Origin of the sequence: Hymenobacter convexus, assembly GCF_030580955.1 — a bacterium.
In the GTDB taxonomy this organism is placed as follows: Bacteria; Bacteroidota; Bacteroidia; order Cytophagales; family Hymenobacteraceae; genus Hymenobacter.
Map to the genome: position 1 here is coordinate 346,029 of NZ_JAUQON010000002.1, position 230,686 is coordinate 576,714.

Annotated in this window: 173 protein-coding genes, 4 tRNA genes and 1 pseudogene (2 of these 178 only partly in view); 98 read left to right on the plus strand and 80 right to left on the minus strand. The window is 62.7% G+C overall.

Going from position 1 to position 230,686, the window contains the following annotated elements:
- Positions 1–1,531, plus strand: partial view of a GH3 auxin-responsive promoter family protein gene (locus Q4S41_RS04910; RefSeq protein WP_305029996.1) — the 3' portion only. 23 nt of this gene lie to the left of the window's left edge; 1,531 of the gene's 1,554 nt are visible here — the last part of the coding sequence; the start codon falls outside the window, past its left edge; it ends in the stop codon at positions 1,529–1,531.
- A gap of 144 nt (positions 1,532–1,675) precedes the next feature.
- Positions 1,676–1,885, plus strand: coding sequence for a hypothetical protein (locus Q4S41_RS04915; RefSeq protein ID WP_305029997.1), 210 nt, complete (start codon positions 1,676–1,678; stop codon positions 1,883–1,885).
- Positions 1,886–1,947: 62 nt separating this feature from the next.
- On the opposite strand, the gene Q4S41_RS04920 is transcribed toward Q4S41_RS04915, so the two are convergent.
- Complete coding sequence (locus tag Q4S41_RS04920) at positions 1,948–2,730, minus strand: TIGR00266 family protein (RefSeq protein ID WP_305029998.1); 783 nt, start codon at positions 2,728–2,730, stop codon at positions 1,948–1,950.
- A gap of 153 nt (positions 2,731–2,883) precedes the next feature.
- Here Q4S41_RS04920 and Q4S41_RS04925 point away from each other — a divergent pair, with 153 nt between their 5' ends.
- Positions 2,884–3,492, plus strand: coding sequence for a toxin-antitoxin system YwqK family antitoxin (locus Q4S41_RS04925; protein ID WP_305029999.1), 609 nt, complete (start codon positions 2,884–2,886; stop codon positions 3,490–3,492).
- 11 nt (positions 3,493–3,503) lie between these two features.
- Here the strand turns inward: Q4S41_RS04925 and Q4S41_RS04930 are convergent, their stop codons facing one another.
- The 7 genes from Q4S41_RS04930 to Q4S41_RS04960 form a co-directional block, all read right to left on the minus strand.
- Entirely contained in the window at positions 3,504–3,899 is a 396-nt protein-coding gene (locus Q4S41_RS04930; RefSeq protein ID WP_305030000.1) for a hypothetical protein, read from the minus strand.
- A gap of 164 nt (positions 3,900–4,063) precedes the next feature.
- Positions 4,064–5,614 carry a glutamate--tRNA ligase gene (gene gltX / locus Q4S41_RS04935; RefSeq protein WP_305030001.1) on the minus strand — a complete coding sequence of 517 codons (1,551 nt, stop codon included), beginning with the start codon at positions 5,612–5,614 and terminating at the stop codon, positions 4,064–4,066.
- Positions 5,615–5,769: 155 nt separating this feature from the next.
- Positions 5,770–5,961, minus strand: coding sequence for a hypothetical protein (locus Q4S41_RS04940; protein ID WP_305030002.1), 192 nt, complete (start codon positions 5,959–5,961; stop codon positions 5,770–5,772).
- A 59-nt stretch (positions 5,962–6,020) separates the two neighbouring features.
- Positions 6,021–6,404 carry a RidA family protein gene (locus tag Q4S41_RS04945; protein ID WP_305030003.1) on the minus strand — a complete coding sequence of 128 codons (384 nt, stop codon included), beginning with the start codon at positions 6,402–6,404 and terminating at the stop codon, positions 6,021–6,023.
- 129 nt (positions 6,405–6,533) lie between these two features.
- The gene (gene glmS, locus Q4S41_RS04950) at positions 6,534–8,369 is read right to left on the minus strand and encodes a glutamine--fructose-6-phosphate transaminase (isomerizing) (protein WP_305030004.1); all 1,836 of its coding nucleotides are present in this window, start codon (positions 8,367–8,369) and stop codon (positions 6,534–6,536) included.
- Positions 8,370–8,458: 89 nt separating this feature from the next.
- Positions 8,459–10,009, minus strand: a complete 1,551-nt coding sequence (locus tag Q4S41_RS04955; protein ID WP_305030005.1) for a DUF4270 family protein — start codon at positions 10,007–10,009, stop codon at positions 8,459–8,461.
- Entirely contained in the window at positions 9,993–10,805 is an 813-nt protein-coding gene (locus tag Q4S41_RS04960) for a glycogen/starch synthase (RefSeq protein WP_305013620.1), read from the minus strand. The genes Q4S41_RS04955 and Q4S41_RS04960 overlap by 17 nt, the downstream gene beginning before the upstream one ends.
- A 118-nt stretch (positions 10,806–10,923) precedes the next feature.
- Between Q4S41_RS04960 and panC the strand changes: the two genes are divergently transcribed.
- The 6 genes from panC to Q4S41_RS04990 all read left to right on the plus strand — a co-directional run bounded on the left by panC (position 10,924) and on the right by Q4S41_RS04990 (position 18,023).
- Positions 10,924–11,769 (plus strand): pantoate--beta-alanine ligase, encoded by an 846-nt coding sequence (gene panC / locus Q4S41_RS04965; RefSeq protein ID WP_305030006.1) that lies wholly within the window; start codon positions 10,924–10,926, stop codon positions 11,767–11,769.
- Between the two features lie 94 nt (positions 11,770–11,863).
- Entirely contained in the window at positions 11,864–12,916 is a 1,053-nt protein-coding gene (locus Q4S41_RS04970) for a lysylphosphatidylglycerol synthase transmembrane domain-containing protein (RefSeq protein ID WP_305030007.1), read from the plus strand.
- Between the two features lie 71 nt (positions 12,917–12,987).
- Positions 12,988–13,467, plus strand: coding sequence for a D-glycero-beta-D-manno-heptose 1-phosphate adenylyltransferase (gene rfaE2 / locus Q4S41_RS04975; protein ID WP_305030008.1), 480 nt, complete (start codon positions 12,988–12,990; stop codon positions 13,465–13,467).
- 27 nt (positions 13,468–13,494) lie between these two features.
- Positions 13,495–14,172, plus strand: a complete 678-nt coding sequence (locus Q4S41_RS04980; protein ID WP_305030009.1) for a zinc metallopeptidase — start codon at positions 13,495–13,497, stop codon at positions 14,170–14,172.
- Positions 14,173–14,429: 257 nt separating this feature from the next.
- Positions 14,430–15,041, plus strand: a complete 612-nt coding sequence (locus Q4S41_RS04985; RefSeq protein WP_305030010.1) for a helix-turn-helix transcriptional regulator — start codon at positions 14,430–14,432, stop codon at positions 15,039–15,041.
- 102 nt (positions 15,042–15,143) lie between these two features.
- Positions 15,144–18,023, plus strand: a complete 2,880-nt coding sequence (locus Q4S41_RS04990) for a hypothetical protein (protein ID WP_305030011.1) — start codon at positions 15,144–15,146, stop codon at positions 18,021–18,023.
- A 206-nt stretch (positions 18,024–18,229) separates the two neighbouring features.
- On the opposite strand, the gene ettA is transcribed toward Q4S41_RS04990, so the two are convergent.
- Positions 18,230–19,894 (minus strand): energy-dependent translational throttle protein EttA, encoded by a 1,665-nt coding sequence (gene ettA / locus Q4S41_RS04995; RefSeq protein ID WP_305030012.1) that lies wholly within the window; start codon positions 19,892–19,894, stop codon positions 18,230–18,232.
- A gap of 273 nt (positions 19,895–20,167) precedes the next feature.
- Here ettA and Q4S41_RS05000 point away from each other — a divergent pair, with 273 nt between their 5' ends.
- From Q4S41_RS05000 to Q4S41_RS05010, 3 genes are all read left to right on the plus strand, one after another.
- Positions 20,168–21,484, plus strand: a complete 1,317-nt coding sequence (locus Q4S41_RS05000) for a DUF349 domain-containing protein (protein ID WP_305030013.1) — start codon at positions 20,168–20,170, stop codon at positions 21,482–21,484.
- A 102-nt stretch (positions 21,485–21,586) separates the two neighbouring features.
- Positions 21,587–21,808 carry a DUF2795 domain-containing protein gene (locus Q4S41_RS05005; protein WP_035561220.1) on the plus strand — a complete coding sequence of 74 codons (222 nt, stop codon included), beginning with the start codon at positions 21,587–21,589 and terminating at the stop codon, positions 21,806–21,808.
- Between the two features lie 37 nt (positions 21,809–21,845).
- The gene (locus Q4S41_RS05010; RefSeq protein ID WP_305030014.1) at positions 21,846–22,604 is read left to right on the plus strand and encodes an ABC transporter ATP-binding protein; all 759 of its coding nucleotides are present in this window, start codon (positions 21,846–21,848) and stop codon (positions 22,602–22,604) included.
- A gap of 8 nt (positions 22,605–22,612) precedes the next feature.
- Here the strand turns inward: Q4S41_RS05010 and Q4S41_RS05015 are convergent, their stop codons facing one another.
- The 3 genes from Q4S41_RS05015 to Q4S41_RS05025 form a co-directional block, all read right to left on the minus strand.
- Entirely contained in the window at positions 22,613–23,809 is a 1,197-nt protein-coding gene (locus Q4S41_RS05015) for a lycopene cyclase family protein (protein ID WP_305030015.1), read from the minus strand.
- A gap of 125 nt (positions 23,810–23,934) precedes the next feature.
- Positions 23,935–24,678: an LOG family protein gene (locus tag Q4S41_RS05020; RefSeq protein WP_305030317.1), complete on the minus strand. Its 744-nt coding sequence runs from the start codon at positions 24,676–24,678 to the stop codon at positions 23,935–23,937.
- A 289-nt stretch (positions 24,679–24,967) separates the two neighbouring features.
- Entirely contained in the window at positions 24,968–26,197 is a 1,230-nt protein-coding gene (locus tag Q4S41_RS05025; RefSeq protein ID WP_305030016.1) for a Glu/Leu/Phe/Val dehydrogenase dimerization domain-containing protein, read from the minus strand.
- Positions 26,198–26,494: 297 nt separating this feature from the next.
- Here Q4S41_RS05025 and Q4S41_RS05030 point away from each other — a divergent pair, with 297 nt between their 5' ends.
- Positions 26,495–26,761, plus strand: a complete 267-nt coding sequence (locus Q4S41_RS05030) for an ArsR/SmtB family transcription factor (protein WP_223827754.1) — start codon at positions 26,495–26,497, stop codon at positions 26,759–26,761.
- Positions 26,762–26,811: 50 nt separating this feature from the next.
- Here Q4S41_RS05030 and coaE read toward each other — a convergent pair whose 3' ends face one another.
- The 8 genes from coaE to Q4S41_RS05070 form a co-directional block, all read right to left on the minus strand.
- The gene (gene coaE / locus Q4S41_RS05035; RefSeq protein ID WP_305030017.1) at positions 26,812–27,417 is read right to left on the minus strand and encodes a dephospho-CoA kinase; all 606 of its coding nucleotides are present in this window, start codon (positions 27,415–27,417) and stop codon (positions 26,812–26,814) included.
- 1 nt (position 27,418) lies between these two features.
- Positions 27,419–28,150, minus strand: coding sequence for a hypothetical protein (locus Q4S41_RS05040; RefSeq protein ID WP_305030018.1), 732 nt, complete (start codon positions 28,148–28,150; stop codon positions 27,419–27,421).
- Between the two features lie 2 nt (positions 28,151–28,152).
- On the minus strand, positions 28,153–28,482 hold the full coding sequence (yajC, locus tag Q4S41_RS05045; protein ID WP_369811244.1) for a preprotein translocase subunit YajC: 330 nt from the start codon (positions 28,480–28,482) through the stop codon (positions 28,153–28,155).
- 23 nt (positions 28,483–28,505) lie between these two features.
- Positions 28,506–29,012 (minus strand): DUF1573 domain-containing protein, encoded by a 507-nt coding sequence (locus Q4S41_RS05050; protein ID WP_305030019.1) that lies wholly within the window; start codon positions 29,010–29,012, stop codon positions 28,506–28,508.
- Positions 29,013–29,114: 102 nt separating this feature from the next.
- Positions 29,115–30,113 (minus strand): isocitrate/isopropylmalate dehydrogenase family protein, encoded by a 999-nt coding sequence (locus Q4S41_RS05055; RefSeq protein WP_305030020.1) that lies wholly within the window; start codon positions 30,111–30,113, stop codon positions 29,115–29,117.
- Between the two features lie 127 nt (positions 30,114–30,240).
- Positions 30,241–30,552, minus strand: a complete 312-nt coding sequence (locus Q4S41_RS05060; protein ID WP_196287239.1) for a YtxH domain-containing protein — start codon at positions 30,550–30,552, stop codon at positions 30,241–30,243.
- 139 nt (positions 30,553–30,691) lie between these two features.
- Positions 30,692–31,888, minus strand: a complete 1,197-nt coding sequence (nusB, locus tag Q4S41_RS05065; protein ID WP_305030021.1) for a transcription antitermination factor NusB — start codon at positions 31,886–31,888, stop codon at positions 30,692–30,694.
- Between the two features lie 146 nt (positions 31,889–32,034).
- Positions 32,035–33,126 carry a Glu/Leu/Phe/Val family dehydrogenase gene (locus Q4S41_RS05070; RefSeq protein WP_305030022.1) on the minus strand — a complete coding sequence of 364 codons (1,092 nt, stop codon included), beginning with the start codon at positions 33,124–33,126 and terminating at the stop codon, positions 32,035–32,037.
- A gap of 271 nt (positions 33,127–33,397) precedes the next feature.
- Between Q4S41_RS05070 and Q4S41_RS05075 the strand changes: the two genes are divergently transcribed.
- Together Q4S41_RS05075 and Q4S41_RS05080 are read left to right on the plus strand one after the other, a co-directional pair.
- Positions 33,398–35,182 (plus strand): ABC transporter ATP-binding protein, encoded by a 1,785-nt coding sequence (locus tag Q4S41_RS05075; protein WP_305030023.1) that lies wholly within the window; start codon positions 33,398–33,400, stop codon positions 35,180–35,182.
- A gap of 75 nt (positions 35,183–35,257) precedes the next feature.
- Positions 35,258–35,650: a VOC family protein gene (locus Q4S41_RS05080; protein WP_305030024.1), complete on the plus strand. Its 393-nt coding sequence runs from the start codon at positions 35,258–35,260 to the stop codon at positions 35,648–35,650.
- Between the two features lie 82 nt (positions 35,651–35,732).
- On the opposite strand, the gene Q4S41_RS05085 is transcribed toward Q4S41_RS05080, so the two are convergent.
- The gene (locus tag Q4S41_RS05085) at positions 35,733–36,200 is read right to left on the minus strand and encodes a T9SS type A sorting domain-containing protein (protein ID WP_305030025.1); all 468 of its coding nucleotides are present in this window, start codon (positions 36,198–36,200) and stop codon (positions 35,733–35,735) included.
- 189 nt (positions 36,201–36,389) lie between these two features.
- Between Q4S41_RS05085 and Q4S41_RS05090 the strand changes: the two genes are divergently transcribed.
- The 4 genes from Q4S41_RS05090 to Q4S41_RS05105 all read left to right on the plus strand — a co-directional run bounded on the left by Q4S41_RS05090 (position 36,390) and on the right by Q4S41_RS05105 (position 38,335).
- A tRNA-Pro gene (locus tag Q4S41_RS05090) sits at positions 36,390–36,463 on the plus strand.
- Between the two features lie 105 nt (positions 36,464–36,568).
- Positions 36,569–36,642 (plus strand) — tRNA-Pro (locus Q4S41_RS05095).
- A 140-nt stretch (positions 36,643–36,782) separates the two neighbouring features.
- On the plus strand, positions 36,783–37,469 hold the full coding sequence (locus tag Q4S41_RS05100) for a hypothetical protein (RefSeq protein WP_305030026.1): 687 nt from the start codon (positions 36,783–36,785) through the stop codon (positions 37,467–37,469).
- Positions 37,470–37,612: 143 nt separating this feature from the next.
- Positions 37,613–38,335 carry a hypothetical protein gene (locus Q4S41_RS05105; protein WP_305030027.1) on the plus strand — a complete coding sequence of 241 codons (723 nt, stop codon included), beginning with the start codon at positions 37,613–37,615 and terminating at the stop codon, positions 38,333–38,335.
- 84 nt (positions 38,336–38,419) lie between these two features.
- Here Q4S41_RS05105 and Q4S41_RS05110 read toward each other — a convergent pair whose 3' ends face one another.
- Entirely contained in the window at positions 38,420–38,938 is a 519-nt protein-coding gene (locus Q4S41_RS05110) for a hypothetical protein (RefSeq protein ID WP_305030028.1), read from the minus strand.
- An 88-nt stretch (positions 38,939–39,026) separates the two neighbouring features.
- Between Q4S41_RS05110 and Q4S41_RS05115 the strand changes: the two genes are divergently transcribed.
- Positions 39,027–39,737: a hypothetical protein gene (locus Q4S41_RS05115; RefSeq protein ID WP_305030029.1), complete on the plus strand. Its 711-nt coding sequence runs from the start codon at positions 39,027–39,029 to the stop codon at positions 39,735–39,737.
- 9 nt (positions 39,738–39,746) lie between these two features.
- Here Q4S41_RS05115 and Q4S41_RS05120 read toward each other — a convergent pair whose 3' ends face one another.
- The 8 genes from Q4S41_RS05120 to Q4S41_RS05155 form a co-directional block, all read right to left on the minus strand.
- A complete protein-coding gene (locus tag Q4S41_RS05120; protein ID WP_305030030.1) occupies positions 39,747–41,537 on the minus strand; it encodes an ABC transporter ATP-binding protein in 1,791 nt (596 codons plus the stop codon).
- A 74-nt stretch (positions 41,538–41,611) separates the two neighbouring features.
- Positions 41,612–46,063 carry a DUF7948 domain-containing protein gene (locus Q4S41_RS05125; protein WP_305030031.1) on the minus strand — a complete coding sequence of 1,484 codons (4,452 nt, stop codon included), beginning with the start codon at positions 46,061–46,063 and terminating at the stop codon, positions 41,612–41,614.
- A gap of 147 nt (positions 46,064–46,210) precedes the next feature.
- Complete coding sequence (gene truA / locus Q4S41_RS05130; RefSeq protein WP_305030032.1) at positions 46,211–46,969, minus strand: tRNA pseudouridine(38-40) synthase TruA; 759 nt, start codon at positions 46,967–46,969, stop codon at positions 46,211–46,213.
- Positions 46,970–47,084: 115 nt separating this feature from the next.
- On the minus strand, positions 47,085–49,631 hold the full coding sequence (locus Q4S41_RS05135) for a LamG-like jellyroll fold domain-containing protein (RefSeq protein ID WP_305030033.1): 2,547 nt from the start codon (positions 49,629–49,631) through the stop codon (positions 47,085–47,087).
- 209 nt (positions 49,632–49,840) lie between these two features.
- Positions 49,841–50,047, minus strand: a complete 207-nt coding sequence (locus Q4S41_RS05140; RefSeq protein WP_305030034.1) for a PID-CTERM protein-sorting domain-containing protein — start codon at positions 50,045–50,047, stop codon at positions 49,841–49,843.
- Positions 50,048–50,113: 66 nt separating this feature from the next.
- Complete coding sequence (locus Q4S41_RS05145) at positions 50,114–53,485, minus strand: T9SS type A sorting domain-containing protein (RefSeq protein ID WP_305030035.1); 3,372 nt, start codon at positions 53,483–53,485, stop codon at positions 50,114–50,116.
- A 377-nt stretch (positions 53,486–53,862) separates the two neighbouring features.
- Positions 53,863–55,278 (minus strand): T9SS type A sorting domain-containing protein, encoded by a 1,416-nt coding sequence (locus tag Q4S41_RS05150; protein WP_305030036.1) that lies wholly within the window; start codon positions 55,276–55,278, stop codon positions 53,863–53,865.
- 125 nt (positions 55,279–55,403) lie between these two features.
- Positions 55,404–56,609 carry a thiolase family protein gene (locus tag Q4S41_RS05155; protein ID WP_305030037.1) on the minus strand — a complete coding sequence of 402 codons (1,206 nt, stop codon included), beginning with the start codon at positions 56,607–56,609 and terminating at the stop codon, positions 55,404–55,406.
- 89 nt (positions 56,610–56,698) lie between these two features.
- Here Q4S41_RS05155 and Q4S41_RS05160 point away from each other — a divergent pair, with 89 nt between their 5' ends.
- Complete coding sequence (locus Q4S41_RS05160) at positions 56,699–57,172, plus strand: DUF4293 family protein (protein ID WP_305030038.1); 474 nt, start codon at positions 56,699–56,701, stop codon at positions 57,170–57,172.
- Between the two features lie 138 nt (positions 57,173–57,310).
- Here the strand turns inward: Q4S41_RS05160 and Q4S41_RS05165 are convergent, their stop codons facing one another.
- The 5 genes from Q4S41_RS05165 to Q4S41_RS05185 form a co-directional block, all read right to left on the minus strand.
- Positions 57,311–58,354 carry a DUF4476 domain-containing protein gene (locus Q4S41_RS05165; RefSeq protein ID WP_305030039.1) on the minus strand — a complete coding sequence of 348 codons (1,044 nt, stop codon included), beginning with the start codon at positions 58,352–58,354 and terminating at the stop codon, positions 57,311–57,313.
- A 286-nt stretch (positions 58,355–58,640) separates the two neighbouring features.
- On the minus strand, positions 58,641–60,521 hold the full coding sequence (locus Q4S41_RS05170) for an OmpA family protein (RefSeq protein ID WP_305030040.1): 1,881 nt from the start codon (positions 60,519–60,521) through the stop codon (positions 58,641–58,643).
- Positions 60,522–60,690: 169 nt separating this feature from the next.
- Positions 60,691–61,176 carry a hypothetical protein gene (locus Q4S41_RS05175; protein WP_305030041.1) on the minus strand — a complete coding sequence of 162 codons (486 nt, stop codon included), beginning with the start codon at positions 61,174–61,176 and terminating at the stop codon, positions 60,691–60,693.
- A gap of 135 nt (positions 61,177–61,311) precedes the next feature.
- Entirely contained in the window at positions 61,312–62,163 is an 852-nt protein-coding gene (locus Q4S41_RS05180) for a (Fe-S)-binding protein (protein ID WP_305030319.1), read from the minus strand.
- Positions 62,164–62,343: 180 nt separating this feature from the next.
- Positions 62,344–63,747, minus strand: a complete 1,404-nt coding sequence (locus Q4S41_RS05185; RefSeq protein WP_305030042.1) for a (Fe-S)-binding protein — start codon at positions 63,745–63,747, stop codon at positions 62,344–62,346.
- Positions 63,748–63,918: 171 nt separating this feature from the next.
- On the opposite strand from Q4S41_RS05185, the gene Q4S41_RS05190 reads away from it, so the two are divergent.
- Positions 63,919–63,991, plus strand: a tRNA-Phe gene (locus Q4S41_RS05190).
- Positions 63,992–64,050: 59 nt separating this feature from the next.
- Here the strand turns inward: Q4S41_RS05190 and Q4S41_RS05195 are convergent.
- Together Q4S41_RS05195 and Q4S41_RS05200 are read right to left on the minus strand one after the other, a co-directional pair.
- Positions 64,051–66,495: a TonB-dependent receptor gene (locus tag Q4S41_RS05195; RefSeq protein ID WP_305030043.1), complete on the minus strand. Its 2,445-nt coding sequence runs from the start codon at positions 66,493–66,495 to the stop codon at positions 64,051–64,053.
- Between the two features lie 122 nt (positions 66,496–66,617).
- Positions 66,618–67,439 carry a universal stress protein gene (locus Q4S41_RS05200; RefSeq protein ID WP_305030044.1) on the minus strand — a complete coding sequence of 274 codons (822 nt, stop codon included), beginning with the start codon at positions 67,437–67,439 and terminating at the stop codon, positions 66,618–66,620.
- A gap of 387 nt (positions 67,440–67,826) precedes the next feature.
- On the opposite strand from Q4S41_RS05200, the gene Q4S41_RS05205 reads away from it, so the two are divergent.
- From Q4S41_RS05205 to Q4S41_RS05215, 3 genes are all read left to right on the plus strand, one after another.
- A complete protein-coding gene (locus tag Q4S41_RS05205; protein WP_305030045.1) occupies positions 67,827–68,660 on the plus strand; it encodes a DUF6544 family protein in 834 nt (277 codons plus the stop codon).
- A gap of 385 nt (positions 68,661–69,045) precedes the next feature.
- Positions 69,046–69,906, plus strand: coding sequence for a universal stress protein (locus Q4S41_RS05210; protein WP_305030046.1), 861 nt, complete (start codon positions 69,046–69,048; stop codon positions 69,904–69,906).
- Positions 69,907–69,952: 46 nt separating this feature from the next.
- Positions 69,953–70,843: a universal stress protein gene (locus Q4S41_RS05215; RefSeq protein WP_305030047.1), complete on the plus strand. Its 891-nt coding sequence runs from the start codon at positions 69,953–69,955 to the stop codon at positions 70,841–70,843.
- 109 nt (positions 70,844–70,952) lie between these two features.
- Here Q4S41_RS05215 and Q4S41_RS05220 read toward each other — a convergent pair whose 3' ends face one another.
- The 5 genes from Q4S41_RS05220 to Q4S41_RS05240 form a co-directional block, all read right to left on the minus strand.
- On the minus strand, positions 70,953–71,264 hold the full coding sequence (locus tag Q4S41_RS05220) for a hypothetical protein (protein ID WP_305030048.1): 312 nt from the start codon (positions 71,262–71,264) through the stop codon (positions 70,953–70,955).
- Positions 71,265–71,311: 47 nt separating this feature from the next.
- Positions 71,312–72,160, minus strand: a complete 849-nt coding sequence (locus Q4S41_RS05225; RefSeq protein ID WP_305030049.1) for a universal stress protein — start codon at positions 72,158–72,160, stop codon at positions 71,312–71,314.
- 245 nt (positions 72,161–72,405) lie between these two features.
- The gene (locus Q4S41_RS05230) at positions 72,406–74,424 is read right to left on the minus strand and encodes a cation:proton antiporter domain-containing protein (protein WP_305030050.1); all 2,019 of its coding nucleotides are present in this window, start codon (positions 74,422–74,424) and stop codon (positions 72,406–72,408) included.
- 59 nt (positions 74,425–74,483) lie between these two features.
- Positions 74,484–74,777: a hypothetical protein gene (locus Q4S41_RS05235; RefSeq protein WP_305030051.1), complete on the minus strand. Its 294-nt coding sequence runs from the start codon at positions 74,775–74,777 to the stop codon at positions 74,484–74,486.
- A 222-nt stretch (positions 74,778–74,999) separates the two neighbouring features.
- A complete protein-coding gene (locus tag Q4S41_RS05240) occupies positions 75,000–75,818 on the minus strand; it encodes a DUF5602 domain-containing protein (protein ID WP_305030052.1) in 819 nt (272 codons plus the stop codon).
- Positions 75,819–76,135: 317 nt separating this feature from the next.
- On the opposite strand from Q4S41_RS05240, the gene Q4S41_RS05245 reads away from it, so the two are divergent.
- Positions 76,136–76,699 carry a fasciclin domain-containing protein gene (locus tag Q4S41_RS05245; RefSeq protein WP_305030053.1) on the plus strand — a complete coding sequence of 188 codons (564 nt, stop codon included), beginning with the start codon at positions 76,136–76,138 and terminating at the stop codon, positions 76,697–76,699.
- Positions 76,700–76,899: 200 nt separating this feature from the next.
- Here the strand turns inward: Q4S41_RS05245 and Q4S41_RS05250 are convergent, their stop codons facing one another.
- The gene (locus tag Q4S41_RS05250) at positions 76,900–78,039 is read right to left on the minus strand and encodes a J domain-containing protein (RefSeq protein ID WP_305030054.1); all 1,140 of its coding nucleotides are present in this window, start codon (positions 78,037–78,039) and stop codon (positions 76,900–76,902) included.
- A gap of 145 nt (positions 78,040–78,184) precedes the next feature.
- Here Q4S41_RS05250 and Q4S41_RS05255 point away from each other — a divergent pair, with 145 nt between their 5' ends.
- The 5 genes from Q4S41_RS05255 (at position 78,185) to Q4S41_RS05275 (ending at position 82,744) form a co-directional block, all read left to right on the plus strand.
- Complete coding sequence (locus Q4S41_RS05255) at positions 78,185–78,562, plus strand: phage holin family protein (protein ID WP_305030055.1); 378 nt, start codon at positions 78,185–78,187, stop codon at positions 78,560–78,562.
- A gap of 12 nt (positions 78,563–78,574) precedes the next feature.
- A complete protein-coding gene (locus Q4S41_RS05260) occupies positions 78,575–79,525 on the plus strand; it encodes a hypothetical protein (RefSeq protein ID WP_305030056.1) in 951 nt (316 codons plus the stop codon).
- Positions 79,497–80,291 (plus strand): geranylgeranylglyceryl/heptaprenylglyceryl phosphate synthase, encoded by a 795-nt coding sequence (locus Q4S41_RS05265; RefSeq protein WP_305030057.1) that lies wholly within the window; start codon positions 79,497–79,499, stop codon positions 80,289–80,291. The genes Q4S41_RS05260 and Q4S41_RS05265 overlap by 29 nt, the downstream gene beginning before the upstream one ends.
- Positions 80,292–80,445: 154 nt before the next feature.
- Complete coding sequence (locus Q4S41_RS05270) at positions 80,446–81,873, plus strand: phytoene desaturase family protein (protein WP_305030058.1); 1,428 nt, start codon at positions 80,446–80,448, stop codon at positions 81,871–81,873.
- The gene (locus Q4S41_RS05275; protein WP_305030059.1) at positions 81,866–82,744 is read left to right on the plus strand and encodes an alpha/beta fold hydrolase; all 879 of its coding nucleotides are present in this window, start codon (positions 81,866–81,868) and stop codon (positions 82,742–82,744) included. Before Q4S41_RS05270 ends, Q4S41_RS05275 begins: the two co-directional genes overlap by 8 nt.
- Here the strand turns inward: Q4S41_RS05275 and Q4S41_RS05280 are convergent.
- The 5 genes from Q4S41_RS05280 to Q4S41_RS05300 form a co-directional block, all read right to left on the minus strand.
- Positions 82,677–83,816 (minus strand): FAD-dependent monooxygenase, encoded by a 1,140-nt coding sequence (locus Q4S41_RS05280; protein WP_305030060.1) that lies wholly within the window; start codon positions 83,814–83,816, stop codon positions 82,677–82,679. The two genes, Q4S41_RS05275 and Q4S41_RS05280, sit on opposite strands and share 68 nt — an antisense overlap.
- 51 nt (positions 83,817–83,867) lie before the next feature.
- Positions 83,868–86,957 carry a sensor histidine kinase gene (locus Q4S41_RS05285; protein ID WP_305030061.1) on the minus strand — a complete coding sequence of 1,030 codons (3,090 nt, stop codon included), beginning with the start codon at positions 86,955–86,957 and terminating at the stop codon, positions 83,868–83,870.
- A gap of 440 nt (positions 86,958–87,397) precedes the next feature.
- The gene (locus Q4S41_RS05290; protein WP_305030062.1) at positions 87,398–89,854 is read right to left on the minus strand and encodes a T9SS type A sorting domain-containing protein; all 2,457 of its coding nucleotides are present in this window, start codon (positions 89,852–89,854) and stop codon (positions 87,398–87,400) included.
- Between the two features lie 125 nt (positions 89,855–89,979).
- Positions 89,980–90,633: a response regulator gene (locus tag Q4S41_RS05295; protein WP_305030063.1), complete on the minus strand. Its 654-nt coding sequence runs from the start codon at positions 90,631–90,633 to the stop codon at positions 89,980–89,982.
- Positions 90,634–90,789: 156 nt separating this feature from the next.
- Positions 90,790–90,862: transfer RNA gene (locus tag Q4S41_RS05300), tRNA-Thr, on the minus strand.
- A gap of 137 nt (positions 90,863–90,999) precedes the next feature.
- Here Q4S41_RS05300 and Q4S41_RS05305 point away from each other — a divergent pair.
- Entirely contained in the window at positions 91,000–91,452 is a 453-nt protein-coding gene (locus Q4S41_RS05305; RefSeq protein WP_305030064.1) for a hypothetical protein, read from the plus strand.
- A gap of 21 nt (positions 91,453–91,473) precedes the next feature.
- Here the strand turns inward: Q4S41_RS05305 and Q4S41_RS05310 are convergent, their stop codons facing one another.
- Positions 91,474–92,187: a hypothetical protein gene (locus tag Q4S41_RS05310; protein ID WP_305030065.1), complete on the minus strand. Its 714-nt coding sequence runs from the start codon at positions 92,185–92,187 to the stop codon at positions 91,474–91,476.
- 193 nt (positions 92,188–92,380) lie between these two features.
- Here Q4S41_RS05310 and Q4S41_RS05315 point away from each other — a divergent pair, with 193 nt between their 5' ends.
- The 3 genes from Q4S41_RS05315 to Q4S41_RS05325 all read left to right on the plus strand — a co-directional run bounded on the left by Q4S41_RS05315 (position 92,381) and on the right by Q4S41_RS05325 (position 96,459).
- The gene (locus Q4S41_RS05315) at positions 92,381–92,644 is read left to right on the plus strand and encodes a hypothetical protein (RefSeq protein ID WP_305030066.1); all 264 of its coding nucleotides are present in this window, start codon (positions 92,381–92,383) and stop codon (positions 92,642–92,644) included.
- Between the two features lie 219 nt (positions 92,645–92,863).
- Positions 92,864–95,449, plus strand: coding sequence for a YfhO family protein (locus Q4S41_RS05320; protein WP_305030067.1), 2,586 nt, complete (start codon positions 92,864–92,866; stop codon positions 95,447–95,449).
- Between the two features lie 83 nt (positions 95,450–95,532).
- A complete protein-coding gene (locus tag Q4S41_RS05325) occupies positions 95,533–96,459 on the plus strand; it encodes a 1-aminocyclopropane-1-carboxylate deaminase/D-cysteine desulfhydrase (RefSeq protein ID WP_305030068.1) in 927 nt (308 codons plus the stop codon).
- 86 nt (positions 96,460–96,545) lie between these two features.
- Here the strand turns inward: Q4S41_RS05325 and Q4S41_RS05330 are convergent, their stop codons facing one another.
- Positions 96,546–97,706, minus strand: a complete 1,161-nt coding sequence (locus Q4S41_RS05330; RefSeq protein ID WP_305030069.1) for a hypothetical protein — start codon at positions 97,704–97,706, stop codon at positions 96,546–96,548.
- A gap of 70 nt (positions 97,707–97,776) precedes the next feature.
- Here Q4S41_RS05330 and Q4S41_RS05335 point away from each other — a divergent pair, with 70 nt between their 5' ends.
- Complete coding sequence (locus tag Q4S41_RS05335; RefSeq protein WP_305030070.1) at positions 97,777–98,412, plus strand: DUF4230 domain-containing protein; 636 nt, start codon at positions 97,777–97,779, stop codon at positions 98,410–98,412.
- Between the two features lie 74 nt (positions 98,413–98,486).
- On the opposite strand, the gene Q4S41_RS05340 is transcribed toward Q4S41_RS05335, so the two are convergent.
- Positions 98,487–98,993 (minus strand): regulatory protein RecX, encoded by a 507-nt coding sequence (locus tag Q4S41_RS05340; protein WP_305030071.1) that lies wholly within the window; start codon positions 98,991–98,993, stop codon positions 98,487–98,489.
- Positions 98,994–99,162: 169 nt separating this feature from the next.
- Between Q4S41_RS05340 and Q4S41_RS05345 the strand changes: the two genes are divergently transcribed.
- From Q4S41_RS05345 to Q4S41_RS05355, 3 genes are all read left to right on the plus strand, one after another.
- Positions 99,163–99,909 (plus strand): ferritin-like domain-containing protein, encoded by a 747-nt coding sequence (locus tag Q4S41_RS05345; RefSeq protein ID WP_305030072.1) that lies wholly within the window; start codon positions 99,163–99,165, stop codon positions 99,907–99,909.
- A gap of 36 nt (positions 99,910–99,945) precedes the next feature.
- A complete protein-coding gene (locus Q4S41_RS05350) occupies positions 99,946–100,920 on the plus strand; it encodes a ferritin-like domain-containing protein (RefSeq protein ID WP_305030073.1) in 975 nt (324 codons plus the stop codon).
- Between the two features lie 115 nt (positions 100,921–101,035).
- Complete coding sequence (locus tag Q4S41_RS05355; protein WP_305030074.1) at positions 101,036–103,684, plus strand: DUF5686 and carboxypeptidase regulatory-like domain-containing protein; 2,649 nt, start codon at positions 101,036–101,038, stop codon at positions 103,682–103,684.
- Positions 103,685–103,775: 91 nt separating this feature from the next.
- Here the strand turns inward: Q4S41_RS05355 and Q4S41_RS05360 are convergent, their stop codons facing one another.
- From Q4S41_RS05360 to Q4S41_RS05385, 6 genes are all read right to left on the minus strand, one after another.
- Positions 103,776–104,015, minus strand: coding sequence for a PID-CTERM protein-sorting domain-containing protein (locus Q4S41_RS05360; protein ID WP_305030075.1), 240 nt, complete (start codon positions 104,013–104,015; stop codon positions 103,776–103,778).
- A gap of 89 nt (positions 104,016–104,104) precedes the next feature.
- Positions 104,105–108,664, minus strand: coding sequence for a DUF4394 domain-containing protein (locus Q4S41_RS05365; protein ID WP_305030076.1), 4,560 nt, complete (start codon positions 108,662–108,664; stop codon positions 104,105–104,107).
- A 162-nt stretch (positions 108,665–108,826) separates the two neighbouring features.
- Positions 108,827–110,266, minus strand: a complete 1,440-nt coding sequence (locus Q4S41_RS05370) for an amidohydrolase family protein (protein WP_305030077.1) — start codon at positions 110,264–110,266, stop codon at positions 108,827–108,829.
- A gap of 30 nt (positions 110,267–110,296) precedes the next feature.
- Entirely contained in the window at positions 110,297–112,255 is a 1,959-nt protein-coding gene (locus tag Q4S41_RS05375; protein ID WP_305030078.1) for an ATP-binding protein, read from the minus strand.
- Positions 112,256–112,504: 249 nt separating this feature from the next.
- On the minus strand, positions 112,505–113,992 hold the full coding sequence (locus Q4S41_RS05380; RefSeq protein ID WP_305030079.1) for a M16 family metallopeptidase: 1,488 nt from the start codon (positions 113,990–113,992) through the stop codon (positions 112,505–112,507).
- Between the two features lie 20 nt (positions 113,993–114,012).
- A complete protein-coding gene (locus Q4S41_RS05385; RefSeq protein WP_305030080.1) occupies positions 114,013–115,476 on the minus strand; it encodes a M16 family metallopeptidase in 1,464 nt (487 codons plus the stop codon).
- 169 nt (positions 115,477–115,645) lie between these two features.
- Here Q4S41_RS05385 and Q4S41_RS05390 point away from each other — a divergent pair, with 169 nt between their 5' ends.
- From Q4S41_RS05390 to Q4S41_RS05405, 4 genes are all read left to right on the plus strand, one after another.
- A complete protein-coding gene (locus Q4S41_RS05390; protein WP_305030081.1) occupies positions 115,646–118,228 on the plus strand; it encodes a bifunctional UDP-N-acetylmuramoyl-tripeptide:D-alanyl-D-alanine ligase/alanine racemase in 2,583 nt (860 codons plus the stop codon).
- A 229-nt stretch (positions 118,229–118,457) separates the two neighbouring features.
- Positions 118,458–121,256 (plus strand): TonB-dependent receptor, encoded by a 2,799-nt coding sequence (locus tag Q4S41_RS05395; RefSeq protein WP_305030082.1) that lies wholly within the window; start codon positions 118,458–118,460, stop codon positions 121,254–121,256.
- Positions 121,257–121,310: 54 nt separating this feature from the next.
- Positions 121,311–122,996, plus strand: coding sequence for a flavin monoamine oxidase family protein (locus tag Q4S41_RS05400; protein WP_305030083.1), 1,686 nt, complete (start codon positions 121,311–121,313; stop codon positions 122,994–122,996).
- A 183-nt stretch (positions 122,997–123,179) separates the two neighbouring features.
- Complete coding sequence (locus tag Q4S41_RS05405; RefSeq protein WP_305030084.1) at positions 123,180–124,595, plus strand: alpha/beta hydrolase family protein; 1,416 nt, start codon at positions 123,180–123,182, stop codon at positions 124,593–124,595.
- Positions 124,596–124,790: 195 nt separating this feature from the next.
- Here the strand turns inward: Q4S41_RS05405 and Q4S41_RS05410 are convergent, their stop codons facing one another.
- Positions 124,791–125,651, minus strand: coding sequence for a carboxypeptidase-like regulatory domain-containing protein (locus Q4S41_RS05410; RefSeq protein WP_305013401.1), 861 nt, complete (start codon positions 125,649–125,651; stop codon positions 124,791–124,793).
- A 325-nt stretch (positions 125,652–125,976) separates the two neighbouring features.
- Between Q4S41_RS05410 and Q4S41_RS05415 the strand changes: the two genes are divergently transcribed.
- Positions 125,977–126,597 (plus strand): OmpA family protein, encoded by a 621-nt coding sequence (locus tag Q4S41_RS05415; protein ID WP_305030085.1) that lies wholly within the window; start codon positions 125,977–125,979, stop codon positions 126,595–126,597.
- Positions 126,598–126,858: 261 nt separating this feature from the next.
- On the plus strand, positions 126,859–128,256 hold the full coding sequence (locus Q4S41_RS05420) for an alpha/beta hydrolase family protein (protein ID WP_305030086.1): 1,398 nt from the start codon (positions 126,859–126,861) through the stop codon (positions 128,254–128,256).
- Between the two features lie 81 nt (positions 128,257–128,337).
- On the opposite strand, the gene Q4S41_RS05425 is transcribed toward Q4S41_RS05420, so the two are convergent.
- Positions 128,338–129,237, minus strand: a complete 900-nt coding sequence (locus tag Q4S41_RS05425; protein WP_305030087.1) for a carboxypeptidase-like regulatory domain-containing protein — start codon at positions 129,235–129,237, stop codon at positions 128,338–128,340.
- Between the two features lie 225 nt (positions 129,238–129,462).
- On the opposite strand from Q4S41_RS05425, the gene Q4S41_RS05430 reads away from it, so the two are divergent.
- The 13 genes from Q4S41_RS05430 to Q4S41_RS05490 all read left to right on the plus strand — a co-directional run bounded on the left by Q4S41_RS05430 (position 129,463) and on the right by Q4S41_RS05490 (position 147,720).
- Positions 129,463–129,741, plus strand: a complete 279-nt coding sequence (locus tag Q4S41_RS05430) for a FeoA family protein (protein ID WP_305030088.1) — start codon at positions 129,463–129,465, stop codon at positions 129,739–129,741.
- 9 nt (positions 129,742–129,750) lie between these two features.
- Positions 129,751–131,907, plus strand: coding sequence for a ferrous iron transport protein B (feoB, locus tag Q4S41_RS05435; RefSeq protein ID WP_305030089.1), 2,157 nt, complete (start codon positions 129,751–129,753; stop codon positions 131,905–131,907).
- A 352-nt stretch (positions 131,908–132,259) separates the two neighbouring features.
- Positions 132,260–134,635: a TonB-dependent receptor gene (locus Q4S41_RS05440; RefSeq protein WP_305030090.1), complete on the plus strand. Its 2,376-nt coding sequence runs from the start codon at positions 132,260–132,262 to the stop codon at positions 134,633–134,635.
- Positions 134,636–134,856: 221 nt separating this feature from the next.
- Positions 134,857–135,999, plus strand: coding sequence for a PepSY-associated TM helix domain-containing protein (locus tag Q4S41_RS05445; protein ID WP_305030091.1), 1,143 nt, complete (start codon positions 134,857–134,859; stop codon positions 135,997–135,999).
- Positions 136,000–136,162: 163 nt separating this feature from the next.
- Positions 136,163–137,410 carry an efflux RND transporter periplasmic adaptor subunit gene (locus Q4S41_RS05450; protein ID WP_305030092.1) on the plus strand — a complete coding sequence of 416 codons (1,248 nt, stop codon included), beginning with the start codon at positions 136,163–136,165 and terminating at the stop codon, positions 137,408–137,410.
- Positions 137,411–137,468: 58 nt separating this feature from the next.
- Positions 137,469–138,884 carry a TolC family protein gene (locus Q4S41_RS05455; RefSeq protein ID WP_305030093.1) on the plus strand — a complete coding sequence of 472 codons (1,416 nt, stop codon included), beginning with the start codon at positions 137,469–137,471 and terminating at the stop codon, positions 138,882–138,884.
- 110 nt (positions 138,885–138,994) lie between these two features.
- Complete coding sequence (locus Q4S41_RS05460; RefSeq protein ID WP_305030320.1) at positions 138,995–139,663, plus strand: ABC transporter ATP-binding protein; 669 nt, start codon at positions 138,995–138,997, stop codon at positions 139,661–139,663.
- A 156-nt stretch (positions 139,664–139,819) separates the two neighbouring features.
- Positions 139,820–141,079 (plus strand): ABC transporter permease, encoded by a 1,260-nt coding sequence (locus tag Q4S41_RS05465; RefSeq protein WP_305030094.1) that lies wholly within the window; start codon positions 139,820–139,822, stop codon positions 141,077–141,079.
- Positions 141,080–141,178: 99 nt separating this feature from the next.
- Positions 141,179–142,378 (plus strand): ABC transporter permease, encoded by a 1,200-nt coding sequence (locus Q4S41_RS05470; RefSeq protein ID WP_305030095.1) that lies wholly within the window; start codon positions 141,179–141,181, stop codon positions 142,376–142,378.
- A gap of 112 nt (positions 142,379–142,490) precedes the next feature.
- Positions 142,491–143,198 (plus strand): head GIN domain-containing protein, encoded by a 708-nt coding sequence (locus Q4S41_RS05475; RefSeq protein WP_305030096.1) that lies wholly within the window; start codon positions 142,491–142,493, stop codon positions 143,196–143,198.
- A 177-nt stretch (positions 143,199–143,375) separates the two neighbouring features.
- Positions 143,376–144,761 carry a sigma-54-dependent transcriptional regulator gene (locus tag Q4S41_RS05480; protein WP_305030097.1) on the plus strand — a complete coding sequence of 462 codons (1,386 nt, stop codon included), beginning with the start codon at positions 143,376–143,378 and terminating at the stop codon, positions 144,759–144,761.
- A gap of 166 nt (positions 144,762–144,927) precedes the next feature.
- A complete protein-coding gene (locus Q4S41_RS05485) occupies positions 144,928–146,235 on the plus strand; it encodes a sensor histidine kinase (RefSeq protein ID WP_305030098.1) in 1,308 nt (435 codons plus the stop codon).
- Positions 146,236–146,352: 117 nt separating this feature from the next.
- A complete protein-coding gene (locus Q4S41_RS05490) occupies positions 146,353–147,720 on the plus strand; it encodes an ammonium transporter (protein ID WP_305030099.1) in 1,368 nt (455 codons plus the stop codon).
- 101 nt (positions 147,721–147,821) lie between these two features.
- Here Q4S41_RS05490 and Q4S41_RS05495 read toward each other — a convergent pair whose 3' ends face one another.
- The 4 genes from Q4S41_RS05495 to Q4S41_RS05510 form a co-directional block, all read right to left on the minus strand.
- Positions 147,822–148,529 (minus strand): SAM-dependent methyltransferase, encoded by a 708-nt coding sequence (locus Q4S41_RS05495; RefSeq protein ID WP_305030100.1) that lies wholly within the window; start codon positions 148,527–148,529, stop codon positions 147,822–147,824.
- 188 nt (positions 148,530–148,717) lie between these two features.
- Positions 148,718–150,232 (minus strand): T9SS type A sorting domain-containing protein, encoded by a 1,515-nt coding sequence (locus tag Q4S41_RS05500; RefSeq protein ID WP_305030101.1) that lies wholly within the window; start codon positions 150,230–150,232, stop codon positions 148,718–148,720.
- A 14-nt stretch (positions 150,233–150,246) separates the two neighbouring features.
- The gene (locus tag Q4S41_RS05505; protein WP_305030102.1) at positions 150,247–153,360 is read right to left on the minus strand and encodes a hypothetical protein; all 3,114 of its coding nucleotides are present in this window, start codon (positions 153,358–153,360) and stop codon (positions 150,247–150,249) included.
- 572 nt (positions 153,361–153,932) lie between these two features.
- Positions 153,933–154,715 (minus strand): alpha/beta fold hydrolase, encoded by a 783-nt coding sequence (locus Q4S41_RS05510; RefSeq protein WP_305030103.1) that lies wholly within the window; start codon positions 154,713–154,715, stop codon positions 153,933–153,935.
- 256 nt (positions 154,716–154,971) lie between these two features.
- Between Q4S41_RS05510 and Q4S41_RS05515 the strand changes: the two genes are divergently transcribed.
- The 4 genes from Q4S41_RS05515 (at position 154,972) to arfB (ending at position 158,895) form a co-directional block, all read left to right on the plus strand.
- Positions 154,972–156,360, plus strand: a complete 1,389-nt coding sequence (locus Q4S41_RS05515) for a carbohydrate porin (RefSeq protein ID WP_305030104.1) — start codon at positions 154,972–154,974, stop codon at positions 156,358–156,360.
- Between the two features lie 121 nt (positions 156,361–156,481).
- Positions 156,482–157,207: a head GIN domain-containing protein gene (locus Q4S41_RS05520; protein WP_305030105.1), complete on the plus strand. Its 726-nt coding sequence runs from the start codon at positions 156,482–156,484 to the stop codon at positions 157,205–157,207.
- A gap of 189 nt (positions 157,208–157,396) precedes the next feature.
- Positions 157,397–158,344 carry a 3-oxoacyl-ACP synthase III family protein gene (locus tag Q4S41_RS05525; RefSeq protein ID WP_305030106.1) on the plus strand — a complete coding sequence of 316 codons (948 nt, stop codon included), beginning with the start codon at positions 157,397–157,399 and terminating at the stop codon, positions 158,342–158,344.
- A gap of 146 nt (positions 158,345–158,490) precedes the next feature.
- Complete coding sequence (gene arfB, locus Q4S41_RS05530; RefSeq protein WP_305030107.1) at positions 158,491–158,895, plus strand: alternative ribosome rescue aminoacyl-tRNA hydrolase ArfB; 405 nt, start codon at positions 158,491–158,493, stop codon at positions 158,893–158,895.
- A 40-nt stretch (positions 158,896–158,935) separates the two neighbouring features.
- Here arfB and mgtE read toward each other — a convergent pair whose 3' ends face one another.
- Positions 158,936–160,312, minus strand: a complete 1,377-nt coding sequence (mgtE, locus tag Q4S41_RS05535; protein WP_305030108.1) for a magnesium transporter — start codon at positions 160,310–160,312, stop codon at positions 158,936–158,938.
- A gap of 317 nt (positions 160,313–160,629) precedes the next feature.
- Between mgtE and Q4S41_RS05540 the strand changes: the two genes are divergently transcribed.
- Together Q4S41_RS05540 and Q4S41_RS05545 are read left to right on the plus strand one after the other, a co-directional pair.
- Positions 160,630–161,451, plus strand: coding sequence for a cyanophycinase (locus Q4S41_RS05540; protein ID WP_305030109.1), 822 nt, complete (start codon positions 160,630–160,632; stop codon positions 161,449–161,451).
- A gap of 144 nt (positions 161,452–161,595) precedes the next feature.
- Complete coding sequence (locus Q4S41_RS05545; RefSeq protein WP_305030110.1) at positions 161,596–162,642, plus strand: toxin-antitoxin system YwqK family antitoxin; 1,047 nt, start codon at positions 161,596–161,598, stop codon at positions 162,640–162,642.
- A 27-nt stretch (positions 162,643–162,669) separates the two neighbouring features.
- Here Q4S41_RS05545 and Q4S41_RS05550 read toward each other — a convergent pair whose 3' ends face one another.
- Entirely contained in the window at positions 162,670–163,029 is a 360-nt protein-coding gene (locus tag Q4S41_RS05550) for a YraN family protein (protein ID WP_305030111.1), read from the minus strand.
- A gap of 161 nt (positions 163,030–163,190) precedes the next feature.
- On the opposite strand from Q4S41_RS05550, the gene lipB reads away from it, so the two are divergent.
- The 10 genes from lipB to porN all read left to right on the plus strand — a co-directional run bounded on the left by lipB (position 163,191) and on the right by porN (position 173,706).
- The gene (lipB, locus tag Q4S41_RS05555; protein WP_305030112.1) at positions 163,191–164,027 is read left to right on the plus strand and encodes a lipoyl(octanoyl) transferase LipB; all 837 of its coding nucleotides are present in this window, start codon (positions 163,191–163,193) and stop codon (positions 164,025–164,027) included.
- Positions 164,024–164,440 carry a hypothetical protein gene (locus tag Q4S41_RS05560; protein ID WP_305030113.1) on the plus strand — a complete coding sequence of 139 codons (417 nt, stop codon included), beginning with the start codon at positions 164,024–164,026 and terminating at the stop codon, positions 164,438–164,440. The genes lipB and Q4S41_RS05560 overlap by 4 nt, the downstream gene beginning before the upstream one ends.
- A 69-nt stretch (positions 164,441–164,509) precedes the next feature.
- A complete protein-coding gene (locus Q4S41_RS05565) occupies positions 164,510–165,592 on the plus strand; it encodes an MraY family glycosyltransferase (protein WP_305030114.1) in 1,083 nt (360 codons plus the stop codon).
- Positions 165,593–165,647: 55 nt separating this feature from the next.
- The gene (locus tag Q4S41_RS05570) at positions 165,648–166,790 is read left to right on the plus strand and encodes a DUF4271 domain-containing protein (protein WP_305030115.1); all 1,143 of its coding nucleotides are present in this window, start codon (positions 165,648–165,650) and stop codon (positions 166,788–166,790) included.
- A gap of 75 nt (positions 166,791–166,865) precedes the next feature.
- Entirely contained in the window at positions 166,866–167,696 is an 831-nt protein-coding gene (locus Q4S41_RS05575; protein WP_305030116.1) for a uroporphyrinogen-III synthase, read from the plus strand.
- 164 nt (positions 167,697–167,860) lie between these two features.
- Positions 167,861–168,856: a PorP/SprF family type IX secretion system membrane protein gene (locus Q4S41_RS05580; protein WP_305030117.1), complete on the plus strand. Its 996-nt coding sequence runs from the start codon at positions 167,861–167,863 to the stop codon at positions 168,854–168,856.
- Positions 168,857–169,106: 250 nt separating this feature from the next.
- Entirely contained in the window at positions 169,107–170,123 is a 1,017-nt protein-coding gene (gene porK / locus Q4S41_RS05585) for a T9SS ring complex lipoprotein PorK/GldK (RefSeq protein WP_305013436.1), read from the plus strand.
- Positions 170,124–170,248: 125 nt separating this feature from the next.
- On the plus strand, positions 170,249–171,025 hold the full coding sequence (porL, locus tag Q4S41_RS05590; RefSeq protein WP_305030118.1) for a type IX secretion system motor protein PorL/GldL: 777 nt from the start codon (positions 170,249–170,251) through the stop codon (positions 171,023–171,025).
- Positions 171,026–171,071: 46 nt separating this feature from the next.
- Positions 171,072–172,658 (plus strand): type IX secretion system motor protein PorM/GldM, encoded by a 1,587-nt coding sequence (gene porM, locus Q4S41_RS05595; protein WP_305030119.1) that lies wholly within the window; start codon positions 171,072–171,074, stop codon positions 172,656–172,658.
- Between the two features lie 58 nt (positions 172,659–172,716).
- Positions 172,717–173,706 (plus strand): type IX secretion system ring subunit PorN/GldN, encoded by a 990-nt coding sequence (gene porN / locus Q4S41_RS05600; RefSeq protein ID WP_305030120.1) that lies wholly within the window; start codon positions 172,717–172,719, stop codon positions 173,704–173,706.
- Between the two features lie 59 nt (positions 173,707–173,765).
- Here the strand turns inward: porN and uvrC are convergent, their stop codons facing one another.
- From uvrC to porW, 3 genes are all read right to left on the minus strand, one after another.
- Entirely contained in the window at positions 173,766–175,607 is a 1,842-nt protein-coding gene (uvrC, locus tag Q4S41_RS05605; protein WP_305030121.1) for an excinuclease ABC subunit UvrC, read from the minus strand.
- A gap of 122 nt (positions 175,608–175,729) precedes the next feature.
- On the minus strand, positions 175,730–178,069 hold the full coding sequence (locus Q4S41_RS05610; protein ID WP_369811245.1) for a penicillin-binding protein 1A: 2,340 nt from the start codon (positions 178,067–178,069) through the stop codon (positions 175,730–175,732).
- A gap of 114 nt (positions 178,070–178,183) precedes the next feature.
- On the minus strand, positions 178,184–181,297 hold the full coding sequence (gene porW / locus Q4S41_RS05615) for a type IX secretion system periplasmic lipoprotein PorW/SprE (RefSeq protein ID WP_305030122.1): 3,114 nt from the start codon (positions 181,295–181,297) through the stop codon (positions 178,184–178,186).
- Between the two features lie 171 nt (positions 181,298–181,468).
- On the opposite strand from porW, the gene Q4S41_RS05620 reads away from it, so the two are divergent.
- The 11 genes from Q4S41_RS05620 to Q4S41_RS05670 all read left to right on the plus strand — a co-directional run bounded on the left by Q4S41_RS05620 (position 181,469) and on the right by Q4S41_RS05670 (position 190,124).
- Positions 181,469–181,702 carry an AtpZ/AtpI family protein gene (locus Q4S41_RS05620; RefSeq protein ID WP_305030123.1) on the plus strand — a complete coding sequence of 78 codons (234 nt, stop codon included), beginning with the start codon at positions 181,469–181,471 and terminating at the stop codon, positions 181,700–181,702.
- A gap of 27 nt (positions 181,703–181,729) precedes the next feature.
- Positions 181,730–182,134 carry a hypothetical protein gene (locus tag Q4S41_RS05625; protein ID WP_305030124.1) on the plus strand — a complete coding sequence of 135 codons (405 nt, stop codon included), beginning with the start codon at positions 181,730–181,732 and terminating at the stop codon, positions 182,132–182,134.
- Between the two features lie 39 nt (positions 182,135–182,173).
- A complete protein-coding gene (gene atpB / locus Q4S41_RS05630) occupies positions 182,174–183,238 on the plus strand; it encodes a F0F1 ATP synthase subunit A (RefSeq protein ID WP_305030125.1) in 1,065 nt (354 codons plus the stop codon).
- A 121-nt stretch (positions 183,239–183,359) separates the two neighbouring features.
- Positions 183,360–183,635 (plus strand): ATP synthase F0 subunit C, encoded by a 276-nt coding sequence (atpE, locus tag Q4S41_RS05635; RefSeq protein WP_168671467.1) that lies wholly within the window; start codon positions 183,360–183,362, stop codon positions 183,633–183,635.
- A gap of 134 nt (positions 183,636–183,769) precedes the next feature.
- Entirely contained in the window at positions 183,770–184,270 is a 501-nt protein-coding gene (locus Q4S41_RS05640; protein ID WP_305030126.1) for a F0F1 ATP synthase subunit B, read from the plus strand.
- A 91-nt stretch (positions 184,271–184,361) separates the two neighbouring features.
- Complete coding sequence (gene atpH, locus Q4S41_RS05645) at positions 184,362–184,922, plus strand: ATP synthase F1 subunit delta (RefSeq protein ID WP_305030127.1); 561 nt, start codon at positions 184,362–184,364, stop codon at positions 184,920–184,922.
- 86 nt (positions 184,923–185,008) lie between these two features.
- Complete coding sequence (atpA, locus tag Q4S41_RS05650) at positions 185,009–186,592, plus strand: F0F1 ATP synthase subunit alpha (protein ID WP_305030128.1); 1,584 nt, start codon at positions 185,009–185,011, stop codon at positions 186,590–186,592.
- 102 nt (positions 186,593–186,694) lie between these two features.
- Complete coding sequence (gene atpG, locus Q4S41_RS05655; RefSeq protein WP_305030129.1) at positions 186,695–187,579, plus strand: ATP synthase F1 subunit gamma; 885 nt, start codon at positions 186,695–186,697, stop codon at positions 187,577–187,579.
- Between the two features lie 184 nt (positions 187,580–187,763).
- Entirely contained in the window at positions 187,764–188,900 is a 1,137-nt protein-coding gene (locus Q4S41_RS05660; protein ID WP_305030130.1) for a T9SS type A sorting domain-containing protein, read from the plus strand.
- A gap of 168 nt (positions 188,901–189,068) precedes the next feature.
- A complete protein-coding gene (locus Q4S41_RS05665) occupies positions 189,069–189,425 on the plus strand; it encodes a T9SS type A sorting domain-containing protein (protein WP_305030131.1) in 357 nt (118 codons plus the stop codon).
- 246 nt (positions 189,426–189,671) lie between these two features.
- A complete protein-coding gene (locus Q4S41_RS05670; protein WP_305030132.1) occupies positions 189,672–190,124 on the plus strand; it encodes a hypothetical protein in 453 nt (150 codons plus the stop codon).
- A 40-nt stretch (positions 190,125–190,164) separates the two neighbouring features.
- Here Q4S41_RS05670 and Q4S41_RS05675 read toward each other — a convergent pair whose 3' ends face one another.
- Positions 190,165–190,857 (minus strand): HAD family hydrolase, encoded by a 693-nt coding sequence (locus tag Q4S41_RS05675; RefSeq protein WP_305030133.1) that lies wholly within the window; start codon positions 190,855–190,857, stop codon positions 190,165–190,167.
- A 69-nt stretch (positions 190,858–190,926) separates the two neighbouring features.
- Between Q4S41_RS05675 and pafA the strand changes: the two genes are divergently transcribed.
- The 5 genes from pafA to Q4S41_RS05700 all read left to right on the plus strand — a co-directional run bounded on the left by pafA (position 190,927) and on the right by Q4S41_RS05700 (position 195,666).
- Positions 190,927–192,633 (plus strand): alkaline phosphatase PafA, encoded by a 1,707-nt coding sequence (gene pafA, locus Q4S41_RS05680; RefSeq protein WP_305030134.1) that lies wholly within the window; start codon positions 190,927–190,929, stop codon positions 192,631–192,633.
- A gap of 112 nt (positions 192,634–192,745) precedes the next feature.
- Positions 192,746–193,297 carry an inorganic diphosphatase gene (locus tag Q4S41_RS05685; protein WP_305030135.1) on the plus strand — a complete coding sequence of 184 codons (552 nt, stop codon included), beginning with the start codon at positions 192,746–192,748 and terminating at the stop codon, positions 193,295–193,297.
- Between the two features lie 48 nt (positions 193,298–193,345).
- Complete coding sequence (locus tag Q4S41_RS05690) at positions 193,346–194,029, plus strand: DUF6766 family protein (protein WP_305030136.1); 684 nt, start codon at positions 193,346–193,348, stop codon at positions 194,027–194,029.
- 80 nt (positions 194,030–194,109) lie between these two features.
- Positions 194,110–194,994, plus strand: a complete 885-nt coding sequence (locus Q4S41_RS05695) for a hypothetical protein (RefSeq protein WP_305030137.1) — start codon at positions 194,110–194,112, stop codon at positions 194,992–194,994.
- A gap of 39 nt (positions 194,995–195,033) precedes the next feature.
- Complete coding sequence (locus Q4S41_RS05700) at positions 195,034–195,666, plus strand: CatB-related O-acetyltransferase (protein WP_305030138.1); 633 nt, start codon at positions 195,034–195,036, stop codon at positions 195,664–195,666.
- A gap of 8 nt (positions 195,667–195,674) precedes the next feature.
- Here Q4S41_RS05700 and Q4S41_RS05705 read toward each other — a convergent pair whose 3' ends face one another.
- Positions 195,675–197,210 carry an NAD(P)H-hydrate dehydratase gene (locus Q4S41_RS05705; protein ID WP_305030139.1) on the minus strand — a complete coding sequence of 512 codons (1,536 nt, stop codon included), beginning with the start codon at positions 197,208–197,210 and terminating at the stop codon, positions 195,675–195,677.
- Positions 197,211–197,267: 57 nt separating this feature from the next.
- On the opposite strand from Q4S41_RS05705, the gene Q4S41_RS05710 reads away from it, so the two are divergent.
- From Q4S41_RS05710 to sdaAA, 3 genes are all read left to right on the plus strand, one after another.
- Positions 197,268–197,807 carry an RBBP9/YdeN family alpha/beta hydrolase gene (locus Q4S41_RS05710; protein ID WP_305030140.1) on the plus strand — a complete coding sequence of 180 codons (540 nt, stop codon included), beginning with the start codon at positions 197,268–197,270 and terminating at the stop codon, positions 197,805–197,807.
- Between the two features lie 91 nt (positions 197,808–197,898).
- A complete protein-coding gene (msrB, locus tag Q4S41_RS05715; protein ID WP_305030141.1) occupies positions 197,899–198,363 on the plus strand; it encodes a peptide-methionine (R)-S-oxide reductase MsrB in 465 nt (154 codons plus the stop codon).
- A 187-nt stretch (positions 198,364–198,550) separates the two neighbouring features.
- Positions 198,551–199,459: an L-serine ammonia-lyase, iron-sulfur-dependent, subunit alpha gene (gene sdaAA, locus Q4S41_RS05720; RefSeq protein ID WP_305030142.1), complete on the plus strand. Its 909-nt coding sequence runs from the start codon at positions 198,551–198,553 to the stop codon at positions 199,457–199,459.
- 8 nt (positions 199,460–199,467) lie between these two features.
- Here sdaAA and Q4S41_RS05725 read toward each other — a convergent pair whose 3' ends face one another.
- The 8 genes from Q4S41_RS05725 to ispF all read right to left on the minus strand — a co-directional run bounded on the left by Q4S41_RS05725 (position 199,468) and on the right by ispF (position 220,780).
- Complete coding sequence (locus Q4S41_RS05725; RefSeq protein ID WP_305030143.1) at positions 199,468–200,595, minus strand: TlpA disulfide reductase family protein; 1,128 nt, start codon at positions 200,593–200,595, stop codon at positions 199,468–199,470.
- Positions 200,596–200,785: 190 nt separating this feature from the next.
- Complete coding sequence (locus tag Q4S41_RS05730) at positions 200,786–205,291, minus strand: T9SS type A sorting domain-containing protein (RefSeq protein WP_305030144.1); 4,506 nt, start codon at positions 205,289–205,291, stop codon at positions 200,786–200,788.
- A gap of 577 nt (positions 205,292–205,868) precedes the next feature.
- The gene (locus Q4S41_RS05735; protein WP_305030145.1) at positions 205,869–213,983 is read right to left on the minus strand and encodes a beta strand repeat-containing protein; all 8,115 of its coding nucleotides are present in this window, start codon (positions 213,981–213,983) and stop codon (positions 205,869–205,871) included.
- Between the two features lie 217 nt (positions 213,984–214,200).
- Positions 214,201–215,337: a hypothetical protein gene (locus tag Q4S41_RS05740; protein WP_305030146.1), complete on the minus strand. Its 1,137-nt coding sequence runs from the start codon at positions 215,335–215,337 to the stop codon at positions 214,201–214,203.
- Positions 215,338–215,669: 332 nt separating this feature from the next.
- Complete coding sequence (locus Q4S41_RS05745; RefSeq protein WP_305030147.1) at positions 215,670–216,704, minus strand: hypothetical protein; 1,035 nt, start codon at positions 216,702–216,704, stop codon at positions 215,670–215,672.
- A 90-nt stretch (positions 216,705–216,794) separates the two neighbouring features.
- Positions 216,795–218,174, minus strand: coding sequence for a LutB/LldF family L-lactate oxidation iron-sulfur protein (locus Q4S41_RS05750; protein WP_305030148.1), 1,380 nt, complete (start codon positions 218,172–218,174; stop codon positions 216,795–216,797).
- Between the two features lie 265 nt (positions 218,175–218,439).
- Entirely contained in the window at positions 218,440–220,137 is a 1,698-nt protein-coding gene (locus Q4S41_RS05755; RefSeq protein ID WP_305030149.1) for a M28 family peptidase, read from the minus strand.
- Positions 220,138–220,300: 163 nt separating this feature from the next.
- The gene (ispF, locus tag Q4S41_RS05760) at positions 220,301–220,780 is read right to left on the minus strand and encodes a 2-C-methyl-D-erythritol 2,4-cyclodiphosphate synthase (RefSeq protein ID WP_305030150.1); all 480 of its coding nucleotides are present in this window, start codon (positions 220,778–220,780) and stop codon (positions 220,301–220,303) included.
- A gap of 329 nt (positions 220,781–221,109) precedes the next feature.
- Between ispF and Q4S41_RS05765 the strand changes: the two genes are divergently transcribed.
- The 5 genes from Q4S41_RS05765 (at position 221,110) to Q4S41_RS05785 (ending at position 228,557) form a co-directional block, all read left to right on the plus strand.
- Positions 221,110–221,724: a TetR/AcrR family transcriptional regulator gene (locus Q4S41_RS05765; protein ID WP_305030151.1), complete on the plus strand. Its 615-nt coding sequence runs from the start codon at positions 221,110–221,112 to the stop codon at positions 221,722–221,724.
- 47 nt (positions 221,725–221,771) lie between these two features.
- The gene (locus Q4S41_RS05770) at positions 221,772–223,436 is read left to right on the plus strand and encodes a TolC family protein (RefSeq protein WP_305030152.1); all 1,665 of its coding nucleotides are present in this window, start codon (positions 221,772–221,774) and stop codon (positions 223,434–223,436) included.
- Between the two features lie 112 nt (positions 223,437–223,548).
- Positions 223,549–224,688: an efflux RND transporter periplasmic adaptor subunit gene (locus Q4S41_RS05775; protein ID WP_305030153.1), complete on the plus strand. Its 1,140-nt coding sequence runs from the start codon at positions 223,549–223,551 to the stop codon at positions 224,686–224,688.
- Positions 224,689–224,725: 37 nt separating this feature from the next.
- Positions 224,726–228,163, plus strand: coding sequence for an efflux RND transporter permease subunit (locus Q4S41_RS05780; RefSeq protein ID WP_305030154.1), 3,438 nt, complete (start codon positions 224,726–224,728; stop codon positions 228,161–228,163).
- Positions 228,164–228,290: 127 nt separating this feature from the next.
- Entirely contained in the window at positions 228,291–228,557 is a 267-nt protein-coding gene (locus tag Q4S41_RS05785; RefSeq protein WP_305013481.1) for an acyl carrier protein, read from the plus strand.
- A 497-nt stretch (positions 228,558–229,054) separates the two neighbouring features.
- On the opposite strand, the pseudogene Q4S41_RS24550 reads toward Q4S41_RS05785, so the two are convergent.
- Positions 229,055–229,309, minus strand: a pseudogene (locus Q4S41_RS24550) (YkvA family protein); the annotation flags it as partial.
- 356 nt (positions 229,310–229,665) lie between these two features.
- Positions 229,666–230,686: the 3' portion of a S1C family serine protease gene (locus Q4S41_RS05795; RefSeq protein WP_305030155.1), read on the minus strand. Its footprint extends 152 nt past the window's final position; only the last 1,021 of its 1,173 coding nucleotides appear in the window; its start codon lies beyond the right edge, outside the window; the stop codon is at positions 229,666–229,668.

A 230,686-nucleotide genomic window follows, 5' to 3' on the forward strand; every position in this document is an offset into this window, starting at 1 on the left:
CGCCGTTCAATGGAGCAGCCTGCCCCGGCTGGCCCGCGTGCGCGAGCAGCCCGAGAAGCTGCAAAGCCAGTTGCTGGCCCACCTGCTGCGCCAGGCCAAAGACACCGAATGGGGCCGCCGCTATGGCTACCGGGAGCGCCCGACGGCCCCCGAGTTCGGCCGCCGCGTGCCCGTGAGCACCTACGAGGAACTCTACCCCGAGCTGGAAAAGGTGCTGCGCGGCCGTCCCGACGTGCTGTGGCCCGGCCGGCCGCAGTGGTTTGCCAAGAGCAGCGGCACCACTAACGCCCGCAGCAAGTTCATCCCCGTCACCGCCGAGGCCCTGCGCGACTGCCACTACCGCGCCGGCCGCGATATGCTGGCCCTGAGCACGCACCTCTACCCCGGGGAGCGGCTGCTGGCTGGCAAAACGCTCTCGCTAGGCGGGGCGCACGCGGCCAACCCCTTTCGGCCCGAGGAGCCGGCCTCGCGCACCGGCGATGTGTCGGCCGTCATCATGGCGCAGCTGCCCAGTTGGGCCGAGGGGCTGCGCACGCCCCCGCTGCACCTGGCGCTGCTGGACGAGTGGGAAGAAAAAATCGAGCGCATTGCCCACCACGTGCTGCGCCAGGATGTGCGCGTGCTGGCCGGCGTGCCCACCTGGATGGTGGTACTGCTGCGCCGCGTGGTGGCCCTGGCCGGGGCCGACAACATCACCCAAGTATGGCCGCAGCTGCGGCTGTTTCTGCACGGGGCCGTGGCCTTCGGGCCCTACCGCGAGCTGTTCCGCCAGCTCATTCCCGATGCGCGCATGCGCTACCTCGAAATCTACAATGCCTCGGAAGGCTACTTCGCCCTGCAGGACCAGCCCGACAGCGAAGACCTGCTGCTGTTGCTCGACCACGGCATCTACTACGAATTCCTACCTGCCGACCAGTGGAACAGCGCCCACCCCCAGCCCGTGCCGCTAGCCGAAGTGGAGCTCCACCGGCCCTATGCCCTGGTCATCAGCACCAACGCCGGGCTGTGGCGCTACCTAGTGGGCGATACCGTGCGATTCACCTCGCGGGCGCCTTATCGGGTGCGCATCACCGGGCGCACCAAGCACTTCCTCAATGCCTTTGGCGAAGAAGTCGTGATTGAAAACGCCGAAGCCGCCGTGGCCGCCGCCAGCCGGGCCACAGGCGCAGCCGTGCGCGATTTCACCGCCGCGCCCGTCTGGTTCGCGGCTGGCGACGCCGCCTCGCGCGGGGGACACGAGTGGGCGGTGGAGTTTGCTTCGGCCCCGGCCCGGCCCGATTTGGACCGTTTCGGGGCCGTGCTCGACGCCACGCTTTGCGAACTCAATTCGGACTACGCGGCCAAGCGCCACCGCAGCCTGGCTCTGGCGCCGCCGCAGCTGCGCGCCGTGCCCGTGGGCACGTTTGAGGCGTGGCTGGCCGGACAGGGCAAGCTGGGCGGCCAGCACAAAGTGCCGCGCCTGCTCAACACCCGCGACGTGCTGGAAGCTGTGCTGCGAACGGCCTCCCAGGTCATCAGGCAGGGTCGCTAAGCGCTTGCTGCTGAATAAACCAACTGCGCTGGCAGAGTGAAAACGAGCATTGGTCGAGGCAGATGGCATATTCCGCCGAATGCTTTTCCACGCAAGCAATGGAATTAACGAATATGTAGTAATATTACCGTAATATTCCTGCCTATGTCCAATGTTACTCAAATTCCGTCGGCACGTAAAACGGCGTATAAACGCCCGTATAAAAGCCGCAGCCAGCGCCGGGAAAGAGACCGCCGCAAGCACGACGAGTCGAAAGACGTCAAATTCTTGATGCGCGTCGGCGTTGCCGTGGGACTGCTCATTGCCGTGGCCGTGGCTTTTGCCGTGCAGGGCATGGGCGAAGCCGGCTTGTAGGTTTCGTCAACTTCGTCGTTCGGGATGAGCAAAGTGGGGCCGACGCTAAGCCAGCCCTTATTTTACTCGTCCAGCATGCCGCCGAGCAGCCCGCCCAGCACGGAACCGCTTTCCTTCTGGGCATTGCCGCCGGACGGCGCCAGGGCCCGAATCAGCTTCTTAACGGGCATCGACTGTATCCAGACGCGGCCGGTGCCGCGCAGGGTGGCCAGCAATAGACCCTCGCCGCCAAATATCATCGATTTGAGGCCGCCGGCCCGGGCCACGCTGAAATCAATGCCGGGCTCGAAGGCCACCACGCAGCCGGTGTCCACGCGCAGCAGCTCGTTGTTGAGCCGCTTCTCAATGATGGTGCCGCCGGCGTGCACGAAGGCTTTGCCGTCGCCGGTAAGCTTTTGGAGGATGAAGCCCTCGCCGCCAAACAGGCCAGCCCCGAATTTCTGGTTGAAGTGCAGGCTGATTTTGGTGCCGCGGGCCGCGGCCAGGAAGCCGTCTTTCTGCACGATGAGCCCACCGGGCATCTCGCCTAAGTTGATGGGAATGATGGTGCCGGGGTAGGGCGCCGAAAACGCCACCCGGCTTTTGCCGTAGCCGCCGCGGTGCGTGAAGTGCGTGAGAAACAACGACTCGCCGGTGATGAGGCGGGTGCCGGCCGAAAACAGCTTGCCCATGAAGCCTTGGTCGGGCTCGGAGCCGTCGCCCATCTTGGTTTCGAAGGCGATGCCTTCTTCCATGTACACCATGGCGCCGGCCTCGGCAATAACGGTTTCGTTGGGGTCGAGCTCAATTTCCAGCACCTGGATATCGGAGCCGAGAATGCGGTAGTCAACGTCGTGGGAGTGCATGGCGCAGAAAGAAAGGGTTGGTGCCGCCAAAGATAGGAGCAGGCCCGAAGTAGCACCGAAAAAACTTCTACCGCGGCCTCACAATATTTCGGCGGGCTTGCGTTAGAAAAGAGTTTCAACTAAATTTATAGTTAAACTCAATTCCTTCAGCTTATGCGTCTTTCCCGCTTGTTGCTCCTGTGCGGCCTCGTTGCCCTGCTGGGCGCCTGTGCCAGCTCAAAGTCCTCCAGCCAATATGGCCGGCGCGGCTTTTGGCGCCCCAACCACTTCGACGGCAAGGGCCGCGAAAATGGCCGCTGGCGCACCTATTACGACGACGGCAAAAAGCAGCCTTTCACCACGGGCCGCTACCGCCACGGCCGGCCCATCCGCACCTTCAACTATTACAGCCCCACCGGCCAGCTCGACCACACTGAGCAATACCAAAAAGACGGTCTGTGCGAGGTGACTTACTGGCACCCCGACGGTCAGATGGCCCGAAAAGGCTCCGCCCAATGGGTGACCGGCAAGGGCAAGACCCCGCGCTTCTACTGGTACGGCCAGTGGACGAGTTACACGCCTGCCGGCCAAATCACCGACGTGCAAACCTATACCGATGGCACCATCACGCGCGCCGAGAAGTACGAAAATGGCCAGCTTTCCCGCGTCGAAACCTACGAAGGCAACCGAAATACGCGCACCGAGATTTACCAGAACGGCCAGCTGTTCAAAGTCGAAATCTACGAAAAAGGCTTACGCACCGGTACTATCAACACACTGTAGGTCGGTGCGAACTACTCGTCAGCGGGTAGCTCGCTGCGCGTTTCGGCCACTTCCTTATCGGGGTCGTCCACCGATTTTTTGCGTTTGGCCTCGCGGCTGGTGCGCTTCATAAAGTCCTCGTCCGACTCTTCGGGCTCGGGGTTGTGCTCGGCGTCGGCGATGGGGAAGGCTTCGTCCTCCGATTCGTCGGGGGCCGGCTTTTCGCCGAACTGGCCGGCGCGGTCCACCAGCTTTTTATCGCGCACGTGGCGGCCCAGAAACTGGTTGATTTGCTCGATGCTGTAGTTGGAAGTGATTTCGCCTAGCGGATTCACGCCAATCTCAAAGCCTTCCAGTTCTTTATGAACGCGCGCTTTTTTGTCGGGGTCGGAAGCAGATTTTTTGGGCTTGACGGGTTTCTTGGCCATAACAAAGGAAGGTTGGGCAATTTTTATTGACTGCTTTACGCGAATTAGCGCAAGCAGGTAAAGCTTCGAGGCACAAAAAAAGGCCGACCCATTGGTCAGCCTTTTTTTGTGCCCAGCGGGGCAAAATTTAACAACTCGAGCTTTCGTTAAAAAGCCGGGTGGGCTTAGGCTGCGGCGGGCAGCGTGGCCACGGCCGTGCGCAGGCGCTCGGTCACTTCCGGCACGCCCAGAATCACGAGCGTCTCGAACAAGTCGGGGCCGGCGGCGGCGCCCGTCACGGCCACGCGCAGGGCTTGCAGCACCTGGCCGGGCTTGAGGCCCTGGGCCGCCATGGTGTCGTTGAATAAGGTTTTCAGGCCTTCGGCCGAAACTTCGGGGGCGGTGGGCAGCGCTTCGGCGTAGGCCGTGAGGGCGGCGGCTACCGGAGCGTTCCACTTCTTGCTCACCACAGTTTCGTCGTACTCCGTCGGGGCTTGGAAGAAGTATTTGGCCTCTTGCCAGAAATCATTCGGGAAGCTCACCCGCTCCTTCATCACGCCCACAATCTGCTCGGCTTTCTCCTGGCTGCACACAATGGCGTGCTCGTGCAGGGCCGTGAGCAGGTAGGGTGCCAGCTCGGCGTTGGACTTGGCGCGCAGGTAGTGCTCGTTGAACCACTTCACCTTGTTCTGGTCGAACTTGGCCGGCGACTTGCTCACGCGCTCAATCGAGAAGGCCTGAATCAGTTCGTCCATCGAGAAAATCTCCTGCTGCGTACCCGGGTTCCAGCCCAGGAAGGCGAGAAAGTTCACCAGCGCTTCGGGCAGGTAGCCGTCTTCGCGGTAGCCACGGCTCACGGTCGCTTCGCCGGTTTCGGCGTCGGTGCCGTGCCATTCGAGCGGGAATACGGGAAAGCCGAGGCGGTCGCCATCGCGCTTGCTGAGCTTGCCGGTGCCGTCGGGCTTGAGCAGCAGGGGCAGGTGGGCAAACTGCGGCATTGTGCTTTCCCAGCCCAGGTAGCGGTAGAGCAGCACGTGCAGCGGCGCGCTCGGCAGCCACTCCTCGCCCCGGATGACGTGCGAGATTTCCATCAGGTGGTCGTCCACGATGTTGGCCAGGTGATAGGTCGGCATGCCGTCCGACTTCATCAGCACCTTGTCGTCGATGGCCGAGGAATGCACCACCACCCAGCCGCGAATCAAGTCCTGAAAGCGAACTTCCTCTTTACGAGGTACTTTCAGGCGAATCACGTACTGCGCGCCGCCGTCGAGCAGGGCCTTCACCTCGTCCTCGGGCAGGGTGAGGGAGTTGCGCATCTGGGCCCGGGTGATGCTGTTGTACTGCGGGTTGGGCACCTTGGCGGCCTGCAGGCGGGCGCGCATGGCGTCCAACTCCTCGGCTGTGTCGAAGGCGTAGTAAGCGTGTCCGGCTTCGATGAGCTGGTCGGCGTACTGCTTGTACATGGGCTTGCGCTCGCTCTGCTTGTAGGGGCCGTGGGGACCGCCCACGCCCTGGCCTTCGTCAATCACGATGCCCACCCAGGCCAGGGCTTCGAGGATATATTCCTCAGCGCCGGGCACGAAGCGGTTTTGGTCGGTGTCTTCGATGCGGAGGAGCATTTTGCCGCCCAGCTTGCGGGCCAGCAAGTAGTTATACAGGGCCGTGCGCACACCGCCGATGTGCAGCGGGCCGGTAGGGGAGGGCGCAAAGCGCACCCGAACTTCTCTCTCAGTCATAATAGAAAAAAAGCGCGCCCCGGAGTTCGGAACGCGCTGCAAAGGTAAGGCTTGCCGTCTGTCATCCTGAACGCAGTGAAGGACCTTATCACGTTCAATAGCTTGGGCAAATGTGATAAGGCCCTTTCCTGCGTTCAGGATGACAGACACGACAGTTAGTCCCGGTTTTTGAAGCCCAGCCAGAGCACCAGCCCCAGCAGCGTGATGCCGCCCCGAATGGCCCAGGCCACGGCGGGGCCCCACTGCTCAATCCACGTCAGGAAAACGTAGTGAATATTCGGGTTGATGAAGGGCAGCACCAACGAAATGAGCCCAATGATGAGCAGTCCGAGTCCAAGTTCTTTCATGCGAGCGAAGGTTATGGGTTGAAAATGAATGCTTCCCAACGCCCGCGCCGTCCCGGATATTATGCTTCTACGGCAATGCACGAAATTTCCACTTGCACATCGCGCGGTAGGCGCGCTACTTCCACCGTCTCGCGGGCCGGCGCGGTGGCCTCGTCAAAGTAGGAGCCATACACCTGGTTGATGGTCGCAAAGTCGCCAAGGTCCTTCACGAAGATGCTGCACTTCACCACATCGGCCAGCGTGAGGCCGGCGGCGGCGAGGATGGCGGTCAGGTTTTTCAGCACTTGGTGGGTTTGGGCGGTGATGTCTCCCGCCACCAGCTGCCCACCGGCATCGAGCGGAATCTGGCCCGAAACATAGACGGTGTTGCCCGCCTTCACGGCTTGGGAGTAGGGGCCAATGGGGGCGGGGGCCTGGTCGGTAAGAATAATCTGGTGAGCCATGTGGTGAAATGGTGAGGGGTGAAATAATGAGTTTGTGGCCGCAAATAACGCGAAAAGCCGCCCCTGTTTCCAGAAGCGGCTTTAGTGAGGCAAGCTGAAAAAGCTCGCCGTTTCACTCATAATTTACGTCTACTCCACCGTCACCGACTTGGCCAGGTTGCGGGGCTGGTCCACGTTGCAGCCGCGCAGCACGGCAATGTGGTAGCTCAGCAGCTGCAGCGGAATCACCGACACCAGCGGCATCAGCACTTCGCTGGTGTGAGGCACTTCAATCACGTACTCGGCCATGGCCGGAATCACCTTGTCGCCCTCGCTCACGATGGCGATGATGCGGCCTTTGCGGGCCTTCACTTCCTGAATGTTGCTCACCACTTTCTCGTACGAGCTGTCGCGGGTGGCAATCACCACCATCGGCATGTTCTCGTCAATCAGGGCAATAGGGCCGTGCTTCATCTCGGCGGCAGGGTAGCCCTCGGCGTGGATGTAGCTGATTTCCTTGAGCTTGAGCGCGCCTTCCAACGCTACGGGGAAGTTGTAGCCCCGGCCCAGGTACAGGAAGTTGGTAGCATCCTTGAACTCCTCGGCAATTTCCTGAATCTGGGCATCCAGCTCCAGGGCCTTGGTCACTTTGGCCGGAATGGTGTCCAGCTCCACCATCAGTTCGCGTAGCTTGGTGTCGGTGATGGTGCCGCGCTTCTGGCCCATAATCATGGCCAGCAGCGTGAGCACCGTCACCTGCGCCGTGAAGGCTTTGGTGGACGCCACCCCGATTTCGGGGCCGGCGTGGGTGTAAGCGCCGGCGTCGGTGGCGCGGGCAATGCTGCTGCCCACCACGTTGCAGATGCCAAAGATGGTAGCGCCCTTGCTCTTGGCCAGTTCGATGGCGGCCAGCGTGTCGGCCGTTTCACCGCTTTGCGAAATGGCAATCACGATGTCGCGCTCCGTGATAATCGGGTTGCGGTAACGAAATTCCGACGCGTATTCTACCTCCACCGGAATGCGGGCCAGGTCCTCAATGAGGTACTCGGCCACCAAGCCAGCGTGCCAGCTCGTGCCGCACGCCACAATGATGATGCGCTGGGCGTTGATAAACTTCTGCTCGTAGGCGCGGATGCCGCCCATGTTTAGGTGCCCGGCGCCCAACTCCAGGCGGCCGCGCATGGAGTCGAGAATCGAGCGCGGCTGCTCAAAAATCTCTTTCAGCATGAAGTGCGGGTAACCGCCTTTCTCGATGCTGTCCAGCTCCAGCTCCAGCTTCTGGATGTAGGGAATCTGGCTCACATCCTCTTTCGAGCGGATTTCCAGCTGCCCGTCGCGAATCACCACGATTTCGTAGTCATTCACATACACCACTTCGTTGGTGTATTCGATGATGGGCGTGGCGTCGGAGGCGATAAAAAACTCGCCGTCGCCAATGCCAATCACCATCGGCGAGCCTTTACGGGCGGCGATGAGTTGGTTGGGGGCATCCTTGCTGAGCACCACAATGGCGTAGGCGCCCACCACCTCATGCAGCGCCAGGCGCACGGCTTCCTCCAGCGAGCAGCTGTTCTGCTTCTGAATCTCCTCAATCAGGTTCACGAATACTTCCGTGTCCGTGTCAGAGTGGAACGTGTGGCCCTGCTGCTGCAGGTGGGTTTTCAGGGCCGCGTAATTCTCAATGATGCCGTTGTGAATGATGGCAATGCGCTCCGAAGTGGAGTAGTGCGGGTGCGCATTCTCATCGTTGGGCTCGCCGTGGGTGGCCCAGCGGGTGTGGCCCATGCCCACGGTGGCGTGGGTGTCTTTTTCAGAAATGTAGGCCTCCAGGTCGCTAACCTTGCCCTTCTTTTTATAAACGTTGAGGTCGCCGTTGAGCAGCGCAACGCCGGCGGAGTCGTAGCCGCGGTATTCGAGACGGTGTAGACCTTTGAGAATGATGGGGCAGGCCTCACGATGGCCCAGGTAAGCAACAATGCCGCACATGGCAGGAATGGTTAAATGCGAAAAAAACGGATAGTCAGGAAGGTCAAATAAACTAAATAAGACCTAAACGGCGCCTGCGGTGAGTCGCACTAGCGCTTGCGCGAATAGTACACGCGCAGGCGAATGTTGTTGGCATCGAGGGCGGCCCGGTTGAGCGACAGCGCACTGGAAGAACGGATGCTGGGCGTCAGTACCAGGTACTTCGGATTCGTGGCCGGGTCGTTGTAGAGGTAGGTTTGCAGGTACGAAGTTACCGGAATGGTGTAGTACGACTGCGCGGCCGCATCCGTAATAACGCCTGTGGCCGGGTTGCCCGTGCCAACGGGGTTCTGGCCATCGGCCTGCACTATCCGCTCGACCGGCACATAGTTGATGGTGCGCTGCAGTACGACGTTATTGGCGTCTACTTCCAGCGCAAACAATTGGCTGGGGTTCGTATACAGCACGTTCGTATACGGCTTGATGGGCACAATCAGCTCAGCGCGGTTGATAACCACACCGCTGGTATCGCTGGATTGGTTGGTGAGCGACTTCAACGTTACGCGGCCCTGCAGGGTCACGCGCGTGGCCAGGCCCGTGCCTTCCTGCGCGTAGCTGGTGCCGCTCAGCGCCGCCGCCGATACGGCCCCCGAACGAGTGGCCAGCGCCGCCAAAGCGGGCGGCAATGCCGTGCTGATGGTGCTGTAGTAGCGCGGGTCGCGCGAGGGAGCCAGCCCGAGGCCACTGAAGGTGGGGCCGAAATAGATGGAATAAACGCGCTTCGGGTACCGGGTGCCGGCAATATGGTAATACACCACAATGCGCGACTTATAGGTCTTGCTGAAGCTTACAATGCTGCCGGCATGGCTGGCATTGGGCAGAATGGCGATGCCTTTGAGCTTCGTGTCAAGCCGGGGCTGCGAAAACCCGGAAGTTTTGAAGTCATTAAACAAGTCGTCGAAAAACGGCGAGGGCACAGCGGTTACTGCCGGCCGGGTGCCGGCTGGCACGGCCGTGCGCTGCAACACCAGCCGCACCGTGGGGTCGGGCACGATGGCGGTCACGGCCGGAGTGCCGGCCCGGGTTGAGTTCGCTGTATCGGCCGGCGTCACCACCTGCACTTGGGTGCGGTCGAGGCGGCTGGTCAGGTTTTGGCCCAGGGGCGTCGGGTCGAGGGTTACCAGGGTGTTGCTGTCGTAGCCAGCCTGCCGCTCATCAAGCGGAGCCGCCAGCTTGAATACATCAAACTGCGCGGGCGCCGCTGTGCTGCCATACACGCGGTCGAAGCCCGCCACCAGCACCACAGAGTCGAGCTGGGGCGTGTTGAGCCCGGCGGGCAGCGAGTCCGTCGGAATACCGCCGGTGGCCGTAATGACGGTGTTGATGCTGCCCGCATCGATGACGTTGGAGTACGTGCCCGCGGTGGTGGTGCCGGCCACGTTATCGGCTAGGCGTCCCACCATAAAATGGTCGCCTTTAAGTGTTTGCACCGACGGGAGCCGCACGGTGGCCACTTCCAGCGGAATGTCTTTGTAGGAAGTGTTGACGGCCGTTGTTTCGGGCAGGTCCACGTTCAGGTCGGTGCCCTTGTCGCAGCCGACAAGCACCGCCAGGGCGGCTACGGCAACGAGGGGAGCACAGCGGCTAGTTAGCCAATTCATTGTACAGGGCTAGGTAAGAAGAGTGCAGGTTTTCATCGGTGGCTACCTGGCTGAGCTTGTTGTGCAGGGCGTATTCGTGAAACATGCCGTTCATGTTTTCGCTGAAGTCCTCGTCGGACCGCACCACGGTGTCAGCATACTCCATGCCCATTTTGATGAAACCGCTGAAATCGGCGGTTTTCAGCGAGGCCAGCATCTGGTCGTCGATGTCGAGCATCTTCGCTTTTTCCAGAATGTTGCCCTCAAATTTGTCGTCGAACTCGTTGTTATAAATCGAGAACACCGACTTGGCGTCCTTGAACACCGGGTCTTTCTTGTAGGTCGTCTTCAGGTAGAGCGGAATCAGGCCCGTCATCCAGTCGGAGCAGTGCACGATGTTGGGCGACCAGCCCAGCTTCTTTACCGTCTCGAGCACACCTTTGCAAAAGAAGATGGCGCGCTCGTCGTTGTCGGCGTAAAACTTATCATTTTTGTCGACCAAAGCCGACTTGCGGTGGAAATAATCTTCGTTGTCGATGAAGTACACCTGCAGCTTGGCCGTCGGGATAGAAGCCACTTTAATCACCAAGGGCTTTTCGTCGTCGCCCACGGCGATGTTGATGCCCGAGAGGCGCACTACCTCGTGCAACCTATTTTTGCGTTCGTTGATAATGCCGAAACGAGGCACGAAAATGCGAATTTCGCAGCCCATCTCCTGCATGCTGGCGGGTAGGCGCCGGAGCATTTCAGCCACTTTCGTGGTCTGCAGAAACGGGTCAATTTCGGTGGCCGCGTAGAGGATTCGTAGCTTCGACATAAGGGATTATTGAAGAGAATGGGACAAGGCCATACTATGGGTGCACAAAATTAAACAATTTTGAGCGGAAAATCAATAAAACCTACTCCGGGGGCCGTTCAATTGGCCGCCTTTCTTTATGCAGATACTCAATACCGCCGCCGCGTTGCACGCCTTCACCGAACATGCCCGCCAGACCGGCCAGCGCGTGGGCCTGGTGCCCACCATGGGTGCCCTCCACGATGGGCACCTGCAACTGGTGCAGGCTGCCCGCGCCGAGTGCAACGAAGTAGTGGCCAGCATTTTTGTTAATCCCACGCAGTTCAACAACGCCGAGGATTTCCGGCTCTACCCGCGGGTGCCGGAGGCCGATGCGGCCCTGCTGGCGCCGGCCGGCTGCACGGCTTTGTTCGTGCCGTCGGTGGAGGAAATGTACCCCCAGCCCACGGTGCTGCGCTTCGATTTTGGCGACCTGGAACGGGTGATGGAAGGGGCACACCGGCCCGGTCATTTCAACGGCGTGGCCACGGTGGTGAGCAAATTGTTCCACATGGCCCGGCCGCACCGCGCTTATTTTGGGCAGAAGGACTGGCAACAGGTGGCTATCATCCGGCAGCTGGTGGCCGACTTGTCGTTCGACCTGGAAATCGTGACCTGTCCTACCATCCGGGAGGCCGACGGGCTGGCCATGTCGTCGCGCAACCGGCGGCTCGATGCGACGGCCCGGGCCGTGGCGCCGCTGCTGCACCAGGTGCTGGAGGCGGCTGCGGCCCAGGTGCGCCAAGGCGTGCCCCCCGCCCAGGTGAAAGCCGCCGCCGAAGCTACCCTCGCCCGCGAGCCCCTGCTGACGCCCGAGTACGTGGAAGTGGCCGATGCCCAAACCCTGCAGCCGCTGCAAGCCTACGCCGCCGGCCGGGCCGTGGTGCTGTGCCTGGCCGCCCACTTGGGCGGGGTGCGGCTGATTGATAACGTGGTGGTGGACTAAGCACTGGCGGAAGCCGACAAAGCGGGGCGCAAGTCGTTTTATCTTTGCCGGGATTTTTTTCTTCGGCGCTAGCTGCTATTCAGTCGACTTTCTATTGAAAACGTTTTTCACGGTTCTTAAATACGCCCTGCTGCTCAGCATCTCGGGGGCGCTGATGTGGTATGCGGTGCGGGGGCAGGACCTCTCGCGCATTGGCCACTACATTGCCACGGCCAACTATTTCTGGCTGGCCATCACGCTCTCGCTCTCCGTGCTGGGCTACTTCAGCCGGGCCTACCGCTGGCAGATGCAGCTGAAGGCCTCGCAGCATCCGGCGCCTTACTGGGCCGTGTACCACGCTTCTATGGTGGGCAACCTGGCCAACCTGGTGCTGCCGCGCATGGGCGAGGTCATCCGGTGCTCGGTGCTGCGGCGCACGAGCGGCGTGCCGGTGCAGGTGGCCATTGGCACGGTGGTAACGGAGCGGGTGATTGACGTGCTGGTGCTGCTGGGGCTGCTGAGCACGTTGTTGCTGCTCGATTTCAACACCTTCTGGCGCTTCGTGACCACTCAGATACTGGGCGGGAACTACGATGCCCTGGCCCGCAACCGTACGCCCTTGCTCATTGCGGCCGTGGTGGGGGCGGTGCTGCTGCTCACGGTGGGGTACGCGCTGTTTCGCAACCTAGAACGGCTGCGGCAGAACGCCATTTTCAACAAAGCCATTTTGTTTGTGAAAGGCCTGCTGGCGGGCGTGTTCAGCGTGCTGAAGCTGGAAAACAAGTGGCTGTTTCTGTTCCACACCATTTTCACGTGGGTGGTGTACTACCTGATGGATTACCTGGCCTTCTTCTGCTTCCCCGAAACCTACAACCTGGACATGCGCGCCGGCCTGGCCGTGCTCACGTTTGGGGCGTTTGGCATGGCGGCGCCGGTGGCGGGCGGCATCGGGCCGTTTCACGTGCTGGTGCAGGGCGTACTCATCGTGTACGGCATCAGCAAAGAAGCCGGCATTGCCTACGCGCTGGTGGTGCACGGCGCCCAAACGCTGCTGGTGGTACTCATGGGTGGCATCAGCTTCGTGGCCGTGGCCGCCGCCGACAAGGGCAGCGTGCTGACCGAAGCCGAAGCCCTGGCCGACGAGCCGCTTACTACGGAGGAGGTTTAAGGGTTGAATGGGCGAATGGACACGGGAACCATGCACCTATTCGCCCATTCACCCATTCACTTATTGATTTTATGTGGACAAAAGATAAAATTCTGAGCCGGGCGCAACTGCCGGCCACCGTGGCTGCCTGGCGGGCGCAGGGCCGCAAAGTGGTGTTTACCAACGGCTGCTTCGATTTGCTGCACCTCGGCCACGTCGACTATCTGGAGCAGGCCCGGCACCTGGGCGATGCCTTGGTGGTGGGCCTGAATACCGATGCTTCGGTGGGCGCACTCAAGCCCGGCCGGCCCATTCAGGACGAGGATGCGCGGGCCCGGATACTGGCCGCGCTGGCCTTTGTCGATGCCGTGGTGCTGTTTGGCGAGCCCACGCCGCTGGCCCTCATCGAGCTGGTGCAACCCGATGTGCTGGTGAAGGGCGACGACTATGCCATCGACGGAATTGTGGGGCACGAGTTGGTGTTGAACAGGGGCGGGCAGGTACTCACCGTGCCGTTGGTGCCCGGGTATAGTACCTCGCGCATCGTGGAGCGCATTTTGCACACCACGTAGCCGTTCTCACTTTTTCTTTTTTCAGCCATGTATTTCCTGTTGATTTTGCTGATGCTCGTTAGCATGGGCATTCAGTGGCGTCTGCGCAGCAAGTTCAAGCAATACGCCCAAGTGGGGCTGCATGCCAACTTGTCCGGCGCGCAGATTGCCGAGCTCATGCTGGCCGACCACGGCATCACCGACGTGCGCATCATCAGCACTGAGGGCCGCCTCACCGACCATTACAACCCCGCCGACAAAACCGTGAACCTGAGCGAAGGCGTGTACGCCGAGCGCAGCGCCGCCGCGGCCGCCATCGCCGCCCACGAGTGCGGCCACGCCGTGCAGCACGCCACCGCCTACTCGATGCTGCAGTTCCGCTCGGCCATGGTGCCGGCTCTGAGCGCCGTATCTACCTATATGCCGTGGATTTTGCTGGCCGGCGTGTTCATGATTAACCGCTCACTGATTCCGCTGGGCGTGGGCATTGCGCTGTTTTCGCTCACCACGCTCTTCTCGTTCGTCACGCTGCCCGTCGAGTTCGATGCCTCGCGCCGGGCCTTGGCTTGGATGGACAAGCGCGGCGTGGTGACCGTGCAGGAGCACGCCATGGCCAAGGATGCCCTGTGGTGGGCAGCCATGACGTACGTGGTAGCCGCCATCAGCTCGCTGGCCACCCTGCTGTATTACGTGAGCATTTTCATGAGCGGTAACCGGCGTAATTAACGTCTGGTCACCGTATTAGAGGTTCGAAAGGCCGTCGCTCCGCATCTGGAGCGGCGGCCTTTTTTGTTGGCCAAAATCAAGGCTACTACTCCTGCCTGCTAACTGCTAAATAAATACAAGTAATAATATAATATTGTAATTATTGATAATCCAATTGTAATTTATATTTTGCAGTCGCCTTTCTAGTTCTCGGACCCATGCTGCCGCCCTTTCCCGGCGCATTACAGGCTTGGAGTCTGCTTTTTTCTGCCATTGTCATGACTGTTTCTACCCCAACGGCCCTGGTGGCGGCCGCGCCTACGCTCTTTCGGCAAGGCTTGCTGACGGTTTTGCGCGGCCAGTGCCCCGAGTTAGTCATTACCCTCGCGGCCGATGCTGCGCAGGTGGAGGAACTGCTGGCGCACCACACCTTTGGGCTGTTCGTGCTCGAAGGCGCCCTGCCGGGGCTCAACCTACACCAACTGCTCGACCACCTGCACCGCACCCGTCCCTTGCAACGCCTGCTGGTGCTGGCTGACCCGTCTATTATGGCACCGAACAGCCATTGGCGGTCCCACCCTGATGTGCAGATGCTCGTGCCCAGCCAGGTTCCTCCGCACGCGCTGGCCGCTGCCCTTGCGCCTTGGCTGACGGCCCGGCCTGCCGTTCGGGTGGTGCCGTCCTATGCCCTCGGGGCTCGTTTCAGCCGCCGCGAGTTGGAAGTATTGCGCCTGGTGGTCGAGGATTGTTGCAACGAGGAAATTGCCAACCGCTTGTTCATCAACGTCCGGACTGTGGAATCGCACCGGCGCAATCTGTTGCAGAAGGCCGGCACCCGCACGTTGGTGGGCCTGGCGGCGCGGGCAGTACGGGAGGGCTGGGTGGCGTGACGCGTTTTCAGTGTTGGCACTGATGCACACGGGATGAACAAAGGGGAGTTTTGCTGACGACGCTTTGCTGCGCGCCACAGTGAATTTTCTCCTGTCATTTTCATGCTTATTTCCGGTGTCATGGTGCTACAAATACCTGAAAACAAATGCAAACCCAAGAATTGCAACCGGCTCTGCACCCATTTGCCGAAGCGGTTTGCGCAGCGTGTTCGCTGCTTGCTATGGATTTGCCTGCTTAGCGGCAACGCAATGGCGGCTTACGCCCAGCAGGGCGCCAGAAACCAGTCCACAAAAGCAACCAATACCACTAACCCAACGAAAAGGACGCAGCCAAGACCTGCCGCTTCAACTCCTGCAGCCACCCCAACTGCGCCGCCCACTGTGCCAGCAGCACTGCCCCCCTCAACAGAATCCAAACCAACGGGGGCAACGGCACCCACAGCAGCGCCAACAGCCGTTGCCGCGAAAGGAACCAACCAAGGCGGCGCCGCCACGCAGCCCGTTCCGCCACCGGCCATTGAAATAAAATTGACCCTAAATGACCCGTCCAAACCCACTTCTGCCCAAGGAAGCATTGTGCTGACGGCGCCTGCGTCTTTAGGTATCGGTCCCATCTTTATAGATAGTGGAACTACTTTAACGCCAGAGCCGGTACCGTTCGACTCTTATGAATGCACCCCGTATGAACTCGCCGTGCAGGTCTTGAAATCAATCAGGCAAGCAGCGCGTTCCACCGAGCAGACCCGGCAAGCGGTGAAGAAATCGAAGCTGTGGAAGCCCCTGCTTTTACCCCAGCGCAATTTGCTAAGCCGAAAGTTTACCAGCCAGCGGCGGCGCAAACGGGCACAGTTTCTGCGGTCTGCCGAGCTGCAGATTGATAAAATTGTGGGCCGTATGGACTCGGCAAGCAAACAAAATAGCTTACGGCAGGCCGGCGCCATTGCTACCCCTGGGGCAGCCGCCTCTGCCAACCCGGCTCAGCCCCCGGCGGTTGACGCTGCGCAGCCGTCGGTATTATATAGCCGGGAGTTTGTGGTGGCGGCGCGGCCGACCAAGCGCATTCTACAACTCACGATTCAGGACCGCGGCGCGGGAACCGCTGCCCGCAACGAAATGCGCTACATGGTTTGTGCTCGCTACACAACGGACAATGCCAGCCAGTTCGTAAGCATTACTTCCGTAGCCGGCAGTTGCCCACCACAAATGGGGTTTGTCACGGCCAATGTAGCTCTTTCGCAAATGGATAGCCGCGAGCTATTTGTGGAAAAAGTGCGCGCTGGCTTCAACGTGTCGGCCATTGTCCGCATGGATGGGGAGGCGAAAGCCGCCTATAATACCTGGAAGGCGGCTAATGAAAGCCTGTTGCAAAGCTTCGACAAAGAACAGGTGATTCTAGACACCCTCAAAAACCGCCGACTAACCAAGTCGAAACTGGATTTTGCATTGCAAAACCTGGCTGATACAGCCAAAGCAAAGCAGAGCTACACGACCCGGCGCACAACGGTTATCCAAGCCATAGCGCTGAGCAAAACGGACTCGATTGCGGCCCGCACCGCCACAATTGACGCAACCAAGAAAAACCAGACTGCGCTGGATGCCGTCCAGAAGCTGTCGGCCGGAGCAAACCTGCTGCTGGAAAAGACCGATGATTTTGGCGAATTGAACAATGCGCTGCTCGATGCCTACCTCGACTATGCCCGGCAGCAAGAGCGGTATTTACTGGCTCCCAAGGCTGGGGTGGTAGAATTAGAAAAAACCATTGAGGCCTTTCCCCCGCGCGGAACGCGCCCGCGGTATACGTTTCTACTCGATTCGGTGCAGATGGAAGTGGAAGACGGGCACATGATGAACCTCAAAGCTACGGGTACGCTCGATGATGGGCAGCCGGTAGTTTTTGAAACCTATGCTCCCATTGGGCTCTCGTCCGACCGCGACCTGAACCGGGAGTGGCGTCGGCAGCGCCTGCAGTCTCAGTACCCGATTAAAAACCGGGGCGCCCACCACGAAGATGCTTACATCCGCCTCACCGACCTCATCCGCTACTACCCGGCCCTGGCGCCCGAAGCCGGCGACCGCAGCCCGGCCAACAACGTGTACATTTTTCGCCCAGCCGACCCACTTCCCAAGCGGACCTTGCCTAAAATTGAAACTACTAAAATTCTGCAGGCCCGGCTATATACCGATTTAGCTGGCGTCAAAAGTGACAACCCTAATGGGCTCATACAAGTGGAGGTTTCCAAAAAATTTGTATTCGGCAGTCCTTGGTCAAAGATTTCACCCAACTACCAGTTCCAGGCCCTTAGTTACCTGACGCCTTCATTTTCGCTCAACAAAATTGAGCAGCAAAACCGCTATTTGACGCTGTCCCGCATCAGCCGGGCTCCATTGCTTTATGGAGTGCACACCATTGATTTGCTGCGCTACACTAATCTTCGGATAGGCGTTGATTTAAACCTGTTGGGCGTGCGTTTGCCGCGGTACAAGCTGGATGCTTCACTGGATTTTTCGGCGCATCTCAACCGAGTGGACCTGCGCGATTCGCTGAATCGGCCTGGTGCCCCGGTGCGAGCCCCCTCCGATACCACCCTTAATGTGGCGTCGTACGGGCTGGGCGTGAAGCTACGCATTCGGCCGGATTCGCGCTATGGCCTGCAGCTACGCGTGGGCCTGTACCGATATTCGTTGATTAATGACCGCGAGAACCCCTTGCTCATCCGCCAGAGCCCCGACCCGGTGAGCACACATTCAGCTTACACTTTGCTGGAAAAATACATTTATCAGGGCGTTATCCAGTACGAGATAACGGGTCGGGTAAGCCTATCGCCAAACTCCGAATTATTTATTCGTCCCCAACTCTCGCAGCTTTTGTTTCAGGCCCAACGAACCTATTTCCAATGCCAGTTTGGGTATCAGTTCGATGTTTTTAGCCGGCGGCGAGAAGCTCCTGCTGGTATAGCGTCCCTTTTGCCTAGTGCTCGGTGACGCAACTTTGTGCTATTCACAGGACTTTAGAGGCAAGCAGTTGTCTTTCTGTAAAGACAAGAAAACTCACTGCTTGCTGCAAAAAGAGTTGGCCTTATGTCACCGACTGTCATGCGCAGCATAGGGATGGACAAGCTATGTTCAGGGCAAATGAACGGGCCGCCAGAAGTGCTTCTGGCGGCCCGTTCATTTATAAAAAAGGGGGCTTACCCCAGCTTCTTGTACCGCACGCGCTTCGGCTCCACGTCGCCCAGGCGCTTGCGCTTGGCTTCCTCGTAGTCCGAGAAGTTGCCTTCAAACCACACCACTTCGGAGTCGCCCTCGAAGGCGAGGATGTGCGTGGCCAGCCGGTCCAGGAACCACCGGTCGTGGCTGATGATGACGGCGCAGCCGGCAAAGTTCTCCAGCGCGTCTTCCAGGGCACGGATGGCGTTCACGTCCAGGTCGTTGGTGGGCTCATCGAGCAGCAGTAGGTTGGCGCCTTGCTTGAGCGTCATGGCCAGGTGCACGCGGTTTTTCTCGCCGCCCGAGAGCGAGCCCACTTTCTTCTCCTGGTCGCCGCCGCCGAAGTTGAACTTGCTTACGTAGGCGCGCGAGTTCACCGGCCGGCCGGCCAGCAGCATGGTTTCGGTGCCGCCCGTGATGGTGTCGAACACCGACTTGCTGCCGTCCAGCGTGTCGTGCTGCTGGTCGATGTAGGCCGTCTGCACCGTGGGGCCCACCTCAAAGGTGCCCGCGTCGGGCTGCAGTTGGTCGGTGATGAGGCGGAAGAGGGTGGTTTTGCCCGCGCCGTTCGGCCCGATGATACCCACGATGCCGCCCTGCGGCAGCGAGAAGCTCAGGTTCTCGAACAGCAGCTTGTCGCCGAAGGCTTTGGTGATGCCCTCGGCCTCAATCACCTGGGCGCCCAGGCGCGGGCCGTCCGGAATGAACAGCTCCAGCTTCTGCTCCTTGTCTTTGGCCTCCTCACTAGCCAGCTTGTCGTAGTTGGCAAGGCGGGCTTTGCCCTTGCTCTGGCGGGCTTTGGGCGACATGCGCACCCATTCCAACTCGCGCTGCAGGGTTTTGGCGCGCTTGCTTTCCTGGTTTTCCTCCTGGGCCAGGCGGGCGGTTTTCTGCTCCAGCCAGCTTGAGTAGTTGCCCTTCCACGGAATGCCCGAGCCGCGGTCCAGTTCCAGAATCCAGCCGGCCACGTTGTCGAGGAAGTACCGGTCGTGGGTCACGGCTATTACGGTGCCTTTGTATTGCTGCAGGTGCTGCTCCAGCCAGAGCACGCTTTCGGCGTCGAGGTGGTTGGTGGGTTCGTCCAGCAGCAGCACGTCGGGCTCCTGCAGTAGCAGGCGGCACAGGGCCACGCGGCGCTTCTCGCCGCCCGAGAGGTTGCCGATGACGGCCTCCTGCGGCGGGGTGCGCAGGGCATCCATGGCGCGCTCCAGCTTGCTGTCGAGGTTCCAGGCGTCGAGTTGGTCGAGCCGCTCCTGCACCTTGCCCTGGCGGTCGAGCAGCTTATCAAAATCTGCGTCTTCGGCCCCGAAGGCTTCGTTGATTTCGTCGTATTCCTTCAGCAGGGCCACCGTTTCAGCCGCGCCTTCCTCCACCACCTCGCGCACGGTTTTGGTGGGGTCGAGCTGGGGCTCCTGCTCCAAATAGCCCACCGAGTAGCCCGGCGAAAACACCACTTCGCCCTGAAACTGCTTGTCGACGCCGGCAATGATTTTCAAGAGGCTCGATTTGCCCGAGCCGTTGAGGCCGAGCACCCCAATTTTAGCGCCGTAGAAAAACGAGAGATAGATGTTTTTGAGAACTTGCTTCTGGGGTGGGTAAATCTTACTCACGCCGGCCATGCTGAAGATGATGGTCTGGTCGCTCATGGGGTGGGGAAGGGGCTAATGGACGAATTGCGGACGCAAAGAACGACAAACCCGGCCTTGGGGCCATGCGTGGCCGTCGGCATTTGCGTGCTGCTGGTCGGCCGGGCCCAGCCGTTGGGCCGGGGTTTCTGCCACGTTTCCTTGCTGCTACATCTTTTCATCACGTTTTTCCCGTAAACTTGTAGTCCCTTCCCCATCCACTTTTCAGCCACACCCTCTTCTTTCCACCTCCTCTGTATCTCGCACTCCTACCCACGAGCCCACCTATTTAGTATGGAACCAACTGACCACTTGCTGGCCGAAGCCCAGCGCTACGGTTACGTGGAGGCCGGCGGCGTGTGGCTGCGCCCCGTGCTTGCCCAGCCCGCCCGCCAGATTGGCCTGGTCAAAGACACCGAAGCCGCCGCCCTCCTGTATTTTGCCCAACGCTTCGAAACGTTGCGGGCCAAAGTCGATGAGTTGCTGGCCAAAATGGACGCCAGCGACAACAAAGGCTCCTTCCTGATGAAGGCCCTGCACCTCAAAGAACAGCTGCTGACCTACGACGGCCTCGGCGACTTTGTGGCGCTACACCGCCGCCTTACGGATGCCGAAGAAGCCATTGCGGTAACCGTAGCCCAGAACCGCGAAAAAAACCTGGCCACCAAGCTCGGCTTCATTCAGGACGCCGAAGCCCTGGCCGACACCGTGGAATGGGTATCGGCCAGCGAAAAGGTGAAGGACCTGCGCCAGGGCTGGCTCAAAACCGGCCCCGTCGACAAGGCCCTGGCCGACGAGCTGGAAAGCCGGTTCCAAACGGCAATTCAGGAGTTTTTCGACCGGCGCAAGGCCTTCCAGTCCGATAAGAAGGCCATGACGCTGCGGGTGCAAAACCGCTACCGCGACCTCATTCAGCAAGCCGAAAACCTCAAGAACTCCGACCAGTTCGAAACCACCTCCCGCCAGCTCAAGCAGTTGCAGCAGGCCTGGCGCGAAGTAAACGGCACCTTGCCCAAAAAGCAGGCTTCGGAGCTCTGGACGCGCTTCCGCGCGGCCAACAACCACTTCTTTGAGCGCCTGAAAGCCCACATCGCAGCCCAGCAAGCTGCCGGCGCCGGGGCCGCCGCCACGCCCGAGCAGTTACTGGCCCGCAAGCGTGCCCTTGCCGAGCGCGCCGAAGCCCTCATGGCCGTGCCGCCGCAAGAGGCCATTCACCAGGCCAAGGCCCTACAGGCCGAATGGAAGCAGGTAGGTACCGTGCGGGGCGAAGAGTCGGACCGCATCTGGCAGCGCTTCATGGTGGCGTGTGACAAGATATTCGAGCTCAGTGCCTTGGAGTACCACCTGCGCAAGCGCGCGGCCACCGAAGCCCTGCCCACCAGCCCCGCCGAGCGGGCGCGCTTTCGGGCCAGCACCCTGCGCGAGCTGCTCAAAGACGACCACGCCGAGCTCGAAACCCTGCGCGACAACCTCGACAAGCTCAGCCCCAGCGCAGCCAACGATGCTTTCCGCCAGATGCTGCAAACCAAAGTCCGCTCCTTCGAGCGCAAAATTCGCACGAAAAATGACCTGATTCAGCTTTTCAGCCAGCAAGCGCAAGCCGCCGGCTAAAACTTTGGGCCACGTTTTGCGTTGCCGAAAAGGCCGCTGTTTCAGGCTTGTTTCCTGACCGGAATTTGTTACCTTCGCCAACCTTTTTTTATCCGACTCCCTATGTATTGGACACTCGAATTGGCTTCTTACCTGGAAGATGCCCCCTGGCCCGCCACCAAAGACGAACTGATTGACTTTTCCATCCGCTCGGGTGCGCCCATGGAAGTGGTGGAAAACCTCCAGGCGCTGGAGGACGACGGCCAACCCTACGAAAACATCGAGGAAGTGTGGCCCGACTACCCCACCAAGGAGGACTTCATGTTCAACGAGGACGAGTACTAAAAGTGTTGAGGGTTAAATAATTAACGCTGGATTGTTGATGGACATTAATTCGCCATCTGCCATTCAACTCTCAACCCTCAATATTCAAAACCTGGTTGTGGGCTACCCCGGTAGGGTGCTGGTCCGCAACCTTTTTTTGTGCCTGCCGGCCCCGGCTTTCGTGGCCGTGGTGGGCCACAACGGCAGCGGCAAGACTACCTTGTTTCGGGTGCTCACGGGGCAGCTGCCGTACCAGGGCAGCGTGCAACTGCTGGGGCAGGAAGTGCGCGGCCTGCGCCGGGCCGCCGCTGCGGGCCTGCTGGGCTACCTGCCGCAGCGCGGCAGCCTCGACTTCGCCATTGCCGTGCGCGAACTGGTGGTGATGGGGCGCTACCGCCACCACGGCCTGCTCACCGCCTACGCCCCGGCCGACTACGCCCTGGCCGATGCCGCGCTGGCCCGTGTAGGCATGGCTCACCTGGCTGCCCGCGACTTCACCAAACTATCTGGCGGCGAACAACAATTGGTATGGCTGGCCCAGCTCAGCCTGCAGGATGCCCAGGTCTATCTGCTCGATGAGCCCACCCAGCAACTCGACGTGTACTACCGTCGCCAGGTATTCAGCCTGGTCCACGACTGGGCCACCACGCAGGGCAAAACCGTGCTTTGCAGCACCCACGACCTCGACAACCTACCCGAACTCACCGGCTACCTGCTGAATTTGTCGGAGCCTCAGCCGCAGCTGCGGCCCATCAGCCCGGCCTCGGTGCAGGAAGCGCGCCAGTGGCTGGAGCAGGCACCGGTACGCTTCGCCTAACGGCGCGCCTACGAACGCCTGCCCGGCCGGCCCCGTAGCACCTGCACGATAGAACGCATAAACGGCCACGGCGTCACCGAGTTCATGACGCGGAAATTGTCGGCCCACGAGGTGGTTTCGTCCAGAAAGCGAAAGATGCGCTCCACCGAATTGCGCTCGAACAGTTGGCGGAAAATGTCGCGCGTGGTTTCGCCCCGGCGCTGCATGATGTCGAGCAGCAGGGTATCGAAAAGGCGGAATTGCCACTTGTCGCCGGTCGCATCCAGGGGCGGGTGGCCGGTGCTGGCCAGCGCCTCCACCAGCCGCTGCGAGTGCTGCTGGATGCGCTTGAACGCGTAGCCGGTACTGGGCTTGGCGCGCCCCCCGCGCGTGCCCAGGTTGATGATGTGCGCCCCCTGCCGGGCAGGCAATGGGTGGTCCGTCATCGGAATAGCGCCCACCTCTTCGGCAACTATCCGGTAGGTCTTTAGGCCGAGCGTTGTGCTTAGGTAGTCGCGCAGAGCGGCTTCGTATTCCGCTTTGGGTAATACGTTTTCGGAAAATAAGGTGTACTCTACCAGTGCTTTGCGCGGCCCCTGCGGCAGCACATACATGAAACGTGCTTCGTGGTACTGCTCGCCGCGGAAGTCCATAAATTCCACCGTGGCCGGGTCGAATACGTCCGCGTCGGTTTCTATTTCCCAGCCCACGAAGTGTTGCAGCAGGTAGCGGTGTTTCTCCGGCTGCTTCAGCTTGGCCAGGTCTGGCGGACGGCTATCGAAGGCGTAGCGGGCCGTAAATTCTCCGGCAGAAGTGGTGGCGTGTACACCGGCCGCCGTATTCACCAGCGCGGTCACGCTGCCCTGCTCGAAGCGAAACTGCGGATTGCCGGCCAGCGCACGCCGCACGAAGCGATAATAATCCAGTCCGTTGATAGTTTTGTAACGGTAGCGCCCCAAGTCGATAATCTGCTCAAAGCCAGGGCTTCGGAAGGCAATCCGGCGCCATTCGTGCGCCACAATACCATCGAAAGCCGTCGGCTCATCGGCCCAGAATGACCAGGTCCGGTCGTTCTGGTTTTTTGCCTCAGGTTCGATGAGCAGCACCTTCTTAGTGGCCAGACGCGGCTCCTGCGCAATGTGAAAAGCCAGGCTCAGGCCCGCCGCGCCACCACCCACGATGAAGTAGTCGTAATCCAAAACGGTAGTGGCTGCAGTTGACGACATAAAGCAAAACCCGCCAGCGCGGCGTTCAATGCACGAAGCTAGCCACAAAAAAAGCCGCTCCTGAAGAAGCGGCTTTCCATTGCAATGGTTTCGAAACCGAAGGCATCGCCCACCAAATCCGTGGTCTAGAAGTTCGGCGACAGCAGGTATTTGTGGTAGAAGTCGTCGATGATTTTCACGGCCTCGCTGGCATCGTCCACAATCTGCACCAGGTTCAGGTCCTCGGCCGAAATGTTGTGCTCCTCGTGCAGCATCACGTCCTTAATCCACTGGAACAGGCCGTTCCAATAGGCCGAGCCCACCAACACGATGGGGAAGCGGCTGATTTTCTTGGTCTGAATCAGCGTCATGGCCTCGAACAGCTCATCGAGCGTGCCAAAGCCGCCGGGCATGCCCACGAAAGCCTGCGCGTACTTCACAAACATCACCTTGCGCACGAAGAAGTAGTCGAAATCGATGCACTTGTCCTGGTCGATGTAGATGTTGTGCGTTTGCTCAAAGGGCAGCTCAATGTTGAGTCCCACCGACTTACCACCTTCGGAACGGGCGCCCTTGTTGCCGGCTTCCATGATGCCGGGGCCGCCGCCCGTGATGACGCCGTAGCCGTGGCGCACCAGCTTGGCCGCAATTTCCTCGGCCATCTGATAGTAGGGGTTTTCCGGTTTGGTGCGGGCCGAGCCGAAGATGCTCACACACGGGCCGATTTTGGACATCTTCTCGAAGCCCTCCACGAACTCGGCCATTACCTTGAAAATCTGCCAGCTGTCGGCGATTTTAATCTCGTTCCAGTCCTTGTCCACGAAGGCTTTGCGCAGGCGCTGCTCGTCTTCCAGGGCCATGCCGCTTTCGCCGTTGGTGGTCTGGCGCATCTCCGTGATGGAGGTCAGCTTGTCGTCGTTGACGTTGGGTTGCTTGATGGTTTTGCCGCTGCCGGCATTCAGCATGTCGTCAGCAATTTTGGTTTTGCTGGTCTTGGGTTTTTTCAGCGTAGACATATTATTCAGTTGGGAATTCTTTCAAAAACAAAATCGCCCCGAAATCGGGGCGACCAAAAGTAGGGCGTCAAAGTTATCGAATTGTTAGCAAATAAAAATGCTGTGAGTGGAACGCCGAAAATCGCCTGCCATCCTGAACGCAGCCAAGGATGGCAGGCGAAATTTATACCAGCTGCCGCAGCGCCATCTCAAACGAGCGCTGGGCAATGCCCGTGGGCTGCGCATTCTCGGCATGAGTGCGCTCCAGCGCCGCGCCGATGATGCGCGAGGTATCGGCGAAAATGGCCTGGTCGGTGATTTCGGCGCCCGTTTCCATCAGGTAAGCAAACACGCGGGCCATGCCGCAGTTGGCAATGAAATCGGGAATGACGGCCGTGCGCTCATCGGCAAAAACGCCGGTCGGCCCGAAGAAAATTTCGGGGTCGGCAAAGGGCACGTTCGCCCCGCAGCTAATCACCTGCAGGCCGCCGGCCAGCAGCTGCTCTACCTGCCCCCGCGCCACCAGGCGCGACGACGCGGCAGGAATAAAGATGTCGGCCCCCACGGACCATATTTTTTCGTTAATGTCTTCAAATGGCAATAAATTATTGCCTGTCAGGGCGTTGCCTTGGCGGGCAAGCAGCAGGGCCCGCACTTCTTCCAAGCCCAGGCCCTCGGTGCTCAGCAGCCCGCCGGCCCGGTCAATGATGCCCACGATGCGCACACCCTGCCCGGCCAGATAGTAAGCCGCCGCCGCGCCCACATTGCCCCAGCCCTGAATAATGGCCCGCTTCCCGCGCAAATCGGTGCCGGCCCAGAGGCGGTAGTAGTGCCGCACGGCCTCGGCCACGCCGTAGCCGGTGATGAGGTCGGCAATGGTGTATTTCCGGGCCAGGTCGGGCGAAAACGAGGCGTCCTCTACCACTTTAATTACGCCCTGGCGAAGCTGGCCGAGCTTCTGGATTTTTTGGGGTTCGGTGGCGCGGTAGTGGCCGTTCACCACGCCCTCTTGCGGGTGCCAAAGGCCATATTCTTCAGTAATAGGTATAACCTCATGTATCTCATCTACGTTAAGGTCACCACCAGTGCCGTAGTAGTTTTTCAATAGTGGAATAACCGCCCGGTACCATCGTTCCAGCACTCCGCGCTTGCGCGGGTCCTGCGGGTCGAAATTAATTCCTGATTTTGCCCCGCCGATGGCTGGCCCCGACACCGTGAATTTGACCTCCATCGTCTTTGCCAGGCTTTCTACCTCGCGTTTGTCGAGGCCTTTGCGCATGCGGGTGCCGCCGCCGGCGGCGCCTCCGCGCAAGGAATTGATGACGACCCAGCCCTCGGCTTCGGTTTCGGAATCCTGCCACTCGAAGACAATTTCGGGGCGTTTGTTTTCAAATTTGGTAAGTAGGTCAAGCATCGACTGAAGACGAAAAGACATCACTAAAAACACAACCGTAAAGGTACGGGCCAGCTTTCACCCCAGCCGAGGGTTCGAATTGTATTTCGAATAGAAATAAAATCTGCAAATACTTAAGTATAGTAGAGGAAAATAAATCGATTTTCCCCTATTTTGCAGAGTCATGCAGGAACTACCTAACTAACACGGCTGTATTGCACTTATTCCACTCTTCCATTTTCCCTTTCACTTTTTATTGATTTCATGAAACCATTGCATTCGCGTGTTGAAGCGCAACAGTTGGACCGTGCCGCGGCTATGCTCAAGGTTCTCTCGCACCCCAAACGATTGGCTATAGTTGACCTGTTGGGTAAGACCAAAGGCAAAGACAGCCAGATGTCCGTTACTGATATATACCAGGCGCTCGACCTGCCGCAGGCAATTGCCTCGCAGCACCTCATCACCCTCAAAGACCGGGGCGTACTGAAGTCAAGCAAGGTGGGCACCAAGATTTATTATTCCCTGGCAGTGCCGCAGTTGCTGAAAGTAATCGACACTTTGGAGGACTACTCGGGCCGGTTGTAACCTTAGCAAGCTAATTGATTAGGAGGCTGTTTCGAAGGGGACAGCCTTTTTTATGCTCCGGCCGATTGGCTAAACGTCGCGTGCAGGGCCAGCACCTGGGGCAACAATGGCTGCACATCGTCATTGGTCAGCACGTAATCGGCGCGTTGCATCTTTTCTTCCTCGCTCAGCTGCTTTGCCATGATGGCCTTCACGTCGGCCGTGGAACGGTGCGGGTCGCGCCGCAGCACGCGGGCCTCACGCACGGCCAGCGGCGCAAATACCGTGATGATGCGGTCGAGCTGCTTGTAAGAGCCCGCCTCAAAAAGTAGTGCAGCCTCCTTGAGCACGTAGGGGTGGCCGGCAGCGGCGTGGGTAGCCGCCCAGCTTTCAAAATCGGTGCCCACGTGCGGGTGCACCAAGCCGTTGAGTTGGGCTAGCAGGGTGGAGTTGTTGAACACGGTGCCGGCTAGTACCGGGCGGTTGAGCCTACCCGAAGCGTCGTAAGTATCTGGCCCGAAGGCGGCGCTTAGTTGCTGCCGCAATTCCACGCCGTTTTCCATCAGCCAGCGGGCGCGGGAGTCGGCGTCGTAGATGGGCACGCCCAGGGCGTGAAACAAGCGGCTGGCAATGCTTTTGCCTGAGCCGATTCCGCCGGTGATGCCAATGCGTAGCATATCAGTTTTTGGAAGTTTTGGAAGCCCGGCGCCGGCCCCGTGCCGGTTCGGCGGTGGGTGCCAGCTTGGTAATGCGGACGGTGGACGCCGACGGCCGCACCCGCGCGGGCGCCACCAAATCTACTTCGGTGCCATTGGTGTCGGCCGTGCCGGGGGGCAAAGACACTGGGTAGGGGCTGGGCAAAGCGTTGACCAGCGTAGCGGGCCCCCGAAAAGCCACCACGGCCGGCGTCAGGCGCACCGAGTGCTCCCGGGCCGAATCGGATACCAGCACCAAGGGCAGCCGCCGCGTGGCGTAGCGGTCGAAGGTGAGGCGGAGGGTATCGCCGGCCCATTCGTTCACCTGCACGCCTTCCAGCGCGGTTTGCAGGCCGCGGCGCCAGGCCTCGGGCGGCAGGTAGCGGGTGCCGGGCAGGGGCACGGGGCGCAGGTCGGCCGGGTGCGTGCCCCAGCCCATGTTGGCCCGCAGCAGGCGCCAGCCCTGGCCCGTGACGGTGACCGGCAGCGCCGCCGGCAGCGGCCGCAAGGGCACGTAGCGGGCCGAGTCGTAGTGCCAGGCCAGCGGGCAGCTCACGCGGGTGGTGTAGGTTTTGTTCAGGGCGTTCATTTGCCAGAACAGCCCGGCGGCCAGCAAGCACGCCGTCACGGCGCGGTAGAAGCTGGGCTCCTGGCCCGCGAAAGGCCGCACAAACCAGCGCACGAGCCGGCCGGCCCGGGTGAGCGGCCCGGCCATAATTAGCTGGCGGCGGGCACTTCCGCAGCGGCCGTAGTTTTGCTGCCTACTTCGCGGGCAATGGCCGAGCGGTCGAAGCGCAGCTTTACGCCGCGGTCGACTTCCACTACCACGGTGTCCTCGGTGAGGTCAACCACCAGGCCGTGCAGGCCGCCGATGGTGACAATGCGCGAACCCTTGGCCAGCGACTGGCGGAAGGCTTTCGCGTCGGCCGTACGCTTTTGCTGGGGCCGCACCATAAAGAAATAAAACACCAGGCCAATGGCGATGGGGATGATGAGCTGGGTCACATCCAGTCCTCCGGCAGCCTGCAAAAGCAAAGTCAACAACATGGCGTTACGATTAAAAGGATGAATTAGAGGGGCTTCTTGTCGCCGGCTGTCAGTACATTGCCTTTGATGAGGATGGTGGTGATGTTGGGCTGGGTGTTGGCCCGCACGGCCACCTGCTTGCTGATGATGCCCTGCTTGCCGTGGCTATCGAACTGCACTTCCATCTTACCCTCGGCGCCGGGCGCGATGGGCTCTTTGGTCCAGCTGGGGGTGGTGCAGCCGCAGGAAGCTACGGCGTCCTCAATCAGCAGCGGCGACTTGCCGGTATTGGTGAAAGTGAAGGTGTGGCGGACTTTGCTATCGGGCTGAATATCACCAAAATCAAATTCAGACTCGGTAAATTTCATCACCGGAGCATTCGGGTTTGCGGCCTCGTTTTCGCTCACCACGTTGGGATTGTCTACGGTGGGGTTAGCGGCGTCGGAAGCTTCGGTAGCGGCGGCGTTCATGCCTTCAGTACCCACTTCGTTTTTGTCGCGGTTGCAGGCTGCCAGCAGGAGCGTGGCGGCCAGGAGAATCTGGTATTTCATAAGGGTATAGGTGTTTATCTGCTATCCTGAGCGCAGCGCATGACCTCATCAGGCAATAAGGTCCTGCGCTACGCTCAGGATGGCAGATAAACGCTAAGCAAATTACAATTTGTCGATGATGTGCTGGGCAAACTCGCTGGTGCTCGCCCGGCCGCCGAGGTCGCCGGTGCACTCTTCCTGACGCAGGAGGGTAGCTTCCAGGGCTTTGTCGATTTGGTCGGCCTTAGCGTGCTCGCCCAGGTGGTGTAGCATCATCAGGGCCGAGCGGAGCAGGGCGGTGGGGTTGGCTTTGCCCTGGCCGGCAATGTCGGGGGCGGAGCCGTGCACGGCTTCGAAAATGGCCATGTTGTCGCCGATATTAGCGCCGGCCACCACGCCCAGGCCGCCCACAAGGCCGGCGCAGAGGTCGGAGAGCAAATCGCCGAACAGGTTGGTGGTCACAATCACGTCGAACTGCTCGGGCTTGCCCACGAGTTGCATGCACATGTTGTCGATGATTTTATCTTCGAACACAATGCCGGGGAACTCCAGGCTGGCTTCTTTGCAGGCGTTGAGCATCAGCGTGCCGGCCATTTTGATGATGTTGGCTTTGTGGGCCAGCGTCACCTTTTTGCGGCCGTGCTTGGCGGCGTAGGCGAAGGCGGCGCGGCAGATTTTGCGCGAGCCCTCCACCGTGACGCGGGCAATGGCATCGGCAATGCCGAGGCGCTCGTCCCACAGCTCCAGGCCCGAGTACAAGCCTTCCGTGTTTTCGCGGAACAGCACTAGGTCGATGCCCTCGTAACGGGTGTGAATGCCCGGCGTGGTCTTGCTGGGGCGCACGTTCTGGTAGAGGTCGTACTTCTGGCGCAGCGTCACGTTGATGCTGCGGAAGCCCTTGCCCACCGGCGTGGTAATTGGGCCTTTGAGGGCCACCTTATTCTTCTCCAGTGACTTGAGCAAGGCGTTCGGAATCAGCTCGCCCGACTGGTCGAACGTGGTCTGGCCGGCGTTCTGCTCTTCCCACTGCACGGGCACCTGCGCCGCGGCAAAAATATCGGTTACGGCTTTCGTGATTTCGGGGCCTATGCCGTCGCCGGGGATAAGGGTTACTACGTGCATCTTCTTGGTATTATATGAAAGTGCAAAAGTGCGAATGAGTGAATGAATAAAGGGTGATTGGGGAAAATTGCCTTTGCCCCGTCAGCCCTTTATTCATTCACTCATTGCTCGTTCGCTCATTCCGGATTTAAGCGCCCTTGCGGGAATTGATTTGATTGATGAGCTGGTCGACATCGCCGAGCAGCTGTTCGGCTTTGGATTTGGCGTCGGAAATCACGCGCTGGCCTTCGCTTTTGGCCGAGGACTGGCCCAGGCCTTCGCGGCTGGTCACCAGGCTGTCGGTGAGGTCGGCCAGCACGGAGCGGTATTTCTCCAGCTGGTAGCTGAGCCAGGAGCGGGTTTCGCTGCCGGGTTCGGGGGCGTAGAGCAAGCCAAGGGCCGCGCCGGTGAGCGCGCCGCCTGCGAAGCACAGGATGCCGGTGGTGGTTTTGCTGGCCATGGTCGTCGAGGTTGGGGAAGAAAGGTGAGAATGTTTTCAGGGCTGCGTACGCAGAAACGCAACTGTAGATGCAAAAGTGGCTATATCGGCCCAATGTTCAGCCGCAAGCCATAAAGTTGCTGCTTCAGCGCGCCTCAGCTTACTGGTTGTCCAGCAGGCCACGGCCCGATTTGCGAATGTCGCCGCTGGCGGCCAAATCCGTCGCCAGCTTATCCAGAATGCCGTTCACAAACTGCTTACTCTTGGGCGTACTGTAGAGCTTGCTGATTTCAATGTACTCGTTGATAGTCACTTTCACCGGAATGCCGCGGAAGAGTTGCATTTCGGTGAGGGCCATTTTCAGGATGATTTTGTCGAGCAGGGCCACGCGCTCCACGTCCCAGTTCTGCACCGAGCCGGCGATGAGCTTCTCCATCTTGTCGTCTTCGATGAGCGTCTGCTTGTAGAGCGTTTCGGCAAACTCGCGGTCGTCCTGCCAGTTGGCCGAGAGGTTCATCAGCTCCTGCTTTTCATCGGCGCCGAAGGGCAGCATCTTGAGCGTCTTGAGTACCAGGTTGCGCACGATGGGCCGGTTTTCCTCCCAATTCAGGTCGTCGGCTTCAAGCTGACGCGGCAGCGCGTCGCCTTTGAAAACGAAGTCCTTATAAATGTGCCGCAGGATTTCGAGGTCGGTGTCGTAGTCCATTTCGGGCTGGGCGATGTCCTTGCCAGCCAGATAGGTTTGCACGGTTTCGTCGGCCTTCATCTCGTTCCAGGCGGCGCGCAGGGCTTCCACCTCCTCCGTGCCTTCCCAGGCCAGCTTACGCCGGATGGTGGTGCCCTGCAACTGCTCATTAGCCATCAGCTTGGCAATGGCCTTGTTCTGGTGCAGGCGGGTGGCGTCGATGGCGTTTTCGCTGGGGCCCAGGCGGCGGCGCTCCTCGCGGCTCTGCTCCTCCTCAATCACACCGAGCAAGGCAGCGGGCAGGTTGAGCAGGTGCAGGTACTGGTCGTGAATGCTTTCGGCGCCCACCAGCAGTTGGCCGGCGTAGAAATCGGCGTCCTTCTTCACCTGGTTCTGGAAGGAGTTGATGGCGTCGGTCACGGCCTTGTCCACGGCTTTGTCGTCCGTTTTCTCGGGCATGGTGCCGGTGCGGTACCACTCGCGCAACTGGGCTTCGCCCATCTTGCGCTGGCCTTCCAGCATGCGGCGGTCGGGGGCCTCTTTGGCCGTCAGGTCGGGCTCGAAAGCAGCCGCGATGCGGTCCTGCGCCAGCATTAAATCGGCTCCCACCGCCTGGTGGTAGGAGTAGAGCGACTGCATGACTTTGATACGGAGGAGGCGGCGGTTGAGCATATTGGTCTGGTAATCAGTATTGGTTTCAGTAGTCGAAAAAAGAACGTCATGCTGAGCACAGTCGAAGCATCTCTACTGCGCAAGTAATCAATGCTTTTGCAACGAAGCGGTAGAGATGCTTCGGCTCCGCTCAGCATGACGTTCTTTTAATACGTCGACTTCACCCGGCCCACGCTGGCGATACGCTCCTTGGCCTGCTTGATGGCGGCGGCCTGCGGGTGCGTGTGCTCCTCTTCGGCTTTCGCCAAAACCTGGAGGGTGAAATCGTAAATTTTTTCGGTTTGGGTGAGGGCGCCCTGGCGGCTGGCGCCGGTCACCTCAGAATACACGTTGATGAGGCCGCCGGCGTTGATAAGGAAGTCGGGGGCGTACACGATGCCGCGGCGCACGAGCTCGGGGCCATGCTGGTTTTCCACCTTCAGCTGGTTGTTGGCGCAGCCAGCCACTACCTGGCACTTCAGGCGCGAGATGGTGTCGTCGTTCAGCGTGGCGCCCAGCGCGCAGGGAGAGTAAATGTCCACGTCTTGGTCGTAGATGTCTTCCAGGCCCACGGCTTTGGCGCCGAAGCGGTTAGCGGCGTCCAAGGCGCGGTCTTCGTAGTAATCGGTCACGATGAGCTTGGCGCCTTCTTTCTGGAGGTGCTCCAGCAGGTAGGTGCCTACGTGGCCCACGCCCTGCACGGCAATGCGCTTGCCAGTGAGGCTTTCCGAGCCGAATGCTTTTTTGGCGGCGGCTTTCATGCCCATGTACACGCCGTAGGCCGTCACCGGCGAGGGGTCGCCGGAGCCGCCCATGCTTTCGGGCAGGCCGGCCACGTGGGTGGTTTCCATGCGGATGTACTCCATGTCCTTGGTGGTCATGTTCACATCTTCGGCCGTGATGTACTTGCCGTTCAGGTTCTTCACGAAGCGGCCGAACTTGCGCAGCAGGGCTTCGGTCTTCAGCGTTTTGGCGTCGCCGATGATGACGGCCTTGCCGCCGCCCAAGTTCAGGCCCGAGATGGCGGCCTTGTAGGTCATGCCGCGCGAGAGGCGGAGCACGTCGTTCAGCGCTTCCATGTCGGAAGCGTAGTGCCACATGCGGGTGCCGCCGAGCGCGGGCCCGAGCACGGTGTTGTGGATGCCGATAATGGCCTTGAGGCCCGTCTCGTGGTCGTTGCAAAACACGACTTGCTCGTGCTGGTGCTCGGCAATCTGACCGAAAATGGATTCAGGCGCCAGAATTTGGGTTTCAATCATGGGAGTGAATTGAAGGTTGGTGGGAATTGTGGGAATGGATGGTTGGGAACTGTGCGGCGTAACTTTGTTGGGTCTTATACCTATACGGAAAAACAGAACGTCATGCTGAGCGGAGTCGAAGCATCTCTACCGCAGTACTAAAATCATCTAGTTGTGCAGTAGGGATGCTTCGACTCCGTTCAGCATGACGGGCTTTCTGAATGGGTACTTGGCCTTTCAAGCCGCAAAAGTACCGCTATTTTCCCGAACCGGCCCCTTTCCCACCCTGCCCGTGCGCGCTCTCTCCGCTGTTAACCCCTTCATCTTCCGCTACAAGTGGCATTTCCTCGCCGGGGTGCTGTTTGTGGCGCTAAGCACCTTGCTGGCCATTTTCCCGGCCCAGCTGGTGCGCTACGCCTTCGATTTGGTGAACGAGGGCATCGACCTCTACCACCTCTACGCCGGCACCGAGGCGCAGAAAGGTGTGTACCAATTGTTTGGGCGCAACGTGCTGTTCTACGGCATGCTCATCATCGGGCTGGCCTTGCTGCGTGGCATCTTCCTGTTCTTCATGCGGCAAACGCTCATCGTGATGTCGCGCCACATCGAAAACGACCAGAAGAACCAGATTTACCAACACTACCAGTCGTTGCCGCTCAGCTTCTACCGCCGCCACAGCACCGGCGATTTGATGTCGCGCATTTCGGAGGACGTGAGCCGGGTGCGGATGTACCTCGGGCCGGCCATCATGTACTTCCTGCAGCTGGTGCTGCTGTTCCTGCTCATCGTGCCGCTGATGCTCATGGTGAACGTGAAGCTGACGCTCTACACGCTGCTGCCGCTGCCGGTTTTGTCGGTCAGCATTTTCTACGTCAACAACTTAATTGAGCGGAAGTCTGACGAAATCCAGCGGGCCCTGTCGGGCATGACCACCTTTGTGCAGGAGGCTTTCTCCGGCATTCGGGTGCTGAAATCCTTTGTGCGCGAGGCGGATTCGCACGAGCAGTTCGCCAAAGCCAGCAACGACTACAAGGAGAAGTCGCTGAGTTTGAACTTCGTGAACTCGCTGTTCTTCCCGCTCATTCTGTTCCTCATCGGCCTGAGCACGCTCATTACGGTGTGGGTTGGGGGCCAAGAGGTTATCCGCGGCACTATCACCACGGGCACCATTGCCGAGTTCCTGATTTACGTGAACCTGCTGACGTGGCCCGTCACGGCGCTAGGCTGGACGTCCTCGCTGGTGCAGCGCGCTGAGGCCTCGCAGGCCCGAATCAACGAATTCCTGGACCAGAAAACCGACATCATTTCGCGCCAGAATGTGGAACGTGAGCTGGCCGGCGATATCGTGTTCGAGAACGTGTCGTTCACTTACCCCGACACCGGAATTCAGGCCCTGAAAGACGTGAGTTTCCGCGTGCGGCCGGGCCAGACGCTGGCCGTCATCGGCAACACGGGCTCGGGCAAAAGCACGGTGGCCGCGCTGCTCTGCCGCCTCTACGACGTGACGGCCGGCGGCATCAAAATCGACGGCACCGACGTGCGCGACTACTCCCTGCGGGCGCTGCGGGGCCAGATTGGCTACGTGCCGCAGGACGTTTTCCTGTTCTCCGACACCATCCGCAACAACATCAACTTCGGCCTTGACCAGCCCGACGAAACCCGGATGCTGCAAGCCGCTAAAGACGCCGACGTGTACGAAAACATCTTGGCCTTCCCCGAAGGCTTCGACACAAAAGTGGGCGAGCGGGGCATCACCCTGTCCGGCGGACAGAAGCAGCGCGTGAGCATGGCCCGGGCGCTGGTAAAGGAGCCCAAAATTTTGATTCTGGACGACTCACTTTCCGCTGTCGATACCAAGACGGAGAATGCCATTCTGGGTTCGTTGCAGCGCATTATGGCTGCGCGCACCAGCCTCATCATCTCGCACCGCGTGAGCTCGGTGAAGCTGGCCGACGAAATTCTGGTGCTCGATGACGGCGTGATTGTGCAGCACGGCACCCACGATGCGCTGATGGCGGAAACGGACGGCCTGTATCGGGCGCTGTATGAGCGGCAGCTGCAAACGGAGGAAGCTTAACCCGTAGCGTGGACTTTTAGTCTGCGACCCAAATTTCAACTCACTCGCGGACTAAAAGTCCGCGCTACTACTCACATGTCCCAACGTCTCGCCCTTGTTACCCTGATTGTCCGCAATTACGACGAAGCCATTGCCTTTTATACTCAAGTGCTGGGCTTCAACCTTGAATCCAATCTGGATATGGGCGATGGCAAGCGCTGGGTAGTGGTGGCGCCACCCGGTCCGGCCGGGGGGAGCGGCCTGTTGCTGGCCGAGGCCAAAACCGAAGCGGAAAAAGCCGCTGTGGGCCACCAGGGTGCCGGTCGCGTCTGGCTATTCCTGCACACCGATGACTTCTGGCGCGATTACCCGGTGCTGCAGGGCCGAGGCCTGAAGTTTCTGGAGACGCCGCGTAGCGAAGTGTATGGGCACGTAGCAGTATTCGAAGACCTGTACGGCAACAAGTGGGACTTGCTGGAGCCCCGATAGGTGCAGGCTTGCCCCGTCTGTTGTTAAACGAAAAAGGCCGTTCTGCTCAGCAGAACGGCCTTTTAAATTGCCATAATCAGTTTTACTGCCCGATGATGACGCGGCGCATGCCCGTCTTCTCATAAGCCGTGCAGTGCACGATGTAGGAGCCGGCCGGCAGCTGGCTCACGTTGAGCACGGCGGCAATCTGGCCGTTCATCATGGTGTGCGTGATGACGGGGCGGCCGCCCGCGTCGGTCACCTCCACGCGGGTGGGGCCGGGGTTGTCGGTTTTCACGGTGAGTTTGCCCGCCGTCGCCTCGGCTTTCACCTTGATGGCGTTGGGGTTGGCGGCCGGCGTTTCGGGCGCGGGGGCAATGAGGGCGGTGCCGGCCGGTGTGGTGGTGGGAGCTGCTGCCGGGGCCGGCGCGGCCACTGCGCCGTTGGGCAAAATGGCTTCTTCTTTGGCTGGTGCGGCGGTTGCGGCAGTGCTGGCCGCGGCGGAGGTTTGAGCCTGGGCAGCCACCGATGCCAGGGTGCAGGCCAGTACGAATAGTAATAACTTTTTCATAAGTAGGATATGAGCGGGATGGAGTAAAATGGCTACTGTAAAGCTAAGCAATTATGAGGCCTGTTGGTCCGGGCAGGTGCCTGATGCAAAGTCAGAACGCCTTTTTAATGGTCTTATTGCAAAACTTTATTTGGCCCTGGCTTGCATTAGAATCAAATAAAACCTTACCTTTGTCGCTCCAATACCAATCGGGGTGTAGCGTAGCCTGGTATCGCGCCAGCATGGGGTGCTGGAGGTCGTAGGTTCGAATCCTGCCACTCCGACTGAAAGAGCAGCCGCTCTCCAAAAGCCTCCGAACTTCCGGGTTCGGGGGCTTTTTTCGGCCACTCATTGGAACTAGAAAACAGGTCGCCCCATCGGCCTGATTTCGGGGTGTAGCGCAGCCCGGTAGCGCGCGTCGTTCGGGACGACGAGGCCGTAGGTTCGAATCCTGCCACCCCGACCCGAAAACAAACTAAAAAGGCCCGCTGAACGAGAGTTCAGCGGGCCTTTTTAGTTTAACGTCCGCGGGTGCGGTTTCAGCGTTGGGCGAAGCAACCGAATTACCTTTGCGCCTTCACCAATTTTCTGCCTTTTATAAAAATGAAAAAGACCTTATTATTCGCCCTGCTGGCAGCCAGCACGCAACTCGGCCACGCCCAAAGCATTGCGGCGGGCACCGTTTCGCTGGGCGGCAGCGTGGGCTACAATCGCAGCACCAATAAAACCAGCTCCAACCAAGGCTCCACCACCTACACGCAGGAAACGACTACCAGCCAGTTCAGCTTCACGCCCTCGGTGGGCTATTTCGTGAAGGACAACCTGGCCATTGGCATCAACGCTGGCTACTCGGCCTACCGGAAGCCGTACACGAGCTACACGCCGGCGCCGGCCGTGGTGCGGGCCGAACTCGACCCCACCACCACGTTGCGCCTGGGTGCCTACGTGCAATACTACAAGATGTTGACCGAGCAATTTGGCGTTCTGGGGACGTTGAGCGGGGGCTACCAAAGCTCGCGCGATTCGCAGTACAACGGCAGCGCCATTCAGGAGTTCAAGGGCTCGGGCTACTATGCGGAACTCACGCCGGGCATCATTTTCTTCCCCATTCCGAAGCTGGGCATCAGTGCCTCCATCGGCTCGCTGGCTTACAACCGGATGAGCTACGACTACCCCACTTCGCCCAACAACCCGGCCCCGGCGGGGTACGAGAACACCAGCAGCACCTTTGGGGCCCGCTTCGGCCTCGACCAGCTCCAGTTTGGCGGCACATACTACTTCGGCCGCTAAGTAAATTTCGCCGCAGCAAAAAGCCTTTAGCCCACCGGCTAAAGGCTTTTTGCATTTTGGGCAGGAAGAGGTGGATGCCTGACCTTCATGTGATTATCATCGGTGCCAACGTATTTTCAGGGAGTCAATAACCATTCACTGCCATGAAACAACCCGTTACGCTGCTGGCCCTGCTGGGGGCCGTCTGGGGCGGAAGCCCTACCCGCGCGCTGGCCCAATGCCACTTTGCTTACGTGCCCGTGTACGCGCACCACACCTGCCACTGCTGCCACGATTCCTGCGCGGTGGAAAAGCCGTTTGTGCCCGCGCGCTGGGGCGGCTACCTCGGCGCGCTGGGTATGGTGGACCAGCGGCGCACGCCCTACGCTGGCGTGGACGCGGCCGGTTACTACTGGCTGCGGCCGCGCTGGGCCACCGGCCTGCGCGGCAACCTCACCGGCAAAATGCCCGTGGGCGCGGCCCCCGAAACCTACGCCGGCGCGCAGCAGCCTCTCGTCGACCAATACGCCATTACCTGGACCAACAACCTGCTAATACTTGACCAGTCCCGCTGGCGCGTGATGGCCGTGGCCGGGGCCGGCGTGGGCGGCGTGCGCCTCTACGACAAAGCCGTGCAGGTGGCTACCAAAGGCAACTGTGGCTGTGGCACCACGGCCAAGGAGGTGGCTGGGGCCGCCGCGCCGGTGACGGAAGTGGGCCTGGCCGCGCTCTACAAGCTAAAGCGCGCCGAAGGGCCCTGGCTGACGCTGCGCGGCGAATACCGGCAGTGGAACGGCTCGGCGCCGTTTGGGCTGCCGCAGCAGTTTTCGAGCTATGTGCTGAGCGTGGGCATCAGCCTGCCCGATGCGCCGCCGAAGGGCCGGTGAGGAGGGTTGGGTGAGAGGGAATAATAAGAACGTCGTGTCGAGCGCAGCCGAGACATGACGTTCTTTTACTTAATGCCCCATTGACTACTTCACCCCAATCCACACCTCCGAAGCGTCATTCGCGCCAAAGCGCTCGAGGTAGAAGTTGCCGCGCTGGGTGAGCTTCTGGGTTTTGATGGCTTCGAGGGCGGCGGGGTAGAGTTTGTTGGGCGCCAGCAGGTAGCTCACACCCGCGAGGCGGGCGGCCACCACGCGTTGCCCGGGGGGCACGAGGCGGTAGCGGAAGCTGGCCGGCAGGCGCTGCGTGGTGTCGGCCAGGGCCAGGCCGATGAAGGCTTGGATGGTGTCGTGGGCCGTTTCGGGGTCGTTGAGGTAGAGGTTGGCGAGGTCGCCGCCGAGGCGGGCCTGGGCGTCTTTGGCTTGGCGGAACAGCTGGCCGAAGGCATCGCCGGTGACTTTGCCGTGGTAGGGCTGCCCGGCCAGGTAGAGCGGCGCGGCGGTGGTTTCAAGCGCTACTTGGGGACTGCGGTTGCCGCCGAGGTAAACGTAGACGCCCGCGGCGAGGACCGTGAGCAGGATGATGGCGAGGAAGAGGTAACGCACAGTGTAAGAGAATGGTCTATATTGCAGGGAGGTAGGACGGCCACGCCGGCCCGCTAATTTGTCCAGCCACAAACTTACTCGCGCGCCCATGAAGCTCTACCTTATACTCTTGGTGGCCTTGCTGGCGGGTGGCAGGCCAGCGGCCGCACAAGCGCCGGCCGCTCCCGCCGAATGGACGCCGCGCCGGTGGACGGTGGGCGTCCAAGCCGCCTTCTACCCGCGCATTGCCTACGAGCCCGCCACCGATGGGAGCGGCGCAGTTTTCGTGCGGCCTTGGCCGTTGATGCCCACCATTGCCTACCGGATAAAGCAGAAGACCAGCCTGGAACTGGGGCTGTTGCTGCGAACGATGCCGCAGCGCACCAGCACCTTCAGCGATGGCTATGGCACCAGCGTCACGCAGGCTAACGCCACCTCCTGGGCGGTGCCCATCATCACGCGGGCGCACTTACTGCTGCCTAATCCGGGACGCTGGCAGGCCGATTTTGAAATTGGCTTTATGCCCCTGTCAGCTTCTTACCGCGAAGAACAATTTTATACCAATGCCCAGACGGGCCAGCAATCAAAGTCCGGAGAGGTTAGCTACTCCTACAACGACTTCCTGTTCGTGGGCGGGGTGGGCGGCGCCTATGTCCTCACGCCCAACCTGCGGCTCACGGCCGATGCGCGGGTGACGTATTCGGTGCTGCTGGCCGTGGTCGGGGTAGCGCTTTCGAAATATGGCATTCAGAACAGCATCTCGGCCTTTGCCCCGGCCCTGAGCGGAGGCATGAGCTACCAGTTTGGGAAGACGCTCTAAGCCAACCGGCTATTTTCCGTCTGGCGAAGTGTCCGCCACCACGTACTGCATGCGGTAGAGCTGGGCGTAGTAGCCGCCTTCGATGCGCAGCAGTTCCTCGTGGGTGCCGGTTTCCTTGATTTCGCCTTTGTCGAGGACGATGATTTTATCAGCTTTCTGGATGGTGCTCAGGCGGTGGGCGATGACGAGCGAGGTGCGGCCCTGCATCAGCTTCTCGATGGCGGACTGAATAAGCTCCTCAGTTTCGGAATCGACGGACGAGGTGGCTTCATCGAGCACGATGACGCGGGGCTGGTACACCATGGCCCGCACGAAGCTGATGAGCTGGCGTTGGCCCACCGAGAGGGTGGCGCCGCGCTCCATCACGGGGTAGCCGAGGCCATCAGGCAGGCGCTCGATGAAGCGGCGGGCGCCCACAAGGTCGGCTGCTTCCCAGATTTGCGCATCGGTGATGGTTTTGTTGCCCAGCGTGATGTTGTCGCGGATGCTGCCGGCGAAGAGGAAAACGTCCTGCAACACCACGCCGATTTGGCGGCGCAGCAGACTGAGGTCGTACTCGCGCAGGTCGCGGCCGTCGATGCAGATGCTGCCTTCCTGAATGTCGTAGAAGCGGCTCAGCAGGTTGATGATGCTGGTTTTGCCGGCGCCGGTGGCGCCCACGAAGGCGATGGTCTGGCCGGGCTTCACGTGGAAGCTGATGTCTTTGAGCACCCAATCGGGCTCGTTGTAGGCGAAGCGCACGTGCTTGAACTCCACATCGCCCTGGATTTCTGCCGGGGCGAAGGTGCCGGTGGTGGCAATCAAATCCTGGTTATCCAGCAGCTTGAGCAGGCGCTCGGTGCTCACCAGGCCCAGCTGCAGGGTGTTGAACCGGTCGGCAATCTGGCGGATGGGGCGGAAAAAGAGGGCGTTGTACATGATGAAGGCGATGAGCGCGCCCTTCGAGATGGTGCCCTCAATTTGGCCTTGGGCGGCGTACCACACCAGCAGGCCCACGCCGATGGCACCCAGTACCTCGGCCACCGGGAAATAGATGCTGTAGTAGAGCACCGAGCGGATGTTGGCGTCGGTGTGCTCCTGGTTGATGGCCTTGAACTTGCGGTATTCGCGCTCCTCGTTGTTGAAAATCTGGACTACGTTCATGCCAGTGAGGTGCTCCTGCACGAAGCTGTTGAGCTTGGCCACGGCCGTGCGCACGTCCTGAAACGAGCCCTTGATTTTCTCCTTGAACACGTAGGTGCTGAAGAGCAGCGGCGGAATGACGGACAGGCTGATGAGCGTCAGGCGCCAGTCAATCCAGAACATGAAGGCCATGATGAAAAGCAGCTGCAGAATGTCGCCCACCATGGCCGCCAGGCCCTCGCTGAACACATCGGACAGGGTTTCAACGTCCGAGATGTTGCGCGTCACGAGCACGCCGATGGGCGTCTGGTCGAAAAACTTGAGCTTGAGGCTGAGCAGGTGGCGGTAGAGGTCGGTGCGGATGTCGCGCACGATGTACTGGCCCAGCCAGCCGCCGTAGTACGTCTGCAAGTAGCTCACGCCGGCGTGGGCCACCAGCAGCACCAGCAGCAGCAGAAACATGGTATTTAGGCCGCGCATATCGCCCTGCTCGATGCTCACATCGACCATGCGCTGGATGAGGAAGGGGCGCAGCGTGCCCAGGGCGGCCGTGGCAATGGTGAGGAAAACCAGGCCGATGAACACGCGCCGGTAGGGGCGCACGTAGCTGAGCAGGCGGCGCAGCACGGCCCAGTCGAATACCTGACCGGTTTTGGTGGCGGAAGTGGTGGGGTTCATAAGTGGGGCAAAGGTCGGAAGGAAACCGCGGGCGGGGGCAAGTGGTTGGCCCGGCCCGGCTTACTTCCGCGGTTTTACCGCACAATCTCCACCCAGCCTTTCACCCGCTCGCCGCCATCAGCCCGGCTGAAAAGGTAGTAGTAGAGCCCGGCGGGCAGGCCCGCGCCGCCCCAGTCGTTGTGGTACTCGGGCACGTCGAACACCCGCTGGCCCCAGCGCGAAAACACCTGCAGCCGGCCCGGGCAGCCGCCCAGCCGCGGGGCGAAGAAGTCGTTCTGGCCGTCGTTGTTCGGGGTGATGATGTTGGGCAGAATGGCGGCCTGCACCTCCACCGGCGCCAGCGTCACCTGGTGCTGGCAGGGGCCGGGCGGGCCGCTGCCAGTGGGTAGCACGGCCCGGGGCGCGAAGCGGCCATCTGCCGCGTAGGTGTGCTCCACGGTGGCGCCGGTGGCGGCGGGGCTGCCGTCGCCAAAGTCCCATTGCACCTGGCTGGCCGTGGGGCCGGCGGCGGTAAAGCGCAGGCGCAGCGGTGCCACTAAATTGTCGGCGCAGTCCAGCGCCGCCCAGGTGGCCGTGAAACCCGGCGCGGCCGGAATGGTGATGCGGTAGGGTGCCGTGGTGCAGCCGCCGGGCAGCTCGTAGTACAGCTCCACGGTGCCTGCCGTGGTGGGCGGGGTGAAGAAGCCGCCGGCCGTCACGCCCGGGCCGCGCCAGGTGCCGCCCGCCGGCGAAGCGCGCAGCTGAAACGGCGCCTGGCTGTTGCACAGCGTGGTATCGGCTGGCACGCGTACGTTGGGCACCACGCTCACCACCACGGTTTGCGACACCACGATGGGGCAGCGCACTTCGGGAAAATCCCAGGTGTAGGTGAGGGTGTAGCGCCCGGGACCCACGTCGCCGGGGTTGAAGCGGTTGCCCACCACGCCCGGCCCGCCAAACGTGCCGCCCGCCGGCGAAGCCGAGAGCACCACCCCGTGCGGCGGTGCTGCCAGGCAGATGCTGACCGCCCCCACGGGCGCAAACAACACCAGCGGCAGGGCCAGCACCCGCACCCGCAGCTGTCCGGCGTAGGCGCAGCTGGTATCAGCCGGTGTGGGGCCGGTGTAGGCCAGCGTTTGCACCCCCGCCAGCGCTGCCGAAGGCGTGAACACAAAGCCCGAACTGACCGAGCCCGACACGCCCGGGCCCGTCCAGCGGCCACCGGCGGGGGTAGCGTTCAGGGCCTGGGGGCCGGCGATGGCGCATACCACGCTATCAGGCACGCTCAGGGTGGCCTGGCCGGCGGTGCGCACATTCACCACCCGGCGGGCGCGGCCGGGGCAAAGCGGCGTGTTGCCGGGTGGTCCGGTGTAGAGCAGGGACTGCGGCCCCGTCAGTAGGGGCGTCGGCGTGAAAGTGAAGCCCGTGGCCAGCGAGCCCGTCACGCCCGGCCCGCTCCATTCGCCGCCCGCCGGGGTGCCGCCCCGCAGCCGCATGGCGCCCGCTGAAAGGCAAAACGACGTATCGCGCGGCACCCGGGCCGTGGCCCCGATGGGCAGCACGACGACGCGCATGGTATCGGTGGCTGGGGAGCAGTCGAGGTCGCCCTGCAGAGAATATACCAGCAGGTGGGGCCCGCCAATCAGGGCTACGCTGGGCGTGAATACAAAGTGGTCGATAGAGCCCGACACGCCCGGCCCCGTCCAGATGCCGCCGGGCGGGCTGCTGATGAGTTGAATGGCAGGGTCGTTGGCGCACACCGTGCGGGGCAGGCTGGGCGTGATGCGGGGCACGGTTTTCACCACCATCACCAATGAAGCCGTGACGGGGCAGCGCCCGCCCGCCACCTCATACAGCAGGCTGTGGTTGCCCCGCCCGGCCAGCATGGGGTCGAAAAGCGAAGTGCCCGGCACCACGCCCCGCCCGCTAAACACGCCCCCGGCCGGCGTGCCCGTGAGCTGCACCGGCGCCAGCGTGACGCCCGGCAGCAGGCAAAATACCTGGCGCGGCGCCGTAAGAGTGGCCGTAGCCTGGGGCAGCACCGTAATGCGCCGGGTGCTGGTGCCGGTGCAGCCGTTCACGGCCGCCGGGCTGGTGTAGGTGAGCACCTGCTGCCCCACCAGCGCCGCCGAAGGTGTGAAGAAAAAGCCATTGGCCAGCGTGCCCGATACGCCCGGCCCCGTCCAGGTGCCGCCCTCCGGCGAGCCGCTCAGCGGCACGGCATTGCCTCGCGCGCACACCGACAGCGTATCGGTGCCGGCCGGCGAGGTATTGGCCTGAAACGCAAACTTGAAAGCCGCATTGTTGCAATGCGGCGAGCCATTGGTGCTGGTGTAGGTGCCCGCGCCGGGCGGCACTGGAATGCCCGTGCCGCCGCTTTGGTCGCAGGCGCACACGGCCTGGTAGAGCACGTTCTGGTTGTCGAAGCGCGACATGCCGCCGTCCACGTGGTCATCGGCGGTGGTGCCGAAGAAGGTGGCGTAGTCCAGCACCCGCGCGCCGTCGGAGAGCTGCATCAGGTAGAAGTCCACGCCGTCGGTGGCGCGCTGCAGGGCGTCGGGGGTGGTGGGCAAGCCGGTGGTGCTGCCGTTGTTGGGGTCGAGGCCGCCGCCCCAGCCAGCCAGGGCCATGCGCCCGTAGCAGTCCACGCCAAAGGCAGTGGGCGAAATGTCGGTAGTAGCGCGCCCGCTGCCAAACACCGTGGCGAAGCCCGCCGTGCGCAGATTGGGCTGCAGCTGCTGAATGAACTGCTGCCCGTGCGTCACGTGGTAGCGGGTGGTGTCCGCGCCCGGCCAGCTGGGCCCCAGCGTCTGGCCTAGCACGTACACCCGCCCGCCCGGCCCCGAGCGCACGAAAAATGCCTGGTCGTAGCCGCTCGTGCCTAGGTAAGTGGCTTGCGTGAGGGCACCCGCACTGGTAATACGCGCCACGAAGCCGTCCACGTTGCCGCCTAGGGCCGCCTGGTAGCCGTTGGCCGCCCCGCTCAGGGCCGCGCTGGTGGTGCCGCCGGCCACCAGCAGGTCGCCGCCCACGTCTTCGCGCTGCAAGGAGTACGCGGCATCGGCGCCAGCGCCGCCCACCAGCGTGGTCCAGCGCACCCGGTTCAGGCTGGAATCGAGGCTGGTGACGAGGCCATCGGAGCTGCCGCCGCGGTAGGCGCCGGCCGCCAGGCCGGGAAAATCAGCCGAGCCCGTCACGCTGGCCACGTACACGTTGCCCTGCGGGTCGAGAGCGAGGTCACCGCGAAAAGCGTCGCCGTAGTTGTGGCGCAGGCGGGGCGCGGCGGCGGCCGGGTCGAGCAGGCCGTCGGTGCCGGTGCCGCCCAGGTAGGTGCTGGCCCGCAGGCCGCCCCCGCTGGCGCTCAGCCGCGTCAGCACCAAATCAGACCCGCCGGTGAGCACAAAAGGCGAATTCAGCCCAAACGGCGCTACCGCCGGCCCGCCCCGCAGACTGTGGTTCAGGGCCGTGGTCGAGGTGGGATAGTCGGTGGAGGACGTGGTGCCTAGCAGCAGCAGTTCGTTACGCGCATTCACCAGCAGGCTGTGCGGAAACTCCAGGTTGTTGCCGCCCAGGTAGGTCGCCCAGGCCCGCGCCGTCGTTCCCGTAGCGCTGGCATTAAACTTCATAATGGCAATGTCGATGTTCCCGCTAAAAGTCGTCAGGTAAGCCCCCGAGGTGGTGGGGTATCCGGGCTCAAACACCACCCCGGCCGTGTAGAGGTTACCCCGCGCATCGTGCGTGGCCGCGAAGCCCCAGTTCTCCACCGCCGAGCCGGTATAAGAAGCAAACTGCACCGCTGGGTCGATGACGAGCGGGCGCTGCCGGTCGTAGGCGCCCAGGCGGAAGCTCACCGCCGTGCCCTGCAGCTCGAAGGCGCAGGCCACGGGCTGGGGCTGGCCGGTGGCGGGGTCGGTTTGCCAGGCACGGGGCGCCAGCTCCGTCAGCAGGCCAGCCGTGGTGCGCACTTCCAGGCGGCCGGTGGCGGGGTCGAGGCGCAGGGCATCGGCGCCGCGGTAGGTCCAGCGGGCCTGGGCGGGGTCGGCGCCGGGCGCCAGCAGCAGGTCGTATTCAAACTGCTGCGCGGTATTTTCCTTGAGCACCATGTCAATGCCGGGCCAGAGCTGGCGGTAGCGTAAGCCGTGCCAGGCGCGCACATCATGCGCCCAGTGGCGGGCGTCGGCACCGCGCAGGTAGTGGCGCTGGCCGGGCGCGGCGGTTTCAGCAGCGGCTTCCAGCGTGGCTGTGGGAGAAGGGGCAATGAACTCCACGCGCAGGCCGTGGGCTTTGATTTGGCCGCCGGGCAGTCTGGCCGACTGGCTTTCTGCCTGCGGCCCGTGGCCCGGCAGGCCGGTGGTGAGGGCGTAGGTCAGCCCAGTGGCCTCCACAAACAGTCGCGCGCCGGGTGCTACCTGGGCGGCATAGCGCGCCCGGGCGTCCCATTGTCCCCGGTTTTCAATAAACTCCAACGTGGGCCGGGCCTGCTGCCCGCGCACGGGCAAAGACAACAGCGCACCCCACAAAATGAGCAAGGTAAAAAGTAGACGCATAAGCAATTCGGTGGAAGAAGGATAGCAGTAAAGCTAGACTGCAGCGCACAAAAACCATGCGCTGTTTCCGCTTTTCTTCTCCTTTATTTCCAGCGGCTTGCCACGGAGCGGTTTGATAACTCCGAACCCCAGCGCTGCGATGCCCGCCTATTCCGGCTCGGGCACCATGCCGTCCTCGTATTCCACCCGGCTCAGGAACAGGCCTCGGGCCGGGGCCGCGTTGCCGGCATCCACCCGCTTCTGGGCCCACAGCAGTGCCTGGAACTGGCGCGGCGTGAGCTTGCCGCGGCCCACATCAAGCAGCGTGCCCACCACCAGCCGCACCATGCCCCGCACAAAGCGGTTGGCCCGGATGTGGAACCGCCAGCCGCCCGGCGCGGGGTGCCAGCCGGCGGCCGTGCAGTAGCACACGTAGTGGTTTTCGCCGCCTTTTACTTTCGAAAACGTGGTGAAGTCGAACTGGCCCACCAGGTAGCCGGCGGCCTCGTTCATGGCCGCCACGTCGAGCGGCCGGTCCACGTACAGGGCGTGGTCGCGGCGGAAGGGGTCGGGCTGCGTCACCACGAAGTACTCGTAGTTGCGCTCCTCGGCCGAGAAACGGGCGTGGGCCTCGTCGGGCACGGGGTGCAGGCGCAGGGCGGCAATGTCGGGCGGCAGGGCGCGGCGCAGGCGGTAGAGCAGCTGGTCGAGCGAAAGCGTAGCGGGCAGCTCGGCATCGAAATGGGCCACCTGGTGGCTGGCGTGCACGCCGCTGTCGGTGCGGCCGCTGCCCAGGCAGTAGGTGGGGTGGCGCAGCACCTGGCTCAGGCAGCGGTCGAGCTCGGCCTGCACGGTGGGCATGCCCGGCTGAATCTGCCAGCCGCAGTAAGAAGTGCCGTCGTAGGCGAGGTGCAGGAAGTAGCGCATGAAACGCAAAAGTACGGCCGGGACTAGCCAGTCGAACCAGCACTAAAAAGCCCCCGCCGCCATTCAGGCAACGGGGGCTACTCAGAGCCGGGTGCGGGCCGGCCAGCAGTTCGTTCTACTCCACCACCAGGCGCAGGGCCGGGGCAGTGCCGGCGCGCACCAAGTAGAGGCCGGCCGGTTGGCTGGCTGGCAGCGTGAGCGGGGCCATGCCCGCAGCATCAGTAATAGCGGTGAGCACGAGGCGGCCCAGGGCGTCGTACACCCGCACCGGGGTACTGGCTGCGGCCCCGCTGAGCGTGGTGGTGCGGGCGGCCGGGTTGGGGTACAGGGCCAGGCGGCCGCCACCTACGGCTACCGGACGCACCGGCGAGTAAGCGGCCGTGCCGTCGGTATCGACTTGGCGCAGGCGGTAGTACACGAGCGGGGCGGCGTAGCGGGTCAGGTCCGCGTCGCCAAACGTATAGGCGTGGGCCTGGGTGCTGCTGCCGGCCCCGGCCACCGTGCCCACGCGGGCAAAGGCGCGGCCGTCGGCACTGGCTTCTACCTCGAAGCGGGCGTTATTCAGCTCGGTGGCGGTGTGCCAGCGCAGCAGCGCGCCGGTGCCGGCGGCTTCGGCTGTGAAGGCCACCAGTTGCACGGGCAGCGGGGCCCCCACCGTGAACGTGGGCCCCTGGTAGGTGCTGAGCGTGGCCGAGGCGAGGCTCACCGGGCCGGTGGTGGTGCCGGTGGGCACGGTCACGGTGGTCGACAGGTCGTTGGTGGGGGTAGCGAAGGGGGCCACAGCCGTGCCGTTGAAGGCAAAGCTGGTCGCGTCGAGAAGGTTGGTGCCCGTGACGGTAACGGTGGCTCCCGGCTGGGCGCGGGCCGGCGAAATAGCCGTGATGGTGGGGAAGCTGCGCACGTAGTTGCTGGCCGTGCCGGTGAGGGCAAAGTTCGTGAGCGTGGCCGTGTTACCGTTGCTGCTCTGGTCGGTGAGGCCCGCCGCGCCCGCGTTGGCGCCGCCGGCCGTGCCCTGGTTGAAGGAGTAGTAGGCCAGCAGGCTGGCGGGCACGGCCGAAGTGGTGCTGTACATATCGGCCTGTATCTGCGCCCGGGTAAGGGCGGCGCTGTAGAGGCGCACCTCGTCGAAGCGGCCCGTGAAGAAGCGCTCGGGGGTGCCGTTGTTCAGCCAGGCCCCCAGGCTGACGGGCTGAGCGGCCACCGGCACCGCCGTGATAAAGTTGCTGCTCGACCGGACTGCCCCGTTGACGTAGATGATGGCCGACTTGGTGCTGGCCGAGTACACCACCGCCACGTGCGCCCACTGCCCGATGGGCAGCGCCGACGTTAGCGGTAGCCCGTTGGAGTTGCCGCTCACGGTAAATTCCAGGCGGTTGTTTTGGTCGAACTGCAGGTACAGGGCCCCAGGGATGGCGTTGTCGCTCATCAGCAGGCTGGTGCGGCTGCCCGAGAGGGCCGCCTGGTTCACCCAGGCTTCGAGCGTAAACTCGCTGGTGGCGGGCAGGCCGGGGGTGTGCACGTAGTCGTTGGTGCCATCGAAGGACAGCGCGTTGTTGGTGGCCGTGCCCACCGTAAAGTACAGCCCGTTGCTGGTGCCGCTGGGCGTGCTCACGGTCACGTTGCCGCTGGTGGCCCCCGCGGGCACGGTGGCCGTGATGCTGGTGCTGCTGGCCACGGCAAAGGTGGTAGCGGCCGTGCCATTAAACCGCACCCCCGTCACCCCCGCCAGGCCAAAGCCCGTGAGCGTGACGGGGGTGCCCACCGGCCCAAAGGTGGGACTGAGGCGGGTGAGGGCCGCCACCGTGATGGTGAGCGTGCCGGGGCCGGCTGTAGCGGCCACGCCGTAGGCGGGGTTGCTGCCCGCCATCGCCCACGACGAGCCGCCTCCGCCGCCTGCGTAGTCGCTGTAGGTGGTGTTGCTGTAGCTGCTGCTGCCGCCGCCTCCATAGTAGCCGCCGCCCCCGCCGCCGCCAGAATAACCACCGACGTTGTTGCCGCCGGCACCCCCGGTGCCGGCGCTGCCCGAATAAGCCCCGTTGGTACCGGCCCCCACTGCCGCCTGCGTAGCCCCCCGGCCGGGGCTGCCGCCGCCAGAATCACTGGCCCCATCGTTGCCGTTGGGTGTCCCGCCGTTGCCGCCGTTGGCGAGGCCGAAGGAACTGCCGCCGCCGCCGCCGGCCACCAGCAGCGCGTTGCGGCTGGCCAGGTAGTCGCCGGTGCTGGCACCGGTGCGCCGCAGGTCGGTGGCCCCGCCGCCGCCGCCGCCGCCGCCGTTGCTGCCACTACCGTCGTCGGTGCCGATGCCGCCGCCGTTGAAGCCGCCTGCGAACACGGTGCTGCCATTGGCATCGTTGGTGGTGCCCTGGCCGCCCACCCGCACCGTGAGCACCTCACCAGGCGTGACGGCCACGGTGGCCTGCACCCGCCCCCCGTAAGAGTAGCTGGAGATGCTGGCGTCATAAAATAGCCCGCCGCTTGCCCCCGTGGCCACCACCCGCAGGCTGGTGACGCCGGCCGGCACGGTGTAGGTTTGAAGGCCGCCGGTGTAGCTGAAGGTGGTGGTTTGGGCCTGGGCCGCGCCGGCCGGGGCCAGTACCGCCAGCACCGCCAGGGGGGCAATGGCCCGTCGCAGGCGGGGCAAAGAATAATAGAAGAACGTCATGAATAAAACAGGAAAAAATATAGGACTGCCGCACCCGTGCGCGTCCCTGCAAAGGACGGAGCCAGTACAAGGCGGCGGTATGACATGAACATGTCATATTTCGGCCCGCCGGCCCCTTCTTTTCCGGTGCTGTCCCGGGCCCTTCTGGCCGCAAAAAGCCCCCGCTGCCACGGGGGCAACGGGGGCTTCTGAGCCGATGCGAAGAGCCGCTAGCGGGCCAACCGGCGGCGTTGGCGGAGCTTTTTCAGGCCCAGGGCCACGCCGGAGGCGAGCAGTAGGGAGGCCCCGCCGTCGAGGGGCACGTCGGTGGTAGCGGCGGGCGTGCCGGGGGCCGGGCCACCGGTGCTGGGCCCCTGGGCCAGGGCCAGGGAGGAAGCCGCCGCGGTGAGGGCGGCGGCGAGAAACAGAGCTTTCATGGAGTGAAGGGAATAAGGGCGGGGCCGGCGCCTAGGAGCCGCCGGCCCCGCCGTTGAAAAGAAGATTTATTGCAGCACGACGCGCTTGGCCAGCACGACGGCACCCACGCGCAGGCGCAGGGTGTACACGCCGACGGCCAGGCCTTGGGTCTCAAAGCCCAGGCGGGCGCCGGTGGCCGTGGCGGTGGCCGACTGCTGGCGCACCACCTGGCCCAGGGCGTTGAGCAAGGTGCCCTGCACCTGCGCGGCGCCAGCCACGGCGGGCACGAGCACGCTGAACTGGCCGTGGGCCGGATTGGGGTACACTGTCACCTCCGCCGCTGTGAGGGCGGTGGCCGTGGCCAGGGCCGCGCGGGCGGCGAAGTGCAAGGTGAAGCGGCCCGTGAGCAGCGCCTGGGCCTGAGCCGTCGTCACCGCGAACGAGTAGCCGGGCTGGGTGCGCAGGTTCACGGTCTGGCCGGTGGCGGCGTCGGTGAGCAGGGCGTCGAGGCCGGCGGGCAGGTTGTCGAGGGCGGCGGCAATGAGGGTGTAGGTGCCGGCGGCGGGCACGCCCACGTTCAGCGGCAGCGCGGTGGCGGCGGTGAAGGCCGGGCGGCCATCAATCGAGAGGGCCTCGCCGCTGGTGGCGGAGCTGCTCAGGTTCAGGCCGGTGGTGTTGGGCAGCTTCATGGCGTCGTACTGGGTATCGAAGGCCGGGGTGGCGCCGGCTTCGGCGTAGGCATACAGCGCATCGGCCGCGCCCGTGGCGCCGCGCAGCTCCAGCTGCACCAGCGGCCGGGGGTCGGTGGTGGTGCGCTGGAAGGCGGTGGCGTTGGGTGCGGTCAGGCGCTGGCTGTTGCGAAAGGTGAGCGTGCCGCTGGTCTGGCCGGCGCTCACGCGCACGAAGAAGCCCTGGCCCACGGGCAGCACGGAGTTGCCGCCGATGCCGTTGACGTAGCTGCGGTACTGGCCCGCGTACTGGGCCGTGCTGCTGTACACGTAGATGGCGCCGTCGAGGCCCGCCCGGTCGGCGGGAGCCACCAGCGAGTAGTCGAGCGGGGCCGGGTAGGGGTTGCCCAGCAGTTGCCAGCCGGCGTCGGCGTTGCCGGCCAGGCGGCTCAGGGTCTGGGCGACGGGCCCGTTGGTGAGCGTGCCGCTGAAGTCCACGAGCTGGGTGCCGGCGATGTTCACGGTGTAGCCTTGGCCGGGCACCAGCGGGTCGGCGGTGGTGCTGGGCGAGAAGAAGCCCCGGTCGAAAGCGGAGGAGCTGTTGGCCAGCGTCACGCGGCTCTGGTCGTAGCCGTACACGGTGGGGAAGGGCACCGTGGTGTTGGGCGTGGCCGAGGTGTTATAAGCGGGGTTCACCACGGGCGAGAAACCGGCCGTGGTCAGGTCGGCCACGGTAGCGTTGGCTACCGGCGAACTGTAGTGGCGGTAGCCGGGGCCGGGGTTCAGGCTCGGGTCGATGTAGCGCTGCACGGTGGCCGTGCCCTGCACCACGCCGCTGCTGCTGTTCACCACCAGGGCCGTGCCGGCGGCGCTGGAGGCCAGCGTGAGGGCATTGCCGCCCAGCACCAGATTGCCGGTGCCGCCCACGCCCAGGGCCACCGTAATGGTTACCGGGGCCGTCAGGCTCACGTTGCCGCTGGTGTTGATGGCCAGGTTGGCCACGGCACTCGGCAGGCTGCTGCCGGTGGCCGCCGCGGCGCCGGTGTAGCCGTAGCTGGCCAGCGAGGAATAGGAGCGGGTGCCCGTCACCTGCACCGCGCCGGTGCCGGTGGTGTTGCTGATGCCCGCCGCGTTGCAGATGCCCAGAATGCTGCCCGCCCCGAGCGAGAAGCTGCCCGCGCCACTGATAATGGCGCAGCCGTCGCTGAGGCCGCCGCCGGGCTGCACCGCGAAGAAGGCATTCACGCTCACGTTGCCGGCCAGCACGGCGTTGCCGCTGCCCGTGATGGTGATGGAATTGTAGATACCGGCCGGAATCACCGTCGGGCTCAGCTGCGTGCCGGTGCTCACCATCAGGTCAGGGTAAGTCACGGTGAAGGCCAGCCCGTTGCTGGTGCCGCTGGGGGTGGTCACGGTCACCGGGCCGGAGGTGGCGCCGGTGGGCACGGTGGCCGTCACGGTGGTCGCGTTCACCACGGCGAAGGTGGTGGCGGCCGTGCCGTTGAAGCGCACGCCCGTGGCCCCCGTCAGGCCGGTGCCGGTGAGGGTGATGCTGGTGCCCACCGCGCCGCTCGTGGGGTTGAGGCTGGTGAGGGTGAGGGCGGCGGCCGCCGTGGTGTTCAGCAACACGCTGGCATCGTTGGAGCTGTTGTTCACCGTCACAATGTCCAGCCGCCCGTCGTTGTTCACGTCGCCCAAAGCCCCGCCAATGGGGGTGTTGACGGCTCCGGCCGAGTAGTTGGTGATGGCGCCAAAGCTGCCGTTGCCCTGCCCCAACAATACCCCCGCCGACCCCGCGGCCAGCACGGTCACAATGTCCAGCTGGCTGTCGCCGTTCACATCGCCGAGCACGGCTGCGGTCGGCATGCTGTTCGTACCCGTCGAATAAGTGCCGGCCAGGGCCAATCCCCCACCGGCCTGCCCCAGCAATACGCCCACCGTATTCAGGGTTTCATGGTCGACCAACACATCGAGGCGGCCGTCGCCGTTCACGTCGCCCAGGGCCACCGTAGTAGGGCGGCTGAGGCCGTCCGAATAGCTGGCCACGGCCCCGAACCCCCCGCCGGCCTGGCCCAGCAGCACCCCCACCGTGCCTGGCAGGCTATTGCCGGTCACAATGTCGAGGCGGCCGTCGCCGTTCACGTCGCCCAGGGCCACGCCCACGGGCTGGCTGCCCACCCCCGTGGAGTAAGTAGTCACGGCCGCGAAGCCGCCGCCGCCCAGCCCCAGCAGCACCCCCACGGAAGCCGTGAGGTTGTTGGCCACCACAATGTCGAGGCGGCCGTCGCCGTTCACGTCACCCAGCGCCACATAGGCGGGGGCGCTGTTGGGGCTGCTGCTGGTGCCGGTGGCGTACGTGACCACGGGGCTGAGGCCCCCGGTGCCGTTGCCCACGAATACGCCCACCGAATTGCTGCCGTTGTTGGACGTCACCACGTCCGGGTTTCCGTCGCCGTTCACGTCGCCCACGGCCACGGCCACCGGCCGGCTATTGGTGCCAATGGAATAGGCAACGGCGGCCCCGAACCCCCCGCCGGCCTGGCCTAGCAGTATCCCGGCGGTTTCGGGTCCCTGGTTGACGGTCACGAGGTCGAGGCGGCCGTCATTGTTCAGGTCGCCCAGGGCCACGTTGTAGGGGAGGCTGGCCGTGCCGGTCGAGTAGGTGGCCGCCGGGGCAAAGGTGGCGGCCGTCTGGGCGTGGGCGGCGCTGCTCATCGCCAGTAGCCCGAGCAGGGCCAAGGGATGTGGCAGGCACGTAAGCAGGCCCTTAGTAGAGAAAGAATGCGTCATGCGGGATAAAAAGAAGGTAGATAAATCAATGTCGCGCACCCGCGCGGCCCGGTAAAGTTCCGGTACCAACTCCGCATATGACATGACGTAACCATGTTTATTTTCTATAGCCTCGGGCACTGCTGAGTCTGAAGCGTCGGGCTCTGGAGTCGGTGAGGACGGGCACGTTTCATTGCCGAGCCGGCCCCTAACGGTACCGACCAGCTTCACCACCGCGCCGCCGCCTACTTCCGCGTGGGCCTACTGCAAGCCCCGCCCCGGCCAAGTCCACGGACAAGACCCCCGCCTAGCCGCCCGGTGCCGCCTCACGTGCAAGCAAAAGCCCCTGCCGAACGTCCGGCAGGGGCTTTTTGCGGCACTCAGGCGGCGGGCCGGGGCTACTGCACCGCCACCCGCCGGGTGACGATGGCCGCCCCTGTGCCCAGCCGCAGGGTGTAGATGCCCGGCGCCAGCCCGCCCGTCTCCACCACGAAGCTGGGGCCGGCCCCGGCTGGGCGGCGCACCACCTGGCCCAGCGCATTCACCAGTTCGGCCTGTGTGGCAGTAGTGCCGGCCGGCAGCGTCACCGCGAAGGCGTCGTGGGCGGGGTTGGGGGCGAGGGCGACGTCGGGCGCGGCCGTGGGCCGGGCGGCCAGCGGGGTATAGGTGCCGGTGTTGAGGAGGACGGTGACATTGGTGTCGTCGTGATTGGCCGTGATGATGTCGGGGCGTCCGTCACCGTTCACGTCGACCACTGCCAAGCCATCGGGACCCGCGCCGGCAAAATAATCGGTATGAAAGCCGAAGTACCCAGCGCCCACGCCCAGCAGCACGGAAACGTTGCCTGAAAAGGAATTCGTGGTAATGACGTCGGGGAAGCCATCGCCGTTAACATCCTTCACGGCTATTCCTTTCGGAAAGTTACCCACAGGGAAGGTCGTTGGTTGGCTGAAGCCTCCACCGATGATGCCCAGCAACACAGAGACATTGTTGGCCAAACTATTGGCCGTTAAAATATCAAGCAAGCCATTGCGGTCAACATCGGCCAGTACCAGACTACTGGGGGCAGCCCCTCCTGATTGGTAATCCGTTTTGGCCGCAAACCCGCCATTGGGCAAGCTCAGCAGCACCGAAGCCTTATACCCCCCGGTGGGAGGCAAGTTATAATTGGATGTGACGATGTCGGGGCGGCCATCCCCGTTGACATCGCCCAACGCCAAGCCGTTGGGGCCCGCCCCGGTGAGGTAATCCGTCTTCGCACCAAAACCGCCGTTAGCTTGGCCGAGCAGGACCGAAGTTGAGCTGGCGCTACCATTGGCGGTCACGATGTCGAGGTGGCCATCCCCGTTGGTGTCGCCCAGCGCTACGCACACGGGGCCCGCACCAGTAGTGTAATCGGTTTTGAGGCCAAATCGGCCATTGTTTAGGTTGAGCAGCACAGATACCACATTAGCCAAGGCGTCCGTCGTGACAATGTCGGGGCGGCCATCCCCATTGACATCGCCCAGGGCAATGCCTCTGGGGCCTGTTGCCGTTGGGTAATCGGTTTTGGGGCCGAAGCCTCCGCTGGGCTGGCCCAGCAAAACCGAAACCGAGTTTGAATTATAGTTGGCCGTGGCAACGTCCTGCCGCCCATCGCCATTCACATCACCCGCCGCTATACCGTAGGGGCCCGTGCCGACGGAGTAGAAAGCGGAAAATGCGAAGCTCTGCCCCCACGCCGCCGGCCCGGCCGCGCCCAGCGCCAGCAGCAACGCCCCGCGCCGGGCGTAGCCAATGAAACGATTTGTGGTAGAAGTAGAAAGGTGTTTCATGCGTGGAAGTGAAAAGGGTTTGGTTAAGTAGCGAAAGATACGCAGACGCATTAACGGCAGAAGCCGGTCCCGCTAAGCAGCACGCTTAACGGGACCGGCTTCCACTCTTTTGCTATTCTCCTAAGCTACAGCTTCTCGTAAATCACGGCCGCGCCCTGGCCCACGCCCACGCACATCACGGCCAGGCCGTAGCGCATGCCTTCGCCGCGGCGGTGCATCTCGTGCAGCAGCGTGGCCGTGATGCGCGCGCCCGAGCTGCCCAGCGGGTGGCCCATGGCAATGCTGCCACCGTTCACGTTCACCTTGGCCATATCCAAGCCCAGCTCGCGCACGCAGGCAATGCTCTGGGCGGCGAAGGCTTCGTTGAGCTCAATCAAATCGATGTCGGCCAGCGTGAGGCCGGCGCGCTCCAGCACCTTGCGGGTGGCCGGAATGGGCCCCAGGCCCATCACCGACGGGTCGACGCCCGCTACGGCCGAGGCCACCACCCGCGCCATGGGCTTCAGGTTGTAGCGTTTCAGGGCTTCCTCGCTCACCACCAGCACGGCGGCGGCGCCGTCGTTGATGCCGGCCGAGTTGCCGGCCGTCACCGTCCCGCCCTCGGGCTGGAAGGCGGGCTTGAGCGTGGCCAGCTTCTCCATGGAAGAAAAGCGCGGCTGCTCGTCGGTATCAAACAAGGCCGTGTCGCCCTTGGGCTGCGGAATGAACACCGGCACAATTTCCTTTCGGAAACGGCCTTTCTCCAGCGCCCGGGCATATTTGCGCTGGCTTTCGAAAGCAAAGGCGTCCTGCTCCTCGCGGGTGATGCCGTACTGCTGGGCCACGTTTTCGGCCGTCTGGCCCATGGCGAAGGGGTAGTGCAACTTGCTCAGCTTGGGGTTCACGAAGCGCCAGCCCAGCGTGGTGTCATGGGCCGTGAGCTCGCGCCCGAAGGCCGATTCCGACTTGGCCATCACGAAAGGCGCGCGGGTCATGCTCTCGGCGCCGCCGGCCAGGTACACGTCGCCCTCGCCGCACTTGATGGCGCGGGCGGCGTCCATGATGCTCTGCAAGCCCGAAGCGCAGAGGCGGTTCACGGTGTTGCCGGGCACCGTGATGGGCAGGCCGGCCAGCAGCGCGGCCATGCGGGCCACGTTGCGGTTGTCTTCGCCGGCTTGGTTGGCGGCGCCAATGATAACGTCCTCGACGGCACTTTTATCAACGGATGGGTTGCGGCGCATCAATTCACGCAGAACGTGGGCGGCCAAATCATCGGGGCGGACGCTGCTCAGAGCGCCGGCAAATTTTCCAATCGGGGTACGCACCGCGTCCACGATATAAGCATTCGGCATTACAGGTAACAATAGCGGCGCAAGCGCCGGATGGGACTAAATTTGCGGCCCCGGCACTCGCCCGGGCCTCGTTCTTTATTACAACAAAGATGATACAAAGAATTCAAAGCGTGTTTTTACTGTTGCTGGCGCTGGCCATGCTGAGCGTGTTGGCCCTGCCGCTGTGGCACAAAATCGACGGCCTTACCCACCAGGAACTGACCCTGACGGCCTTCGGCTACGACACCCAGGGCTGGCAATTGCCGGCCCCCGCCGGCCCCGTGTGGCTCATCGGCGCGCTAGCCGCCGCCTCGGCGGCCGTGGCCGCGTTCGAGATTTTCCAGTTCAAAAACCGCGCCCGCCAGCTAATGTTGGGCGCCCTCAACCTGCTGCTCATCGTGGCCACGCTGGGCGCCATGTTCTACTTTTCCAGCAAAGGCGAGCAACTGCTCAACATCAAGCTCGAAGGCCAGTACCTGCCCGGCTTCTACCTGCCCACACTGGCCCTGCTGCTCAACCTGCTGGCCAACCGCTTCATCCGCCGCGACGAGCAACTCGTGCGCAGCATGGACCGCCTGCGGTAATCGCCCGGTTTTTGACAACAAAAAAGGCCGCTGTGATATTCACAGTGGCCTTTTTGCTTGTAGCGCGAACTTTGTAGTTCGCGTGCTCCGCGCCAGTAGCATCGTTCAGGTACGCGAACTACAAAGTTCGCGCTACGGCTAGCGCTGCTCGCCTTCGCGCACGGCTTGCTCCACCGCTTGCGCTCCGGCTTCGGTTTCGAAGGCGTCGTACACGCGGTCGAAATTCTCAGGGTCGCTCACGTGCGAATAGGCAAATTTGGCGAGGTCAATCCGGCAGGCTTCCGAGCTGAGGCTGCGCAACAGGCGGTTCAGGTCATCGGCCCGCAGGGCGCGCTGGTTCAGGCCGTCCTTAGCCGCATTCATTTTGCTCACTTCCGTGATGCGCTGCTGCATGGTCTGAACCAGCGCATTCATATCGGCCGGGGCTAGGGCGCGGTAGCTGCTGGTGGCCGTGCCGGGGTAGCCGCCACCGTTGTTGTTTGGCTGGTTGCCGTAGCCGCCGTAGCCACCATTATTCGGGTTATTGCCGTAGCCTCCGTTGCCGGGGCTGCTGGGTTGGTTGCCATAGCCACCGCCGGCCGGGCCGTTGGGATTGTTGCCGTAGCCGCCATTGCCACTGCCATAGGGTGCGTTACCGTTGGGGGCGTTGTAGCCACCATTCGGGTTGGTATTGGGGTAGTTGTTACTCGGGTAGCTGCCGTTGGGGCTGCTGGGGTAAGCCGGGCCAGGGGCCGCGTTGCCATAGCCGTTCTGGCCATAAGGCTGTGGGCTGTTATACGTTCCGCCGTAGCTGGGGCCATATCCATTGCTGTAGCCACCCCGGGCCGGGCCATACAAGGCCACCGCGCCCACCTGCTGCAAGCCCAGCGGCCGGCCGGGCCGCGCAATCAGCACATACGACGTTTCGAGGCCCGGCTGCAGAAACAGCTGGCTCCGAAACCGAACCACCCGGCCGTAGCCGGCGGGCACCGTGAAATCGGCCCAGTGCTGGCCGGGCATCAGCTGGTCGACGTGCACCTGCCGGGCGCCGCCGCGCGTCACCAGCCGGCCGTCGAGCACGAGGTCGAACGGTACGCCCCGCTCCGAAACAAAGTTCACATTAGCCGCTGGCGGCGGATAAGCCAGGGCAGGAGCCACCGCCGAAAACAAGCTGGCAATGGCGAAGAGTAGGGCCTTTTTCATGGCGTTTGCAGAAAAGAGTCCGCCGTAAACTCGGCGGTTATCTTCTCATTTTCAAAAGGCATGCCACGAATTAGCAGTAGAAATAAAGCACGTCATGCTGAACGCAGTCGAAGTATCTCTACTGCTATAGTAATCCTTTCGGTTGGGATTAGTTGCGCGGTAGAGATGCTTCGACTACGCCCAGCATGACGTGTTTTTTGCTTACCCGTCCATCTACAACCACCCAAAAAAGAAGCCCCCGCAACCAAGGCTGCGGGGGCTTCTCAGGCAAAGCGTAACGCTCAGGTTACTTCGCTATTCGTGTCACCTTGAACTCGGTACGACGGTTGCGCTGGTACTCGGCTTCGGTTTTGGCATTCGGCACTACCGGGCGGGTTTCGCCGTAGCCTTTGGCTGTGATGCGGCTCTTGGCGATGCCTTTGCTCACGATGTAGGCCACGGCGGCTTCAGCACGCTGCTGCGAGAGCTTCATGTTGTAAGCGTCCTTGCCGCGCGAGTCGGTGTGCGAGCTCAGCTCGATGCTGATTTTGGGGTTGTCCACCAGCGTCTGCACCAGCGTGTCGAGGCGAATGGCCGCATCCGGACGGATGTTGTACTTGTTGTAATCGTAGAAAATGTCCTTAACCTCGATGGCTTTGGCCAGAATGATTTTGTTCAGCGTCAGGGTCACCGGCAACTGAATGTCGTTCGTCAGGTTGGGCAGGGCATCTTGGCTGGGTTTGCGGCCCACGGTGCTCAGCGTAGTGCGGGCAGTGAAGTCACCGGCACGCTCGGCGCGGAGGTTGTAGTTGCTCACCGAGTCCAGCTTCAGGCTGAATTTACCCGAGGCGTCGCTGGTCACCGTCTGGGGCTGGCCGTTGGGGCCGGTGATGGTCACGGTAGCGCCGGCTACGGGCAGGGTGGTGTTGGCTTTGTCGTCGCGCTCCAGCACGGTACCGTCGGCATAGAAGGTTACCAGCTTCAGCGGCTTCTTCTTGAACATGTACTCGTCGTCGGAGCCTTTGCCACCGGCACGGTTCGAGCTGAACAGGCCCGTGTTATCGGCCATCGGCACGGGCGCGAAGTCGTCGCTCACGCTGTTCACGTCAGCACCTAGGTTCACGGCCTGGCCGCCTTTCACCATGAACAAGTCGAGCTTGCCCAGGCCGGGGCGTCCGTCCGAAGCGAAGTACAGCGTGCCGTCGGGGGCCACGCCGGGGAAGTTCTCGTTGCCGGCGGTGTTGATGCTTTCGCCAAGGTTTTCAGCCGGCGAGAAGCGGCCGTTCGGGCCGAGGGTGGCTTTGTAAAGGTCGTTGCCGCCCTGGCCGCCTTTGCGGCTCGAAGCGAAGTACAGCGTGGTGCCATCCGGCGCGAAGGCGGGCGAGAAGTCGTCGGCCGTGCGGTCGTTGATGTTGGCGAGCACGGGCTCGCTCCACACGCCGCCTTTGTTGTACGAAATCCACAAGTCGACGCTCAGGTAGCCTTTTTTGCTGCCGTCGTTCGAGCGCGCGAACACCATCGTTTTGCCGTCGGGGGTGTAGGTGGCGCTGGCTTCGTGCTTATTTTCGGAGTTGAAGGGGCCTTCGAGCTTGCGCACGGCGCCGCCGGTCATCGCGGCCGCGTTGTCAAACTTGATGGCGTAGAGGTCGTTGAAATTCTCGCCGTTGCCGAGGTACTTCTTGCCCTCACGGTTCGAGGTGAACACAAAGTCGGAACCGGCGCCGGCCATCATCGTGCCGCCAAAGTCGGAACCCGCCGAGTTCAGCGCGTCCACCGGCATCACGTCGTATTTGTTTTTCATGCCGGCCACTGCTTTGCTGGCGGCGGCATTTTTGCTTTCCGCCTCGGCGCGGGCAGCCAGGGTGCGGTTCCCCCCGCTGCTGGCGTAGGTGCTGAACTGGGCGGCGGCCTCATCGTATTTGCCGTTGGCCTTCAGGGCTTCGGCGTAGCGGAAGCCGGCGTCGGCGTTTTTCACCCCGCCATCCAGCGCCGCTTTGTAGAACGGCTCGGCCAGCTCCACGCGGTTCGAGAGGCGGTAAGCCTCCCCAATGCGGAAGTTGTTGATGGCCGCGTTTTTGCCCTTGGCCACATCGGCCTGGTAGAGCGGAATGGCCGTTTCGTACTGGCCCCGGGCAAACTGCTTGTCGGCCTTGCTCATCGCGCCGCTGCTGGCACAACTGTTCAGCATAGCTGTTGAACCAGCCGCAGCGCAGATTAATAATAGTTTCCTCATAGGTGGTGTGGTGGAGGGGTGGTGAGGGAGAAGGAGCCGGAAAATATTCCCGACTAGGCATTTTTGGGTTAGCAATAATACTACGTTTAGGTAGGATTCACGCAAGCGCCCCATTTTTTTCTTCCTAGTTAAAGTACCGAGCCAGCCAGGTTTGGACCGCCGGGCGAGGCCAGTGGGCGTCCAGTTCGCCCTTGGTAGCCATGGTGTTATCGAAATAAAACGTGTCGGGGCCAATGGTGCCAGCGGCCACGGCAGCCTTTATCTCATTGTGTTTCAAGAGGTGCACCTCGCCATCGTGGAGAAAGGCCAGCTGCGACTTATCGAGCAGCGCCACCCCAAACCGCTGCTCCAGCTGCGCCACGAAGCGCACCGACGCATCGATGGAGCAGCCGCTGGCGCCGGCTACGCCTTCGTCGAGCCCAATCACCAAAAATTGCTGGTGCAGTACTTCGGCCGAGGCTAAGAGGCTGCGGCCGTGGCTGGTCCATTCTTCGGAGAAACGCGCCAGTTCAGGCAACGCCGCCACTACCTCCGGCCCGGTGAGCGGGCGGGTAGCCTGGTATATCCATACCCGCGCCGTGGGCGGGAGCTGGTCAAACGCTACGTACATATAGTCAGCAGAACAGGCCGGGCGGCTACGTGGCCGCCCGGCGTGCTCAAAGGTATTAGGTAAACGGACAAGCAGAACCTTCCAGTGTTCTAAAGGCTGCTTCACCCGTTGCTAACGCTGCCTGCTGAGAAAAAATCAGGCGTTGATGCCCTCGGCCGAAGCCACCAACTCGGCTAGGTCGAACACCTGCACGTTGGCTTCCTGCTCCTTGTTTTTCACACCGTCGCTCATCATGGTCATGCAGAAGGGGCAGCCTACGGCGATAATGCTGCCCTGCAAGTCGTGCGTGCCGGGCGCGGCGGTTTCGGTTTCCACGCCGCCGAGGTTGGCCAGCGCGTCGGCTTTGCCGCTGAGGGTGGCCAGGGCTTCCTCGGTGCGCTCGATGTTGATGTCCTTCTTGCCGGGTTCGGGCTCTTTCCACATCTGGGCGCCGCCCGCGCCGCAGCACAGGCCGTTGGCGCGGCTACGCTTCATCTCCACCAGGTCGGCGTCGAGGGCGGCCAGCACCTCGCGCGGGGCCTCGTAGATGTTGTTGGCACGGCCCAGGTAGCAGCTGTCGTGGAAGGTGATGCGGCGGCCCTTGAAACTTTCGCCGCCCGTTACGCCCACCTTGCCCTCGTTGATGAGCTGCTGCAGGTAGGTACTGTGGTGAATGACTTCGTAGTCACCGCCCAGCGCCGGGTATTCGTTTTTGATGGTATTGAAGCAGTGGGGGCAGGCCGTCACGATTTTCTTGATGCCGTAGCCATTCAGCGTCGTGATGTTCTGCATGGCCTGCATCTGAAACAGGAATTCGTTGCCGGCGCGTTTGGCGGGGTCGCCGGTGCAGCTTTCTTCCAGGCCCAGCACGGCGTATTTGGTGCCCACGTGGTCGAGGATGCGCACGAAGGCGCGGGTCACGCGCTTGTACCGGTCATCGAAGGCGCCGGCGCAGCCCACCCAGAACAGGATTTCGGGCGACTCGTTGCGGGCCGCCAAATCGGCCATAACGGGAACGGTAATTTGCTTTTTAGCGGGAGCTTCGGGATTCATATAAGAATGGAACGACACGGTTGTCATCCTGAGCGCAGCGAAGGACCTTATCACGTCCGTGCTGCAATTGATTTACTAATTCAGACGAAAGCAGCGGTGATAAGATGCTTCCTTCGTCAGCATGACAGGCGATTCTTAAGTCACTGCCACCTTAGCTGGCTTCTCCGCCGCAAACAAGTCATCGGCCCAGTTGAAACGGTCCGACGGCGAGAAGGCCCACGGCGCGCCGTTGTTCTCAATGTTGGAGAACATTACGTTCAACGAGTTGGGCGCGGCCGACTCTTCCAGCACCAAGAAGCGGCGCATCTCGATGATGCTTTCCAGCGGGTTGATGTTCACGGGGCAGCTTTCGACGCAGGCGTTGCAGGTGGTGCAGGCCCAGAGTTCCTCGGGCGTCACTTTGCCGCGCAGCAGTGTAGCGTTGGCCAGGTCAGTGGTGGGCTCGTGCTTGGCTTCTTCACCGTACACGTTGGGGCGGAAAATGAGGGGCGAGTTGTACTTCTCCTCCATCCGGTCGCGCGTGTCCATGATGATTTTGCGCGGCGAAAGAAGCTTGCCCGTCAGGTTGGCGGGGCACACCGAGGTGCAGCGGCCGCACTCGGTGCAGGAGTAGGCGTTCAGCAGGTTGGTCCAGGGCAGGTCGTCCACGTCCTTGGCGCCGAAGGGCGTGGGGGCCAGGGCCGAGCCGTCGGGCGCGGTAGGAGCGGGCGGCACCACGAAGCTGGGGTCCATCATGGCCTTCACCTCGTTGGTGATGCTTTCCACATTCGAAAACTGGCCCTGCGGCACCAGGCGCGAGTACCACACGTTCGGGAACGCCATAATGATGTGGAAATGCTTGGAGCTGGGCAGGTAGTTGAGGAACAGCAGGATGCCGGTGATGTGAATCCACCAGCCCAGGCGCTCCAGCACGTGCAGCGTGCCTTCGCTGCTGGGCAGCAGGCCCACCAGCAGGTCGCTCACGGGGAAGGTGCCGGGCAGGTCCTCGCCACGCATCTGGTGCAGCTTCAAATCGGCCGTGTTCATGAAGAACAAAGCCAGCATCAGCGCCACTTCGATGTAGAGGATGATGTTGGCGTCGAGCTTGGGCCACATGCGCAGTTCGGGGCCGGTGAAGCGCTTGAGCGGCGGGTTGCTGTTGCGGCGCCACCAGAAGGCGGCCACGGCCACAATCACCAGCGCAGCCAGGATTTCGTTGGTCGCCATTAGCACATCGTACACCGGTCCGAGGAACTTGAGGGCGCGGTGGAAGCCAAAAATGTTGCCAAACAAGCCGTCAATGACGATTTCAATGACCTCGATGTTGATGACCAGAAAGCCCACGTACACCACCAAGTGCAGCAGGGCGGGCGTCATCCGCTTGAACATTTTCTGCTGCCCGAAGGCCACCAGCAGGGTTTTGCGAAACCGTTCGGCGGAGTGGCCGCTCATGTCACGGTCGCGCCCGACGAGGATGTTGGCACGGATTTTTCGGACCTGCCACGCGAACAAGCCGAATGCCGCCACCAAGAGCAGCAGGAAGAGGATAGATTGCAACATGCGGTAAAGGTAAGGCGGGAACGTTTGGGGACGCAAGATACTCGGCATGCCGAGTGATTTTTAGAAAAAGACGCAGCATCCCACACTTTTTTTACTCGGTTTCTTGCGTCATTGTTTTGGATTCGTACCTTTGCGGTCCCCTAAGCAACCTAAAAGGCGCCCCGGGGAAACGGCAACATAGCTCAGTTGGTAGAGCACAGCACTGAAAATGCTGGTGTCGTTGGTTCGATTCCAACTGTTGCCACTGGAAAGCCCGCTCCTGATTCAGGAGCGGGCTTTTTTGCTTTTAGCGTGTCTTTGAATCTAAAACTCCACAATAAACCCCACGGTGGGCACCACCAGCGCGTCGCTGTCGGGCAGGAGGATGGGCACAGCGTTGCTGCCGTCGGGGCGCAGGGGCTGGCCGTCGGTGGTGGTGTAAGCGGAGTTGTCGGGCAGGCGCTCGAAGGTGTAGGTGGGGACTGAGACGGGCTTGGCCAGCAGGGCGTTCTGCACGTCGATGTAGAAATCGAAGCTCAGGCGGCGCAGGCTGATTTTCTTGTCGAGGCGCAGGTCGAGCTGCTGGAAGGAGCTGAGGCGCCGGGTGTTTAGCTGGCTATAGTCGAGGATGCCCTGGCCCACGGCCTGGTAGCTGGCGCGGCTGGCAGCCGCATCGTAGGGCGTGTAGGGGGCGCCGCCGCCCACGCGGAATTTGGCGCCCAACTCCCAGCCGCGGCCCAGCTTGTAGCCCAGCAGCGCCGAGCCCAGGAAGCGCGTGTCCCAGGCCGTGGGGCGGTACACGCCATCGGCCCCGTTGAACTCGGAGCGAAAAGCCGTGAGCGAGACAATGGCGAAAAGCTTGCCGCTGAGCTTCTGTTGAAAGAAAGCTTCGGCCCCGTAGGCGCGGCCCTGGCCGGTGCTTGTCACGGCCTCGTTGCCGATGGCGTTGAAGTCGCCGCCCAGGTTGGCCAGGCTGATGCCGTCGCGCACGCTCACGGGGTAGTAGGCGTACTTTTTATAGAAGCCTTCCAGCGTGAGGCGGGTGGCGGCGCCGGGCAGCCACTCCAGCCCCGCCACCGCGTGGTCGGAGCGGATGTAGCGGCTGCTTTCGTTCAGGAGCCGGCCGCTGGCGTCGCGGTAGCCCAGAATGGTGCTGGGCGGAATCTTGTAGTAGCGGCCGAGGCTGGCATTCAGATTCAGCGTGGGCAGCAGAGCGTAGCTCAGCGACACGCGCGGCGACAGGGTGCGGTCGAGCCGGTAGCCGGCTAGCAGGGCGCTGGTACCATCGGCCCGCAGGCCGGCCGACACGGTGAGGCGGCTGTCGGCGCCGTAGGTGCGGGTGGCTTGGGCGAAGAGGCCGTAGCGCACGAAGTCGAGGTCGGTGACGAAGTTGACCGTCACGGCCGGGCTCACGAGGGTGCCACTGCCGTCGCGCACTTCGGCCCTGATGCGGTTGCGCAGGTTGTTGTCGTAATGCACCAGCTGGCCCACCACGCCGTAGCTGTACTGCCAGCGGCCCACGCGCTTGTTCACATCAGCGCGCAACTTGTTCTCGGTTTCGTGGCTGCGGGCGAAGAGCTTGCGGTAGGCCTCCTGGCCCGCGTAGCCGTACTGAAACTGGTCGGCGGCGGCGTATTGCTGAGTGCGGCTCAGGGCCAGGTTCAGGTAGCCATTGGCCACCAAATGGCGCAGATTCAGACCCACCGTGTAGTTCCACTGGTTGATGGTGGGGTTGTTGCGCAAAATGAATTCCTTGCTCGGCGAGCTGTTCTTGGGCGGCACAATCTCGAAGTGGTCGATGGCGCCCAGTCCCAGCGTGGTGAGCGTGGTTTTGGGCGAAATCTTCGTGGTCGTTTTGAATTGAAAGTCGTAGAAGTCGGGCCGGATGGGCAGGTCAATCAGCTTGAAAAGCAACTGCAAATACGAGCGCCGGGCCGAGGCCAGAAACGTGGTGTTCTTCGTGAGGGGCCCTTCCAGCGTGGCCGCCACTTCGGTGCCCGAGGTGCGTAGGTTGCCCTGCACCCGCTCGGCGTTGCCGTCGCGCTGCCGGAACTGCAGCACCGCGCTCAGCGCGTTATCATACCGCGCCTGGAAGGCCGACGAGCTCAACGTCACGTCCTCGATAAAGCTGACGTTCAGGATACCCGCCGGGCCGCCCGCGCTGCCCTGGGTTGGGAAGTGGTTAATAACGGGCACCTCAATTCCATCGAGGTAATACACGTTTTCGTTCGGCGCGCCGCCTCGGATGATGATATCGTTGCGAAAGCCGGCCGTGCCGCCCGAGCCGCCGCCGCCCACGCCGGGCAGGCTTTGCACCACCCTGGAAATGTCGAAGTTGCCGCCCGGGTTGCTCTTGATTTCTTCGGTGGTGAGGCGCTGCACGCTCAGGGGCGTTTCGGCCGTGGCCACGCGAATGGCGCGGTTGGCCGTCACGGTCACTTCGCCCAGCGCCTGCGGGCTTTTGTTGATTTCGAGGTTGAGGGTGTTCACATTGCCGCTGCTCACGGCCACGTCGGCGCGCAGCAAGGCGTCGTAGCCCACGAAACTGGCGCGCAGGTTGTAGGCCCCGGCCGGCACGCCGGTGAGGCGGTAGCGCCCCTCCGCATCGGTGGCCGTGCCGAAGGTGGTGCCTTCCAGCGTGATGCTCACGCCGGGCAGGGCCTCTTGGGTGGCGCGGTCGCGCACGGTGCCGGCGAGGGTGCCGGGGTTTTGAGCGCGGCTGATGAAGGAAAGCAGCAGGAAGAAAAGCAGGAAGGTAGTGATGCGCATGCAACACCAAGAATCGGAAAAGGAAAATGTTTGCCGATGAAAGCTCGAGAAAGGCCATCGCCCTTTTCGAGCTTTCCCAGGTTCATTCCTGCTGACGCAAGCGGCTGTTTCTGGGCCTGTTGCTACTGCGCCGGCAACACCAGCACCGGTAGCAGGCTTTGCCGCATCACTTCGGCCGTGACGCTGTGGTGGAACAGGCTGCCCATGACGCAGCGCTGCCGGGCCACCACCACCACCAGGTCGAAGTCGGCCGGTTGGGCCGCTTCCAGCATGCCGGTGGCCGCGTGGGAACTCACAACCGTGTGCGACGCCACAGCGGGCAGGCCCGAGAACAAGCCGGTGCGCGTCACCGAATTCATCACCAGCGGCGCCAGCTCGTCGGGGCCCGTGTCGGGGATGACGTGGAACATCGTGACGGTAGCATCCAGGGCTTCGAACAGGGCGTGCGTGGGCCCGGCGTTGTCGCTCAGCGCGAAGGGGCAGCCGTCCACGGCCAGCAGCACGCGCTTGGGCGGCGCGGTGCTGGTCACGCCGTGGGGCACCACCAGCAGGGGGCAGGGCACCTTGGCGCGCAGCAGGTCGAGCAAAGTGGTTTGCACCAGCTCGTCGGGCGTGTCGGCGTAGTCGGGGCGGCCCAGCACCACCAGCAGCGGATGGTGGCGGCTCACGGCATCGGCCACGGCGTCGGCCACACGGCCGTGGCCGATTTCGGCCACCACGGGCACGGCAACCTGGCTGGCTACGCTGCTGAGGGCCGCGTCCACGGCTCCGGGGGAGAGGTTGGAGAAACCGGTGCTGAGCAATTCGGGGTCGGGCTGGGAATCAGGGTGCACGTGCAGGAGCACCAGACGCGCCTGGAGGGCGCCGGCCAGGTTGGTGGCGTAGTCCAGGGCCTTGTTGGCGGCCTGGAAAAAGTCGGTAAGGATGAGCACTGAGGCGTCCATGAATGAGTTGGAAGCAGATGGTGCTTCCTGTTTAAAGGTCTGATAATCCGACGGCCAGCGCCCTGCGCAAGATTAGGGCGGCGCCTGATTTTGCTCATGTTTTGCGGCCGCAGTTTGCTGGGAAATTGCGGCATTATCAGCGCAGGGGGCCATGCAGGTTTTGGCTGCCTGAAAGCTGGTCCGTGCTAAAAACCGTCAGGACATGAAGCCAACTGTTTTTCTGGGGTGGCTGGTGGGCGGCGGGCACCGGACGGCGGGCCAGCAGCCGCCCACTGCCGTTGTCCCGCAGGCCGTAGCGCCGTCGCCCGGCAAGATGTGGCGGCCTGCGCCAGCACGGCCATTCGCTGAGCTTGCCTCATTGCCATAAATCCACTCCATCCTTGTGCCATGAATGCGAAGCAATCCATTCTGTGGGGTTCGGCGGCGCTGGCGGCGGGCGCGGCGGGCGCGATGCTGCTGGGCCGGGCGGCCAGCGCCCGCCGCCTGCACGACGACGTGGCCCGGCTCTTTGCCGATGCGGCCGACCCTTCGCGCCACATCTACCGCGAGGCGCAGCTGGTGGGCCTGCCCGCGCCGGTGAAGCGTTACTTCCGCCACGTACTGCCCGACGGCCGGCCCTACCTGCGGGGCCTGCGCCTGCGCCACGACGGCCAGTTCAAACCCAACCTGAAGAAGGAGTGGGTGCGCATAACCGGCGAGGAATACATGACGGCCTGCCCGCCGGGCTTCATCTGGCAGGGCACAACCAGCCAGTTCACGGCGCGCGACGCCTACGAGGACGGCCACGGCCGCCTGGCGGTGCACCTGCTGGGCCTGGTGCCCGTGCTGCACGGCGAGGGCCCCACCTACGACGATGGCGAACTGCTGCGCTGGCTGACCGAAACCGTGCTGATGCCCACCGCCCTGCTGCCCAGCGACGAGCTGTGCTGGATTGACCTCGACGACGAGTCGGCGCGGCTGCTGTTCCGTCATCGTGGCCGGTCGGTGGCGTGCATCGTGCGCTTCAATGCCGCGAACGAAATCGAAGAATGCGAAGCCCTGCGCCACCAGGGCGAAGCTGGTCTGCAGACCTGGGTGGGCCGCTTTCTGCACTACCGCGCCTGGCACGGCGTGCGCGCCCCCAGCGTGCTGGAAGCCAGCTGGGTGATAGACGGCCACCGCCAGCCCTACGCCCAATTCGCCGTGAGAGAACTGGAATACGACCAATTGAAGGCGTTTTAAACCGCTGATAGCAGTTGAATAAGCAAATCTGAAAAGAGCCCAGATTTAACCCTGAGCGACGCAGGGGGCAGCCTGGCCCCTGCGTCGCTCAGAAACCGCGTTGCTACAGCGGCTTTCGAGTCTCCGCGTCTGCGCCCCGGCATGATGAAAATCAGCCGACTGGCTAATTTGTGTCAGGGTTTTGGGATGGAGAAATGACGAATTTTGGAAAGTTCACAGGCGAGTTCCGGGCGCCGGCCCGCTGCCGGCCCCGGCCCGTGACAGGTGAACCCAGACGCGACCAATCCGCTGCGCCGGCCCTGAGCGCGGCGCTTATCCGGCATGGAAGTGGGCGGCCTGACACTGCCCATTTCCTCCGCGCCTTCACCTTATGCTGCTGCTAGCCATGAGTCCCTGCATCGTTGTCCTCACCGATTTTTCGCTGGCAGCGGAGCGGGCCCGGGCCTACGCCGCCGTGCTGGCGGGGCCGCTCAAGGCCGCCCTGCACCTCGTACACGTGTACATCCCGGCCCCCATCACCACCGAATACGGCATTGTGCTGCCCGTGATGGACCCGCAGTACGCGCCCGAGACCCTGCGCAGCCTCAAGCAGATAGCCGATGCCCTGCCCGTGCCCGCCACGGCCGAAGTGCTGGAAGCCGACTGGCCCGGCGCCATCGGCGAAGCGCTGGAGAAATACCATCCGCTGCTGGTCGTGGCCGGCTTCACCGACGAAGAGGACTGGTTCAGCGAGTGGTTTGGCAACCGGGCCCGGCCGCTGGCTGCCCAAACCGGCTACCCGCTGCTGCTCGTGCCCGAGCACCTGCCCGATGCCGCCCTGTACCTGCCCCAGCGCCTGGTGCTGGCCATCGAAGACCGGCCCTTCCGGCTGGAGCCGCCGGCCCGGGCAGTGGCCGCTCTGCTCAATGCGCTGGCGGTTGAGATTGTGGCCGTCACGGTGCTGCCCGCCGCGGAAAGCACCGGCGGCTGGGACGGCCTGCGCGCCGCCCAGCAAAGCGGCCTGGCCGCCTGCATGCCCCAGTGCGGCCTGCACAAAGTGCAGAGCGAGCTGCCGGCCTCCGGCGTGCTCGAAGCCGTGGGCGACCTGCACGCCGACGTGGTGGCGCTGCTCGACCAGGGCCACGGCTGGGCGCACAAGCTCTTCCGCGGCAGCGTCATCGACTATGTGCTGCGGCACACGCGGGTGCCCGTACTGCTGCTGGCGGCCCAGCTGCCGGCGCCCGTACCCGAGTTGCTGCCGCATTAATGCTTTCGCCTTTAGTCGTTTATGTAATCTATAATAGAATTGCGCTATGTGCCTTACCGTCATTGTTATTTCCGGATTTTACGAGCCGGCGCGGCATGCCATTCGCTACGCCGACACGCTGGCCCAGGCCGTGCATGGCAATCTGGTGCTGCTGCACGTCAACCGGGCTTCGCTCATCGACCCCTACGAGCTGGTGGGGGCAGTGGGGGAGAAGTACCACCAGCAGGAGCTGCAGGGCCAGGCCGACACGGCCGCCGCCCTGCGCCAGCTGGCCCAGCGCCTGCACGTGCCCACCACCGTCGAAATGGCCACCGACCTGCTGCCCGACATGGCTCGTGAGCTGTCGGCACGCTACCACCCGGCCCTGTTCGTGCTGGGCCAGCCCGACGAAGACCACCCCGATTTCGCCGGCACGGCGGCCATGTGCGCCGAGCTGCTGCGTGCCGGCCAGCTGCCCATTCTGGCCGTACCCACCACTGCGCCCACCGAGCATCCGCCGCGCCGCTTCCTGATTGCCGCCGACCGCGAGCCCTTCGCCCTGAGCGCGGCCAGCCAGGCCCTACGCCCCATGCTGGCTCTGCTGGGCACCGAGTTTGTGGTGGCCCACGTTTCGGCCGGGGGCGACGACGACGATAGCTGCGCCGAAGCCCTGCGGGCGGTGCGCAACAGCCGCCTGGTCGAGTTCAGCAACCCCGAGCTGCAGGGCTACGTCGACAGCGACTACGCCCAGGGCCTGCTCACGGCCATCATGGAAGCCCCGGCCGACGTGGCGGTGGTGCTGGCCCGCGAGCGCAGCTTCATGGGCGAGCTGTTTCATCGCAGCGTGACGGCGCGGCTGCTGGGGCGCTGCCCCGTGCCGGTGCTGGTGCTGCCCACGGCCTCCGAAGGGCCCCGCCCTACGCTGGTTGAGCAGGCGGTCGCCACGGCCATCGCCTGAGTTATTGGTTTTGCTGCATCCGCCAGAGAAAGGGCCCCGAATACCGGGGCCCTTTCTCTTTGGGCTTGGAAATAAAGTGGTTTGAGCGGCGTGGGAGCGGGGCCTGCTCCTACAAGCCAGTCTGCTCGTTTTTCAGGTCGAAGACGTCGCCACCGGCGTAGCGCGAGTCTTCCTCGGCGTAGGCGGCGCGCAGCTCGGCCTCGGTGCCGCCGGCTTCGATGCGGGCGGCGGCTTCTGCGTGGGCAGGGTCGGGTGCGGCAGCGGGCACATCGGGCGTAGCGGCCGTCGTGCCGAAGGTGCCGAAGTGCGGAGTGCCGATGTGTGGTTTAGTAGCCGGCTCGCGTGTTGAAGTAGGACGGCTGGCCACGGATTTGGGGCTGTTTTTCATGGTTGAATACGAAAGGAGAAGGTGGATAGTCATGCGATAAAAAGCTAAGTGAGCAGTGCCGCCAGTGCCACAAGTGGGGCCTAATGCGAGTCTTCGGTGGGGAGCAGCAGTACCGGCATCTGGCAGTGGCGCAGCACCTTGGCCGTCACGCTGCGGTGAAATAGCTGCTTCAGGAAGCTGCGCGGGCGGGCCATGAGTACCACCAGGTCGGCGTAGGTGTCTTCGCAGGCCCGCAGAATACCGGCGGAGGCCGAGTTATGGGCCACCTGGTAGAGCTGCAGCGGCGCGCTTTCGGGCAGCAGCATGCTGGCCCGCATCTCGGCCAGCACCAGCTTGCCGGCAAACTCCGGCACCTCGTCGTCCTCCACCGCGTGCGTCACGATGTAGGTGCTGGGGCTGGCCGAGAGCAGGGGCGCCAGGTGCCGCGTGGCGGCGTTGGGCATGAAAGCGTCGCCATCCAAGGCGAATAACAGGCGCCGGGGCACGCCGGGCGCCGGTGCGGCTTCGGGCACCAGCAGCAGGGGCAGGTGCGTGGTGCGGAGCACCGGCAGCGCCCGGTTGTGCAGCAGGTGGTCGAGCAGGTCGTGGTCGGGGCTCAGGCCCATCACCAGCAGCAGCGGCTGGTGCTGGCGCACGGCGGCGGCCAGGGCATCGCACACGGGGCCGGGGGCTTCTTCCAGGTCGGCCGGAACGGGTAGCCGCCGGGTGAGCGCCAGCAGGTCTGCCAGCCGCTCGGGGCGTTCGTGGGTGGCCAGCTGCGCCTCGGCACTGGCCAGCTCGGGGGCCAGCAGCACCGGCACCAGGTCCAGCGAAGGCAGGTTGAGCAGCACCAGGCGGGCGTGGAGGGGGGCGCCCAGCTCGGCTGCGTAGCGGGCGGCCCGCTCGGCCGCGGCCGATGAGTTGACGAGTACCAGAATGCAAGGTGCCATTGCCATGAGGAGAAAATCGGCGATAAAAGAAAAGGCCCGGCCACCCTCCGGTGCGCATCAAAAGGTTGCTCGGGGCCGGATGAATCCGGCGTGCCGCCGGCGCACGGTTGCGCCGCTTGAGCAGGTGAAGTTCAGTTTATTTATGTGTTAAAATACTGAATACAATCATCTTAGCGCCTGATTATAATCATGGCTGCCCAGGGAAAAGCGTGGCCAGTTTGCCCGGGCCGCCAAGCGCCGCGCCATCAGGCGGCCACGGCGTGCAGCTCCTGTTCCAGCGCGGCCACTTTCGCGGGCTTGCCGAACACGTAGAGCGTGTCGTGCTGCTCGATGACGGTGGCCGTGGTCAGCGGTTCGAGCATGGTGCCGTTGCGCCGAATGGCCAGCAGGCAGAGGTCGAATCGCTCGCGCACGGCCCGCTCCGACAGCGTTTCGCCATCGAAGCAGTACTGCGGGTCGGTGTCCACTTCCACGGAAGCCAGCTCGGCGCCCGCCAGGCACGCGTGAATGCTCGACCAGGCCGCCTTGTTCATGGAGTGGGGCCGCAGCATGGCGTGGCTGCCGTGGCGCAGCTCGGTGATGAGCTTCTCGATGTCGGGCAGCGGCACCACGAAGCGGGTGAGCACGTGGGCCAGCATTTCGAGCGACGTTTCCTGCTCCTGGGCAATGACTTCGGTGGCGCCCACGTGGTAGAGGTTTTTGCGCTCGTACACATACAGGCTGCGCACCAGAATGCAGCCCGTGGCATTGATGCGCCGGATGGTGGCCACGGCCCGCACGGTGGCCGCCGGGTCCGAGATGGCGATGACCACCACCCGCGCCCGCGCCACGCCTAGGTGCTCCAGCACGTGCTCGTGCGTCACGTCGCCGTACACAATGTGCTCGCCGCGCTTCAAGCCCCGGTGCACCTTATCGGCGTCGGCTTCGAGGATGACATAAGTGAGATTGGCAAATTTGGCGGCCCGCACCAGGTTGCGGCCGTTCAGCCCGTAGCCCACTATCACGAGGTGGTCGCTAAGTTGGGTTGCGGGCGCGGGCAGGGCCGGCACAATGGGGGCGGGGCTGCGGTGCAGGTGGCGCTCGTAGCGCAGCGGCCACGACAGGCGCATCACCCAGTCCACCAGCGGCCGGGCGCCGGCCATCACGCCGGGCGTGCAGCACATGGTGAGCACCGAAATGGCCAGAAAAACCTGATAGCTGTCCGGCGTAATCAGCCCGGCCTGCAGGCCCGCCCGCGAGAGCACAAACGAGAACTCGCCCACCTGCGCCAGGGCCAGGCCCGTGAGCAGCACCTCGCCCACGGGCGCGCGCAGGTTCACGGTGGCCATGGGCGTGAGCAGCATTTTCAGCAATATGACGCCCGTGGTGAGCAGCACAATGGCCACGGGCCGGTCGAGCAGCACGTGCACATCGAAGAGCATGCCGATGGACACGAAAAAGAAGCTGGCAAAAATCTCGCGGAAGGGCAGCACGTTGCTCACCGCCTCGTAGCTGTATTCCGACTCGGAAATGATGAGGCCGGCCAGAAAAGCCCCCAGCGCCATCGAGAGGCCCGCTTCATCCGTCAGCCAGCCCACGCCCAGGCAGGTGCCGATGATGGTGAGCAAAAACAGCTCGCGGCTGCGCGTGCGGGCCACGGCCAGCAGCAGGCGCGGCATCAGGTAGCGCCCGCCCAGCACCACAGCGGCCAGCACGGCCATTATTTTCACCAGCATCAGGCCCAGCGCCAGCCAGGGGCTGCCGGTCGTCTGCCCACTGAGCAGCGGAATGAGCAGCATCATGGGCACCACCACCAAGTCCTGAAACAGCAGGATGGCCAGCACGATTTGGCCGTGCATCGAATCCACTTCCATGCGCTCCTGCATGAGCTTGAGCACAATGGCCGTGCTGCTGAGCGACAGCAAAAAGCCCCAAAACACCGCCGTGCCCACCGAGCTGCCCGCCGCCAAGCTCAGCACCGCCACCACCGCCACCGTGAGGCCCACCTGCAGCGTGCCGCCCACAAACACCGCCCGCTTGATGCGCGCCAAACCCTGCACCGAAAATTCCAGCCCGATGGTGAACATGAGCAGCGCCACGCCCAGCTCCGCCACCTGGTCTACCTGGTGCGGGCCGTTCACGAGGCCCAGCGCGTAGGGCCCCGCCAGCATGCCCGTCACCAAGTACCCGATGATGGCCGGCAGCTTGATGCGGTTGAACAGCAGGATGACGCCCACCGACAGCAGCAGGATAATCAACAAGTCGTGCAGCAAAGGATTATTCATGGCTCCCAGCGTGGGTAAGACGCGCTAACGCTAACTATGGTGAGGCAGCCGGGGCTGCCTCAGGCTAAAAACCGTTTCTTTCGCTTCGCCCGATGCACGTGAGGCGCGGCCAGCGGTTGGTGAAAGGAATTGCCAAGGCTGGCCACCAGGTACCGGGCCACCTTGCGGGCGGCCTTGCGGTGGTGCGCCAGCGTGTGCTTGTCCAGCAGCCGGGCCAGCCGCCGATTAAGCTTGTGGACGGTCTGCGTGAGGGGCTTCCGGAGCTGCTGGGCGTACTTGTGGCGCAGCTCGCTCAGGTTGGCCGCAATGTCTTCGGCCAGGTGAAATTGCAGTGGGGGGACGGCCGTTTTCATGGCGCTGGGGCGATGGATGTGGTGCAACCGGGATGGTGCAAAAGTTATCAATTAAAATTATAGTAAAATTAATATATTATGTATGATAATAATCAGCTGCCTCCCTGATATCAATCTGCCCAAAGCGGGAACTTAGGCCTCTCAAAAAAATGGCCGCTCCGCCCTGGCTGGCCAGCTGGTTTGGGCGAAGCGGTGCAATTTAGTTTATTTTCAGCGACATACTTATTGGGCCGCGCGGTACTGCAGGCCGTCGAGCGAAATTTTGTATTGTTGGGGCGAAGCGCTGTAGCTGATGGTGTAGCTGGCGGGGTAGTAGCCGGCCTGCTCCACTGCCGCAGCCGGCCGGATGGGCGTCGTTTCGGTGAGCCGGGCGCTGAGGTAATCGCGCGTAAACATGGTTTCCAGGAAGGCGACGTGGCCGTTGTAGGTCCCGTAAATAAAGGTTTTGGTGAAGGTGGCGCCGTGTAGTTCCGGCGAGAGCACATCCAGCCAGTGGGCGCCCATGTTGGGTACCAGCCCGGGCCCTTGCACGTAGAAAGGCGGGATGTACTGGGCCGCCGGCGCCACATCGAAGGCGGGAGGTGCCAAGAACGGAATGGCGGCTTGGTACGCCTCGCTTATCATATAGAAGTGCATGTCGAAGTGCGGCAGCATGTAGAAGGCGGGCTCGTGGCCGTCCGGGTTCCAGCCCAGCTCAATGTGGTCGAAGGGCGGCACGGCCACCTGGTGCGGCAGCTGCAACACGTAATCAATCGACGTGGGGCCCGCGTTCAGCATCGCGCCGGCCGAAACTTCTACTCCGATGGCCGTGGGGACTCCGGCAGCGTTCACGGTTTCCCAGGCCCGCGCCACGCCCTGCCCCACGGGCACGGCCGGCCCATAAAACGTTTTAGTTTGGTCAGCTTTTGCATCGGCCGTTGCGGCGGTGGGGGCCGCGGGCGCTACGGCTTCCTGCTTCGAGCAGGCCGGTGCCAGCAACGTGAGGCCCGCCAGCAGCACAGGCCGGGCAAGCAAGGCAACAAAGGAATTCAGCTTTTTCATAGGGATAAGGTGGTTGGTGAAAAGTGACGGATTGCCGAGCCCAATGCCTGCTGGCCGCTACCCGGGCTGGCCGTCAGGGCACGCACGCCGAAAGCAGTAAAGTGCTTGACAGATAATAAATATATAAAATATTTAATTAATAATAAAGTAAGAATCGTGGATTTGCTCAGAACCAGAAAATTGGCGGGGCTAGCCCCGCCAACCGGCGGGGCAGGCAGCGAGCCTTCTCAAAATATTTACAGTCGAGGCAATCCGGTAGCGCGGGCAGTGGCGTAGGTGAGGCATCTTTCACAACATTCAGTCATTTTACTATACCGATGAAAAAGACGCTTTTTTCGCTCGCCCTCGTTGCCCTCTTCAGCGCTGCCAACCTCACCACGGTTTCGGCCCAGAAAGTGAAAACCGTGATGGTGGGCGGCGCCCCCATGTACCCCACGAAAAACATCGTGGAAAACGCCGTTAACTCGAAAGACCACACCACGCTGGTAGCCGCCGTGAAAGCCGCCGGCCTGGTGGAAACCCTAAGCAGCGCCGGTCCCTTCACCGTGTTCGCCCCCACCAACGAAGCCTTCAACAAGCTGCCCGCCGGCACCGTTGAAACCCTGGTGAAGCCCGAGAACAAAGCTACCCTCACCAAAATCCTGACCTACCACGTGGTGGCCGGCCGCATGACCGCCGCCGACCTCATGAAAGCCATCAAAGCCGGCGGCGGCAAAGCCACCCTCAAAACCGTGCAAGGCGGTACCCTGACCGCCATGATGAAAGGCAAAGGCATTGAGCTGAAAGACGAAAAAGGCGGCATGTCGATGGTAACCATCGCCGACGTCATGCAGAGCAACGGCGTGATTCACGTGGTGAACACCGTGCTGATGCCCATGTAATTTGCCTCTTTTAGGCACAAAAAACGCCGTTGGCCTCGTGCCAGCGGCGTTTTTGCGTTTGGGCTAGTCAATACCGTCTGTCATCCTGAGCGCAGCGAAGGACCTTGTCACGGCTGCACGGTTGGGAAATATCCAAACGTGATAAGGTCCTTCGCTGCGCTCAGGATGACAGGCGTGCAAAAAAGACAAGGCACCGTTCATCATTGGCACCCTTCCGCTGCCGGGCGAGCGTATTCGTAGCCTAAGCCCACGGCGCGGCGGTAAAACTCGCAGGCTGCTGTGGAGTCGCCGGTGCGGGCGGCCAGGCGGCCCAGCAGGAAATGCGTTTGGCCATTCTTCGGATTGGCTTGCAGGGTGTTGAAGTAGTCGGTGCGGGCCTCGGCGTAGCGGCCCAGGGCCGCGAGGGCCAGGCCGCGCACCTGCACGTAGCGCCAAGGCGTGGGCGCGGCCGCCCGGCGGCATTGGGCCAGCCCAAGGTTGAGGTCGGCCAGGGCCAGGGCGGGGTTGTTGAGGTCGAGCAGGCGGCCTTTGCCGCGCGCCAGGTAGGCCGCGCTTAGGGTGGTATCCAGCCGCAGGGCGTGGCTGTAGTCCTGGTCGGCAAGGTCGGGGTGGCCGAGGTCGGTTTCGCAGCGGCCGAGGTGGTAGAGCACATTGGCCGTGACGCGGCGCGGCTGCGGCTGGCGCAGCGCGGCCCGGAAATCGGCCCGAGCGGCCGGCACATCGTGCTGGAACAGCCGTTCCAGCTCGCCGTGGCGGCGCAGGGCGGGCGCGTAGGTGGGCCGGAAGTGCAGCGTCTCTTCCAGAAAGGCATAGGCGGCAGGAAAATTGCCGCTGGCGTAGGCGCGCAGGCCGTCATCGTAGTTGCGGTTGGCCGACACGCGGTCCATGGTCACCTTCACGGCCACCCCGAAGAGCACAATGCCCACGATGAACAGCAGCGTAAGGCCCCAGTCGCGGGCATTGAAGCGGGCGCGCTGCACCGGGATGCGCTGGTAGTGGCGTTCGCGGCTGCCGGCCGGCGGGCGCGTGCGCAGGGGCGCGGGCGGCGGCATGGGCACGCCGTACACGTGCTGGGTGGCGGGGCGCTGCTGCTGCTGGCGGCGGGCTTCCTCGGCCCGGCGGGCGGCCTGGGTGAGCTGGAAGTCGTAAGTGGCGCGACGACCGGGGTCGCCGAGGATGCGGTAGGCTTGGGCCACGGCCTTGAACTGCTCCTCGTAGCGCACATCGCCGCCGTGCTTATCGGGGTGGTAGCGCACCACCAGCCGCCGGTAGGCGCGCTTGATGTCGGCGGCGGCGGCCGTGGGGGCTACTCCAAGAACTTGATAATGATTCTGACTCACGCAAACGACAAACACAAACGACCGCACAAAAGTCAGCCACGCGCCGAGATTTTCCGTAGAACCGGCGCAGTCAGTTCTCGATTTTGGGGGCTAGGGCTGCGCTTTTTCGCCTTTATTCTTTCTTGCCACTCCTTTTTCGCGCCGTATGTTCTCCGACGACGACTCCTCCAAAACCCCTCGCAACGATAGCCTGATTGGCAATCTGACCGGCTACCTGGACACCCGCATCGACTTGGTGCGCCTCGAAATCCAGCAGAAGATTTCCACGGCCCTCGTGGGCACCATTCACGGCGTCACGCTGGCGGTGCTGGGCATGTTCTTTCTCATTTTCCTGAGCGTATTTGCCGGCCTGGCCCTCAATTCGGCCCTCGACAGCCCGTTCTGGGGCTTCGGCATCGTGGCCGGCTTCTACTTGGTGTTGCTGGTGCTGGTGCTGGTGGGCGTCGACAAGTCGGCCTTCCAGGGCATCGTCAACAAACTGCTCAAGGACACCATCTACAAATCTGACAAACGCCAAGCCTAAGCCTAGCCTGCTATGAGTGACCTGCAAAATCCCCTGTTTGACGAAGAAAAAGAATTTCTCGAACGCAAAAAGCTGGAGTACGAGCGCGCTCTGCGCGGCGACGTGGACCATATCAAGGACCAGTCGGTGAAGGTGGGCAAAATCGCGGCCGTAAGTGCGGGCCTGGCCGGCGGCATCTGGCTCATCACCAAAGCCTTCAGCGGCGGCAAGAAGAAGAAAAACAAGCATAACCCCTACGTAGCGCACGACGAGCACGCCGCTGCTGATAACGACGCTTACGGTTTCGGCTACGGCTTCGACCAGGAGGCTTTCGACCAGCACGGCCCCGTGGCCGACGACGAAGCCAGCGCCGAATACTACACCGCCGGCAACGGCAAGCGCTACAAGAGCAAGATTTACCGCAAGTCGGCCGCCGATTCGGCCAAGGCCTTTGGCGGCGCGCACGAGGCCAAGCAAGGCCCCGCCAACGACGACTTCGCAACCGCTACATCGCACGCCGAAAACCACGCGCAGTTGGCGGCCGCGGGCTTCCCCGAAGAGTCGTCGGACTTCGACACCGATGAATTTGAAGACGACCCGTTCCAGGACTTGCCCTACGACGACAGCCGCCGGCTGCCTTCTTCGCACGCCTTCGAGGAAGAGCACGCCAATGGCCCACAGCCCAGCCGTTTCAGCGGCGGCTCACGTCTGGTAGGGGAGGTGCTGCAGTCGTTTTTGAAGTCCGATACCGGCAAGGTATTGGTGGGCCAGGTGGCCGCCGTGGCGCTAGCGTTGGTGACAAAAAAGGTGAGCGAGTTCTTCCCAGCCGAGAAGAAATCGGACGCGACTTCCGAAAATTCGGGCGCTGCTTCCGACCTTGCGACTTCGGCGGGCTACGCGCCCGCCGAAACCGGGTTCGTGCCCGTCGCCTCGTCTGTCTCCCCTGATTCCCCGGATGCGTCCACTCACTCCCAGTCTTTATGATGCGTTGCGGACCCGTCGGCAGCACGGCCACAAAGCGTTGGCGGTGCTGCTCGACCCCGATAACCTGGATGAAACCAGCCTGTTGCACCTGCTCCGCCTGAGCGAGGTACATCCGGTCGATTACTTTTTCGTGGGGGGCAGTCTGGTGCTGAGCGAGCATCAGGCTGCCCTCATTGCGTTGATAAAAGCGCACTCCAACGTGCCCGTGCTGCTCTTCCCCAGCCACAGCATGCACCTCGACGGCCCCGCCGACGGCGTGCTGCTGCTCTCGCTGATTTCGGGCCGCAACCCCGATTTTCTTATTGGTCAGCACGTAGTGGCTGCGCCGCGCCTGCGGGCCAGCGGCCTGCAGCTGCTGCCCACCGGCTACATGCTGGTCGATTCGGGCCGCCAAACCACGGCTTCCTACATGAGCGGCACCACGCCGCTGCCGCACAACAAACCCGGCATTGCAGCCTGCACGGCCATGGCCGGTGAGCAGCTCGGTCTGAAGCTGATGTACCTCGACGGCGGCAGCGGCGCCCAAAACCCCGTGTCGGCCGCCATGATTCGGGCCGTGCGCGAGGCCGTGGAAGCCCCCATCATCGTGGGCGGCGGCCTCAATACCGGCGAGAAAGTGTACGCCGCCCTGGCCGCCGGCGCCGACGTGGTGGTGGTGGGCAACCACATCGAAACACACCCGGAATTTTTGGGCGAAGTGGCCGGCGTAGTGGCTTCCTTCAACGAAGTGGCGCACCCACAGCCGTTGGGGAAAGTGCTCGAATAGAGATAGAACGGCCAAGCACCCAAACGTCATGCAGAGCGCCGCGCAGCATCTCGCGTGTGGTGGCAACTCAATCTTTATTGATTAGTGACGGCACGCGAGATGCTGCGCGGCGCTCTGCATGACGTTCTTTTTTGAATAGATAATAGCAACGGCTATGTCAGTTGAAACGGCCCAACAGCGCGATGTTCTGGTTATCGGAGCCGGCATTGGTGGTCTAAGCGCGAGCATCCGGCTGACGCGGTTGGGCTACAAGGTGCAAGTGCTGGAGGCGCGGGCCAGCGCGGGCGGGTTGGCCTCGGGCGTGGAGGCGGGTGGCTTTGTGCTTGATGCCGGGCCGTATATCATGCTCGACAAGCCGGGGCTGGATTGGGCATTTCAACAGCTGGGCCTTTCCACGGCTGATTTAGGGCTGACACTCATTGAATCGGTGTACCACGTGCTGCACGAGGACGGCCGCACCACCGCCTTCGACCACAGCCTGAACACGACGGCGGCCCGCTTCGAGGCCGTTTACGCGGGCAGCGGTGCGCAGTACAAGGCTCTGGTGAAGCACACGTTTGCCATTCACCAAAACCTCAAGCCGTTCACGTTCAAAACCAGCCCCGGCGTGTGGGACGTGCTGCGCAACGGCGCGCTGCGGCACGTACCGTTCCTGCTCAGCTCGCTCGACAGGGTGCTGAAGCAGTCGGGCCTGCCGGAACCGGTGCGCAAGGGCATCAGCATCTGGACGCACGTGGCCGGGCAGCCGGTGGCGCAGGCGCCCAGCCCCATGGCCTTCGTGCCCGGCCTGTTTCACGAAGTGGGCGCCTACTATCCAAAGGGCGGCATGCAAAGTGTGGCCACGCTGCTGGAAAAAGCGGCGCGGGCCGCCGGGGTTGCTATTCAATACCATACCAAAGTCGCTCGCATCCGCACGGCGCACGGCCGGGTGACGGGCGTGGAAACCACCACCGGCGAATTTATCCCGGCCGATGCCCTCGTGTCCAATTCCAACGGCATCGGCACCTACACGGAGCTGCTGGAGAATTTCAAGCCCGCCGAAAAAGCGAAGCTGCGCCGGCTGCCGCTGCAGTCGCCCGGCGTGTGCGTGTACCTGGCGGTGCAGGGCCGCAACCCGCCGTACTACATCCGTTTCAAGCTCAATGGCACCGGCTGCACGGCCTTCGTACAGCCGGGTCTGCTGGAACCCGGCCTCGGACAGGACGGCTGGTACCCGGCCCGCCTCATTGCCCCGCTCGACCACGCCACGGCCGCCGCCCTGGGCGAAGCAGGCCAGCACACGCTAATGGACCAGTTGCTGGCCGAGCCGTGGTGGCAGGAAAACATCGGTGCCTACCGCGTGCTGCACCGCCGCACCACCTTCGAATGGGGCCGCGAATACACGCTCTACCACGACAGCATGAACCCGGTGATGACGGCCCGTTTTATGCTGAAAGGCCGCATTGCCCACCGCAGCCCGCACGTGCGCGGCCTTTACCTGGCCGGCAGTTCCACGCATCCGGGCCAGTGGGTGAGCTTCTGCGCCATCTCGGGCGTGCTCGCGGCCGATTGCCTGGCCCAGGACTTCCCCGCCCATGCTTGATACCGCGCTCGAAACCCACCAGCAGCACCCGGTGCGCGTGGCCCGCTTGGGCCAGGGCGAAGCCGTGGTACTGCTGCACGGCTACCCCGAAAACCTGCAGGTGTTCAGTGCGCTAGCGCCACTGTTGAGTATTAATAAGCAGGTTGTGGCCTTCGATTGGCCCGGCATGGGCTACAGCGAGGCCTGGCCCGGTGGCGCCACACCGCTGCTGATGGCGAAGCATTTGCGGCAACTGCTGGACGACTGGCAGATTGAAAAAGCTCACCTCGTGGGCCAGGACATGGGCGGGCAGCCCGCTCTGGTGTTCGCGGCCGAATACCCCGAGCGGGTGCTCAGCCTGACGGTGATGAACTCGCTGGTGAGCAGCGAAGCCGCTACCTCGTGGGAAATAACGTGGCTGCGCCGGTTTGGCGTCAACCGCCTGCTGTTGCGGCACTTTCCGCGGCTGATTTTCTGGCGGGCGCTGCACACGTTTCTGCCGCGCACGGCGGCGCTGGCGCCCACCATTCGCCAGGACTTATGGCGCGCATTCCGCCAAGCCAGCGTGCGCGATTTCATCGTGCGAATGTGCGCCGGCTACGAAGCCCAGCTGCCGCGCCTGCCCAAGTGGTACCGCCGCGTGCAGTGTCCCACGTTGATTTTGTGGGCCGAGCGCGCCAAACATTTTCCCCTGGCCCACGCCACATATTTGCAGACGCAGGTTCCGCAGGCCCAGCTGGTGGTGGTGCGCAACGGCACGCATTGGATGGCAGTGGCGCAGCCTGGGGAAGTGGCCGCGCATATTCAGCGCTTCCACCAAAGCGTCAGTAATTCAGGGCATATACCTGCGAAAACTGCCGTTCCACCAGCCGGGCCGGCGCGGCCCGCATAGCGAAGTTGCGCAGCGCTGCCGCCGGGCCGGTCCAGTAGCCCACGCGGCCCAGCAGGCGCGAGGTGTGCACGATGTGCCGGGCCTTGGGCTGGCGCAGGCGTTGCAGAGCGGCGAAGGCCTGCTCGGGCGTGGCCTCCTGGTGCAGGCACTGGGCCAGGGCGTAGGCGTCTTCCACCGCCTGGCAGCCGCCTTGGCCCATGTAGGGCGTGGCGGCGTGGGCGGCGTCGCCAATGAGGCAGACGCGGCCCCGGCTCCACTGCGGAATGGGGTCGAAGTCAGCAATTTCGTTGTGGATGATGCGCGCCTCGTCGGCCGCCGCCAGAATGGCGGGCACGGGGTAAGCGAAATTTTCAAAAATGGACTGCAGGCCGGCCTTCAGCTCGTGGCGCGAAGCCAGGCGGCCGGATTTCACCACCGCAAACCAATCGACTACCCCGTCGGCTACTTCTGAGAAGCCGAAGCGTACGCCCTGCGCCCAGGCCTCGGTGATGGACTGCTTGAAGGCCGGTACCAGCTGCAGCTCGGCCATGCCTCGCCATACCTCGTGCCCCGTGCCGGCAAAGCGCACCTCCGAAAACAACTGCCCGCGCACCGGCGAGTGCACCCCGTCGGCCGCTACCACGAAGCTGGCCTCGATGGTGCTGCCATCGGCGAAGGCGACGGCCACGCCCGCGGGGCTTTCGGTGATGGTGGTGCAGGACTTGGCCAGCAGTACGTTGGCCGGGTCGACTTCGGCCAGCAGCAGCGCTTGCAGCCGGGCACGGGTAATGGCCGTGGTGGTGAAGCCGAACTGCTGCCGCACGCGTGCCTGGTTGGTGCGCAGCAGCGGGCGCATCTGGCCATCCACAATCTGAATGTTGCGCAGCGGCACCCCGGCGGCGTTTATTTTCTCCGCCAGGCCCAGGCGCTGGAATACCTGCATGGCGTTGGGCGCCATCCAGATGCCGGCGCCGAGGGGCATTATTTGGGGCGCGGCCTCGCATACTCGTACGGCCATGCCGCGCTGCTGCAGGGCCACGGCCGCCGTGAGCCCGGCAATGCCGCCGCCAATGATGAGCCCGGAAACCTGCATACCTGCGAAGGAACAACCCAAAAGCTGCGGCGCAAAAAAACGGGAAGCCGCTTAGCCCAGCGGCAGCTTTACTACCACCGCAAAGCCCGTGGGCTGGGGCTGGTAGCACACGGTGCCGCCCACGGCGCGGGCGCGGGCCTGCATGTTGGCCAGGCCGTGGCCGCCGGGGCGGGGCTGGCCGTCGTGGCCACGCCCGTCGTCAGTCATGGTCAGTAGCAGGCCCGTCGGGTTGGGGGCCAAGGTCACGATGACGGTGGTGGCCTGGGCATGCTTCACCACGTTGTGCAGCGCTTCTTTATAGATGAGGTAGAAATTATGCACTACATCAGGGCCCAGCTCGGGGTTGGGCAGGTCGGGGGATACCTGAAAGCGTACGTTGAGGCCGGCGGGGGGCAGTACCTCCTGGGCGTGGTCGCGCATGCGGGCCAGCAGCTGGCTCAGGCGCAGGTGCTCGGCGTCGAGGCCCCACACCACGTCGCTCATCTGCTGGGCGGCCTGGCGCGAGGCCGCAGCCAGCGCGTCGAGCCGGGCCACGGTTTGGGCCGGGCTGTGGGGCGTTTCGCGCAGCAGGCTGCTGTGCATGCTGATTTGGGTGAGCAGATTGCCCACATCGTCGTGCAGGTCGGCAGCAATGCGCTGGCGCAGGGCGTGTTCGGCCTGCCAGTACCGCTCGCGCTGCCGGCCGCGGCGCTGCTGCCACTGGTACACCCCGCCGGCCGCCAGTGCCACCAGGAGGCCCGTGAGCGTGGCCCACACGCCGGGCCGCCGCCACCAGTAGGTACGCGCCCGCACCGGCACGCGCAGCACGTTGCGGGCGGGTGCGCCCAGTTCGGTCTCGCCCCTGATTTCGAGGGTGTAGTCGCCCGGGTCCAGCCCTTGCAGGCGCAGGCGGTTGCCGGTGCCCAGCTCTTGCCAGGGCGCGGGCCCGCTGCCCAGCAAGCGGTAGGCAAAGCGGCCCAACTGAGCTCCAATGTCGTCGCTCATACCCAGGGATAAGTCGGCGAAGGCGTCGCCGGGGGCCAGTTCCAGCCCTTGGGGCAGGGCGCCGGCCAGGTAATCGGTGCGGATGGTGTCGGGCTGGGCGTGGTGCTGGGTGAGGCTGGTGAGCAGCAGTCGGGGTCGGTACCCAGCCGTGGCCAGGTCCTGGGGCACGAGGACGCTCAGCCCGCCCACCCCGCCCACGTACAGGCGCTGCCGCACCGAGTCGTACCAGCCCGATTGGCGGTTTAGCTCGTTGGTGGCCAGGCCTTCGGCAGTGGTCAGGTCGCTGCGCCGGCCGGTGCGCGGCTCGTAGCGCACCAGGCCGTTGTGGGTGCCCACCCACAGCACCCGGCCCGGCGCGGGGGCCAGCACAAAGGCCACTGCTTCGCTGGGCAGGCCCTGGCCCAGCGTGAGCTGCCGTTGCACACCCCGCCGGGGGTTCAACAGCAGCAGGCCGGCGTCGAGGGTGCCTACCCACACGCTGTCGGGGTGGGTGGCCAGCACGCAGCGCATCAAAAGGGTGGGCAAGCGGTAGGGGGCCGGCTCGTCGGGGCCATAGTGGCGCAGGGCGCCGGTGGTGGGCTGCAGGCAATAGAGCCCGCGGTTGGTGGCCAGCCACAGCTCGCCGCCGGCGCCTTCGCTCATTGATTCTATCTCGCAGCGGTGCAGCGGCCAGGCCGGGTCACCTTCGTGGTAGCGGCGGCGCGTGCGATGAACCAGGTCGAGCTGAAACAATCCTTCCTGACCGCCCGCCCACAGCTGCCCCGCCCGGGCGCGCAGCAGGCAGAAAGTGGTTTTGCCTACAAGGTCGGGGTGCGGTCCGGGCCACGTAATTTCCTGAAACTGCTGCCCGGTCAGCAGCACTACGCCGCTATTTTCAAGCCCAATCACCAAGCGTGCATCGGGCAGGCGGAGGCTGCAAAACCACACACCCTCGGGCGCCCCGGTCGGCCAGGGGTGCAGGTGCGAGGGCGGGCCAGAGCCTGTGCCGGCCGCCGTGCCCGGCCAGCGCCGCAGGGAGGCCATTGGGCTGTCGGCCGCCTGCGTAAATGTGCCTGCGTAGGTGCCCACCATCAGCCGGCCATCGGCTAGCCGGCCGATGGTGCGGGTGCTGAGGTGCTGCCCGCCCACCACCGGCAGCGCCTGAATGGGCGCCTGCCGGGGCCACAGCTTTACCACGCCCGGCATGCCCTCGGCAAAGGCCCAGAAGCCCGTCCGGTCGCGGTTGAAGCACAGCCAGCCGTTCCATTCCCAGGCCAGCTTGAGCAGCGTGCGTTGCAACCGCGGCGGCTGCCGCTGCCGCCGGATGGACAAGGCCAGTAGCTCACCTTGCCCCAGCCAGTACCAGGTGCTATCCAGCTCCAGCACGTCGAGGTGCGGCACGGCCGCCGAGAAACGGCCGCGCGGCCAGCGGGCCAGCACGCGCGGGCGCTGCCCGGCCCGGTGCTCTACCAGGGCGCTGTCGATGAGGTAGTAGGGGCCGTGAGGCAGGTGCAGCGGGTGGTCGGCCACCTGCGCCCGGCGCGCGCCGGTTGTCGTCCGCACCCGGTAGCGGTGGCTGCTGCCGGGCAGGGGCTGCACGCGCCCGTCCGGCAGCAGGCGCCAGTTCTGCTCCGCGCCAAACAGCAGCAGCCCCGCCGAATCGGGCTCGATGGCCAACAACACGCCCTGCTGGTGCTCCAGCACCAGCTGCGGGAGTTGCCGGGGGTGCCGCAGCGGCAGCCGGTAAAGCTGGTAAGGGTTGACTCCCCGCGCAATCCAGAGCGCACCCCGATGGAGCAGCAGTGCACTGCGCCAGGTGCCGCTACGGGGAGGCACGGGCACCTGGCGCAGCTCGCCGGTGGCGGGCACAAAGGCATATAGGCCGTTGTACATGCCTATCCACACGGTGCCGGCCGAGTCGGCCACTACCCGGGTGGCCTCGCCGCTCAGGTGAGGGCCCTGCCGGACCAGTTGGTTGAGGGGTATCAGCTGCCGGCCGTCGTAGCGAAACATGCCTTGCCGGGCGGCCACCCAGGCAAAGCCTACCGGGTCGCTGCTAATGTCGCGGATGCCCACCGTGCTCAGCGCGCGGTCGGGCTGCTGCTCCAGTGACTGGGCCCGTGCTGCCGGCCCGGCCAATAGCAGCCAGCAGCCTATCAGCCAGTATAGCGTTTTCATTTGCTTAAGCACCGCCCGGCCCGGCCGGCAATTCGACAAAGGGAAAGCGCAAACAGGGTAGCTGTTATTTTCATATTATTAAGAAAAAATTATATGTTATAACGCAACAGTACGACAGAAACGCTGGAGATAAAAGTGTTTGGAAACCTTGCGTTTCGTTCAGCCCTGGTCTGCTTCGCGAAACGGTTCGCCTTTCCGAAATACCCAAAAAAGAAGTACGCAAAGAGAACCGCTATGCCGGGGCAATTCTGCTTATTAGTATTGGTAGTCAATTGGTTGAGTTCCTTGGGCTCGCTAGGGCTTTCGCCGGTACTTACCAGGTGCAGATTGCGTCGCATAGCAGTTTGCTTCGTCTCTCATGTGCTGGAGCTACCCATCCGGCATGAAAAAAGGGCTGACCCGTTCAGGTCAGCCCTTCTTAGCAGCAAGCAGGCAAACAGTTATTCAACGACTACGCGCTTCACCACGCGGGCATCGCCGGTCTGAAGCTGGAGCGCATACACGCCGGCGGCCAGGCCGCGCACGTCGAACTCAGCCGCTCCGCCGGTAGCCGGCAGGCCCAGCTGCCGGGCGTGCACCACCTGGCCTAGGGCATTGAGCAGCGTGGCTGTAGCGGCGCCGAGCGGGCCGGCGGGCACCGCTAGGGTGAAAGTGCCGTGGGCCGGGTTGGGCGACAGGCCCAGTGTGGCGGCCAGCGCTTCGTTGCGGGTGCCAGTCACCACGGCCAGGCGCACGTTATCGATGCCGATGTCGGTCGAGCCCTGGTCGCCGGTTGCCTGGAAGCGGATAACCGTGGTGGGCGAATTGCTGGCCAGCGTGGCTGAGTAGGTGGCAAAAGTGGCGCTGGTGCCCAGGGTGAGCACCGGGACCGGGCTGAAGGTGGCCCCGCCGTCGGTGCTCACCAGCACGTCCAGCAGGTCGGTGCCGCTGGGGTTCACGTAGTCGAACGTGAGTTGTTTGGGGCCGGCCGAACTGCTCATGTTCACGTACAGCAAGAGGTTGCCCGTTGTGGACAGCGGGGCCCCGTAGGTGTGGAAGCGGGCCGAGTGGGCGCCCTGGCTGCTGACCGGGGCGTAAATCCCCATCAGCGGCGTTCCCCAGGAAGCTGCGGTGCCATCGTCGTCGCGGCGCCACGACTGGTCACCGGTCGAAGGAGAACTGCGCCAAGAGGCCCCCGGGCGGTCCTGAATGCCGCCGTCGTCCTGCCAGGTGCCTTCGAAGCCTTCTGCCAGGGGCAGGGAGGCGTAGGCTGCCGGGGCCGGCAGGGTGAGTAAGGTGCCTCGCAGGGGCAGGGACGTTTGGCCAGCGCCACCGCAAGCATTTCTCAAATCGAAATCGTAAAGCGTGGCGGGGCTCAGGCCGCTCACCGCCAGGGTGCCGGTGGTATCCGTCACCGTCGTGGACGGGCCGCCCCCGGTTGAGTACGAGAGGACGAGGCCGGTAGCGCCGGCAAGGGTGGCCCTGAATCCGGTCGGGCTGATGTTCGAAAACACCTTGTTGGCATCGGTGGGTGGGGGGCACAGGGCCGCCGGCACCGTCACGGCTTCCAGCATGTACCGAACCCGAGAGCTCAGGCCGTTGTCAGAAAATAGCGTGGGAGTGGTGGAAGAGCCCGAGTAAAAAGCGCCCGTGCGGCCCGGCCCGTCGGGCTGGGTGCCCAGCGGATAATACTGGACAACCGGGCCGGTCTGGTACGTCTGAACCAGCCCCACGAACACGGCACCTGCCGGGAGCGACACCAGGTGGAGAAGGGGCAGCGACACATAGGAGTTGAGTTCGCCCGCCGTCACCACGTGGTCGGCCGAGCGGGCCAGCACGCGGCCCGAAAGGGGCTCCATCACCACGCCGTACACGGTTTTGCCCACAGTGGTTTCGCTTGTGCCGCCGCCGTTCACCAGGTAGGCCCGCACGTGCGACACGCTGAGCGGCTCATCGTTGAGAAAGCGGGTGATAAACACATTGTTATGCGGCGCGGTGGAGGTGGGAGGCGCAAAGCCGCGGGAAGATTGTGCCGGGCCCGCATCGGCATAGGAATACGTGTCGGCGTTCACCACCTGCGTCACGGCCCGGGTGTTGTTGGTGTTGTTGCCGTCGGCCGGAATGCTCACCGTCACGGTGTTGGTGCCAGCGATGCTGGGCGCAAAGCTCGGGAAGGTCACGGTTGTACTGCTGCCGCCGGCGAGCGCGGCAATGGTTTGGGTAGTGTAGAAGGAATTGGCCCCCGTGATGGTAAGGGCAACCGTTACGGGGGCTTGGGTGCTCAGGCCCTGGTTGGTCACCACTGCCCGCACCCAGTGGGGCGCCCCTTGCGGAATAGGCAGCTGGGTGAGCGTCTGAACGGCATCCACCGACAGGTCGTTGGTGGGCGAAACCTGGGTGGCGCAAATCGTGAAAGCACCCGCAGTATCCGAAGAGTCGTAGCCCGACACGCAAACGTAATAATACGTGCTGGGCGTCAGGCGTTCCAGCACCAGCCGCGGCGCCTGGGTATTGTTCGTGGGCCCGGCCGCACAGCCGATGGCCGTGAATGGGCCGGCCGTGCCGCCCGTGCTGGAGAACACCCGCACCTGGCCCGCTGCGGTGCCCGTCACGGTGATGGCGGCCGCCGTGCTGCCGGGGCCAATGGAGTCGGTCGTGAACCGGAACCACACGTCTTTGGGGGCGACGGCGACGCCGCAGCCGGGGTTGGTGTAGCCCCACGTGGCGGCGGCCGTAGCGGTAGCGCCCACGTTGGTGGCGACGGTGGGAGTGCTGGTACTGGTGGCGTTCAGGAACAGGTAAATGGCCCGCGTTGGGTCGTCATTCACCGGAGCCTGCGCGCCGGCGACGAGTGGCAGCAACAAAACGGCCAACATCAGGCTGGCACGGCTGATTCGGTTTAGTAAAGCAACGCGCATAGTACAGTGAATAAAGAGTGAGAATGTGACGAACGGCGGCTCTTGCCGTCGAACTCCACAAAGCACGCCCCTTCTTCTCTATGGCACAATGACACGAAAGTGTTATACTATCCGAATTTTTTGCCTTAAGCGCGCCGCCGTAAGGCCAGAGCCAACAGTTCTCCTTTCGAATTGATGTGCAGCTTGCGGTACACTGCCCGGAGGTGGTTTTTCACCGTATCCACGGTAATGCCGAAGGCATCGGCAATGAGCTTGTAGCTGAGGCCTTCCTCCACGGCCGTCACGATTTCCTGCTCGCGCGGCGTGAGGCGGTCCTCGGCCGTGGCCGCCACCGCCACCGGCGGCTGCCGTCGAAACGCCTGTAGCACGTGCCGCGCCACCGCCGGCGACATGGGCGAGCCCCCCGCCGCCACTTCCAGCAAATGGGCTTTGATAACGGGCAGGGGCGTGTTTTTCACCAAGTAGCCCACCGCCCCGGCGCAAACGGCTTCAAACACCCGGGCCGCATCGGTAAACACGCTCAGCATGAGCACTTGCGCCTCCGGCAGTTTGGCCAGAATGAGCGGTAGCCCCTCAATGCCGGAACGGCCCGGCAGGCCAATGTCGGAGAGCACGAGGGCGGGCGGGGCGCCCAGCGTAGGGAGCTGCCGGAAAAAATCCTCCATCGAAACCGCCGTCAGCACGCACTCAAATTCGGGCTGAGCGCCCAGGTACTGGTGCAGCATTTCCCGAATGGGCGTTTGGTCTTCGATGATGGCCAGGGAGAGCCGAGTTTGCATGGGCCAAAAGTAGGCCCCGCCGCCGCACGGCGCCATGACACAAAAGGGGGAGACGCGGGCGGCGTAGAAGACGCAAAGCCCAAAAGCCGCCAAACGCGAAAAACCCGGAAAACGACCTTCACCAAGTGAGAAGCGGTTTTCCGGGTTTTAAAAGGGAGCCGATTATTGGACTCGAACCAACGACCTGCTCATTACGAATGAGCTGCTCTACCAACTGAGCTAAATCGGCTTGTTCCCGACCAACGGTTTTGGAAGGGGCTGCAAAGATAGGCACGGCGGCGGAAGCGGCGCAACCGTCGGCCCAGAAAAATTTAGCAACCCCGTCGCGCCCGCCGCGTTTGAAAAGCAACCTCTTATTCGCTGCTTATGAAACTGCTGCCTTCGCTCGCCGCCGGTTTTGCCGGGGCCCTTGCCCTCACTGCCCTTCACGAAACCGTGCGCCGCCTGCGCCCCGAAGACGCCCCGCGCATGGACGTGCTGGGCATGCGCGGCTTGCGCAAGCTGCTGGGCAAAGCCGATGCCCCCCAACCCGACGATGACACCCTCTTCAACCTGACCATGGCGGGCGATGTGCTTAGCAACGGCCTCTATTATACGTTAGTAGGCAGTGGGAAACACGCCGTGCGGCGCGGGCTGCTGCTGGGCGTGGCCGCCGGCGTGGGCGGCGTGGTGCTGCCCGGCCCACTGGGCCTGGGCGAAGCGCCCAGCAACCGCACCCCCCAAACCCAGGCCATGACCGTGGCCTGGTACATGGCCGGCGGGCTGGTGGCGGGCGCCGTGGCGCGGGCGTTGCGCCCGCGGCGTAAAGGGCGTCGCTAGGGCAAGGGATGCTGCTTTTGCTTAGGGTTTGGCGGGGCTTGCGCAAACATTATAGCGCCGCACCACGGCTTGCAGGTCGCGCGCGCGGTAGCGCTTGGCCCGCAGGTCGTCGGCCAGCGCGGGGCAGCCGGCAAAATAGGCAGCAGCATCGGCGGGGTAAGCCCACGAAGTGACTTCGAGCAGGCCCGGCTGTGCGCGCCGGTTGAGCAGCAGCGAAACGCCGGAGCCCGACTGGGCACTGGCCCGGTTAAGCGGGGGAAACGCGTTACGGTTGCTGGCGGACACCGCGCTCTGCTGCGGCGTTGCCAGCAGCGGATGAGCGACATTGCTAATGCGGGGCAACGATGCGGTCAGCACCGGGCTGCTGGCTGTGGCCGGGCGTGCTGCGTAGTAGTCGCGGCTGTAGTGGTAACGGTACATTTCGACCGGGCCGGCCACTAGCTGCCGCAAAAAAATAAGCTCGGTTTGGTGGCCAGCGGTTCCCAAATTCATCGGCAGGCTCACGTAGCGGGCCGTGTCCTGCTGGTGGATGTAGCCGTAGGCTTTGAGCTGGGTGGCATCGAGATGCAGGCGCTGATTTCCTCGCATGGGAATAAAATCGACGGCGCGCTGCTGGGTGGTGTTGTCGTGCAGGATGATACCGCCGCGCAGGCTGTCGAGGCCGACAGTCACGACGTAGCCCGGCGCGATGTTCTGGGCCCGCGCGGCGCCATTCGCCAAGAGTAGCAGCCCCAAAAAGAGGAGAGGAAATCGAGGGGGAAGGAACGAAGCGAGGGCCATCAGTTGTGTAGCGAAGGAAATCGACCCAAGCTAAGGAAAATCTGCGGGCTGCTCTCACCAAGGGGCCAGCTTGCTAAAATAAGCCGGCGGTTCGAGCGTCAGCAGGGGCGGGTTGTACCTTGCGGCCGCATTTACGTTTATGGATTCTATGCGTTTCTGGCTCATTTTCATTCTGATTTTCTTTGCGGTTCGTTACCTGCTGCCCATCGTGTTGCGGCTGGCGCTGAACAGCTTTGTGCGCAAGCAAATGCGCAACGGCGGCTTTGTGGTGCCGCCGCAAGCGCAGCGGCCCGGCCCGCCGCCCGCGCCCGGCCAGGTGCGCGTCGACTTCGTGCCGCCCGTGGCCAAGGCCACCGAGAAGCCGCACGATTTTAAAGGCGGCGAATACGTTGATTTTGAGGAAGTGAAGTAGGCGTTGTCGTTTGAGGAATAGACTTTTATAGAAACGGTCCTGCTGAGCGCAGCCGAAGTATCTCCACTGCCATACTAAAATCAATTAGTTGCGCGGTAGAGATGCTTCGGCTGCGCTCAGCAGGACCGTTTTTAATTGAGCCATTTACCAGGCGTAGAACCTTCGCGGGGTTCTGCTGTACCTTCGGGCACGTTTTTGTGTTCCCTCTAATTTGCCCTGATGGCTGCTGTTGTTTCTGCTTCTTCTGTTTCGTCCGCGCCGTGGTGGCAGCGGGCCTTGCCGCACGTGCTGGCGGTGATGTTTTTCGCGGCCTTGGCCTGCGTTTATTTCTCGCCCATCATGTTCGAGGGCAAGACGTTGGCCCAGCACGACATCACCCAGTTCCAGGGCGGTGCCCACGAGGCTCAGCAGTACGCCAAGGCCATGGGCAAAGAGGCGCTGTGGACGAACTCCATGTTTTCGGGCATGCCTACCTACCTCGTCAGCCTACACTTTCCGGGCGACTGGTCGGGCTATCTGCAAAAGGTGATGACCGTGGGGCTGCCCGCCGTGGTGGCCAACCTGTTTCTGGCGCTGCTCTGCGGCTACATCCTGCTGGTGGCGCTGGGCGTGCGGCCGCTGGTGGCGGTGGCGGGCGCCGTGGCGCTGGGCTTTTCGAGCTACAACCTCGCCATTCTGGCCGCCGGCCACAACACCAAGAGCCTGGCCCTGGCCTACGCGCCGCTGGTGCTGGGCGGCATTCTCGTCACGTACCGCCGCGATAAGTGGCTGGGCGCGGCCCTATTTGCCGTGGCCCTCACGCTGAACATCCACGTCAACCACCTGCAAATCACCTACTACCTGCTGCTGCTGGTGGCCATTTTTGCCGTTATCGAACTGGTTTCGGCGGCGCGCAACGGGCGCCTGCCCGATTTCGCTAAGCGTACGGCCCTGCTGGGGCTAGGCGCCGCGCTGGCGGTGGGCGTCAGCTTCGGCCGCCTCTACACCACGGCCGAGTACAGCAAGTACAGCAACCGCGGCCCCAGCGAGCTGAAAACGCCGGCCCCGGCCGCGCCCGGCGAAACCGCCGCGCCCAAAACCGAAGACGAAGGCTCGGGCGTCGACCGCGACTACGCTTTCCAGTACAGCTACGGTGTGGGCGAAACCATTACCCTGCTGATTCCCAACTTCTACGGCGGCGCCAGCGCTATGCCGCTCGGCACCGATTCGAACCTGGGCCGCGCCGGCCTGCCGGCTGAATACCTGGGCTCGATGCCAACCTACTGGGGCCAGCAGACCTACACGGCCGGCCCGGTGTACATGGGCGCGGTGGTGTGCTTCCTGTTCATTCTGGGCCTGTTTGTGGTGGAGAAGCGCACGCGCTACTGGCTGCTGGCCGGCACCATCTTGTCCATTCTGCTGGCCTGGGGCAAAAACTTCGAAACCTTTAACTACCTGATTTTCGACCTGCTGCCCGGCTACAACAAGTTCCGCGCTGTGAGCATGGCCCTTGTCATCGCGCAGCTGGCCATCCCCATTCTGGGCGCGCTGGCCCTGAGCCGCGTGTTTCGGGCCCGGGCTGTGGTGGTGCCAGATGCGCCCGTGCTGCCCGGCACCAAGCCGGTGCTGGCACCGGAATCGGCGGCTTTACTGCCCAAACTGCTCTATGCCGGCGCCATCACGGCGGGCATCTGCGTGCTGGCGTACCTGGCCAGCTTCAGCTTCGATTTTGCGGCCCCCATCGATGGCGACCTGACCAAGCAGGGCTTCACGCCGCAGCTGCTCGCGGCCCTGCGCGCCGACCGCGCCGACCTGCTCCGCAACGACGTGTGGCGCGGGCTGCTCTTCATTGGGGCGGCGCTGGGCGTGCTGTATTTCTACCTGAAAGGCAAGCTGACCATGGTGCCGGCCGCGCTGGTGATGGTGGCCCTGGTGCTGCTCGACTTGTGGGGCGTGGACAAGCGCTACCTCGGCGAGAATAAATTCCAGCGCGAAACCATCGCCGAGGAGTTCCAGCCCACGCCCGCCGACCAGCAGATTCTGCGTGATAACGACCTGAGCTACCGCGTGCTCAACCTGAGCAACCCCTTCAACGAAGCCCAGACTTCGTACTTCCACAAGAGCATCGGCGGCTACCACGGCGCCAAGCTGCGCCGCTACCAGGACCTGATTGAGCGCCAGATTTCGCCGCAGATGCAGCAGATTTTCGCCCAAAACAAGCCCGACGCCGCGCCGGTGCTCAACATGCTGAACACCCGCTACTTTATCACGCCGCCCTCGGAGAAGCAGCCGCAGCAGGTCATTCTGAACCCCGGCGCGCTGGGCAACGCCTGGTTTGTGAGCACCATCCGGCCCGTGAAGACGGCCGACGAGGAGATGGCCGCTCTCAATACCCTGAACCCGGGCGTGGAGGCCGCTGTGGACGTGAGCAAATTTCCGGACCTGAAGGCCACTTCCTTCGAAGCCGCCGGCTCCACCATCGCCCTCACCAACTACAGCCCCGACGAGCTGAAATACCGCTACAATGCCACTCACGCCGGCGTGGTGGTGTTCTCGGAAGTTTATTATGCCGACGGCTGGCAGGCCTACATCGACGGCAAGCCGGCCCCGCACTTCCGCGCCGACTACGTGCTGCGCGCCATGCAGGTGCCCGCCGGCGCCCACACCATCGACTTCAAGTTTGAGCCCAAGTCCTACGCCGTGGGCAATGCCGTGTCGCTGGCTTCCAGCATTGCGCTGCTGCTGGCCCTGGTAGGCGCGGGCGTGTACGTGGCCCGCCGCCGCACCGACCCCGCCGACCGCACCGACGTGGCGCCGATTGCCTAACGGCGCGTTCCTGTCGTAACACCTTGGGAAGGCCGGGCCAAAGTGCCCGGCCTTTCTTTTTGAACCCTCATGGAAAGCGGCGTATGAACGAGCTTTTGCAGGAAATCAACGAGCCGATTGCCGCCGCGCAAGGTGTGCGGCTGCTGCTGTGGCGCGATGATTTGGCGCACCCCGACCTGCCCGGCAACAAGGCCCGTAAGCTGAAATACAACTTATTGGCAGCACAGGAGCAGGGCCACCGCACGCTGCTCACCTTCGGCGGCGCTTACTCCAACCACCTGGCGGCGGTGGCCACGGCGGGCGGGCTGTGGGGCTTCCGTACTATTGGCCTGGTGCGGGGCGACGCGCCCCCGGCCGGCACCGCACCCAATCCCACGCTGGCCCGGGCCGCGGCCGATGGCATGGCCCTGCACTACCTCGACCGCAGCACCTACCGCCGCCGGGCCGAGCTGGAGTTTCTGGCCGAAGTGCAGGCGCGGTTTGGGCCGGCCTACGTGCTGCACGAGGGGGGCACCAACGCCCTGGCCCTGCCCGGCTGTGCCGAGTTGGTGAGTGAAATTCGAGCAGAAACGGCGTTTGATGCACTGGCCGTGGCGGTGGGCACGGGCGGCACCCTGGCCGGCCTGCTCACCGGCCTGCGCGGCCCGGAAGAGGCCATTGGCGTGGCGGCGCTGAAAAATGGGGGCTTCCTGCGCACCGAAATCGACGCGCTGACCCAGCAGGCCACCGGTGAAACCTTCCACAACTACTCGTTGAAAACCGACTACCATTTTGGCGGATACGCGAAATATTCGGCCGATTTGCTGGCCTTTATTCAGCAGTTTCGGCAGCAGCACGGGGTGCTGCTGGACCCCATTTATACCGGCAAGCTCCTCTTTGGCGTACTGGATTTGATTCGGCAGGGGCACTTCGCACGGGGGAGTAGGGTAGTGGCCATTCATACCGGCGGGCAGCAGGCCTGGGCCGGCTGGCAGCAGCGGTTTGGCGGGCCGGGACCTGATGAGGAATGAGGGCCGCCTGTCATCCTGAGCGCAGCGAAGGACCTTTTCACGTTTGAGCAATAGTTGTTCAGGCGTGAGAAGGTCCTTCGCTGCGCTCAGGATGACAGGCGGTTTCCGAAGCGCAGTTCCAGCTCCAGCGCGGCCAGCACGAACGCGACCGGCAGCACCGGCGCTAGAAAACGCACGTCCCAGTCATCAACGGTAAGCATGATGATGGCCGTTTGGAGCAGGAAAATAGCCGCCAGAAAGACGCGGGCCGGCCGCCAGACAGGGCCGCGCCGCCGCGCTGCCCGGGCCGCCAGCCAGTAGGCGGGCCAGAGCACCAGCACGCCCAGCACCCGGTGCGCCAGCGAATAGTGCGGCTTGAGGTAGCTGACGAAAACAAACAGCTTGCCCAGCATCAGTCGGCTTAGGTACAGCGGGTTGTGCACGGCGAAGTAGAGCACCCGCATAGCGGGGCCAGTGCCGGGCGGGGGCATAATGAGCGGCGCGGCCTGGTGCACGGCCCAAAGCTGGGAGCGGAAAATGAGTTCGCCGCGCTGGTAGGTATCCATGAGATAGTAGGTGGCGAGCTGGTGGTTGAGGGCCGCCCATAGCAGCGGCGCGAGCAACACCAGGCCCAGCAGGGCCGCCCGCCACGGCCGGCGGTCGGGGGCGCGGCGCAGGGCATCGAGGCCCGCCAATGCGGCCGCCAGCGCCACCAAAAAGCCGTTGGGCCGGGCCAGGGCCGTGAGGAGCAGCAGCATGAAAAACACCAGCCAACGACGCGGCCCGCCCGCCCGCAACCGGGTAAACGCCCCGAACGACAAAGCCACCAAGCTGATAAACAGCGACTCGGTGAGTAGAAAAACGTTGAACGGCTGGATGTCGGGCCAGGCGATGAAGAGAAACGTGGCCAGGGCTGCCGCGCCGCGCTTGCCGGCCGCTAGGCGTCGCGTGCCTTGGTACACCGCCCGCGTGGCCAGGGCCGAAACGGCCATCTGGCCCGCCACTATTCCCCACCAGCCCAGCCCCAGCCGCAGCCACAGGCTCTGGAAAAGCGGGTAGAGCACGTAGCGCAGGTTGTGGCCGGGCTCGAAGTAGAACCGCTCGGCAATGCCCGTGGCATAGGCCAGGTAGCGGCCGCTGTCGTTGGCAAAGTGCGGGCCGTGAAACTTGCGCAAATACACCAGCTGCACCAGCACCCACAGCGCCGCCAGCAGCGCCCGGTGGTGCGGCCCCAGGCGCCGGCCCAGCCAATGAAAAAACGAAAACACGCGCATTGCCCGCAAAGCTAGCCCGCCGCCTCGCCCAACGCGACCGTGCCAGGGCCGTACTTACCCTAATATGAATCTTATCCGACTTATTCGCCGCCTTCTGCCACTGCTGTTTTTGGTGGGGCTGGGGTGGTTTCTGTGGAAAAAAGTAGGCACTACGCTGGCCGGCCTCAACCCGCTGGCCAATGCCGAGCCGCGCATCACCGTGACGCACAACACGGTGCTCACGCAGGTGGAAGCCCTGGGCCGGCTGGAGTTGGTGCGCTACCGCTTCAAAGACGTGGTGGAGTACCGGCGCCGCACCTACCGGTTTCTGCCCGAGTCGAAGGTGGCCCTCGTCGTGGGTGGCGAGGCTGTGGGCTGCATCGATTTGCGCAAGCTCAAGCCCCAGGACGTGGTACTGGAAGGCGACTCCGTGGTGCGCGTGAGCCTGCCCGCGCCGGAGCTGTGTTCCTTCCAGATTAACCACAACCAAAGCCGCGTCTTCAACACCGAAAACGGCTTTTTTAAAGATGCGGAGCTCGTTGACGAAGGCTATAAGTACGCCGAAGCCCAGGTGCGCAACGCCGCCCTGCAGTCCGGCATCCTGGCCGAAACCCAGCGCAACGCCGAGCAGATTCTCGTGCCCATGCTGCGCACCCTCACCGGTCGCCGCGTGATACTCGGCCAGCAAATGGCGCTGCCCAAGGCCGGCCCGAAGCAGTAATTGTTGGAAAAAAAGAACGTCATGCTGAGCGCAGCCGAAGCATGACCGTGCTGGTTTTCTGGTCAGCCAATAACTTACTCGTCGTCCTCCGGCACCTTGCCCAGTTCGTCCAGCGCTATTTTTATCAGGTCCTGCTCGTAGCCTTTGCCGGTGAGGTACTGCGCGATTTTCATGCGGCGCACGCGCGGATTTTTCTCCTTTTCCTGCCGGTCTTTCTTCTCGGCGATGTCCACCAGGTTCTGGTAGTATTCTTCGCCGTCAATTTCCTTCATGCCGGATTTGATGCAGTACTCGCTGATGCCTTTCTGCTTGAGCTCCTGCATGATGCGGCGGCGGCCCCACTTCTTGTGGCGGTAGTGGCCGCGCACGAAGGCCTGGGCAAACCGCTCCTCGTCGAGCAGCTTTTCGCGGCTCAGGCGGATGATGATTTCGCCGGCTTCGTCCTCGTCGAGGCCGTAGGAGCGCAGCTTTTGCTCCACTTCCTTTTGGGTGCGCTCCTGGTAGGCGCAGAAGGCGGCAATTTTTTGCAGGGCCTCGCCGGGCGTGTATTGCTTGGGCGCTTTGTCGGAGCTTTTGAACATCTTTACAGCAATGGGTAGCGCGTATTAACCAATGCCCCGGCTACTTCGTTACCCTGCGGGACCGCAAATACGCCAAGCGGCGCGGAACGGCAGCGCCGGCCACAATTGTCGGGCGATATATTGGCCGCTGCCCGTCGGGCGTTGACCTTTGCCCATCCGTTCGCCTGCCATGCCCTTTCCTTCGATAATGCCCGAAAACCCCGCCGAGATTCCTGCTTCCGACCAAAGCCGCCCGCTGGCCCGGCGCCGTTTTCTGCGCTATTCGGGCGCGGGCCTGGCGGCCGGCGGCCTCTGGCTGGCCGGCTGCGCCAAAGACAAGGACGAAATTACCCCCTCCAGCCGGCTCGACGTGGGCAGTGGCGACACGGGCATTCTCAACTTTGCGTATGCCCTGGAGCAGCTCGAAGCCGCTTTTTACGCCCAGGTGGTGGCGGGGCCCTACTTTGCCGGCGCCAGCGCGGCGGAGAAGGACGTGCTGCGCGACCTGCGCGACCACGAAGCTATTCATGCTGCCTTTTTCAAAAACCTGTTGGGCAGCAATGCTATTCGGGACCTGACGCCGGACTTCAGCAACATCGACTTTGCGCAGCGCACCACCGCCCAAAGCGCCAGCCGGCTGGGCGTGCTGAACGCCGCCCGGGCCTTTGAAGACCTGGGGGTGGCGGCCTACAACGGCGTCGGGCGCTACATCGTCCGCAACGACTACCTGCTGCTGGCCGGCAAAATCGTGTCGGTGGAGGCCCGGCACGCGGCCATCATTCGCGAGCTGATTACGGCCAACACCTTCGTGGCCAGCGACGTGGTGGACACCACCAACAATGGCCTGGAAAAATCGAAGAGGCCGCAGGATGTGCTCACCATTGCCAATACCTTCCTGGCCGAAGGCTCCAAGCTGAGCGCCCTCAATTTCAAATAGCGCCCGCCCGGCTGCCGCTGCCCATTTCACTGCCTCATGGATTTATTTCAACTTATCGACGACATCGCCCAGGCCGACCCGGAGGTGTACGCCCGGTTCGACTCGCGGCGGGCCACGTTCCGGCACTTCCTGGGCTTTGGCCGGAAGTTCTCGGCCGCCGCCTTGCCGGTGGTGCTGAGCACGCTTTTCACCAAGGTCTACGGCCAGACGACGACGCTTCCCCAAGCCGTTAAAGACGTCCTCAACCTGGCTTTGCAGCTCGAATACCTGGAATTTTACTTCTACGACACGGCCCTGAACTCGCCGGCGCTGATGCTGAGTTCGGACGAAAACAAGTCGCTCACCACCATTCGCAACGACGAACAGCTGCACATCAATACGTTGCGCACCGCCTTGGGCACTGCCGCTTCCACGCTCACCCGAAACAATTTCGATTACACGGGCTCGCAGGGCCAGACCCGGGCGGCGCTGTTTGCCGGCCTGGGTGCGCCCACCACGGGCTTATTTACGGACAGAACGGCCTTTTTCACGGTGGCCCAGCTGCTGGAAGACACGGGCGTGCGCGCCTACAAAGGCGCCGTGCCCAGCCTGAATATCGGCACCACCCAGGACGCTGTGAAGGACCTGCTGGAGGTGGCGCTCAACATTCATTCCGTCGAAGCCCGGCACGCGGCGCGCATTCGTTCCCTCCGCCGCGGCGGCGTGCAAAGCATCACCGCGCCCAAAAGCTGGATTACGCCCGACGAAACCACCAACGCCCTGGCCCTGCCCAACAACGCCGTGCCGAACACCCCTGCTACCGTGAGCCCCTACCTGGCCGGCAGCCCCGCCGCCACTTTCCCGGCCGAAAGCAACGTGCTGCAAGGCCCCGCCGCGCGCAACGTGCAAACGCTGACCACCGGCGTATCGGGCACGGCCGGCGCCGAAGCGTTTGACGAACCCCTCGACGCGCCCACGGCGAAGGCCATTGCCAAGAATTTCGTGACCACGCCGTCGTTGTTCTTCAACTAAGCCCGCCGCCGCGCCGATTTTATTTGGCCCTCTGGCAACCTCTGTGGCGCGGCTGGCATCAGCAGAAAGAGGGCGTAACTTGGCCTGACCTTCTTTTTCTGCTGGTTGCTGCTATATGTTTCCAAATTTTCCGCGTCTGTTTGCGTTTGTCTTCCTGCTGAGTGTGCTGCCCATCTGCGGCCGCGCCGGCGTCATCAAGGGCACGGTGAGCGGGACCGGTGGGCAGGGGCTGGCGTTTGCCAACGTGGCCGTGCGCGGCTCGGCCACCAGCACCGGCGCCAACGAGCAGGGCCAGTACCAGTTGCGCCTGCCGGCGGGCGCCTACGAGCTGGTGTTTCAGTACGTGGGCTACCGGCCGCAGGTGCAGCCGGTGCGCGTGCCGGGCGGCGACTCGCTGCTGACCGTGAACGTGGCCCTGCAGGCCGAGGCCTACAACCTGGGCGAGGTGCTGGTGAAGTCCTCCGACCGCGACCCGGCCTACGCCATCATTCAGCAGGCGCAGCAGTGGCGGGCCTACTACCGCCGCGAGGTAGCCGCCTACCGGGCCCGCATCTACATCAAAAGCCTGGGCCGGATTGACGATACGCCCGCCAAAATCATGGGCCTGTTCAAGCTGGGGCCGGACATTAAAAAGGGCATTTTTTACCTCTCCGAAAGCCTGTCCGACATCAGCTTCACGCAGCCCAACGTGGTGAAGGAGCGTATGATATCGAGCCGGGTGAGCGGCGACTCGCGCGGGCTGAGCTTCAACCGGGCCAGTGCGGGCCGCAACCTGGGCTTCTACGAAAACCTGATAAAGCCGGCGTTTTCGGAGCGCGGGTTTGTGTCGCCCATTGCCAGCAACGCCATGTTGTTTTACAAGTACGAACTGGTGGGCAGCACCCCGCAGGGCGGCGTGGTGGTGCACAAAATCCGGGTGATTCCGCGCCGCCGGACGGACCCGGTTTTCTCGGGCTACATCTACATCGTGGAAGGCTCGTGGCGCATTCATTCCGTCGATTTGAACCTCGACAAAGACGCGCAGATTGACTACGTCGACAACCTGAACATTGCCCAGCAGTATGCCCCCGCGCCCGGCAACCCCAACGTGTGGCTTATTCAGTCGCAGCAAGTGCGGGCCAGCTTGTCGGGGCTGGGCTTCAAAGGGTCGGGCTACATCAATGCCGTGCTTTCCAACTACGCCAGCGTGGTGCCCACCTACCCCGCGCCGCCCGAGCCCAAAGCCGCGCCGCCCGTGGTGGCCGAGGCCAAGCCCGAGGCGCCCGTGGGCCAGGAAACCGCCGCCCAAATCCGCAAGCGCAAGCCCGACCTCAGCGGCCTCAACCGGCAGGTGCGCAAGCAGGTGAAGCAGGCCCGGCGCGACTCGGTGAAGAACGACCCCTTCGCCAGCATGGGCCGCGGCGAGGTGCAGCGCATCGAGAAAGGTGCCAACGAACGGGATTCGGCCTACTGGGACGCCGTGCGCCCCGTGCCGCTCACGCTGGAGGAGAAGAAAGATTACCACGTGAAGGACAGCACGGAGGTCATCCGCAACTCGCGCCCCTACCAGGATTCGCTCGATAAAAAGCGCAACGAGTTCGAGCCGATGGGCTTGCTGATGGGCGGCTACACCCACCAGAATACGTTCCGGAAGGAGTCGGTGCGGGTGCTGCCGGTGGCCCAGATTATCCAGTACAATACCGTGGAGGGTGTGGTGCTCAACGCGCAGGCCATTTTCCACCGGTATACCGAAGACAAGCGCTTCTTCACCATCACGCCCACGTTGCGCTACGGCTTCAGCAGCGAGCAGCTCAATCCCAGCCTGAGCCTCAACTGGCAACTGCACCCTGTCAAGCTCAAGCAGATTGGGCTGGTGGCGGGCCGTACTATCGAAAACTTCGACAAGAACTCGCAGGTCACGCCGCTCATCAACACGGTTTACACGCTGTTCGACAACCGCAACTACGCCAAGCTCTACCGCCGCGACGGCGCCGAGTTCACCTACCTCACCGAGCCGGTGAATGGCCTTACGATGCGCGCCACCGCCGGCTACTTCGACCGCCACGAGCTCTACAACACCACCGACCGCCTTATCCACGACGTGCCCGGCCGCGCCTTCACCTCCAACCGCCCGGTGAGCGACGAGCTGCCCGATACCGGCTTCGGCCGCAGCCGCATTCTCACGGTGGGCCTGTCGGTGGATTATCGGCCCGGCACCCGCTACATCAACCGGCCCGATGGCAAGTTCAACCTCGGCTCGAAGTGGCCTACCTTCAACGTGCAGGGCCGCCTGGCGGTGCCCGACGTGCTGGGCGCCGACGTGCGCTACCTGCTGCTGCAAGCCGGCGTGCGCGACAACTTCTCGCTGGGCCTGCTGGGCAGCAGCAGCTTCCGCGTGAATGTGGGCGGCTTCGTGGGCCGGCAGCAGGGCATGACGTTCATCGACTACCGCCACTTCTCCGGCAACCAAACCCTGCTCGCCGGCAACTTCACCAATTTCCAACTGCTCGACTACTACCGCTTCAGCACCAACAACGCCTACCTCGAAGCCCACTACGACCACCACTTCAACGGCTTCTTCCTCAACTACGTGCCCCTGCTGCGCAAGCTGAAATGGCAGGAAGTGGCCTCGCTCAACTACCTGAAAACTGCCCAGGCTGGCCACTACGTGGAGGTAGGCGTGGGCATCGAACACATTATCAAAGTGCTGCGCGTCGACTTTTACACAGCCCTGCAAAGCGGCCAAAAGCTGGGCACCGGCTTCCGGATTGGGATGGGCTTTTAGTACGTAAGTGCTTCAACGAATTCTTGCAACGCAAAACGCCCTCCGAAACATCGTTTCGGAGGGCGTTTTTCTTTTAGTTCACCAACTGCTGCTAGCGGCTCACGGCAACTGGCTTGTTTTTGCGCAGGCGCTTCAGGGCGTAGGCCGCACCAGCGGCCAGCAGCAGCGACGCGCCGCCATCGACGGGCACATCGGTGGTAGCGGCGGGCGTGCCGGGGGCGGGGCCGCCGGTGCTAGGGCCCTGGGCCAGCACCGGGGTCAGGCTACCCGCCAGCAGGCATACGCCGGCCGCGGCAACAAAAAGGCGAAAAGTTGGAACAATGATTTTCATAACGAGGAAAGAAAATTCGTTGGAAATGAGAAGTGGCACCGGTTAAACCCCGGCGGCCCAATGGCCGCCGGGATTGGCCGTTGAACCAGTTATTCAACTACAAGGCGCTTGGCTACCAGGCCGGAAGCCGTGCGGGCCAGCACCGAGTACACGCCCGGCGTCAGGCCGGCGAGGGGCAGCTCCAGCGTCTCGTTGGCGCCCGCGGCCAGCGTGCGGGTGAGCACCGCGCGGCCTACGTTGTCAACTACCGTCACGCTGGTGGCTTGCTGGCCGCGCAGGGCTACCGGCAGTAGCAGCGTGGCTGAGCCGTGGGCCGGGTTCGGGAATACCGAGGCGAGCTTGGCCAATGCGGCGGGTGCCGTGGCCAGCACGCGGTTCTGGGTGCTGAACACCACCGCGTAGCGACCACCGGCCGCGCCATTGGCTGCCAAATTCAGCGTCACCGTTGGCGTGGTGGCCAGGTCGGTGTAGGCACCGGTCAGGGCGTCGCGCAGGTAGGCGTGGTAGTTGGCGGGCAGGTTGACCAGGTTGTCTACCGCCAGCGTGTAGGTGCCGGCGGTGGCCGCGGCCACTTGCAGCGGCACGGCTACTTCGGTACCGGTCAGGGCCGGCTGGCCGTTAATGGCCAGGGCTTCGGCACCGGCTTCGGTGGCTAGCAGCAGGCCGTTGGTAGCCGGCAGGTAGTGGGCATCAAGGCCGGCATCGAAGCCGGCCGTGGCGCCTTGCTCAAAGTACACCACCGCTTGGTTGGCTGTGGTGGCATTGCGCAGGGTGAGTGTCAGTTCGGGGCGGGTGCCAGCGGTGCGCTGGAAGGGCGTGTTGTCGGGGGCGTTGAGGCGGGCGGCGTTGGTGAAGTTCACAGCACCGGTCTGGCCCGCTGCCACCCGCACAAAGAAGCCTTGCGCCACTGGCAGCACGTTGGTGCCGGTGTTGGTGCTGGCGCCGTTCACGTAGCTGGAGTAGCTGCCCGTGTACTGGCCGCTGCTTTTGAATACGTACAGCGCGCTTTCCATCCCTGTCGAGGCAGCCAGCACGGTGTTGTAGTCAATAGCGCCGGGGTAGGGGTTGCCCAGCAAATGGTAGCCGGCCGTGGCCTGCGCGCCCCGTGTCAGGCCGGTACGCGAGTAATTGTTGTTGTTGAGCGTACCCGTGAAGTCAACCAGTGCCGAAGCATTGATATTCACCGTATAGCCGCGGCCTGTCTCGATAGCATCAGTGGTGGCAGCGGGCGACTGGAACCCTTTGTCGAACTCGGGCGACGTGTTGGCCAGGCCTAGACGCGCCTGGTCGTAGGTGTAAATGTTGGGGAAGGGCGTCACCAGCGGCGGCGTGGCGCTGCTGTTGTAGGCTGAGTTCACCACCGGCGTGAAGCCCGAAGTGGCGAAGTCGGCCACCGTGTTGCCGTTCACCGGCGAGCTGTAGTGGCGGTAGCCCGGGCCCGCGTTCAGGTTGGGCATGATGTAGCGTTGCACCGTGGCCGGGCCGGATACGGTTCCAGTGCCGTTGTTCACCACGTAGGCGGTGCCCGTGGCGTCCGAAAGCAGCGTCAGCGTCTGGCTGGTGGTGGTGAAGGTGCCGTTCAGCACCAGGCCGCGCCGGATGGACACCGGGCCGCCAATGGAAGCGCCCGCCGCACCCACCGTCAGGTTGGGGAAGGTGGTAAGCGTGCCGCTGATGGTCTGGGCAGCCGCGCCGGCCAGCGTGATACGGCCGGTCACGTTCGCGCCCGTCGAGGTGACGGTAGCCGAGTTGTTCACGATGTTGCCGCTCACGCTCAGCACCGAGCCATCGGCCAGGGTGAGGATAGCGCCGGTGTTCAGCGTCACACCGTTGGCTAGCTGGTTGCCGTTCACCACGGGGTCGTTGGTCACGTCCGGAATGGTCACATTGTCGGTGGCGGTGGGAACCTGGGCGGGGTTCCAGTTGCCAGCTGTGCCCCAGTCGGTGCTCACGGCGCCGGTCCAGGTCAGGCCCGCCGCAATGACGGGGCCCGGCGTGAGGAAGGCGGCCAAAGCCGTCAGGTTGCTGCCGTTGCCGATGCGCGTACCGGCCGAGGCCGCACCCGTCGTCAGGTCGATGGTGTAGAGGTTGTCCGCAGTCGTGCCCGTGGGCGCGGCCACAATGAAGCCCGTGTTGGTGGGGCTGGCGGCGTTGCTGATATCGGAGTAGATGTCGAAATCAACCCCCGGCCCGACGTTGATGCCCGAGCTGGTGCCCACGTTGCGGAAGGTGCCGGCATTGGCGGCGTTGGTGCCGGCCGGTGCGCCGGTGGCCACGGTGGCGCGCGTCAGCACGTTGGCCGTCTGGTCGTAGCCATAAAGCGTGGTGCCGGTGTTGCCGTTGTTGTCGTTGTTGGTGTAGGCCGCGCCCGAAATGGCGGGGGCCGTGCCGTTGTCGGGGTTCGTCAGGTTGGTGTCCACAATGAACGAGCCATCGGCCGGGTTCATACGCAGGTTGGCCTGGTTGCTGGCCGAGGTGATGCGAATGCGGTCCACGGTCGGGTTGAAGTCAAACCCGATGGCCGAGGCTGCCGTGCCCAGCGACAAAGTCTGGAGCCCAAGTACACCCACCGCCGTGAGGGCCCCAGTGGTAATATTCAACGAATAGAGCTGGCCCTGTTGCGTAGCGGCATTGTAGCCCAGCGCGAACAACGAGCCGTCCAGCGGCCGGAAATCGGCCCCGGCCAGTACCTGCGAGCCATCGGCCGGCAGGCCCGTAATGTTCACCGCCGTGCGGATAACGCCGGGGTTACCCGAATCAAACGAAATGAGGTTGCCGCTGGCCACCGCGTATAGCAGCTGGCCGGTGAGGGCCGCCGTTGCATTCGGTGTCGAGTTCGGCGCGAGCAGAATGGAGATGTCGCGCACCGAAGTAGCCCCGCCAATCGGGCCCAAATCGGTGGCCACCTGCGCGGCAGTATTGGTAGCACTAAGGGCATTGAGGCTGTAGAAACGACTGTTCACCTGCCCGTTGGGCACGGCCGCCAGATACGGCGTGTCGCTCGTGCCGTCGAAGTACACGTCCAAATCATTCACCGCGCCAATGGCGCCGCCCACACCCGCGCCGTTCACGCCGGTGAGCAGGCGCGAGTTGGTGAGGGTGCCATTGTTCGGCGGGTTCTGGAACGAGACGGTGCCCAGCACATGGTCGAGCACGTAGAGGCCCGTGGCCGCTGAGCCCACGAAGGAGTTGGTGTAGGCGCCCGAGCCCACGTTGGGGTTCTGGCCCGCGTTGGGGTCGCCGGCGGCATAGGCCAGCGTGCCGTCCACGAAGGCAATGGCGCCGTTGTTGGGGTTGAGGCGGTAGTTGGCGTCGTTGGCGCTCACCACCCGGATGCGGTCCACGGTGGGGTTGAAATCGAAGCCGATGGCCGTGAGGTCGGTGCCCAGGGCCAGGTCGATATCCGTGGTGCCCACGGCCGTCGCCACGCCGGTGGTCCGGTCGATGGTGTAGAGCCGGTCGTTGGCGCCGGAAGTCGGGTCGTAGCCCAGGCCAAACAGCTGGCCGGTGTTGGGGCGGAAGTCAGTGCCCACCAGCGTTTGATTGGTCGGCAGGCCGGTGATGGCCACCAGCGAGCGAATGACGGATGGGTTCTGGGTGTCGAAGCTGATGAGGTTGTTGTTGGTCGTCACGGCGTAGGCCAGCTGGCCCGTCAGGGCCGGCACCGAGCGTGGCGCAATGGCCGCCGCGATGTCGCGCACTTCCACTCCCGATATGGCTGGAACCACGTTGGCCGCGCCCACGCTGGTAGCCGCGCCCGTGGCCAGGTTGAGATTGTAGAAATTGCTGCTACCCCCGGCCGTTACTTCAATCAGATAGGCCGACTGCGCGCCAGTGCTGGGGTTGGTGTAGATATCAACATCAATGGCGCGCGGCGTGCCAAAGCCCGCCCCGTTGAACGTAATGGGCACCGGGGCTATGGGCGGCGTGCCGCCGCCGAGTGTGCCGTTGTTCGGCGGGTTTTGCTGGGCTAGCAGGCCAGCGGTTTCGTCAATGTCGTAGAGCACCGTGGTCGACGCTCCGAATGCCGAATTGGTGTAGGCGGCGGCCCCAATGTTGGGGTCGGCCGGGGTGCCCGACGCGTAGGCCAGCACACCATCATTGATAATGGCAATGGCCCCGGTGCCGTCCGGCGTGGGGTTCAGGCGGTAGTTATTGGTATTAGTACCGGTGGGATTGTAGCTGCTCACCACCCGAATGCGGTCCACGGTTGGGTTGAAATCGAAACCAATGCGGTCCGTCGCGCCACCCAGTTCCAAGCGGAAAGCATTGCCCACCGGCGTAGCGACGCCACTCGTGGGGTTCAGCGTATAAAGTCGGGAATTGTTGCCGGATAGCGTAGCATCGTAGCCCAGCACAAACAACTCGCCCGTGGCCGGACGCGAGTCCATACCCACTAGGATTTGGCCCGGCGTTACGCCGGTTATCGGTGTAGAACTGGTGATGGTGCCCGTAGCCACGTTGAGGCTGCCGATAAGCTGGGTACCCACCGGATAGACAGTGGCGGTGGAAGCGTAGCCAAGGCCGTAAACCGTTTGGGCCTGCACGGCGGCCGGGGCAGCCAGCGCCAGCGCGAAGCCCGCCGCAGTGCCCATTAAACGACGAAACCGCCGGCTCGCGGCCCGCGGTGAAAGTAGGGGTGTGGACATGAAAGAAAGGGGTAAGAGTGAAACGATATGAAAGGCAAATACCCGGACCAATCAGACCAGTCCGTGCATTCCTTACGTAGCTCTCCCACCAAATAGATTGGGACCCCTATCGTTTTAATCTTAAATTAATTCTGAGTAATAATCTCCGCTTCAGAAAGCCCCCTAGCGGTTCTTCACGGCCCGCATCAGGTTGGCCAGTGCCGCTGCCGGGTAGGCCTTGCCGCGCGACACCACGGCGTCAATCTGCTTGATGTTGTCGATATTTTCGAGCGGATTGGCGGTGAGCAGCACCAGGTCGGCGTCGCGGCCCACGGCGATGGCGGCGGTGCGCTCGGCCACGCCCATAAACTTTGCGCCATTCACGGTGGCGGCTTGCAGAGCCTGCAGCGGCGTGAGCCCCGCCCGCACCAGCAGAATCACTTCCTCCTGCAGCGAGGCCCCGGGGTAAATGAAGGAGTTAAATGGCCCGCTATCCGAGCCGGCCAGAATGCTGACGCCGGCGGCCTGCATTTGCGGCACCAGCCCCATGAATTTGGTTTCGAGCTTCTTGCTGAACTCGCGGGCCGCTAGCGGCTGCTGCCGGGCACTGGCCAGCCGGCGTGCGTAGGTGGCCTGAATTTTGGGGTCAATGTAGGCGCGCAGGGTGTCGCGGGTGTGGTCGTGGTCGGGCAACTCGGCCAGGGTTTGGCCGATGTAGAGCGTGGGCACGGCCGCCGTGTGGCGCTTAGCCATCAGCTTGAAAATGCGGCTGGCCGCGGCCGGGCTGTAGGTGTCATACACGGCCGGCAGCATCGCAAAAAGGCCCAGCGGCTTGGGCGTTTTCAGGCTGGCGCGCACCAGCGCCGTCAGGCTGTCTTCCTTGCCGGAGCAGGCCTTGAACACGTAGTAGAGGTGCTCGGTGGCGTCGAGGCCGCGCTTCACGGCGTCGCTCAGCTTCACGGAGTAGGGCATGTGGCCGGTGGTTTTCAGCCCGCGCCGCTGCGCCTGCGCAATGGTGTTCAGATAGGTTTCGCCCGAAATTTTGCTGTCGTAAATCTTTACGTAGTCCACCTTCAACCGCTGCAGCGAGTCCAGCGCCCGGCCAATCTGGGCCGGCGTTTCCACCTCCAGCGAACCGGGCCAGTAGGCGCCGGGCCCGTCAATCTTGGGCCCCGAGGTGAAGATGCGCGGGCCGGCGTATTTGCCGGCGTCCATGTCGGCCCGCCACTGCAGCACGCTGGGCGTCAGGTCGCCTCCGCAGTCGCGCACCGTGGTGATGCCGTGGGCCAGATACAGCGTGAGGCTCTTCTTGTTGGCCGCCGCCAGGCTGTCGCCGCCCCGGAAATGCACGTGCATGTCCCACAAGCCCGGGATGAGGTAGCGGCCGTTGCCGTTCACGTACTGCTTGGCGGCGTAGCTGTCCTTGTCGGCCGGCTGCACTTCCACAATCTTGCCCCGCGAAATGGCCACCACCTGGTTGGGCTGCAACTGCCCCGTGGCCACGTCGATGATGGTGACGTGGTTGATAACCACGTCGTAAATCGGCAGCTTGGTGGGGCGGCGGGCGCAGCCCGCCAGCAAGGCCGCCAAACTCAGGCCAAGCAGAACTCGATTAACATGCATGCGGGAAGCGGCAAACGGCCGGCGGCAAAGTTAGGCCGGCAGCCGCACCGTAAACTCGGTGAATTCGCCTTCCCGCGTTTCCACCGTCAGCGTGCCGCCGTGGCCTTTGACGATGATGTCGTGGCTCAATGACAAGCCCAGGCCCGTGCCCTCGCCCATGGGCTTGGTGGTGAAAAAGGGCTGAAACACCTGCCCGGCCACTTCCTCCGACATCCCAATGCCGTTGTCGCGCACCCGAATTTCGACCCCGCCCGCCGTCCGGGTAGTTTGCACACTTAGCATTGGCTGGTAGCCGGGGTCGATTTCTTGGCGACGGCGAACCGCATACAAGGCATTGGTAAACAAGTTCAGGAAGGCGCGGCCCAGCTCCTGGGGCACAACCGCAACAAGCGCTAGGTTGGGGGCAAAATGGGTGTCGAGCTGCACCGGCACGGCCCCGGCCGGCGTGGGCGCCGCCTGGGTGGCCAGGCGCAGGTTGTCGGCCAGCAGGGTGTTGAGGTCGGTGGGTTCGAGGGGGCTGGTGCCGGTGCGGGCGTGGGCCAGCATGTTGGTGATGATGGACGAAGCCCGCTGCCCGTGCTGGCTGATTTCGCGCAGGTTCTGCTTCAGGCCGGCCATTATTTTTTGCTCCAGGCCGGTGGGCTGGTCGGCACCGGGCCGCGTGGCGTCTTGTTCGAGCAGAGCCTCGCTCACGGCCGCAAAATTGCGCATGAAGGCCAGCGGGTTTTGCAGCTCGTGGGCAATGCCGGCCGACAGTTCGCCCACAAAGGACCATTTCTCGGCCGCCACCAGCTGGGCCTGCATGGTGCGCAGCTCCGTCAGGGCCTCGTCGAGGGCATTGCGCTGGGCTTCAATTTGGGCGTTGCGCTCGTTGAGGAGCTGGTTGGCGCGGCGCTGCTGGCGGTTGGTGCGGGCCAGCAGCAGGGCAATCAGCAGGATGAACACCAGTGCCGCCAGCAACCCCAGGCGCTGGTAGTTAGCGGTTTGTAGCTTGTGCTCGGCCCGATGCTGCAACTGCCGCTGCTGTTCATTAAAGGCCAGCAACTGCAGCTGCTGGAACTTATCGGGGCCAAACAGGCTGTCGTGTGCCACCACGGCCAAGGCCTGGTAGCGAAAGGCGCTGTCCGGGCTGTGCCGGCTTTGGTGCAGGCGCGCCAGTAGGTTGGCCGCATCCAGCACCGTGATGCGGTACGACACTCGCTGGGCATTTTGCAGCGCCTGCCGGGCGTAGCGCAGGCTCGAATCGGGCTGGTGCAGCGTGTGGTAAAGGTCGGCCATGCGGTATTGCGCCATCGAGCGGTTGCGCAGGTCATTGGTCAGGTTGGTTTCGCGCAGGGCACGCCGGTAGTAGTCGAACGCCTCCGGGTAGTGCCCCAGCCGGGCTTGTAGCCGGCCCATGTTGCGCAACGCCAGCGCCTGCGCCAGCCGTGGCCGCGGGTTTCGGGCAATGAGCTTCCGGGCCTGGCGCTGGCGCAGCAGCGCCGAGTCCAGCACGTTCAGCCGCTCGTAGCAGCTCCCCATGTTGGTGAAGCTGCCCGCCACCCAGGCCGGCTGGTTGATGCGCTGAAAAAGGGCCTGCGACTTCTCATAGTAGCGGATGGCCGACCGGTACTGGCGCAAATCGAAGCTGATATTACCCAGGGCGTTCAGGCTGGCCGCCTCGCCCTCCAGGTCGTGGGTTTCGCGGCCAATTTGCAGGGCAATCAGTTGGTTGGCAAACGCTTTGGGCAATTCGCCGCGCTCGCGTAGCACAATGCCAATCATGCCCTGCGCCCGGCCCCGGCCCTTGTCGAACCCAAACTCCCGCGCCAACCGCCAGGCGTGCTGCGCCAATGCAATAGTCGTATCGGGCTGCGAAGCCCGAAAACTGTAGGCCAGCCTGAGCAAGGCCAGCACCCGGGTCGAATCGGCCGGGGTGTGCGCGTAGGCGCGGCGCAGGCTGTCGGTGGCCGGAGTTTGGGCCGCCGCGGGCCGCAGCAGCCCCGCCACCAGCAAACTGCATAGGCAAAGCCGCCTGGCAGCCTGTGGTAGGGAATGGGAAGTGCGGATAAAGGAGAAGATAAAAGAATCAGCTAGTTGGCGTAGGAAAACCGTTGCGCATGCCGAGTGTTTTCGGCGAAGGAAGCCACCAATAAGCAGCCGGGGATGTAACACCGCGCCATCTCACCAGATTCAAAAAGCCGCTCCAATTTCTCAGAGCGGCTTTTCCGGGGTTTATTAGTGGCTACGGCCTCTATCCTACAGCGGTTTTTTGCGCTCAGCCTGGAATTTCTTCAGCTGCGGGTCCACCACCTTTTTGTCGCCCACCACCACAATGGTCATGGCCTCGGGGCGCACGTATTTGCGGGCGGCCTCGCTCACCTGCTGCGGCGTCACGGCGTTGATGTTTTTCACCTGCTCGGTGAGAAAGCTTTCGGGCAGGCCGTGCAGGTCGAGGTTGTTGAGTTGGCCGATGATGCCGTCGGGCGTGGAGTTGCGCAGCACAAACAGGCCGCTTTCGTAGTTCTGAATACCGCGCAATTCGTCGGCCGAAGGCGCAGTTTTCTGCAGGCGCTCCACTTCGTTCATGATTTCACGGAGTGAGTTGCCGGTGTCGCCGGTGGTCACGTCGGCGGTTTCGGTCCAGGTGGCGGTGCGGTAGTGCGTGCCGATGGAGCTGTAGGGCGAATACGTGTAGCCCTTGTCCTCTCGGATGTTGCGCGTGATGCGCGAGCCAAACGAGCCGCCGAGCAGCGAGTTCATCACCCGCTGCCGAATGTAATCGGGGCTGCTGGGGTCCACCACCGGCAGGCCCACCACAATGGTCGACTGCGGCGCGCCGGGCCGGTCCTGGGTCAGCAAGTCGCCCTTGGTCAGCGGCTTGGCAATGTCAATCTTCGGCGCCGGGCCCTGCGGGAAGCCCGCCCAGGCCGTGCTGATGGCCTGGTGCAAAGCCGGTGCATCAAACTTGCCCGCCACGTACACGCTGGTGCGCTGGGCGCCGAACTGGTTTTTGTAAAAATTCTGCACCTGCTCCAGCGTCAGCGCATCAATCTGCGCATCCGTTGGCAAGTCGCGCCCATAAGGATGGTCGCCATAAATGGCGTGCGAGAACTTCATGCGAGCCTGCACGCTGGGCTGCGCGCGCGACAGCGCCGTCTGCCGCTTTAAATCGCTTTTTAGGCGCGCCAGCTCCGAGGCCGGCAGGGCCGGGTGCTGCACCACATCGGCCATGAGGGTGGCCAGCTCCGGCGCGTATTCGCTCAGGCACGACGCCCAGAGTGTGGTTTGGTCGAGGCCCACCGAAATGTAAAGGGAGCCGCCCATGCGGGCCACCCGCTCGGCCAGCTGCGTGGCCGTCATGCTGGCCGTGCCTTCCTGCATGAGCTTGCCCAGCAGGTCGGCCACCGATTCTTCGCCGGCCGCTTCGTGCACGTTGCCGGCCTGAATGGCCACCATCATGCTCACCTTGGGCACCTGGCCGAAGGGCACCAGCCGCGCCTTCAGGCCATTATCGAGGGTAAAGTCTTCCTTTGCCGGCAGGGCAAAATCGCGGGGTTTGCCGCCTTCGGGCGGGGCCTGTTTGGGGGCGGCGGGCGTTTGGGCGGCGGCCACAGCCTTGGCGACGCCAGCCGCACGGGTGGCGGGCTTAGCGGCAGGTTTGGTTTTGGCCGGGGCCTTTTGAGCGTGGGCGCCGGTAGCGGTTAAGAGGGCGGCACTGAGCAACCCGAAAACTAGCTTCTTCATGATGAAAGTAGGAGGGAAGGCTAGCTCTTGGCCAGCGGGTTGACGGTGATGATGGTGCGGTTGGTGGGCCGCAGGTACTCGCGGATGGTCTTTTGCATCAACTCCGGCGTCACCTTGCGGAACTCGCCTTCGAGTCGGTTGATGCGGCCGGGGTCGTTATCGAACATCGCAAACGAGGCCAGCAAATCGGCCCGCCCGAAGTTGTCGGACCCGCTCACCTGGTCGTAGAAGGCGGAGCGGATTTTCACCAGCGCCAAATCCAGCGTGGCCTGGTCAATGCCCTTGCTGCTGAGCTTGTTGATTTCCTGGTCGAGCACGCGCACCACCGAATCGGCCTGCACGGCGGGGTCGAAAACCAGGTCGCCCATCCATAGCATGGGGCCATTGTAGTTGAACTGGTTGCCGAGGTAATTGATGCCGCCGCTCACGTTGCTGGCGTAGCCGCGCTTCTGCACCAGGGCCTGGTAGAGGCGGCTGTCGTTGCCCTGCAGTAGAATCTGGTCGAGCATTATCATGGCGTAGTACTCGGGCGTGTTGCGCTCGGGCATGTGGTAGCCGAAGGCCAGCGCGGGCTTGGTGGCCAGCTTGTCGTCTTTGCTGAAGCGCTGCTCCTGCTCCTGGCGCGGCTCCGCAATGTCGGGCTTGGGCGGCTGCGGGGCGCTTGGGATGGCGCCGTAGTACTTCTGCACCCAAGCCTTGGCCTCGGCGGGCTCAAAGTCGCCCACCACGGCCAGCACGGCGTTGTTGGGGGCGTAGTAGGTCTTGAAAAACGACTTCGTATCGGCCAGGTTGGCGGCGTCGAGGTCGCTCATGTCGCCGTAAAAGTTGTGGGCGTTGTTCCAGTTCTTGTTGGCTTTCATGGGCATGTCAATCCACGGAAAGCCGCCGTAGGGCTGGTTGAGCACGTTCACGCGCACCTCGCTTTTCACCACGCCTTGCTGGTTGGTCAGGTTGGCCTGCGTGATGGCCAGGCCGCGCATCCGGTCGGCCTCGGCCCACAAGATGGTTTCGAGCTTGTTGCTGGGCACCACCTCGAAATAGTTGGTGAAGTCGAAGCGCGTCGAGCCGTTCATCACTCCTCCGTTCTTTTGAATCAGCCCGATAAACTCGTTCTTGCCCAGGTTCTGCGAGCCCTGAAACATCAGGTGCTCAAACAAATGCGCGAAGCCCGTGCGGTCGCGCGGCTCGGTGCGGAAGCCCACGCCGTAGTAGGCCGCCACCGTGGCCGTGGGCGCTGTGTGGTCGGGCGAGAGCACCACCTTCAGCCCATTGGGCAGGGTGTAATACTCCACGGGCACCTGAAAGGCCGGGCCGGCTGGCTTAGGCGCCGGAGCCGCCGCCATGGTAGCCGGTGCCGCGCTGCTAGCAGTAGCCGCATCAGAAGCCGTGGCCACTGAGGTGGCTTTGGGACTGCATGCGCCGAGCGCCAGGGCGGCCCCGGACGCCCACAACAGGCTACGGCCGAGGTTGGTAAACTGTCTCATAGGTAAGCAGGTAAAGTGAATGATGCAGAAAAAGCGAATGGAAACATTTGGTGTTGCAATAGTAGCGAAACCAAGCCAACCGCGGGCCTCTGTGGCCAATGATTTCTGCCGCCGACCCGCCGTTGCACCGCCAGAATGCTTTTCCACCCAACTGCCCGACCTTTGCGCCGTGTTCGCCTTCTCCTCGCTGCCGGGCCTGCTGGCCGGCCACCTCCTGCAAGCCCCCGCCGACCCGGCCGCCGACGTCCGCCACCTGCTGCTCGACAGCCGGCGCGTGGGCCTGCCGGCCGGCGCACTCTTTTTTGCCCTGCGCGGCCCCAGCCACGACGGCCACCGCTACCTGCCCGCCCTCTACGCCCAAGGCGTGCGCCTCTTTATCATTGAAACCGGCCGGGAATTGCCCAACGGCCTGGCCGCCTACCCCGAGGCTGGCATTGTGGCCGTGGCCAGTCCGCTGGCGGCCCTGCAAGCGCTGGCCGCCGCCCACCGCGCGGCCTTCACCGGCCCGGTGCTGGCCATTACCGGCTCCAACGGCAAGACCATTGTGAAAGAGTGGCTGGCCCAGCTGCTGAGCCCCGATGAGGACATCTGCCGCTCGCCGCGCTCCTACAACTCGCAGGTGGGTGTGCCGCTGAGCGTGTGGGAGTTGAACCCTGCCCGCCACACGCTGGGTATTTTCGAAGCCGGCATTTCGGAAGTGGGAGAGATGGCGCGGCTGGCCGAAATCATTCAACCCACCGAAGGCATTTTCACCAACCTCGGCACGGCCCACGACGCCGGTTTCACCTCGGCCGAACAAAAGCTGCACGAGAAGCTCAAGCTGTTTCAGGGGCCACAGTTTCAGCGCCTGTTCTACTGCGCCGACCAGCCGCTGGTGCGCGCCGCCGTGGCCGAGCTGGGGCTGCCCGGTTTCAGCTGGACGCGGCAGCCCGACCAGCCGGCCGATGTGCGTTTTGCCGCCGCTGGCAGCGCCGATGGCTGCACCCGCTGGCGCACCCAGGCAGCCGATGGCCGCTCCGCCACCGAGTTTACGCTGCCCTTCGCCGACGAGCCCTCCGTCGAAAATGCGCTGCACTGCCTGGCCGTGCTACTACACCGCGCCGTGGAGCCCGCCGAAATTCAGCGCCGGCTGGCCCGCCTGCACCCCGTGGCCATGCGCCTGGAAATGAAGCTGGGCCGCCACGATTCCTACTTGCTCGACGATACCTATAATAACGACCTCGCGGGCCTCTCATTGGCCCTCAACGCGCTGGCCCGGCAGCCCCGTCCCGGCCGCCGCACGCTCATTCTGAGCGACGTGCTGGAATCGGGCCTCAGCAGTGCCGAGCTGTACGCCCGCATAGCGGCCCTGCTGCCTGCTGCCGGCATCACCCGCCTCATCGGGATAGGGGAGGAGATTTCTTCTCAATTAGGAATGAAGAATGAGGAATTAAGAATTGAATCGGGGGCAGCAGCGGACGCCGCAGGTACCCAATTTCTCATTCCTCATTCTTCATTCCTCATTCAAACCTTCCCCACCACTGAGGCCTTTCTGGCGCAGCTTAACCCCGCCGACTTTGCCCGCGAGGTGGTGCTGATAAAGGGCGCCCGGCGCTTCGGGTTCGAGCGCATTGTTGCCGCTTTGCAGGCTCAGCAGCACGGCACCGTGCTGGAAGTCAACCTCGACGCTCTCAGTCACAACCTGCAGCACTACCGCCGCCAGCTGCGGCCCGGCACCAAGCTCATGGTGATGGTGAAGGCCTTTGCCTACGGCGCGGGCTCCTATGAAGTGGCCAGCCTGCTCGAATTTCAGCGGGCCGACTACCTGGCCGTGGCCTACGCCGACGAAGGCGTGGCCCTGCGCGAAGCCGGCATCAGTCTGCCCATTATGGTGATGAACCCGGCGCCGGACTCGTTCGACCTGTTGCGCCACTACCGGCTGGAACCGGAAATCTACTCGTTCGAAATGTTGGATGAATACCTGGCCACCTTCCGCACACTCGACGAAACGGCCGCACCCGCGCCCAAAATCCACCTCAAGCTCGACACCGGCATGCGCCGCCTCGGCTTCGACGAAGCTGACCTGTCCGCGCTGCTGGCCCGCCTGCACACCCACGCCGTCCGCCTGCCCGTGGCCAGCGCCATGACGCACCTGGCTGCCGCCGACGAGCCCGCCCACGACGACTTCACCCAGGAGCAGCTCGCCGCCTTCCGCCGCATGGCCATTGCCCTGGAAGAAGCCCTGGGCCACTCCGTGCTAAAGCACGCGCTGAACTCGGCGGGCATCCTGCGCTTCCCCGACGCGCATTTCGATATGGTCCGCCTCGGCATCGGCCTCTACGGCGTCGACGCCAGCGGCCGCGACACCGACACCCTGCGCCCCGTGAGCGAGCTGCGCACCACCATTTCCCAGATTAAAACCCTGCCCGCGGGCCACACCGTGGGCTACGGCCGCCGCGGCGTAGCCGCCGACACGGAGCGCCGCATCGCCACGCTGGCCATTGGCTACGCCGATGGCTACGACCGTCGTTTCGGCAACGGCGCGGGCGAGGTGCTCATCCGTGGGCAGCGGGCGCCGCTGGTGGGCTCCGTGTGCATGGACATGTGCATGGTGGACGTGACGGCCATCCCCGGCGCGCGGGCCGGCGACGTGGCCGTGCTCTTCGGCGAGGGGCTGCCGCTTCCTGAGTTAGCCGGCCGCATTGGCACCATCGCCTACGAGTTGCTCACCAACGTGAGCGAGCGGGTGAAGCGGGTGTTTGTGAGTGAGTAAGCTGCGTATAATTCATTGGTATTAGCCAATGGAGCTAATTATATATTATAATGGTAATATAATAGATAAACTCTGGTTTGTGCCTGACTTCAGTTGGCCCCACTGACTATGTGTTTAATAGGCTAAAAAAGGCCGTCTGACGAAAAAAGGACTTACTGTGCGGGCAATAGAGGGAAGTTTGTGTCCTGTTTTTGGACACAATTCTAATTTTTAGAAACTTTTCTTTTCTATGAAAGCACTTCGACTTTCGTTTTTCCTCTTTCTCTGGGTTGTTTGCTGTTTGCCAGGCAGTGCCTGGGCCCAGGCAACCACTAGCGCCACAGTAACCGGCGTTATCCAAACCGAAAAAGGCTTGGTCCTGACGGGCGCTACCGTCGCCGTGCTACATTTGCCAACGGGCATCCGGCGCGTCGCTACTACCGATACGCAAGGCCACTTTGCGCTGAGCCAGCTGCTCAGCGGCGGGCCTTACGCGCTGCAAATCAGCCAGCCGGGCTTTCGTTCGCAGGTCATCAACAACGTGTTTCTGAAAGCCGAGGTGCCGGCCAACTTCACCTTCGAGCTAACCGCCGATGTGGTGGCCGTGGGCACGCGTCGCCTCGACCGTACCGCCCTCGAATCGGTGGCGCCGGTGGACGTGATTGACATGCGCGAACTGGCCCTCACGGCCCCGCGCACCGATAACACGCAGCTGCTCAACTACGTGGTCCCTTCTTTTAATTCCAATCGCGAAACTTCGGCCGACGGCGCCGACCACGTGGACGGCATCACCCTGCGCGGCCTGGGCTCCGACCAGGTGCTGGTGCTGGTGAACGGCAAGCGCCGCCACACCTCGGCCCTGATTAACCTGCTCGGCAGCCGCCCCTACGGCAGCGCCACCACCGACCTGAACACCATTTCGGCCAACGCCCTGGACCGGGTGGAAATTCTGCGCGACGGCGCGGCCGCTCAGTACGGCTCCGATGCCATTGCCGGCGTTATCAACCTCAACCTGAAAAGCGACAACCACGGCGGCAACGTGCTGGTGAACAACGGCATTCACCAGTCTGGCTTCGGCTACAACACCACGCTGAGCGTGAACAAAGGGCTGAAGCTGGGCGAAAAAGGCTTCCTGAATGTGACCGGCGAAGTCGACTACCGCGGCTACACCACCAGCCCCAACTACACCCGCGACCTGAATTCCTGGCCCATCTACTCCAGCAACCGGGCGCAGGAGGATTCCTTCTTGCTGGCCAACCACAAGACGGCCAAGGACTACCGCCAGCGCAACGGCGACGCCATCATGACGAACTACCGAGCCGTGTACAACGCCGGCTACGACCTGTCGGACAAAGCGCGTATCTATTCCTTTGGTACTTATAACTACCGCCGGGGCCAGGCTGTGGCGCCCTGGGTGCTGCCCAGTGCCAATCCTGCCGACCTCGGCACCCAGCCCGGCTTCAGCTTGGGCTACCAGCCCAACATCAACACCCGCATCAACGACGGTGCCGCCGTGCTGGGCCTCGACCTGAAGCTGGGCCGCTGGGACCTGGACCTGAGCCAGAGCCTGGGCACCAACCGCATGCGCTATGACCTGAGCAACACCCTCAACCCTTCGTTGGGCGCCGCCTCGCCCACTTCCTTCGAAGCCGGCGGCCTGCAGTTCACGCAGGCCGTGACCAATGCCACGGCCAGCCGCTTGTTCGACAACGTGCTGGCGGGCACCAACGTGGCCTTCGGTACCGAATTCCGCAACGACTTTTATGAAATTGTGGCCGGCGATGAAAACTCCTGGAAAGACTACCAGGCCGGCCAGCCCGGCGCGTCGGGCGGTTCGCAGGGCTTCATCGGCTTCGACCCCACTTCGGCCATTGCGGGCAGCCGGCAGAACGTGGCCGGCTTCCTCGACGTGGAAGCCGACGTAACCAAGCGCTGGACCGTGGGCGGCGCCGTGCGCTACGAGCGGTATTCCGACTTTGGCTCGGCATTCATCTACAAAGCCACCACTCGCCTGCAGGCCAGCAAGTGGCTGGCCCTGCGCGCGGCCTACAACACCGGCTTCCGGGCGCCTTCGCAGCAGCAGCAGCTGTACCGCCAGCTCACGCTGCTGCCCACGGCCAGCGGCACCACGTATTCGGGCATCTACAACAACCAGAGCGACATTGCGCAGGTGGCCGGCATCAGCCAGCTCACGGCCGAGAAGTCGCGCAACGCCAGCTTTGGCCTCGTGCTCACGCCGGTAAAAGACCTGGTAATCACGGCTGATGCGTACCAGATTGACATCGACAACCGCATTTCGCTCACCAACGAGTTCGGGGCCGGCATTTCGCCGCAGTTCGACGTGGCTTTGGACAAAGCCCAGACCACCAGCGTGCAGTTCTTTGCCAATGCCCTGAACACGCGCACCCGCGGCCTCGACCTGGTGGGCAGCTACAGTCTGGCGCTGGGCCGGGGGCAGCTACGCTTCACGGCCGCGGCTAACTTCAACGAAACCACGCTCCGCAGCCTGCAGGTGCCGGCGCTGTTCCAAGGTATTCAGAACGATGAAATCGCGGGCAACAACTTCATTGGCCAGCGCCAGCTCTCGCTCATCACCACGGGCAGCCCCAAAAGCAAAATCCTGGGCAGCGTGGGCTACGAAGGCGCCAAGTGGAGCGTCACAGCCCGCTACACGCGCTTCGGCCAGGTGTCGTTCTACGATTTTAACTTCGACGGCCTCGAAGAAGGCGCTTATTACTTCGTGTTCCGGCCTAAGGCCATTACCGATTTCATCCTGACTTACAAGCCCGCCAAGGGCCTGCTGCTGGCCGTCGGCGCGCACAACCTATTCAACGTGCGTCCCGACGACCTGCTCCAGGCCGCTCGCAACGGCCACGCCCCCGACGGCTTTGCCTCGATGCAAGCATACCAGGCCTACTACGCGCAACAACACGGCGGCGCGGTATCTACCACGCCCTACGACCACGACATTCTGCCCTACCAGGTGGTGCAGATGGGGTTGAACGGCGCGTTTTTTTACCTGAAAGCGTCCTACTCCTTCGGGAAATAATTGGCTAGCTTTAGTGTCTATTTTCCATCCAATTTTTCCTGAAATATGAAAGAAGTGTCTACTCCCTCTCCGCGCTTGGCGCGCACCGATTTGCTGCGCTCCCTGCAAAAGGCCTTCGGCCTGGCCGTGGCCGCCGAGCAGCCCGGCGCGCCCTCCGTGGAGGTGCTCATTGAGCAGGCTGAAGACCACAGCCGCCGCCGCTTTATGACCAACAGCGCCAAGTTTGGTCTGCTGGCCGGCGCCACCGGCCTGCTGGCCGCCTGCGAAACCGCGGCCCCGGAACCCGCCGCCGATTTAACTGCCTTCAAATCAGTCAATGCCCAGGGCGGCGCGGCCCGCGTGGTGATTGTGGGCGGCGGCATGGCCGGCCTCAACTGCGCCCTCAAGCTGCAGAAGGGCGGCATCATGGCCAGCATCTACGACGCCAATACCCGCACGGGCGGCCGCATTTTCACGGCTAAAAACCTCATGGGCGCGGGCCTGACCACCGAGCTGGGCGGCGAGTTCATCGACAGCGGCCACACGGACATGCTGAATCTGGTGCGCGAGTTCGGCTTGTCGCTCTACGATGTAGAATCGCCCAGCGAAACGGCGCTGGAGAAGGATACTTACTTCTTCAACGGCCGCCGGTATTCGCTGCAGGAGGTCATTCAGGCGTTCCAGCCCTACGTTGCCCGCATCACCGCCGACGTGCGGACCATGCCCAACACCATTGTGTTCGACAACTACGGCGCGGCCGGGCCGTTCGACCAGATGTCGATTTCCGGGTATTTCGATTCGATTGGCATGACGGGCATGATTCGGACCCTGCTCGAAGTGGCCTACGTGACCGAATACGGCCTCGAAGCCAACCAGCAGACGTCCATCAACTTCCTCTGGCTGTTCTCGCCCGATACCAGTAAGGGCGCGTTCGACATCTTCGGTATCAGCGACGAGCGGTATAAAATTCAGGGCGGCAACCAACTGCTCGTCGACGCCATGGCCCAGCGCCTGGCCGGCCAAATCACACTGCAGCACAAACTGGTGGCCGTGGCCAAGCCCGCCGACGAATACATCCTCACCTTCCAGCAAGCCAGCGGGGCCACCGTTACCGTGCCGGCCGACGTGGTGGTGATGGCCATTCCCTTCAGCGTGCTGCGCCAGGTGAGCCTAAATCTGCCTATGCCCACCTGGAAAACCAACGCCATCAACAACCTCGGCTACGGCACCAACGCCAAACTGCTGCTGGGCTTCAACAGCCGTCCGTGGCGCACCAACGGCTGCACCGGCTACATTTTCTCGGACCAGGCTACTCAGAGCGGCTGGGACAGCAGCCAGTTGCAGCCCGGCACCGCCGGCGCCTACACCGTGTACGTGGGCGGCCAAGTGGGCGTGGACATGGGCACGGGCTCGCCCGCCTCGCAGGTGAGCCGCTTCTTGCCCACCATGGAGCGCGCCTGGCCCGGCACCCAGGCCCAGTACAACGGCAAGGTGGAGCGTTTCCACTGGCCCAGCAACCCGCTCACGCGCGGCAGCTACGCCTGCTACCGCCCCGGCCAGTACACCACCATCGCCGGCGCCGAAGGCCGCCCGGTGGGCAATATGTTCTTCGCCGGCGAGCATTGCAGCGCCTACTTCCAGGGCTACATGAACGGCGCCGCCGAAACCGGCCGTGTGGCCGCGCAGGCGGTGCTGCAGGCGGCCACTACCAAGAAGGTGGCGTTTGTAGGGCGCTTCCGCCGTGCCGCGGTGCAAGCGTAGCGCTGCATAGGATTTTAAGTGGCGCCAAGCCCCCGTTTCCAGCCGGAAACGGGGGCTTTTTTGTGCGCCAGCTTTTTAGCGGTGATGTTGGCAAGGTATTTATTTTGCTACTTTACAGTTGCCGTACCCTGGCCCTGATAACTTTGGGGTGCCATAGGCATTTTTGACGCTTCTTTTTTAGCTATGACCATTAATACGTTTCGTGTTATGCGCCTGCTGGGCGCCTTCTTGTGTTGTTTGGCATGCGCGCCGGCATCGGCCCGTTTGGCAAATGCCACGGCCCACGTGGCCGACGCGCCGGCCCTTGACGGCCTGTGGAAAGGCCAGCTAAAAGTGCCCGGCGGCCAGCTCGAAGTCATCTTCCGCTTCGTGAAACTCACTGGCGGCGAATACTTCGCCACCATGGACGTGCCCCTGCAAAAGGTGAGCCGCATGGCCGTGAAAACCGAAGTGAAAGGCGACACCGTGCGCCTGTTTGCCGAAGAAGCCAACAGCCGCTTCGTGGGCAAAGTATCGGCCGATGGCAAGCAGATGGTGGGCCAGTGGCAGCAGCCCGGCTTCAAAGTGCCCATGACCTTGGCCTTCAGTCCGCTGCCGGCCATGAACGCCAAGAACGTGCGCCTCACCCCGCCCTATCGCGAAGAAGAAGCCACTTTCAGTAACCTGAGTACCAACACCCGTTTGGGCGGGATGCTCACCATTCCGGCCGGCCCGGGCCCGTTCCCGGCCGTGGTGCTGCTCTCCGATGCCGGCCCGCAGGACCGCGACGGCACTGTGGGCGACTTTGCCCCACTGGGCCTGCTGGCCGACTACCTCACCCGCCGCGGCGTGGCCGTACTGCGCTTCGACGACCGGGGCGTGGGTAAGTCGGGCGGCACCCCCGCCGTCACCACCGCTGACCTGGTAAGCGACGCCCAGGCCGGCCTCAACTATCTCCGCACCCGTCCCGAAATCGACTTGGCGCACTTGGGCCTAGTGGGCCACGGCGAAGGCGGCAACGTGGCCTTGCTGGCCGCCGCGCAGCCGTTGCCACCCGCGTATGTGGTGGCGCTGGCTGCCTATGGCCTGCCCGGCCGCGACATTGTGGTGCAGCAGCAGGCCACCACCCTGCGCACCCTCGGCACCGAAAACGCGCAGATTGAAGCCGCTACCAAACGCCAGCAGGCCATGCTGGAAATCATCCGCCAAACCACCGACAACGCGCAGGCCCAGGCCATCGTGGCCAACATGCTGAAGCAGAACAACGCGGCTATTGATAATGCCACCGCGCAGTCGAGCGCCGCCGAAATGACTTCGCCGCGCTACCGCTACTTCCTGGCATTCAATCCGGTAGAGAAACTGTCGGCCGTCAGTTGCCCCGTGCTGCTTCTCAACGGCACCTCCGACCTCACCATCAATGCCGACGCCAATTTGAACGCGCTGAAAAATGGCCTCAGCAAAAACAAAGGCGTAACGGTGAAGAAACTGCAGGGCGTAAACCACCTCTTCCAGCCCGACCAGACTAAGTGGCCCATCATCAACGGCCAGCCCCAGCCCAACTTCTCGCCTGAAGCCCAGGAAACCATCCGCGAGTGGATTGTGGAGCAGGCCAAGAAGTAAGACCGCAGATTCTGCAGATTGAACGGATTGCACAGATTCAAACACACGCCGACAACATCGCGCATCGATTAGCCATTGGCCATAAAAAAGGTCCTGCTTACGAGCAGGACCTTTTTTATGGAAGCATTAGCCGGATACGGCGTCGCTCTTGGAATCTGTACAATCCGCAGAATCCGCAGAATCCGCGGTTCAGACTTACTTAATCATATCAACCTCGGCCTTAATCATGGCGTTGTAGCGGCGGCCCTGGCCGTTGGCCAGTGTGAGCAGGTTCCAGCCCTTGCCGATGGTGTAGCTCCAGGTGCGGCTTTCCTTGTACTCGAAGGTGGGGCGCATAATCTGGCCGTAGGGCGTGTAGTTGTCCATGAAGTTCGTGGTGTAGAACTTATCGCCGCCTACAATCCACTCCATGGCCACGAAAAAGCCTTCTTCCGGCGCCGGGATGTTGTAGGTGCTCAGGTCGATGGTGTACCACTCGCCGCCGCGCGAGGCCGACACGACCACGTTTTCGGTGAGCAGGTCGGTGTTGGGGGCGTTGTAGTTGCCGTCGGCCTTGTAGAGGCGCACGCGGAAAGGCTCGCGCGGGAAGCCGTTTTCGCCGATGTAGAACGACACTGTCCGCACGTTGCCGAGCTTCTTCTGCTTGTCGTTTTTCACGAAAAAAGCATACTGGCTGCCCGGCAGGCCCTGAATCATGCCTTCGCCCGGATTGTTTGACTTCGAACCCAGTTCCAGGTTTTTCACCTTGCCGCCTTTCACCGTGAAGCCTTCCAGCTTCACCTCGCGCTTTTTGAGCTCGATGATGAGGTCTTCGGTGCTGCCGCGCTTGATGAAAAGAGCGGTGCGTTCGTAGCCCAACGTCATCACAATCAGGGAGTCCTGACTGGTTTTCTCCAGGCCGGCCAGCTGAAAATAGCCATATTCATTGGTAAGGGCACCGGTGCCTTCTTCGCGCAGGCCGATGGAGGCAAAGGGCACCGGGTCTTTCGTCTTGGCATCGACGACACGGCCCGTAATGCGGTTTTCCTGGGCCCAGCTTAGCGCCGGCAATAGCATCAAAACCCAAAAAGCGATAAGAGGTAAGCGTTTCATCATTGCCAAATATAAGATAATGGGGGGCGACTGGCAAATTTACAAATTCTGAGCCAGACTATCATCAATGCTATTGACTGAGCGTAATAATCGCGCGGCTGAATGCAAAATGAATTTAACCAATTAACGCCAAAAAATTGCTTTTATTACTACAAAAATAAGCGTTGGGCCATTTTCTTGTATGGCCCAACAGCGCCAAATTATTGGCGCGATTTCTAAAAAAAATAACATAGTTGGCCTGCGTGCGTAATGCAGCCCGCTCCCATTCCTAACCCCATCCTTCCCGTTCATGAAAAAATCCCTCCTTTCGCTGTTGGCCGCTACGGCGTTGCTGGCAAGCTGTGAAACCAAACACTCCGAAACCAAAGACCAACTCGCCGAAGCCGGCCAGGACACCGCCGTGATGGCGCGCGACGGTAGCAGGACCGTGGCCGATGCCGCGGCCGGCGCCGCCAACGCGGCCGACAATGCCTGGGACCTGACCAAGGCCAAACTGACCGACGTGAAGTTCAAGGAAATTACGCTGCCCGGCGTAAGCGTGCGCGGCGACAGCACCTACAACGTGTACAGCGTGGACGAGAAAATCTTGTTCGACACCGATAAGTCGGAAATTAAGCCCAGCGCCGCCGATGCCCTGAAGCAAATCACGGGCTCCATTGGCCAGCGCTACGGCACCAGCCAGGTGCGCGTGATGGGCTTTGCCGACTCGCGCGGCGACAAAGACTACAACAAGGACCTGAGCGAGAAGCGCGCCGAGGCCGTGAAAAACTACCTCGTGGCCAACGGCAGCATCGACGCCGGCCGCGTGAGCGTGGAGCCCATGGGCGAGGCCATGCCCGCCGCCAGCAACGCCACCGCCGCCGGCCGCCAGGAGAATCGGCGCGTTGAAATCGCGGTGCGCACCAAGTAAGCCGGTGCTATTCGTTTGCCGCCTGTTGGGCCCGGCCGTGTTCACGGCCGGGCCTTTTGCATGGTTGCCCAGGCCCCTGGCCCAATGCAAGGGAGCCACTGGCGAAAGTAAATTAATAATAGCTAATACTGAATAAGGCCAATAATTTTGCGACCTTGCTGAACCATAGGTTGGCACAATGCGGCCAGCGTCAATTTTCTGGCGTCTGCAGTTGTTGCTTATCTTTCGGGTGCCATAGATGGATTTGTATCAAGGACGAGAATGAAAAGATGTTTACTGGGAGTGCTGTTGCTGCTGGGCATGATGGGGCCTGCATGGGCCAAAGTGCCGGGCGCTCCTACCGAAGAAGCCCTCCCGCTGGGCGGGCTATGGAAAGGCAAACTGCCGCTACTGGGCGGGCAGTTGGACGTGACCATCAGCGTGGTGCCGTTGGCTAATGGCCGGTTCTTTGCCGCCCTGGATGTGCCCGCGCAGAAAGTGAGCCGCATGGTGACGGAGCTGACCGTGCGTGGCGACTCGGTGCTGATGCGCATGCCGGGCGCCGACAGCCGCTACGCCGCCCGCTTCGACCGCACCAAGCGCGAGCTGAACGGCACCTGGACGCAGGGCCGGGAAAAGTCGCCGGTGCGTCTCTATTATTTCCCCATGCCTACCGTCGCCGGGCCGGGCACACGCCTCACCCCGCCGTATCGGGAAGAGGAAGTAACCTTTAACAACCCCGTGGGCCGGCTGAACTTGGCCGGCACTTTCACGGTGCCGCCTGGCAAGGGGCCGTTTCCAGCCGTGGTGCTGGTGAGCGACGTGGGCGCCCAGGACCGGGAAGGCACCGTGGGCGACTACCACCTGATGGGCTCGCTGGCCGACTACCTGACCCGGCGCGGCATTGCCGTGCTGCGCTACGACGACCGGGGCGTGGGCAAATCGGGCGGCAACACGGCCACGGCCACCACCGCCATGTTGGTGAGCGACGTGCAGGCGGGCCTGAATTTCCTGCGCTCACAGCTCGAAATCAACATCAACCGCATCGGCGTCATTGGCCACGGCGAGGGCGCCAATGTGGCCCTGCTGGCTGCTGGCAAGCCCTTGCCACCGGCGTTCGTGGTGTCGTTGGCTGGCTACGGCCTCACCGGCGAGCAAACCCTGCTGCAGCAACTGGTGGATGAGCAGCGTGCCCAAAAAATAGACCCCGTCAAGGTACAGGCCGCCTACGAGCGCCAGCGCACCATGTACGACATCATGCGCCAGACCGGCGCCCCGCAGGCCCAGGCCATTGTGGCCAACATGATGCGCCAGGACCAACCCACCCTCGATGCCAAAGCAGCGCAGGCCCAAGCGGCCCAGCTCCTCACGCCGTGGCGGACCTTCTTTTTATCGTTCGACCCCATCGATGAACTCGACGAGGTGCGCTGCCCGGTGCTGCTACTCAGCGGTACCAACGACCTGCAGGCACCGGCTGAACTGCACCTCACCGCCCTGGAAAGAGAGCTGAAAAGCATCAATCGCGGCACCGTCTCGAAGCGCCTGCCCGGCGTAAACCACCTCTTTCAGCCCCCCAAAACGGAGTGGACGCTGATGAATGGCGAGATGATGCCCTTGTTTTCGCCGGTGGCGCTGGAAACCATTCGTGAGTGGATTGTGGGCCTGGGCGTGAAGAAGTGAGGATTGGCATTGTGAGGAGGCACGCCGGTCATTGCGAGCGCAGCGAAGCAATGACCGGCGTCTGCCTGCTGCCACAACCCCTTACTTAATCATGTCGACCTCGGCCTTAATCATGGCGTTGTAGCGCAGGCCCTGGCCGTTGGAGGCGGTGATAAGGCTCCAGCCCTTGCCGATGGAGTAGTTCCAGGTGCGGCTTTCCTTGAATTCGAAGGTGGGGCGCATAATCTGGCCGTAGGGCGTGTAGTCGTCCATGAAGTTGGTGGCGAAGAACTTATCGCCGCTCACCACCCATTCCATGGCCACGAAAAAGCCTTCTTCCGGCGCCGTGATATTATAAGGAGTGAGGTCGACGGTGTACCACTGGCCGCCCTGGGGGGCCGAGACCACCACGTTTTCGGTGAGCAGGTCGGTGTTGGGGGCGTTGTAGTTGCCGTCGGCCTTGTAGAGGCGCACGCGGAAGGGCTCGCGCGGGAAGCCGTTTTCGCCGATGTAGAACGACACCGTCCGCACGTTGCCGAGGCGCTTTTTCTTGTCATTCTTCACGAAAAAGGCGTACTGGCTGCCCGGCAAGCCCTGAATCATGCCTTCGCCGGGATTATCGGACTTGGCGCCGAGGCCCAGGTTTTTCACCTTGCCGCCCTTCACCGTCACGTTGCCGAGCTCGACGGCCCGCTTGGGCACTTCGATGGTGATGTTGGCCACGGCCACGCCCCGCTTCACCAGCACGGCCCGGCGGGCATAGCCCAGCGCGACGACCACCAGCGAGTCGGCCGGGTTTTGGGTGGGGGCCGGCACGATGAAGATGCCGTGTTCGTTGCTGAGCGCCCCGATTTGTTCGTTTTTCAAGCCAATGGACGAAAACGGCAGCGGCTCTTTGGTGTCTTTATCAACGATTACCCCTTTAATCTGAACCTGCTGTGCCCAGCTTGTGGTGGTTGATAAAGCTATAAATAATGCTAATAGAAGTAGGCGTGTGCACATAGGACGCGTGATAGAACGAACAAAATTACAAATTCGAGCGCGGAAAGTTATTAGAAATTTTTAGGACATCCAACCATTGCCAAAAAGCTGAGGCTTAAATGGCATAAAAACGAGGTGTTAGCTGCGCATTTGGCGGCGGTCAAAAAATCTTGCCAGCCAAAAAGCTTTTGCGGTCGTACCTTTGTTTGTATTCTTTCTAAATAAGCTCCTACGCCCTTCCCGCCCGTGGCCCTCTTCCGTCGTTCTGCGCCCAAACCTGTTGCCACCGCCAATGCCCGGCGCTCGGCCCAAGACCTGCGCGTGGGCGAAGCCGGCACCATCTGTTGCCTCGAAGACCCTGAAATGGCGCTAAAACTGTTGGAGATGGGCTGCGTGCCCGGCGTGCAGGTGCGCCTGAGTGGCCGCGCGCCCCTCGGCGACCCGCTGATGCTCGTGCTCGGCGACCAGGAATACACCCTCTCGGTGCGGGCCAGCGAGGCCGCCACCATTATGCTGAAAGAATAGAAGTAACGGATGGCGGCAACTTTGAGCAACCCGACGACGGTGGACGCGGCTGCTTCGCAAGCCGGCCCGCGGCCCGTGCGAATTGCCCTCATCGGAAACCCGAACAGCGGCAAAACGTCGCTTTTCAACCAGCTCACCGGCCTCAACCAGAAGGTAGGCAACTTCCCCGGCGTGACGGTGGACCGCAAAACCGGCGTGGCCCAGCTCACGCCCGGGCAGCGCGCCGAAATCATCGACCTGCCCGGTACTTACTCGCTCTACCCCAAGAGCTTGGACGAGAAGGTGATAACCGACCTGCTCTACGATAAAACTGCCGATAACTACCCCGACTTTGTGGTGGTGACGGTGGACGCCAGCAATCTGCGCCGCAGCCTGCTGCTCTTCACCCAGCTCGGCGACCTGGGCCTGCCGGCGGTGCTGGCCCTCAATATGATGGACGTGGCCGAGCGCCACGGCGTCAACATCGACCTGCCGGCCCTGGAGCGGGAGCTGGGTGTGCCCATCATCCCAATGAACGCGCGTAACGGCATCGGCATCGCGGCCCTTAAAATTGTGATGGCCCAGCGGCTGGACGCGCCGCCCGTGCGCTGCTGGGAGCCGGACGAGAAACTGCTGCCCATGGTGCGGCAGATTCGCTACTATTTCGACCTGCACAACGACTACTTGGCGCTGCACTACGCCCAGCAGTACCGCCAGATTAGCTTCCTGAGCGCCGACGACAAGGCCCACATTCAGGAGCTGACGCAGCAATACGGGTTCGATGCCACGGCCCAGCAGGCGGCCGAAACCATTGCCCGCTACGCCCGCATCAACGAAATCCTGCTGGAAACGGTAACGGTGACGCGCACCGAGCAGCGCGAACCCGTGAGTAACCGCATCGACCGCGTGCTGACGCACCGGGTGGGCGGCTACCTGATTTTTCTGGGCATTCTGTTCCTGCTATTTCAGGCCATTTTTGCTTGGGCGCAGTACCCGATGGACTGGATTGACCAGGGCATTTCGGCCCTGAGCGCCACCATTCAGGACAACTTCCACGGCCCGCTCATCCGGCTGCTGACGGAGGGCGTACTGGCGGGTTTGGGCGGCGTGCTCATCTTCGTTCCGCAGATTGCGCTGCTGTTTGGCTTCCTGGCCGTGCTGGAGGAAACGGGCTACATGGCCCGAGTTACCTTCTTGATGGACAAGTTAATGCGCCCTTTCGGGCTGAGCGGTAAGAGCGTGGTGCCGCTTATATCGGGGCTGGCTTGCGCGGTGCCGGCCATCATGGGTGCGCGCACCATTGAGAGCTGGAAAGACCGGATGATAACCATCTTCGTGACGCCGCTGATGTCGTGCTCGGCGCGCATTCCGGTGTACACGGTGCTGGTGGCGCTGGTGGTGCCCGACCGCGCCGCCTGGGGCATTTTCAACCTGCGCGGCGTGGCCCTGATGGGGCTTTATCTGCTGGGCCTGTTCTCGGCGTTGGGCTCGGCTTGGGCACTGAAAAAGGTGCTGAAGGCACGGGAGCGAAGCTACTTCATCATGGAATTCCCGGTGTACCAGTGGCCGCGCTGGAAGAACGTGGGCCTGACCATCTACCAGAAAGTACAGGCCTTTGTATTACAGGCGGGCAAGGTGATTGTGGCTATTTCGGTGCTGCTGTGGGTGCTGGCCAGCTACGGCCCGGGCCAGCAGCAGGAAACTGCCGAAGCTCAGGTGCGCCGGGCAGCTCCTGCGCAGCGGTGGGATGATGCGGAAGTAAGCCGCCGCGTGGCCTCGGCCCGGCTGGAAAGCTCCTATGCCGGAAAGTTTGGCCACCTTATTGAGCCCGCCATCCGGCCGCTGGGCTACGACTGGAAAATCGGCATCGCGCTGCTGACCTCGTTTGCGGCGCGGGAGGTGTTTGTGGGCACGATTTCAACTATTTACAGCGTGGGGCAGGATGCCGACATGGGCACGCTGCAACAGAAGCTCAGCGCCGAGCGCGACGCCAACGGGCAGCCGTTTTTCACGCCGGCGCGGGCGTTTTCGCTGCTGGTGTTCTACGTGTTTGCCATGCAGTGCATGAGTACGCTGGCCGTGACGTACCGCGAGACCAAGAGCTGGCGCTGGCCGGTAGCGCAACTAGTGTATATGACCGGACTGGCGTATGCGGCGGCCTTTGTGGTGTATCAGGTGCTGGCTTAAGGTGCTCTGATTTAAGCGGGTGGCTGTCATCCAGAGCGCGGCGAAGGACCTTTTACCGTTGAGCAGCTTACTCAATCGTTGTGATGTGGTAAGGTCCTTCGCTGCGCTCAGGGTGACACTTTTCATGGAATAACTATTTAGACAAATTCTAATTAGTTATTTAGAATTTGTCTAAATAGTGTAGGAATTGCAGGTTGGCAGCCGTTGCTTTGCAGCATCAATTGCAAAACAACTCGGTATGACTACCTCGCGACTTTCAGCTTTCTGGCCCTTTTTTCTGCTTCTAACGGGCTTTTTAACGTTAACAATCGGTTCGGTGCGGGCTCAGGGACCGGGCGGTGTTCAGGGCCGGGTGACGATTAATTCGGGCCAGCCGGCCATTGGGGCCTCGGTGGTGGTGACGGGCACGGGCGCTGGCGCCAGCACCGATGCGAATGGGAATTTTGAAATTGGAAATGTGGCGCCGGGCACGCACACGCTCACAGTGCGGCTGGTGGGCCACACCACCCAGGAGCGCCGCGTGACGGTGCCGTCGGGCTTGCCCATCACCCAGAATTTCACGCTGACTGAAAACTCGGAGGAATTGAATGAGGTGACCGTGCAGGGCGACCGCGCCAATAAGTTCGTGCGCCGCTCGTCGGAGTACGTGGCCAAGATGCCGCTCCGCAACCTGGAAAACCCGCAAGTGTATGCCACCGTGGGCAAGGAATTGCTGACCGAGCAGTTGGTTTTCACGGCCGACGATGCGACGCGCAACGTGCCGGGCCTGCAGAAAATGTGGGACGCCACGGGCCGCGGCGGCGATGGCGGCGGCTTCTACAGCAGCCGGGGCTTCATCCTGAGCAGCCAGCTGCGCAACGGCGTGGCCGGCAACGTGACCAGCGACATCGATGCCATCAATCTGGAAAAGCTGGAAGTTATCAAAGGGCCGTCGGGCACGCTGTTTGGCAGCGCGCTCACATCATACGGCGGGCTGATGAACCGTGTGACCAAGAAGCCGCTCGATACCTTCGGCGGTGAAGTGACGGTGGCGGGCGGCAGCTACGCCTTCCACCGCGTGAGCGCCGACGTGAACCTGGTGGATGCCAACGCCCCCGCCGACCAGCCCAAAACCCTGGCCTTTCGTCTGAACACGGCCTACACCTACGAAGACAGCTACCAGACCCGCGGCTACACCGGCTTCAACAAGAACCTGGCCGTGGCCCCGAGCCTGCAATGGCGCCCCAATGACCGTCTGACAGTGAACGTGGACGCCGAGATTTACAAGGGCTCGGGCACCGGCAAGCAGATGTTCTTCTTCTACTACCCGTCGGCCGCGCTGGGCTTTGACCGGGCCGACAAGGCGCCGCTCGACTACCGGCAGTCGTACACGGGGCCCGGTTTGGTGCAGGATTCGCGCAGCACCAACCTGTTTGGGCAGGTGCAGTACCGCATTTCGTCGGTCTTCACTTCAACTACTTATCTGACCAGCAGCCATAGCTTCTCGAACGGCAACGGGCCGTACTTCTACCTGCTGCCCGATGCGGTGGCTACGGGCTTCAGCACCCTGCCGGCGCAGTCCAACTTCCTGGCGCGGGCCGACCAATCGACGCAGAATAGCCGCCGTCAGCTTTTTGAAGTACAGCAGCTGTTTAACGGTGATTTTCAGCTGGGCCGCTTGCGCAACCGCGTTGTATTGGGCCTTGATTATCTGCGCGTTGATTCGGACGTGCATTTCCTGGGCGGCGACATTGACGTGGTGCCCCTGGCCAATGCCATCCCCGGCTTTAACTACCGCAACGGCTTCAATGGCCCGGCCGTGGCCGCCCGCTACGCCGCCCAGGCACCGGGCAACTACATCGTGAACACCAAGTCGAACACGTACAGCGCCTTTGCGTCGGATGTGCTGAACCTGACGGAGCAGCTGAGCGTGCTGGCCGCCGTGCGCCTCGACCACATCGACAACAAAGGTGGGCTGTACTACTCGCCGGTTGAGGCTTACACCCAAACGGTGGTATCGCCGAAGTTCGGCGTGGTGTTTCAGCCGGTGAAGGACCGGGTGGCGTTGTTTGCCAACTACCAGAACAGCTTCACCAACCTGGGCGTGTACCTGACCACGGACGGCAACACCCAGATTGCCCGGCCGGAGCGCGCCAACCAGTGGGAAGGCGGCGTGAAGCTGGACGCCGCCGGCGGCCGCCTGAGCGCCACGGTGAGCTACTACGACATTTACGTGAAGGACCGGCTGCGGAACGTGGGCTACGATGCCGCTCGCGCCTTCCGGTCCATCGATGTGCAGGATGCCAACCAGCGCAGCAAGGGCGTGGACGTGAGCATCGTGGCCAACCCGGTGCGCGGCTTCAACGTGGTGGCTGGCTTCGGCTACAACGACTCGAAGTTTGAAACCCCGGATGAAACCGTGAACGGCCGCCGGCCCAACACCGCTTCGTCGCCCATCTTGGCCAATGCCTGGCTGAGCTACCGCCAGCCGGCCGGCGCCCTGCAGGGCCTGGGCCTGGGCTTCGGCGGCAACTACGCCAACGAAAACCGCGTGCAGAACACGACCACGAACGTCTTCACGCTGCCCAGCTACACGGTGCTCAACGCCAGCATCTTCTACGACCAGCCCAAGTACCGCCTCTCGGCCAAAGTGGACAACCTAACCGACAAGCAGTACTGGACCGGCTACACCACCATGAACCCGCAGAAACTGCGCAGCATCGTGGGCTCGGTGGTGTACAAGTTTTAGGGTTTGTTGTTGATAAACAGCTGAATAATATCCAAAGAGAACGGTCATGCTGAGCGAAGCCGAAGCATCTCTACCGCAGTAGTAAACCTTTCGCTGCAACGAATAGCTACTGTGAAGCCTTGTTGCCTGGGTATGGTGAGTCCTGGGCAACGAGGCGGTAGAGATGCTTCGACAAGCTCAGCATGACGTTCTGGTTTCCCCCAGTAACCTGCCCCAAAGACATGACTCTCAAGCAATCCGTCGGCAAAGTGCACCTCTGGCTGGGGCTGGCCTCGGGGCTGGTGGTGTTTATCGTGAGTTTAACGGGCGCCATTTTCACGTTTCAGGATGAAATCCGGGACCTGACGGAGCCCTGGCGCAAGGTGGAGGCGCAGGCCAGCGCGCCGCTGCTGCCCTCGCGACTGCAGGCAGCCGCATTGGCAAAGCACCCCGGCGTAAAGGCGGCCACGACGTGGACCACGTATTTTGGCCCCGAACGGGCGGCCACGGTGTTCTTCACTGATTCGGCCCAGATGCCCACGATGGTGTCGCTGAACCCTTACACCGGTCAGGTATTGCAGGAACAGAACCTGCGCTACCACTTTTTCAGCATTGTGCAGGCCATTCACATGACCTTGCTGCTTCCCGAAGCCGTGGCTAAATGGGTGGTGGGCGGCAGCGTCATCATCTTCCTGCTGATGCTGGGCACGGGGCTGGTGTTGTGGTGGCCCAAGCGCAAGCAGGAACGCAAGCAGCGCTTCACCATCAAGTGGGGCGCCCGCTGGCGGCGCGTTAACTATGACTTGCACAACGTGTTGGGCTTTTATGTGGCCAGTGTGGCCGGGCTGCTGGCGCTCACGGGCCTGTTCATGATTTTCCCGGTGCTGCTCGAATCGGCTGAGCTGGTGGCGAATGGTGGCCGGACGTACCCAGAGGAGAAAGTAGTGGCGAAAGTTGATACGCTACAAGCCGTGACGGCCGCCGCCCAGCCGCTGCCCGACGTGATTTACCGCACGGTGCGGCAACGCTCGCCGCAGGCCGAGATGGTGCTCATCGGGCCGGCCGGCACTGGCAAAGCCCCGGCTTACTGCTGGGCTTACCAGAAAACCCTGCACTATTATCACCGCGACCAATATGCCTTCCACCCCGTGTCGGGGCAGGTGTTGCAGGCCCGCTTGCATGCCAACCAAAGCAACGGCGGCAAGCTGTCGGACATGAACTACGACCTGCACACGGGCCAGATTCTGGGCCTGGGTGGCAAAATTGTCGCCTTTCTGGCCAGCCTGATTTCGGCCAGCCTGCCCGTGACGGGCACCGTGCTGTGGTGGGGCCGCAAGCAGAAGAGTAAGACCGGCGGGAAAAAGCGCCAGGCTGTGTCCGCTTAGAAGCACCGGGCCGTCCGCAAGGGAACACGCTGTCCGGAAATGGACAGATTTTAACGAATATTATTTAGCTTATCAGTCAATATTAAATTGATAGACAAGATATTACGAAATTGGCACAGGCCTTGGCCTTAGGTGTAGAAACTTCCCTGATTTCTGCACAAAAATGGACAGAGCTATTGCCGATTCTATTCAAACCCAACGCAAGCGCCACCGCTGGCTCCTGCTGGCCGGCCTGACGGTGCTGGCGCTGGGAGTAGTATTGGCGTTTCGCACGGTGCTGAAACCCAGCATCAGCCGAGCCATTTTGCAGACGGCCACCGTGGAAACCGGCGACGTGGAAGCCTCCCTTACCGCCGCCGGCACCGTGATTCCGGGCCACGAGGCGGTGCTGACGAGCCCCATTCAGAGCTCCATCCGGCGGGTGGCGGTGGCGGTGGGGGCCAAGGTAAAGCCCGGCGAAACCATTCTGGAGCTGGATAAGGAGTTGGCCAATTCCTCACTAGCCAAGCTCGACGACGAGCAGCTGCGCAACCAAAACAAGAACTCCCAGCTGCAGCTCACTCTGGAGCGCAGCCTGAACGACCTGCGCACCCAGGCCGAGGTGCAGGGCGCCAAAGTGCGCAGCCTGCAATCGACGCTGCGCGACGAGCAGCAGCTCCTGAAAATAGGCGGCGGCACCGCCGAAAACGTGCGCCAGGCCGAGCTCAACCTCACCGTGGCCCAGCTAGAAGCCCAACGCCTGGCCCGCCAGATTCAGACCCAGCAGCGCTCCAACGCGGCCGACGTGCGCGAGTTGGGCTACACCGTATCGATGCAGCAGCGCAGCATTGCGGAACTGGCCGGCAAGCTGCGGCAGGCCAACATCAGCAGCCAGCAGCCGGGCGTACTGACTTGGGTGAACGAGAACATCGGCACCACCGTGCAGGCCGGCGACCCGCTGGCCCGCGTGGCCGACCTGAGCAGCTTCCGGGTGCGCGCCACCATTTCGGACAGCTACGCCGAGGCCCTGCACCCCGGCGACCCCGTGGTAGTGCGCGCCAACGACACCGACCTGCGCGGCACCATCAGCACGGTGAGCCCGAGCGTGGACAAGGGCGTGGTGACCTTCTACGCCCAGCTTGACAACCCGCACCACCCGGCCTTGCGGGCCAACCTGCGAGCCGATGTATTTGTGGTGACGCGCGCCCACCACGGCGTGCTGCGCGTGAAAAACGGGCCGTACTATCTGGGTGGTAAAGAGCAGCCGGTGTTTGTGCTGGCCGATGGCCGGGCGGTGCGCCGCACGGTGCGCTTCGGCGACAGCAACTTCGACTACGTGCAGGTGCTGAGTGGCTTGCGTGCGGGCGAGGAGATTATTGTGTCGGACATGAAGGACCATGTGGACACGCCCGAACTCAAGCTGAAGGATTAAGACGATGAAGCCAATTATCCTCTTTATTCTGAGCTTACTGACGCTGCTAAGCCCGCCCTTGCGTGCGCAAACTCTGGTGAATCAGCCGGGAAGTACGCTCACGCTCGAACAGGTTATTGCCCAAGCGCTCGACCGTTCGGCCGTGGGCCAGCAGGCCTACACCAACCGCGAAACCGGCTACTGGGCCTGGCGCGGCTACCAGGCCAACTACCGGCCGCAACTGGGCTTGGCGGGTACGCTGCCCAATTTCAGCCGGGTGATTTTGCCCGTGGTGCAGCCCGATGGTACCACCAGCTTCCAGTCGGTTCGTATTAATAATTCAGATTTGGCCCTGACGTTGAGCCAGAACATTGGCCTGACGGGCGGGCAGGTGTTTGTGGGCTCGCAGGTGCAGCGGTTCGATGATTTCAACGGTTCGCTGCGGCGGTATAACAACCAGCCCTTTACAATGGGCCTCACGCAGCCACTGGGCCAGTTCAACGCCCTGCGCTGGGCGCGGCGCATCGAACCGCTGCGCTACCAGGAAAGCCAGCGTCAGTATGTGGAGGAGCGCGAAACCATTGCTCAGCGCGTCACGGAACTGTATTTCGACGTGCTGCTGCAACAGGTGAACGCCGAAGTGGCCCGCCAGAATGCTCAGGCCACGGCCGAGCTGCTGCGCATCGGCCAAGAGCGGTACCGGCTGGGCCGGCTCTCGCAGAGCGACTTGCTGCAGTTGGAACTGAACCAGTTGAACGCCCGCCAGGCCCAAACTCAGGCCCAGCTCAACGCCGAAAACGCCACTGTCGACCTGCAAGCTTACACAGGCCTGACCGATGCGCCCGCGCTGGCCGTGCCCGACCCCGCGCCCCAGCCGGCCGTGGCGCCCACCCTGGCGCTGGAGCAGGCCCGCCAAAACCGCAGCGCCACGCTCGCCTTTCGCCGCCGCTTGCTGCAGGCCGAGCGCGACGTGGCCCAGGCGCGCGGCACCACCGGCTTCCGGGCCACGCTCACGGCCAACACCGGCTACGTGAACCAGGCCACCAGCCTCGGCGCCACCTACCTCAACCTGCAAAACCAGCAGCAGGTGGCGCTGGCCTTCTCGATGCCGCTGGTGGACTGGGGCCGGCAGCACTCCATCATCAAAACCGCCGAGCTGGCCCGCGACCAGGCCCAGCACACCGTGGCCCAGGAAGAGCGCACCTTCGAGCAAACGGTGCTCACGCAGGCCAGCCAGTTTGCTACGCTGGCCCAGCAGCTGCACCTGGCCGGCAGGGCCGATTCCATCGCCCAGCGCCGCTACGACATTGCCCGCGCCACCTACTTGCTCGGCCGCATCAGCCTCACCGATTTGAGCCTGGCCTCCAACGCCAAGGACGGCGCTAAGCGCGACTACATTTTTGCCCTGCGCGCGTGCTGGGTGGCGCATTTCCGGCTGCGCGCCCTCACACTGTATGATTTTGAGCGACAGGCGCCCATTGTGGCCACTCGCTAAGCTATTTCAACCTATTCACGCGCTTTTCTCACCTTTTTCTCATGGAAAATCTGCTCATTCCCACCACCGAAACCCGCCCGCAGCCGCTCACTGGCCAAGCGGCCCCGCCCGTGCTTCGGCTCACCAACATCGAAAAGGTGTACCAGACCAAAACCATCGAGACGGTGGCGCTGAACCAGGTGAACCTGACCATCAACCGGGGCGAGTTCGTGTCCATCATGGGGCCCAGCGGCTGCGGCAAATCGACCTTGCTCAGTTTGATGGGCTTGCTTGATGAGCCGACCAGCGGCACGATTGAAGTGGACGGCCGCGCCGTGCAGTCGTATTCCGACCGCGAGCTGGCAGGGCTGCGCAACCTGAAAATCGGCTTCGTTTTCCAGAGCTACCACCTCATAAACGACCTTTCGGTGGTGGACAACGTGGAGGTGCCGCTGCTTTACCGCAAGGGCATGAGCGGCAAGGAACGCCGCCAGCGCGCCCTCGCTGCCCTCGACAAAGTGGGGCTGAGCGCCCGCACGGGTCATTTTCCGGGCCAGTTGAGCGGCGGGCAACGGCAGCGGGTGGCCATTGCGCGGGCCCTGGCCGGCGGGCCGGAAATCATTCTGGCCGATGAGCCGACGGGCAACCTCGACTCGGTGATGGGCGAGGAAATAATGGACCTGCTGCTGGCCCTGAACCGGCAGGAGGGCGTGACCGTGGTAATGGTGACCCACGACGAGCAGCAGGCCCTCAAGACCGAGCGCGTCATCCGCTTCTTCGACGGCAGCCAAGTGAGCTGAAAGGAATAGAAAACTCCCGAACGGTCATGCTGAGCGCAGTCGAAGCATCTCTACCGCTTCGTTTTCACAATGGGATTACTGCTGCGGTAGAGATGCTTCGGCTGCGCTCAGCATGACGGTTTGCTGTTTGACGTTCCTGATAAAATAAACAAAGCCATGCTTTTAAGCTACTTAAAAATTGCCTGGAAGGTGCTCATGCGCCGCAAATTCTTCACCTTCATCAGCCTGTTTGGCGTAAGCTTCACGCTGATGATTCTGCTGGTGGTGATGGCCATGTACGACCACGCGGTGGGGCCGACCGCGCCGATGAAGCGCGTGGACCGGATGCTGTTCGTGAACACCCTTCGGCACGAGATGGCCGACGGCCACGGCTGGATGAGCCAACTCACGAGCATCCACTTCGTGGACGATTACGTGCGCAAGCTCAAAACGCCCGAAAAGGTGGGCATCACCACGGCCTCGGCCAATGCCACGGCCTTCACCAAGAGCAAATTGCTGCCGCTGGACATGGCTTATACCGACAGCAACCTCTGGCAAATCATGGACTATGATTTCCTGGGCGGGCGTGCCTTCACGGCCGCCGAGGTGGCGCAGGCCCAGCGCGTGTGCGTCATCAACGAGGCCACGGCCCGGGCCTACTTCGGCCGCACCGACGTGGTGGGGCAGACCATCGAAATCGACCTGAAGCGCTACCGGGTGGCGGGCGTGGTGCGCAATGTGTCGGCCGCCCAGGTGTATGCCTACGCCGACGTGTGGGTGCCCTACACGCTGAGCCCGCAGTACTTCAAGGACAACCGGCTGGAAGGCGAGTTTCTGGTGGTGCTGCTGGCGCCCTCGGCGGCGGCGGTGCCGGCCGTGAGCGCCGAGTACCAGCAGATGATGAAGCGGATTCCCATTCCGCGGCCTAAGGAGGTGAAGGCCATTTATTCCTACGCCGACCCCATTGTGCCGGGTGTTACCCGGGGGTTTCTGGGCAGCGAGCCCAGCCTGCGCGATGACCACCTCGCCAAGTTTTACACGCTGGTGGGCGGGCTGGCGCTGCTGTTTATGCTGCTGCCGGTGCTGAACCTGGTGAACCTGAACGTGACGCGCATTCTCGAACGTTCGGGCGAGATTGGGGTGCGCAAGGCCTTCGGGGCGGCGGGCGGCGATTTGGTGGGGCAGTTCCTGGTCGAGAACCTGGTGCTGGCCCTGGTGGGCGGGCTGCTGGGCCTGGGCCTGGCCGCCGGCGCCCTGGCCCTCGTCAACGAGGCGCACCCCATTGCCTATGCGCACTTCGCGCTGAGCTGGAGCGTGTTTGGCTGGGGCATGGCGCTCACCCTGCTCTTCGGCTTGATGAGCGGCGTGTACCCGGCCTGGAAAATGTCGCGCCTCAACCCCGTGGCCGCCCTGCGCGGCGGCGGGGAGCAAAAATGAATTATGAATTAAAAATTATGAATTGGCCAGAGGCCTCGCCCATGATTCATGACACTCAATTCATAATTCATAATTATTAATTCATAATTGCCCAACCCCATGCTTCGCCATCTCTTCACCCTCATCTGGAACCGCAAGCGGGCCAACCTGCTGCTGATTTCCGAAATCTTTTTCTCGTTCGTGGTGCTGTTTGGGGTGGGCACGGTGCTCATCACCGCCGGCCGAAACTACATGGCCCCGCGCGGTTTCGAGCCCACGCAGGTGTGGCGGCTGCTGGTGCGCGCCGGCCAGGGCCAGAAGATGCCCCGCGCCGAGCTCGACGACGTGCTGCGCCAGGTAAAGGCCCTGCCCGGCGTGCAAACCGTGGCCCTGACCAGCAACAACCTGCCCTTTACCTTCAACACCAACAACTCGGACTTCGTGTACAAGGGCCGCAAAACGCCCTTTGCCAATACCTACGACGCCGACGACCACTACGCCGAAGCCCTGCGCCTGCGCCTGCGCGAGGGCCGCTGGTTTGCGCCGGGCGACGACGGCACCCACCACCGCCCCGTGGTCATCAGCGAAAACATGCGCCAGTACTTGTTTGGCGACGAGCCGGCGCTGGGCAAAATCTTCACCTACAACATCCCCGGCAAGGCCACCAAGCCCGAAGACGAGTTCCAGGTGGTGGGCGTGGTGGACAACGTGCGGATGACGACCGATTTCGACGAGGCCATTCCCAGCGTGTGGAAGCGCCTCATTCCCTACGACACCACCCACTGGGAAACGGCCGCCGTGCTGGTGCGCGTGGCGCCGGGCCAGGGCGGCATGTTGCAGGAAAAAATAGCCCGCACCGTGGCCGGCGTCACGCGGCAATGGAGCACCGAGGTGCGCGTGATGGAAGACGACCGCCTGCACCGCCGCTTATATACGCTGGTGCCGGTGGTGGGCCTGTGCCTCATGGGCCTGTTTCTGATTATCAACGTGGCGCTGGGCTTGTTTGGGGTGCTGTGGTACAACATCAGCCAGCGCCGGGCCGAGATTGGGCTGCGGCGCGCCATGGGGGCCACGGGCGCGGGCATCGGCTGGCAGTTTCTGGGCGAAATGATGGTGGTGACGACCTTTGGGGTGCTGCTGGGCACGCTGCTGGCGGCGCAGTTCCCGCTGCTCCACGCCTTCGATTTGGCCACGCAGCCTTATGTATTGGCCATTGCGGCGGCGGCGGGCGCGGTGTATCTCATCACGGCGCTGTGCGCGTGGCAGCCCAGCCGGCTGGCGGCGGCCATTCAGCCGGCCTTGGCCCTGCGCGAGGAGTAAATTGTAGCGCGGACTACAAAGTCCGCGCTACGCCCGGGCAACCCCGGCCGCCCCGGCTGCATCTGTCTCTCCGAATCCAGTCACTTTTCTCACTTTTTCACTCTGCAGTTTTATGAAAAACTTCCTTGCTCTCGCCCTGCTCTGGTTGCTGGCCCTGGTGCCCGCCCTCGCCCAAACCGCCCCGGAAGTGCGCGTTGTGGGCGCCTTCCGCGCCCTCAAAGTTTCCGATGGCGTGCAGGTCACACTCGTTTCGGGCAGCACGCAGCGCGTGGAAGCCAGCGCCGACAACGAAGAATTCCTCAACCGCCTCAAAACGGACGTGAGCGATGGTGTGCTCCGCGTGAGCTTCGAGCACAAGCTGAACGAAAGCTGGAGCAAAGACAACCGCCCACGCAACCTGCGCGTGAGCATCGTGGCCGCGCCACTCACCGGCATCGAGGCCAGCAGCGGCTCGCGGGTGGAGGTGAAAAACGAGTACGCCGCCGGCGATTTCGACCTGGAAGCCTCTTCGGGGGCCGTTGTCTCGGCCCCCAGCTTCACCGGCAAAAGCGTGAAAGCCAGCGTGAGCAGTGGCGCCGTGGCCAGCCTCGGCGGCAAGGTGCAAAGCCTGGATGTGCAGGCTTCCAGCGGCGGCGTCTTCAAGGGCCAGGACGTGCAAGCCGCCACCTGCGACGCCCACGCTTCGAGCGGCGGCACCGTGGCCGTGGCCGTGCAGGACAAGCTGGTGGCCAACGCCAGCAGCGGCGGTGACGTGCGCTACAGCGGCTCGCCCCAGGTGACGAAGCACACCAGCAGTGGCGGCAGCGTGAAGAGCCGGTAGACAGACTGCTTGCCTATTGTAAGGCACTAACGAAGAACGTCATGCAGAGCGCAGTATCTTGCCTGCCACCACTAAAATCCTTAATCTGGATTACTTACTGCGGGCAAGATGCTTCGCTGCGCTCTGCATGACGTGCTGATACCACACTTTATTTCCTTTTCCTTCCTTTCTGCACTCATGTTTCTCATCGTCGACGATGACCTCGCCGTTCGCACCTCGCTCAGGCTGCTGCTAAAGCAGGCCGGCTACCCCGCGCAAGCCGTGGCCACGCCCGCCGAGGCCCTGGCCGCCGTGCGCGAAGCCGCCCCGCAGTTGGTGTTGATGGACATGAATTACTCCCTGGCCACCACCGGTGAAGACGGCCTGGCCCTGCTACGCGAGGTGAAGCACCTGGCCCCGCAGGTGCCCGTCATCCTCATCACCGGCTGGGGCAGCATCAGCCTGGCCGTGGAGGGCATGAAGGCCGGCGCCGCCGAGTTCGTGACCAAGCCCTGGCACAACGACGCGCTGCTCCAGACCATTCGCACCGTGCTGGCCGTGCAGGATGCCACCCCCGACGCGGCCCCCGACGGCCCCGCCGCCAGCCGCCGCCAGCTCGACAAGCAGTACCGCTTCGCCGACATTATTGGCCACGACGAGCAGCTGCTGCACGTGCTACGCAACGTGGGCCAGGTGGCCGCCACCGATGCCTCAGTGCTCATCGAGGGCGAAAGCGGCACCGGCAAGGAGCTCATCGCCGAGGCCATTCACCGCAACAGCCAGCGCCGCCAGCAGCCTTTCGTGAAGGTGAACCTCGGCGGGATTTCGAGCAGCTTGTTTGAGAGTGAAATGTTTGGCCACCGGCGCGGCGCCTTCACCGACGCCAAGGCCGACCGCGTGGGCCGCTTCGAGCTGGCCAATGGTGGCACCATCTTCCTCGATGAAATCGGCGAGCTGGAGCTGGCCAGTCAGGTGAAGCTGCTGCGCGTGCTGCAGGACCGTACCTATGAAGTGCTGGGCGACAGCAAGCCGCGCCGCCTCGACATCCGCGTCATCGCCGCCACCAACCGCAACCTGGCCGAGTTGGTGCAGCAGGGCCGTTTCCGCGAAGACCTGTTCTACCGCATCAACCTGATTACGGTGCGCTTGCCCGCCCTGCGCGAGCGCGCCCAGGACATTCCATTGCTGGCCCAGCACTTCGTCGACCAGCTGCGCGCCACCTACCGCCGCCCGGCCCTGAAGGTGGGTACCCGCGCCCTGCACTGGCTGCGCGAGCAAGCGCTGCCCGGCAACATCCGCGAGCTGAAAAACCTGGTGGAGCGCGCTGTTCTTGTCAGCGGCAAGGACGAATTAGGCCCCGAAGATTTCCAGGCCAATGCCCAGCGCCTGCCCGCCCGTGCCCCCGCGCCCGGCGAACTGCCCACCCCCGGCACCATGACCTTGGACGAGCTGGAGGCCCAGATGATTCGCCAGAGCCTGACGCACTACGACGGCAACATCAGCCGCGTGGCCAAGGCGCTGGGACTGAGCCGCGGGGCTTTGTACAGGAGGTTTGAAAAGCACGGCATACCCTATGACGAGTAGGGGCGGCGGCATACCCGGTAGGGCCTGCCTCCGCCGTTGAACGTCATGCAGAGCGCCGCGAAGCATCTTTACCGCAGCAGTAATTGATTTGCATTGCGCGGTAAAGATGCTTCGCGGCGCTCTGCATGACGTTCTTTGATTACCGACATTTGGCCGCGCTGAATACATGTCCCTTCGCCTCCAGTTCCTGCTTTTCGTCACGCTTATTCACGCCGTACTCATCGCGCTGGCGTGGCAGGTGCGCACCACCAATCTGTACCTGTTTTTCGGCAGCGAGGTGCTGCTGATTGGCAGTATTTACCTGGCCGTGCGGCTGTACCGGGGCTTTGTGCGGCCGTTCGAGCTGATTGCGGCGGGCACGGCGGCCATTCAGGCCAAAGATTTCAGCATGAAGTTCGTGCCCGTGGGCCAGCGCGAGATGGACCAGCTCATCGGCGTCTACAACCGGATGATTGACGAGCTGCGGCAGGAGCGCGTGAGCCAGCACGAAAAAAGCTTCCTGCTTGAGCGCCTCATTCAGGCCTCGCCGGCCGGCGTGCTCATCCTCGATTTCGAAGGCCGCATCGAAAGCGTGAACCCCGCCGCCGAGCGGTTTTTGGCCCAGCCCGCCGCTGCCCTGCTGGGCCGCGCGCCGGTTGAGTTGCCCGGAGCATGGGGCCCGGTCCTGGCCCAGCTCATCGAAAACCAGCCGCAGGCCCTGCAACTCTCGGGCCTGCAAACCTACCGGGTGCAAGCCGCGCATTTCTACGACAGAGGATTCGTGCGCCGCTTCCTGCTACTCGAAGAGCTGACCCAGGAGCTGATGCAGCAGGAGAAGCAGGCATATGGCAAGCTGATTCGGATGATGTCGCACGAAATCAACAACTCCATCGGCGCCATCAACTCCATTCTGCACAGCTTCGCCTACTACGCCCCTCAGCTCGATGCCGCCGACCAGCCCGACTTCACCCAGGCCCTGGAGGTAAGCATTGCCCGCAATACCCAGCTGGCCAACTTCATCGGCAGCTTCGCGCGCCTTGTGCGGCTGCCCGCTCCCGCGCCGCTTCCCACCGACCTGCACGCCCTGCTACGCAGCATCTGCCGGCTGCTCCAGCCCCAGAGCGAGGAGCGCCGAATTCGCTGGCACCTGGATTTTGCTGACGCGCCGCTCATCGCCTCCTTCGATGCTCTGCAGCTGGAGCAAGTACTGCTCAACATCGCTAAAAATGCCCTTGAGGCCATTGGTCAGCAGGGCAACATCTGGGTGCGAACTACCGCCCGGCCGCTCACCGTCGTCATCGAAAACGACGGGCCCGGCCTCACCGCCGAGGTGAGCCAAATGCTTTTCACCCCCTTCTTCAGCACCAAGCGCGACGGGCAGGGCATCGGCCTCACGCTGGTCCGGGACATTCTGCTCGGGCACGGCTTTCGGTTCCGGCTCGAAACGAATGCTGCCCAGCGCACGCAATTTGTCATTGAAATGGAGGCTTCGTAAATGAAGGTGTTTGGTGGTGCCAAAAGGTAAATATTGCCGAATGCCCTTATGTTTTAGAGGGGTGATTTGAAATTTGAGTATTAATTTCGTGGAGTAGCCCCTAATTACGCTCCCGTTATGACGCGCAAACAATATTTAGCCACGGCCTGCCTGGGCGTTATCCTGCTACTGGCCGGCCTCGCCGCCTTCCTGCCCCAAAGCCACCCCGACGCCAAGCCCGACGCCTTCAATCCCGCCGACCTGGCCTGGATGCTCTCCGCCTCCGGCCTCGTGCTGCTCATGACGCCGGGCCTCGCCTTTTTCTACGGCGGCATGGTGAGCAAGCGCAACGTGATTTCGACCATGCTGCAGAGCTTCATCGCGCTGGGCGTGATTTCGATACTGTGGTACGTGGTGGGCTTTTCGCTGGCCTTTGGCGACAGCATTGGGGGCGTTATCGGCAATCCGCTCACGTTTTTCATGTTCAACAACGTGGGCACGGCCCCGCACCCGCGCCTGGCCACCAACCTGCCGCTGGTGCTGTTTGCGGCGTTCCAGCTGAAGTTTGCCATCATTACGCCGGCCCTCATCAGCGGCGCCTTCGCCGAGCGCATTCGCTTCTGGGGCTACCTGCTGTTCATGTGCCTCTTTAGTCTGTGCATCTATTGCCCGCTGGCCCACTGGACCTGGCACCCCGACGGCTTCCTCTTCAAGTGGGGCATCCTGGACTTCGCGGGCGGCACGGTGGTGCATATCTCGGCCGGCTTTGCGGCGCTGGCGGGCGCACTGGCCCTGGGCCGCCGCCGCACCCACCTCGAAGGCCACACCCACGTGCCGCCCAACGTGCCGTTTATCCTCATCGGCACGGGCCTGCTGTGGTTTGGCTGGTTCGGCTTCAACGCCGGCTCCGCGCTGGCGGCCAATGCCACGGCCGTGCAGGCATTCATGACCACGCACCTGGCCTCGGCCGCTGCCATGCTCACTTGGATGATGATTGAGGCCGTGCGCGGGCAGCGGCCCTCGGCGGCGGGCGCGGCCATTGGCGCGGTAGTGGGTCTGGTGGCCATCACCCCGGCGGCGGGCTATGTGAGCTACGGTCCGGCTCTGTTTATTGGCGTGGTGTCGGCGGCCATCAGCGCCGGCGCGGTCGATTTGAAGAATAAAACGACGCTCGATGACACCCTGGACGTATTCCCCTGCCACGGCGTGGGCGGCATTGTGGGCATGATTCTCACGGCCATTTTCGCCAAAGAAGGCGGCCTCGCCACCACCGGCGACGCGACGCTGCTCCTGAAGCACCTCGGCGCGCTGGCCTTCATCTCGGTGTTCACCTTCGGCGGTTCCTACCTGCTCTATAAGTTTACCAACCTGCTCATTCCCATCCGCGTCAATGCCATGCACGAAGCCGATGGCCTCGACATGAGCCAGCACGGGGAAACGGTATTGCCCGTGGCGCCGGAGGCCGTGCCGGAGAGCGAGTTGCGCTACGTGGTGCGGGCCTCGTAGCGCCTTCTGTCATCCTGAACGCAGCGAAGGACCTTCTCACGTTAGAACGAATTGTTCAGGCGTGAAAAGGTCCTTCGCTGTGTTCAGGATGACAGAAGGCGCTACGTCCCCAGCACAAACACCGTCGGAATCTTGTGCAGCTCCGGGGCTGGCAGCCGCTTCCAGTCCGAAACCGCCAGCGTCTTGATAAACTCGCCCGCGCCGGTCACATCGGCTGCCACGCACAGGCGGGTGCCCGGCTGCAAATGCGCCAGCAAATCGGTAAACAAAGCTCCGTTGCGGTAAGGCGTTTCAATAAACAGTTGCGACTGCTGCCGCTGTTGCGCCTCCTTCTCCAGTGCCTTGATGGCGGCCACGCGCGGCGCTTTCTCGATGGGCAGATAGCCGTGAAACGCAAATTGCTGCCCATTCAGCCCGGAAGCCATCAGCGCCAGTAGCAGCGACGACGGCCCTACCAGCGGCACTACCCGCAGGCCTTGCCGGTGCGCCTCCCGCGCCAGCGCCGCGCCGGGGTCGGCGATGCCGGGACAGCCGGCTTCGCTCAGAATGCCGGCGTCGATGCCTTCTTTCACCAGGGGAATGAGGGCAGCTTTTACTTCGGCATCGGTGCTGTCTTTATCAATGACAACGAAGCGGATGTCCTCGATGACGCGGTGCGGGGCCACACTTTTCACGAAGCGGCGGGCCGTGCGGGCATTCTCGACCAGAAAGTAGGGGAGGGTGGCCACGGCGGCCACCACCTGCGGCGGCAGCACCTGCGGAGCCGTGTCGTCGGCCAGGGGCGTAGGGATGAGGAAGAGCGCGGGCATTGAAAAAAAGTAAGAGCCGCAAAGGAACGCCTCCGCTCCGGAAACCTGGGCGCCGCTGCCTGAAATGACGGCGCAGCGGCGGGCCAGGAGGATTGAAGAAGCCGGGATTGAAGGACAGTCAAATAAAAAAAATCGCCCCGCTTTCTTTCGGAAGGCGGGGCGATTTACGAAACGCGGCGGGCCGTTGGCTAGTCGCGCTTTATCAGGCGGGTGATGCGCTGCTCGCCTTGGCGGGCTTGCAGGGTGTAGACGCCGCTGGCCAGCGCCCGCACATCGAGCTGGAAACGGCTGGCGCCCGTGGCCGCGGCTTCTTCGCGGTGAATGAGCACCCGACCGGCCATGTCGAAGAGGTCAATCTGTACTGCGCCGGGGCCCGCCGTCATCAGGTCGAGGGTGAGGTATTCCTGCAGCGGCACCGGATAGGCGTCGAGCTTGAAGACAGCCGCGCCGGCGAATTGCACGGCCAGCACCTTGCTGAGTTGGCTGTGGCCTTCGGTGTCGAGCTGCCGCAGGCGGTAGAACACGGTGGCGCCCAGGCGGCTGGCGTCCTTATCGACTGCCGTGGCGGCGGCCGGCGACCAGCGCTGGCTGGCCACGGCCTGCCGGCTGATTTCCTGCCACTTCTGCTCGTCAGCCGACCGTTCGATAACGTACCAGCCGTTGCTCGGCTTCGTGGTCGTCGACCAGGTCAGCACGGCATCGGTGCGGCGGGCCGTGCCCGAAAATAAGGTTTGGGCCAGCGGGGCAACGGTGGGCGCGCTGTGCAGGCTCACGGTGTACCAGGCGTTGAGCTCGGTGGCCGCCACCATGACGGTGCGCGCCAGCGCGGGCTGGGGCTCGCCGGCTTTCACCCAGGTTTTGCCCTGGTCGGTGGAGCGCCACACTTGGGCCAGGGCGCCGCCAAAGTCGAGGCCGTGGTCGTTGGCCGCCAGCCAGCTTAGCGCGAGCCGGACGGGCTGAGCGGGGCTGCGGCCGTCGGCGGTGCTGAGCCGCCAGATGCGGTCGATGCTCTGCTTGCTGGCAAACGCCGGGCTTTGGCTGTAGGAGTAGTTGGGCAGGCTCAGGCCGGTGCGGCGGTCCACGGTCAGCGTCAGGACCTGGCCGTTGGGATGCAGCACGAAGCCCATGTTGCCGAAGTTGACGGGCTCGGTGCCGCGCACGGCTTGCTGCTGCACCAGACTGCCTTGCACGTAATGGCTGTCGTCTTCGGTGCCGGCCGGGCCGGGCCCGAGCAAGGTAGCGGCGGGCGCCAGCCGCAGGCTGTAGGCCGCGGTGGTGCGCAGGTGGCCGCTGGCCAGCCGCAGGCCTCCGGCCACGCTGGCATCCGACCCCAGGGTGATGCCGGCCGGGTTGTCGAGGCGCAGGCGGTAGAAGGTAGCCCCGCTTATGCTCAGCACATGCGGTTTCATGCCCATCAGCACCACGGTGCTCTGGCCGGCGCTGAAGGTGCCGGTGCTGAGCAGGCTGCCTTCGTCGATGAAGAGCCGGTTGGAAGCCAGGCCGGCGGCGCGGGTCAGGTCAAGCTCGCCGGCGTTCTCCACGTCGCCGCGCACGTAGCGCACCGAATCGGAGAGGGCGACTAAGCCGCCTTTCCCATTGTAGAGGCCCTGGGCTTGGCTGGTGTGAAGGGCCGAGGCCCCCCACACCAGCAGCAACGCAAGCGCGGCCGTGGGCGGTTCGAAACGTTTGAGGTATCGGTTCATGGTCGCAGAGGCAATTAGTGGATAACAACCCATTTTGACCCGTCGGAAATCACCTGGACGGTATTTGAGGTATTAGCACCATTACCGGTGAGGGTTACGCTAGTTGAAGCGTTGATAGAATCTGTGGTCCAGAACCCTCCCGAAGCAGAACTGGTAATGGTTACCGTGAAGCTGGAATAGTTGCGGAGATAGATAATCCGGCCGTTGTTGCTGGATGCTGCAGGCAATGAGAACGTAGCAGTGCTGGTCGGTTTCAGGCCGATAAAGTTATTACTGGCTACTACCGTCGTGAGGTCCGTAGTCGTGACGTTGAGACCCGGGTTCACTGCCATGGTGCTGCCGTTGATACCAGGGTCCCCCTTCAATCCCTGAGTTCCCGCAGCACCTTGCGGAATGGTGAAGGTCAGAACTGCGGCCGAACTGGTTCCCGTATTGGTTACGGTAGCCAATGTGCCTGCTGCTCCAGTCGTTGTGCCACCAATGGCTATGCTGGCAGCGGCGCCGGTTGCGCCCGTTGCGCCAGCAGGGCCAGTAGCACCGGCAGGACCCGCTACGCCGGTAGCGCCCGTTGCTCCCGTTGCGCCAACGGGCCCTTGTGGGCCTGTGGCCCCGGCAGGCACCGTAAAGGCAAATACTGCGGCAGACGAGGTGCCCGTATTAGTTACGGTAGCACTGGAACCAGCAGCTCCTGTGGTAGTGGTTCCGACGGCAATCGTAGCTGCTGCTCCGTTCGTACCTGCTGCACCTTGGGGACCTGTCGCGCCAGTATCGCCTTTCAGGCCTTGAATACCTTGGTCACCCTTTGCGCCAGCGGGACCGGCAGGACCGGCGGGACCGGCAGCGCCAGCGGGACCAGCGGCGCCAGCAGCGCCGTCATGGCCGTCGGCGCCAGCAGGACCGGCAGGACCGGCGGGACCGGCGGGACCGGCGGGACCGGCAGCGCCGTCATGGCCGTCGGCGCCAGCAGGACCGGCGGCGCCAGCAGCGCCGTCATGGCCGTCGGCGCCAGCAGGACCGGCAGGACCGGCAATACCCGGTTCACCTTGGATGCCTTGTACACCCTGCTCACCTGCGGGAATGACAAAACTGAGTAAATTAATTGAGCCAGCAACAGCGTTAGTTACCGATGCAACTGGACCTGTAGTTACACTACCAATGGCAATAGTGGCATTCGTACCAGTAGCACCATTGGCACCCTGCGGGCCAGCTACACCTTGGATACCTTGTTCGCCCTTGTCACCTTTATCGCCTTTGGCACCGGTGGCCCCGATAGGACCTTGGGCGCCGGTAGCTCCCGTGTCACCTTTGGCACCGGTGGCGCCAGTATCGCCGGTGGCACCGGTAGCACCTGTGGCACCGGTTAAGCCAATCGGTCCTTGCGAACCCGTGTCCCCTTTAGGCCCCTGGGGACCCGTCAAACCGGTAAGACCTTGCGCGCCTTGCGGACCCGTCAAGCCGATGGGGCCTTGTGAGCCAGTGGCACCAGCCACGCCCTGTGCTCCCTGTGCGCCCGCTGGACCTGTTGCTCCCTGAGCGCCAGCAGGTCCTACTGGCCCTTGCGCGCCAGCCAGGCCGGTGGCACCCGTGGCACCCATCGGGCCGATAGGTCCCTGGTCGCCGGCGGCACCGGCATCGCCTTTTGGCCCTTGAATACCTTGTAGTCCCTGAGCGCCGGTGGCGCCAGTCAGGCCGATGGGGCCTTGCGCGCCAGTGGCACCGGTCAGGCCCATCGGACCTTGCGGGCCGGTGGCTCCAGCGGCACCAGTAGCCCCTGTGGCACCGGTTGGCCCAGTGGGGCCGGTAGCACCGGTTGCTCCAGTCAGGCCGGTCGGGCCAACCGGGCCAGTTAATCCAGTGGGGCCTTGGGCGCCTTGCGGGCCGGTCAAACCCACCGGGCCCTGGGCGCCGTCGTTGCCGGCTATGCCTTGCGCGCCCTGCGCACCCGCCGGGCCTTGTGCACCTTGCGCACCAGCCGGACCGGTGGGGCCTTGGGCGCCCGTGAGACCCGTCGGGCCCTGTGCTCCTGCCAAGCCCGCCGGGCCCGTAGCCCCGGTAGCCCCGGTATCGCCTTTGGGGCCGGTGGCGCCGGTAGCGCCAGTAGTACCGGTAGCGCCGGTCAGGCCGATGGGTCCGGTGGCGCCAGCGCTGCCAGTATCACCTTTCGGGCCCTGGGCCCCAGTGAGGCCCGCCAGGCCCTGGGGGCCTTGCGGCCCGGTGAGGCCGGTGGCCCCTTGCGGCCCGGTGAGGCCCATAGCGCCTTGCGCACCCGCCGCGCCAGTTGGCCCCTGCAGGCCTTGCGCACCCGTTGCGCCCGCTGGGCCAACTGCCCCCGCCGGTCCCACGGGGCCGGCTGCCCCGGTTGCCCCTTGCGGCCCGGCCGGACCGGTAGCCCCGGCCGGAACCGTGAAGTTGAGGATGGCCGCGGTGGCCGTGCCGCTGTTGGTGACGGCCGCATTGGTGCCAGCGGCGCCTGTGGTAGTCGTGCCCACGGCGACGCTGGAAGTAGGCAGGGTGACTGCCGTAGTACCCGCGCCTAAGCTGAGCTGCTGGCCGCTCAGCGTCAGCACATCAAGCGGGCGGGCCTGGAGCTTGCCGGTGGCATCTATTCCAACCTGCCGAGCGGCAATGCCCGGCGCCGCCAACGACGCAACCGTGGCGTTGCCTGCCACCGTCATATTGCCGCCCAGCGTGCCAGAGCCGTCGATGTTGAAATTGGCGGCACTCTGAACCGTTGTGCCGTTGTTGATGTAAGCCCCGGGCGCATTGCTCGTGCCGGCATTGCCCCCAATGCCCACCGGTGAGGTGGGGGCGGCCTTCCCCACCAAGTGCCAGGTGTCGAGGCCTATCGGGGCGCCGCTGGTTTCTACCCGCACCCAGTTGGTGGGACTGCTGCCCTTGGCGCCGGTGTTGCCGCCGGCGTTGTAGTAGAGGCCCGGCCCGCCCGGAAGCAAGTCGCTGGTGTTGAAAATCATAAGGCCAGTGGCCGGATTTTCAATGGTGGTATTGTCGGCCGCCGATTTTAGGGCAACTCGTGGGATGAGCAGGCCTTTGTTGCTGCTCGAAATATCGAGTGCGGCCGAAGGTTCTGGCGTGCGCGTGCCAATGCCGGTCTGGCCATATCCCAGCATGGGTATGGTTACAAGCGCACCAGCTGACGCCACTCTCAATAAAAATCTCAGGGGTAATTGAGTTTTCATGCAGTGTGAGAATTTGGTTTAGGGGAGAAAGAATATGAATTATGCCTTCGATGAGTCACAATATTATTCCCCCGGTTCTACCTTTTCCTACTGCAAAATTTATTTTTATTAATGCATTATTGTATTAATATTAAATAATTAATATTTAATATGCCAGTGGGTGTTCCCAATGGATTGAGCATCAAATGCCAATTTTTGTGGTAGTTTTTTGTTAACGACAAGCTAACGGTAGTGTCAGATAATTAAATATAATATATAAAAAGTATAATAAAAATATTTTAACGTTTCTCTGAAATTTTTTTTAAACAACAAATAATTTGATTAATTAATATATAATATATATACTGCGGTTTATTGGATGCCGAGCCCCGGTCGGCAAGACTGCAATCAAGCTGCTCAAGACACCAATGCTAACGGCAACTACTGCTCAATAGACTTTCATACAGGCTATTAACCAGTGCCAAGGCTGCCTTGCCAGGGCCAAGCTAGGCCCAATGGCCTGCTCATTGCCCTACAAATGCCTTCACCATCTCATAAATCTCCTCGGGTTTCTCGGCGTGCACCCAGTGGCCGGCATCGACTACGGTGGCCACCTGCGAGTGCGGAAACAGCGCCGGAATGCCGTGCAGCTTGTCCTCGGCAGTGATGTAGTCCGACTTGCCGCCCCGAATGAACAGGGCGGGCTTTAGAAACGGTGCGTGGCCGGTGGTTTCTTCGCCCACGGCGGGGAGCTGGGCGGCCAGCACGTCGAGGTTGATGCGCCAGGCGAAGCTGTTGTTCTCCTTACGGTAGAGGTTTTTTAGCAAAAACTGGCGGGTGCCCACATTGGGCACATACTTGGCCAGGGCGGCATCGGCCTCCTGGCGGTTGGTGCAGGTGGTGAAATCGACGGCTTGCAAGCCGGCCACGATGTCGTCCTGGTGCTCCATGTCGGAGAAGCGCGGGGCAATATCGACCACGATAAGGCGGGCCAGGCGTTCGGGGTTATCCAAGGCGAGGCGCATGGCCACTTTGCCGCCCATGCTGTGGCCCATGAGGGAGGTATCGGGGCCGAGCTGGAGGTGGTCGAAAAGGTCGAGCACGTCCTGCGCCATGAGGGCGTAGGTGTGCTCGGGCGCGTGAAAGGAGCGGCCGTGATTGCGCAAATCGACGCTCACGACGCGCAGGCCGGCTTCGGTGGCCCAGCGGCGGGCTAGGCTCTGCCAGTTATCAAGCGTTCCGAAAAGCCCGTGGAGGATAACCAATGGGCGGCCCTGGCCCTGGTCGAGGTGGTGAAGTAGCGGCATGATGCAAAAGTAGCGAAGGGGGCTGGGGTACGGCGCCGGGGCTGTTTTCTCGGAGCACCAGCTGGCCGTAGGCGGGGCAGGCTGCCGCTTGATACGTGAGCGAGGCCGACCGGATTTGACGATTCGCCGGTTGCGGACGGGCCGAAAATTCACCTGTTTGTCATACAAGACGGCAGTGCTTTGTGTGTTTGTTCAGCTACCCAATCAATTAAGTTTAGCTTGCGAACAAATGCTCATCTGTTAAATACCCCATCCGTTGCGTTTTTACTATTTGCTTTTGCTGGCGGCACTGCCGCTCGCCGCCACCGCCCAGGTCACGCCAGCCGGCTCCACCACGCCGCCCACGCCGCCCACTGCCGCCTCGGCCCAGGAGCCCCTGCGCCGGCCCGTCGAAGAAGCCCACAACTGGAGCCTGCACTTCCAGCAAACCTTCATCGACCAGTGGCACAACAACCTGACCACGCCCTACGCCGGCGACTTTAGCCTTGCCGACCGCGAGTCGGCCAAGCTCTCGATGACCAGTACCTTCTTCATCGGGCGGCGGCTGTGGAAGAATGCGGCGGTGTATTTTAACCCGGAAGTGGCCGGCGGCAGCGGCTTGAGCAGCGCCCGCGGCATCGCCGGCTTCCCCAACGGCGAAACCTTCCGCATCGGCGTGGCCGACCCGGTGCTGTACCTGGCCCGGCTCTACGTGCGGCAAGTGTTTGCCCTGAGCCCGGAAATGGATGAAGATATCGACGACCTCAACCAAGTGGCCGGCCCCACGCCACGCCACTACATTTCGGTGAGCGCGGGCAAGCTCTGCCTGGCCGACTTTTTCGACCAGAACAGCTATTCGCACGACCCGCGCACCCAGTTTATGAACTGGAGCCTGATGAGCGCCGGGGCTTGGGACTACGCCGCCAACACCCGCGGCTACACTGTGGGCGGCGTGCTCGAATACGTGACGCCCAGCTTCAGCGCCCGCTTTGCTTCGGCGTTGCTGCCCACCTACGCCAACGGCCCGCTGCTCGACTACCGCTACGGCCAGGCTCACGCCGAAACCTTGGAGCTGACGCACACCTACCACCTTGGCCAGCATCAGGGCACGGTGCGCGCCCTGGGCTTCCGCAACGTGGCCCCGATGGCTACCTACCGCACGGCCGTGGCGCTGGGCCAGGCCACCGGCCAGCAGCCCGACCTGGAGCTGGTGCGCCACGACGGCCACACCAAAGTGGGATTCGGCCTGAACGCGGAGCAGGAAATCAGCAAGAATGTGGGGCTGTTTGCGCGGGTGAGCTACAACGATGGCCGCAACGAAACCTGGGCCTTCACCGAAATTGACCACAGCGCGAGCCTGGGCGTGGTGAGCACCGGCGCGCGCTGGCACCGCCCCGACGACCGCCTCGGCGCCGCCGTGGTGGCCAACGGCATCAGCTCCGAGCACCAGGCGTATCTGGCGGCCGGGGGCTACGGCTTCATGGTTGGCGACGGGCAGCTGAACTACGGCCTCGAAAAAATTGGCGAAGTGTACTACAGCATTGACCTGCACCGCTACCACGCCGCCATCAGCCCCGATTATCAGTTCATTCTCAACCCGGCCTACAACCGCGACCGCAGCGGGCCGGTGCACGTGGTGGCCGTGCGGCTGCACGTCGAATTTTAAACGAGCGAAACGTTTTTTAGAGTAGCAAAGGGAAAAGAATAACTTCGGGCAACCGCCGTAACGATTCCGGCATCAGGGCGGTAGTCGGGTTTACTCACTCATCCTTTTACCTTTTTTTCGCATGAAGAATTTTCGGATTACCTCGATGTACGCTAGCCTAGCGCTGCTGGCCGCCGGCGCGCTTTCATCCTTCACCACCCGGCTTTTGGCCGACCGCGAAACCCGCTCGGTGGGCTCGTTCACTGAAATTAGCCTGGGTAGCTCGTCGCACGTGGTAGTGAAGCAGGGCAGCCCCCAGAGTGTGGCGGTGGAGGGCAGCAAAGACGACCTGGCCGACTTCGAAACCACCGTGCAGGGCGGCAAGCTGCGTCTGAACTTCCGCAACCAGGAAGGTAAAATGTTCAACAACAAAAGCCACGGCCCCGTGACGGTGTATGTGACCGTGCCCACTTTAACGGCGTTGCGCGTGGGCGGCTCGGGCAAGCTCGAAATGAGCGGCCCCCTCCAGGCCGACGCCCTGACGCTGACCTTGAGCGGCTCGGGCGACTTGGTGGTGCCTCAGCTCCAGGCCAAGCAGCTCGAAACCAGTGTGTCGGGTTCGGGTGGGGTGATGCTGGGTGGCAACTGCGCCAGCAACGATATCCGCATCAGCGGCTCGGGCAAGGTGAAAGCCCACGACCTTAAAACGGAAACCAGCCGCGCCCGTATTAGCGGCTCGGGCGATGTGCACGTGTACGCCAGCCGCACGGCCGAAGGCTCTATTTCCGGTTCGGGCAGCCTGTACGTGGCCGGAGGTGCACAGCTCAGCAGCAACACCCACGGCAGCGGCCGTGTGGTGAAGGAGTAGCGTAGCAGCCAAGTGCTGGGAGTGAAGAGTTAGTAGCTAAGGGTTAATGGCTCTTTCCTCTTAACTCAATACCAGCCGCTGCGTGTAAAATTCGGGCATATCGGGGGGCGGGGCCGACCGCCGCGGGCGCGGTGCCGTACCTTTGCCGGGCCGAAAGGCGCGTTAGAGTTTCCCACCCAACACCAGTCCGTGTACCTTCATCATGTGGCGTCCTACCTTCCGGAGGCCGTCGTTACCAACGCTCACTTCACCCGCCTCAACGGCTTGGCCAGCGAGTGGATAATTGAGCGAACCGGCATTCAGGAGCGCCGCAAAGCGGGTCCCGGCGAAAATGCCAACACCATGGCCATTGCCGCTACCCGCGCGGCGTTTGCCGCCGCTCCCGCCTTTGCTGCGGCTAGTGTCGACCTTATTGTGGCCGGAACTTACACGCCGCACGATACCATTTTCACGGCCGCCCACGCCGTACAGCGCGATTTGAACGTTAACGAAATCCCGACGGTGAGCATCTCGTCGGCCTGTTCGTCGCTGCTCAACGCGGTGGAAATTGTTGAGGGCTACTTTGCCATGGGCAAGGCCACCCGTGCCGTGGTGGTCGTCACGGAGCACAACACCGCTTACAACAACGAGGAAGACACCATGGCTGGCCACCTGTGGGGCGACGGCGCGGCCACGCTGCTCATCAGCAAGGAGCGCCTCAGCCCCGATGACCTGCTCATCAGCGAAGTCATCACCGGCGGGGCCGCGCCCGTGAGCAAGGCCGACGAAGCCGTGACGCTCAAGCCCGTGGAGAAGGGCATTGTGATGCCCTTCGGCCGTGACGTGTTTCAGCAGGCCTGCCTGTACATGGCCAAAGTGACGCAGCAGCTGCTCGACAAGCACCGCATTGCCACCGACGAGCTGACCTACCTCATCCCGCACCAGGCCAACCTACGCATCTCGAAAAACGTGGTGAAGCAACTAGGCCTCGACCCCGCCCGCGCCGTCAACAACATCGACCGCCTTGGCAATACCGGCTGCGCCGGCGCCGCCATCGGCCTGGCCGAGGTGTGGGACACGCTCAAAGCCGGCGATAAGGTGATTATTACGGTGTTCGGCGGCGGGTATTCCTACGGCGCGATGCTGCTGAATAAGTAGAAACAAAACGTAAAGAAGAACGTCATGCCGGGCACAGCCGGGGCATCTCGCGTGTGGTATTAATCCAACCAACCGGATTTACCATGGCACGCGAGATGCTCCAGCTGCGCTCGGCATGACGTTCTTTGCGGTTCAATCGAAAATTCATGCTTCCGCCCGCCGCCGCTTTCCTACCCGAAATTACCTTCCAGACCAGCCGGGCCAGCGGGCCGGGCGGGCAGAACGTGAACAAGGTGGAGTCGCGCGTGGAACTGCGCTGGCACCTGATGAACTCCGAGGTGCTTACCGAAACCCAGAAGCAACTGATAGGGGAGAAGCTGGCCAACCAGCTCACCGCCGACGGCCTGCTCCTGCTGGCGGCCCAGGATGACCGCAGCCAGCTCCGCAATAGAGAAATCGTGCTGGCCCGCTTCCACGAATTGCTTCTTAAAAGCCTGCGCCGGCCCAAGCCCCGCAAAGCCACCAAGCCCAGCAAAAGCGCCGTGCGCAAGCGTCTGGAGGGCAAAAAGATTCAGGGCGAGAAAAAGGCCAGCCGGCGGCGCTTGGAGTAGCCGGCCGTAAACATCCGCCGCGTGTGGCGTTCGTTTCGCGCTACAGAAGCGTGCCGCGCAGAATGAGCAGCGCCACCGAAAAGTAAATAATCAAACCCGTCACGTCGACCAGCGTGGCCACGAAGGGCGCCGAGGACGTGGCCGGGTCCAGCCCCAGCCGCTTGAGCAGCAGTGGCAGCATGGAGCCCGCCAATGAGCCCCACAGCACAATGCCTACCAGCGCCAAGCCCACCGTGGTAGCCACCAGCACCCAATGCTCGCCATAAATGGGCGTGATGGATTGCCAGATGGCAATGCGCCCGAAGCCCACCAGCCCCAGAATCAGGCCCAGGGCCGAGCCGGTGATGAGCTCGCGCCGCAGCACCCGCCACCACTCGCCCAGCGTGAACTCGCCCAGCGCCATGGCCCGGATGATAAGCGAGGTGGCCTGCGAGCCCGAATTACCGCCCGAGCTGATGATGAGCGGCACAAATTGCACCAGCACAATGGCCTTCTGTAATTCGCCCTCGAAAAACTGCATGGCCGAGGCCGTGAGCAATTCGCCCAGAAACAGCACCACCAGCCAGCCGGCCCGCTTCTGCACCAGGCGCAGGAGCGGCATGGTGAGGTAGGGCTCGTCGAGGGCTTCGGAGCCGCCGAACTTCTGAATATCCTCGGTGTCTTCTTCCTCGCGAATGCTGAGGATGTCGTCGATGGTCACGATGCCGAGCAGGATGCCCTGGTCCGAAACCACGGGCAGGGCGTTGCGGTCGTTGCGCCGGAAAATGTCGATGCCCTCCTCCTGGTCCTGGTTGGCCGTGAGGCTCACGTAGCGGCGGTCCATCAGTTCGCGCACGCGCACAGTGGGGGCGGCCAGCAGGAATTCCCGAATGCGGATGTCGTCGATGAGCACGCCGTGGGCGTCGGTGACGTAGAGCATGCTCAGCGTTTCGGACTGCCCGCCGTGCTGGCGGATGTAGTCGAGCACCTGCTGCACGGTCCAGTTTTCGCGGATGGCGATGTAGTCGGGCGTCATCAGGCGGCCCACCGAGTATTCGGGGTAGCCCAGCAACTGCAGCGTCACCTTGCGCTCTTCCTCCGAGAGGCTTTGCACGAGCTCGGCCACGAAATTGGCGGGCAGAAATTCCAGCAGGGCCGTGCGGTCGTCGGGCGACATCTCGTTGAGGATGTCGGCCATCTTGTCCTGGGCTAGGTTGTCGAGAAAGTGCCGCTGCACTTCCAAATCGAGGTATTCGAACACCTCCGTGGCCAGCTTGAGCGGCAGCAACCGGAAGATGATGAGCTGCTCCCGTTCTTCCTCGGCCTCTATGAGCGACACCAGCTCCGAAGGCTGGAAATCGCGGAGCAGCTGCTTGAGCTTAAAAAATTCGCCCTCCTGAATCAGGGACGTGATGGTTTCCACGGTCTGCGGCTGCATGAAAAAGAGGAGGGGAGATGCTTCGCTAGGCAAGCGGGGTTGATGAAGAAATAAGCGCCACAAAAGTAGGGCTAAGCCGGCGGTAAATGGGTGTAGCAGGCGGAGAAAAGAATGGTCAGGGGCTGTCATGCTGAGCGCAGCGAAGGACCTTCTCACGCCTGCATCGTATGCGTGGGCAGATGAAGCAAGGGCAATTCGTTCGAGGGTGATAAGGTCCTGCGCTGCGCTCAGGCTGACAGCGTTGTTCAACGTCACCCGGTTCACTCCTTTCTCAATCCCGCTTGGCCGCCCCATCTTGCCACCCCAACCCCGCGCTTATGCCCACTGATACCTCTGCCGCCCCCGCGCCCTTGGGCACCCTCGTGGTGCTGGGCGGTGGCGACGACGACCCCATGCTGGCCCTGCTGGCCACCTTGCTGCCCGAACGCAACGCCCCCATCGAGGTGCTCACTACGGCCAGCCGCCGCCAGCCCGCCCGCACCGCCGCCGCCTACGCCCATGCCTGGCACCAGCTGGGCTGCCCCCACGTGCGCCATTTGCAAGTCGATGAAACCAACCACGCCGACGACCCCGCCACCCTCACGCGCCTGCGCCGGGCGGCGCTGGTGTTCATGAGCGGCGGCGACCAGGAGCGCATCACCGAATTTCTGCTCGGCACCGAATTTCTAGCCATCCTGCGGCACAAATACGCCACCGAGGCCAGTTTCATTGTGGCCGGCACCAGCGCAGGTGCCTCCGCCATGGCCGAGGTGATGCTGGTGAACGGCCACGGCTGGCGCAGCCTGCTCGGCGGCCAGATTGAGGTGAAGCCCGGCCTGGGCCTGCTGCCCGGCGTGCTCCTCGACCAGCACTTTGCCGAGCGCGGCCGCTACCCCCGCCTCATGCATGCCGTGCTGGCCCGGCCTGAGCTTCTCGGCATCGGCCTGAGCGAGGAAACCGGGCTGGTGGTGCGCGCCGGCCAGCCCGCCGAGGTGTTCGGCGAAGAGGCCGTGGTGGTGGTCGATGCCGCCGATGTTACGCACAACAACCTGCCAGAGCTGGCCGAAGACCAGGTCATCAGCGGGCACCACCTGCGGCTGCATCTGCTGGTGGCCGGCCAGCAGCTGGATTTGGCCACGCGGGAAGTAGCAGTGAAATAGCGAAATAGGGGCGGTGAAATTTTAGCGGCGCAAATCGCGCAGGCGGAATGTCCAACGCCGCACTTCCTCATTTCACACCTCACCAGTCGGGCACCAAAGCGCGCTACATTTGCGTTAGGGCCGCGTTAATACTTAAGGCAATTCATGCGTAATTCTCGTTTGTGGCTGCGGCCGCTGCGTTTCCTGGGGGTCTGGTTGGCGGTGCTCACGCTGCTGCCGTGGGCCTGCACCCGCAAAACGGTGTCGTTCAAGAGCACACCCGACGAGCCCATCGCGCTGGTGTCGGACACGCTCACCACCACCGGCGATACCCTCAATGGCAAGCCCTCGCTGAGCACAGCCCGCAAAGCGGTGCTCACCAAAGAGCAGGAAAAAGCGGCCAAAGACGCCGAGAAGGACGCCCAGCGCAAATCGAAAAAGAAGAAGAAAAACGTCTTCCTGGGCGAGAAGATGAAGAAGGCCTTCGTAAAGAGCGGGCCGAAGGGGCGCAACCAGAAAATTGCCATCTTCTACTACCTGAAGTACCCCAAGGCGCTCAACGCCTACGCGCCCGCCTACTATTACTACGACACCAAGAAGCACAAGATTCTGAAGCTGGCATCGGTGGAGGAAGACGCTTCGCAGCTCAAAATCCTGCACGGCCCCTACAAGGTGATGCAGAACAACAAGGTCCTCGAATCTGGCTACTACGCTCTCGGTACCCGGCACCTGCGCTGGGAAACCTTCGACAAGAACGGCGTGCTGCTCACCAAAACCCACTACGAAATGGGGTTCCCGCGCGACGCCAACGTGAGCTACTACGGCGAAGACCGGAGCAAAATCAACGAAATAGTGCCCTATGTGAACGGCAAGCTGGAAGGCGACTACGCCAAGTTCTTCCAGAACGGCCAGCCCGAATGGCGCGGCCAGTTCGAAAACGGCAAGCGCGTGGGCATCTGGACCAAGTTCTGGGGCTTCCGCTCGCGCCGCCGCTACGAGTACCAGTACGGCGAGTCGGGCTACGACCCGGAAGTAACCGAGCCGGAACTGGTCCGCGAATACTCGCGCGAGGCCAAGCTCATCTTCGATAAGGAAAAGAACTTCGACAAGCGCGGCGAGCCCGAAGCCGACCCCAACCCCGCCCGCCGCCCCGGCTACACCCCCCGCACCGTGCCCAAGGCCGCCCCGAAAGCGACGCCGAAACGGAAGTAGGTAGTTTGAGCTAGGAATGCGGAAAACTCAATAGAAAGCATCCTCAAAATGCTCGATGCGAAAGCCCTGGCTGAGTAGTGTCAGGGCTAAAATGTCGAAGCGGATGTCGCCGCGCCAGTCCAGTTCTTCCTGCAGGTGGGTGGCTGCGAGGCGGAACAGCTCCTTCTTGCGGGCCGATACGAATGTTTCCGGCGTGCCGTACTGGCCCGAGGAACGGGTTTTTACTTCGGCAAACACCAGCAGCTCGTTGCCACGCCGCAGCACCAGGTCGACTTCGGCACGGCCGTGGCGGTAGCTGCGCGCCAGCACCGCGTAGCCGCGGGCCACGAAGTATTCCGCGGCGGCCGTTTCGCCGGCTTGTCCTAATTCGTGGGGTGCGTGGGCCATGAGCAGGTGGGGGAGAGGGGGCCAGTGGGCCGGCAAGGCACCGCAGCCGGATGTAAGCCCGCGCAAGCTAGCCGCAGGACGCCATAAGCCAACCGCAGGCCGGGGCAAGCTAAAGCCTACCGCGCTTAGTACCTTTGCGTCCCATTTCATCACCTTCGCCCATGGCTTCCTTCGCCGAAACGTCTGCCGCGCCGCTGCCCGTCGCCGTCCTGCCCGCGGGGGCTGGCCCCGTGCCCAACCGCGCGCTGCAAGTGCAGCGCCTCGGCCTGGTGGAGTACGTGCCCACCTGGGAGCTGCAGGAAGAGCTGATGGCCGCCACACTGGCCATCAAAACCCTCAACCGCCAGGCCGAAGCCACCGGCGATGCCCTGCTGCCCACGCCCAATTACCTGCTGCTCTGCGAACACCCCCATACCTACACATTGGGCAAAAGCGGCAAGCCCGAGCACCTGCTGCTTGATGATGAAGCCCTGACGGCGCACCACGCCAGCTTCCACCGCATCAACCGCGGGGGCGACATCACTTACCACGGTCCCGGCCAGCTGGTGGGCTACCCCATCCTCGACCTCGACAATTTTCGCAACGACATCCACTGGTACCTGCGCACCCTGGAGGAAGCCGTCATCCGCACCTTGGCCGAATACGGCCTAAACGCCGGCCGCATCGCCGGCCTCACCGGCGTGTGGCTCGATTGGGAAGAGGGGGCGCTCAACCCGCGCAAAATATGCGCCTTGGGCGTGAAGTGCAGCCGCTGGGTCACCCTGCACGGCTTTGCCCTGAACGTACACCCCGATTTGTCGTACTTCGGCCACATCGTGCCCTGCGGCATCACCGACAAGGCCGTGACTTCCCTCGCGCAGGAGTTGGGCGCCGCGCCGGCCGTGTCGGTAGCCGAGGTGCAGGAGCGCCTGCTGCGCCATCTCACGGAACTATTGGCCGCCGTCGGGCCGTCTGTCACTCCAAATTCAACGACTACCAGCCTCAACGCCCCCTCGTGAAACAAGATATTCCGTTCGACCCCGTGGAAGGCGTCTCGGTGGCCATCATCCCCGACGAACAGGCCCTCACACCCGAAGGCCAGCCGTTCTGGCAAGTGTACCTGCTCAACCACAACGCTTTCCCGCTCGAAAACGTCATCATCAACGCTAAAGGCTACGGCGAACAGCCCGACGGCGAAAAGGTGCAAACATCGACCCTGCGCTACCTCTTCGAGCAAGTGCCCGCCCACACCGCCGTACCTATCGAATCCATCGACCCGGCCGTTTTTCACCTCAACAACCAATACTGGGTGAGCTACTACCGCGGCCCGCAAATCTTCGACAAGAAATTCGTTTTCGTGCCCGATTCCATCGTGCCCGACAACCTCATTCACATCGCCTTGCTCAATCGTCAGGGCGTGTTGCACAGCTAGTTCCGTTTCTGCCTTTGTACTGGCGGCTGCTTCTACCATCCGCATTGCTTATGCTGTAACCCGTTATTTATGAACCATACTGATATCGCCCTGAGCTTGTCCTGGATGTGGGCTTTGCTGGTGTCGCTTTTCGCGGTGCCATCTATCATCTACATCGCCCACCTCAAAAACATGCTCGATACCCCCAACGGGCGCACCGTGCACCAGTCGCTCACGCCGCGGCTGGGAGGCGTGGCCGTGTTTGCCGGGTTTATGTCGGCGCTCACCATCTTCGCGCCGCTCCAAAACGGCGTGAAGGAGCTGCTGGCCGGCTGCATCATCTTGTTTTTCGTGGGCCTGAAGGACGACCTGGTGGGCATGTCAGTAGCCAAAAAATTCGTGGGTCAACTCCTCGCCACCGGCATCGTGATGATAATGGCCGACGTGCGGATTACCAGCTTCCAGGGCATCTTGGGCATCGGCACGCTGCCCATTGGCGTCAGCTACGCCTTCACGCTCGGCGTCATCGTGGGCATCACCAATGCCATCAACCTCATCGACGGGCTGGACGGGCTTGCCGGTACCATCGTGTCCATCATCTGCGCCACGTTTGGCTACTACTTCTACACCTATGGCGGCCCCGATTTCGGCAACTACGTGTATGTGGCGGTGTGCCTAGTGGGCGGGCTGTTTGGCTTTCTGCGCTACAACTTCCACCGGGCTCCCATTTTCATGGGCGATACCGGCTCCCTGGTGTGCGGCTTCATTGTGTCGGTGCTGGCCATTCAGTTCATCGAGATGGGGCTGCACGTGGGACAGCCGTTTGCATCTGCTTCGCCTTCGGTGGCGGTGGGCATCCTGTTTGTGCCGTTGTTCGATACCCTGCGGGTTTTTTCGTTGCGCATGCTCGCCGGCAAGTCGCCCTTCTCGCCCGACAAGAACCATATTCACCACCGCATCCTGGCTATGGGCTTCCAGCAAATCAGCACCGTGCTGCTGCTGGGCCTGCTCAACATCCTGGTCATCCTGTTCGTCATCCGCTTCGCCTACCTCGGCAATACCATCCTCATTGCGGCTCTGGGCGTTTTTTCCGCGTTGCTCAGCATCTTCTTCGGCGTCTACCAAAGCCGGATTTCCCGACGCCAGCTCTTAGCGGCCCAGAACGGCAACTAGCAGCATGGCCACGCGCGGCGCATTTCGGTTGGGTTGGCTGCTGATTTGCAGTGTCTTGCTTGCGCTGCCCGGCAGCCTGCGCCCCGCCCAGGCCAGCGAATACAAGCAGCTGCCCCCGGCCTCGCCCACGTCCCTCTCCGCCGATTGGCTGATTCACGACGCCGCCCGCAACCGCCTCATCTTCTTCCTGCCTGGCTACCATCAGCCCGCCCACGCCTACTACCAGTGGGTGCGGCTCAGCCACAACCAGTCGTTTCCGCTCTCGTTCGCCGCGCAGCCTGGCCTGAGCTTATTCATCGATAACCAACTGGTTTTCACGGCGCGCACCGCCACCACCTACTTCCTCGACCTAGCCCACCTGCTGCCCGCGCAGCTGCCCGCGGGCGCGCACCTGCTCGCCGTCTGGCAGCCCGATGGCTATCCGGCCCTCACCTCCTTCTCAAGCTTGAGCGCCAGCACGCCAGCCCCCGGCCAAGCCACTTCCAAAGTAGCGCAGGCGGCTCAGCCCCGGCTACCCGGCCCGCAGGGCCAGAACGTATACCTAGGCTTTTTGCTGGTACTCGGCCTCTCTTATGGCGCCGTGCGCACCACTTACCAGCCCGGGCTGGCCCGCATTTTTCAGATTGAGGAGCTCTTCGGCAATGGCAGCGACCAGCAGGCCTTCCTGGCTAAGCCGGCGTTTTCGCTGCTCAACCTGCTGCTGGTACTGCTATTCGCACTGTCGTTTGCGCTCCTCCTCACCGCCATCCACACCGACCTGCAGAACCTGCCCCTGCTGCGCCGGTTTTTCAACGTGCCCGAAACCGCCATTGTGGCGCGGGTACTGCTCTACACGGCCATCATCACCGCCTTTGTATTCGGCAAATACCTCTACGTCGGCATTCTGGGCTATACATTCGGCCTGCAGCCGCTGGTCGATGTGCAGTATCGGGAGTTCCTGCGCACCACGTTGCTGGCGGGGCTGGTGCTGCCAGTGGTGCTCCTGCTCTACCTCAGCCTCAACAGTGGCCATCCGCGCACAGTGGCTTGGGCGGCCAGCGCGGCTATCGCGCTGGTGCTGGTCGGCACGGTGTTGCGCGTCGGGCGTACCCTGCATCAGCACGCTTCGCTGACAAATCTGCATTTGTTTGCCTACCTTTGCGCCACTGAAGTACTGCCTTTGCTGGTTTTACTTAAACTTATTGTTTTTACGTACTAATTAGCACCGCTCTGCGGCCTGCATTTGCTCATTTTCCTCCTTCTATTGTCCTAGTATTACTCTTTTTTTCCCTGTATGGCCGAGAGTGCAGACAAGCCGGGCACAGGCCGGCATGCCAAACGCATCAGTAGCATCCTGGTTACCCAGCCGAAACCCACTAATGATGTGTCTCCCTATTTCTCCATTGCTGAGAAATACGGCATCAAGGTGGACTTTCGCGAGTTCATTGATGTGCAGCCCGTATCCTATAAGGATTTTCGGCGCGAAAAAATAAATATTCTGGAATACACGGCCGTCATTTTCACGAGCCGCAACGCCGTCGACCATTTCTTCCGCATCTGTCAGGAGGCAAAACTGGAAATGCCGGCGGAAATGAAATATTTCTGCATCTCTGAGCAGACGGCCAACTACTTGCAGAAGTACATCGTGCTGCGCAAACGCAAGTTGTTTGTGGGCGAGCGCACGGCCGCCGACTTGTTCGAGGTCATCAAGAAGCACAAAGGCGAGAAGTTTTTGTATCCCTGCTCCGACATTCGCAAGGACGACCTTCCCGTGTTCATGCGGGCCAACAACCTCAAGTTTTCCGAGGCGGTTATCTACCGCACCGTCGCCAGCGACCTGTCCGACCTCGCGGAGGTGAAGTACGATTGCATCGCGTTTTTCAGCCCTTCCGGCATCAGCTCGCTCTTCATCAATTTCCCCGATTTCGTGCAGGAAGGCACCCGCATTGCCGCTTTTGGGCCCACCACGGCCAAAGCCGTCATCGACGCCGGCCTCATCCTCGACATCGAAGCGCCGCACCCCAATGCCCCATCCATGACCGGGGCCATCGAGGCCTATATCCGCCGGCACATGCAGCCAGACGTTGGCAAGGCCAATACCAAAAATGCCAAACCCGACGCCTGATTAAGGTAAAAGGTTGAAAACCGGAGCAACAACCTTGCGCCGGTTTTTTTTGGCTGAATTTTTTGAAGCCGGTTTTTGCCTTACATTTGGAAGCTATTCTTCCACTCGCAACACCCACCACCCCCACCTCCCTCTTCTTCACCCGTTACCACCACACCTGTCCTATGAAAGGAACGTTACTCGCGACCCTGCTCTTTACGGCCGCGGCCGGTTCGGCGTATGCCCAACAGCAGCCCCAGTTCACCCACTACGGTTTTAATGGCATGGCGCTGAATCCAGCCTATGCCGGCATCAAAGGGCAAGGCGAGGTAAACCTCATCGGCCGTTACCAGTACTTCAACTACGGCAACTTCGGTGATGCCAACGGCTCACCCCGTACGGGCCTGATTTCTGCTTCGCTGCCCGTCTTGGCTACCGGTGGCGGCGTGGGCGCTGTGGTTTATTACGATGTGCTCGGTCAGTCGAAAATGACCAACGCGGCGCTTTCCTATTCGCAGCACATCAAGCTGGGTTCGGGCAAGCTGGGCATCGGCATCCAGGGCACCTACACTTACCTGAGCAAAGGCACCTACATCGCCCTCGATAAGGACGACGTGAACGTACCCAGCGGCGCTTCCGACAGCAAGTTTGACGCCGGGGTGGGTCTGTGGTACGAGTCGCCCAAGTTCTACGCTGGTTTGAGCATGAACAACCTGCTGCGTTCGCAGTACACGTTCAAGAGCGCCGGCACGGCCGGTACGCCCAACCAGTACATCGCCGAGAACCACGCCTATTTCACCGCCGGCTACAATATTGATGCCTCGTCGTCCGTTGTTGTAACGCCAATGGTATTGGTGAAATCCGTATTGCCAGGCGACTTTTCCAGCAGCAACAAATTTAATAACTCTAAGAACTACTCCTTTGAGGGCGGTGTTCGGGCCACTATCGACGACAAATATTGGATAGGTGCCAACTACCGGACCGAAGAATCCGTTTCGGGCCTGTTAGGCATCAGTTTCGCCAAAGAAAATGCCGTTCGCTTGGGCTACGCCTTCGACTTTATTGCCTTCAACCAAGATGCGCGCGCCTTTAGCTCGCATGAGATTATGCTCTCCTACCGCTTGCCTAAGCCGGCCTCCAACATTCGCCCGGCAATTCGCACGCCCCGTTACAGCTTCTAATTTTCATATTTCCTCGTTCGGCACCCAGAATGAGCATTATCCTAATCCAGTTAGGATAAATTTTAGGCGGCTTCGCAAGATATAATAAGGATTAACCGAGTTATTTGCGCTATTCAGCGTGTTTGCCCTGAATTTGGTCGTGTGCAGTAAAGTTTAAGTATTGCACAGTTTCCTAATTTAGTGTAGATTTGCCAGCCCATCTAAATGGACTTTAGCGGTATCGGCAATTACTAAACAGAATTCTAACTCCATGAACAAGTTTCTAGCATTATCCCTTTTTGCTATCTCCGGTACATTATTGGGCGGGTGTTTTGGCAAAGGACCAACCGGTGACTTGGTTGGCTCGGAGGACCGGCCCTTCTTTATTCCGCAGGAAGTGCCTTATGGCATGGTGCCTTGCCCCGGCGGCACGTTCCACATGGGCCAGACCGACCAGGACATTTCTGCCTCGATGGTGAACATGAACAAGCAGGTGACTATCGCCGGCTTCTACATGGACGAAACGGAGATTACCAACAACGAATACCGTCAGTTTGTCGATGCCATCAAGCAGGACTCGCTCGATGTGTTGGGCGAAGAATATGTGATGACCGAGTTGTACCCCGATACCACGGTTTGGGTGCGCGATTTCACTTACCACATGGGCGACCCCCTGCTGGAGTACTACTACACCCACCCGGCCTTCGACGATTATCCGGTGGTGGGCGTTGACTGGTTTGCCGCAAAGTATTTCTGCAACTGGCGCACCAAGTTCCGTAACGCTGCCCGCGAAGAATCGGGCTACGCCAACGACCCCAACTTCCGCCTTCCTTCCGAGGCTGAATGGGAATACGCCGCCCGCGGTGGCCGCGACCTTGCTACTTACCCCTGGGGTGGCCCGTACCTGCGCAACACCAAGGGTTGCATGCTGGCCAACTTTAAGCCCGGCCGTGGCGACTATGCTTCGGATGGTTTCGCTTACACCTCGGAAGTAGGTTCGTTCTTCCCCAACGACTTCGGCCTGTATGATATGGCCGGCAACGTATCGGAGTGGTGCGACGACGCTTACATGGAAGCCTCCGTGCCGGTGGTTTGGGACTTGAACCCCACCAACCCGGACGACAACGAGCCCCGCAAAGTAGTACGTGGCGGTTCGTGGAAAGACATTGCTTATTTCCTCGAAACCGGTACGCGCAATTTCGAATACCAGGACTCGGCCCGCTCTTACATCGGTTTCCGTTGCTCGATGATTCAAATTGGCATGGGCACCAACAGTTCCCTTAACTAATAATATACCACCTCAATCGGCGGGACGACATTAATTAACCACCCTCCCCTTCAACACCTTCTTCAACCCCTTTCAATCGTTAAATTCTCATGGCAGCTAAAGGAAATTTTCTCTATGATTCGCTGATGCCCAAAATCTATGGCATCGGTGCAGCCGTTGTTATCGTCGGTGCATTGTTTAAAATCGAGCACTGGGCCGGTGCCGACCTTATGCTCATCGTAGGCTTGGGCACGGAAGCCGTTATCTTCTTCCTCAGCGCATTCCAGCCCCAGCACAAGGAGCACGACTGGTCGCTGGTTTATCCTGAACTGAGCGAAGGCTACGACCCTTCGACCGGCAACCCCAGCTTCTCGACTTCTGATAATTCGGCCAAAGGCCTGACCATGAAGCTGGACGACATGCTGAAAAATGCTAACGTAACCCCCGAAGCTCTCACCAACCTGGGCCAAGGCCTGAACCGTCTCAGCACCACCACTTCGCAGCTCTCGCAGTTGGGCGAAGCCACCAACGTGACCGACGAGTACACCAAAAAGGTGCGCACGGCCGCCGATTCGCTCGAAAAAATCAACGTTGCTTACTCGAACACCGTGGATGCTATTTCGGCCATGTCGAACGCCACTTCGGATGCTAAAGAGTACCACATGCAAGTGCAGAACGTGACCAAGAACCTGGGCGCGTTGAATGCTGTGTATGAAATGGAACTGCAGGATGCCAACACGCACCTCAAGTCCATGAACCAGTTCTACGGTACGCTCAGCAAGGCCATGGACAACATGACCCAGGCTGGCAAAGACACCGAAAGCTTCCAGAAGCAAGTGGCCGACCTCACGGGTAACCTGACTTCGCTGAACCGTGTGTACGGCAACATGCTGAATGCTATGCGTGCCGGCGCTCAAGCCTAAGCGCTTTTTATCACACCTTCCACCAAATTTTTAGCGGAACCAGATAATGGCAGGCGGAAAAGAAACCCCGCGGCAGAAGATGATTGGCATGATGTACCTCGTGCTGACCGCTCTTCTGGCGCTTCAAGTGAACTCAGCGATTCTGCTGAAGTTCAAGTTCATCGACGACAGCCTTTTGGGTGTCAACGACAAAACCTCGGTCGGTGCCGACGGTACGGTAAAAGGTATCGAAGCAGCGGTTAAGAAAAATAACAACCAAGCTCGTGACTTGAATATTCTCAAGCAAAGCGAGGAAATCCGTGCAAAAACCAAGGAACTCGTTGCTTATCTGCGCGATGTTCGTCAGAAGCTGTTGACAGTGACTGAGAACAAAGGCCCGGAAATGACCAACTTGAGCGGTGAAGACAAAGTTGCCATCACCATGCTCGGCGGCCAGAAACACAACGGCATTGCTTACACCGGTCTCAAGCCGAAATTGAACGAGTACTCGGAGTTCATCAAGCAGTATGTTCCCAATGCTACGCCGTTGGCAATTGATGCAAAAGATGACCCCCGCGTAACGGAGAAGGCTCAGAAGAACAAGAACTTCGCAGAACTCAACTTCGAAAACACGCCGGTAGTAGCTGCTTTGGCCACCATTTCTCAAAAGGAAACCGAAGTGCTGAAGTATGAATCGGATGCCCTTTCGGCACTGGCTCAGAAAGTAGGTGCGAAAACGGTCGTGTTTGACAAAATCGGTGCTTTCGCTAGTGCTGAGTCTAACACAGTAGCGGCTGGCACCAAGTACAAGGCTGAATTGTTTCTGACGGCTTCGGCTTCGACAATCCATCCTTCGATGACCCTAAATGGTTCGTCGCTGGCAGTAGACCCCGCTAACGGTCACGGCAAAGTAGAGTTCACGGCCCGCCCCGGCGCGTTTGATGCCTCTGGTAACGCCAAGGCTTCGTGGACTGGTACCATCCGCTTCAACCAGAACGGTCGCGACACCACCTTCACCGTTAAAGTGCCTTACACGATTACCAAGCCGGTAATGCAAATTCAGTCGGCTTCGGTACAGGCCCTGTACTTCAAGTGCGGCAACAAGCTTAATGTATCGGTGCCGGCCCTCGGCGCGCAATACAAACCCAGCTTCTCGGCTTCGGGTGCATCGGCAATCCCCGGCTCGAAAGTGGGTGACGTGACCCTGATTCCTAACTCGAAGGAAGTAACGTTGAACGTCAGCAGCGGCGGCAATGCTATCGGTTCACAAACCTTCCAGGTTCGTCCGATTCCTAAGCCGACCATTGAAGCTTTTGCTGGCGGTCGCCAAGTGAACGAGAAGCAAGGCACCCCAGGCACCGCAGTACGTTCGCTGACCCTGAAGGCTATTCCGGACGCTGGCTTCCTGACTTTCTTGCCTGATGATGCTCGTTTCCGTGTGACCCGCTACGAGGTGACCCTCGTGCGTGGCCGCCGCCCCGCTTTGGCTCCCAAAACCATCAGCGGCCCTACGGCTGACCTGAGCGATGTGGTGAACGCCTACCGCGACGGCGACCGTCTGTACGTGGAAGTGAAAGAAGTGCAGCGCATGAACTTCCAGGGCAGCACTGAGCCGGTAAGCGTTTCCAAGCAGTTTAATATTCCCCTGCTGTAATATCTGTGGCCTAGCCACGTTAGCGAACTATCCTACAATTAATTTGCTTTTGCCCGATATGAAATCCATTCACACCTTGGCCGCAGTAGCGGCGGGTTTGTCGCTGTCGCTGACGGCTACGGCCCAGGAGCAAGCCACTACGGCGAGCAGCACCGGTTCGCACCGGCCCATTCCCCCGTCCGACCAAATGTTCCGCAAGAGCATCTGGCGGCAAGTGGACCTGCGCGAGAAGCAGAACAAGCCGATGTTTTCTGAAGGCAAGGAAATCAGCCGGGTTATCCTCGATGCTGTGAAGCGTGGTGAGCTAACCGCCTATAAGAATGATTCGCTGACCTCTACTTTCACTTCGCAGGAAGTGCGAGCCAATTCTTCTTACGTTGACGAAGCAGTGAAGCTGAGCGACGAAGAGAAGGCAGCTGGCTTTAGCGAAAAGGACCTGAACGGCGGCGGTGACGACGGATGGGGGGCACCTGCTCCGAAAAAGGGCAGCAGCGGTGCCGCTGCTGCCACTACCAAACGTCAGCCCAAGCTGGGCGCCAACGGCAAGCCCCTGAAGGACAAAAAAGGCAAAATCATTTACGAAACCGTAGCGGTGGCGCCGCCGCCTCCCCCCGCTCCGGTGGGCAACGAGTACCGGCCGAAAGACCTATATGAGATGGAAGTGAAAGAGGATATGATTTTCGACAAGAAACGGTCGAGAATGTATCATGACATCAAATCCATCACGTTACTCGTGCCTTCGACGCTGCCGACCAACATCTCGGGCATCGAGAAGCCGATTGGTACCTTCAAATACAGCGACTTGGTAAAGGTGTTCCGCGCTAACCCGCAGAACGCCATCTGGTTCAACGCCGAGAATGATGCGCAGCACAAGAACCTTGCTGACGCGTTTGAGCTGTGGTTGTTCAACTCTTATATCACCAAAGTGTCGAACGCTGGCGACAGCCGTCTGGACGACATCTACGGTGGTGCTCAGCAAGGCATCTTGGCTGCTCAGCAGACGGCCGCTGACCTGGTAGAGTACGAGTATAACCTGTGGAGCTTCTAAGCTTACTCGTTTAGCAAAACAAAAAACCCCTCGCAGTGCTGCGAGGGGTTTTTTGTTTTTTACGACTGTACGGGGAGTTGTTTGGGGGGCATGGGATGGGAGGGAGCCTCGTTTTCGGCGAAGTAATTCTGGAGGACTTTTGCTTTGGCTTTGCCAACCTCGGCGATAAGCTCGGCTTCGGTGAGCTCCCTGATTTTTTTGACAGATTTGAATTTGTTGAGGAGCTTATCAGCAGTGACGGGGCCGAGACCTTTAACGTCGGTGAGTTCGGTCTTGAGGGTGGCAGCGTCGCGGCGGGAACGGTGAAAGGTGATGCCGAAGCGGTGGACTTCGTCGCGCATGCGTTGGAACAGGCGCAGGGATTCGCTCTTTTTGTCGATATAGAGCGGGAGAGGGTCGTTGGGCACGTAAATTTCTTCGAGGCGCTTGGCGATGCCGATGACGGGAATCTGGCCCCAGAGGTTGAGGTCTTTCAGCGCCTTAACAGCCATGCTAAGTTGGCCCTTGCCGCCATCGACAATGACGAGTTGGGGCAGACTAGCGCCTTCATCGACGAGGCGGCGGTAGCGGCGCGTGACGACTTCATACATGCTGTCGAAGTCATTGGGGCCGAGAACGGTTTTGATGTGGTAGTGCCGGTAATCCTTTTTGCTGGGCTTGGCGTTGCGGAAGCAGACCATGGCGGCCACGGGGTTGTCGCCCTGGAAGTTAGAGTTGTCGAAGCACTCAATGTGCTTGGGCAGTTCGGTGAGGCGCAGGTCCTTCTTAATAGTTTCCATGATGCGCACTTCATTCACATCCTTGCTGCGCTCGTTCATGCTTTCCTTCTCCTTGCGGGCATAGAGCACGTTTTTGAGGGCCAACTCGATGAGTTTGCGCTTATCGCCAATTTGGGGAACGGCGAGGGCGACGCCGGGCAGGGGAAGCTCGACGGCCACGTTGGTGAGAATTTCCTTTGATTCGCTTTCGAATTCCTGGCGCATCTGCATAATGATAGGCGCGAGGATTTCGGCGTCTTCCTCGTCCAGCTTTTTGGTGACTTCGAGCGACTGGGTGAGGATGATGCTGCCGTTCATCACTTTCAGATAGGTGATGAAGCCCGATTTTTCGTTGCTGGCGATGGCGAAAACGTCGATATTGGTGAGGGCAGCGTTGACGATGGTGGACTTCACCTGGAAGGCCTCAATCTTATCGAGCTTGACCTTGAATTGGTGGGCCAACTCGTACTGCATGTCCTGGGCAGCGGCGGTCATGCGCTCGCGGAAATACTGTTTAGGAATGCGTAGGTCGCCGTTGAGAATCTGGCGGATTTGCTGGATATAGCCGTTGTAAGTGGCCTCGTCTTCTTTGGCCACGCAGGGGGCGTTGCAGTTGCCGAGCTGCAGTTCCAGGCAGGGCCGGAATTTGCCGGCTTCCACATTTGCGGCGCTTAGGTTGTAGTTGCAGGTGCGGAGCGGGTAGAGGGCCCGGACGAGTTCCAGCAGCACGTTCAGAGCCGTGCCGTTGGCGTAGGGGCCGTAGTAGCGCGAGCCGTCGTTAATCTTGTTGCGGGTGGGGATGAGGCGCGGAAACCGCTCGTTGGTGAGGCAGAGGTAGGGGTAGGTTTTGCCGTCCTTTAGCAGAATGTTGTACTTGGGCTGGTGCTGCTTGATGAGGTTGTTTTCGAGCAGAAAGGCATCGGACTCAGAATCAACAATGGTAAATTCCAGCCGCTTGATGTTGCGGACGAGCTGCTGGGTTTTCTTGTTGTGGTCGTTCTTGGTGAAGTAGCTGCTCACGCGCTTGCGCAGGTCGATGGCCTTGCCCACGTAGATGATGCCCTCGTCGTCGAAATACTTGTACACGCCAGGCTTGTGGGGCAGGGCGTTGATTTGGGCTTGCAGCTCGGGTTTGGCGGCCATGTTGCGGGGTGGGGTCAGGTAAGGCGAAGCCGGGACGGCTTGCCCGAAATTCGTATTAAGGATAACGAAAAGTGGCCGACGAAAGGTCGTCGGCCACAAAGGAAAATGCGCAATCGGGCAGATTAAATGTCCTTGTCGTCCAAATCGGACGCGTCGGGCACCTGCATCTTCTGGTCGTAGGGAATGGTATCGCGCTGGCCGCCGTAGTACTTCGAGCAGTCGAGCTCGATGCTGAGTGGGGCGGCCGGCTTGGGGAAGGGCGCGGTGTTGATGCCGATGCTTTTGTCTTTGTACACTTTCTGCATGAAGAGGCCGTAGAGCGGCAGCGCAGCACGCGCGCCCTGGCCGTAGGCGCCGGTGCGGAAGTGGATGCTACGGTCTTCGCCACCCACCCACATGCCGCATACCAAATCGGGCGTGATGCCCATGAACCAAGCGTCGGAATAGTTGGAGGTGGTGCCGGTTTTGGCGCCGATTTCATACGGGAACTTGAAGCCCGTGTGCAGGATGGTGCTGGTGCCGCCGGGCTCGGTGGTGCTGGCCTGCAGCATGTTGGTCATGATGTAGGCCACTTCCTCGCTGAGCACTTCCTTGGTCTGGGGCACGAACTCGCGTAGCACGTTACCGTTTTTATCCTCGATGCGCGTCACCATGATGGGCGAGGTCCAGACGCCCTTGTTCACGAAGGTGGAATAGACGCCACACAGCTCAAAAATGCTGCAGTCAGACGTGCCGAAGCCCATCGAGGGCACCGCATCAACGGGCGAGGTAATGCCCAGGCGCTTGGCGTAGGTGGCAATGGTTTCCGGGCCAAGCTTCATCACCAGCCAGGCCGTGATGGAGTTCATGGAGCGGGCCAGGGCCTGGCGCAGCGTGAACGTGCGCCCCGAAAAGCCGCCCTCAAAATTCTTGGGCGTGTAGGCCGCCCGGCCCGCTACGGCCGGGAAAGTGGTGGCCACATCGGGGCGCGGGAAGCAGGGCGAATAGCTCTGGTCGATGGCCGCCGTGTAGACAATCGGCTTGAACGTGGAGCCCGGCTGGCGCTTGCCCTGGCGCACGTGGTCGAACTTGAAAAACTTGTAGTTGGGGCCGCCCACCCAGGCTTTCACTTGGCCGTTCAGCGGGTTCATGGCCATGAAGCCGGCCTGCAGGTAGCGCTTGTAATAGGCCAGCGAATCGAGCGGCGACATGAGCATCTCCTTCTCGCCCTGCCAGGTGAACACCGGCATCTTGTACTTCTTGCGCAGGTAGAAGTTCACAGAGTCGCGGTTGCCGTCGTACTGGTTCATCAGCGACTTGTAGCGCTGGGTGCGGCGCATGGCCACGTTGAGGAAATCGGGGATGACCTTGCCGGTTTCGTCGCGCCAGGGCAGCTGGCCTTTCCACTGCTGGGCGAACCACTTCTGCTGCAAGGCCAAATGCTCGGCCAGCGACTTCTCGGCGTATTCCTGCATCCGGGAGTCGATGGTGGTGTAGATTTTCAGGCCGTCGGCGTACAGGTCGTGGTCGGTTTCCTTGGCCCAGGCCAGCAGGGATTTTACCACCTCGGCCCGGAAATAAGGAGCCAGGCCCTTGCTGGGGTTTTCGACGGAGTAGTGCAGCACAATGGCTTTGGCCGTGTCCTGGGCCAGCTCGGCGTCGGTGATGTAGTGCGACTTAGCCATCTGGCGCAACACCCAGTTGCGGCGTTTGCGCGAGCGGTCGGGGTGCACCACGGGGCTGAAGCGGCCGGGCGCGTTCACGATGCCCACCAGCGTGGCGGCCTCGGGCGTGCTCAGGTTTTTGGGCGACTTGTTGAAGAACGTCTTGGCCGCCGTGTTGATGCCGAAGGAATTCGAGCCGTACTCCACCGTATTGAGGTACATGCGGATGATTTCGCGCTTGGTGTAGTTGCGCTCCAGCCGGATAGCCAGAATCCACTCCTTTGTCTTGGTGATGAGCAGGCCGATTTTGCCGTTGCCGTTGAGGGCGCCGTCGTTGAGGTCCTGCCGGGTTTTGAAGAGCACCTTGGCCACCTGCTGGGTGAGCGTGGAGCCGCCGCCATTGTGCGAGAAGGTGAGCACGCCCGTCACGGCGCGCAACACACTTTTGGCATCGATGCCGGAATGCTGCTCGAAGCGCACGTCCTCGGTGGCAATGAGGGCGTCAATCAAGTTCTGGGGCAAGTCCTTGAAATCAACGGGCGTACGGTTTTCGCGGAAATACTTGCCCAGCAGCACGCCATCGGCCGAATAAATCTCGGAAGCCAGCTCGGAGCGTGGGTTTTCCAGCGTTTTCAGGTTGGGCATGCGCCCGAACAGGTTCAGGAAGTTGCCGCTTACAGCCAGCACAAACAGGGCAAGGCCCACCACGCCTGCGCCAAAAAGCACCCACATGGTCCGAATAAAAGCCGTGAACCGGCCCCGGCGCACCGGTTTGAGGGGCTGGGGCTTCGAACGGCGGGCGGGAGGGGAAGTAGGCATAAGGACGAAACAGAAATAATCGAGCAAAAATAAAGCCTCCGATGGTAGGCGGAGGCTTTATACGGTTCAGCGGCTTTGGTCACCCACGCCCCCACGGCATCGGTACACGCGCCTTTACTTATACACGCGCTGGTAGAAGCTTTGGTAGCCGGTGAGGTCGCCCGAGGCTTGCAGCAGCGCCAGGTTTTCTAGGCTGATAACCAGTGCCTGGTAGCCCTGGCCGCGCAGGCGCCCCAGCGGCGACTGCGGCCCGCGCAGCTTGGTGGCGTAGCTCTGCGCCACTTTGGCGCCGGGCAGTGCCCGCACCACCAGCGTCTGGTCGGCGCCAAGGGCGGGCGTTTCCACCTGCAGGTTGTTGGCTTTGAAATAGCGGCCGTTATACGCGCCAAGCTGCGTGGCTAGGTCGGCGGCCGGCGGCGTGGCCTTCGGGAACACCAGTACCACGGCATGCGCGCTGCTGAGCTGGGTGGTGTAGGCGGTGGCGGGGGCTTCTGGCACAGGAGCAGGCGGTGGGGCGGTAGTCACGGCCGGCGTCGCGCCCGTGCCAGCCGGTACGGGCGCAGGTGCCGGAGCTGGCGGCGCAGCAACCGGAGCCGCAGCAGCAGTGCCTTTCGCTTCCGGAGTTGCCTTGGCCGGCGTGTTGGCCGCGGCTTTATCCGGCGAAGCCACGGGCGCGGACCCGGCCGAACCGCTGGGAGCAGTATTCCCTGGCTTCGACTCGGGCACCGGAGCAACAGCCGGCGTTTCCTTAGACGCATCGGGCGCGGGCGCGCTGGGATTCAAAGCCTTGGCTGGCGTCTCGTCCTCGCCGTAGAAAATGCGCATGCGGTTATCTACCTCGCCGGGGCGAAACAGCGACACCACCGGCTTTTCGGTCGACGCCAGCGCGCCGGCCAGCTGGCCCGAGCCCTGCTTGTTGTACGCTTCGGCCAGGGCCTGGGCCTGGGGCACCAGCGGGCTATCGGGGTAGTCCTTATAGAACTTCTCCACCGACGAGCGGGCCGTGAGCGGCGCCTGAGTGCGTACCACCAACAGGGTCTTCATGTACGCCACCCGGTCGCTCAGGTCGCTCTTGGGATAGAGCTTTTCGGTGCGCGCCAACACGGCGTTGGCCTTGCCGAAATTCTGGTTTTTATAGTAGGTAAAGGCTGAATCGACGCGGCTGGCCACGGCGTTGTGCAGCGCCAGCTCGTGCTCGCGGTACAGCGGGTCGGCAATCAGCTTGGCGTAGATGGACGTCGGGAATTCCTTCTGTAGCGCCGCTGCGTACTGCGCCGTCTTGGCCGCGTCGGGTAGGTCCTTGTAATACAGATAGAGCAGGTAGTAGGCATCGGGCGCGTGCTCGCCGCGGGCGTAGCGCGTTACCTGCTTTTCGTACGTCTCAAAGCCCTTTTCGCGCTCCTTCAGCATCTCCTTATAAATGCCGGCCAGCTCGTACATAGCGGCCTCAATCTGCTTATCGGAGGCCTCCAGCTGCGCCGGGGTGGTGGGCAATGCACTACGGTACTTGGCCACTAGCGTGTTTTTCTCGGCGTTGGGGTCCACGGCGGCCGTCCTAGCTATCGAGTCGGCTTTGGCGCTGTTCACGGCTGTGGTTGTGTTGCCAGTCATATTCAGCGGCACGCCGCCGTTGGCCACATTGTTGGGCGAGCTACTGGCCTGGCTCACGGTGCGCCAGTTGTCCTGCAACTGCCGTCCCTGCCACTTCCGCACAAACTCAGCCCGGGCCGTGCCCAGCGCCGCCGGGTTGTCGAAATACCACTTCGCCCCACCGGCCACGGCCGTGGGGTCGAACGACATGGGGTCGGGCGATGAGGTGCCGGGGGCGCCCGGAATGCCGCTCGGGGCTAGGCCGGAGCCAATGCCACTGCTGCCACTCGGCTGCCGCCCGGCAAACTCCGCCGCCTTTTCCGCCGCTTTTTGTTGGGCTGCGGCCTTGGCGGCTTCCTTCTGCTTGGCGGTAATCTCCGCATCAGCATACAGGTTGAGCTGCTGGTTCAGGGCCTCCTGCGGCAGTTTAGCTAGCGCCTGCAGGCTGTCCTGCGTCTCGATGATGGTGTACTGCTTGGCAAACTCCTTCAGAATGTCGCTGCGCTCTTTGATGGCGGCGTAGGTCTTGGCTTCCTTGTTCAGGTTTTGCACCGTGCTGTCGTAATAGGCCGCAGCCAGCCGGTATTTCTGCAGGTTTTCGTAATAAATGCGGCCTGCCAGCAGGTAGGTGTAGCTCTTCTGGAGCCGGTTGGTTGTGGTGGCCGCAATGGACTGCCGAATCAGCTTCAGCGCCTCGGGGTAGTTCTTTTCGCGGTAGTTGAGCCGCGCCATCTCGTAGTAAATCTTGTCGCGGTAGTCCTTGTTCTTTGGGTCTTTCAGCAGGCCGGCGAAGTTCTTGTTCAGCCGCTCCCGGTCTTGCGCGCTCAGGTCCGATACCTGGGCCAGCAACAGCTTCGATTGGAAATCCAACTCATAAGGCGGGTTCCGGCTCAGAATTTGGTCGAGCTGGTCGTAAGCCTTCTTGTTGTCGCCCTGCTCCTGGTAGAGCTGGGCCAGAATGTAGCGCGTGCGCGACCGTTCATTCTTGAACTCAATCAGCGGAATGGCCTTCTCCAATTGCGGAATGGCCTTGGCCGGCTCCTCCGTGCGCATGTAGTAGTCGGCCCGCGTCAGAAATAGCTGCCGGGCATCCTGGGGCAAGCCTTGTTCCTTGTCCAGCAAATCCGACACCGCCTTGGCGCTTTCCAATTCGCCCTGCGCCAGGAAAGTGCGCATCAGTCCAATCAGGGCTTCGTGCTTGGCATTGGCGTCCTTGCTGGTCGAGTTGACGTACTTAAACGTGAGGGCCGCGTCGTCGAACTGCATTTCGTAGAAGCGCGCCCAGCCCACCACGATGTAAGCGTCGTCGGTCCAGTCCGAGCCCGGCCGGTTCTGAATCGGCATCGAGGCCTTCTTAATCACGTCGTTCAAATCGGCCCGGCTGGCGCGCACCGTGCCACTGTCGAGGCTGGGGAAGAGCGGCAGCGTCTGGTTGTAGTCGTTGATGCGGCCGGCATAAAGCTTGTCCTCCGTGAGCATCAGCTTCTGGCGGGCCAGGAAATAAGCGTTGTCACGGGCCGCCACGTTGTTGAAGGCGTGCGCCACCAGGTTTTTGTCCGACGCGCAGCCCGCCACGCCTACCCCAATCAGGAAGACCAGCAGCGCCGCCCAGCGGTATGTCAGCGAAGAATGTGTCAAAATCAAAGCAGTGGAAAGGGCAAGCCTGTGCGGCCGAAACGCGCAAAGCTGCCGGAAATGTTCGAAAGCTCCGCATGTTAACGAAGCCGCCCGGGTAAAATTACGTTTTTCCCGGCCCAAACCCAGCCGGGCCCGCGTCGTAACTTTGCTTACCTTCCTTCATTCCCGCCCATGCCCACTCCGTCCGACCCCCAGCCCGCCGGCAACAGCCGTCTCCAAGCCGTGATGAAATACTCCGGCCTGGCCTTCCAGATGCTGGCCATCATCGGCGGCTGCGCCTGGCTAGGCTACTGGCTCGACGGCCGTTTCCATACCCAGCCCTGGCTCACCATCGGCCTGCTACTGCTGGGCGTATTCGCGGCCGTGTTCCAGGTCATCCGCAGCCTAACCAAAGAGTCGCTGTAAGGCGCGTCTGCAACGTTCGTACAATCCATGCCCAAGTTCCTGCGCCAATTCCTGCTCTTCACTGCTGCGCTGGGCTTGCCTATTTACGTCCTGCACCGGCTCTACGGGCCAGCCGTGGTGCACCCGCGCACCGGACTGCTATTTGCCGTGATGGCGGCGCTCACCTACTTCGCCTACAGCCTTACCGCGCGCCTCGTAGCCCGCGACCCGCATAGCCTGGCCATGGGCTATTTGATAGGCATGACGGTCCGCTTACTAACCTCGCTGGGCCTTGTTACATGGCTGCTGGCGGGCGGAATTGCGCACGAGCCACGGGGCATTTGGACCTTCCTCGGGGCCTTCTTCATCCTGTACTTTTCGTGGGCCGGGTTTGAAATCTGGGCTACTTTGAGTAACTTGCGGCCGATTTCAGGAAAGCAAGTAACGCAATGATAATGCGTTAGCCTGAAATTACTCATTAATTAACTTTGGATGAAGCGTTTACTCTCGATTCTTCTTTGTTTCGTTTCCCTCTCCGTTTTCGCTAACGAGCCCGCCGGCGAGGGCGCAAAGGCCGAAGGCTTCAATCCCGGCGAAATGATTTTGCACCACATCGGCGATTCGCACGAGTGGCATTGGCTGGCTACCGACAACGGCAACTTCACCACCTACCTGCCCATCATCGCCTACCGTCCCAACAAGGGGGTTTCGGTGTTCTCCTCGAAGCACATTTCCAACGGCGAGTCGGAAGGCCCCGCTAAGGAATATGACGGCCTGAAGCTCGACCACGAGAAGCTCGTGAGCACCGATGGCAGCAAAGTCTACGACTTCTCCATCACCAAAAATATTGCCGCCCTCATCGGCAGCGCCGTGCTGATGCTCGTCATCTTCACCGCCGTAGCCAGCGGCTACCGCAAGAACCATGGCCGCGCCCCCAAAGGCATCCAGTCGTTCTTCGAGCCCATCATCGTCTTCATCCGCGACGAAGTAGCCAAGAAAAACATCGGTCCTAAGTACGAGCGCTACATGCCGTACCTGCTCACGGTGTTCTTCTTCATCTGGTTCAACAACCTGCTGGGCCTCACGCCCGGCGCGGCCAACCTGAGCGGCAACATCGCCGTGACGATGGTACTGGCCGTGCTGACCCTGATTATCACGCTGGCGTCGAGCAACAAGTACTACTGGGCCCACATTTTCGCCACCCCCGGCGTGCCCAAGCCCTTGCTGCCCATCATGATTATCGTGGAGGTGATTGGCATCTTCACCAAGCCCTTCTCGCTCATGATTCGTTTGTTCGCCAACATCACGGCGGGCCATATCGTGGTATTGAGCTTCATCAGCTTGGTGTTCATCTTCAAATCGTGGGCCGTAGCGCCGGTGACCTTGGCTTTTGGCCTGTTTATCAACGTGCTTGAATTGCTGGTGGCCCTGCTGCAAGCCTTCATCTTCACGCTGCTCACCGCGATGTACATCGGCGGTGCCGTGGAAGACCACCACGACGCCGACCTACAAATGGGCTATGACGACGGCTCGGCCTCGACCCACGTCGCCCACTAATCTGACTTAATCGGCCGGGCGCTCGCCGCCCGCCAACTGGCTGTTTCGGCCAGACCGTGGCAATCCCCCCCCCCCGCTGCGGGACTGACGAACTTTTTCTTACCCCCTTTTTCCAATTTTTATGTTGCTCTCTTTGTTTTTGCAAGCTGTCGCTATGGCGGCTAACTACGGTCCTGGTCTGGCTGTAATGGGTGCCGGTATCGGTGCTGGTCTGGTAGCTCTGGGCGTAGGCCTGGGCATTGGCCGCATCGGCGGCAGCGCCATGGATGCTATCGGCCGTCAGCCGGAAGCTTCGGGCAAAATCCAGACGGCTATGATTATCGCCGCCGCTCTGATTGAAGGTCTGGGCCTGTTCGCAGTCGTAGTCTGCGTGCTTATCTGGACGAAACTCGTTTAGTGCCGGGCCGGGCTTCGGGCCCGGAAGTAGTTGGAAGCCCGCCGCCCGCTGCTGCAATACGCAGTTGGCGCGGCGGGCTTACCTGCTCCTAATCTGTTATTCGATTAGTTGATATTTCTTTAAAAAACATCGCAATGCTGCCAGCTTTTTTATCCCCTGAACTCGGCCTGATTTTCTGGCAACTGGTCATCTTCCTGCTGGTATTGTTCCTGCTGGCGAAGTTTGCCTGGAAGCCCATTCTGCTTGCTCTCAAAGAGCGCGAAGACAGCATCGAAGGTGCCCTGCGCATGGCCGACCAGGCCAAGATTGAAATGCAGCAGCTGAAAGCCGGCAACGAGAAGTTGCTGACCGACGCCCGCCTCGAGCGCGACCGCATGATGCAGGAAGCCACCCAAATGGCCAACCAGCACCGCGAAGCCGAAAAGGCCCGCGCCACCGCCGAAGCCAACACCATCATCCAGCAAGCCCGCGAAGCCATCCAGACGGAGAAAAACGCGGCCCTGGCCGAAGTGAAAAACACCGCCGCCAAGCTGTCGCTCGACATTGCCGAGCGCATCCTGCGCCGCGAGCTGACCGACCCCGCCGCCCAAACGCAGCTGGTCGATTCTTACCTGAAAGACGTTAAGCTTAACTAGTTGTTTGTTGTTCGTTGTCAGTTGTTAGTCCGCGCTAATGGCTGATGACCGGCCTGACAACTAACAACCAACAACTGACAACTAAACTACTATGGCTGACCAACGAGTAGCGGCCCGCTACGCCAAGTCGCTCCTCGACTTGGGCAAGGAGATGGGCACCCTGAGCGCAGTGAAAGAGGACATGGACCTGCTGAGCAAGACCATGACCGAAAGCCGCGAGCTGCGTTTGCTGCTGCGCAACCCGATTGTGAAGCACGACAAGAAGCTGGCCATCCTGAACGCCATCTTCAAAGGCAAGGTGTCGGACATGACGCTGCGCTTCTTCACCATCCTGACCGAGAAAAACCGCGAGTCGGCCATCGAAGGCATCGGGCCCGAGTTTCTGGCGCAGTACAACGCCATGCAGGGCATCCAAGCGGCTGAGGTGACCTCGGCCACGCCGCTCACGGCCGTTTCCCGCCTCGAAATCCGCAAACTGGTGACCCAGCAAACCGGCCACGCCGACGTGCAACTCACCGAGAAAGTGGACCCCGAACTCATCGGCGGCTTCGTGCTGCGGGTGGGCGACAACCAGATTGACGATTCCGTGCGTACCAGCCTTCGCAAGCTGCGCACTTCGCTGCAAGAAAATTCTTACCAACAAAAACTGTAGGGTGTAGGTGAAGTAGGGATAGGGGGCATGCTCCCGTCGTCCCCCGCCCCATATCCCTTATCCCCTATACCTTATTCCCTCCAAAAATGGCAGAAGTACGTCCGGATGAAGTCTCCGCAATCCTGCGGCAGCAACTGTCCAATTTCAAGTCCGAAGCCGAGCTCGAAGAAGTCGGCACCGTATTGCAAGTGGGCGACGGCGTGGCCCGCATCTACGGTCTGAGCAAAGCCCAGGCCGGCGAACTGATTGAATTCGAGAACGGCTTGCAAGGCCTCGTGCTCAACCTGGAAGAAGACAACGTGGGTGCCGTAATGCTCGGCGACTACTCGGAAATCCGGGAAGGCGCCACGGTGAAGCGCACCAACAAAATCGCCTCTATCAAAGTGGGCGAGGGCATTGTGGGCCGCGTGGTGAACACGCTGGGCCAGCCCATCGACGGCCGCGGCCCCATCGCCGGCGAGCTGTACGACATGCCGCTGGAGCGCAAAGCCCCCGGCGTAATCTTCCGTCAGCCCGTGACGGAGCCCATGCAAACCGGCATCAAGTCGATTGACGCGATGATTCCGATTGGCCGGGGCCAGCGCGAGCTGATTATCGGTGACCGCCAGACGGGTAAGTCGGCCGTGGCCATCGATACCATCATCAACCAGCGCGAGTTCTTCGAAGCTGGTAAGCCGGTGTTCTGCATTTATGTGGCTATTGGCCAGAAAGCTTCGACCGTTGCCCAAGTGGTAAACGCCCTCACCAAGGGCGGCGCCATGGACTACACGGTGGTAGTGGCCGCTTCGGCTTCCGACCCGGCTCCGCTGCAATTCTACGCTCCCTTCACGGGTGCCGCTATCGGCGAGTTCTTCCGCGACACGGGTCGTCCGGCCCTGGTGGTGTACGATGACTTGTCGAAGCAGGCCGTGGCTTACCGCGAGGTGTCGCTGCTGCTCCGTCGTCCTCCGGGCCGCGAGGCTTACCCCGGCGACGTATTCTACCTGCACAGCCGCTTGCTGGAGCGGGCCGCTAAAATCAACGCCTCGGACGAAATCGCCCGCGACATGAACGACCTGCCCGAGAGCATCAAGCACTTGGTGAAAGGCGGCGGTTCGCTGACGGCACTGCCCCTGATTGAGACGCAGGCCGGTGACGTATCGGCTTACATCCCGACCAATGTGATTTCGATTACGGACGGCCAGATTTTCCTCGAGACCAACCTGTTCAACTCGGGTGTTCGTCCGGCTATCAACGTGGGTATCTCGGTATCGCGCGTGGGTGGTAACGCCCAGATTAAGTCGATGAAGAAAGTGGCCGGTACGCTGAAGCTCGACCAGGCCCAGTTCCGCGAACTGGAAGCCTTCGCCAAGTTCGGCTCCGACCTCGACGCCTCGACCAAGCTCACCATCGAGCGTGGCCGTCGTAACCTCGAAATCCTGAAGCAGCCCCAGTACTCGCCCGTGAAGGTGGAGGACCAGGTGGCCATTATCTACGCCGCCACCAACGGCCTCCTCGACACCGTGCCCGTGAACCGCGTGCGTGAGTTCGAGAAGGAGTTCGGCCAGGTGATGAACTCGCGCTACCCCGACGTGCTGAAGGCCCTGAAAGCCGGCAAGCTGGAGGACGCTGGCACGAAGGCCATCCGCGAGGTAGCCAAGGACGTTTCGGCGAACTACGTCGGCAAGTAGTCAATTAAAAATTAAGAATTAAAAATTAAGAATTGTCAGTCCGCCATGGGCTGCGCAAGACCTGATTTTTAATTCTTAATTCTTAATTTTTAATTCAATATAATGGCTAGTTTAAAAGAAGTCCGCAACCGCATTCAATCGGTGAGCAGCACGCAGCAGATTACCAAAGCCATGAAAATGGTGGCGGCGGCCAAGCTGCGTCGGGCCCAGGACAACATCGTGCGGATGCGGCCCTACGCACAGCGCCTGAATGCCATCCTGACCAACCTGACCCGCAACGCCGACGATGATATCGTGAGCGACTACGGCATGGCCCGCGAGGTGCGCAAGGTGCTGGTCATTGCCATCACCTCGGACCGTGGTCTGGCCGGCGCGTTCAACACGAACGTGTTCAAGGGCGTGAATGCGGCCATTGCTTCGCGCTACAGCAGCCTGCCGGCGGCCAATATCTCGGTGATGGCTATTGGCAAGAAAGCGCACGACTACTACGGCCGCCGCGGCCAGACGGTGGGCGACTACACCCACGTCTTCGCCAAGCTCTCGTTTGAGACGGTGCGGGCGGCGGCTGAAGTGGCCATGCAAGGCTTCCGCGACGGACTGTACGACGAGGTAGTGATGGTGTACAACGAGTTCCGTAACGTGGCTACGCAGATTATCCGCACCCAGCAGCTGCTGCCGCTGGTGCAGGAAGAAGCGCCCGCCACGGCTACACCGGAGGCCAACGTGGACTATCTGTTCGAGCCTTCGAAAGAGGAAATCGTGCAGACGCTGATTCCGCAATCCATCAAGATTCAACTCTACAAGGCGGTGCTGGAAAGCAACGCTTCGGAGCACGGCGCCCGCATGACGGCCATGGACAAAGCCACCGACAACGCCGGTGAGCTGCTCAAGGCCCTCAAGCTGACCTACAACCGGACGCGTCAGGCGGCCATCACGACCGAGATTCTCGAAATCGTGGGCGGTGCCGAGGCGTTGGCGGCGGGGTAGTAGCCCGTTTGATTTTACGATGCGAAGAGGCCCGTTTCCGAGAGGAGGCGGGCCTTTTTATTGCGCTTTGGGGGATGGAGCCAAGCGGCCGGGCATTGACGGCGCCGGCCTTCTTAGGCAGATGAGGGTAAATTTGCCTGAGGCCTTGGGGACCTTCTTCTTTGACCAAATCACAACTCTACCTATGAAAACAATCGACCGGATAACGGGCTGGGGCTGGGACTGCGCCCTGCTGCTGGTGCTGCTGGGTGCAGGGCTGACAGCGCAGGCGCAGGTGCCTACCTGGCAAATGGCCGCCGCGCTGGACATTGTGGGGCCGGCCAATGTGCAGGCCACGGCCTACGATGCGGCCGGCAATGTGTACGTGGTGGGTCAGTTCTTCGGTACGGTGCGCTTTGACAGCGTCACGCTCACGAGCACGGCCCGCAACACCGACATGTTTGTGGCGAAGTGGAACCCCGCCAACGGCACCTTCTGGTGGGTGCAGCAGGCGGGCGGGGTAGAATCGGCGTACGCGACCAGCCTGGCCGTGAGCGGGACGAGCGTGTACGTGGCCGGCAGCTTTGCCACGCCCACCATGCAACTGGGCAACCTGACGTTGACCAACGCGGGCGTCAGCGATTCTTACGTGGCCAAGCTGACGGACGCGGGCAGCACGGCCGCTTTTGAGTGGGCGTTGGGCGTGGGCAGCAGTGCCAACGACAACCTGGGCGGGCTCGCCGTGCGCGGCACCGGCGTGTATGTGGCCGGCGACTTTAGCGGCCCAACGGCCACCCTGGGAAGCCGGACGCTGGGCAACGGCGGCTTGGGCGCCGAGCTGTTTGTGGCCCGGCTTGAAGACGCTGGCACCAGCGCCAGCGTGACCTGGGCCGAACGGGCCGGCGGCGTGAGCGCCGACTACCTGTACTGCCTGACTTTGCACGACAATACCGCGCTGGTGGGGGGCTTTGTGACGCCACTCGCTGCCTTTGGTAGCGTGGCGGTGGTGGCCCCGTTGGGCGCGACCGTCCCATTTCTGGCTACCCTAACGGACCCTTTGCTCACCCCGGCTCGGGCCGGGGGCCTGCCGCTAGCCTTCAGCCTGAGCCCCAATCCCGCCCGGGCCGCCACCACGGTGCACCTGCCGGCCCTGCCGGGCGCCAGCCACGCCACCCTCACCTTGCTCGATGCCCTGGGCCGGCCCGTGCGCTGCCAGCAGCTGGCCTTGCTTGCGGCCGGTAGCACGGCCCAGGTACTGCTGGCGGGCCTGGCCCCGGGCCTCTACCAGCTGCGGGTGGTGGCAGGCGCCTACCGGGCCAGCCGGGCCGTGGTGGTGGAGTAAATGAGCGCCGGTGCGGCCCGGCATTGGCTGCCGGGGCACAATTTGAGAAGCCCGTTCCCGTTAGGAGCGGGCTTTTTCAGTTATCCTATTCCCGGCCCCGGCTTCAACCCTGGGCCGAAGCCGTTCGTTAGGCCATTGGCGTGTTCTTATTCTGTTTTCCGATTCGTTATGCTGAATACTGTGTGCTGTTCGCCCCGCGTGGGCCTGTTGCTGGGCTTGCCCTTTTTGCTGGTGGGTGCGCCCGAAGGCCGGGCCCAGGGCCGGGCCCCACTGGATAGCGTGAGCGTGTACCCCAACCCCGCCCACATCCGGGCCACCGTGGCCGTGCCGGCCGTGGCCGGGGCCACGCGGGCCACCGTCAGCCTGCTCGATGCGCAGGGCACGGTGGTGTTTGAGCAGCCGTTGAGCCTGCTCGACCAGGGCGGCACGGCGGAGGTGCCCCTACTGGGCAAGCAGCCGGGCCTGTACCGGGTGCAGGTGCAGGCCGGCAACCAGCACGTGGTCCGCACGCTGAAGGTGGAGTAGGCGCGGCGCGCCCCGCTGTCGGCGCCGGGCTGAGGGGCAGCCGCTTGCGCAAGCCCGGGTTCCGATAGTAGCTTTGGAACCGCCCGTTGCGGACCCCTGCTGCGCGAACTCCTCTTGGCCTTGGGGAGCGACGCGGTGAGCGGGCTGGCGCTGGCCCCGTATGCAACCGCGTGCGCTGCTGGCTTGCCGCAATGGGCCGATGACCTTCTGACGACCTTGCGCCGCTAACCCACCCACCCCGCACCCATGACCGAAACCGAAATATTTGCTGAGCCCTATGGCCGGGTGCTGGTCGATGAGGCGGTGCCGTGCGTGTTTATCCAGTGGCTGGGTTTTGCCAATCGCACCGAGTTTATTGCCTTGCAGGAAACGGCCCTGCGCTACCTCGAAGACCACGCTACGCAAGCCCGCCCTTGGGGCATGGTGGCCGATGTGCGCCGGATGGGCGCCATTCCCACCGAGGCCCAGCTGTGGCTGGTGCACGAGTTCAACCCCCGGGCCCGCGCGGCCGGGCTGCGCGAAGTGAGCGTGGTGCCCGCCGAAGGGGTGTTTGGGCAGCTGGCCACTCAGCGCTACATCCGCGAAAGCGAACAGGAAGGCAAGGAAGCCGCTATTCGCACCGTGCTCTACCCCACGCTGGAAGCGGCTTTTGAGGGCGCCCGCCAGGCGTTGGCGGCCGATAAATGGCCAATCGAATAAAAGCCAGCGGGTTGGCAGACGCGCCGTGCGTTCGTTGCCTTTAGCCGCGCTTCTTCTGTGGCTTGGGTGCTTCGGACTGCTGGGCGAGCAGTTCGAGCAAGCGGGTGGGCGTGAGTGTGGTGAAGTCGTTGATAACGGTGAGAGGGGCCTGAAACGCCTTGGCGGGCAGCGTGGTGGCCACGGCCACGCAGCGCATGCCGGCGCGGTAGGCCGCTTGCTCGCCCAGCACGGCATCTTCAAACACGATGCAGTTTTCGGGCTGCACGCCCAGCTTGGCGGCGGTGGCGGTGTAGGTATCGGGGTGGGGCTTGCCCTTGGGCACGTCGTCTTTGCCGATGACGACGTCGAAGTACTGACGCAGGTCGAGATGGTCGAGCAAGTAGCTGAGCGTGGGGCCGCCCGAGCCGGTGCCGAGGCCAATTTTGAAACCTTCAGCCCGGGCCGCCTGTAGAAATTCGACCAAGCCGGGCAGGGCGCGCCGCTTGCTCCAATACAGGGTGCGGTAGAGAAACTCGCGCTGCTCAGCGTAAATCTCCAATTGCTCCTCTGGGATGGGGTGGCGGAATACGCTTTGGATGATGTCGCCGGCGGGCATGCCGTTGAGGCGCTTGAGGAGCTGGCGGGCGTTGGTGGTCAGGCCTAGGTCGCGGAAGAGGAGCTGGAAGGCGCGGGCCTGCACGGGCGTGTTGTCGACGAGGACGCCGTCCATGTCGAAGATGAGAGCGGGTTTCATAACCGGGCGTACGCAGGGCCGGGCAGGCGCGGCGGTATCTTTGCCGCGCTATTGTCCGTTTGCTGATTCATGAAGAAGACCATGTTGCTGGCCCTGTTGGCGTTGCCCACGCTGGCCGCCAGCCCCGAAAAACCTCTCAAGCGCCCCAAACTGGTGGTGGGCATCGTGGTCGACCAGATGCGCTACGACTACATTTACCGCTACTGGAACAAGTACCCGGCCGGCGGCTTCCGGCGCCTGCTGGGCGAAGGCTTCAGCTACGAAAGCTGCCACTACAACTACGTGCCCACCTACACCGGCCCGGGCCACGCCAGCGTGTACACGGGCACCACGCCGGCCGTGCACGGCATCATCGGCAACAACTGGTGGGTGCGCGAGGAAGGCCGCGAAACCTACGTGACCGAAGACAAGACCGTGCAGGCCGTGGGCGGCACCGAAGCGGCCGGTCAGATGTCGCCGCGCCACCTGCTGGCCACCACCATCACCGACGAGCTGCGGCTGGCCACGAATTTTCAGGCCAAAACCATTGGCGTGAGCATGAAGGACCGGGGCAGCATCCTGCCGGCCGGCCACTCGGCCACCGCGGCGTATTGGTACGATGGGACCAACGGCGCCTTCATCAGCAGCACGTTCTATCAGGCGGCTTTGCCGGAGTGGGTGGCAAAGTTCAACGCCGCCGGCCACGCCGCCGGCTACCTGGCCAAGCCCTGGAACACGCTGCTGCCCATTGCCGACTACACCGAAAGCTCGGCCGACGACGTGGCCTGGGAAGGCGCCTTCAAGGGCGAAACCAAGCCGGTGTTTCCGCACGATTTGCCGGTGCTCTCGGCCGGTGCGCCCGCCTCGGTGCAGCCCGCCCTCAAGAACTCGGGCGAAACCAAGAGCCCGCAGGCCCCCACCCAGAACCTCGACCTCATCCGCAGCACGCCCTTCGGCAACTCGCTCACCACTGATTTCGCCCTCGAAACCCTGCGCCAGGAGCAGATGGGCCAGCGCGGCATCACCGATTTCCTGGCCGTGAGCTACAGCAGCACCGACTACGTAGGCCACCAGTTCGGCCCCAACTCCATCGAAGCCGAGGACACTTACCTGCGCCTCGACCGCGAGCTGGCCCGCCTGTTTGAGGCGCTGGACCGGCAAGTGGGCAAGGGCCAGGCCCTCGTGTTCCTCACCGCCGACCACGCCGCGGCCCACGCCGTGGGCTTTGCCCAGGCCCACCGGTTGCCCAGCGGCGGCGTGGGCCCGGCCGTGATGCGCGACTCGGTGCAGCGCGCCCTGGTGCGGCAGTACGGCCCCGGCCAGTGGGTGCTCAGCTACGAAAACCAGCAGGTGTACCTCAACCGCCCGCTGCTCGAAAAAAAGAAAATCGACCTGGCCAAAGCCCAGCAGGACGTGGCCACCGCTTTGCTCAAGCTGCCCGGCGTCACGCAGTCGCTCACGGCCCTGGATTTGCAGCGCGCCCACTGGAGCGAGGGCCTGGGCATGTACCAGGAAAACGGATTCTACGCCCCGCGCTCGGGCGACGTGCTCACGGTGCTGGCCCCTGGCTGGCTCGAAGCCTACGCCTACCCGGTGGTGAAGGGCACCACCCACGGCTCCAGCGGCGCCTACGACACGCACGTGCCGCTGCTGTTCTGGGGCTGGGGCGTGAAGCACGGGCAGTCGTCGGCCGCCGTGCACATCACCGACATTGCGCCCACCATTGCGCGGTTCCTGCACATCCAGGAGCCCAGCGGCTGCTCGGGCGTGCCGCTGGTGGAGGTGCTGGGCCGGTAGGCCGTAGCGCGGACTCGCAGAGTCCACGCTACATTTTTTAGTACCAAACTCCCTTATCCGCTTGTAATTTTGACCACCCCAACCGCCAAGTAGCCGGTTGTTTACCCCTCCTATGACCCATTTTAACCCCTGGCACGACGTGTCGCGCGGCGACGAGACGCCCACCATCGTGCAATCCATCATCGAAATCCCCAAAGGCAGCAAGGGCAAGTACGAACTTGATAAAGAAAGCGGCCTGCTGAAACTCGACCGCGTGCTGTTCTCGGCTGTGCACTACCCGGCCGCCTACGGCTTCATCCCCCAAACCTACTGCGACGACAAGGACCCGCTCGACATCCTGGTGCTCTGCTCGGTTGATATCGTGCCCATGTGTCTGGTAGAAGCCAAAGTCATCGGCGTGATGCAGATGGTGGACCAGGACGAAGAGGACGACAAAATCATCGCCGTGGCCGCCCACGACATCTCCGTCAACCACTACAACGACATTTCGGACCTGCCCCCGCACACGCTGCTCGAAATGCAGCGCTTCTTCGAAGACTACAAGGCCCTGGAACACAACAAGCACGTGGTGGTGGAGCGCTTCATGGGCAAGGAAGACGCCTACCGCATCATCAACGACAGCATTAAGCTCTACGAAGAAACCTTCGGCGACCGCAAGGCTTAACCGCTACGGTTGACCTTTCTTTTCTAAGTGCGTCCGTAAAGGCGAAGCATGGCCATAAACCGTCCTGCTTCGCCTTTTTGGCGTTTTTTATACGAGAATAGCCTCATCATCGTCATCGTGCTCCTGACGCTGGGCACGCTGGCCGGCCAGTTCCTAACGGGCTGGCACGACTACAACGACGAACTGCAGGAGATGGGCCTGGCCCAACTATCAGCCGGCCAATACTTCCAGTCCGGCCACTTTCTCGAAGCCACGTTCGAGAATTGGGAAAGCGAGTTCCTGCAAATGGCGCTCTACGTGCTGCTCACCGTGTGGCTGCGCCAGCGCGGCTCTTCCGAGTCGAAAAAGCTCTACGAAGAGGAGGAGGTAGACGCCGAGCCCGACCCATCGAAGAAGGACGCGCCCTGGCCCGTGCGGCGCGGCGGCTGGGTGCTGAAGCTCTATAAAAACTCCCTGAGTATTGCGTTTTTCGGGCTCTTTCTGCTGTCATTCTACCTGCACGCCCGCGGTGGGGCTGAGGTCTACAGCATTGAGCAGCTGCACGATGGCAAGCCCGCCGTGAGCGTGGCCGAGTACATGGCCACCTCGCGCTTCTGGTTCGAATCGCTGCAGAACTGGCAGAGCGAGTTTCTCAGCATCCTGAGCATCGTGGGCCTCAGCATCTTCCTGCGCCAGCACGGCTCGCCCGAAAGCAAGCCCGTAGACGCCGCCCACGGCGACACGGGCAAGTAGCCATCAGGTCAGCTTTCGCTGCGCGCAGGATGGCCGACAGTGCACAACCACCCTGCCCGGCGCGGCATTACTTTCGCTCCGTGGATTCGCCCGCTTTTTCCGCCGCCCCCGTCCCTGCCCGCCGCTTCGCGCGGCAGGCGCTCGATGCCGTGCTGTTCAGCAGCGTGTGGCTGGCTGGCGCGGCGGCGGTCCAGACGGCGGCCTCGTTTCGGCGCTGGCCGGCCATTGATGGCGGCGTGAACGGCCGGGTGGTGGCGCTGGTGTTTGCCGCCACGCTGCTCGTCTACAACCTCGATGCCGTGCTGCCCTTCAAGCACCGGCAGCCGGCGGCGGGCTCCGGGCGCAAGGCCTGGCAGCAGCGGCACCGCCGGACCCTGGCGGTGCTGGCCGGTGCGGCGGCGCTGGCGGCCGGCTACTTTTTTCTGGCCGATGGCTGGTGGCATTTCCTGCCGGCGCTGCTGCCTCTCACGGGGCTGGCGCTGCTGTATTCGTGGCCGCTGGTGCGCTGGCAGGGCCGGCGCCGGGCCGTGCGCGAGGTGCCGTTGCTGAAAGGCTTTCTGATTGCGGGCGTGTGGTCGGCCATAACGGTGGGGCTGCCCGCGCTGGCCCTGCACCGCCCGCTGGCCGAGGCCCTGGGCCTGTTGGCGCAGCGCTTCCTGCTGGTGCTGGCCCTCACCATCGTGTTCGACATCCGCGACCTGAGCCGCGACCGGGCGGCCGGCACCCGCACCTTCCCGCTGGTGCTGGGCGTGGCCGGGGCCAAAGCCGCCGCACTCGCCTTCCTCGCCGCGGCCATGACGCTGGGCTACGAGCGGGGCGTGCCGCCATTGGGGCTGGGCCTCACGGCGCTGGCGGCGGCGGCCGTTATCCTGCTGGCCGAGGAGCGGCGCAGCGACTACTTCTTTGCCCTGCTGGCCGATGGCGTGCTGCTGGTGCCCGCCGTGCTGTACCTGGCAGGGCGGTAGCCTTATATTCGAACCGTTTCATTTTTGACGCACATCTCCATGGCCGTTGCCGACCCTTCTACTGTGTTTCCGCTGGCCGGATACGAGCGGCTTTGTTTCCTGAAAAACGTGGTCGACCACCCGCAGATTACCGTGGGCGACTACACGTATTACGACGATTTCGAGGACGTTGCCAACTTCCAGCGGCGGGTGCGCTACCTGTTCGATTTCACCGGCGACCACCTGCACATCGGTAAGTTCTGCATGCTGGCCTCGGGCGTGGAGTTCATCATGAACGGCGCTAATCACCTGGTTGAGGCCGTGACTGCCTATCCCTTCGCCGTATTCGGCGGCGATTGGGCCGGGGCCATGGCCGGCAAAGCCTACCCGAGCAAGGGCGATACCACCGTGGGTAATGATGTTTGGATGGGCTATCGGGCCACCATCATGCCGGGCGTGAGCATCGGCCACGGGACCATCATCGGGGCCTGCGCCGTGGTCACGCGCGACGTGCCGCCTTACGCCATTGTGGGTGGCAATCCGGCCCGCATCATCCGCATGCGTTTCGATGCCGATACCGTGGCCCGCTTGCTGGCCCTGGCGTGGTGGGACTGGCCCATTGAGAAAATTACCCGTTTTGCCCCGCTACTAACGGGCAATGTAGCCGCTTTTCTGGCGGCGGCCGAGGTGTAGCACACGCTTCAGCTTGTGCTAACTTCCATCAGCGCCGGGCCGATGTGCCGCACGATATCACCCGCCACCAGCCCGGCTTGCCCGGTTTGGGCGGCGGCTAAGTCGCCGGCCCGGCCGTGGGCGTACACGCCCAGCCGCACCGCTTCGAAGGCCAACAACTGCGCATGGGCGCGCAGGGCCAGCAACAGGCCCGTGAGCACGTCGCCGCTGCCGCCGGCGGCCATGCCGGCGTTGCCGGTGCTGTTGAAGTGCAGCTCGCCGGTGGGCGTGGCCAGGCAGGTGTAGGCGCCCTTCAGCACCACCAGGCACTGGTGCTCTTGGGCGAAGTCGCGCAGCAGCTCCAAGCGGTGGTAGTCGTCGCGGGCCGGCTCGGTGAGGCGCTCGAACTCTTTGGGGTGGGGGGTAAGAACGGTATTTTCGGGCAGCAGCTTGAGCAGCGCGCGGTGGCTGCCCAGCAGGTTCAGCGCGTCGGCATCGATGACGAGCGGGAGCGGCTGGCCGGTTTTATCTAATGGCCGGGCCGCGGCTTTCAGCAGCTTGCGCAGCACGGCGAGGCTGGCCGCTTCCTGCCCCAGGCCGGGGCCAATGCCCACGGCCTGGTAGGGTTTTAGGTCCGGCAATTCACTGATGAAATCGGCCTGCTTATCCGTCAGGCACATAGCTTCGGGCTGGCTGATTTGGAAGATGTTGTAGCCACAGCCGGGGATGTGGGCCGTGAGCAGCCCCACGCCGCCGCGCAGGCAGGCCCCCGCCGAGAGCACCGCCGCACCCATCTTGCCCCGGCTGCCGGCCAGCAACAGCGCGTGCCCAAAGGTGCCCTTATGACTGAACTTGGGGCGCGGAGGGAGCGCGCCGGCCACGGCGGCGGCATCGGTGTAGTGCCAGGGCGTGGCCGCTTCGGCAATGAAGCTCGCGCTCAAACCAATATCCTCGACGTGCCATTCGCCCACGTATTCGGCGTTTTGCGGCAGCAGGAAAGCCAGCTTGGGCAGGCCGAAGCTGACGGTGTAGTGCGCCCGCACCACGGAGCTGTCGGCCGGCTGGGGTGCATCGGCGAAGAGGCCGCTGGGCAGGTCGATGGCCACGACGCGGGCTTGGGACGCGTTGAGGTGTTGCACAATTTTGGCGGCCAGACCGGTAAGCGGCCGGCTCAGTCCGGTGCCGAACAGGGCGTCAATTACCAGCGTATCGGCGGGGATTTCCGGTAGCTGGACTGCTTCGATTTCAGTCACGGGCACGGCGTGGGGCAGCCGCTGGCGGTTGTGCTGCCAGTCGGCCGACTGCTTGTCGGCCGGCAGCAGGGCCACACGCACGGCATAGCGCGCCTGCAGTAGCAGCCTGGCCACTGCCAGGCCATCGCCGCCGTTGTTGCCGGGGCCGCAAAGGATTAGGATTTCATCGGTTTTGGCGGGCGTGAAGTGACCAGTGAACCACTGTACAAAAACTGTGGCGGCACGCTCCATCAACTCCGTTGAAAGCAGATGTTGCTCCTGCATAGTGGCCTGGTCGAGTTGGCGGGTTTGGGCGGCGGAGAGAATTTTCATAATGAGTGCGGTACGCTTTAGCTTGCCGAAAAACCTTCGGCAAACCCGATTTTTAACATGCAGGAAACCACGAGCGTCTTCATCGTGCCCGGCCTGGGCAGCTCCGGCCCCGACCATTGGCAAACCTACTTCGAACGCCAACATCCGGCCTTTACGCGAATTGAGCAGCGCGAGTGGGACGTGCCCGACCGGGCCGAGTGGGTGGCCCGCCTCGAAGACGCCCTCGACGGTGAAGACCTGAGCCAGGTGGTGCTGGTGGGCCACAGCCTGGGCTGCGTCACCATCGCGCACTGGGCCGGGCAATACGGCCACCGCATCAAGGGGGCGCTGCTGGTGGCACCCAGCGACGTGGACACGGCCCACTACGCCGCCTTTCCCACCACCGGCTTCGGCCCCATGCCGATGGCCCGGCTGCCGTTCCCGAGCAAGGTGGTGTTCAGCCAGAACGACGAATGGATGACGCCCGCCCGCGCCCGGCAGTTTGCCGAGGCCTGGGGCAGCGAGCTGGTGGACCTCGGCGCGGCCGGCCACATCAACACGGCCAGCGGCTATGGCGCGTGGCCGGCCGGGCTGGAGTTGCTGCGCGAGTGGCTGTAAGGAAAAGGCACGGCGGTGCGTCTACCCGGGGCGGCCGAAAACCTCCCGGGGCCGGCCGCGTTTACCTTATTCCTACCTCAAATCCGCCGATATGCAAACCTGGAACGACGTCATCCGCCTCGCCAACCATCCCATTCCCTCGCCCCGCCGCGTGGAGAAAACGCCCGCCGAGTGGCGCGCCCAACTCACGCCCGAGCAGTACCACGTCACCCGTGAGCACGGCACCGAGCGCGCCTTCACCGGCGAATACTGCGAGGCCCACGAAGCCGGCCTTTACGCCTGCGTGTGCTGCGGCACCCCGCTCTACGACTCGCGCACGAAGTTCGAATCGGGCACCGGCTGGCCCAGCTTCACGCAGCCCGTCGATGAAAGCGCCATCCGCTACAAGAAGGACACCAGCTACGGCATGACCCGCGTGGAAGTGCTCTGCAACGTGTGCGACGCCCACCAGGGCCACGTTTTCCCCGATGGCCCGGCGCCCAGCGGTTTGCGCCTGTGCATCAACTCGGCCAGCATCAAGCTGGTGACGGAAGCGGAGAAACAGCCCGCTGCTTAGGTCGCATCTGCGTAAGCGCAGAGCCCAGAACGTCATGCTGAGCGCAGCCGAAGCATCTCTCCCGCAATAGTAAACGAATTACTCGCGCGGTAGAGATGCTTCGGCTGCGCTCGGCATGACGTTCTACTGGGGACCGTTCTACTTTTACGCTTCGCTAGCGCTATCCACCACCTCAATCCCACCCGCCATGTCTTTGCTATTTAATGATTTTGCCTCCTGGGGCGCCCACTGCGCCGAAACTGGCGAGCCGCTTTACCAACCCGTGCTGGCCTACGAAATTGAGCAGAAGGGCCGCACCGAAGACGAAATCTGGGCGGGCCTGCAGCGGGCCTACGATGTGATGCGCGACGCCGTGCACGAGGGCCTGACCGGCAACATGACCTCGCGCTCGGGCATGATAAACAACGGCGCCAAGAAAATTGCCGCCTCGCCCGTTACCGTGCTGTCGCCGGAGTTCAAGCAGCTCATTACCCGGGCGTTGGGGGCTAAAGAAGTGAACTCCTGCATGGGCCGCGTGGTGGCTGCGCCCACGGCCGGTGCTTCGGGCATTTTGCCCGGCGTGCTCGTCACCATCCAGGATTTGCACAAGCTGAGCGACCGCCAGATTTTGGAGGGTCTGCTCGTGGCGGCCGGCATTGCCCTCATCATTGAGCAAAACGCCTCGCTGGCCGGGGCCGTGGGCGGCTGCCAGGCCGAAACCGGCTCGGCCGCCGCCATGGGCAGCGGGGCCATTGTGTACTGCCTGGGCGGGCCGGTGGAGCAGGTTTTTGCCGCCGTAGCCGTCACCATTCAGTGCATGCTCGGGCTGGTGTGCGACCCCGTAGCCGGCCTCGTGGAAGTGCCCTGCGTGGTGCGCAACGCCTCGGCGGCGGCCATTGCCTTTTCGTCGGCCCAGATTGCCATCGCCGGCATCGACCCGGTGATTCCCGTCGACCAGTGTGTGGCGGCCCTCGGCGAAGTGGGCCAGGCCATGGAAACCCGCTACAAGGAAACCGCCCTCGGCGGCCTGGCCGCCACCAAGCGCGGCAAGGAAATCGAGAAAATGGTGCTGGTGCAGGACGTCAACATCCTGCCCGACCACGCCGAGGAACTATAGCCAGCCGGCTATTTTACGAAGCGCGCCAGCGCGGCTTCCAGCTCGGCGCCGTGCAGGTTCACGGCCAGAATTTTACCCTGCGGGTCGAGCAGGAAGTTCTGCGGCACGCTGCGAATCCCGTAAAGCTTGGGTACCTCGCCGCCAGGGCCATGCAGGTCCGCTACCTGCGTCCAGGGCAGGTGGTCGTCGGCAATGGCTTTCACCCACTTATCGCGGTTGTCGTCAATCGACACGCTCAGCACCTCGAAGTTGCGGCCTTTGAAGGCGTTGTAGGTTTTGAGCATGGCAGGGTTTTCGGCGCGGCAGGGCTTGCACCAGCTGGCCCAGAAATCGACCAGCACGTAGCGGCCCCGGTAGTCGGCCAGCGCCACCTTTTTGCCCTCCGGCGTGGGCTGAATGAAGGCCGGAGCCACCGCGCCAATCTGCACGTTTTTAAGTCCCTGTATCATTTCGCCGTAGAAGCGGCCCGGCCGGCTGGCCTTCAGCTCGGGGCTCAGGGCTTCGTACAGCGGCCCTTCGTTGACATACTGGGGTTCCTGCATAAACTGCATCGTCTGCAGCGCGTCCAGGCTTACCCAGGAGGCCGGGTTGGCTTTCACAAAGGCGGCCTGCTGCTGGTACATCGCCTTTTCGGTTGCTTTGTACTCCTGATGTATACGCTCCGCAAAAGCCGGCTCCTTGCGTTGCGCCTCGGTGGCGCGCTGGTATTCAACCCCGTTGGCTTTAATTCGAGCGAAGGCCGGCTGCAGCGCGGCATCCAGGCGCAGGTAGTCGCGGGTGAGCGGCCCGCCCGTGAACTTGGCCAGCGGGAGCGAATCGGAGCCGGTTACCACCACCGGGCCGGGCTCCAGAAACAGTTTCAGGCTGTTGCCCGGCAGCCGTTGCGGGTTGGGCTGGCGGCCGTTGCGCACCAATACCAACTGCCCCCGTTCGGGCATTTCGGTATGGCCTTTCAGCTCAAAAGCGCCGTTTTTAAGCGTGGCCGAATCCAGTATCTCGGAGCCCCGCAACAGGTATACCCGGGCCGGCGCGTTGAGCTGGCCCACGCGGCCCTTCACGACGAAGGGCGACGAAGGCGTTTGAGCAGGGGCCAGGCCCGGGGCCAGTAGCAGGGCAGCAAGTAATAACTTCATCATAAAGGTGGGTTTGGGAAAAGATGACCGCAACGAAAGGTAAATCAACCGACTGGCTTTGGCCATTGGCGCTTCACAGGCAACGCGTTGCCCGTTCTAATTATTGGCCCGGTGCGTCAATCAAGTAACTACCAAAAACAAAAAAGCCCCGCCGACAATGCCAGCGGGGCTTTTCAATGGACTGCAACCCGCGCTATTCGCGCACGATGCGGCGCACGTCGGTGCCGCCTTCGGTGGTCACGCGCAGCGTGTACACGCCGGTAGCCGCGGCCGAGAGGTTGAGCTGCGTCTGAGCCTGGCCGGCGGCCACGTTTTGGGTGAGTACCTCGCGGCCGAGGGCATCAAACACGCTCAACTGCACGGCTTTGGAGTAGCCTTTGAACTGCAGGGTCAGCATGCCGTCGGCCGTGGGGTTCGGGAACAAGGTCAGTGCCGAGCCCGCCAGCGCCTTCGTCGTGCCCGTGATGGTCACCGGCGTGGAAGCGGCCGACTGGCAGCCGCCCGTGGTGGTGATGAAGCGCACCGAATAACCGGTGGGCGTGGTGGTGCCCGTAGCGGTGTAGGTCTGGTTGGTAGCGCCGGGGATGGCCGTGCTGCCCTGGTACCACTGGTAGGTGGTGCCGGCGGGCGCCGCGCTGCTCGTGAACAGGGCCGTGCTGCTGGTGGGGTAGCTCACCGTCACGGTGGGCGTAGCCGGCAGCTGAGTCACCGTCACGGCGATGGGCGTGCGGGTGGCGGCTACACAGGCAGTGCTCAGCGTAATGTTGTAGAAGTAGTAATAAGCCGAGTTCGGCGTCCCGTTCAAGCCACCCGTGATGCTGAAGTTGCCGCTGGGCGAGGTGAAGGGGAAGACCACCCCGGTGGGCAGCGGGTTTTCGCGCAGCAGGTCGGTGAGGCCAGTGTAGGCTTTCACCACCAGCTGGTAGCCGGTGCCAGCGCTGGGCACGGCCAGGTTCAGCTGCACAGTAACAGGCGTGGTGGCACCCGAGCCCGTGACGCTGATGGCCGACGTGGCGGCAATTTCAGTGCCCGCGCTGTTGCGCAGCGCGAAGGTGAGGGTGCCCGTGCCCACGGGGTAAATCACGGCCGACTGAATGGTGAGGCCCGTGGTGGTGCTGAACACCAGCCCGGTATCGATGCCGAGGAAGCCCGCGGTTACGGTGGGCGCGGGGCGGCCGCCAATCTCCGACGAGCCGGTGGAAGCTTCTACGTAGTAGGTGGTCGAGGCAACAAGGGGCGTGGTCGTCAGCGTGGTGGTGGTGCCGGCCGTGGTGGCACCGGTGAGGGCCGTGCCACCCGTGGCCGCAGTGTAGAACTGCACCGTGGTGCCGGCCGGGGCACTGGCCGTGAGGGTGGCCGTGCTGCCCGCGCAAACGGATACCGGCGCCGGGGTGCCGGTCAGCTGCGGGTTGTTCACGGTCACGGTCACCACGTTCGACGTCACTACCGTGGTGCCGCAGGTTACTTGGGCGCGGTAGTAGGTGGTGCTGTTGATGACCGGCGTGGTGTAGCTGGCCGAGTTAGCCCCCGTAATGTTGGTAAACGTGCCCGTGGCGCTGGTGCTGCTCTGCAGCTGGATAGCGCCGTTGAGGGCGCCGGCTAGGCTAAGGACCGCGGTGCCCGAGTTGCACAGCGAAGCCACCGACGACGAGAGCGTGCCCGCCACCGGTGCCGCCACCGTAATGGTGGGGCTGGGCGTCAGGGTGTTGTTGGCGGTGTTGCCGTCGCCGGTCACGCTCGCCGTGATGGCGAACGAGTAGGTGCCCAGCGTGGCCAGGTTCACCGTGGTGCCCGTGCCGGTGAGCGGTACGCTCAGCGTGGCGCCCGAGGCCAGCGTACCGGTGCTCAGGGTGTAGTTGAGCGTCTGGGTTGCTACGCCGGTGGGGCCCGTCACCACCACCGTGATGGTAGCGGGCGTGGTGGCAAAGTTGAGCGCCGAAGCGCCGGCGTTGCGGATGCTCACCGTCACGGCTTCGGCCGAGCCAAAGCAGGCGCCACCGGTGGCGGCCGTGGCCGGAGCTACCAGGCCCGCGGCGGCAATATCCGTCCCAACGGGCGCAAATTCGTCGGCCCCGATGTCCGGCGTAGTAGCCGAGCGGGGGTCGCCGTCAATGTCCACCGTTACGCTGGCAATGGCCGTGCCCACGTTGTTCAGCGCCGCCGAGTTCACGTGCAGGTCGGTGACTGATGCGAACAGCGGGTCAACGCTTATCGAGTTGGCGTCTTTGCCCGTGGCCGTTTGCAGGGCCGCCAACGTGGCGGCATCAGCGCCGAGGTAGCCCAGCACGCCCTGGGTGCCCGTTACAAAGTAGTCGTTGTAGTTGAGCTGCGTGAACGCCGTATTGGCCGCGGCCGAATAGAAGGCGTAGCTTTTGGACGTGGCCGTGGTGCTGTTCACGATGCCGTTGCTGAAGATGTTGTTCCGGATGTCCAGCGCCGTCGATGCCGACCCCACGTAGAGGGCCGCCGACAGGTCGGCTCCCGCGCGGGTGTAGGTACCGGTCAGGTTTACCGAGTTGTAGTACACGTTCACACCGCCCAGGGTGCCGCCCGTGCCCAGGCGAATGCCAACGTTCGCATCGCTGGTAAGCGCAGTCCAGCCCGAAGCCGCGGTAATCTGAATAAAGTTGTTGGCAACAAGAACGTTGCTGGTAGCCGAGCCGGTTTGTACGTCAACGCCTTTGCCGCCATAGCCGCTGGCGCTGCTGGCGCTCAGGCCCGTCAGCACGTTGCGCGTGATGGTAGCGCCCGTCGAGCCCGCGCCAAGTGCAATGCCCGTGGCATTACCACCCGTGGAGCTCACATTCAGCACCGTGTTCTGGCTGATGAGTGCGCCAGTGGCGCCCGTCAGGCTGAGGGCAATGGGGGAACCCGTGCCGCTGATATTTTGAACCGTGTTCAGCGTTATGCTGGGGCTCACGGCGTTGTTTACCAACATGCCGACGTTGCCCAGGCTGGACGCGCCGCTGGTGGTACTGCCCAGCGTGTTGCCCGTAATCACGACCCCATCGGTGCCACCCGCCGATACGGCGGCCGTACCCAATACGAAAATGCCGGAGAAGGACGAGGCGATGCTGTTGTTCTGAATCGTTAGGTTGTCGTTGTCGGCCCCGGTCGAGCCGAGGGTGGTGCCGCCCACTACAATGCCCACCCCGGCGCTGGATGACGGGCCGGTGATGTTCAGGTTGCGAATGACGTTGTTCGTTGCGCCGGCGCCGGCGCCGAGGCTGGCCAGTTGAATGGCCGCCACTCCGGCTGTGCTGCTGGTTGTCAGCGTCAGGTTGCGGGTAGTGCCAGCGGAAGTGTTCGAACCGTTGATGGTAATGTAGTCGGCGCCGTTGAGCAACAGCACGCCGCCACCCGTCGAAGGGGCTGTCACCGTAGCCGGGGCGGTTATGGTGGCATTCACGCCCGTATTGGGGCTGATGGTGAGCGTGTTGGTGGCCGAAGCCGAGGAGTTGACGCCGAACGTGATGGGGAACGTTTCGGCCGGGCCGTAGGCGTTGTCCAGGAGCAGAAAGGTCACCGCGCCCGCCAGCGTACCCGTGGTGTAGGCAGCGGCGGCGGCCGTTAGGGTGGCGTAGGTGCGCGTGGGCTGGGGCGAAGTGCCGGTGCCCACGTAGTAGGTGCCGCTGAGCGTGGCGCCGGCCAGCGTAGTGAAGGTGCCCGAGCCGGCGGTGCTGCCCTGGCCCTGGCCCAGTGCCACTACCTGCACGGTGTAGCCGGTGTTGGCGGCCAGGCCGGTAAAGGTATAGGTGTAGGTAGTGCCCGTGCCCGTCGTCGTCGTCGAGGGCACAATGGCGGTGGTGGAAGCACCGCCGGCCGTGGGCGTCAGCGTCACGGCAAAGCTGTACTCGTTGGTTGAGTTATCGGTGAACGTAACCGTACTGCCCGTGGTACCGATGGCACTGAACGTGAGGCCCGAAGGCGCCAGTACTGCCCCGCCGGCCGGCGTGAAGGTATACGTCTGGCCGGTTGTCGGCTTGGTGGTGATGGTAGTGGTTTCGGTGGTGGAGCTGGCCGTGGCTGCCGCCGTCAGGTCATTCAACGACAAAAAGTTGCCTGCACCCGTCGCCACTCCCGAAATGCCCACCGAAGCCCCAGAGGTGGTACCGGGGTTGTAGGCCGTCGTTTCGGGCCGGTACACAAACTCAATGTGGCCGTCGGCTTCGTAGAGCTTGGCCTGAAACGAAACCACGGCGGCCGTGGCCTGGTAGTTCCACTTCTCATTAATCCACTCCACCGTCAGCACCCGGCTGCCAGCCGTGCCCGTGGTGGCATACGTGATGTCGGAGGTGGTGGTCAGCTGCAAGTCGTCCCAGAGCGGAGCGATGAAGGGCCGCACGCCCGTGCCCGTGCTCAGGTTGTTGGTGGCGTTGGAGCTCACCTGACCGCCCAGGCCCAAAAAGCCATTGGTGCTGGCCGAAAAGGTAGTATAAACCGAGCCGTTGTAAACGAAGTTGAACCCAATCGGCAGCACGGCCGTCGTTCCGTCATCGGTCGACGAGGCCGTGGCCACAGTGCCCCCGCTCAATGCGGTGAACGTGCCCGCGCTGGCCGCGAAGGTGTAGTTGGCCACGCTCTGGGCCTGGGCGCTTAGAGTGCCCAGCAAGGGTAAGGCCAGGGCAAATAATGCCCGGGCCCAGTGCCGCCGGGTGCCAGCCCGGCCGGAGCCGGGAGAATGTAGGGGTATGTGCATAAATGTGTGAAATATGGTGAGGGAAAAAGGTGGTAGACGGCAGGATGAAGCAGGGCCTTGACGGCCCGAATGCGATGTAAATTAGGTATTATTCTCATACGCTGCTAAGATGACTCGCGGCAACCATGGTTTCTGGCATGCCTGCTTTGGCCGGGCAGCGGCCGCATGGCTACCCAATGGCTTAACCCAGGGGTTTGGCTATTGGGTAGCCATGCGGGCAAATGCCGAACAATAGACGGCTTCAATGCGCGCAATTTTCTATAAATGAGAAATTTGATTGCTTGTGATGATGAGCTTGATTCTGTAAGGCCAATGTTGGCAAGTGTTAGTGCATAAGTAATTGACTAAAAACAACCGTCGGGCCGCTGAGCGCCGCCGAAGCACTTCACCCCCAACGTGAATCTGCTTGCTTGCGCAGTGGCAATGCTTCGCCTGCGCCCGGTCCGACGGTCTTCGTTTGATGCCACTACTTTTTGGGGGCGTCCGCCAACGGTGGACCGCCGGTTGTTCCCGCTATTGCACAAAAAAAGCCCCGCCGGCAATGCCAGCGGGGCTTTTCAATGCGAAACCTCGGCGGTTATTCGCGCACCAGGCGGCGGGTTTCCACACCGTTGGCGTTGCTCAGGCGCAGCAGGTACACACCCGTGGCCATCCCCGACAAGTCGAGGGCGTGGGTGGTGGTGCCGTTGTTGGCGGGCAGCACTTCGCTGGCCACCACACGGCCCAGCGCGTCAAGCACCGAAAGCTGCGTCACCACGCGGTAGCCCGTCAGCTCCAGCGTCACCTGGCCGGTGGGCGTGGGGTTGGGGTACAGGCGCAGGCTGCTGCCGGCAATACCGCTCTTCGCCGACGTCACCACCAGCGGGTTGGACGGCAGCGAGACGCAGCCATTGGCGTTGGTGGTGGTCACGGTGTAGGAACCCAGTTGCGAGGGCAGGCCGGTGAGCACCAGGGTCTGGCCGGTGGCGCCGGTCACCGGGTTCGGACCCAGGTACCACTGGTTGCCGGTGGTGGCGCTCGAAGTGAGCGTGGTGGTCGTGCCGTTATACGTCGCCGTGATGGTGGGCGTGGCCGGGCGCGGGTTCACCGTGAAGGTCGTCGTGGCCGTGGCTGCTGCGCAACCGCCGCTGGCGGCCACCGTGTTGGTCACGGTGTAAGTGCCCGCCGTCGAAGACGAAAGCGTGATGGCGCCCGTCGTCGCGTCAATCGTCAGGCCGGTGGTCGAGCTGAACGTGCCGGCCGAAGCGCCGGTGCCCAGCGTGGGCGTCACAGCCGTCGTCGAGCCCACGCAGCCGGCCGAAGTGGCGTAGCTGAACGTGGCTGCCGGAGCCGCCGTGATGGTTACGCTGGCCGTAGCCGTAGCCGCCGCGCAACCGCCACTGGCGGCCACCGTGTTGGTCACGGTGTAGGTGCCGGGCGTCGAAGACGACAGGGTAATAGCGCCGGTGGTGGCGTTAATGGTCAGGCCCGTGGTCGAGGTGAACGTACCCGCCGTGGCGCCCGTGCCCAGCGTGGCAACCGGGTTGGTGGTGCCGCTCACGCAGAAGGTGGGCGTACCCGTGCCGTAGCTGAAGGTAGCCAGCGGCGCTGCCGTGATGGTTACGCTGGTGGTGGCCGTCGTGGCCGCGCAGCCGCCCGCAGCGGCCACCGTGTTGGTCACGGTGTAGGTGCCAGGCGTAGAGGTGCTGAGCGTGATGGCGCCCGTCGTGGCATTAATGGTCAGGCCAGCCGTCGAGCTGAATGTGCCCGCCGTAGCGCCCGTGCCGAGTACCACGGCCGGAGCAGTCGTGCCGCTCACGCAGAACGTGGGCGAAGCACCGTAGCCGAACGTAGCCACCGGAGCCGCCGTGATGGTCACCTGCGCCGTGGCCGTGGCGGCGGCGCAGCCGCTGCCGGCAGCAATGACGTTGGTCACGGTGTAGGTGCCGGGCGTCGAGGACGACAAGGTAATCGCACCAGTCGTGGCGTTAATGGTCAGGCCCGTGGTGGAGCTGAACGTGCCCGCGCTGGCGCCCGCGCCGAAGGTGGGCGCCGGGTTGGTGGTGCCGCTCACGCAGAAGGTGGGCGTACCCGTGCCGTAGCTGAAGGTAGCCACCGGCGCCGCCGTAATCGTGACCGACTGCGTGCTGCTGGTGCCGCAGGCGCCGGCCACGGTGTAGGTCACCACGTAGGTGCCAGCCGTGCTGCTGCTCAGCGCGATGGCACCCGTAGCAGCGTTAATCGTCAGGCCCGTGGTGGAGCTGAACGTGCCGCCGGTGGTGCCGGTGATGGTGGCTACCGGGTTGGTGCCGCTCAGGCAGAACGTACCGCCCGAGTAGCTAAACGCGGCCGAAGTAGCCGGTGCGATGGTCACGGTAGTGGTAGCCGAAACAGCGGCGCAGGTGCCGCTGGCGGCCACCGTGTTGGTCACGGTGTAAGTGCCCGCCGTCGAGGACGAAAGCGTGATGGCACCCGTCGTCGCGTCAATCGTCAGGCCGGTGGTCGAGCTGAACGTGCCGGCCGTGGCGCCGCTGCCCAGCGTGGGCGAAACGGTGCTGGCGCTGCCCGCGCAGTACGTGGTGGCCGCCGGGTAGCTGAACGTAGCCACCGGCGCCGGGCTGATGCTCAGCGCGAAGCTGGCCGTAGCGGCCGGGCAGGGCGTCGAGCCGCTCGACGTCAGCGTGATGGTGACCGAGCCCGCGGCCACGTCGGCGGCCGAAGGCGTGTAGGTAGCGGTCAGCGTGGTGGCATTGGGGCTGAACGTGCCCGTGCCGCTGCTGGTGTAGGTGCCGCCCGTGGCCGAGCCGCCCACGGCGCCCGCCAGCGTCACGGCCGAGGTGCCGCAGCTGCTGCCGGTGGCCGCTGCGAAGCTGGCCGTGGCCGGCTGCGTCACGTTCACGGCAATGGCCGTGCGGGTGCTATTGGCGCACTCGCTGCTAAGCTGCCAGTTGTAGAAGTAGTAGTAGAAGCCCGATACGCTGGCGCCCGTGATGGAAACGGTACCGCTGGGAGAGGTGAAGGGATACCCCGTGATGTTAGCTCCTGCGTTGTCGCGTAGTACGCCGCCCTGCGTAGCCGAAGGCAGGTACAGGGTATACGCACCGGCCGCTGGCACGGTGTAGTTGAGCGGTACCACGTAGGCGAGAACGCCCGTAGTGGTGTTGGCGGGCACGGCAAAGGCCGTGCTCTGGCCGTTCACTACGGCCCCCGACGTGCTGCTGCCCGTGCGCAGGTCGATGGTCACCGTACCGGCGGCCTGGCCAGCCGCCAGGTACACCGTTACCGACTGAATGGTGGTGGGGGCCGTAGTCGTGAAATAGAGCGCGCCAGCCGTCTGGGCCGTGAGGCCGGTGCTGGTCAGGGCCGTTGGCCCCACGCTTTCGGTGCCGCCCGTGAAGGCCTCGGCGTAGTAGGTAGTATTGGCCGTGAGGGCCGGCGTGGTGTAGCTGCCAGCCGTGGAGGCCAGGGCCGTGCCGCCGGTGGCAGCGCTAAAGAAGCGCACGCTGCTGCCTGCCGAAGCCGTGGCCGTGAGCGTGGCCGTGCTGCCGGCGCAAATAGCCACGGGGCCGTTGGTGCTGGCCACCTGCGGGCTGTTCACCGTGATGGTGCTCACGTTGGTGGTCGCTACTGCGGTGTTGCAGCGCACCTGGGCGCGGTAGTAGGTAGTGGCGTTCAGCACCGGTGTGGTGTAGGTGGCGCTGTTGGCCCCCGCAATGTCGGTGAAGGTGGTGCCGTCGGTGCTGCTCTGGAACTGGATGATGCCGTTGGCCGCACCCGCCACGGTGAGCGTGGCCGTGCCGCTGATGCAGATGCTGGACGCGGCCGGGGCCAGGGCGCCCACTACCGGCGCCGCTACCGTGCGGGTCACGGTGGCCAGGGTGTTGTTGGCCGCGTTCTGGTCGCCCTGCACCGTGGCCGTGATGGCAAACGAGTAAGCGCCGGCCGTGCTCATGTTGAGCGTGTTGCTGGTCGAGATGTTGACGGTCGCGCCCGAGGCCAGCGTGCCGGTGCTGAGCGTGCCGGTCAGGGTCTGGGTAGCGCCGCCGGGCAGCGTCACCAGCACCGTTATGGTGGCCGGGTTGGCAGCGAAATCAATCTGGCCGGCCCCGGAGTTGCGAATGCTCACGGTCACGGCTTCGGCCGTGCCATAGCAGGTGCTGGTGGCAGCCGGGGCCACGAGGGCCACCGCAGTTACGTCGGTGGTAACGGGCGTAAACTCGTCGGCGCCAATGTCGGGCGTCGTCGTGCTGCGGGCCTGGTTGTCGATGTCCACCGTCACGCTGGCGATGGGCGTGCCGGCGTTGTTGAGGGCCGGCGAAGAGCTGTGCAGGTCGGTGGTCGACACGAACTGCGGCTCCACGCTTAGCGAGTTGGCATCCTGCCCGAAGCCGGTGGTGGCGTTCTGGAAGGTGTTGGCCGTGGTGGCCGGCCCAAGGGCGACCAGGTCGGTCGTGGCCGTGCCCGAAGAGCCGGAGCCGGCCAGGTTGCCCAGCACGCCCTGCGTGCCGGCCACGTAGTAGTCGTTGTAGTTCAGCGTGGTGTAGGCCGTGCGGGCCGCCGTGCTGTAGAAGGCATACGACTTGGGTGTACCCGTGCTGGTGCTCACGCTCGTGTTGCTGAACACGTTGTTGCGAATGTCAAGCGCCGTCACGCCCGTGGCCACGTAAATGGCCGCCGATACGTCGTTGCTGGTGGTGGTGCGGGTATTGGTGCCCGTTAGGCTCACCGAGTTGTGGTACAGGCTCACGCCGCCGGTGGTGCCCAGCAGGCGAATGCCCGCCACGCCGTCGTTGGTGAGCGAGGTCCAGCCCGCGCCGTTGATGCCGGCCACGAAGTTGTTGCTCAGGCGCAGGTTGCTGGTGGCCGAGCCGGTGTTCACGTCGATGCCGTGGCCGCCGTAGGTGTCGGTGTAGCTGGCCACGTTCAGAATGCGGTTGCGGTCTACCACGCCACTGAAGCCGGTGCCCAGGTTCAGGCCTAGGGCATCGAAGCTGCCCGCGCTCACGAGCACGCCGTTCACGGTGTTGCCCGTCACGGTGGCGCCGCTCACGCCGGTGGGGAAGTTCATCCCGATGGTCAGGCCCACGGCGGCCGTAGCGCCGAGGCCGATGTTCTGCACCGTATTGTTGGTGACGCTGGGGCTCACCGCGTTGGCGATGAACGTGCCAATGATGCCCACGTTGCTGGTGCCGCTGGTGGCGCCCCCAATCACGTTGTCGGCCAGCACCAGCCCGTCGGTACCGCCGGCCGATACGGCCGCCGTGCCGCCCACGTAGATGCCGATGTAGGCCCGCTGGATGCTGTTGTTCTGAATGACTAGGTTGTCGTTGTCGGCCCCCGTGGAGCCGGCTGCGGCGCCACCGGCCGCAATGCCGATGCCGCTGGTGGTGGCTTGCGCCAGCAGGTTGAGGTTGCGCAGGGCGTTGTTGGTGGCCCCGGCGCTGGTGCCGGCTATTACCTGCACCACGGCGCCGCCGCTGCCGTTGTTGGTCAGCGTCAGGTCGCGGGTGGTGCCGGTGCCGTTCAGGGCGCCGTTCAGCGTCACGTAGCTGGCGCCGTTCAGCTGAATAAGCGCTGTGGTGCTGCTGCCGGTCACGGCCGACGTCACGGCCGGCTGAATGGTGAGCGTATTGGTGGCGCTGGCCGTCGTGTTGGCGTTAAAAGCAATCGGGAAGGTTTCGCCGGTGCTGTAGGAGGCGTCGCGCAGCACAAACGTTACGGCGCTGGCCAGTGGCCGGCCGCTGTAGGCCGCCGCGGCGGCGGTCAGCGTTGCAAACTCCTTGGTGGGGTCGGGTGACGAGCCCACCGTGGCCGTGATGTAGTAGGTGCCGCTCAGCGGGCCCAGGATGAGGCGCGAGCCGGCGGCCCCGCTCAGCGTGGGCGTGAAGGTGGTGCCGCTCACGTTCACGGCCGTGGCCGTGGTGGCTACGGTGGCGCCCACCGTGGCCGTGGCCGGAATGTCGTAGGTCAGGAAGTAATAGTTGCTGCCCGCCAGCAGCGTCGCGGGCGTGGTCAGCGTCAGGGTGAAAGTGGGCGAGGCCAGGGTGCCCGTGGTGGGCACCAGCGTGGCCGTGGCCAGCGAGAAGGTGCTGCTGGCCGACACGTAGAGCCGCGGGTTGCTGATGTTGCTCAGGCTGGTGCTGCCCACGTTGAAGGTGGCGCTGTTGAGCGCGGCCCCGGCCGCCTGGCCCGTGGTGTTCACCACCAAGCCCAGCACTTGCTGGTTGGTCTGGCTCGGCGCGGTGGTCTGGCTGTTTTGGGTGTAGGCCACGCTCGACACCACGATGGGTATTGCCTGCGTGAAGGTGCCTTCATCGGCCCCGATGTCGGGCGTGGTCGCGTTGCGGGTGTCGCCATCAAAGTCGATGGTGATGCTGGCCAGCGGCTGCGCCCCGCTTTCTATCTGCGTGGGCGTGCCGGCCGCGATGTGCAGGAAAGTGGCCGCCGAGCCGGTAGTGCTGGCAAACGGCGCGTTTTCCGAAATCGACGCCTGGTCGCGGTTGGCCATGAGGGCCTTGAAGCTTGCCAGCGTTTGCTGCGCGTTGGTGGCCGTGGTGGTGCCCTCCACGTAAATGAGGTTCGTGGCCGAGGGCGTGCCGGCGTAGTAAAGGTTGTTGTTGGAAGTGGTGGCGTAGTTGGTGGGCACCGTGCCGGCCGTGCCGCTGCTGCGGCGCAGGGCGGCCGTGTAGCCGCCCGTGCCGGCGGCGGTGCTCGTGTTCACCACCAGGTTGTTGCGGGCGTCCACCGTCGTCGGCGTCGCGCTGAAATACAGGCCCGTGGTGCCGAACGTAGCGCCGGTGCTGCTGGCGTTCAGGTACACCGTGTTGTAGTAGGCGTTGATGGTGGTGCCCGAGCTGAAGTACAGGCCGTTCACCGACAGCAGGCTGGTCGAGGCCGGGGCCGTGAGGTTGCCAATCAGGTTGTTATGCACCAGAATGGTAGTGCCGCCGCCCGTGTAGAGGCCGTACACCAAGCAGGTGCCGCTGCCGGTGGCGCTCAGGTCGTAAATCTTGTTGCGGTAGTAGCTGGGCGTGGTGACCGTGGTGTAGATGCCGTAGATGGTGGCCGCGCCGCTCAGGCTGATGCCGCCTATCACGTTGCCGTAGGCCGCCACCTGCGCAAAGCTCGTGTTGGTCAGGTTCAGGCCGTAAGCCAGGGTACCGGTGCTGCTCAGGCCGGTGATGGTGTTGTTGAAAATCTGCGAGCCGCTGGCCCCATACGAGCAGTTGATGCCGTAGAGCGTGGCGGTGCTGCTCGACGTGATGTTGGTAATCTGGTTGGCCGAATACAGCTGCGTTTCCGACGCGGACGACGTGTTGTAGATGCCGTAGAACGTGCCCGACGTGGCCAGCGTGAAGTTGTTGAACACGTTGCCCGTCAGGGTGTGGGTGCCCGCGCCGCTGCCGTTGTTGTAGTAGCCATACACCGTGCCGCTGCTGCCCGTGCGCACCAGGCCGCTGGCCGTGTTGTTGAGTACGTTGGCTGCCGTAGCGCTGTGGTTATTGTAAATAACGTATGTTGTGCCGGTGGTGGCCAGGTTGAAGTTGCTGAACGTGTTGCCCGTGATGTTGAGCGTAGCCGGGCTGCCCGAATTGAAGATACCGGCCACGTTGCCCGTCGTCGCCGTGAGGTAGCTCACCGTGAACGTGTTATTGGTCAGGTTCACCGTGTTGCTGGCCGGCGTGCTGCCCATCGAGTTTTCCATGCCGTAGGCAACGGAACTGGTTGAGCCGCTGGCGATGGTGACGGTGTTGCCCGTCACGTCTAGGTTGCTCGACGTACCCGTGTTGCAGTAGATGCCGCGCAGCGTGCTCGTGACGGTGCTGGCCGCCACGCTGGTGCTGGCCGTGGCCGAAGTGTAGTTGAGCGTGCTATTAATGGTGTTGCCGATGATGCGCAGCCCGTTCTGGTAGCTGCCCCCCGCGCCCCAGCCCGAAGCCGAGCCGCCGAAGTTGCCCACGGTATTGCCCGTGCCGGCCGTAGTCGAGCCAATCTCGTTGTTCTGGTCGTAGTTGGCGGTGGTGGTGCTGGAGTTGGCGGCGAAGTTGATGCCAATCAGGGCGTTGGTTACCACGTTGCCGTAGATTTTATTGCCCGAGTTGGCCCCGCTGGTGGCTGTGGCGGCCGCCGTGGTGGTGCTGCCGGCCGGGTTGCTCAGGCCCGCAATGCCGATGGTGCCGGCGTTGGTCTTGTTCAGCGTCACCACGCAGTTGCGGATGGTGTTGTTCTGGCAGCCGTCGGTGGCCGAGGGCCGGAACAGGGCATAGCCGAACTCCATCTGGGAGGTGGCGGTGGTGTTGGCGCTGTTTTCCGCCACGTCGATGCCGTTGAAGGTCACGTAGTCGGAGCCGGCCAGCGAAATGATGGCGTCCAGGCCCGTGGTGGTGCCCACCCCGGCCGTGATGACCGGGTTGGCCCCGGCGCCCGACTTCTGGAACACAATGGGGTTGGCGCTGGTGCCGGTGGCCGTGATGGCGCCGGCCGTGGGCGAGGCGAGGGTTTCGGTGTAGCCCGCCGCGATGTTGAACGTGACGCCGCCCGCGCCCACGCCCCCGGTGTTGAGGGCCGTGATGGCCGCCGCCACCGTGGTGTAGTCGCCCGGAATCGTCTTAGTACCAGTGAGCTGCGCGCGCGCCGTGGTGGCGCTCATCAGCGCCAGGAGCGTCACCGCCAGCCACCGGCCTAGCCGGTTGCTTAGAAAAGGTGTGTGCATAGAGGTTTGGAAATAGGTGGGAAAAAAGAGGGTGAAATGAAAAAAAATAGAAAAAGCAAACCGGCATTCTGCAGGCAGACCCGCACAGAAAGGGGGCCTAAATTAGTCATTATTTCAAGCTGTTTATGTTTTAATGTCAAGATGGGCGCATCGCGCAAAAAAAAGCCTTCCGGCCAGCGGCCGGAAGGCTTCGCGATATTCTCTCAAGCGCGCCCGCCTACTGCTTGACCACCCGCAGCCGCACCGGCCGGCCGGGCAGGGCCACCTGCAACGTGTACACGCCCGCCGGCACGGTAGCCAAATCGCTCAGCACAAACTGGTTGGTGCCCGCTGCCAGGTCGAGCGAACGGGCCAGCACCCGGCGCCCCGTAGCGTCGGTGAGGGTGAGGAGCGTGCCTGGCTGCGCCTGCGCCGTGCGCAGGGTCAGGGCCAGCTCGGCGCCGAAGGGCTGGGGCGCTGCGCTCAGCCCGGCCGCTTCAGCAAAGTCAACCGTGCGCACGGGCGAGTAGCTGGCAGTACCATCGGCGTTCTGTTGCCACAGGCGGTAGTAGCGCAGGCCGGCCTTGTTTTTCTCGGCATCGAGGAAATAATAGCGGTGGCTGGCCGTGCTGCTGCCCGCCCCGGCCACAAAGCCCACGGAGCGGAATTCGAGCCCGTCGGTGCTCACCTGCACCGCAAAGCCCATGTTGTTTTTCTCCGAAGCCGTGGCCCACTTCAGCGCCGCATCCGGGCCCTGGCGGGTGGCTTCAAAGCTGGTAAGCTCGACGGGCAGCGGGCCGGAAGAGGTCGGCGCCGTCACGCTGAAGCTGGCCGTGTAATTGGTCGGGTTGCTGTTATTGCTCAGGTAGTCGAAGCCGCTGCCGCCGCCATTGTAATTCACGCCCGAGCGCTCGAAAACCTCCAGCGTGTAATCGCCTACCGGCAAGCCGTCGAGGAGGTTCACCGTGCCGGTGAAGGTGTTCCAGCTTTGGTCGCTGGAATTCAGATTGAGGGCAAACGGCAAGGTGTAGTTGTTAAACGCGGGACTACTCGGCCGCGCATTTTGCGGGTACACTAGGTAAAACAGGTTGGCCCCGGTCACGTCGTCGTTGTTGTTTTTGAAGGTTTTTACTTCGCCGCCCGCCAGCACCAGCGACTGCCCCTGATTGAACGAGCCCAGGTTGGCGCTCTGGAATGTGGTGAACGACGTGCCGTTCAGGTTGTAGAAAGAGCTGCCGACTTTAACGATGCCTTCAAAAATGCCGTGACCGGCGCGAGCTTCAAAGCTGACGCTGCTCAGCAACACGAGCAGGCCCAAGATTGGCCACCAGGTGCGCGCCTGGCGAAGCGGGGAAATGGGTAAAGAAAATGGCATGAAAATAAAGTGGGAATTTGGGGGTGAAAAAAGAAAATGCAGCGCCTCGACCGGGCCCTAAAAAGGACCGGTACACCGGCCCGGAGGCCAATCACAGTTTGGAAAAGAAGGGGACCAGCGGCCCATTGGCCCTTCGGCCGCGCGCGATAACCACGCAGCCCGAACAGCCTCGCTCTAAATGCCGAGGGGTAGAGGCAGATAGATTACAAAGTTCGCACATATTACGAACTTTAGCAACACCATGCAATCGTTTGCATGCGTTTGATGGTCAATGCGTTAGCCCAAATTGAGTAGAGTCCAGATAAGATGGTGCGCCAATAAGGCGCCCGTGGCTAAACGGCCGTTTGGCGCGCGGGCGCCATGGTGAGTCGGCCCAGAAACTCCAGCGCCGTGGCGTAGCGGCCCCGCAGCTCGCGGTATTGCGCCCAGGCGGCGGCGCGGTCTTCACAGAGGCGCAGGCCTTTTTCGGCCAGCAGGCGGCAGGCTTCGTCAAAATCGGCGCGGCGCAGCTCCTCGTCGTGCTCATCGGGCTGTAGGTTGGCGGGTTCGGTGCCGGCTTTGCTGTCGAAGAAGCGGTACACTCGGTTCAAGGCCAGACAGCCGGCTTTGAAGGTAAGCTCCGTCTGCCGGGGGCGGGGGCCGTCCACGGCGGCAAAAAGAAGGGCGGCTGTGTCCAGAATGAGCCCGCCGGCCATCACCCAGGAGCGCCCCGGCTGCGGCGAGCGGAAAAACGACAGAATGGGCAGCGAGGTGTGGCTTTCTTCAATCTCGACAAACCACTGCTCCCAGGCGGCCCACTGCTGGTCGTCGTTCTGCACCGAACCGTCGTGGTTGAGCCAGCCCAGCAGGCAGGCGGCCGTGGGCGGCGTGCCGGCCCGCAGCTCCAGCAGGGCCACCGTCACCTCGCGCCGCGAAAACGCCTGGTAGATGGTGGGCAGGTACGACAGCAGCAGCGTGAGCAGCAGCAGCCCCAGCGTGGCCTCGGAATAGGTGAGCACGCCGCCAATAAAGCTGAAGTCGTCAATGGTGCCTAGTGTCAGCAACGAGCTGCCACTCAGCTGGTAGCAGTGCAGCCAGCTGCCTTCGCCCACGGCCCAGTACATGCCAGCGTAGCCGATGCTCACCAGCGCCTCCCAGCACACGGGCAGTGCCACCAGCGCCACGGGCGCGTAGTGGGCCATGATTTTGTCGCGTCGCTCGTAGGAGTTGGCGAGCTTCGCGGCGAAGTCAAAAACGACGCGGAAGCCCATGAACACCCACACGTTCAGCCGTACTACCTCGTTGCGCGGCAGTACAAACGAGCGAATGGCCGCCGACAGCGTTGTGATAACGAGTACTGCCCCACCCAGGCCGGTGATGATGCGCAAAGGCAGAAGCAAGTAAGGCGGCATACGCAAGCAAAAATCCTGATACGCGCCAGCCCGTAAAACCGCCGAACAGCCAACCAATTAAGGGCTTTAGCGCGGCGCCTGGCGGGCCTTCCACAGCTCCCGGAACGACTGCGGCGCGATGGCCAGGGCCTCGCGGCTCTTGCTCCAGCCCACCTGGCCCAGCAGGCGGCCCAGGCTCCAGTCTTTGATGGCGGCGGGCAGCACATCCAGCGCCCAGCGGTGCTGCATGCTCCACTTCCACAGGCCGATGGCGAGTTTCTCCTCCGTCGGCGCATAGCCTTCTTCCACGCTCTGCTTGCGGTTGAGCAGCAGCAGGTTGTGCAGCGGAATGCGCACCGGGCACACCGTGGTGCAGGCGCCGCACAGGCTGCTGGCGTAGCTCAGGTGCTTGTGCTCGGGCAGGCCGCTCAGGTGCGGGCTGATGACCGAGCCGATGGGGCCGGAATAGGTGGTTTCGTAGGTGTGGCCGCCAATGTTCTTATACACCGGGCACACGTTCAGGCAGGCGCCGCAGCGGATGCAGCGCAGGGCGGCGCGCTTGTCAGGCTGGGCCAGCAGGTTGGTGCGGCCGTTGTCGAGCAGGATAACCACCATTTCCTCGGGCCCGTCCACCTCATTGGCCTGGCGCGGGCCGAAGTACAGCGTGTTGTACACCGTCACCTGCTGCCCGGTGCCACTGGTACTCAGCAGTGGCCAGAACAAATCCAAATCGGTGAGCTGCGGAATCACTTTCTCGATGCCCACAACGGCAATGTGCAGCTTCGGGAAGGAGGCCGAAAGGCGGGCGTTGCCCTCGTTCTCCGTCACGGCCACGGCGCCGGCGTCGGCCACGAGGAAGTTGCCGCCGGTCACGCCCACTTCGGCCGTGGTGTACTTGTTGCGGAGCAGGTGCCGGGCCGTGAGCACCAGCTTCTGGGCATCGTCGGTGCTTTCGGTGCCCAGGTGCTTCACAAAAATATTGTTGATGTCGGCCTTGCTCAGGTGCATGGCCGGCGTCACAATGTGGTAGGGCCGCTCGCCGTTGAGCTGCACAATGTACTCGCCCAAGTCCGTTTCCACCGACTCGATGCTCTGCGTGGCGAGGTACTTGTTGAGGTGGATTTCCTCGGTGGTCATGCTCTTGGCCTTCACCACGGTTTTGGTGTGGCGGGCGGCCGTCAGCTTCCCGATTTCGGCCAGCGCCTCGGCCGCGTCGCGCGCCCAAATCACGCGCCCGCCGCGGGCCGTGAAGTTGGCTTCGAACTGCAGCAGGTACTCGTCCAGCTTTTCGAGCACGGTGGCTTTGAGGTAGGCGCCCCGGTCGCGGGCCAGCTCGTGCTCGTCATACAGCTTCAGGCCGGCGCTCACGGCCGCGTCGTACTTGCCGATGTTGAAGCGGATTTTGCGGCGGTGCTCGCGGTCGAAGGCCTTGGCCTCGGCGTCGAGCAGGAATTGGTCGGCTTTCATTTTCGCACAGCGGTTAGGTGAGGGAAAATAGGTTCACCCGGGTGGTTAACACCTGAAATTACGAAACGTCATGTCGAGCGCCGCCGCGACATCTCGCTCGCGCCGCCCGTCATGCTGACGAAGGAAGCATCTTATCACGTTAGACCAGCAAGTGGTGCCGTCGTGATAAGGTCCTTCGCTTTGCTCAGGATGACAAACGGCGCGAGCGAGATGCTTCGGTGGCGCTCAGCATGACGTTCTAAAGGGTCACACTAGAAGACCCTGACTACGGCTTGTTCGAGTCCACCACAATGCGGCCGTCGCGGTTGGCCAGCTCCCAGGCCAGGTGGAACACCAGCTTGGCGCGCTTCTCCATCTTCGGAAACTCAATCTTGCTGATTTCGTCGGTTTCCTTGTGGTAGTCGGCGTGCACGCCGTTGAAGAAAAACGCCACCGGTACCTTGTTCACCGCGAAGTTGTAGTGGTCGGAGCGGTAGTAGAAGCGGTTTGGGTCGGCCGGGTCGTCGAAGCGGTAGTCCAGGTCGAGGTTGCCATACTGCTTGTTTTCGGCTTCCAGAATCACCTTAAGCTCCGAAGCCAGCTTGTCGGAACCGATGACGTACACGTAATCCGGCTTGCCCTCGTGTTCCACGTCGGTCCGCCCAATCATGTCCACATTCAGGTCGGCCTCCGTTTGGGCCAGCGGGAAAATGGGGTGCTTGGAGTAGTATTCCGAGCCAAACAGGCCCTTTTCCTCGCCCGTCACGCTCAGGAAGAGCAAGCTGCGGCGCGGGCCGTGCCCATCGGCTTTGGCCTTGGCAAACGCCTCGGCCATGGTGATGATGCCCGACGTGCCCGAGCCGTCGTCATCGGCCCCGTTGAACACCACACCGTTCTGAATGCCAAGGTGGTCGTGGTGAGCCGAAATCACAATGATGTCATCCTTCTTATCGGTGCCCTCAATGAAGCCCAGCACGTTTTCCGTCTCCAGCGGCGTGCGCTTGCGCTCGGCCCGTATCTGCATCGGCACCGCCTTAAAGGTCGACTTCACCGGCTGCTTCGTGCTGTTGATTTTGGCCAGATACGCCTGCATGACCGCATCCTTGGTGCCCAGCAGGGCCAGGCCCACGGCCGGCGAAATGGAGAACGAAGGCACGCGGCTCGGCTTCTGCCCTTCGCTCACCATCGACACCGAGGGCCGGCTGATGAAGGGCGCCATGCGGGCTGCCTGCTTGGCGAAGTTATTGTTCGGGTTGAAGCTCACGAAGAAAACCGAGCGGGCCCCTTTCTGGGTAGCCAGCTGGGCTTTGGCGCGGGTGTCGTTGCCCCATTTCGTGGGGGCGCCGTCGGGGCTGAGCAGGGCTTTGCCGCCGTCGCCGGTGGGCTCGCCCTGCATAATCAGCAGGTCCTTGCCCGCCACGTCCAGGCCCGCGTAGTCGGAGTAGCCGGCCTGCTCAATGCCGTAGCCCACAAACACGGGCGTCACAGTGGTTTCGGTGGCAAAAGGCGAGTCGCCGGTGCCGTAAAAGTCCGTCAGCCAGGCGTAGCTGGTTTTGCCCACTTTCAGGGTGGCGCCGTCGGCCCAGCTCACCTGCTCCACGTTGAAATGCTGCTGGTAAGGGTCGGTGCCGGTGGTCACGGGGCCGGTCAGGCCGGCGTTTTTAAACTGCGTGGCCACGTAGGCGGCGGCCATGTGCTGGCCCCTCATGCCCGTTTCGCGGCCCTCGTACTCGTCCGAGGCCAGTACCGCCAAATGAGTGCGCAGCCGCTCGGCCGATACCATATCGGCGTATTTCACGCTCCAATCCTCGGCCACGGGCTGGGTGGCGGGGGCCGCCGTAGCGGCTTTGCCTTCCTTGATTTTGGTTTTGGCGGCGGGCATCGTCACGCCGCCTTTGGTCTTGATTTTAACCTTGCCCTGGGCATAAGCCGGGGCGGCGCTGGCCAAAGCCAGAAAGGCCAGCAGGAGAGGGGTTTGCTTCATTTTATTGGGTTGGTGGGAGAATTTTAGAACAATGTAGAGACGCAACACTTCGCGGCTCGGTGTCGAACGATGCCGATGGAACGTGACCGAACGGTGCGGACGCCGAGACGCGAACCGAAGGTTGGCGCAGCCACGTGTCGCGACTCTACATCGTCCGGAAACATCAGTTTTTCACAATCAGCACGCTGGCGTAAGCGGCCACGCCTTCCTGCCGGCCCACAAAACCCAGTTTTTCGGTGGTGGTTGCTTTGATGGAAATATCCTCTTCAGCCACGCCCATCACCGCCGCCAGCACGCGCTGCATTTCCGGGATGTGCGGGTTCACCTTGGGGCGCTCCAGGCAAATGGTCGAGTCCACGTTGCTCACCTCGTAGCCGCGCTCGCGCAGCAGGCGCATCACGCCGGAAAGCAGCTTTTTCGAGTCGATGCCCTTGTACTGCGGGTCGGTGTCGGGGAAGTGGAAGCCGATGTCGCGCAGGTTGGCCGCACCCAAAAGCGCGTCGCAGATAACGTGGATGAGCACATCGGCATCGGAGTGGCCGAGGGCGCCGTGGGTGTGCGGCACCTCGATGCCGCCGAGCCAGAAGGGCAGCCCTTCCTGGAGTTGGTGAACGTCGTAGCCGAAGCCGGTCCGGATTTTCATAAGCAGCTGGATGCAGGCGGGCCACCGCGGCCCGGCGCAAAAGTACCCGCGCCCGGCGCTTTCGCTGCGCGCTGGCGGACGGCGCAGTTCACAAATAAATAATGTGATTTTGGAATGCTATTAAACTAAATTTATTAGCTTTGCATTACCAATAAAATTAGTTAGTCATGTGGCCGGCAGCTTACTTTTTTTCGGGGTTGGGTAAAATATCGGGGGCCGGTGTGCGTCAGGTAGAGGCGAAAAGTGCCCAGGTAAGCTGGGAACGCCAAAAAGAAAATGGAAACTTTGGGCACGTTAAAAGTTTCCGTTGTATCTTTGCGGCGTTAGTTATGGAAATCAAAGACCGAATCCTGAACCGCGCCCAGCAGCTTTTCATGCGCAACGGCATCAAAAGCGTGAGCATGGATGACATCGCCGCCGACATGGGCATGTCGAAAAAAACCCTGTACAAGTGGTTTGAGAACAAAGACCAGATTGTGCTGGCCGGCATCACGCGCCACCTCGACGGCGTGCAGTGCGACTGTGCGGTGGTAGCCGGCAAAGCCGCCAACGCCGTGGAGGAAATGCTGCTGCTCTCGAAGTGGGCCGACGAACAGTTTGCCGACGTGCACCCCAGCATCTTCAACGACATGAAGAAGTACCACCCCACGGCCTGGGACCTGTTTCGCTCGCACAAAAACACCTTCATTCTGGCTCAAATCACCCAGAACCTGCGCCGAGGCATGGCCGAAGGCCTTTTCCGCCCCGACCTCGATGTGGAAGTGCTGTCCCGCCTCAGCCTCGCCCAAATCGAGATGGCCTTCGACTCCGAACTGTACCCCGCCGCCCAGTTCAGCCCCATGCGCGTGAACCGGGTGTTCGACGAGCATTTCTTGCTGGGCGTGGCCACCCTCAAGGGGCACAAGCTCATTAACCAGTACCGCCAAGTGACTGAGGTGGAATAGTTTAAATTCTGATTTTCCCCGCTTACCCGTTTCCTTTTTAGCTGTTTATGAACACGCTGTTTCGAACCAGATTCCTGCTGGTGGCTGCCCTGAGTGCGGCCGTACCGCAGGCGCTGCTTGCCCAAACCTCGCCTTCGGCGCTGCCCGCGGCCCCGCCCACCACGGGCACCATGCCCCTGAGCCTGCAGCAGGCGGTGAGCTACGCCATCCAGAACAAGTCGACGCTGCTGGCCACCCGCCTGGGCGAGGCCACGGCCGCCGCCAAGGTGGGCGAAATCAAGAGCGCCGGTCTGCCGCAGGTGAACGTGGCCAGCACGATTTCCGACAACTTCAAGCTGCAGAAGAGCCTGGTGAGCTTCCCGCTCTCGCAAACGGTGCTCACGCAGAGCGACCTGGCGGCGGCCCAGGCCGGCACGCAGCAGGTGCTGAGCACCCAGCAACTGGCCCTGCCGCCGCAGCCGTTCGCCTTCGGCCTGCAGTACGCCGGCAACGCCAGCGCCTCGGTGTCGCAGCTGTTGTTCGATGGTTCGTATCTGATTGGCTTGAAGGCCGCTAAAGTCTACACCGAGCTGGCCAAGAAGCAAACCCAGCAGGCCGAAATCGACGTGGTGGAGCAGGTGAGCAAGGCTTACTACAGCACGCTGGTGGCCCGCTCGCGCCTCGCCCTGCTGGCCCGCAACGTGCAGCGCCTCGACACGGTGCTCTACCAAACCAACCAAACCTTTAAGGCCGGTTTCGCCGAAAAGCTCGACGTGGACCGCCTGCGCGTGCAGCGCAACAACCTGGTGGTGGAACAGCAGAAAGCCCAGCGCCTCACAGAGTTGAGCCTCGGCCTGCTGAAATTCCAGATGGGCCTGCCGCAGCAGCAGAATATCCAGCTCACCGACTCGCTCGGCGCGGCCGTGGTGGATGCCGGCGCCCTGCGTCAGCGGCTCGGTGTAGCCAGTTTCACGAACGGCGGCGGCGTGGACGGCCTCGGCGCCGTGCCTACCGCACCTGCTCCGACCAGCACCGACAACACAGCCGCCCAAAACCGCCTCGACCAGCAGAACGCGCTGTCGGGCGGGCTGGGCTCGCAGGCCCGCGGCGCCATCAATTATAACAACCGCATCGAATTCTCGACCCTCGAAACGCAGCAGGCCCTGGCCGGCCTCGACCTGCGCAACCGCCAGGCCGGCGCCTACCCGCGCCTCGTGCTCACGGGCGCCTACGGTTTCACGGGCTCGGGTAAAACGGCGGGCGACTTGTTTGCCTTCCGCGGGCCGGACTCGCGCAGTTCGGCCGGCTTTGCCAACCAGAACTGGTTCGGTTTCGGCAACGTGGGCCTGAGCCTGCAGGTGCCGGTGTTCGACGGCTTCCGCCGCAAGTACCTGGTGCAGCAGAGCCGTTTGCAGCAGCAAACCATCGAGCGCGGGTTCGAAACGCTGAAGCAAAGTATTGACCTGCAGGATGCCCAGAGCCGCACCACGCTCATCAACGCCCTCGACGTGCTCGATAACCAGAAAGCTAACCTCGACCTGGCCACCGATGTGGCCCGTGTGACGCGCATCAAGTTCAACGCCGGCGTGGGCTCCAACCTGGAAGTCATCACCGCCGAAACCGACCTGCGCTCGGCTCAGACCAACTACTACGGCGCCGTGTACGACGTGCTGGTAGCAAAAGTCGACCGCGACAAGGCCACTGGCGAGCTGTACAGCCAGGTTAAAAAGTAATGTAGCGCGGACTTTGTAGTCCGCGCCGGCAACCCCATTAAACGGCACCACTCGCCGACTACAAAGTCCGCGCTACTTGCCCTCCGACATCTTTAAAACACCCCGCTTACCCATGCGTTTCTCCTCAACCCAACCCGCCGCGCTGTTTTTCGCCGGCACGCTGTTGCTTGCCTCCTGCGGCGGCTCATCCAACAAAGACCCCAAGGCCGAGTTGGCCAAATTGAAAAGCGAGCAGGCCGCTACGCAGGCTAAAATTGCCGAGCTGGAAGCCAAAACCGGTGGCCCGGCCACGGTGGCCCCCACGCCGGTTTCGGTGATGAACGCCAAGCCCGAAAGCTTCAAGAGCTACCTCGAAGTGCAGGGCCGCGTCGACTACGACCAGAACGCCACCGTGGGCAGCCGCGCCGCCGGCTCGCTCACCAGCATCCGCGTGCAGCGTGGCGACCGGGTGAGCAAGGGCCAGGTGCTGGCCACCATCGATGCCAGCATCCTCGACGCCAACGCGGCCGAACTGCGCACCCGCATGGACCTCGCCAAAACGGTATACGAGAAGCAGAAAGGCCTATGGGACCAGCAGATTGGCACAGAAATCCAGTACCTGCAGGCCAAGAACAACTACCAGGCCCTGCAGCGCAACCTGGCCACGCTCAACCAGCAGCGGGCCCTTTATAATGTAGTAGCCCCGTTCGCGGGCACGGTGGATGAGGTGCTGCCCAAGCTGGGCGAAATCACGGCGCCCGGCGCGCCGGTGGTGCGCCTGACCAGCGGCACCGGCGGCAAAATCCTGGCCGATGTGTCGGAAGCCTACGGTAACAGCATCAAGGCCGGCGACAACGCCGTGGTGACTATTCCGGACTTGGGCGACGCGGAAATCCCCGCCACGGTGCGCGTGGTGAGCCGCAGCATCAACGCCACCAGCCGCACGTTTACGGTAGAACTGCGCCTGAAAGACGCCAAAGCCGCCGACCTGCGTCCCAACATGGTGGCTACCGTCCGCATCCAGAACTACGCCGCCGCCGCCGCCACCGTCATCCCGGTGGACCTGGTGCAGCACGACGAAGAAAACAGCTACGTGTACGTGGTGGCCCAGGAGGCCGGCAAGGCCGTGGCCAAGAAGCGCATCATCAAAACCGGCAACACCTACAACGGCAAGGTGGAAGTAACCAGCGGCCTCACCGCCGAAGACCAGGTTATTTCGGCCGGCTACCAGAACCTGAACGAAGGCCAGAAGGTGGCCGTGCAGGGCGCGTAGAGACGCAATTATTTCTCAAGCTTTTAGAGAAGAAACCATGCAGGACATCGAAAAAGAATTTGGCCCAACCAGTTGGTCCATCAATAACAAGACCAGCATCTACATCATCACGGTGCTGCTGTGCGTGGCGGGTATTTTTGCCTACATCAAGCTCGGCAAGGAGAAATTCCCCGACATCGTGATTCCACGCATCATCGTGGCCACGGTGTACCCCGGCACCTCGCCCACGGACATCGAAAACCTGGTAACGCGCCAACTCGAAAAGGAGATTAAGAGCGTGAACGGGGTGAAGCACATCAACTCCACTTCGAACCAGGACTATTGCATCGTGGACGTGGAATTCACGTCCGGCGTCGATGTGCAGGCCGCCAAGCAGCTCATCAAGGACGCCGTGGACAAGGCCAGCACCGAGCTGCCCAACGACCTGCCGAGCGCGCCGCTGGTGAAGGAAATCAACATTTCCGAGCAGCCCATTATGTTCGTCAACCTGGCCGGTAACCTCCCTGCCGCTCAGCTCAAGAAGTTCGCCGACGACTTCCAAGACAAGATTGAGGCCCTGCCAGAAATCACCCGCGTCGACATCGTGGGCGCCCTCGACCAGCAGGTGAACGTGGACGTTGACCTGAACAAGCTGCGCGCTTCGCGCCTGGGCTTCACCGACATTTCCCGCGCCATCGGCGGCGAGAACGTGACCGTCTCGGGTGGTAGTATCGATGTGGGCGGGCAGAAGCGCGCCGTGCGCGTGGCCGGCCAGTACGTGCGGGCCGCCGACATTGCCGACATCCAGATTAAGAACCTGAACGGCTCGCCGGTGCGCCTCGGAGATATTGCCACCGTGACGGACGGCTTCAAGGACCGCGAAAGCTACGCCCGCCTCGATGGCAAGCCCGCCATCACCCTGAACGTAGTGAAGCGCCAGGGTGAAAACCTGATTGATGCTTCGGATAAAATCAAGGCCCTGATTGCCGATTCCAAAGCCAGCCTGCCCAAGGAGCTGACCATCACCGTGACCGGCGACACCTCGAACGACACCCGCGTCACGCTCCACGACCTCATCAACACCATCATCATCGGCTTCCTGCTGGTGACGTTGATTCTGATGTTTTTCATGGGCACTACCAACGCGCTGTTTGTGGGCCTCTCGGTGCCGATTTCGATGTTCCTGGCCTTCCTCGTGATTCCCGTGTTCGGCTTCACGCTGAACATGATTGTGCTCTTCGCCTTCCTGCTGGCCTTGGGCATTGTGGTCGATGACGCCATTGTGGTAATTGAAAACACTCACCGCCTGCTGCACGAGCACCCCAACCTGACCACGCCCAAAGCCGCCAAGTTCGCCGCTGGCGAGGTATTCGTGCCGGTATTGGCTGGTACGCTGACCACGGTGGCGCCGTTTGTGCCGCTGTTGTTCTGGCCCGGCATTGTGGGCTCGTTCATGTACTACCTGCCCGTGACGCTGATTATCACGCTGATGGCTTCGCTGGTCGTAGCATTCATCATGAACCCGGTGTTCGCCGTGAGCTTCATGGAGCGTGAAAACCACTTTGAAGAAGACCTGCACCGCACCCCCAAACTCACCCGCAACTTCCTCCTGGCCATGGGCGGGCTGCTGGTGGTGGCCATCCTCGGCTACGTGGCGCACTCGCCCTTCGTGGGCAACCTGTTCATCACGATTATTCTGCTCTGCTTCCTCGATAAGTTCGTGTTCATCAAGATGATTGCCTGGTTCCAGACGCGCGCGCTGCCGAAGTTCCAGAACGGCTACGGTAGCCTCGTGGGCTGGTCCATCAACCACCCCACGATTGTGATGGTGGGCGTGCTTGTGCTCTTCATCGGCTCGTTCGTGGCCGTGGGCATCCGCAAGCCGGCCGTGGCCTTCTTTCCCAAAGGCGACCCCAAGTTCATCTACACCTACCTGAAAATGCCCGTCGGTACCCGCGTGGCCGTCACCGATTCGATTACCAAAGTGCTGGAAAAACGCATCTACGGCGTCATCGGCGAGCACAACCCTGACGTGGAATCGGTAATTACTAACGTAGCCATCGGCGCCGGCGACCCTGGCGAAGCTACCGCCGCTGGCGTGTCGCAGTCGCACATGGGCAAGGTTGGCGTGGCCTTCAAGGAGCTTAGTGAGCGCACCGGCCCGGCCACTCACACCTACATGGATAAAATCCGCGAGGTGGTAAAAGGCATTCCCGGCGCCGAAGTATCCGTCGACCAGGAGGCCAGCGGCCCACCCACGGGTAAGGAAATTGCCATCGAAGTAGCCGGCGACGACTACCCCAAGCTGGCCGCCCTTTCGAAAAAGGTCATCCGCTACGTTGATTCGATGAAAATCGGCGGCGTCGAGCAGCTGCGCTCCAACCTAGAAGACCGCAACCCCGAAATCGCCGTTAACATCAACCGCACCCGCGCCAACCGCGAAGGCATCAGCACGGGCCAGATTGGCCTGGAAGTTCGGACCGCCATCTACGGCACCGAGGCCAGCAAATTCAAAACGGCCGACGACGAATACCCTATCCAGGTGCGCTACGCCAAGCCCTACCGCGACGACGTAGACGCGGTGGTAAACGCCCCGCTCACCTTCCGCGATGCCACCGGCGCCGTGCGTCAGGTGCCCATTTCCTCGGTGGCCGATGTCACCTACGGCAGCACCTACGGCGGCATCAAGCGCAAAGACACCAAGCGCATTATCACTATCAGCTCCAACGTGCTGGGCGGCTACACCGGCCCCGACGTGGTGCGCAACATCCAGACGGCCCTCAAATCCTTCCCGCTGCCCCCCGGCTACACCATCAACATGGGCGGCGCGCAGGAAAACCAGAAAGAAACCTCCGACTTCCTGCCGCTGGCCGGCATCGGTGCGCTGGGCCTCATCTTCCTGATTCTCGTCACGCAGTTCAACTCGTTCAGCAAGCCGGTCATCATCCTCTCCGAGGTGCTGTTTTCCATCGCCGGCGTGTTCTGGGGCCTGGCCATCACGGGCCAAAGCGTCAGCATCGTGATGACGGGCGTGGGCATCATCGCCCTGGCCGGTATCGTGGTGAAAAACGGGATTCTGCTGGTTGAATTCATGGACATGCTACGGGCGCAGGGTATGCCCTTGCGCGAGGCCATCGTGCTGGCCGGCCGTACCCGCCTCAACCCGGTAATCCTCACGGCCACGGCCGCCACGCTGGGCCTCATCCCGCTGGCCATTGGTCTGAACATCGACTTTTACGAGCTGTTCAACTCCGGCAACGCCCACTTCTTCATCGGCGGCGAGTCGGTTACGTTCTGGGGCCCGCTGGCTTGGACCATCATTTTCGGTCTGGTGTTCGCCACCGGCATCACGCTGCTGGTAGTGCCGGTGATGTATTTGCTGAGCGAAACCCTGAAAGGAAAAATTTCGGGAAAAAATCCCGACCACGTTGCAACCATTTCCGAGGAGGTGGACTCTGAAGAAATACAGGCGGCTACGCCGCCTGTACTAGCCTAGCAATATCTGCGTTTTGGTGCCCGTCGGCCGGTTTTTGTTGCAGCACTAACCACTTTGTCCCACCCCGACGGGCACCTCACCGCAGTTGGCCTCTTTAGCAGACTCACCCGCTTTTCCCGCAACTATTATGTACGTATCCACCACTAGCCTCGCCCACACGCCTACTATCGAGCAGCAGGTTTTCCGCATCATCAGTAAGCGCAAGGCCATTCGGGCCAGCCGCGTGCGCAAAACCGCCAGCCTCGCCCGCGACCTGCGCTTCGACACCGTCGACGTCGTCGACATCATCCTCGAACTCGAGCGCAACTTCAGCATCACCATTCCCGACGAAGTGCCCCTCACCACGGTGGGCGATTTCGTGCGCTACGTGCGCGAGCACGCCGCCGCCGCCTAATCTGGCTGCCCGATTAGGCTATTGCTTATTAGTTGCTATGAATTAAAAAAGGCCCCGAAACATCGTTTCGGGGCCTTTTTTATGGCTGTCGGAATATCTTAGCGCACGTTGCCGCCTGTGTCGAGGCTACCGGCATCCGGGGCATTACGGCTGCCTTCCCAGGTGCGGACGGTAGCGCCGCTGGTGGGGCCAGTGGGCTGGGCATCATCGCCCTGCGTGTGCACCGGGGCCGGGCTACTGCTCTCGGGCGAACCCAGCCCGGAATCGGTGTTGGACGGCGCCGATACAGAAGTGGTGCCGGCGTTCTTGGCCGATTCGGCGGCGGGCTGGGCGCGGTCCGTAGCGCTGGCGGCGTAAGGCGAGCCCATGGCATTGGCCTTTTGTTCGGCGGCAGCTTTGTCGGAGCTGCCAGCGGAGGCAGCGGCCAGGGCCGGGCGCGTCAGTTCCCATTCGTGAAAGCGGTCCATTTCGTGCTTGAGCGTGGTCGAGAACCAGGCCACCAGGGCCACGTCGTCGAGCAGGCCCAGCACCGGAATGAAGTCCGGAATCAGGTCAATCGGGCTCAGGAAATAAATGAGTACTGCCACGGCCGCGGCCACGGTGGTGCCGGGCACGCCCGTGTACTCGCCCGAAATAGAGGCCTTGATGAGCCGGAACATGGTCTGGAGCGTTTCCCAGGCTTCGTGGGCCAGCGTGCCTACTTCGTTTTTCTGGCTGGCTTTCTGGTAGGCATCCGTCAGCAGCTTTTTCATGCGCGTGGGCTGCTTGATGTAGCCTTCGGCGGTGCCAAGGAATTTCTTGAAAATGGCCGAGCCGGCGACATCGTTACTGGTAGGCGGGGTTTGCTGATTTTGAGCCACGGAGTGCGGAGTTTAGTAGGGAATGGAGAATGAGACAATCACAGTTCATCCGAGCCTGAATACTGTGTTTGCCCATTCAAGGTTATCGAAAACAAGCTCAGCTGTGCGGCCAAGCCACCGAAGGACTTGAAATTTATATTGATAAATATAAATAATTAATCTTGATTATTCAATAACAAAACAGCCCTGTTTCTCGAAAGAAACAGGGCTGCTGCGAGTTGCCGTTTGGATGCGCTGGGTCGGCGCCGCTAGTCTTTCTCGTACACCTTCACCACAAACACGTAGTCCTGCAGCTTCTTGAGTTGCTGCGGGCGGCCCGAGCCGGCCAGCTGGCCGTAGCGGGGCAGGTGGTAGGGTGCGGTAGCCTTAGCCGTGGCCGCCAGCGAATCGACCAGCCGCACCAGATACGACGACTTGGTGGCGAAGGCCGCGCTCTGCGCGTCGTTCTGCCGACCGCTCACCACGCCAATCAGGTTGCCGCGCTCATCAAGCAGCGGGCCGCCCGAGTTGCCCGGGTTCACCGGGATGCTCACCTGGTAGAAGGCCGTGTCGCCCTCGAAGCCCGAGCGGGCGCTCAATGAACCCTCGCCGTACACCACGTCCTCGCGCGGATAGCCCAGCGTGAACACCCGCTCGCCTAGGTCGGCTTGCCCTGACTTCACCGCGTAGGGCAGGCGGCCGAAGCCCGTGAACTTCTTGTCTGTAATGCGCAGAATGGCCAGGTCGTGCTTGATGTCGGAATACACCGGCTCAGCGTGGTAGCGCTGGTGGTTTTTGCCTTCAATGAGCAATGAATCAGCGCCCTGAATAACGTGGTAGCTGGTCACGATGTAGCCTTCAGAGGTCAATGCGAAGCCCGTACCGCTGAAATTGCTTGTAGGCGGGGTGGGTACAACAGAATCATCGATACGATTGATTTTGCGCTTGATATCCGTCTGACTCTTCTTGAGGTTGTTAATCTCGCGGCGCATCACGTTGTAGCCATACAGCGAGGGCTGCACCTTCGAGTTGCGCCAGATATCCAAGCCCAGCAGGGTGGCAAACACGGCCATCACGGCCACCGAGGCGGCCACGCCCACCGTGGCGCGGTGCCCGCTCCAGAACTCGCGCAGTTTGCGCTCGGTGCGCGAAATGCGCAGCATCGGGTTCACGGTGTGGGTGAGGCCGGTAGCGGGAAGGGAAACTTCGGCCGGGGCTTCGGCGGCCAGCATGGCGGCGTGGATGCCGCGCAGCTGCTGGCGCGTCTGCTGGCGCTGGCGGTAGGCGCGC

Bases quoted from the DNA above. Each gene is read 5' to 3' on its own strand.
- Q4S41_RS04915 (WP_305029997.1), top strand. From the start codon at position 1,676: ATGTCCAATGTTACTCAAATTCCGTCGGCACGTAAAACGGCGTATAAA.
- Q4S41_RS04920 (WP_305029998.1), bottom strand. From the start codon at position 2,730: ATGCACTCCCACGACGTTGACTACCGCATTCTCGGCTCCGATATCCAG.
- Q4S41_RS04925 (WP_305029999.1), top strand. From the start codon at position 2,884: ATGCGTCTTTCCCGCTTGTTGCTCCTGTGCGGCCTCGTTGCCCTGCTG.
- Q4S41_RS04930 (WP_305030000.1), bottom strand. From the start codon at position 3,899: ATGGCCAAGAAACCCGTCAAGCCCAAAAAATCTGCTTCCGACCCCGAC.
- gltX (WP_305030001.1), bottom strand. From the start codon at position 5,614: ATGACTGAGAGAGAAGTTCGGGTGCGCTTTGCGCCCTCCCCTACCGGC.
- Q4S41_RS04940 (WP_305030002.1), bottom strand. From the start codon at position 5,961: ATGAAAGAACTTGGACTCGGACTGCTCATCATTGGGCTCATTTCGTTG.
- Q4S41_RS04945 (WP_305030003.1), bottom strand. From the start codon at position 6,404: ATGGCTCACCAGATTATTCTTACCGACCAGGCCCCCGCCCCCATTGGC.
- glmS (WP_305030004.1), bottom strand. From the start codon at position 8,369: ATGTGCGGCATTGTTGCTTACCTGGGCCATCGTGAGGCCTGCCCCATC.
- Q4S41_RS04955 (WP_305030005.1), bottom strand. From the start codon at position 10,009: ATGAATTGGCTAACTAGCCGCTGTGCTCCCCTCGTTGCCGTAGCCGCC.
- Q4S41_RS04960 (WP_305013620.1), bottom strand. From the start codon at position 10,805: ATGTCGAAGCTACGAATCCTCTACGCGGCCACCGAAATTGACCCGTTT.
- panC (WP_305030006.1), top strand. From the start codon at position 10,924: ATGCAGATACTCAATACCGCCGCCGCGTTGCACGCCTTCACCGAACAT.
- rfaE2 (WP_305030008.1), top strand. From the start codon at position 12,988: ATGTGGACAAAAGATAAAATTCTGAGCCGGGCGCAACTGCCGGCCACC.
- Q4S41_RS04980 (WP_305030009.1), top strand. From the start codon at position 13,495: ATGTATTTCCTGTTGATTTTGCTGATGCTCGTTAGCATGGGCATTCAG.
- Q4S41_RS04985 (WP_305030010.1), top strand. From the start codon at position 14,430: ATGACTGTTTCTACCCCAACGGCCCTGGTGGCGGCCGCGCCTACGCTC.
- Q4S41_RS04990 (WP_305030011.1), top strand. From the start codon at position 15,144: ATGCTTATTTCCGGTGTCATGGTGCTACAAATACCTGAAAACAAATGC.
- ettA (WP_305030012.1), bottom strand. From the start codon at position 19,894: ATGAGCGACCAGACCATCATCTTCAGCATGGCCGGCGTGAGTAAGATT.
- Q4S41_RS05000 (WP_305030013.1), top strand. From the start codon at position 20,168: ATGGAACCAACTGACCACTTGCTGGCCGAAGCCCAGCGCTACGGTTAC.
- Q4S41_RS05005 (WP_035561220.1), top strand. From the start codon at position 21,587: ATGTATTGGACACTCGAATTGGCTTCTTACCTGGAAGATGCCCCCTGG.
- Q4S41_RS05010 (WP_305030014.1), top strand. From the start codon at position 21,846: ATGGACATTAATTCGCCATCTGCCATTCAACTCTCAACCCTCAATATT.
- Q4S41_RS05015 (WP_305030015.1), bottom strand. From the start codon at position 23,809: ATGTCGTCAACTGCAGCCACTACCGTTTTGGATTACGACTACTTCATC.
- Q4S41_RS05020 (WP_305030317.1), bottom strand. From the start codon at position 24,678: ATGCGCCAGACCACCAACGGCGAAAGCGGCATGGCCCTGGAAGACGAG.
- Q4S41_RS05025 (WP_305030016.1), bottom strand. From the start codon at position 26,197: ATGCTTGACCTACTTACCAAATTTGAAAACAAACGCCCCGAAATTGTC.
- Q4S41_RS05030 (WP_223827754.1), top strand. From the start codon at position 26,495: ATGCTCAAGGTTCTCTCGCACCCCAAACGATTGGCTATAGTTGACCTG.
- coaE (WP_305030017.1), bottom strand. From the start codon at position 27,417: ATGCTACGCATTGGCATCACCGGCGGAATCGGCTCAGGCAAAAGCATT.
- Q4S41_RS05040 (WP_305030018.1), bottom strand. From the start codon at position 28,150: ATGGCCGGGCCGCTCACCCGGGCCGGCCGGCTCGTGCGCTGGTTTGTG.
- yajC (WP_369811244.1), bottom strand. From the start codon at position 28,482: ATGTTGTTGACTTTGCTTTTGCAGGCTGCCGGAGGACTGGATGTGACC.
- Q4S41_RS05050 (WP_305030019.1), bottom strand. From the start codon at position 29,012: ATGAAATACCAGATTCTCCTGGCCGCCACGCTCCTGCTGGCAGCCTGC.
- Q4S41_RS05055 (WP_305030020.1), bottom strand. From the start codon at position 30,113: ATGCACGTAGTAACCCTTATCCCCGGCGACGGCATAGGCCCCGAAATC.
- Q4S41_RS05060 (WP_196287239.1), bottom strand. From the start codon at position 30,552: ATGGCCAGCAAAACCACCACCGGCATCCTGTGCTTCGCAGGCGGCGCG.
- nusB (WP_305030021.1), bottom strand. From the start codon at position 31,888: ATGCTCAACCGCCGCCTCCTCCGTATCAAAGTCATGCAGTCGCTCTAC.
- Q4S41_RS05070 (WP_305030022.1), bottom strand. From the start codon at position 33,126: ATGATTGAAACCCAAATTCTGGCGCCTGAATCCATTTTCGGTCAGATT.
- Q4S41_RS05080 (WP_305030024.1), top strand. From the start codon at position 35,258: ATGTCCCAACGTCTCGCCCTTGTTACCCTGATTGTCCGCAATTACGAC.
- Q4S41_RS05085 (WP_305030025.1), bottom strand. From the start codon at position 36,200: ATGAAAAAGTTATTACTATTCGTACTGGCCTGCACCCTGGCATCGGTG.
- Q4S41_RS05100 (WP_305030026.1), top strand. From the start codon at position 36,783: ATGAAAAAGACCTTATTATTCGCCCTGCTGGCAGCCAGCACGCAACTC.
- Q4S41_RS05105 (WP_305030027.1), top strand. From the start codon at position 37,613: ATGAAACAACCCGTTACGCTGCTGGCCCTGCTGGGGGCCGTCTGGGGC.
- Q4S41_RS05115 (WP_305030029.1), top strand. From the start codon at position 39,027: ATGAAGCTCTACCTTATACTCTTGGTGGCCTTGCTGGCGGGTGGCAGG.
- Q4S41_RS05120 (WP_305030030.1), bottom strand. From the start codon at position 41,537: ATGAACCCCACCACTTCCGCCACCAAAACCGGTCAGGTATTCGACTGG.
- Q4S41_RS05125 (WP_305030031.1), bottom strand. From the start codon at position 46,063: ATGCGTCTACTTTTTACCTTGCTCATTTTGTGGGGTGCGCTGTTGTCT.
- truA (WP_305030032.1), bottom strand. From the start codon at position 46,969: ATGCGCTACTTCCTGCACCTCGCCTACGACGGCACTTCTTACTGCGGC.
- Q4S41_RS05135 (WP_305030033.1), bottom strand. From the start codon at position 49,631: ATGACGTTCTTCTATTATTCTTTGCCCCGCCTGCGACGGGCCATTGCC.
- Q4S41_RS05140 (WP_305030034.1), bottom strand. From the start codon at position 50,047: ATGAAAGCTCTGTTTCTCGCCGCCGCCCTCACCGCGGCGGCTTCCTCC.
- Q4S41_RS05145 (WP_305030035.1), bottom strand. From the start codon at position 53,485: ATGACGCATTCTTTCTCTACTAAGGGCCTGCTTACGTGCCTGCCACAT.
- Q4S41_RS05150 (WP_305030036.1), bottom strand. From the start codon at position 55,278: ATGAAACACCTTTCTACTTCTACCACAAATCGTTTCATTGGCTACGCC.
- Q4S41_RS05155 (WP_305030037.1), bottom strand. From the start codon at position 56,609: ATGCCGAATGCTTATATCGTGGACGCGGTGCGTACCCCGATTGGAAAA.
- Q4S41_RS05160 (WP_305030038.1), top strand. From the start codon at position 56,699: ATGATACAAAGAATTCAAAGCGTGTTTTTACTGTTGCTGGCGCTGGCC.
- Q4S41_RS05165 (WP_305030039.1), bottom strand. From the start codon at position 58,354: ATGAAAAAGGCCCTACTCTTCGCCATTGCCAGCTTGTTTTCGGCGGTG.
- Q4S41_RS05170 (WP_305030040.1), bottom strand. From the start codon at position 60,521: ATGCTGAACAGTTGTGCCAGCAGCGGCGCGATGAGCAAGGCCGACAAG.
- Q4S41_RS05175 (WP_305030041.1), bottom strand. From the start codon at position 61,176: ATGTACGTAGCGTTTGACCAGCTCCCGCCCACGGCGCGGGTATGGATA.
- Q4S41_RS05180 (WP_305030319.1), bottom strand. From the start codon at position 62,163: ATGGCCGATTTGGCGGCCCGCAACGAGTCGCCCGAAATCCTGTTCTGG.
- Q4S41_RS05185 (WP_305030042.1), bottom strand. From the start codon at position 63,747: ATGTTGCAATCTATCCTCTTCCTGCTGCTCTTGGTGGCGGCATTCGGC.
- Q4S41_RS05195 (WP_305030043.1), bottom strand. From the start codon at position 66,495: ATGCGCATCACTACCTTCCTGCTTTTCTTCCTGCTGCTTTCCTTCATC.
- Q4S41_RS05200 (WP_305030044.1), bottom strand. From the start codon at position 67,439: ATGGACGCCTCAGTGCTCATCCTTACCGACTTTTTCCAGGCCGCCAAC.
- Q4S41_RS05205 (WP_305030045.1), top strand. From the start codon at position 67,827: ATGAATGCGAAGCAATCCATTCTGTGGGGTTCGGCGGCGCTGGCGGCG.
- Q4S41_RS05210 (WP_305030046.1), top strand. From the start codon at position 69,046: ATGAGTCCCTGCATCGTTGTCCTCACCGATTTTTCGCTGGCAGCGGAG.
- Q4S41_RS05215 (WP_305030047.1), top strand. From the start codon at position 69,953: ATGTGCCTTACCGTCATTGTTATTTCCGGATTTTACGAGCCGGCGCGG.
- Q4S41_RS05220 (WP_305030048.1), bottom strand. From the start codon at position 71,264: ATGACTATCCACCTTCTCCTTTCGTATTCAACCATGAAAAACAGCCCC.
- Q4S41_RS05225 (WP_305030049.1), bottom strand. From the start codon at position 72,160: ATGGCACCTTGCATTCTGGTACTCGTCAACTCATCGGCCGCGGCCGAG.
- Q4S41_RS05230 (WP_305030050.1), bottom strand. From the start codon at position 74,424: ATGAATAATCCTTTGCTGCACGACTTGTTGATTATCCTGCTGCTGTCG.
- Q4S41_RS05235 (WP_305030051.1), bottom strand. From the start codon at position 74,777: ATGAAAACGGCCGTCCCCCCACTGCAATTTCACCTGGCCGAAGACATT.
- Q4S41_RS05240 (WP_305030052.1), bottom strand. From the start codon at position 75,818: ATGAAAAAGCTGAATTCCTTTGTTGCCTTGCTTGCCCGGCCTGTGCTG.
- Q4S41_RS05245 (WP_305030053.1), top strand. From the start codon at position 76,136: ATGAAAAAGACGCTTTTTTCGCTCGCCCTCGTTGCCCTCTTCAGCGCT.
- Q4S41_RS05255 (WP_305030055.1), top strand. From the start codon at position 78,185: ATGTTCTCCGACGACGACTCCTCCAAAACCCCTCGCAACGATAGCCTG.
- Q4S41_RS05260 (WP_305030056.1), top strand. From the start codon at position 78,575: ATGAGTGACCTGCAAAATCCCCTGTTTGACGAAGAAAAAGAATTTCTC.
- Q4S41_RS05265 (WP_305030057.1), top strand. From the start codon at position 79,497: ATGCGTCCACTCACTCCCAGTCTTTATGATGCGTTGCGGACCCGTCGG.
- Q4S41_RS05270 (WP_305030058.1), top strand. From the start codon at position 80,446: ATGTCAGTTGAAACGGCCCAACAGCGCGATGTTCTGGTTATCGGAGCC.
- Q4S41_RS05275 (WP_305030059.1), top strand. From the start codon at position 81,866: ATGCTTGATACCGCGCTCGAAACCCACCAGCAGCACCCGGTGCGCGTG.
- Q4S41_RS05280 (WP_305030060.1), bottom strand. From the start codon at position 83,816: ATGCAGGTTTCCGGGCTCATCATTGGCGGCGGCATTGCCGGGCTCACG.
- Q4S41_RS05285 (WP_305030061.1), bottom strand. From the start codon at position 86,957: ATGAAAACGCTATACTGGCTGATAGGCTGCTGGCTGCTATTGGCCGGG.
- Q4S41_RS05290 (WP_305030062.1), bottom strand. From the start codon at position 89,854: ATGCGCGTTGCTTTACTAAACCGAATCAGCCGTGCCAGCCTGATGTTG.
- Q4S41_RS05295 (WP_305030063.1), bottom strand. From the start codon at position 90,633: ATGCAAACTCGGCTCTCCCTGGCCATCATCGAAGACCAAACGCCCATT.
- Q4S41_RS05305 (WP_305030064.1), top strand. From the start codon at position 91,000: ATGAAACTGCTGCCTTCGCTCGCCGCCGGTTTTGCCGGGGCCCTTGCC.
- Q4S41_RS05315 (WP_305030066.1), top strand. From the start codon at position 92,381: ATGCGTTTCTGGCTCATTTTCATTCTGATTTTCTTTGCGGTTCGTTAC.
- Q4S41_RS05320 (WP_305030067.1), top strand. From the start codon at position 92,864: ATGGCTGCTGTTGTTTCTGCTTCTTCTGTTTCGTCCGCGCCGTGGTGG.
- Q4S41_RS05325 (WP_305030068.1), top strand. From the start codon at position 95,533: ATGAACGAGCTTTTGCAGGAAATCAACGAGCCGATTGCCGCCGCGCAA.
- Q4S41_RS05335 (WP_305030070.1), top strand. From the start codon at position 97,777: ATGAATCTTATCCGACTTATTCGCCGCCTTCTGCCACTGCTGTTTTTG.
- Q4S41_RS05340 (WP_305030071.1), bottom strand. From the start codon at position 98,993: ATGTTCAAAAGCTCCGACAAAGCGCCCAAGCAATACACGCCCGGCGAG.
- Q4S41_RS05345 (WP_305030072.1), top strand. From the start codon at position 99,163: ATGCCCTTTCCTTCGATAATGCCCGAAAACCCCGCCGAGATTCCTGCT.
- Q4S41_RS05350 (WP_305030073.1), top strand. From the start codon at position 99,946: ATGGATTTATTTCAACTTATCGACGACATCGCCCAGGCCGACCCGGAG.
- Q4S41_RS05355 (WP_305030074.1), top strand. From the start codon at position 101,036: ATGTTTCCAAATTTTCCGCGTCTGTTTGCGTTTGTCTTCCTGCTGAGT.
- Q4S41_RS05360 (WP_305030075.1), bottom strand. From the start codon at position 104,015: ATGAAAATCATTGTTCCAACTTTTCGCCTTTTTGTTGCCGCGGCCGGC.
- Q4S41_RS05365 (WP_305030076.1), bottom strand. From the start codon at position 108,664: ATGTCCACACCCCTACTTTCACCGCGGGCCGCGAGCCGGCGGTTTCGT.
- Q4S41_RS05370 (WP_305030077.1), bottom strand. From the start codon at position 110,266: ATGCATGTTAATCGAGTTCTGCTTGGCCTGAGTTTGGCGGCCTTGCTG.
- Q4S41_RS05380 (WP_305030079.1), bottom strand. From the start codon at position 113,992: ATGAAGAAGCTAGTTTTCGGGTTGCTCAGTGCCGCCCTCTTAACCGCT.
- Q4S41_RS05385 (WP_305030080.1), bottom strand. From the start codon at position 115,476: ATGAGACAGTTTACCAACCTCGGCCGTAGCCTGTTGTGGGCGTCCGGG.
- Q4S41_RS05395 (WP_305030082.1), top strand. From the start codon at position 118,458: ATGAAAGCACTTCGACTTTCGTTTTTCCTCTTTCTCTGGGTTGTTTGC.
- Q4S41_RS05405 (WP_305030084.1), top strand. From the start codon at position 123,180: ATGACCATTAATACGTTTCGTGTTATGCGCCTGCTGGGCGCCTTCTTG.
- Q4S41_RS05410 (WP_305013401.1), bottom strand. From the start codon at position 125,651: ATGCTATTGCCGGCGCTAAGCTGGGCCCAGGAAAACCGCATTACGGGC.
- Q4S41_RS05415 (WP_305030085.1), top strand. From the start codon at position 125,977: ATGAAAAAATCCCTCCTTTCGCTGTTGGCCGCTACGGCGTTGCTGGCA.
- Q4S41_RS05420 (WP_305030086.1), top strand. From the start codon at position 126,859: ATGAAAAGATGTTTACTGGGAGTGCTGTTGCTGCTGGGCATGATGGGG.
- Q4S41_RS05425 (WP_305030087.1), bottom strand. From the start codon at position 129,237: ATGTGCACACGCCTACTTCTATTAGCATTATTTATAGCTTTATCAACC.
- feoB (WP_305030089.1), top strand. From the start codon at position 129,751: ATGGCGGCAACTTTGAGCAACCCGACGACGGTGGACGCGGCTGCTTCG.
- Q4S41_RS05445 (WP_305030091.1), top strand. From the start codon at position 134,857: ATGACTCTCAAGCAATCCGTCGGCAAAGTGCACCTCTGGCTGGGGCTG.
- Q4S41_RS05450 (WP_305030092.1), top strand. From the start codon at position 136,163: ATGGACAGAGCTATTGCCGATTCTATTCAAACCCAACGCAAGCGCCAC.
- Q4S41_RS05465 (WP_305030094.1), top strand. From the start codon at position 139,820: ATGCTTTTAAGCTACTTAAAAATTGCCTGGAAGGTGCTCATGCGCCGC.
- Q4S41_RS05470 (WP_305030095.1), top strand. From the start codon at position 141,179: ATGCTTCGCCATCTCTTCACCCTCATCTGGAACCGCAAGCGGGCCAAC.
- Q4S41_RS05475 (WP_305030096.1), top strand. From the start codon at position 142,491: ATGAAAAACTTCCTTGCTCTCGCCCTGCTCTGGTTGCTGGCCCTGGTG.
- Q4S41_RS05480 (WP_305030097.1), top strand. From the start codon at position 143,376: ATGTTTCTCATCGTCGACGATGACCTCGCCGTTCGCACCTCGCTCAGG.
- Q4S41_RS05485 (WP_305030098.1), top strand. From the start codon at position 144,928: ATGTCCCTTCGCCTCCAGTTCCTGCTTTTCGTCACGCTTATTCACGCC.
- Q4S41_RS05490 (WP_305030099.1), top strand. From the start codon at position 146,353: ATGACGCGCAAACAATATTTAGCCACGGCCTGCCTGGGCGTTATCCTG.
- Q4S41_RS05495 (WP_305030100.1), bottom strand. From the start codon at position 148,529: ATGCCCGCGCTCTTCCTCATCCCTACGCCCCTGGCCGACGACACGGCT.
- Q4S41_RS05500 (WP_305030101.1), bottom strand. From the start codon at position 150,232: ATGAACCGATACCTCAAACGTTTCGAACCGCCCACGGCCGCGCTTGCG.
- Q4S41_RS05505 (WP_305030102.1), bottom strand. From the start codon at position 153,360: ATGCTGGGATATGGCCAGACCGGCATTGGCACGCGCACGCCAGAACCT.
- Q4S41_RS05510 (WP_305030103.1), bottom strand. From the start codon at position 154,715: ATGCCGCTACTTCACCACCTCGACCAGGGCCAGGGCCGCCCATTGGTT.
- Q4S41_RS05520 (WP_305030105.1), top strand. From the start codon at position 156,482: ATGAAGAATTTTCGGATTACCTCGATGTACGCTAGCCTAGCGCTGCTG.
- arfB (WP_305030107.1), top strand. From the start codon at position 158,491: ATGCTTCCGCCCGCCGCCGCTTTCCTACCCGAAATTACCTTCCAGACC.
- mgtE (WP_305030108.1), bottom strand. From the start codon at position 160,312: ATGCAGCCGCAGACCGTGGAAACCATCACGTCCCTGATTCAGGAGGGC.
- Q4S41_RS05540 (WP_305030109.1), top strand. From the start codon at position 160,630: ATGCCCACTGATACCTCTGCCGCCCCCGCGCCCTTGGGCACCCTCGTG.
- Q4S41_RS05545 (WP_305030110.1), top strand. From the start codon at position 161,596: ATGCGTAATTCTCGTTTGTGGCTGCGGCCGCTGCGTTTCCTGGGGGTC.
- Q4S41_RS05550 (WP_305030111.1), bottom strand. From the start codon at position 163,029: ATGGCCCACGCACCCCACGAATTAGGACAAGCCGGCGAAACGGCCGCC.
- lipB (WP_305030112.1), top strand. From the start codon at position 163,191: ATGGCTTCCTTCGCCGAAACGTCTGCCGCGCCGCTGCCCGTCGCCGTC.
- Q4S41_RS05565 (WP_305030114.1), top strand. From the start codon at position 164,510: ATGAACCATACTGATATCGCCCTGAGCTTGTCCTGGATGTGGGCTTTG.
- Q4S41_RS05575 (WP_305030116.1), top strand. From the start codon at position 166,866: ATGGCCGAGAGTGCAGACAAGCCGGGCACAGGCCGGCATGCCAAACGC.
- Q4S41_RS05580 (WP_305030117.1), top strand. From the start codon at position 167,861: ATGAAAGGAACGTTACTCGCGACCCTGCTCTTTACGGCCGCGGCCGGT.
- porK (WP_305013436.1), top strand. From the start codon at position 169,107: ATGAACAAGTTTCTAGCATTATCCCTTTTTGCTATCTCCGGTACATTA.
- porL (WP_305030118.1), top strand. From the start codon at position 170,249: ATGCCCAAAATCTATGGCATCGGTGCAGCCGTTGTTATCGTCGGTGCA.
- porM (WP_305030119.1), top strand. From the start codon at position 171,072: ATGGCAGGCGGAAAAGAAACCCCGCGGCAGAAGATGATTGGCATGATG.
- porN (WP_305030120.1), top strand. From the start codon at position 172,717: ATGAAATCCATTCACACCTTGGCCGCAGTAGCGGCGGGTTTGTCGCTG.
- uvrC (WP_305030121.1), bottom strand. From the start codon at position 175,607: ATGGCCGCCAAACCCGAGCTGCAAGCCCAAATCAACGCCCTGCCCCAC.
- Q4S41_RS05610 (WP_369811245.1), bottom strand. From the start codon at position 178,069: ATGCCTACTTCCCCTCCCGCCCGCCGTTCGAAGCCCCAGCCCCTCAAA.
- Q4S41_RS05620 (WP_305030123.1), top strand. From the start codon at position 181,469: ATGCCCACTCCGTCCGACCCCCAGCCCGCCGGCAACAGCCGTCTCCAA.
- Q4S41_RS05625 (WP_305030124.1), top strand. From the start codon at position 181,730: ATGCCCAAGTTCCTGCGCCAATTCCTGCTCTTCACTGCTGCGCTGGGC.
- atpB (WP_305030125.1), top strand. From the start codon at position 182,174: ATGAAGCGTTTACTCTCGATTCTTCTTTGTTTCGTTTCCCTCTCCGTT.
- atpE (WP_168671467.1), top strand. From the start codon at position 183,360: ATGTTGCTCTCTTTGTTTTTGCAAGCTGTCGCTATGGCGGCTAACTAC.
- Q4S41_RS05640 (WP_305030126.1), top strand. From the start codon at position 183,770: ATGCTGCCAGCTTTTTTATCCCCTGAACTCGGCCTGATTTTCTGGCAA.
- atpH (WP_305030127.1), top strand. From the start codon at position 184,362: ATGGCTGACCAACGAGTAGCGGCCCGCTACGCCAAGTCGCTCCTCGAC.
- atpA (WP_305030128.1), top strand. From the start codon at position 185,009: ATGGCAGAAGTACGTCCGGATGAAGTCTCCGCAATCCTGCGGCAGCAA.
- atpG (WP_305030129.1), top strand. From the start codon at position 186,695: ATGGCTAGTTTAAAAGAAGTCCGCAACCGCATTCAATCGGTGAGCAGC.
- Q4S41_RS05660 (WP_305030130.1), top strand. From the start codon at position 187,764: ATGAAAACAATCGACCGGATAACGGGCTGGGGCTGGGACTGCGCCCTG.
- Q4S41_RS05665 (WP_305030131.1), top strand. From the start codon at position 189,069: ATGCTGAATACTGTGTGCTGTTCGCCCCGCGTGGGCCTGTTGCTGGGC.
- Q4S41_RS05670 (WP_305030132.1), top strand. From the start codon at position 189,672: ATGACCGAAACCGAAATATTTGCTGAGCCCTATGGCCGGGTGCTGGTC.
- Q4S41_RS05675 (WP_305030133.1), bottom strand. From the start codon at position 190,857: ATGAAACCCGCTCTCATCTTCGACATGGACGGCGTCCTCGTCGACAAC.
- pafA (WP_305030134.1), top strand. From the start codon at position 190,927: ATGAAGAAGACCATGTTGCTGGCCCTGTTGGCGTTGCCCACGCTGGCC.
- Q4S41_RS05685 (WP_305030135.1), top strand. From the start codon at position 192,746: ATGACCCATTTTAACCCCTGGCACGACGTGTCGCGCGGCGACGAGACG.
- Q4S41_RS05690 (WP_305030136.1), top strand. From the start codon at position 193,346: ATGGCCATAAACCGTCCTGCTTCGCCTTTTTGGCGTTTTTTATACGAG.
- Q4S41_RS05700 (WP_305030138.1), top strand. From the start codon at position 195,034: ATGGCCGTTGCCGACCCTTCTACTGTGTTTCCGCTGGCCGGATACGAG.
- Q4S41_RS05705 (WP_305030139.1), bottom strand. From the start codon at position 197,210: ATGAAAATTCTCTCCGCCGCCCAAACCCGCCAACTCGACCAGGCCACT.
- Q4S41_RS05710 (WP_305030140.1), top strand. From the start codon at position 197,268: ATGCAGGAAACCACGAGCGTCTTCATCGTGCCCGGCCTGGGCAGCTCC.
- msrB (WP_305030141.1), top strand. From the start codon at position 197,899: ATGCAAACCTGGAACGACGTCATCCGCCTCGCCAACCATCCCATTCCC.
- sdaAA (WP_305030142.1), top strand. From the start codon at position 198,551: ATGTCTTTGCTATTTAATGATTTTGCCTCCTGGGGCGCCCACTGCGCC.
- Q4S41_RS05725 (WP_305030143.1), bottom strand. From the start codon at position 200,595: ATGATGAAGTTATTACTTGCTGCCCTGCTACTGGCCCCGGGCCTGGCC.
- Q4S41_RS05730 (WP_305030144.1), bottom strand. From the start codon at position 205,291: ATGCACATACCCCTACATTCTCCCGGCTCCGGCCGGGCTGGCACCCGG.
- Q4S41_RS05735 (WP_305030145.1), bottom strand. From the start codon at position 213,983: ATGCACACACCTTTTCTAAGCAACCGGCTAGGCCGGTGGCTGGCGGTG.
- Q4S41_RS05740 (WP_305030146.1), bottom strand. From the start codon at position 215,337: ATGCCATTTTCTTTACCCATTTCCCCGCTTCGCCAGGCGCGCACCTGG.
- Q4S41_RS05750 (WP_305030148.1), bottom strand. From the start codon at position 218,174: ATGAAAGCCGACCAATTCCTGCTCGACGCCGAGGCCAAGGCCTTCGAC.
- Q4S41_RS05755 (WP_305030149.1), bottom strand. From the start codon at position 220,137: ATGAAGCAAACCCCTCTCCTGCTGGCCTTTCTGGCTTTGGCCAGCGCC.
- ispF (WP_305030150.1), bottom strand. From the start codon at position 220,780: ATGAAAATCCGGACCGGCTTCGGCTACGACGTTCACCAACTCCAGGAA.
- Q4S41_RS05765 (WP_305030151.1), top strand. From the start codon at position 221,110: ATGGAAATCAAAGACCGAATCCTGAACCGCGCCCAGCAGCTTTTCATG.
- Q4S41_RS05770 (WP_305030152.1), top strand. From the start codon at position 221,772: ATGAACACGCTGTTTCGAACCAGATTCCTGCTGGTGGCTGCCCTGAGT.
- Q4S41_RS05775 (WP_305030153.1), top strand. From the start codon at position 223,549: ATGCGTTTCTCCTCAACCCAACCCGCCGCGCTGTTTTTCGCCGGCACG.
- Q4S41_RS05780 (WP_305030154.1), top strand. From the start codon at position 224,726: ATGCAGGACATCGAAAAAGAATTTGGCCCAACCAGTTGGTCCATCAAT.
- Q4S41_RS05785 (WP_305013481.1), top strand. From the start codon at position 228,291: ATGTACGTATCCACCACTAGCCTCGCCCACACGCCTACTATCGAGCAG.